Below are 230,686 nucleotides of genomic sequence, written 5' to 3' on the forward strand. Positions count from 1 at the left end.
TGGCTGGGTAACTCAAAAATAGTGAAAGGCTGGCTGATGCACCTACCGGCACAGTATCACCAGCGTGCGTGGCAGTTGTTCAACCGCCACGGTCTGATGGCGCTGCTGGTTGGCCGTTTTCTGGCGTTTGTCCGCACGCTGCTGCCTACGCTTGCGGGTATTTCTGGCCTCAAGAATGGCCGTTTTCAGCTGTTTAACTGGCTGAGTGGCGCACTCTGGGTAGGCATTCTGGTCGCGCTCGGTTATGGCATCAGCCAGGTACCGTTTATCAAACGCCATGAAGATCAGGTGATGGCCATCCTGATGGTGCTGCCGATGTGCATGCTGTTCTTCGGTCTGACCGGCAGTATTGTGGTTATCTGGCGTAAACGTCGCCAAAAAACCGCCTGATTTCAGTGCGTCAGTTCGCTGGTTCTGCCAGCGTCTGGCGCACCCGCCCGGCTTCCTCCCCCGGCGTCACGCCGAAGTAACGTTTAAACTCACGCGAGAATTGCGAAGGACTTTCGTAACCGACACGTACCGCCGCCACGCTGGCGCGAACCCCTTCCAGTAACAGCAAACGGGCCTGATGTAGCCGATAGCGTTTCAGGTATTGCAGCGGCGACGTTTGCGTTACCGCCTTGAAGTTATGATGGAATGCCGACACGCTCATGTTCACTTCGGCTGCCAGTTGATCCACGCTGAGGTTTTCCGCAAAGTGCGCTTCAATACGCCGCAACGCGCGCGCAATCTGGCTAAACTGCGTCTGGCGGCTCACCAGTGAAAGCAGCGCGCCGCCGCACGGCCCGGTGAGTACATGGTAGATAATTTCCCGCACGATCTGTGGCCCCAGCACGCGGGCATTGCGTTGGTGAGTCATCACATCCAACAGACGTTCGGCGGCACAGAGCATTTCTGCGCTCAGGGAAGCGGAGTGAATGCCCGACGTTTGCGGCTGGGGCTGGAAGCTCTCATCATGGCCGATCTCCATCAGCAGATCCTGCACACCGGCAATATCCACGCTGACGCACATCCCTGCCAACGGTGATTCAGGACTGGCCCAGGTTTCACACTCCACCGGTAACGGCACGGTAAGCATCAGATATTTGGTGGCATCGTAATGAAAAACCGTGCTGCCGAGATAGCCGGTTTTTCGCCCCTGAAACAGAATCACAATGCCGGGCTGGTACATCAGCGGCGTGCGCGGGCAGTGCTGGTTGGCATAAATCAGGCTGACATTGTTGACGGTACACAGCTGTTCCCGTTGCTGTGTCATCAGGCTTATCACCTGCTGTGCCAGTTGCTGACAGAGTTCTTCGTTGCCCATAGCGCTGCTCCTCGCGAAAAATTCAGTTTGCCAGCAGACAGTACAAATCACCATCGTTCTGGAGGATCAGGCAAGAGAGCAGTAGAAACAGGCAGCATGTCCTTACACTTCTTGCGGCACAATTCCCCCAGCAGCGCCGTTTGTTGACTAGAATTACTCGTTGTTAGCCCACTGCAAAAGAAAGGAGTTGTTATGGCAGATCAGCCGATTATCAAACTGCATGATGGAAATAAGATGCCCCAGTTGGGTCTGGGTGTCTGGCAGGCCAGCCAAAAGGATACGGAACAAGCAGTGCTAAAAGCACTTGAGGTCGGCTATCGTTCCATCGATACCGCCGCAATTTACAAAAATGAAGAGGGTGTGGGTCTGGCATTGAAAAACGCCAGCGTACCGCGCGAGGAGATTTTTGTTACCACCAAGCTGTGGAATGACCAGCAGCAGAATGCGGAACAGGCCCTGAATGAAAGCCTGAAAAAACTGCAGCTGGACTACGTGGACTTGTATCTACTCCATTGGCCAGTGCCGCAGCAGGATCACTATGTGCAGGCCTGGGAAGCGCTGATTAAGTTGCAGCAGCAAGGGAAAATAAAAAGCATCGGCGTGTGTAATTTCAACCAGCCACACCTGACGCGCCTCGCGAATGAAACCGGGGTTAAACCGGTGATTAACCAGATTGAGCTGCATCCGCTGTTGCAGCAGCGAGAATTGCACGCCTGGAATGCCCTGCACCAGATTCAGACCGAATCCTGGAGCCCGCTGGCTCAGGGAGGCGAAGGGGTATTTGATCAGGAGATCATTAAGCACCTGGCGCAGAAATATGGCAAAACCCCGGCACAGATTGTGATTCGCTGGCATCTGGACAGTGGCCTCGTCGTCATTCCTAAATCGGTCACGCCATCACGGATCGAAGAGAATTTTGCCGTGTTTGATTTCCGTCTGGAAAAACCAGAAATCAGTGAAATCACTAAACTGGATCAGGGCAAACGCCTCGGCCCGGACCCGGACAGTTTTAGCGGTTAAAATCGCCCCCGCTCATCCATAAAAAAAGCCCGGCAAACCATGCCGGGCTTTTTTTACTTGCGGGTATCAGACTTAAAACGATCCCGCCGTGGGCAAGACCATCATCTGTCCAGCGGTGCCGCGATCGGCCAGTTCCAGCGTTTGGCTGTAGTAGACAAACGGGAAGTGTTCCGACGAAGTTTGCGGGAACGTCACTAACAGCTCAACGTCACCATCGACCCAGACGGTATCTTTCCAGCCACGATCTTCACCCATCGGTTGTGCACCGTTCACCCGCTTAATCAGGAACATCGCGCCCTGAATATGGAACGACTGCGGGTGGTCTGCGTGCAGGATCCAGCGCTCAAAGCTGCCCTGCTGCACCGTGGTATCAATACGGTTCAGATCCCATACCGCGCCGTTAATGCCAGGAGAAGCGTCTCCGATACGGAATTCGCGGGTACGGGCTGACATGCCATCGAGGATCTGATCCGCCAGCAGTCGCATCGGTAAATTATCCGTCACCAGGGGCAGTAAGCCCGTTGGGCGTAGTGTTAGCACCTGAGTGGAGGTCAAAATACTGGACGGCTGGAACAACCCGCGCAGGCGATCCATCAAGCCTGCGGCAGTACCGGCCGTCACGGTAACGGCATCCCCTTGTGACATATCAATCAGCACTTCACGTCGCTCACCCGGTGCCAGAGAGAGCTGGTGTACCGCGACCGGCGCAGGCAAAAAGCCCTGATCGCTGGCAATCACGGTAAACGGACGGTTATCGCTGAGTGACAGTTCGAAACGACGGGCATTCGACGCATTCAACAGACGCAAACGCACCCAACCGCGCGAGACGTTGATAAAGGGATTTTGCACCCCGTTCACTAACAGCGTATCACCGATGAAACCGCCCTCTTGCGGCGGGTCATACACGGGGGTGCCAAAGTTATCGAGGCGTTTATCCTGAATAATCAGCGGGAAGTCATCAACACCATAATGTTTCGGCAGTGGCAGCGCTTTGCTGACATCATCTTCAATCAGCCACATGCCCGCCAGGCCATTGTAAACGTGCGGCGCCATGCGATTGGGGGTGTTAGCGTGATACCAACAAGTGGCAGCACCCTGACGGATAGGGAGTACCGGCGCCCAGTCCACACCAGCACTGATCTGGCGCGCCGCGCCGCCCATTAGCGCACCCGGCAACTGCAAGCCACTTACGGTCATCGCTACCGATTCACTCAGCCGATTACTGTAAACCAGTTTGACATCATCGCCGCTGTAGACGCGCACCGTCGGGCCAAGATACATGCCATTAATGCCCCAGACCGGGGCTTTGTTGCTATCGCCACTGAACGACCAGTTGCTGCGTTGCAGCGTCAAAAACAGTGGCTGACCACGGCGCGACTCCAGCAGCGGCGGGATCGGTAATGGCGTATCGCCACCCACAGCAGCCATCGCCGGGGTAGAGAGTGTGCTGCCTAACGCGGCGGCAGCGGAAAGCTGAATAAACTCACGTCTGCTAAAAGACATAAAACATCCGACCTTTTACGCGGGGCGCATCTGCGCCATCCCTTGCTTATTGCTATTGTTATTGCTGTACAACTGGGCAGGAAACCGGAGGCAACAGGGGTCACCTCCGGGTAGACACTGGGTTAAATCTTACCGCTTTTTTCGCGCTCGGCGACTTCCGCATTCAGCTCTTCCAGCTTGGCTGCCATTAACTCACGGCAATGGGTCGCTAGCTTACGTACCGAAGCCGTTTCAAACTGCTTCACATCTACCGGCGGTAACATCTCGACAATCACCAGGCCGTTCTTCCAGCGATTCAGCTTCACTTTACCGTGGGTATCTGAAACCACCACTGGAATAATGGGCACACCAGCCGCTACAGCGGCATGAAATGCTCCAGTCTTAAACGGTAGCAGGCCACGACCACGGCTGCGCGTTCCTTCCGGGAACATCCAGAAGGAAATGCGCTTTTTGTTAAACTGATCGACTAATTCACCGATGGTGCCGTGTGCTTTGGCACGGTTATCACGATCAATCAGCAGGTTACCCGTCAGCCAGTAAAGCAGGCCAAAAAACGGGATCCAGAACAGGCTCTTCTTCCCTACGGTCACAGTATACGGCTGCACAATTTTGGCTGCGGTAATCATGTCGTAGTTATTTTGGTGGTTTGCGATGTAAATCGCATTGCCATATTGCTCTGCATCCGCCGGTTTACGCAGCTCGACCTTCACGCCAAAGACCGTGGAAAGTCGGCCAAACATATGGCCGAAACGCGCAACATGCCGTGGATCGCGCGGCGTAAACAGACACCAGACACAGCCAAAAATACAGACTAAGATTGAGTACAGCACAACAATCAATGTGCGCAAAACGAGTAACATAGTTTCCTCTTTATCCCTTTCCTGAGAAGCGTTGCCTGTGGCTTACTGGTCGCCGCCAGCATCACCCGCACGCTGCGGTGCATCCAGCTCAACCCGGTCAATTTTTTGCAAACCACGCGGGAGCAACGTCCCTTTGCGGCCACGATCGGCACGGAATTTTTGTAACTCTTCGCTGCGCATAATCAGCTTACGCTTACCAACATGCAGGGTCACACTGCTCCCCACAGGCAAGATCACCAGCCAGGCCAGTTTATCCACACCCGATGCCGCTTCTGCCGCCGGGATGGAGATAATCTTGTTGCCTTTGCCTTTGGACATCTGCGGCAGCTCACCCACCGGGAACATCAGCATTCTTCCGGCGGCAGTAATCGCTAACAGCATGTCATCTTCGTGGTGTACCGCCAATGGCGTCATCACGCTGGCATTCTCTGGCAGGGTTAACAGCGTTTTACCCGCACGGTTGCGTGACACTAAATCACTGAAGGTACAGATAAAGCCATAACCCGCATCCGATGCCATCAACAGCTTCTGCTCATCCGCTTCCATCAGCACTTGCTGCATCAGCGCGCCCGGTGGTGGCGTCAGTTTGCCGGTGAGTGGCTCGCCCTGGCCTCGTGCCGAAGGCAGCGAGGTCGGATCAAGGGTATAGCTGCGGCCCGTTGAATCCAGCAAGGCAACTGGTTGATTGCTCTTACCGCGCGCCGCCGCGAGGAAGCTATCCCCCGCTTTGTAGCTCAGTCCCGTTGGGTCGATATCGTGACCTTTTGCGCTACGAATCCAGCCCATTTGTGACAGCACAATGGTGACAGGCTCGGAAGGCGTCAGCTCAGTTTCACTCAGGGCTTTCGCCTCTTCGCGTTCGCGCAGCGGTGAACGACGCTCGTCACCGTAAGCCGCGCTATCCGCCTGCAGCTCTTTCTTCAGCAGGTTGCTCATCTTACGCTCTGAAGCCAGAATCGCCTGCAGCTGATCGCGCTCTTTTTCCAGGTCACTCTGCTCACCGCGAATTTTCATCTCTTCCAGTTTGGCGAGATGGCGCAGTTTCAGTTCAAGAATTGCTTCGGCCTGGGTTTCGCTCAGTTCAAAGCGCGACATCAGTACCGGCTTCGGCTCATCTTCACTACGGATGATGTGGATCACTTCATCAATATTGAGGAAAGCCGTCAGCAAACCTTCAAGGATGTGCAAACGGCGCAGCACGCGCTCAAGACGATAGTTGAGGCGGCGGCGCACGGTATCACGGCGGAACACCAGCCACTCACTGATAATCTCCAGCAGGTTTTTCACCGCTGGTCGGTTATCCAGCCCAATCATGTTGAGGTTAACGCGGTAGCTCTTTTCCAGATCGGTGGTGGCAAACAGGTGATTCATCACCTGCTCCAGATCCACACGGTTAGAGCGCGGCACAATCACCAGGCGTGTCGGATTCTCGTGGTCAGACTCATCACGTAAATCTTCCACCATCGGCAGCTTTTTGTTGCGCATCTGGGTCGCGATTTGCTCCAGCACGCGAGCACCAGAAACCTGATGCGGCAATGCGGTGATCACCACATCGCCCTCTTCTTTCTTCCAGACCGCGCGCTGACGAATCGATCCACGGCCATTCTGGTAGATCTTACGGATCTCTTCACGCGGGGTGATGATCTCAGCTTCTGTTGGATAATCCGGCCCCTGAACGATATCCAGCAGCTGATCCAGCGTAGTCTCAGGCTTATCAATCAGGGCAATCGCGGCCTGCGCAACTTCGCGCAGATTGTGTGGCGGGATGTCCGTCGCCATACCCACGGCGATGCCGGTGGTGCCGTTGAGCAGAATATTTGGCAAGCGTGCAGGCAGCATTTTCGGCTCCTGCAGGGTGCCGTCAAAGTTCGGGGTAAAATCTACCGTTCCCTGACCCAACTCACCGAGCAGCACTTCAGCATATTTCGACAAGCGTGATTCGGTATAACGCATCGCGGCGAACGATTTCGGATCGTCCGGTGCCCCCCAGTTCCCTTGACCATCCACCAGCGGATAGCGGTAAGAGAATGGCTGAGCCATCAGCACCATGGCTTCATAGCAGGCGCTGTCACCGTGTGGGTGGTATTTACCCAACACGTCACCCACGGTACGGGCTGACTTCTTAAATTTGGCACTGGCGCTAAGGCCCAGTTCTGACATGGCATAGACGATACGGCGTTGTACCGGCTTCAGGCCATCCCCGATGTAGGGCAAAGCACGGTCCATGATCACGTACATGGAGTAATTCAGGTACGCGTTCTCAGTAAATTTGTGCAGGGCAAGGCGCTCTGCACCATCCTGCGTCAATTCGCTCATTAATCTCTCGTCCTCACTTCGTGTCTCGCGGTGCGAGCCACCCTGCGGTGGTTTGGCGAGGATAGTAACCTATTCAACGAGCTTAGTCACAGGGCTGGCCTGCATCCTGCGATCAAAGCAACTTTCGATAGCACCGCATTCGGTACAACCACAGGATGACCTGCCAGCGTTGCTTTACACCACGGCAGTTTTTCCATATCTCTTTATGCAACCCGTGCTGGAAAAACGCTGAGGCAATTTGCTGGCGCGCCTCGATAACCGGTTCGCGCCTGGCACAGTGGCAAATCGACAAGGCTTCACGCGTGAGCTGCCAGTTAAGTGCAGGGCGGCTGCGAGTCTGAGCATAATATTGCTGGTTAAGCTGAACCAGCATGGCGACAATTTTCATGTAGTGACGCTGATATTCAACGTTTTCGATTCCCTGGCGCGACCGATGGCTAATGGATTGTGCATGCATGGTCTGCTGATAGAGAATTTCATGCCGATACTGCACGCGCGGAGCAAGTAACATAAACTCCGTCGTCCAGGGAATATCCTGATGATGCAAGCCCGGCTCAAACATCAACTGCCAGTCTCTTAAATTATCCAGTCGATAGATTCCCAGCCAAACAACGTGCAAATAACGGCGAGAAGACAAGGCCATTTGCAACCATGATGCACCCGACATCACCTCTGTATTGCGAAAACAGTGGTCTGGAAATATCTGCTTGTTGTGCTCTGGGCTATACACTCTAACGCCGTTGCACTGCACGGCATTTAGCTGATTCTCTTCCGCCTGCGCCACCAACGTAGCATACATCTCAGGTAACAGCTGGTCGTCAGCATCGGGGAATGCGATATATTTACCGCGAGCCATTTTGATCCCGGCATTACGCGCGCAAGATACGCCCTGCCGACGTTGATTAATCACCAGAACATCAACATGCTGTTGTGCAAACGCGTTGAGCAATTCTGCTGATCCATCCGTACAGCCGTCATCGACCAAAATGATCTCCCGCGAAAGCAGGGTTTGTTGCCGAAGTGATTCGAGGAAGGGCTTTAATAAAGCACCGGGATTATAGACAGGCACTACTATCGTCAGTAGAAAGTTCATTATGCCCTCCCCTCAGATTCAGGCCAAAAGCTACCGAAATGCATATCAAAGGATGGTGGGTTAAACGGCATTCGTCCAGCATAGGGGGTAAAAGTAAACTCGCTGAAATAGATTTGGTTATCCACAATAAACCAGTCAATCCGGCAATAGTCGAAATCAGCGGTTAGTTGAGCAGAGAGCATAAGTAATTCACTCAAGCATGCAGGTGCCTTAATATTTTCATTCAAATTGTTAGGAGAGCCTAATGTCACTGGCTGCAATGTCCAGTGGGTATCATAAAGATTAATTTTTTCCTGGCCGTCCCGATCGGTGAAATCCACTTCAATAAACTGCGCTTTGCCAGAGAAACAGTGAACACGATATAATTCCGGTGTTGTTTCTTGATCGCAATTTTTAAATACATCCAGTTTTTCTTCACACAGGATGAGGCGACGAATAGCGTAATAATGGCGCTCACGCGTGCGATAGTACATGTCTCTTTTCAGACACAGCTTGAGCTTACTTTCCGCTGATGACCAGCAATAATTATTTTTATCATTGCAAATCAGTGTGCTACCGCTGTCATGGTTGCATTTAATCACAAAGCTATTGGGTAACGCTGAAAAATCAACATCCTCCAGGCTTTCGAATACATCGATAAGTGGAATGACATATTTATCGCCAATTTCTGCCGCAACATACAACCGTGCCAGATACTTATCCGCTAACAGGCCGAATTTAGTTTGATAACCATCAATCATTCTACTGTTTATCTTTTCGTTGAAGGTTCTCGGTTGATCAAGGTTCAAGGTATAATTTAACTTACGGTAGAACTTATTTTGTAAGTAGGATTTATCACTCACAAAACGCGAAAGGATAAGTTTTATTTTATAATCAAGCAGCTTGTTATAATACGTGAATTTATTCATAACTTATAAATTATCCATAAACATCATGACTCAGGCCGTAAACCCTAGTAACGAAAAGAGAGCTGTATTCCGCTATATTTATCAGACCATTGCGGTATCACGATAAATTGACTGAGGTTTATCTCTTCTCGCGTCACCAGATATTGTACGCCTGCGGCTAATGCGGCACCTGCCGCCACATCACTCCAGTAATGGTGCTTTCCCTCAACGCGTGAATACCCTACAACCCCAGTAAGTAACCAGGCCGGCATGCCGTAACCGACACCATAACGATACTGGAGGAATGCCGCCCCTTGTGCAGCAGCAGAAGTATGTCCGGAAGGAAAAGAGCCATTTTTTCCATTCGGCCGCTCGCGCTGGACACTGCATTTTAGTGCATGCGTGAGTGCTGAAGTATATATGGCACCCTCAATGGCCTGACCGAACCCATAAGCATCGTTCTTATAAAGGGCGAACCCTATCGCTTTCAACGGGACGGCTATTTGAGTGATATCGCCAAACCGTCCGAGGCTCATGGCGGAAAGCTGGCAAGGAACAAGTAACACTGTTATTAGAACAGCTTTATTTATTACCATTCTGTATTTCATAATCATCATTAATGAGTTAGACGCACCATGACGACAAATAACATGATGCGTACCATTGGATTGAAAATAGAATTTATCGTGTTAATTTTATTTACCATCTACACGTGCAACGCCACGGTTGCGCCTGTGGTATAAAAACTATTTTCGTTGCATCCTTCCAACAATAAAAATACAGGCAATTACATGTGCAGGATAACCATCCTTGTCTTGTAATCAGACAAAGACAAACAAGGAGTAAACATGAGTTAATACATTCAGGCGTGAGAAATGGCAGGAAGCGGAGGAAATAAAAAAAGTAGCGTCACCGTAAAGTTACACTACATCGGCTGAGCTTTAAGAGCGCGGCCTGAAGCTGGAAGACAGAATGCTTGTCCTCTATTTCATTACGCCCATCCACTGCCGCGCGATGTGTGCGAATTCACTGGTGGAATCTCCCAGATGGTTCCATGGAGCCAACGCCTGCCGCCAGCTACTTTGCGCATGCGTCACCATGCAGGCTTTTTCTCTGCATTTCAGCAGAGAATGTTCACTCTGCCCGAAGCGATCCTGACCCTGCGCCAGAGTAGAAACCAACAGCAGAAGTCCTAACAGAGGGTAGCTTTTCATCATCATCCCGGAAGGTCCTTTCAGTTACTTCAGGTTAAAAAAAGTCAGGCATTGTTGCTTGCCAGGCAAAAGTATTCTGCTTTACTCGACCTTTTTCTCTCTGTGCCAGCCAGGTAAAGTGCGGCGCATATTATGCAATTGAATGAGAGAAAACATGAGCAACATTTTAATCATCGACGGCGGAAAGACGTTTGCCCACTCCAAAGGCGAACTCAACCATACTCTGACAGAAGTGGCTGCTGCCCAGCTACGTGATTTGGGTCATCAGGTAAGCGTAACCATCGCAGATGATGATTATGTGATTGCCGATGAGGTACAGAAGTTCCTTAACAGTGATGTGATTATCTGGCAAATGCCTGGCTGGTGGATGGGCGAGCCCTGGACTGTGAAAAAATATATCGATGATATCTTCACCGCAGGCCACGGTGCGTTATATGCCAGCGACGGGCGCTCACGCAGTGATGCCAGCAAAAAGTATGGCTCTGGCGGCCTGCTACAGGGCAAAAAATATATGCTCTCCCTGACCTGGAACGCACCTCTGGAAGCCTTTACCGATCCGGATCAGTTCTTTGAAGGCTACGGTGTCGACGGGCTGTATCTGCACTTCCACAAAGCCAATCAGTTCCTGGGAATGGAAGCGCTGCCAACCTTCATCTGTAATGATGTGATTAAACAGCCCGATATCCCACACGATATCGCACGTTTGCAGACTCATCTGAACGAAATTTTTGCTTAACTGAAAGCAGGAACCCTATGAGGATGCTGTTATGTTGACTGTTGTTGCCGAGATTTGCATTAAGCCAGGCCGCCGTCAGGCGGTGCTGGATGCGATTAACACTGTAATCCCGTTGGTATTAGCCGAAGAGGGCTGTCATCAGTATGACGCGCTGGTGGATCACCAGGCTCAGGTGCCGTGGAAACATAACTCACCGGACTCTATTTTCATGCTGGAACAGTGGACCTCTTTACGCCATCTTGAGCAACATCAGCAGGCTGCGCACATGGAAACCCATCGCGCCCGCATTAAAGATGATGTGCAGGACGTAAAAATCCTGATTTTAGAAGCCGCTAAGTAATTTCTGTACCAGTGAGTCCCCGCAGGCAGAGCAATTATCGCCTCGGGGCATCCTGCCTTGTTATAACAGCCCCTGCTCGACAATCTTTTCCTGCAAAAAATCCAGAAAACAGAGGGTACGCGCCGCCAGCGCATTGTTGCGGTAAAACACCGCATGTACCGGCAAACGCTGTTCACTGGTGTTATTGATCATCACCTGCACCATTTTGCCCTCCTGCCTGTCTTTACGCGTCAGAAAATCAGACAGCCGACCAATGCCCTGCCCGGCAATCACCAACTGGCGGATGGTTTCCCCGCTGGAAGCCGCCAGATCGGGTTTAATCGCCAACACATCTTGCTGTTGATGGCGTACCGGCCAACGGTTGTGCACTTCTGATGCACTAAAGCCAATTAACGTATGTTGTGCCAGCTCTGCGGCGGTCTGCGGATCGCCAAAGCGGGCCACATAGCCGGGACTGGCCATCAGCCGGCTCACCGTGCTGCCCAACAGGCGGGCATGAAGCGTGGAGTCGCGCAGCTGCCCAATACGGATAGCAATATCGGTTTGCTGCTCCAGCAGGTCAATCACCACATCATCGGTATTTAACTCCAGCTGAATCAGCGGGTAACGGCGGCGAAACTCATCCACCAGCGGCACAATGACATGCAACATAAACGGACTGGCAGCGTTAATCCGCAATTTACCCGAGGGCATCTCACGCCGTTGGGCAATGTGCGTTTCCGCCTGCTCGACTGAGGCCAGGATCTGCCGCGCATGTTCGAGGAAGATTTGCCCCTCTTCCGTCAAAGCCAGTCGCCGGGTGGTGCGGTTCAGCAAATTGGTTTGTAGCTTCCCTTCCAGCCGGGTTAATGCGCGACTGACGCCAGAACTGGTCTGATCCAGCAACTCCGCTGCGGCGGTGATCGAACCGGTATCTACCACCGCCACCCAGGCACGCAACTCTTCCAGCGTTATTTTCACTCTGACAACTCCTCAGTGGATCCTATAGTTAAAGGCGCGGGTTATGTTATGCCCGTCTCTGGGACGTTTTCTTTTTATTGCGACAGGATCACGGAAAATGAAACTCAAATCTCTGCTCTTCGCAGCGCTGCTACCGTTGCCCGTTCTGGCTGCACCGATTTTCACCCTGCAATCCCAAGACTTTAAAGATAATACCGTACTGCAACAACGCTTTGCGGGTAACAACAAAAACAACCCTTCCTGCACCGGCGAAAACGTCTCGCCGCAGTTACAGTGGCAACATGCGCCAGCCGAGACGAAAAGTTTCGCATTGGTGATCACCGATCCGGTCGGTGCGAAAGGATTGGGCGTTACCCATCTGGTTGCCTACAATATCGCGGCCGATCGCAGCAGTTTCGCGCAGGGCGATCTGGCCCAGGGCAACGGTTACACTGGCGGTAAAAACACCCCAGGGACTGATAAATATTATGGCCCTTGTCCGCCCGCAGGCAGTGGCTTGCATCACTATAACTTTGTGCTGATTGCGACTGACCTGCCAGCCAATAGCCTGCCCGCAGGACTAACTCAGCCCGAGCTGTTCGGCAAATTAAAAGGCCATGCCCTGGCCGCGACCACCCTGGTGGGCAGCTTCGCTAATCCATAACACAGCATGCCGCATCGAGCTCCGATGCGGCATCTCTCCCTCGCATAAACCCGCACACCATAAACTTAACAACAGGTTAGGGAATTCAACCGCAACTTTTTTGCAGTGTGCACAGGGTCACATCACCCGCGACAAATGCGATAAAAATTTGAACTGCGACACGAAATTGAAATTTCACTTTTAATCATTATGGTGTTTTTTTTTCGTTTGAGTATAACGTTGGGAAGGCCATGCACCTGGGTGCATAGCAATCCGCCTTTCCATGCACCTGGGTGCATGGCGACATAGAACACCAGGCAAAAACCCGATTCATGCCATCGGGATTAGTTATAAACGTTTGAATATAAAGTTATTTCAGGCAGTACAGAACATCTTAATCCAATAATACGTCACAAGAATGGATGGTTACATGTACAACAAAACGAACCTGCAAAACCCTAACAGGATCAAACTGATTACCCTTGTATCAACCTTCGGGGGGCTCTGTTTCGGTTATGACACCGGCGTAATTTCCGGTGCGCTGATTTTCATGAAGTACGATCTCAATCTGACGCCCGTCCAGGAAGGATTTATCACCTCCTTCCTGCTGTTTGGCGCGGCCTTAGGCTCACTGCTTGGCGGCTATCTCTCGGATCGCCAGGGCCGACGCAAAAACATTTTGTGGGTCGCGGTGATCTTTATTTTCGGCGCGTTGGGGACTGCGCTGGCATGGGACGTTCAGTCGATGATTGTAGCCCGTTTTGTACTCGGGCTGGCGGTAGGCTGCGCCTCGGTTACGGTGCCGGTTTACATCACCGAATTGGCACGTCCGCAGCAGCGTGAAAGCCTGGTGACCGTCAACGAACTGATGATAGTGACCGGTCAGTTCCTCGCTTACTCCGTCAATGCGGCCATCGTCAACTTCTACCCAGATATGTCGCATAACTGGCGCATCATGTTGGCGATCCCCGCGATCCCAGGTGCGCTGCTGTGGTTTGGCATGCTGGCCATGCCGGAATCGCCACGCTTCTTTATGCGCCGTGGAGAGACGGACAAAGCGATCAAAGTCCTGAAAACGGTGCGCCTGCCTGAAGAAGTTGATCGCGAGATCAAAGAGATCCAACAGGTTATTGATATCGATAAGGACAAACTGAAGCTGTCACAGGAGCTGAAGAAGCCCTGGGTGATCCAGCTGGTTCTGATTGGCCTGATGATCGTCCTCGCGACCCGCGTCACCGGCGTAAACACCATCATGTATTACGCGCCAACGGTACTGAAAGCGACCGGACTGGGTGATGCGGCGGCGGTCACCGGGGCCGTGGCCAATGGCGTGGTCTCGATTCTTGCCACCCTGCTCGGCATGTCACTGATCGGCAAATGCTCGCGTCGCAGCATGTTCTTTATTGGGCAGTCAGGCGTGACCTTAAGCCTGGTGTTGATTGGTCTTGCCTTCAAGTTCTTCTTCCATAACGAAATGATCAACGGCGCTGAAACACTGGTCGCGAACTTTGACGGTGCCAGCTACGTGATCCTTGGCCTAATGCTGGTATTCCTGGTCTTTATGCAGGGATGGATAGCACCGGTCTTCTGGCTGATGCTGGCTGAAATTTATCCGCTGCGGATGCGCGGGCTGGGCATGGGCTTTGCGGTCTTCGGCCTGTGGATCTTCGACTTCATTATCCAGTCCATCTTCCCGCTGCTGCTGAGCAACTACGGCGGAGGTATGACCTTCGGCTTCTTTGCTGCGACCAACATCGTGATGTTGATTTTGCTGGTGAAATACCTGCCGGAAACCCGTGGCCTGTCACTTGAACAGATTGAAAAGAAATTCCGTTTTTGAACCAGAGAATCCCTGAGGAAACAGACATGACAGTAAAAATTGGTCTTATCGGTTTAGGTATGATTGGCCGCGATCACCTGCAACGTTTTAGCAGCGTCATTAAAAATGCCAAAGTCACAGCGGTCTGTGACATCAATAAAAACACCGCCGACGCCGTTGCCGCAGAGTACAACGCAACCGCGTTCTATGACGCCGAAGAGATGATCAACTCTGAGCTGGTGGATGCCGTGTTCATCTGCTCGATTGGCCCGGTACACAAAGCGCAGATCCTCACCGCATTTAATGCCGGTAAGCCGGTGTTTTGTGAAAAACCCCTGACGCCAACCGCCATTGAAGCCAAAGAGATTATTGAAGCCGAGGTCCGCACGGGCAAACGCCTGCTGCAACTGGGCTTTATGCGCCGTTTCGACCCAGGCTACAACGCCCTGAAAGCCACGATTGACAGCGGCAAACTGGGTGAAATCTTGCTGATGCACTGCGCACACCGCAACGCTTCCGTCCCCGAAAGCTACACGCTGGAAATGGCGGTTAACGACTCCGCTACCCATGAAATCGACATCATTCGCTACCTGCTGGATGAAAACATTGTGTCGGTGCGCGTTGATAAACCCGCGAAGAAGACACGTCGTGCCCTGCCGCATCTGCAAGATCCACTGATCGTGATTTTCGAAACCGAATCTGGCGTGCGTATTGATGACGAGCTGTTTGTGAACTGTAACTACGGTTACGACATCGGCTGTGAAGTGATCGGTGAAGATGGCATCACTGCGCTGACAGAGCAAGCGTTGACCACTACCCGTACCCAGCACGGCAACAGTCGCCATATCACCACCACCTGCATGGAACGCTTTGCCACCGCGTACGATCGTGAAGTGCAGAACTTTGTCGATCAGGTGAGTGCAGGCGCTGAAATGACCGGCCCTTCATCATGGGATGGCTACGTCGTGGCTCTGGTGTGTGACGCCGGTCTTGCTTCACTGAAAGATGGTGAAAAGCACGCGGTCAATATCCCGGAATGCCCGGCCTTATATCGTCAGTAATCTGACGTTACCTCAGGGCGGCGTGAGGACATGATTATGTTAACGGTAGCAGAACAAGACATTTTTTTAGGCTGTAGCGCCAACTCCAAGCGCAAAGCGCTGGAGATTGCAGCGGCTTCACTGGTGGCAAACGGTTATGTCACTGAGGATTACTTCACCTCAATGATGGATCGTGAAAAGGCCCTTTCCACCTACCTGGGATCTGGCGTTGCGATGCCACACGGCACCAAACAAGGCCAGTCAATGGTCCTCAAGACCGGCTTTCAGATCCTGCAATTCCCTGCGGGTGTCAGCTGGGGTGAAGGCAAAGTGGCATGCCTGGTGGTCGCTGTCGCGGCGCATAACAACGATCACATTGATGTGATCGCGGACCTGGCAGATCTGTTCAGTGATGAAGTGAAAACCGAACGCTTACGCCAGATCAAAGAGATCAAACAATTTCTCGACATTCTGCACGAGCGCTAAACACAAGCGCCAGGCAACGCTCATAAGGATAAAAAATGAAACTCGCACTCTGTACTGATGTATTAGCCAACCTCTCCTTCCCGGAGATGTTAGATCGCGTAAAAAGTTACGGCATTTCTGGCGTTGAAATGACGGCCGGTGGCTGGTCTCCTTGCCCACACGTCAACACCAATGAGCTGCTGGCTTCGCCAGAAAAACTGGCACAGTTCCGCGCTGAGCTGGAAAAGCGTGATATTGAAATTGTGGCGCTGAACTGCTCCGGTAACCCGCTGGCACCCGGCGAACTGGGCGCGAAGCACAGCGAGAGCAGCTACAAAGCGGTTGAGCTGGCTGGCAAACTCGGCGTGAAAAAAATCGTCATGATGAGCGGCCTGCCGGGCGGCTGCAAAGAGGATAAGATCCCGAACTGGATCACCTCTACTGTTTCCTGGCCGGACTACATGCCAGGGGTGATCGACTATCAGTGGAACGAAGTCGCTATTCCCTGGTGGAAAGCATTTACGCAACACGCGCGTAAACATGGCGTGGAGAAGATCGCCATCGAAGAGTTCCCGAGCCAGTTGGTGTACAACCCTTCCACACTGCTGCGCCTGCGTGAAGTGGATGAGATGATCGGCATGAACCTCGATCCTTCTCACCTGATCGCCATGGGTGCCGATCCTATTGCGGCGGCACGTAAACTGGAAGGCGCAGTATTCCATGTGCATGGTAAAGATGCGCGTATTGAGCGCGGTCTGGCGGACGTGGACGGCCTGCTGGAATACAAGCCCGTTACCGATACCAAAAACCGTACCTGGAACTACGTGGCGGTGGGCTGCGGTAAAGACCTGCTGTGGTGGAAAGAGTTCTTCTCCGTGCTACGAATGACCGGCTATGACGGCTATGTCTCTCTGGAGATGGAAGATCTGACCATGAGCGTAGAAGCCGGGTTGCAGACCTCGATTGATGCGCTGAATGCCACCCTGAGCCGTTAATCCACGCCTGAATAACAGCGCCCTTCTGCCTCAGCAGAGGGGCGCTTTTTCACCGTACAGGGCTTTAGGCTTTGCGATGAGATCCGCGTACGATCAGCTCGCCATAGCGCCAGGCACCCTGATCGGTCCGCTTTTTGTTAATCAATCGGTTGATCGCTTCGTGAATCAGCCGATCTTTACGCTGATCGTAGCTGGTGAGTTGCCAATGGGGATCTGCCGCTTCATCAATGTTATCAAAGCCAACGATCGCGATGTTACAGCCTGGACGATCGTGGATCGCCTGCAATGCGCCGATGGCTAAAATATCATTCTCGCAGAACATCGCTTCCACCCACTGCTCGGGCGGCACTGAATCGAGATAGCTCACCATCGTCTGGTAGCCACGAATTTTGTCATAGCTGCCGACAATCAGATGCACATCCAGCACTTTTCCTCGCTCCACCAGGCGATCGCGGTAGCCGTCAAAACGCATCAGGTGCGAACTGGCAGTGTCTGGCCCTTTCATGTAGCCGAAGCGCTGATGCCCCTGCGCCAGCAGCAGGTCGGCAATTTCGCTGCCCGCGCGATGACCATCGATGCTGACGATATCAATTCCTGGATTTTCAGTGCTGCGTCCGATCTGCACCAGCGGTACGTGATGCATGGTTCGCGCAACGTCCGCCAGCTCAGCGGTGAGCCAGGTCGCCATAAACAGAATGCCATCGACCTGTAGCTGGTAAGCCAGAGACATCACATCATTATATTTCTGCTTATCAGAGATATTGAGCAGTAGCGCCATATAGCCGCGCTCCTGCAGCTGCCGGGTCACTTCATCCAGCAGCAGCGTCATGTTCGGGTTTTTAGTTTCATCCACCGTTACGCCAATAATATGAGTGCGCTTCTGTGACAGGCTACGCGCCAGCAAATTGGGGCGATACCCCAGTGAATCTGCGGCGGCGAGAATGCGTTCACGGGTTTCGCTCAGGATCGGCGCACCGGGAATAAACGCGCGCGACACGGTCCATTTAGAGACGCCTGCCAGCTTCGCCACGTCGCTGGCGGTGGCTTTGATCCGCGCGTTTTCAGAATCACTCTTCTTCATACTGATTTTTCCTGCCCTGGCTGAAAACAATAACCGGCTTACCCCACTCTCTGCCTTGCTGCGAGCTCTGGCGAGAATACCATGCACCCGAGAGCATAACCTGTACTATTAGGGTTATGGGTATGCAAAAGTGTGAACTGCATCAACCCCTGAGCCTGGCTTAAGCGTTGTGAAAGCAAGATGGATCATTCAGGGTGATCACCTCGAAATAAATCACTTTAAATTCAATACGATAATAAATAAAAAAAAGCAAACCACATGACTACCCTACCAGAAACCAATGTAAAAATAGCCGTCACAGAGAAGGGAAAACGATGTTAATACGTGGCCACAGTGAAAAAAATGGCGCTTCAACGCCGGAGTTACTGTTTCTCTGCCAGGCACAGGGTGCCCGTGCAGCGATACCACGCGTGATGCATCGTCATACTGAGCGGTTAGAGATGATGTTTTTTGCCGGGGGATCTGGCCACTACACCATCGACGGGCATCGCTATGCGGTGCAACAGGGAGACCTGCTGATCTTCAACGCCGGGAGCTGGCATGACGAAAGCCCGACAGCCAGTGATGAACTCCATACGTTTAGCTGTGGCATCAATGGATTGTCGCTCACGGGACGGCCTGAAAATCATCTGATTCGGGGTGATACCCGTGCCGTAAGAAACTGTGGCGTACGCCAGGCGGAGGTGTTCCATCTGTTTAATGCACTGTGGCAGCACTTACAGCATAAAGATGCCGGGGTCAGCAGCCTGACGGCACCCTTGTTACAGGCGATTGTGTGTATTGCGGAAGATCTGTTTAACGCGGAACCCGCCACGCTCTCGACTTCGGAGTTTGTGTTGGGGCATCGCATTCAGCACTACCTCGAAAACCACTACCGTGAAGAAATTGAACTGAATGCCATTACGCGCGCCTTGAACATGAACCTGTTTTATCTGGTGCACGTATTTAAGAAATTTTCGGGTTATTCACCGAAACAGTATCAGGCGCGCCTGCGCATTGGCGAAGCACAGTCGCTGCTGCTCGGTACAGATGCTGGCGTGACCTATATTGCCAACAGCGTGGGCTACAGCAACGTCAACAATTTCCACCGAATGTTCAGCAAACTGGTCGGGATACCGCCCGTCAAATACCGCAAGTTTTGGCTCGTTGAAAACATAAAGCATTGCCAGTAATACCGATTTAATTTTGGGGATATTTCACCGCATTCCGACCCTTAAGCATCACTACAAACTCAGGAGAACAACAGATGTCTGTACAGAGTCGAATTAATGCGGGATACGTTTACGGGCTGTGTTGCCTGTCAACGCTCGGTGGCGTGATGTTTGGCTACTCAACCGGGGTCATTTCTGGGACGGTTGACTCGATTCAAGGTTATTTCCATTTACATTCTGCCGCCACCGGTTGGCTGGTTTCCAGTATTTTTGTCGGCTGTATTGTTGGTTCCCTGTTTGCCGGGCGTATCGCCGATAAACTGGGGCGTAAACCGGCACTTATGCTGGCTTCGCTGGCCTTTGCCCTCTCCTCGCTAGGCAGCACCTTTGCTGACTCTTTTCTGCTGTTCTCACTGTCACGCATTGTTGCCGGATTAGGCATTGGCCTGGCCGGCACCGTTATCCCGATTTACATGAGCGAGATTTCACCGGCAGCAATCAGGGGTAAAGCTTCTGGCATCTTCAACTTGTCTCTTGTGGGTTCACAAACACTGGTGTTCTTTGTCAACTTCCTGATAGCTAAAGGCATGAGTGACGCCTGGCTGGTTGAACAAGGCTGGCGCTGGATGATGGGCGCACAGCTGGTGCCAGTGGCGTTGATGATTATCAGCACTTTTATTCTGCCCGAGTCGCCACAGTGGTGTATCAACCACGGCCGTAAAACAGAAGCGTTGCGCATCTACGGAAAAATTTATCCGGGAATCAACGCCGAAGAGGCGAGCCAGGTCTTTAGCCTTAAGAAAACGCACACAGCGGGCAGCAATGCGATCAACCTGCGCTTTATCTGGCAAAACCGTACGCTGCGTTTCGCACTGGTGATTGGCTGTATGGTCGCGGTGCTGCAACAGCTGACCGGGGCCATTATCGTGATGTATTACGCACCGCTGATTTTACAAACCGGTGATGTCAGCAAAGAAGTGATTCTGTTCCAGACCATCTTTATCGGCTTACTGAACGCGATCGGTGCTTTTATTGCCATGAATCTGTTTGATAAGTTTGGTCGTCTGCCGGTCATGAAAATCGGCACTGTTGGTGCCATTCTCAGCTTGCTGGCACTCTCCTGGAGCATGTACACCCACTCTACTGGCTACGTCGCGGTCACGGCGGTGCTGGTCTTTATGTTTATGTTTGCCATCAGTTGGGGGTCTGGCTGTTGGGTATTGATTGGCGAAATTTTCCCGCCGCGCATCAAAGGCTATGCGATGGGAATGGCGGTCAGTTTTATGTGGTTGTTCAACGTGTTAGTCACTCAGTTCTTCCCAATGATCAACGAAATCCCGCTGCTGCAACAGCATTTCAACGGCGCGTTCACGATGTGGATTTTTGTGGTGCTCAATATCTGCTGCTTCTTTTTCCTGTCGCGCTATATCCCTGAGACGCGTGGCGTCGCTCTGGAGGAGATCGAAGCACTGCTGGCGCAGCGGTTAGCAAAATTATCCGGTGCGACACAGCCCCACACCGACGTGCTTATTCATCCTAAAACCCCAGGAAGTTCCTCATGATCAAAGCCTTGCATGGTATCTCCACTCATCACTGTAATGTGGTTACGCAAAGTCGTATTGCGGCCGAAACGGGCTACGATGGCCTGGAGTTTTTGCACTATCAACTGCTGCGTTATCTCGATAACGGCGGCAGCACCCCCGCACTGAAAAAAATCGTTTCTGGCTATGGCTTAGAGACCTCCTGCCTCAATGCGCTGATCGATATTGAGCGTTATCAGGGCGAACAGAAACAGCAGCTTTTGGCAGAAGCGCTGCGCTTAACACAGGTTGCCTCTGAGCTGGAGTGCCCAACCATTCAGATTCTGGCGCAACACGGCATCGATCATCTGCCGCAGGCGCAGATCATGGATATTATGACCGAAAACATCGGCGAAATTGCCCAAATCGGTGAAAAGTATGGCGTGCGTTATCAGATTGAAGTGATTGCCCACACCCAGTTCAATACGCTTAACCAGGCACTGGAAGTGATTAAGCGCGTGGGGAAAAGCAACGTCGGCCTGGTCATCGACTTCTGGCACCTGTTCGCCACCGGTGCCAGTACGCCAGCAGACATCGCCGCACTGGATAAAGAACTGATCTTTGGCGTGCACTTCTGTGACGGCCGCAAGCCAGAACCCGGCGAAGTTTGGGCGGAAACGGTGCTACGTGCCTATATGCCAGGGGAAGGCCAGATTGATATTCAGGCCTGGACTGACGCAGTGAAAGCGACCGGCTTCGACGGCGTCTGGTCAGCCGAACTCTTCAGCCCGGCCTGCTGGGAGATGGATCACCTGGAACTGGCTCGTCGCGTCCACCAGAATATGAGCCACTATACCGGTTGAACCTGTTACGGCCCGGCTCTGCCGGGCTTAGCGGCTTGGCCAGAAATAGTCATCTGGCAGCGACCGCGCGCCGAAAATAGCCTGCCCCACCCGCACCACGGTTGCCCCCTCTTCGATTGCAATCTCAAAGTCACCGGACATGCCCATTGAGAGCTGCAAAGCGCCATGCTGTTGCGCAAGTTGCTGGCTTAATTGTCTGAGCCGTACAAAGCACGCACGCACGCGCACCGCATCACTGCTGAACTCCGCCAGCGTCATCAATCCCTGCACGCGCAGGCAGCTAAACGGCCGCAGTTTCAGCATAAAAGCCGCCACTTCATCAGCAGCAAGACCGTATTTGCTCGGTTCGTTCGAGGTATTCACCTGCACAAACACGTCCAGCGTTCGCCCCTCGGCCTGTAAGCGACGATCCAGTATCTCCGCCGTATGCAGGCTATCCAGCGCCTGAAACTCGCTGGCAAACTTCGCCACCAGCTTCGCCTTATTCGATTGCAGGTGACCAATCACCGACCAGCGGAGGTCCGTTAAATCCGCCATTGCCTGCGCTTTCCCCCAGGCTTCCTGCACTTTGTTTTCCCCCAGCAGGAAACAGCCCGCCTGATGCGCCAGCCGAATGTGCGCCTCATCCATGGTTTTACTCACCGGCAGCAGACGAACCTGCGCCGGATCGCGGTTGACGCGTAAACAGGCAGCATCGATCCGCGCCTGTACCGCCGCCAGATTGGCCTGAAAATCGCTGACGCTCTCTGCGCGCGGCCAGCGATTGTGCATTTCATGACGAGGCTGGGTTGGCGCATCAGGCACTGTGTCTGATGCAACTGGTTGAGTGGATTTGATCATCACTGGACAAGGTCTCCCCGCTGGCTTAATATTGTCCTAGGCTAAACTTTAATTTGTCACAGATCAATGAAGATAATCGGTAAAACCGCAGGTGAAATTTTCGACCAGATCCGCGCACTGATCCATTCCGGCGAGCTGGCGGCGGGCGATCTTCTCCCCTCGGTCAGAGAACTGGCGGGTGAGTTGGACGTGAACCGCAACACGGTGGCCCTCGCGTATAAGCGCCTGACCGATGCGGGTTTTGCCCAGTCGCGCGGGCGAAATGGCACAGTGATCCGCGCCAGCAACGGACCCGTGGAAGTTGAAGGCAGCGCTCCGCATGCTGTGCTGCATGATGTTGCCAGCGGTAATCCGGCGGCATCTGCGCTGCCCGCACTGAGTGAACTGGCTCGACATATTCGCAGTACGCCCGCGCTGTATGGGGAACCGCCGATCCGACCAGATCTGGCCGCTGCTGCACATCAGTGGCTAGCGCCTGATTTAACCGTTCCCTTCGAGCTTAATCTCGCCCACGGTGCCGTGGATGCCGTCGAGCGGTTACTCAGCAGCTATTTGATCGCAGGCGATCGCGTTGCGGTCGAAGATCCCTGCTTTTTGAGTAGCATCAGTACGCTGCATCACAGCCGCCTTGTCGCCGCCCCCGTGGTGATGGATGAACAGGGCATGCTGGTAGACGCTCTGGCGGCCCAGTTGGCTAGCGGCGTTCAGGCCGTGATCGTCACTCCACGCGCGCACAACCCAACGGGTTTTGGCTTTAGCGCTAGCCGCGCACAGCAGATCCGCACCCTACTCAGCCACTATCCCGAAGTGCTGGTACTGGTGGACGATCACTTCTCGCTGCTCTCCACCCAGGATTACCACCACATTGTGCCGGAGAGCAGCCGCAACTGGGCGCTGATCCGCTCCACCTCTAAATTCCTTGGGCCAGATTTACGCCTGGCGGTTATCGCCAGTGACAGCGAAACCGCACTCCGCTTGCGCCAGCGGCTTAACGCGGGCACCAACTGGGTCAGCCATATTCTGCAAGATATGGCTGCCGGATTTTTAATTGCCGAACAGGCTCAAACTCAGCTACAAGCCACACGCCAACGCTACTGCGAACAGCGCGAGGCGATGACACAAGCCCTGATACAACAGGGAGTTAGCGTCTCTGAACATCATGACGGCCTGAATATCTGGGTGCCACTGGCAAACGGCAGCAGTGACGTTGTGTTGAAAATGGCGCAGCGCGGTTGGCTGGTGCGCGGCGGCGATGCTTTCACCCTTGGCAGCTCCTCTTCTGGCCTCCGCATCACAGTTGCTGAACTCGATCACCAAGACATCTCACACTTCGCCCACGCCCTTGCCAGCGTGCTGGCAACACACCGGGGTTAATTTAATTTTATGGAGTCATCCGCAATGCAGGTCCATTTCATCGTTCATGAAGATTTTGAAGCTCCCGGTGCCTATGAAGCCTGGGCCAACCAGCGAGGCCATCACATTAGCTGGTCGCGCGTCTATGCAGGAGAAGCACTGCCGCAGCAGGTCAACGATATCGATCTGTTGATCGTGATGGGCGGCCCACAGTCTCCTGCGACAACGCTGGAAGAGTGCGCGCACTTTGACAGCAAAGCCGAACAGGCGGTGATTGCCGCAGCAGTAAAAGCCGGTAAAGCGGTGATGGGCATTTGCCTCGGCTCACAGCTGATTGGGGAAGCGCTGAGCGCGCCGTTTGCCCATAGCCCAGAGAAAGAGATTGGCAAATTCCCGATAACCCTGACCGAAGACGCACAGCACGACGCACTGTTCTCCCAATTCCCTGCCGTTCTGGAGGTGGGCCACTGGCACAACGACATGCCCGGCCTGACGCCCGATGCGAAAATCATCGCCACCAGTGCAGGCTGCCCGCGTCAAATCGTCGCCTACTCCGACCGGGTCTATGGCTTCCAGTGTCATATGGAGTTGACGCCAGAGGTGGTTGAACTGCTGATTGCACATTCGCAAAGTGATTTGAGCCGCGCTGCTGAGTTTCGCTTCGTCGATACCCCAGAACAACTGCGCGCCCATGATTACAGTGAAATGAATCAGCTGCTGTTCACCTTCCTCGATAAACTGGTCGCTCGTTACCAGACAGCCTGATGTTAAATGGCCCCGTTACGTGAATAATTCATCGTGGCGGGGCCATTGGCTATTATTTTCGTGTCTTCCCACAATAAATAATTATTTTTTAGGTGAACTTTTAATTTATTCTAGCGGGAAGTTAGCTTATTAATTAGTAATTGCAGTAAAAACAAAACCCAGACACTTCCCGCTATTCTTACTTTTACTCACCACCATCACCAAACCCTTGTCACGCAAGGCCTCTGCGCAATTACCCGTTTCGCTATGAGTTTCTGACAGAAAAATAACGCTGGCGGCAATATTATTATTTTGCCAAACTCCGCACCTTATCGACATGACCTTTTTCACGTTCATAATAATCTCGCTGGATTAACTATGCCCGTTGATATTCCTTTTTGCTGCCTGACGCTCAGGCAGCACGTTTTTTTTGTGCGCCCGATTTATATCCCTGCCTCGGGGAAAATACCCTGCGGAGTTCGCTATGAGCAGTAACGCCCCCCTCGCTGCGCGCGCTGGTGATGTGCTGGAGCACCCTTCGGTGTTGGCTGATTTCGTCAGTGGCATCACCGAAGGCGCACTCTACGCCGCCGCCTTTATTGGCGGTACCGCCCTGGCCGCCAGCGGTGTCGGCACCGCGATTGGCGTGGCGCTGGTGGTCAGCGCAGCGGTGGACGGGTTTCCTGAACGCTGGGGCAATGCCGCCGGGGAGGCGGTGGCCGACCTGCTTGGACTGACGCCCACGCCCGATGGCCTGATCATCAGTGGCTCACCCGACGTGATGATTGGCGGCAAACCGGCCGCCCGTGCGGCGGGCACTGTCGACCCCGCCTGGATCAACCAGCCCGCCGTTGCAGACAGTGGCAGCGCGCTACAGCAGGCGCTGGCCATCGCGGCCACGATAAGCGCAGTGGTGATGAACCCGCAGCCCCTGCTGGCGGCGATGGGCAAAGGCCTGAGCGACATTGACAGCGCCGCGTTGCTGGAGTCCCTGCTCAGCGAAATGGTCCAGCCGCTGGTGGCCAGCGCCGCGCCCCACACCACCCCCGCCGGGCAGGACCAGATCCTGTGCAGCAAACTGCACCTGGCTCCCGGCCCACTGTGGCTGGCGGAAGGCTCCAGCAAGGTGTTTATCAACGGCCAGCCTGCAGCACGCCACGGCGACCGCAGCACCTGTGAAGCCATGATTAAAGTGCTGGAGGATCATCGGGTGCGTATCGGCGGCGATCCGGTGGTGGTGCGCGACATCCGCAGCGGCAAAAACACGCTGGCGTGGTTTATCGGCTCCCTGTCGGGCGGCAAAGCGCTGCAACGGGCCACCGCGCTGGCGCAGCATCTCTACCGCCGGGTGCGCACCGCGCGCATGCTGAAAAATATCCCCTGTCCACTCTTCGCCAGCGGCCATGCGGCGGGCACTGCGGCCAGGTTAGGGCAACTTCCGGCCCGCGCCATGCAGACAGCACACCCGGTGAACCTCGCCACCGGAGCCAAATTGCTGGCCGCCGAAGAAGAACTCGATTTCATCCTCGACGACCGTATCCCACTGCGCTGGCAGCGTGTCTACCACAGCCTGAACCCGGCCGAAGGCATGCTCGGGCGCGGCTGGATGCTGCCCTGTGAAACCCGTCTGCTAGGCGAAAGAAACGCAGACGGCACGCTGCACCTGCACTGGCGCGACCAGAGTGGACGCGAGTGCGGCCTGGGTGCGGTAGAGCCGGGTGATGTGGTGCAGTTCCCCGCCGACGGGCTGACGCTGTTCTGCAGCATCAACGGCGTGCTGCTGTTGCAGAACGAGCTGGGCGAAAGCCAGCGCTATGCGGCGGACCCGCTGCGGGTCGGCGAATGGCGCATAGTGGAGATCCACGACCGGCACGGCAACGTGCAGTACCTCGACTGGAACAGCGCCGGGCAGCTTGAATCCATCTCCGGCGATAACGAGGCAATGAAAGTCCGGCTGCGCTATCACCCCGGGAGTGGGCGACTGGCTACGGTGCATCAGGTGGTGGTTGAAGACGGTTCGGAGCACCTGCTGGTGGCGTACCACTACGACGAGGCCGGTCAGCTGCTGCGCGTCACCGATGCGGATCTGGTGGTGACCCGCGCCTTTGGCTGGCATCATAACGGCCTGCTGGCCTCGCACCGCTATGCGGGCGGTCTGCGCGTCAGCTATGACTGGCAGCCCGGCACGAACTGGCGGGTGTGCGGCTATCGCGTGTATGACGATACGCCGCAAGACGAGGTGATTGCCTGGAATGCTGAAGCCGCCGCCTGCCCGTTGCCCCCTTCCATTACTGATTCGGCGAATGATGCCACCCTGACCGGCCCCGGCGAACTGCCCGGCAGTGGCGGGCTGCTGGAAACCTGGCACATCGTCGTGGATGAACAGGCCCGCTGGGCCACCGTGACGCAGGCGGGCGGTGCCACGACCCGTCACGAGTGGGATAAACACCTGCGCATCACCCGCTACGTTGATCCGTGGCAGCACGACTGGCACTACACCTGGGCCGCGCACGACGAACTGCTGCTGAGCACCCGCATGCCCGATGGCGCGTGCTGGCAGTATGGCTACGACATGCTAGGCAGGCTGGAAGATATCACCAGCCCGCTGGGCCGCACCCGCAGCACCCGCTGGCATCCGCTGTGGGCGCTGCCAGTCAGTGAAGTAGATGAAGCCGGTGGCACCTGGCGCTGTGAGCGCAACGCCAAAGGCGACATGATCAGCATGACCGATGCGCGGGATGCCACCACCACTTTTACCGTCAACCACTACGGCGATGTAACAGCCGAGACCGATGCGGTAGGCAATCCGCGTGAATATCGCTACGACAGCTGTGGCCGCCTGATCCGGCGTACCAACTGTTCAGGTGGCAGCGCCTGGTGGCGCTATGACGCACGCGGCAGGCTGATCGCCGCCTGCGACGAAGCCGGGAATATTCATTCCTGGCAGTGGAGCGCGGCTGGCCGGTTGCAGGTAGCTGAAACGCCCTCGCATATCGAGACGCATTACCGCTACGATGGCTGCGGTCGCTACTGCGGCGAAGAGACCTATCTGCTGGTCACCGCCCTGACTCACAACGCGCGCGGCCAGGTGACGTCTCACACCAGCCCGGCCGGGCGCATTACCCGCTGGCGCTACGACAGCAACGGCGAACTCAGTGCCGTGGTAAACCCTAACGGGGAAAGCTGGTCTCTGGAGCGTGACGCGGCCGGGCGCCTCAGCGGGCAGACCGATTACGCCGGTATCGGCCAGCGTCTGCACTACGATGCCTGCGGACGCGTCACTGAAGTTACAGATTTACCCTCCAGCGCCGCCATTGACGCCGGGGCCGAGCCACCGCCCGATCCCTGGGCCTGGACGCTGGAACCGCTGGCCCCGCGCCCTGTCTGTCCTGAGCCACCACCACCGCAGTACGCGGGTTGGCAAGACGCGCTGCCGCCTGCCATGACGCCGCTCACGCTGCGGTTTGGCTATGACGCCGACGGGCGGCTGCTCACGCGAGACAGCGCCGATCACCATACCCGTTACGGTTACAGCGGCAACGCGGTCAGCATTCAGCGCGTGCGGCAGTCCGGGCTAACGCAGCACGGCGAACCTGAATGGGAAGAGACCCTGTACTTTGACTATGACGCGGCCGGGCAGTGGCTGGAAGAGTCCGGCCCGCACGGTGCATGGCGCGCCGACCGTGACGTGCTGGGCAATATGACGCAGTTGCAGCACCCCAGCGGCGACCGCGAGCATTTTCAGCGCTACGGCAGCGGCCACATGCTGACGCGCCTGCTGGAGCATGACGGTGGAAAGCTGGAGACCGCGGCTTTTGAACGCGATCAGCTGCATCGTGAGGTATCGCGCAGCATGGGCCAGCTGACCCAGCGCACCCGCTATCACATGGACGGGCATACCGTGCGGCGCGACAGCCCGGCCATCATGCGCAGCAGCGACTGGCATCCCGGCGATATCCTCAGCGCGGAAATGGTGGAGATCGACGGTATTACCCAGCGCCGCAGCTACCGCTACAGCGCCGATGGTGACCTGCTGCACTACCGCGCGCAGGAAGACGAGCGTTTCGCCTACGATGCGGCGGGCAACCAGTGTGAACGCGCCGACCAGCGCGTGTGGCGCAACCTGCTGACCCGGCTGGGCAATGTGGCACAGCGTTTCGATGGCTTTGGCCGGGTGTGGCAGCGCACCCTGCCCGGCGGTATCCGCCAGAGGCTGTTCTACAACGCAGAACACCAGCTTAGCCAGGTGCAGTTCAGCGGCGACCGCACCTTCAGCCACGCCGACTACTTTTATGATGCGCTGGGCCGCCGCAGCCACAAAATACTGCATCGCCACACGCCGCCGGGGCGGGAAGCAATCCCGCCGGAAACCGTGACTTTTGTCTGGCAGGGCATGCGACTGGCTGAGGAGCGCAGCAGCTTGTGGCCGGACACGGCGGTGAAATACCTGTATCACGAAGACAGCCACGAGCCGCTGGCCCGCATTGTGTGTGAGGGCAGCCGACAGGACGTGGAATGGTATCACTGCGCCCTGAACGGTCGCCCGGAAATGCTGACTGATGCGAATGGTCGCGTGACCTGGTGGGGGATCCCGCGCGGCTGGGGCGGCATGGCGCTGGAACAGGATATGGGCAGCCGCCACCGCCGCCCCTGGCTACAGCAAAATCTGGCGCTGCAGGGCCAGTATGTGGATCATGAAACCGGACTGCACTACAATCTTCACCGGTACTTCTGCCCACTGACGGGCCGCTTTACCCAGCCAGATCCGATCGGGCTACTGGGCGGGATCAATCCGTATCAGGATGCGCCGAATGCGTTAAGCTGGATCGATCCGCTGGGGTTGGCATGTCATACAACCAAGAAAGGTTGGATTAAAGATGCTCAATTACCAACAAAAGGCCGAATTCGTTACGTCCCGCCCAAAGACTGGAAACCAACAGCACCTTTGCCTAAAAAGAATGGAGGATACATAGATCGCTTTGGTAATGTCTGGACTAAAGGTCCCTCCCGAACAGCCGGAGAACCTTTTGAGTGGGATGTACAACTATCATCAACTGGTAAACAAAAAATAGGTTGGACTACTCGAGATGGAAGTCATGCAAATATTTCTTTGGGCGGTAAGGTGACTCACAAATGACAATTGAATTATTCATCGAATTCTTCATTGAGGCAAAAAGTACCCAAGGGAAAGAAAAGATTTTTAAAAAAATACACAAAAATCTTATAGGTAGGCATGGACCTGCCACTGTTATTCCTTTAAGTGAATCAAAGTTTATTGTCTCAATTGAGGTAGATGAGTGGGAGACTTGTATATTTAAGGTTATTAGCTATTCACAAGAAATAGGACGTCAATGGATATTGACAGGAAATATAGAACACGAATGTAACTTATGGACTAATCACTCCAAAATAGTTGGTGTAAACTCAATAAGTATCAGTGCTGATTGTATGGGTAAAGAAGGATGAACGGTTCTAATGCTAAGCAGTACAATAACGGTACAGATTTAAATATATTTAATTACATTCCTAATAAATTATGAAAAATGAATGTTAATGGTGATAAAGGGCAACTTTTTCTGAGAGATAAAATCATTAATCGAGGGCAATGGGATGAATTTGAAAGAATTTTCAAGTGATCATAAGTTACTTTTATCTCTTTGTTCTGAAGCGACCTTAAACCATTGGTCTTTTGAGGAACAAGTTCTTAGTATCAATCTCACAACTTATGATGATGATGAATTGATTATTCTTATCGAGACTGATACTGTTCATTCATCACCTCCATTCCCTAATAAACATTTAAATATTTGTAGAATTGTAATTCAAGATATGCATACTTTATTGGATTCTCAAAATGGGTACTATATTCCCCCAGAAAACTTTAGCGACTTAATGAAATTTTCCAAGAGCAATTACTCATTTTATTATGGAAAGAAAGTTTTTTTTAGATATAACTTAACTTTCATTGGGAATGAAAACTTTCTAAGTTGCCCACTCCCCTCATTAGATACCTCTGTTAAATGGAAATTAGTCAGAAACTACTGTAGATGAGTTCGATTGGGGAAATTACTAATGGTCACTATAAAATTTAAAACAGGTGAAAAAAAAGAATTCTACCTTGATGATTTTGACATGGTTAACTTTGATAACACCCAATTGCATACAGTAATACTGAGTGGATTCTCCTTATATAAATCCAGCTTTATTAAATCCAATCTACGAAGTGCTGAGTTATCCAGGTGCTATTTAGAACAAGCAGTTTTTGTGGGGGCTTTATTGATGAATGCTAACTTAGCATATTCGGTATTGATGAGTTCTGACTTTTCTCATTCTAAATTGTCAGCTGCATGTTTTTTTAAAGCTGACATGAGGATGGCTAATTTTTCTCATGCAGACTTATTTAATGCTGAATTCAATGGTGCTGATTTAAGAGGTGCTAATTTTTCTGGCGCACAGCGTTTTGACAGCGCTTTTTTTGACAAGGCACTTTATGATGAAAGCACGATTTTTCCTGAAAATTTCTCAGCAGACATTAAGGGTTTAATACTCGTTTAGAAGTGACTATATTATTGAATTAACTTAAAATGCATTATCATAAGATTATTTCCATAGTCGATGATTTTATAAATTTACCACTAGTAAAGTGGTATGCCTAAACAAGTGGCCTGCTGAGCAAGCTCGTCAGGGCCTTGAGGTGTTACGCAGCATGGGCCAAATCCAGTAAAAACAAAGTCATTACATTTTACCCGGCAGTTCCAGGAGATTAATTATGTTGAACTTATCATACTTGTCAGACAATGATGGAACTAAGCCATCTTTAATTATTAATGACCGAGTAATTAATGAAATAGAAGTTTTATTTTTTCATTTAAAAAATAAAACTGGCGTATATGTTGATCCATATGGAAAAACAAGAATTTACCCAGAGCATCAAAAAATACTGATAGATGCTCTAGCACCTTTTAAAGATAAAGAGATATTTTCCTTGATTGAGTATTTAAATAAGGCTATAGAAAATGATGAGGTTATAATCGCCGATGGTGATTGAACAATGTCCTGATTGGGGCTAGACCTTTCCGCCCTTCGACACTGAAAGCTAAATCCCATAGAAAAAAGACTGTATGAATAGTTTTTATACTGACATTATTAACTCACGCCATACCAAAGAATAAAAAATGCCCGAGAAATCTCAGGCATTTTTCTTAAGGACACGCTTTCAGGTTAGCCGGATAATCAGGCTTCCAGATCCGCTGTATCCCCTTTCTCCTGTAGCCAGTTGCGACGATCTTCTGAACGCTTTTTGGCTAACAGCATATCCATCACTTTCAGCGTCTGATCGATATCTTCATCATTAATCGTCAGCTGCACCAAACGGCGGGTGTTTGGATCGAGGGTGGTTTCACGCAGCTGCAGTGGGTTCATCTCGCCCAGCCCTTTAAAGCGCTGTACGTTAGGTTTACCCTTCTTGCGCTTCAACTGCTCCAGCACGCCCTCTTTCTCATCTTCGTCCAGCGCGTAATAGACCTCTTTGCCGAGATCGATACGGTATAGCGGTGGCATTGCGACATAAACGTGGCCGCCTTGCACCAGCGAACGGAAGTGACGAACGAACAGCGCACACAGCAGCGTGGCGATGTGCAGGCCATCGGAGTCCGCATCCGCGAGGATACAGATTTTGCCGTAGCGTAGCTGGCTCAGGTCTTCACTGTCTGGATCGATACCAATTGCCACCGAAATATCATGCACTTCCTGCGAAGCCAATACCTCATCTGAGGACACTTCCCAGGTGTTCAGGATCTTACCTTTTAACGGCATGATGGCCTGATATTCACGATCGCGTGCCTGCTTAGCAGACCCCCCTGCGGAGTCCCCTTCTACCAGGAACAGCTCAGTTTTATTCAGGTCCTGCGCAGTACAGTCCGCCAACTTGCCCGGCAGCGCAGGGCCGCTGGTCAGTTTCTTACGCACCACTTTTTTCGCGGCACGCAGACGACGCTGTGCACTGGCAATCGCCAGCTCGGCCAACTGTTCAGCCGCTTGCACGTTCTGATTGAGCCACAGCGAGAAAGCATCCTTCACCACACCGGAAACAAACGCAGCACACTGACGTGAAGAGAGGCGCTCTTTTGTCTGACCGGCAAACTGCGGGTCCTGCATTTTGACGGACAGCACGTATGCACAGCGATCCCAGATATCTTCCGCCGACAGCTTCACGCCGCGTGGCAGAATATTGCGGTATTCGCAGAACTCACGCATCGCGTCTAACAGACCCTGACGTAAACCGTTAACGTGCGTACCGCCCTGCATGGTTGGGATCAGGTTCACGTAACTTTCAGTCAGCAGTTCGCCGCCTTCAGGCAGCCACAGCAGTGCCCAGTCTACTGCCTCCACATCACCGGCAAAGCTGCCGATAAACGGCTTCTCTGGCAGGGTTGGCAGGCCGTTAACCGCTTCACACAGGTAATCTTTCAGGCCATCTTCGTAGCACCAGCGCTGTTCAGTGCTGTTGACCAAATCTTTAAAGATGATTTCGACGCCAGGGCACAGCACCGCTTTTGCTTTCAGCAAATGGCTAAGGCGTGAAACGGAGAAGCGTGGACTATCGAAGAAACGTTCGTCCGGCCAGAAATGCACGCTGGTGCCGGTGTTACGTTTTCCGGTGGTGCCAGTAACGGTTAAATCCTGCACTTTATCGCCATTTTCGAAGGCGATCGTGTAGATTTCACCGTTACGACGCACGTTAACTTCCACACGCGTCGACAAAGCATTCACTACCGAGATCCCTACGCCGTGCAGGCCGCCCGAGAACTGATAGTTTTTATTGGAGAATTTGCCCCCGGCATGGAGGCGACAGAGGATCAGCTCAACCGCCGGTACGCCCTCTTCCGGGTGGATATCCACCGGCATACCACGGCCATCGTCAATGACTTCCAGCGACTGATCGGCATGCAGGATCACTTCGACCCGTTTGGCATGGCCAGCCAACGCCTCATCGACGCTGTTATCGATCACTTCCTGGCCCAGATGGTTCGGGCGCGTAGTATCGGTATACATGCCAGGGCGGCGGCGGACGGGCTCAAGGCCAGTCAGAACCTCAATGGCATCGGCGTTATAGCTAGATTGACTCATGGTAACTGTCTGATTTGAAGTGTGAAAATGATGACACGCCTCACTGGACTACGCCCGGTTCAGAGCAAGAAAATCCATCATTTGTGAGAAGTGACGTTCGAATCCGATAAAAGCGTGATTGCCGCCCTCTTCCACCGTTTGACGGCACGCACTGTAGTAGTCGAGCGCCTGGCGGTAGTCGAGCACTTCATCGCCGGTTTGTTGTAGCAGCCAGAGTAAATCGGGTGCTTCCAGCGGGTCAATCTGCATCACTTTCAGATCATAAATGTGGCGTGACTCTAACACATATTGCTCGCCGGTGTAGGGATTCCGGTTTTCCCCCAGATAATTGCTCAGCAGCTCAAACGGCCTTACTGCTGGGTTCACCACCACCGCGGGCAACACAAAGCACTGCGATAACCAGGTGGCATAATAGCCCCCAAGCGAAGAGCCCACGATCCCTAATGGCGACCCTGACTGCGCCATCACTAAATTTTCTAACATCTCTGCGGCATCGCCTGGAAACGTCGGAAGCTGCGGGACCAGCAATTCAATATCAGGATGATGCTCACGCAGCCAGTGACCGAACAGCGTCGCTTTAGCAGACTTTGGCGAACTGTTGAAACCATGTAGATAAAGCAGAGCCGCCATGTTTAGTAGCCCTCAGATTCGAGATCCGGGCGGAAAGCGGTGCTTTGCAGACGGTTCACTTCGGTTTCAATTCTGCCATCGGGATGGAGCGTTAACCAGCGCCAGCCGGGGGCCAGGGAATCAATGGTGAAACTGGTGCAGTGTGGCTTGAACTGCACGCAGGTAGACGGTGCTGCCAGCACGCGGCGGCCACGCCACTCTACATCCATATCCTGATGGATGTGGCCGCAAATCAGCGTCTGCGCCAGCGGGAAGTGCTGTAGCACGGCATCAAGCTGATGGGGATTACGCAGGCTGTGTTGATCAAGCCAGGTACAACCTGAGGCTAACGGATGATGGTGCAGCAAAATCAGCGTGTGGCGATGAAGATCCTGGCTCAGTACTTTCTCTAGCCACTCCAACTGATATTCGCTCAGCATGCCGTGTGGCACGCCAAACACCTGGCTATCCAGCAACACTAATTGCCAGTTATCCCCCAGCAACACATGCTTCGCCGGGTTGATTTTTGCTTCCGCCAGGGTATCCACCATTGCGGGCTGAAAATCATGGTTGCCAGGCAGCCAGACGCAAGGCGCAGGCAGACGTTGAATCCCCTCAACAAAATGTTGGTAGGCTTCAACTGAGTGGTCCTGGGCTAAATCACCGGTCGCGAGAATCAGCGCATAATCACGCTGCTGTGCCGTAATGGCCTCCAGCACGGCACTGTAGCTAGCCCAGGTATTTACCCCAAGCAGCGATTCATGCTTTCCGCCGAACAGGTGTGTATCCGTAATTTGCAGGAGGTTGATGCTCTCTCCTTGCGCCACCGGAAGGGTTAGCTGGCTTTCCAAAGCGATTCCTTACTCTCCACGCCATTTGTGAGTTGATAGACCATTAGCAAACTGCCACAGCGACGGCACCATGTGCCAGACAATAACGCAGCCAGTCAGCTAAAAACTGGTTGATCTGGTGTTTTTCATCACGCTGGTGCAGTTTTTTATTAGGATAATCATAGCGCGCTTTGAAGCGATAGATCTGCTGCGTGGAACACACTTCAGCCACCATCGCATCATGATACAACCGCACGGACATCGAAGGCAGGCTCCAGTAGCTTACAGCAGGGGCCACCTGGCGGATCTCCACCAACGTGGTATAGCGGGTCGACTCTTCAATAGTGATCTGGTAACGCGCACCGTTCACCTGATAAACAACAGCAGCACCTGCTTCATCCTGACGCGGTAGCAAACGGCGCAACTGGGCAAAGTTGGTTTCGCACAGTCGCATCATTTCAGGGAAATCAGGGGTGTAGCGCTGTCTCATTTTACCTTCCACTCTTCACGAATTTTCTTATGGTGCAACGCCAGCCATTGCAGTGCGATGACAGACGCAGCGTTATCAATAATCCCCTCTTCCACCCACTGGCAGGCCTGTTCACGGCTCACCACGCGGACAAGAATATCCTCATTCTCTTCCTCCAGACCATGGCATCCTCCTGCCTGGCTGGCATCCACTTCCCCTACCATGATCGACAGGCGCTCGCTGGTGCCGCCTGGACTGGAGAGGTAATTCAGTACCGGTTTCACGCGGCCCACATTCAGCCCCGCTTCTTCCATCGCTTCCCTTCGTCCCACCTCTTCGGTGCTCTCGCCTGGCTCGATAATACCGGCCACCAGCTCCAGCAACCACGGACTTGGACTGCTGTCGTAAGCGGGAATGCGAATTTGCTCAATCAGCACCACTTCATCACGCAGAGGATCATAGGGTAGCAGTACGGCGGCGTGCCCGCGCTCAAAAACTTCACGCACCACTTCACCACTCATTCCACCATTAAACAGACGATGACGAAAACGGTAGCGTACAACCGAAAAAAAACCGTTATAACATGTGTCACGTGCAATAATTTCTACATCGTTTTTTGTGAAAGTCACAGGGGATTTTTTTTCACCCGCCATCGTCTGAGTCCTTATGTAGATTGGGATGGAACGCGGAAAGCCAAACCCGCTGTTCTCTGTGAGTGGTTCTTTTTGAATTATTTCCGTAAATTAGGTACAGAAGGCACATTCAGCCACATTATGACTCGGCCTCGCTCTGCTAGAATCGGCGATTACTTTTCAGCTTACCGGCAGCGCTACCAACGCTTCATGCTGTTACAAAAGGAATGCAAATGAAAAAACTGCTCCCGTTACTCATTGGGCTCAGCCTGAGTGCGATTAGCCTGAATAGCCAGGCCGAAGATCTGCTGCAGGTATGGCAACAAGCCCGTGTGAGCAACCCGGATCTGCGCAGCAGCGCCGCTGACCGCGACGCAGCATTTGAGAAGATCAATGAAGCTCGTAGCCCATTATTGCCTCAACTGGGGCTGGGTGCAGATTATACCTACAACGGCGGCTATCGCGACAGTAGTGGCCTTCATTCCAACACGACCAGTACGTCGCTGCAATTAACGCAGACCATTTTTGATATGTCAAAATGGCGCGCGCTGACGATCCAGGAAAAGACCGCTGGCATCCAGGACGTGACTTATCAGGTTGCGATGCAGAACCTGCTGCTGAACACCGCCACCGCCTATTTCAACGTATTGAAAGCGATCGATACCCTTTCCTACACCGAAGCGCAGAAACAGTCGATCTACCGTGAGTTGGATCAAACCACTCAGCGTTTCAATGTTGGCCTGGTCGCGATTACCGATGTACAGAACGCCCGTGCGCAGTATGACAGCGTGCTGGCAAATGAAGTGACGGCGCGCAACACGCTGGATAACAGCGTTGAATCACTGCGTCAGATCACCGGGAACGATTACCTCGCCCTGGCTTCACTGAATATTGACCGCTTTAAAACCAACAAACCCGATGCTGTTGCCGCTCTGCTGAAAGAGGCGGAAAACCGCAACCTGAGCTTGCTCTCTGCGCGTCTGAATCAGGACCTGGCCCGCGAGCAGATTCGTTCAGCAGAAACTGGCCATATGCCAACGCTCTCTCTGACAGCCTCAACCGGCCTGTCAAACAGCAAATACGGCGGCAGCCGTGCTAATCAGAGCTCAAGCACCAGTGACTCGATTAGCGGTTCCAACCAGGTTGGCCTGAGCTTCTCTCTGCCGCTGTACAGCGGTGGTTCTGTGACCTCACAGGTGAAACAAGCACAGTACAGCTTCGTCAGCGCCAGCGAACAGTTGGAAAGCGCACACCGCAGTGCGGTACAGACCGTGCGTTCGTCGTTTAACAACGTCAATGCCTCCATTAGCAGCATCAACGCGTATAAGCAGGCCGTGGTTTCTGCGCAAAGCTCCCTTGATGCAATGGAAGCGGGCTATCAGGTGGGGACGCGTACCATCGTTGATGTGTTGGATGCCACCACTACGCTGTATAACGCCAAGCAGGAACTCTCTGATGCGCGCTACAGCTACCTGATCAACCAGCTGAACATCAAGTATGCGCTGGGTACGTTGAACGAACAGGATCTGCAACTGCTTAACAGCCAGCTAGGCAAACCGGTGCCAACCTCACCAGATGCGGTAGCACCTGAAAATCCGCAGCAGGAAGCCAGTGTAGACAATGGCCCAACCGGCAGCGGCACCGCGACTGCTCGCCCGGCGGCAGCACGCTCTTCTTCGCGTCTGCTCGGTCACTGATATCCCCAGACGGGCTGCTTTGCGGCCCGTCTCTGTTTTCAACGTATAGCAACGTAAAGATCCCCGCGTTATCCCGCCATTTGCTTCAATTTTCACCATCCTTCCCCTATCCTGTGCCTCACCTTTGGGCTAAGGATGAAAGATAAATGAAACGGACAAAACATATCCGTCATGCCGCTTTTCGTAAAAGCTGGCAGGCACGCCATTTGACCCCTGTGGCACTGGCGCTTTCTGCTGCATTTATGCTGGCAGGCTGTGAAAAAACCGATGAAACCGTCACGCTGTACCAAAACGCAGATGACTGTAGCAAAGCCAATCCAGGCCAGAGTGCCCAGTGCACCACGGCTTATAACAACGCCTTAAAAGAGGCGGAACGTACGGCACCTAAGTACGCTTCACGCGCTGACTGCGTCGCTGAATTTGGTGAAAACCAGTGCCAGCAAGCGCCAGCACAAGCCGGCACCAGCGCTGAGCCGCAGCAGAGCGGTAGCTTCTGGATGCCGCTGATGGCCGGTTATATGATGGGCCGTATGATGGGCGGCGGCGCAGGCTTTGCTCAACAGCCGCTCTTCAGTCCGCGCACGCCTAACAGTCCGGCTAACGGCAAATTTGTTGATGCGTCTGGCCGTAACTACGGCAATGCTACGCCGGGCCGCACCATGGATGTTCCAAAAAGCGCTATGGCACCAAAACCGGCCACCACCAACACCATCACACGCGGTGGCTTTGGTGAGACAGTCGCCAAACAGAACAGCATGCAACGCAGTAGCGCCAGCTCACACAGCAGCGGCCGCTCACTCGGAGGTTAAGCCATAGCATGCAACGAGTTGCGATAAACGAACGCCCGGACTGGCGCGAAAAAGCCACTGAATACGGTTTTGCATTTCACACCATGTATGGCGAGCCTTACTGGTGTGAGGATGCCTACTATCAGTTTTCCCTGGCACAAATTGAAAAGCTGGAAGATGTCACCGCTGAACTGCACCAGATGTGTTTGCAGGTGGTGGAAAAAGTGGTTAACAGCGAAGCGCTGCTCACCAAATTCCGCATCCCAAAACACACCTGGGATTTTGTGCGCGATTCCTGGCGATCGCAGCAGCCTTCGCTTTATTCCCGTCTTGATCTGGCGTGGGATGGCAAGGGTGACATCAAGCTGTTAGAGAACAATGCCGATACTCCCACTTCGCTGTATGAAGCGGCATTCTTCCAGTGGATCTGGCTGGAAGATCAGCTTAACGCGGGCAACCTTCCGGCGGGCAGTGACCAGTTCAATAGCCTGCAAGAGAAGCTGATTGAGCGCTTTGCTACGCTGCATCAGCAGCATGGCTTCAATCTGCTGCACTTTGCCTGCTGCCGCGATACCGAAGAGGATCGTGGCACCGTGCAATATTTACAGGATTGCGCCACGGAAGCGGGCGTGCCGAATGAATTTCTGTTCATTGAAGAGATCGGTCTGGGTGAGAAAGGCCAGTTTACCGATCCGCAGGATCAGGTGATCAGCAACCTGTTTAAGCTCTATCCCTGGGAATTCATGCTGCGCGAAGTGTTCTCCACCAAACTGGCTGACGCTGGCGTACGCTGGCTGGAACCCGCGTGGAAAAGCATTATCTCAAACAAAGCGCTGCTGCCGCTGCTGTGGGAGATGTTCCCGAATCACCCAAATCTGCTTCCCGCTTACTTCGCTGAAGATCAGTTCCCCACTATGGAAAAGTACGTGGTGAAGCCACTGTTTTCCCGTGAAGGGGCGAACATTCACATCGTCGAAAACGGCCAGGAGATCGCTCGCGTTGACGGCCCCTATGGCGAAGAAGGCATGATCGTGCAGCAGTTCCATCCGCTGCCAAAATTTGGTGACAGCTACACGCTGATCGGCAGTTGGTTGATCAACGATCAACCCGCAGGCATTGGGTTGCGTGAGGATCGCGCTCTGATCACTCAGGATCTGTCACGCTTCTATCCTCACAGCTTTATTGGCTAATCCCTTAGCCAACCTGCACCGAAAGCATACTGATTGCACCCATCTCAATACCATCCACCGGTATTGAGATGTTTTCCCCTGGCTGACGCGTGCCGAGAATGTAGAGCAGCGGCAGGTAGTGCTCTGGCGTCGGGTTCGACAGTTTTGCTCCCGGATGATCGAGATAGTTCACCAGCGGGTGCTGCTCTACCGGGCCGCTCCAGTTAAGGTTATCCCGCACGTAGTGGTCGAATTCATTGGCCCACGGGAACACATCCCCTTTGCCATCCCAACGCAGCATACGCAGGTTATGTACCACGTTACCGCTGGCAACAATCATCACGCCCTGATCGCGCAGCGCTGCGAGTTTTTGCCCCAACTCAAAGTGCCACTGTGGCGGCTGGGTGGCATCTACACTGAGCTGTACTACCGGAATATCGGCCTGCGGATACATTTTTACCAGAACGCCCCATGAGCCGTGATCGAGTCCCCACTCATGATCGGCGCGCACCGCTATCGGTGCCAGTAGCTCAGCAATTTGCTGGGCCAGCTCAGGAGAACCAGGTGCCGGATAACGCACATCGTGCAGCGCCTGCGGGAAACCACCAAAATCATGGATCGTGCGCGGCATACTCATCGCCGTCACTGCGGTACCGCGTGTATACCAGTGTGCTGAAACCGCAATGATGGCACGCGGACGTGGCAGCTCGCGCCCCAGTTTTTCCCAGGCAGCGGTGTAATGGTTCTCTTCGAGCGCGTTCATTGGGCTACCGTGGCCTAAGAACAGAGCGGGCATAGTTGGATACAACATCGGACATCCCCAGTGATGAAAGTGGTTACTCATTCCAGGATACGCGCTTTTGCCCAATGAAAAACGCAGATAAGCGTGATGATGATTATCAGAGAATTTGAATAAGAGATTTGTCGTGCGACCGAAGCGGGAAACAACAATATTCCTGTTGCAACGGAGCAATCAAGCAGTGTGAAAAAGATTACAGATTAATCAGGACGCATCAGGTACTTTCCCCGCGCGACTCTCCCTAAACTCCCTGCTCTTCGAAAAAGACAAAGGGTGAGTTGTATGCTGGCGCAGTCCGCAATGCTCTGTCTGGCATTGAATATCTATCATGAGGCACGCGGTGAGCCGGTCATCGGCCAGGTTGCAGTGGCGAATGTCACTATGAATCGTGCTGAGCAGAATAGCAGTGCCGTTTGCAGCGTTGTTTATGCACCAAAACAGTTCTCATGGACCCTGACGAAAAGCCCCCACTTTCGCCCACCAGCCAGCGATCCGAGCTGGCAGCGCGCGCAGCTCATTGCGAAATATGCGATTCAAGGTGGCGTTCGGGATGTGACGCGCGGCTCCACGCACTATCACGCACAGCATGTCAGCCCACCGTGGCGTTTATCTATGCGTCGCACGGTTGTGATTGGCAACCACATCTTTTACCGTGGCCCCTATGTACAAACGGGCCGGAAAACCGGCCCGTAGTCTCACGATTAGCTCGCCTGACGCGTCTCATGCTGGCGGCGGTAAGCCACCAGATCGTCAACGGTCATCACCGGCATATCATGCAGCTTCGCAAATGCGATGCACTCCGGCGCACGCGCCATACTGCCATCATCGTTGGTCAGTTCACACAGCACGCCTGCGGGTTTCAGCCCGGCCAACACGGCCAGATCGATAGAGGCTTCAGTGTGGCCACCACGCTCCAGCACGCCACCCGCACGCCCGCGCAGTGGGAATACGTGACCAGGACGATTCAGATCGGTGGGTTTGGCATTATCGGCAATCGCCGTCTGGATGGTGGTCAGGCGATCTTGCGCAGAAACCCCGGTAGTCACCCCTTCAGCTGCCTCAATGGTCACGGTAAAACCGGTACCGTAAGAGCTGGTGTTGGTCTCAACCATCATTGGCAGATCCAACTGCTGGCGACGCTCTTCAGTGATGCACAGGCACACAATACCGCTGCCGTGACGAATGGTTAGCGCCATCTGCTCAACAGTCATGTTCTCCGCTGCGTAGATGATATCGCCTTCGTTTTCCCGGTCTTCGTCGTCCAGGACCATAACACCGCGCCCGGCGCGTAGCGCAGCAACAGCACGCTCAACGCGTTCTTCCGGCGTGCCAAATTCAGATAATAGAGACTGATTCATGGTAAAAAACCTTATATTGACTATGAGTTACCAGAATCAGGGCGTGTTTAAGGAGTGATGTCTAAAAGACATAGCAATAACGTGACGCGGGCAAAGCCCGGGCTGATATCATTACCCTCTCCCATCCGGACTATACCGTCGGCCCCGGAATTACACCGGATCTGCTGACCTTCACGCTGTACTGTGAAGCGCTCGCGGGCTTTCAGCGAAAGCTGATTTACCGCCGGTGGGGAATTACACCCCGCCCTGAGAATAAGCAAAATCACTATAACGCCAATCCCCAGGAGCGGCAATCATCAAGACTTAAAAAGCTTTTGCATTTTTTGCGATACGCATTTGAGGTTTAACCTTTTCGTTTCTGGGATTACACTTAGGGTTGTATCCGCCTGTGCTTAGCGTCACCGGCAACACGTAACCAGGAAAACATCATGATCGACACGAAAAAAATTGAACAAGTTGCACGTCAAATCCACGACGCGATGCCAAAAGGTATTCGTGAATTTGGCGACGATGTCGAAAAGAAAATTCGTCAGGTTCTTCAGGCGCAGCTGACGCGTATGGACCTGGTCAACCGTGAAGAGTTCGATGTGCAGACCCAGGTGCTGTTGCGTACTCGTGAAAAGCTGGCGGCTCTGGAACAACGTCTGGCGCAGTTAGAAAGCGCTCAGGCAGCAGAATTGCGCCCAGCGGCGGCGGCATCTGCCCCGGCGGAAAGCGACAACGCACAGTAAGCGGCGTTGCGGAAGAAAAGCGAGGCGCTTACGCCTCGCTGGTTGTTTTAGTCGCGGCTACGAATGGTCTTAATAATATTGGTGGTTGAGATGCCATCTTCAAAATTCAGCACCTGCACATCACCGCCGTTCGCCCAGACTTCTTTACTGCCCGCGATATCTTCTGGTTTGTAATCACCACCTTTAACCAGCAGATCGGGTAATACTTCGGCAATCAGACGCTGCGGTGTGTCCTCTTCGAACATCACTACCCAGTCCACTGACTCCAGTGCGCCCAGCACAATCATGCGATTTTCCTGCGGGTTAACCGGACGGCTTTCCCCTTTCAGGCGCTTAGTTGAAGCATCACTGTTTACGGCCACAATCAGACGGTCGCCAAGGTTACGCGCATTAGCCAAATAAGAGACGTGACCCGCGTGCAAAATGTCGAACACACCGTTGGTCATCACCACTTTTTCGCCGCGCTGACGCGCCTGAGCGACTGCCGCTTTCAATGCGCTTTCATCCATCACACCAAAACCACGATCGGGACGGGCATGAATGGCATTTTCCAGTTCGACTGGACTGACCGTTGACGTGCCCAGTTTGCCCACGACCACACCCGCAGCAGCGTTCGCCAGGAAACACGCTTCTTCCAGCGAATTCCCTGCGGCCAACGCAGCGGCCAGCACACCAATGACCGTATCTCCGGCACCGGTGACATCGTAAACTTCCTGCGCCTGGGTCGGCAGATGCAGCGGGGCTTTGCCCGGTTGAAGTAGAGTCATGCCGTGTTCAGAACGGGTGACCAGCAGTGCTGACAGGTCGTAATCTGCCACGACTTGCATACCACGGCTGACAATTTCATCTTCGCTTTTGCACTTGCCAACTACCGCTTCGAATTCAGACAAGTTAGGTGTCAGTAACGTCGCGCCACGATAGCGTGCAAAGTCAGTCCCTTTCGGATCGATAAGCACGGGCACTTTAGCTTCACGCGCCAGCTTAATCATGCTCTCAACGCTGCTCAGAGCGCCCTTCGCATAGTCTGACAGCACCAACGCTCCGGCTGAGGCCAGGGAGTTACGCATCCGCTGGTGGATCGGCTCAGGATCAACCTGATCAAATCCCTCTTCGAAATCGAGGCGGATCAGCTGCTGGTTGCGGGACAACACGCGCAGCTTAGTAATCGTCGGGTGGCTTGCCACCGTCACAAAATCACACTCCACGTTGACGTCTTTCAGCGTTTCACCCAATACACGGGCCGCATCATCTGCACCAGTCAGACCAATCAGGCGTGAAGCCGCGCCCAGTGCTGCAATGTTCATCGCCACGTTGGCCGCGCCGCCAGGGCGCTCTTCCACTGTATCCACCTTCACCACTGGCACTGGGGCTTCAGGTGAGATTCGGCTAGTCGGGCCATACCAGTAGCGATCTAACATTACGTCGCCAACAACCAGCACTTCGGCCTTGCCAAAGGCGGGTAGAGTTACTTTCATTCAGACACTCCAGACTACAGTCAAAATAATGCGCGGATGATACCACAAGCTTAGAAAACATCAGCCGCCGCGCGCTGTGAGTTTATGGTGCTACCAGCCAGCGCTGCCAGCTTTGCACGACCGTTTGCCGTTCAGCGCTGTACGTCTCTGGCTCCACGTGGCCAGGTAAAGACTGCAACGCCCGATGATGCAACGCATCTCGTAGCGTGACATACGCTTTGGTCAGTGCCTGCGCTTCGGCTTCTGGCATCAGATCATACTGCGCCATCAGTTCAAAAATACGCACGTTATCAGACCAGCGTGTGAGCGCAGGCTGTTCGGCGGCGTAGCCTAAGACAAGATATTGCGCGATGAATTCAATATCTGTGATACCGCCTTCATCCGCTTTGATATCCCAACGTCCTTTGTGTTTGTTGCTGAGGTGCTGGCGCATTTTCTCACGCATCTCGCGCACCTCTGTTTGCAGCCCAACTAAGTCGCGCTGCTGGCACAGAATACCGCGTCGAATAGCGGAGAATCGCTCACAGAGCGTGGCATCACCAAACACAACGCGCGCGCGCACCAATGCCTGATGTTCCCAGGTCCAGGCTTCTTTGCGCTGATAGTCATCAAAGGCATCAAAGGTGCTGACCAACATGCCCGCCGCACCAGAAGGCCGCAGGCGTGCATCCACTTCATACAGCACACCCGACGAAGTGCGGGTACTGAACAGATGCATGACGCGTTGCGCCAGGCGCAGATAGAACTGACGGCCATCAATGCTGCGCTCGCCGGTGGTCACTGCATCGTCCGGGCAATCATGTAAGAACACTAAATCAAGGTCAGAGCCATAGCCGAGCTCCCAACCGCCCAGCTTACCGTAACCCAGTACGGCAAATCCGCGAGTGTGCTCATCTTGCAGATGAGAAGGACGACCATAGCGCTGGACCATTAAATGCCACGCTTGCTGCACCACCGATTCAAGCATCGCCTCAGCCAGCCAGGTGAGATGATCGCTGACCTTCATCACCGGCAGTGTGCCTTCAAGATCGGCGGCGGCAATGCGCAGCATCTGCGCCTGTTTAAACTGGCGCAGCGCTTCCAGCTGCTGCTCTTCATCGTCAACCGGAATACGCAGCAGGTACTGACGCAGTTCATCACGGTAAGCATCCGTTGCGGTCGGTTGATACAGCGTCGCAGGATCGAGCAGCTCATCCAGCAGCAGTGGATAGCGCGCCAGCTGTTCAGCCAGCATGGGGGAGGCAGCACACAGGCGAATCAGTTGACGCAGAGCACCGTGATACTCCGTCAGCAGTTCGAGATAGGTGGTGCGCGTCATAATCCCCAGCAGCAGCGGCGTTAAACGCTCTAACACGGTAGGAGCATCTTCTCGTGGGCAAACTTCCGTTAATAAACGCGGCATGAGTTGGTCGAGCGCCTGACGTCCACGCGGGCCGATGGTGCGTCGGCTGATATCCTGCCGAAACGCGTTCAGTGCCTGATACAGCGCGCTGCACTGCGCTTCCGTCAGCTGTGGTACCAGCGGTGCCAACTCAGCCTCTTCCAGCGTATCCTGCCACAAGCCACTGAAATCATTAATGCCGCGTTGATCGTCGATTTCCGGGGTATCTTCGCCGATCAGCTCATCAAAAATCGCGCGTACCGCCGCCATGTGCTGTTCAAGTTGCTGGCAGAGAGCGGCCCAGTCGGCAGCGTCCATTGCCCAGGCAAGACGCGTACGATCCAGCTCATTTTCGGGCAGGGTTTGTGTCTGTTCTTCATTGATGCTTTGCAGCAGATTTTCCAGCCGACGCAGGAACAGATACGCAGCGCGCAAATCTGAGAGCTGCTGTGCGGTCAGTAATTCCAGATTGCCGATAGCATCCAGCGTGGGTAGCAAGGCGCGCAACTGTAGCGAGCGATCACGTCCGCCACGAATGAGCTGGAACACCTGCACGATGAATTCACTTTCGCGGATGCCGCCAGCGCCGAGCTTAATATTGTTGGTTAACCCGCGACGACGCACTTCGCGGGCGATCATGCTTTTCATGTTACGCAGTGACTGAATAACGCTGAAATCGATGTAGCGGCGATAGACAAATGGGCGCAACATCTGCTGCAACTCCTGGCTCCAGCTATCCTGCTCTGGCCCCATTAATCGCGCTTTAACCATCGCATAGCGCTCCCAGTCACGTCCCTGTTCCTGGTAGTAATCTTCCAGTGCTGCGAAGCTCAGTACCAGCGGGCCGCTGTCACCAAATGGGCGCAGGCGCATATCAACGCGATACACGAAGCCATCTACCGTGGGCTGATCGAGAACCTTGATCAGCCGTTGTCCCATTCGGGTAAAGAATTGGGCGTTGTCCAACTCACGTCGGCCGCCACGCGTGGTGCCATTTTCTGGCCAGGCAAAGATCAGGTCGATATCCGAGGAGAAATTCAGTTCTCCGCCGCCCAGTTTGCCCATGCCAAGAATCAGCATTGGCTGCGCTTCACCCGCCGCATTGCAGGGGGTGCCAAAGTCACGGCAGCACTCCTGATATACCCAGTCCCGCGCGGTGCTGATCAGTAATTCCGCCAGCACACTCAGCTGTTGCAGGCTCTGTTCGGTGCTGGCCTGCGCCAGACACTGCATCCATGCAATACGCACCAGCATGTGGCGGCGGAACAGACGCAACACCCGCATCAGGCTTGCTTCATCACTGACCTGCGTCATCTCTTCGGCCAGCCAGTCAGCATATTGCTGCCACTCATCAGGCTCAGCGGGCTGTTGTTGCAGCCGCTGCCACCATTCCGGGTGGGTCTTCAGGTTTTCTACCATAAAGTCACTGAACGCCAGTGCAGCCACCTGCTGCTCGTTCAGTTCAGTGACAGATAACGCCAGTTGCTCTGCGGCACGCTCAGCCTGAGCACGCAACAGGGCCGGGAGAGATACGGTCATAGTCCTTGTCCTGCCTGATGAATAGCGATGCAATATCCGTTATTTCTGGCTACTCAACCAGAATACCGGCTGTTTAACTGCCAGCTTTGCCAGCGCACGCAGCTCATGCTCACGTTTTGATGCAATGGCGGTTTGCAATGCCTGCCACGGGGACAGCCAGTCATGCACTTTGTCTGCCGGGTAGGCACCCGAAAGCAGATGTGCCGCTAATAGCTGGCGCGTCAGTCGGGTGGATTTGTCATAGAACTCATTCGCCAACTGCACGTCGACGAACGTCTCTTTGAGATCGGCATTAAGGCGGCTCAGCATGATATCGCTGAAGCGTTTAAACGAACTTTGCAGCTTAGCGCGGCTCTTATCATCCAGCCATTTTTGCCATTGAGCCGCCACGATCCAGTTGGTAAGTGCTAACTGGGTGGTCACTGAAAGCGTTGAGAACACACTCTCACTTGCAACACGTGGCTCTTCGTTTAAATACTCTTCCAGCGTGGTGAGCTGCTGGCGCAGTTCACTGCTCGCTTTACGCGGCACCAGGGCACCGAACAGGGCAAATGCCTGACGCAGTGCCTCCAGCGCTTCCGTCACACTGGCTTGTGCCTGCGCATCTCCACGCAGCCACACTTCTTCGTGATATTGCCAATGCGTCAGGGCGGCAGACATCGCAGCCACCATCCCCTCTTCCACCTGCGCCTTAGCCCCGGCTTTAAGCAGTGGGAAAGGCTGACATGGACGTGGAGGATTCCCCTGCGCCAGCTGATAACCGCGTGCTGCTTTGCTCAGGCTTCCCAGACGCAGTCCACCAATAGCGCCTAGTTCGGCGGCAAATTGCATTAAATCATCGCGGCTGCCCTGCTTCAGCTCCAGTTCAACCTCATACAGCGGCTCACTTAATTCACCCGCCGTGACTTCGCCACGGTCAAATGCCACTTCGATTTCGCTGCCCGCATAAGTGACCAGCCACTGCTCACGCTGGAAATGCGTGGTGAACAAGGGCTGCAAGCGCGCCTGGAGTGCGGTAACATCGGTACCTTCTGGCCAGATCTCCTGTGGGAGCTGTGCCAGTTGTAGCTCAGGCTGTTCCAGATCCACGTTATATTCTGGTCGCTGATGCAGGCCGCCGATGGTTTTACCCGCGGCTTTCAGCGTCATTTCAAAGCGTTGATCAACGCCCCGGATACGCAGACCCATGTCCCAACGGCGCAGTTGGTTATCCTCTGTCTCGAAATAGATGTTGGTCAGCTCACGGGCAGCCTGATGCTGATGTGGCCAACGAGTCAGGGCTTCACCCAGTTTTTCTGCCGCTTCAGGAGTGGCAATGAACTTTAGTTCGATTTCAATGGTCATAATTTCTTAATTCAATCGCTGCTGGCACTTGAGAGGTTATTCAGTCGAAGAGTAATGCACGAAGCCGCTTACTGTCTTCGCTTTCTTACGGTTTCCCGGCTCTTTTCACATCGAAATGAGACCAGGATAGTTCTTATTCAGAATTTTGCGAAGCCTCTCCAGACTGTGCCGGTAAATTTTTAGACATCACGTAAATCGAGATCGAATGAAAAAAATCACTCTCGCTGGACTTACTTTGCTGGCGCTCTCCAGCCTTGCGCCTGCCCATGCCGATGAAACACGCTATATTTCCGATGAGCTTTCTACTTGGGTACGTAGCGGTCCGGGTGACCAGTATCGCCTGGTTGGCAAACTGAATGCAGGTGAACAAGTCACCCTGCTTCAGGTCAATAATGACTCCCACTACGGCGAAATTCGCGACTCTGAAGGCAAAACCAACTGGATTCCGCTGTCACAACTGAGTGCCGATCCTAGCCTGCGAACCCGTGTGCCGCAGCTTGAGCAGCAGGTTAAAGACCTCACCGACAAGCTGGCCAATATTGATAACAGCTGGAACCAGCGCACTTCAGACATGCAGAACAAAGTCTCCAGTAGCGACAGCGTAATCAATGGCCTGAAAGATGAAAACCAGAAGCTGAAGAACGAGCTGATCGTGGCGCAGAAAAAGGTGAATGCTGCCAACGTACAGCTTGATGATAAGCAGCGCGCCATCATTATGCAGTGGTTTATGTACGGCGGCGGCGTGCTCGGAATGGGCCTGGTGTTAGGTCTGGTGCTGCCGCACATGGTGCCGCGTCGTAAGAAGAAAGATCGCTGGATGAACTAAGCCGCTACATCCCGGCGTTACACCATTTTTTTATGAGGGGATCGACAGATGCCCCTTTTGTTCTGCCCGCAATTCACCGATTTGTGTAACACTATGTCAACAAGCGCACATCAGGGTGCGCCCTTTTTTGCGGGTTTTAAGCTGGAGTTGTTGAGTGAAACGTTTTCTGGTTGGCGGCGCAGTGCGGGACGATCTGCTGAATTTGCCGGTAAAGGATAAAGACTGGGTCGTGACAGGCGCAACGCCTGAAGAGATGCTGGCGCTGGGTTATCAACAGGTGGGACGGGATTTTCCGGTTTTCCTCCATCCACAGACGCGGGAAGAACATGCGCTGGCACGCACCGAGCGCAAAAGTGGCAATGGCTATACCGGCTTTGTCACCTGGTTCGCACCGGACGTCACGCTAGAGCAAGATTTACAGCGGCGTGATTTGACCATCAACGCCATTGCGCGTGATGAAGAGAGCGGCACACTGTTCGATCCCTACCACGGCGAAGCTGATTTACAACAGCGCCTGCTGCGCCATGTCTCCCCTGCTTTTAACGAAGACCCTCTGCGCGTGTTACGCGTGGCGCGTTTTGCTGCCCGTTTTGCTCATCTCGGTTTTCGCGTGGCCGATGAAACCATGGCGCTGATGACGCAAATGGCCAGCAGTGGCGAACTGGCACATCTCACCGCAGAACGCGTGTGGAAAGAGACCGAAAATGCCCTGATGTCACCCAGCCCGCAGGTCTTCTTCCAGGTTCTGCGCGACTGTGGCGCACTGGCCGTGCTGTTCCCGGAGATCGACAACCTGTTTGGCATTCCTGCTCCTGCCCGCTGGCACCCGGAGATCGACACCGGCATTCACACGCTGATGACGCTAGAGATGGCCGCTACGCTCTCTGACGAAGTGGATATCCGCTTTGCTGCGCTCTTCCACGATGTGGGTAAGGCGCTCACGCCGCCAGAGAAATGGCCCAGCCATCATGGACATGGCGTGGCGGGGGTTCCGCTCGTAGAAGCGTTATGCCAGCGGCTACGCGTGCCGAATCATATTCGCGACCTGGCGCTGATCGTCACGGAATTCCACGACATGGTGCACACCATTGAACGTCTGAGCGCTGAAGCGCTGGTCGCATTGTTCGACCGGATAGATGCGTGGCGCAAGCCTCATCGCGTTGAGCAGATAGCACTGACCAGCGAAGCGGATGCGCGTGGACGAGCCGGATTGGAGCATCAGCCTTATCCGCAAGGGGATTACCTGCGTCGTGCATTCACGCTAGCGGGATCGGTACCGACCAAGGCAGTGGTTGAGGCAGGGTTCAAAGGGGCGGCGGTGCGGGAAGAACTGACACGGCGACGTATTGCCGCCGTGGCAGAGGGACTGAATCTGTCTTAGTGTACGAAGACGAAGTACACGGCAATCGCTACCGCAAAGCGATAGAAGGCGAAAGAGACAAAGGAGATGCGTTTGATCAGCTCAAGGAAGACTTTAATCGCGATCAGCGCAACAATAAACGCCACCACAAAACCGACGGCAAACATCGGCAGATCGCTCATGGTGAGGAACTCGCGGCTTTTCCACAAGTCGAGCACCGTAGCGCCCATCATCATTGGAACGGCGAGAATGAAGGAGAACTCAGAGGCGGCAAAACGGCTGACGCCCATCAGCATCCCGCCGCAGATCGTCGATCCTGAACGAGAAAAGCCCGGCCACAGCGCCAGACACTGGAAGCACCCGATCATAAACGCCTGGCGATAGGTAATGTCATCCAGACCCACGGCTTTTGGCGTTTTCGGCTTGAGCTTTTCAGCCACCAGCAACAGCACGCCCCCGACCACCAGCGCGTACATGACGTTAACCGGATTGAACAGCGACTTGATGGCATCGTGCAACAGCAGCCCCAGCACCACCGCAGGCACCATGCCTAACAGGATGTGGATCAGCGTCAGATGCCCTTTCCCGGTGCCTTCATGCTTAACTTCACCGAAATGGATGCCAATCAGGCCAAACAGACGACGCCAGAACATGACAACGACGGCAAGAATCGAACCTAACTGAATGACTACTTCAAACGTATCTGCGGTTTGACCTTCAAACCCAAGCAAGTGTCCAACAATAATCATATGGCCAGTGGAAGAGACCGGTAAGAATTCGGTTAACCCCTCCACAACCCCAAGGATCGCAGCGATCCAAAGCTGGTGAATATCTGCCATCAAACGTCATCCTCTGTCCGTTTTAAACCGTTAAAAAGGCGGTCGCCTGGTGCTTCCGCCTGAAAGAGTTTGCCTTAAAAAGCCTGAATATAACCTTAAGATTCGGCATGGCCGTAGCAAGAAAATTCGCAACGACCACGAGATAAGACACACAATAATTTGGTTTGGTTTCATCGTGATGGCAATCACAGAAAAATTATTTCGGAATCATCCCCCGCTCAATTTTTACGCCGACTTGTGCCGCCTGCGCTACCGCGCCCGGTTTGCTGACTTTGATGCGTACGCCTGGCGTTTTGAAACGGGACATCAACAGGTCAGCAATTTCTTCAGCGACGCGTTCGACCAGCGCAAAGCGTTGCCCGGTCAGATGATTCAGAATCGCTTCGGAAACATCGGCATAGCTCAGACAGTCGTTCACATCATCGCTAGCCGCCGCCTGGCGGTTATCCCATGCCATTTCGACATCGAGCACCAGCTTCTGCTGAATACTCTGTTCCCAGTCGTAAACGCCAATGGTGGTGAACACCGTGAGTTGATCAATAAATACAATATCCATGATGTTGGTCTCTGTTTTTGCCTGTGCCGGATACCACTTCCGGCGCTTTATGCGTATTATCCACGGTTAACGAGAACAAAACGACCCCACAGGAACGGTACGGTATATGAGTGCTATCGCGCTTGGTATGATTATTTTCGCGTATCTTTGCGGCTCGATATCGAGTGCAATTCTGGTGTGCAAGCTGGCGGGCCTGCCCGATCCACGCACACAGGGTTCCGGCAATCCGGGCGCGACGAACGTCTTGCGTGTTGGCGGAAAACTCGCCGCACTGGCAGTGCTGGTGTTTGATGTGGTTAAAGGGATGCTGCCGGTGTGGCTGGCTTACTGGATGAACTTACCGCCACTGGCCTTAGGGTTAACCGCCATCGGTGCCTGCCTCGGCCATATCTACCCGCTGTTTTTTCGTTTTCGCGGTGGCAAAGGGGTGGCAACTGCCTTCGGCGCGATTGCACCCATCGGCTGGGATCTTACCGGCCTGATGACGGGCACCTGGCTACTGACCGTTTTATTAAGTGGCTACTCTTCTCTCGGCGCGATTGTCAGCGCCTTGATCGCCCCGTTTTACGTCTGGTGGTTTAAGCCACAGTTTACCTTTCCCGTTTCTATGCTTTCCTGCCTGATTTTACTGCGTCATCACGACAATATTCAGCGTTTGTGGCGCGGGCAAGAGAGTAAAATCTGGCGCAGGAAGAAGAAGCAAAAGCAGCAGGATTAAGGCAAACCGCACCGCGCGGCTTGCCTGGAACAACCATCAAATCGCAGGCAGTTCCGCTAACGGCCAACGAGGGCGAACCGTTACACCCAGCTCTCCACGCGTGCCACCTTTCAGTCGCACCATCCCCGCATAGGCAATCATTGCGCCGTTATCGGTGCAAAATTCAGGACGGGCATAAAACACTTCGCCACCGCGTGACTGCATCATCACCGCCATTCTTTCACGCAACGTACGGTTAGCACTCACGCCACCTGCAATCACCAGACGGCGGAAACCGGTCTGCTCCAGCGCGCGCTTGCACTTGATCGATAGCGTATCCACCACTGCGTCCTCAAAGGCGCGCGCAATGTCAGCATGCGTTTGTGGATCGGCTTCGTTATTACGGATGGTGTTTGCCGCAAAGGTCTTCAGGCCGGAGAAGCTAAAATCCAGCCCTGGGCGGTCGGTCATTGGGCGCGGGAAAGTAAAACGCCCTGGCGTACCTTGCAGCGCCATTTTCGCCAGCATCGGTCCGCCCGGATAATCCAGCCCCAGCAGCTTCGCGGTTTTATCAAACGCTTCACCCGCCGCATCATCAATAGACTCGCCAAGCAGCACGTACTCGCCAATGCCCGTTACGCTGATCAACTGCGTGTGCCCACCGGAAACCAGCAGCGCGACAAACGGAAACTCTGGCGGATTGTCTTCCAGCATCGGCGCTAACAGGTGCCCTTCCATATGATGCACCGGCACAGCAGGCACACCCCAGGCAAAGGCCAGCGCGCGCCCGACGGTTGCGCCAACCAACAGCGCGCCAACCAATCCAGGACCAGCAGTGTACGCCACTGCATCAATCTGTTCCGGTGCCAACTTGGCCTGCTTTAGCGCAGCCTGAATCAGCGGCACGGTTTTACGCACGTGATCGCGCGATGCCAGTTCTGGCACTACACCGCCGTAGTCGGCGTGGACTTTGACCTGGCTGTAAAGCTGATTGGCTAACAGCCCGGCTTCATCATCATAAATTGCGATGCCGGTTTCATCGCAGGACGTTTCAATACCCAGAATTCGCATGATGCTTACCTCTTTTTGCGGCGCGCAGTGTATCACAGCAAACTGGCGCGACGGAGAGCCGCAACTGTGCAAAAAGTGATTTTCTGCGGCATAAATCTTGCGCTATACTCTGCGCCCAGTGAAAAACCGGCAGTCGCAACGGCGCACGCCGCCGCTGGTTTCTATTTGCGCATGGTGCTTTACATTCCAACGCCCGTTGGGGTAAAATGCTGCACCATTTTGAAATGTGCTGGCGCCGCAGTCAGCAGCAAAACCGAATTTTATCGAGGTAAGAGTTACATGCCGGTAATCAAAGTACGTGAAAACGAGCCTTTCGACGTAGCACTGCGTCGCTTCAAACGTTCTTGCGAAAAAGCAGGCGTTCTGGCAGAAGTTCGTCGTCGCGAGTTCTATGAAAAACCTACTACAGAGCGTAAACGCGCTAAAGCGTCTGCAGTTAAGCGTCACGCCAAGAAACTGGCTCGCGAAAACGCACGCCGCACTCGTCTGTACTAAGTCATTGCTCTGGCTGGAGCCTGGTCTTCAGCAACGAGTAAAGTAAGAGGCCGTGCTTTCCGAAAGGAAGCGCGGCTTATTGCCGTTTATGAGCTGAACACCCGGGGCTTATGGCTGGACGAATTCCACGCGTATTTATTAGTGATTTACTTGCCCGCACGGACATCGTGGATCTTATCGATGCCCGCGTTAAGCTGAAAAAGCAGGGTAAGAACTACCACGCGTGCTGCCCATTCCATAACGAGAAAACCCCTTCGTTCACCGTGAACGGCGATAAACAGTTCTATCACTGTTTTGGCTGTGGTGCACACGGTAACGCTATCGATTTCCTGATGAACTTCGATCGACTGGAGTTTGTTGAGAGCGTCGAAGAGCTGGCAACCATGAACGGTCTGGAAGTGCCCTATGAAGCGGGTAACGGTCCAAACCAGATGGAACGCCATCAGCGTCAAAGCTTGTATCAGTTGATGGACAAGCTCAATGGTTTTTATCAGCAGAGCCTGCAACAGAATCAGGCACAGCCTGCGCGTGATTACCTCGTCCATCGAGGGTTGAGCGAAGAAGTCATTAGTCACTTCGCGATTGGTTACGCACCGCCTGGTTGGGACAACGTCCTGAAACGCTTTGGTCAGCAGCGCGAAGATCGCGAATCGCTGATGGAAGCCGGGATGCTGGTTTCGAATGATAAAGGCCGTACCTACGACCGGTTCCGTGAGCGGGTAATGTTCCCGATTCGCGATAAACGTGGTCGGGTGATTGGTTTTGGTGGACGCGTTCTGACGAACGACACGCCAAAATACCTGAACTCACCAGAAACCCCTATTTTCCATAAAGGTCGCCAGCTTTACGGCCTGTATGAAGCGCATCAACGCCATCCGCAGCCGGCACGTTTGCTGGTGGTGGAAGGTTATATGGATGTGGTGGCCCTGGCACAGTTTGGCGTCGATTATGCCGTTGCCTCACTGGGAACCTCGACCACGGCTGAACACATCCAACTGCTGTTCCGCACGACCGAGCAGGTCATTTGCTGTTATGACGGCGACCGCGCCGGAAGAGAAGCAGCATGGCGTGCGCTGGAAACCGCATTGCCTTACATGAATGACGGTCGTCAGCTACGCTTTATGTTTTTACCGGATGGCGAAGATCCCGATACGCTGGTGCGTAAAGAGGGTAAAGCAGCGTTTGAAGCGCGGATGGAGCAGGCAATGCCGCTCTCCGAGTTTTTGTTTGAAACGCTGCTGCCGCAGGTTGATCTGAGTTCGCGTGATGGTAAGGCGCGTTTAAGTGCCCTTGCTCTGCCGCTGATTACGCAAGTGCCCGGCGAAACGCTGCGCATTTATCTGCGTCAGACGTTAGGCAATAAGCTGGGTATTCTGGATGATGCGCAGTTAGATAAGCTGATGCCAAAGCAGGCCGCCAGCAATCAACCATCGGCCGCACCAGCGTTAAAGCGTACTACAATGCGCGTTGTGGTAGCGTTGCTGATCCAGAATCCGCAGATGGCGGAACTGGTGCCTTCTCTGGATGGGCTGACGCAGTCAAAAATGGCGGGTTTACCGCTGTTTGTAGAGTTAGTTGCGAGATGTAACGAGAACCCTGGCTTGACCACCGGTCAGCTACTAGAGTTATATCGCGGAACAAATTTTATTCAGACGCTTGAAACACTGGCAACCTGGGACCACATGATAGTGGATGAGGAAGCAGAATCTGTATTTCAGGATTCGCTGGCCAGTATTTATGACTCCGCCCTTGAGCAACGCCTTGAAACGCTGCTGGCGCAGGAGCGAACGCAGGGCCTGAGTGCCGAAGAGCGCCGCGAATACTGGGCGCTGAGCCAGGCTCTGGCAAAGAAATAGATCTGTGTCTGTTCGGCATCTAACCCGTGGAAGCGGCATTATGTCAGACCGGACAAACTGAACAAGGCAGATGCGGCTTGTTAGTTGTTTAACTTACTTGCGAGCGCTGCCGCAAAACAGCGATGACGGAATAATCCGCCGCTGTATTAAATTTAAGCGGCTTGAGTGCCGATATATAGTGGGAAGACCCCACAGCCGCGTTTGAAGGCCGCGGCAAGAATCAACGCCTTCCACTGCTATTGTTGGCTTGCTGCCGACCGACACCAATCTTATTAACAGAAGTGTGGATACCGTCTTATGGAGCAAAACCCGCAGTCACAGCTCAAACTTCTTGTCACTCGTGGTAAGGAGCAAGGCTATCTGACCTATGCTGAGGTCAATGACCATCTGCCGGAAGATATCGTCGACTCCGATCAGATCGAAGACATCATCCAGATGATTAACGACATGGGTATTCAGGTGGTTGAAGAAGCCCCTGATGCCGACGATCTGATGCTGAATGAAAACAGCACCGATACGGATGAAGATGCAGCGGAAGCCGCCGCTCAGGTGTTATCCAGCGTTGAATCTGAAATTGGTCGCACCACTGACCCTGTGCGCATGTATATGCGTGAGATGGGTACCGTTGAACTGCTGACGCGCGAAGGCGAAATCGACATCGCGAAGCGCATCGAAGACGGTATTAACCAGGTCCAGTGCTCTGTTGCTGAATACCCGGAAGCGATCACATACCTGCTGGATCAGTATGACAAAGTGGAAGCAGGCGAATCACGCCTTTCCGACCTGATCACCGGTTTTGTCGATCCTAACGCTGAAGAAGATCTGGCCCCGACTGCAACCCACGTGGGTTCAGAACTGGCTGAAGAAGATCGTGACGACGACGAAGACGAAGATGAAGATGGCGACGACGACAGCTCGGACGATGACAACAGCATCGACCCAGAGCTGGCACGCGAAAAATTCGTCGAGCTGCGTACGCAGTACGAACAGACTCGTAACGTCATCAAGAGCAAAGGTCGCAGCCACGCTGATGCCGTAGCTGAAATTCAGAATCTTTCTGATGTCTTCAAGCAGTTCCGCCTGGTACCGAAGCAGTTCGATTACCTGGTAAACAATATGCGTGAAATGATGGAGCGCGTCCGTACTCAGGAACGCATCATCATGAAGCTGTGTATTGAAATCTGCAAAATGCCGAAGAAAAACTTCATTACCCTGTTCACCGGTAATGAAACCAGCGAGAGCTGGTTCAAAGCAGCACTGGCCATGAATAAACCCTGGTCAGAGAAGCTGAAAGAAGTTGAAGAAGACGTTCAGCGTTGCCTGCAGAAACTGGTTCAGATCGAAACTGAAACCGGTTTGACTATCGAGCAGGTAAAAGACATTAACCGTCGCATGTCGATTGGTGAAGCGAAAGCGCGTCGCGCGAAGAAAGAGATGGTGGAAGCAAACTTACGTCTGGTTATTTCTATCGCGAAGAAATACACCAACCGTGGTCTGCAGTTCCTCGACCTGATTCAGGAAGGTAACATCGGCCTGATGAAAGCCGTTGATAAGTTTGAATATCGCCGTGGTTATAAGTTCTCAACTTATGCAACCTGGTGGATCCGTCAGGCTATCACCCGCTCTATCGCTGACCAGGCGCGTACCATCCGTATTCCGGTGCATATGATTGAGACCATCAACAAGCTCAACCGTATTTCGCGCCAGATGCTGCAAGAGATGGGCCGTGAGCCATCGCCAGAAGAGCTGGCTGAGCGTATGCTGATGCCAGAAGATAAGATCCGTAAGGTGCTGAAAATCGCTAAAGAGCCGATCTCCATGGAGACGCCGATTGGTGATGATGAAGATTCGCATCTGGGCGATTTTATCGAAGACACCACGCTGGAGCTGCCGCTGGACTCTGCTACCTCTGAGAGCCTGCGTTCTGCCACCCACGACGTTCTGGCTGGCCTGACTGCACGTGAAGCAAAAGTGCTGCGTATGCGTTTCGGTATCGATATGAACACCGACCACACGCTGGAAGAAGTAGGCAAACAGTTTGACGTAACGCGTGAGCGTATCCGTCAGATCGAAGCCAAAGCACTGCGTAAACTGCGTCACCCAAGCCGTTCAGAAGTGCTGCGTAGCTTCCTCGACGACTAATCGCTGCTTTGATGAGTGTAAATGGCCTCCTTGTGAGGCCATTTTTGTTTGCGCCGCTTAGCGCTGTTCCGAATGCAACGCCAGCCACAGATTTTGGTAGTCCCATACCATCTCTTCTAACGAAGCCCGGTTCAGCCCGCTGGGATTGGGTAGCACCCAAATTTCTGTCTCGCCTAGCATCACCGCCTGTTTGCCCCACTCTGCTTTACGCTGCCCGAAGGCGCGTCTGAACGCATCTTTGCCCAGCACCGCTAACGCACGCGGCTGCCACTGCAAGACTTTCTGCTGTAAGCGAACCCCGCCATCACGCAGCTCATCGCCCTCCAGCTCATTTGCCTGTACCGTGGGCCGCTCCACTAGCATGGTGATGCCACAGCCGGTTTCCAGCAGACGCTGTTCCTGCTCTGGTTTGAGCTGTTCCTGAGTAAATCCCGCCTGATGAATGACCTTCCAGAAGCGATTGCCGGGATGCGCAAAATGAAAACCGGTGTGAGCCGAAGATTTACCGGGATTGATACCGCAGAACAGCACCTGTAAATCCGGCGCGATGATGTCCTGAATACCGTGTTCGATCATACGCCCTCCAGGCCCGCACGCTGTTTTACCGCGCGGCGGCTGGCTGCCAACAGGGTGCGTGCTTCGTCCTCATCCGGGCAGGCTCGTGCCAATGCCACTGCCCCAACCATCTCCGCCAATATGCTGATCGCGACCTCATCCGCTTGAGGATGATGTAGTTCATGTAGTGCCTGTGCCAGCCGCTGCTGCACTGCATTACGGCGCTGAGAAAACAGCGTGCGTGCTTCCAGCGGTAGATGAGCCATCTCACTCACCAAAGCCGGCATGGGGCAGCCCTCTCCCGGCGCGTTGCGATGATGCAACGAGAGATAGTTATCGATGAGCTGGCTCAGCCGCTCAGCGGGATCTTTCAGGCTGGTAATGGCCGCGAAACGCGCAGCAGAATCGGCAAACATTTCTGCAATCACCGCTTCTACCAGCGCTTCACGCGAAGCAAAGTGCGCGTAGAAACCACCGTGCGTTAAACCCGCCCGCTTCATCAGCGCCGCTACGCCAATACCTTCGGTGCCGTGTTCCCGCATCACCACCGCGGCTTCATCCAGTATGCGCTGCCGCGTACGCGCTTTGTGGCTCAGCTGTTCCATCGTTTCTCATCCTGCTCATCGCTAATGGCAATCAGTGTAATTATTACGATCATCATATACCAGCTTGACGAAAAATATGATGATCGTCATATTAAGGACATCAGATATGACAACCATCATTTACAGGAACCGACGATGACACAACAACTGGCGTTGATCACCGGAGCCTCCAGCGGTATTGGGGCTACTTACGCAAAACAACTGGCCGCGCGCGGCAGCAATCTGATTCTGGTGGCGCGTGATGCAGCACGCCTCAACCAGTTGGCAAACTCTCTGCGGGAGTCACACGGCGTAGACGTCAGCGTGTTGGCCGCAGATCTCACTCAAGCGGATGACATGGCAAAAGTGGCCCGTGAGCTGCGTGATAACCACGCCATCACCCTGCTGGTAAACAATGCCGGCATGGTGGTAGAAGGTGAGTTTACTGACGCCGACATTCAGCCGCTGCAAACCATGCTCTCGCTGAACATCATTGCACTAACCGAACTGGCTCACAGCGCCGCGCAGGCCTTCCGCGCACGTGGACAGGGCACCATCGTTAACATCGCCTCTGTAGTCGCACTGATACACGAGGCAATGAATGGTGCCTATAACGCCAGTAAAGCCTATGTGCTGTCTCTGACGCGTAATATGGATCGTGAGCTGTCAGGCAGCGGCGTCGTTCTACAGGCCGTGCTACCCGGCTTTACCCGCACCGAGATCTTTGATCGTGCCGGAAAATCGATAAGTGACATTCCCGCCGAGAAGATGATGGAAGTGGATGATTTGGTGGCTGCGGCACTGCGCGGACTGGACAATGGCGAGCTGATTACCCTCCCCTCCGTGGAAGATATGGGGCTGTGGCAGAAGCTGGATGAAGCCTGCAGCGCGTTGCTGCCGTTTATCTCCCTGAATAAGCCCGCTTCACGCTATCTGTAAAGCCTGAATGCTACTGAGGCAAGGCAGCAAACCAGCCTTGTCTCAAAAACCAGCAATGACTGCGTAGTGATTGGGCAATCATCAATAACAGAAAGGGATTTTTGTTTTGAGATCAATAACTCACGAATTGTTCTTATTTTCACCAATCAACTGGCGAAGGCTGGATCACCCGGTAGAGATACCTTATAATCCCCGCACCGCTGGCCCCTTAGCTCAGTGGTTAGAGCAGGCGACTCATAATCGCTTGGTCGCTGGTTCAAGCCCAGCAGGGGCCACCAAAATTTAGCTTTGAAATCAGTAGATTAAAGCCACCGCATGGGTGGCTTTTTTGTTGGTGACAATTCGAGTGGCGATAAAATGGCGGTAGAATTACTAGCACCATTTTCCAGAGTGCATAAAAAACTACTCACGGTGTATTAGTATTAGTGGAAATTTTTCAGAGCCATAATGTTCTCTGACCACCGAATGTCAGGTGAGGTGGAGCCTGAGTTACCATTCCGGGCGTAACAATAAAACGCCCTACCAACTCCATCATCACAAACGTACAACTGCAATTTATGTGTGTGCATTGATGATAGCGTTCTTTAGTATTTTCGCTGAGATGTCCATTGATGTGCGCATGCGTCACGTGCTGGCCTTATGGACAGTGGAACATTACCACGCTCCACAATTCTCAATTCTCAATTCTCAATTCTCAATAGGTGAATAAATGTTATCCTTTTTTTCACAATTTGAGATTGAGTTTATTTACTCACCTCTTCGGTAACATACTCAACATCTGACACCTTAATCTCAAGCTCTAATCTAGTCGTATAGCCGTTTCACCTCTTGGCTGATTATCTAGGATTGCGCGTCTATCAAGCACTTAAAGCATTTAACCATCACCAGCGTTTCAGGAAATGACACATAAAACGCATCAGGAGAGACCGACGGTGCGGGATTGTAGTCAGAAAAAATGCCAGGCACTACAAAGGTGGTGTCGATCTCGTCGTCGATAGCCAGTAAAATTCCTGCTCACCGACCGACGGAGCCTTCCACACCCGAGAGAGACCAGCACGACAGGTGCGCCAGTTAAGCCAAGTGGTTTGCATGTCGCCGGTCTGGACACGACAAAGCCTCTCGTCGAGGTTGAGGTTGAGGTTGAGGTTGAGGTTGAGGTTGAGGTTGAGGTTGAGGTTGAGGCTGAGGTTGAGGTTGAGGCTGAGGTTGAGGTCGGTCACGATGCTGATGCGGATGGGATTTCGGATCACGCGTGCGATGTTCTGCAGAGAATTTAAATTATTCATGGGGAAAGGATGCCGCCGAGCAAGGCCAGCAGCAATCAAGCAGAGTTCTGTGAAGTATGAACCAACATCTGGTTAGTTTGGCTACAATCTATGATTTCCGTTATAATTAATTAGAATAGCCAAATTGAGAATGCAAAAATATTTGCTTACTATTGAAACTTCGAAGGTGTTTAGATAATGAATGAAAGAAAAAATTGCTTAAACGATGATGAGGTAGTACCTTATTTCAAGAGTGATAGCGCCCAAATAAAATTTGAATTTATTTATTTAATAACACTTTTTATAACGGGGTGTTTTTTTGCATTCCTATTCCAATTCAAACTTGAAATTTCATACAACAACAAAATATCTTTATTTTCAATTCTTGGGGGTTTTTTTGGAGGGTGGGCATATAATGCCAAATGGTTTTATCGAGTAACTGCGAGAGGAAAAAGCAATCAGTATAGTTTCCCTTGGGAATCCCATAAGTTCTACTGGAGGATTTTCATTCCATTTCTTTCCGCCTTGGTAGCATTTTGCTCATATACAATATTATCTCCAGAGACACTTATATCTTCGATCAAAGGACATGGAAAATCAAAAGTAGCCTTCTCAATTTGTTTTGTTTTGGGGTATTTTTCAGACTTAGTTCTAAGTCGCCTTGCATCTTGGGCTGAGAAATTACTTCCCAAAAAAACCGGAGACAATAAACATGGATGATTTCTGCAACTCATCTTGTGGAATTTGTGATGAAATAAACGGAGTGAGCTATATCGAGGGCTATGGTAAAATCGTGGGAGATAAGAAGAACATCATCGCTGAAACAAATGATTTTCTCATAGTCCCCAGCGTTGGCCCACTTAATAATTCACATGTCATGCTGATTACTAAACATCATGTTAACTCTTTTGCCTCGATTGATAGAGGCATTCGAGATGAGGCGAGAAAAACCCTACGAAAATTAAATGAATTCATGTTCAAAAAAACAGGTCGACCTCTTATTTTTTTTGAGAGTGGCGCTGGAAAAAATATAGATCATTCAGGCGGATGTATTTTTCATGCGCATATACATTGCGTTTACCATTCACCAGAATTTGAAAATTCTTTAAAAAAAGAAATTAATTTCACAAAGATAGAAGATCCAAGGTTAAATTTTGACACCAGAAACGGATATGTCTGGTATATGAACAACAACTATAATGAGTTTATATGTAACAACCCTCTATTGCCATCCCAGTTTTTGAGATACTTATACTCTAACTCCAATTCAATTCAGGGAAATTGGAATTGGCGCAGAGATAACAACATCAGTGGAATCATGAAGGTCATTGAGAATTACGAAAACCTCACACTTTAAATACACAAAGGCTGATTTAAAACCAGCCTTTATTAATAATGAAACCCTGAAAATATATAAACCTCAAGAAACACTACAGTTACATACTCACCATTAGCACAACAAAATAATAGCAAATCATTCGGGATATCTAATGATCAACTCATCAATGTGCGTTATGTGAGCCTAGCTTAATCCGAGTAGCTGGCGTTTTACGTGTTGCACGTCCTAAGTATGCGCGCAACTAATTGCACCTTGCCAGTAAATTCCACAATAGCACCATTTTCAAGGCCACTGGCTTTCATGTAGTAGTTCGTGCGCAACTTCTGAACATCGTTCTTTTGATTCGCCCGTTCTTTGCCCTGAGCGACTGGCGCTTGCATGCCTGATAGGTGAAACCATCCAGGGATTTTTGCTGTTGGCCCCCTAAATTGCTTCGCATTCTCACTGGCAATCCGTCGACGCTCGGTGGGTGACAGACCGGCGGGCTGGTCGTCAAAGGGTTTGAGCTCACTCATCCCACTTGCTCATCACTTCAAAATCACAGCCAGTTTCTTACAGAACCTCTATACTAGAGGCAACATGTCGTACGATTTTGCTGCGCATTGCGCTCTTGAACCTGGCGTAAGCCTTAAATGGCTGATGGCTGGTGAGGGGGAGAAAGCCTGTCTGCTAATGAACCTCAACACTCAACGGAACTTTCTTTGTTTGAATTAAGTGAAGGTGAGCTAACCAATATTGGTACTCTTAGCTTTTCACTAAACTGCCGAAAAAAGGTGCCTCTGTGAAAAGCGATAACAGCACCTATGTAATCGAACAGGAATCCTCTTTGTCTGATGGCCTTTGGTTAGTTGATATTGAAGGCGCATTGAGTCTTAAGAAAATAACCGTATTGCCCGGCAAAAAATCACATGTATCTGGTGGTAAAGTGCCGTTTGAGTGCGGAATTGATGACATCAAAATAATTGGTCGTGTGGTGGGCGTATACAGCGAGGTTAATTGATGACTGTCCGTTAAAATCCTACTGGCGGCTGGATTGGTGAGCTCTATCCAAACGGTGCAAAAGGCAAACGTATCAGAAAGAAATTCGCAACCAAAGGCGAGGCTCTGGCGTTTAAACAGTACACCGTTCAAAACCCATGACAGGAAGAAAAGGAAGACAGGTGCACGTTAAAAGAACTGGTTGACTCATGGTATAGCGCTCATGGCATTACCCTGAAAGACTGCTTAAAACGCCAGTTAGCTATGCACCATGCTTTTGAGTGTATGGGCGAACCTCTTGCACGCGATTTCGATGCGCAGGTGTTTTCCCACTACCGTGAAAAGAGGCTAAAGGGTGAATATGCCCGTTCGAACAGGGTTAAAGAAGTATCACCTCGCACGCCTAATCTTGAGCTGGCCTACTTTCGCACAGTGTTCAATGAGCTAAATCGCCTCGTGGAATGGAAGGGTGAAAATCCGCTAAAAAATATGCGCCCTTTCCGCACAGAAGAAATGGAAATGGCCTGGCTAACTCACGACCAGATTGTGCAACTGCTCGGAGAGTGCAAACGGCATGACTACGCTGACTTAGAAACTGTGGTAAGAATTTTCCTCGCCACTGGCGCACGATGGTCTGAGGTCGAGAGCCTGAGAAAAAGCCAGCTCGCAAAATACAAAATCACATACACCAACATGAAAGGCAGAAAAAACCGCACCGTTCCAATCAGCAAAGAGCTTTATGAATCTCTGCTTGATGATAAAAAAGGTCGGTTGTTTAGTGATTGTTATGGTGCGTTCCGGTCTGCTCTGGAAAGAACAGGTATCGAACTACCGGCAGGACAACTTACCCATGTTTTGCGCCATACCTTCGCCAGCCACTTTATGATGAATGGCGGTAATATTATTGTGTTGCAGCGCGTGCTTGGCCATACCGATATTAAAGTGACCATGCGCTATGCGCACTTCGCGCCGGACCATTTAGAGGATGCGGTCAGATTTAATCCGCTATCAAAAACAGAAACGTAAGCATCATAACGATGCCTTAATAATTAATAATTCATTTATTTTTCCTTGAAGTTGATTTTCTAGGCTTAATAATAGGTTCCGCATTCATTAGAGAGCCTAAATTATGTTCCACTCCAGACCTGAGCATTCCCGTATGTGTCTGGGTAGCTCCCAGCTCTTTATCAGGATCTATTTCTGGATGCCTGGCTGTAGGTTTTTTCTTGTCGTAAATCACATAGTTTTCATATGTAGCTAGGCAAACAAATATAACCTTATCAAAGGGAAACTTTAAGTTACTTAAAAGATAATTTGTCCATGGAGCGATGTACGTAAGAAAGTGAGGATAAGCCCCATCTAGAAAATCACTTGTAACTAATAAAATGACTTCATTATATTTTTTTGATTTTTTATAACCTTTATATTTAGATGATTTATCATGAATTGATTTGTAAATATAATTCCTTGGGAAAGCAATGCTATCTTTTTTTAATGGCCTTGTCGATGAGATACCATTGAGGCAGTCGTCGATTCGCTGAGACTCTATTTCCTTAGAGAATTTACGGTCATTGAAATACAGTTTATTCTCAAAACTATCACAGGATGTTATCTCTATTCCTATTGATTTCTGAGGCTGAAAATTTTTCAAAACTATAGCAGCATCTGGTCTGTCAGTTTGACTTAAGTCTCTGGAAAATGATCCGTATATATCTTCCAAAGTTTTTACTGCACACTCAAAAACAAAATTTTCATGTTCCAACTTTTTCATTATGACATCCTAATCAGTTCAAATATGGTCATTTTTATATATTTTTCCTCCGTTAAGATAATACATTACCCACAACAAAGACAGATAACTATAGATCTCATCTCCGGACATAGTGGCGATAGAGTGGCGGCAGAAATGGCGAATAATGGGTAATCACTGGCAAACAGTGGCAACCTATCTCTATGATTAGTAAGACAAGCTATTGATTTTCGGTTGTGTTGACAGGAACTCATAATCGCTTGGTCGCTGGTTCAAGCCCAGCAGGGGCCACCAAAATTTAGCTGTGAAATCAGTAGATTAAAGCCACCTTTTAGGGTGGCTTTTTTGTTGGTGAAGCACGGAGTGTCGCAAAAGTGTCGCGCGGAATTTTCAGCCCCCCCACTAAACCCAGCCATCACCAGCTTCAGAACAGCCCCGCAGGGGCTGCCCCAAAGCCAAAAATCAATGCTGTGCAGCGATCACATCCACGATCACCAGGGGTACTTTACCGGTGTTGGTCAGGCCGTGGGATTCACCTTTGCGCACGACAGTGATGTCACCGGCTTTTACTGGGTAATCTTTGCCGTCGGTGTCTTTAAAGGTGCCTTCGCCAGAAACGATGATGTAAGCATCTTCGTTATCTTTGTGCTGGTGGTAACCGATGGAGTCGCCAGGCTTCACAGTCAGCCAGCTCAGCTCTTTGATCGCCTCATCTGGCTTTGCTTTATCACGCGTGAAGGCGAAAGCGGCATCAACGGTGCCTTTACCGCCGCCGAGGGCTTTCTTTTCTACCTGCTGCTGCTGTTCTTTGGTAATCACCTGCGCGTAAGAGGTAGACAGTGGTAGTAAAATCGAGGCACACAGCAATGAAGAGAGAAGTAAACGCATAATTACACCTACATGTGGTTAAATATTAACTGATTTAATAAAGTCATAATGCAGAATACCTCTGCCCTTTCTTTATGACACAAACACGTAGGATTTACATTATTAAAAAAAGCGTAAAATTCACTTCTGCATAAAAAACTCACTGCCACCAATAAAACCCGCGACTTTACAGGGTTTAATATCTGACTAAAGCTAAATCAGAGAAAAATAAATCCTTTCAGCTGTCATTATCAGAAAGCTGGTAATAACGGAAAAAAACTGCCCACACGGGGCAGTTTGCTAAGCTATGTTGGCCAGTAACCTTGCTGTGCGGCCTGCACAAACATATCGATAGTCAGAGCAGAACGGAGGTTAACCGTAGGCTTTCGGGCGAAAAAACCTCTCACTACCCAAGGGGTATAGTGCTCAATCGAAAAACCTTGCGCATCAATGTTAAACGCCTCGAACACCTTTTGACTCAGTAGAATAAGGTCGATAACTTCATAATAGTCTTGTAACGGTGAGTCTTCGCCCACCGTGATATTCCTTAGAGTAAATGTGATAACCGGAGGCAGCACCTGCCGAATAAACGCCTGAACTTCAATTTCAGAATAATTACACACGCAGCATTCTCTGACAGGCAAGAAAAGAAATTATTTTTATTACCGCAGGAAAAATCATCACTCATTCACACTCAAATAAACCCGAGTCGGAAAGTGACCTCACCATCTTGTAATACCGTTTCGGCATCGATTGAAAACATCTTCACGCGCTCATTCTTCTCTGAGGAAATAGTAGGAAAACCTTCCTGTAAAGTAATGCTGATGGCGCAGGATGAGTATTCTCCCGCCTGGTTTTTATGTCCAAATACACTTAAACCCCCATTAGTCACGATTTTGACTTTCCACAGATCCGTATCGGCATCATGGAGGATATCGGCCCGCACGCCAGGCAGAATGCCAGTATGTTCCATGCATTCACGGCTAAAACGGATATTCAGCGTCAGTGTTCCACTGTCCTGTCGGCGGCTCTGCGTAGCGGTAATGTGATGGCTTTGTAGAATGCGACCACGGCGACGAATGCGCGCAGTAAGAGATACGAAAGTCATTGCCTGCTCCATTATTGACTCTATTAAACAGCCAGAGGTGAAATCCGCAATTGCGGTGTCCTCTTCTTCTCAGGCCTGTAAGAAAAGAAGAAATCTCAGCATCAGGCTTCTATTGTTCTGAACGGCCCCATGCACTGGTGCGATATGTTCATTCGCATACCGATAAGTTCATTTTCCCCCTGCATTTACTGTCTTTTAGGCTGAAATTTGGTCAATACTGCGCGTTACTTTTCTGTCTCTCTGGCTAAATATGTCTCCATCACTCCTTGCTCAGGTTATCTGCCGTTATGCATGCCAGCAGACATGTTCAGCGCTCTCCATTTACCCCTCCTTTGCCCCGCACAATCCCCCTCTTCCCGGTTTTCTCACGGTACAACACTCTGAATTTCACCCGGCTGCTTAAGTCGCCTCACAGGCGTGATATCTTAAATTTTTGCGTCAGAATACGGATAACGAGCAATGAGTAAACTGCGTGTGGGGATTGTGTTTGGTGGGAAGTCTGCTGAGCATGAAGTCTCATTACAATCTGCCAAAAACATCCTGGAAGCCATTGATAAATCACGCTTCGATGTGGAACTTCTCGGTATTGATAAACAAGGCCAGTGGCACCGTAATAATGCCTCAACCTATCTGCTTAATCCGCAGGACCCGCAGCGTATTGCCCTCAATCAGAGCGGTGAACACATTGCCCTCGTTCCGGGTAAAACCGGGCAGCAGTTGATCACCAGCCACGATGCTCATCCGTTAAGTCAGGTCGATGTTGTCTTTCCCATCGTACATGGAACATTAGGCGAAGATGGCTCATTGCAGGGATTGCTGCGTGTAGCCAATCTGCCGTTTGTTGGCTCTGATGTTCTGGGCTCCGCCGTCAGCATGGATAAAGACTTCACCAAACGTCTGCTGCGTGATGCGGGCATTGCTGTCGCGCCTTGGGTCGCTGTGACTCAGGCTCAACGTCATTCGCTGGATAAAGATGCGCTGGTAGCCGAGTTTGGTTTCCCGCTGTTTGTTAAGCCAGCTAACCAGGGCTCATCCGTGGGCGTGAGCAAAGTCTCCAGCCTGCAAGAATTGGATCAGGCGCTGGACCTGGCCTTTACTTTCGATCGCAAAGTCCTGATTGAAAAAGGCATTAAGGGACGAGAAATTGAGTGCGCTGTACTGGGTAACGAGCAGCCAGAAGCCAGCCCTTGTGGCGAGATCGTGGTGCATGATGCCTTCTATGCCTACGACACCAAGTACATTAACGCCAGCGGTGCGGAAGTGGTTGCGCCTGCTCAGCTACCGGCTGACACCAGCGAAGCGATCCGCTCACTGGCAGTGAAAGCCTTCAGCGTGCTGGAGTGCTTCGGTATGGCGCGTGTTGATGTGTTCCTCACGGAACAAGGTGAGATTATCGTCAATGAAGTCAATACGTTGCCGGGATTCACCAATATCAGCATGTATCCCAAGCTGTGGCAGGCGGCAGGCGTGAGTTATCAGGATCTGATCAGCCGCCTGATTGACCTGGCGCTGGAGCGCCATCAGCAGCAGTCACAGTTAAAAAGCAGCGTCTGATAGGAGAAGCCTGTATTAACTTCAGGCTTCATCCTCAGGCTACCTCGCTAGTCACGGGCAACTGTGCTGGCGAGGTCTGATTACGGCCGTTACGTTTAGAGAGATAGAGGTTTTTGTCTGCTGCGGTAATTAACCGATGAATATGGCTTTGCCAGTCACGATCCTGACAAGCTCCATCCTGTGCCAGACCAATACTCACCGTTACCGTCGCCGTATTGCCCTGTACCCAGAACTTCTCTGCCACCACGGACTGACGAATACGTTCTGCCAGTAGGTAGAGTTCGTTGGCTTGTGGCTCATCCACCACCACCACAAACTCCTCACCACCAAAACGACAAACCCAGTCTCCCGCGGCTGACTGATGCTCGATTCTCCGGGCTATTTGCTCCAGCACTTCATCACCCGCATGATGACCAAAACTGTCATTGATCGACTTGAAATAGTCGACGTCCAACAGGATGACGCCTGTTTTTCGTTGCGGAGTAAACGGCTTATCTTTCAGCACTTCGTATAAACCAGAGCGGGAAAGCAGGCGCGTCAGAAAATCATAATTCGCGCGCAGCGCCAGCCGCTGATTAAGCTGACGAATAGTTTCCATCGTAACCGCAACAATTAATGGGCTGATGGCGACCGTAGCCACCCCCAATCGGGCGGATGTCAGGCGGCTGAGGGGTAATACGCCATCTTCTCCCTGAATATTCATCACGCCATGCGCCACCAGGATGATCTCCGTGATGCCGGTTAACAGGATGATTAAATTGGTCAAAGGGACTGGCAGCACAATCGCACACCAAATCAGTGCTGGCAGAGGGAACGTCAGGCTCCCGGCTCCGCCAATTAAGGCACCCACGGTGAGTGAAATGACCACACTCAGCAGCGGTAACAAACGCGAGGGGTAGAACAGCGAGCGCGATAAAAATGTATTCCAGCTCCGCGTCAGGAGAAACGGCAGCAGCATCAGCCCGGTTGAGAACTGCTCGCTGAACCAATCCCCCCAGGCGGTGGCAAAGGTGATGTAACTCAGTTGCCCTTGTGCTAAAGCGCCCCAGCCCGCACAAACCAGAGCAGCCACCAGACAAGCAGGGAAAATACGCAGTGCCTTGTTAACCAACAGGCTGCCCTGCCGTGACTGGAAATGGCGCACCAGCATTGAAACCATCGTCACAATAAACAGCATGTTAGCAATGTTTAATGTCACCGCTTGCAGCGCCCAGCCCGAGAACACGGTGTCGTTAAACACCATGGCAGCAAAAATAACGCAGTAATAACGCAGGCTATGCAGGAAAGGATTGCGGATCAACAGGCCACTAATGATGGCGTTGACCGGCCAGAACAGTGACAGCTCTTGTGGAATACGCAGATGACTGCCAACAAAACAGAACAGCAGTGTAGTGAAGTACAGCAGAAGGACATTTTTCTTCGTTGTGTGCTCTTCAAACAACTTAACGCGCATAGGTTCAACCCTGTAACCAGAAGGATTCACTGCCTGGATCCGACTCCCACCCGCTCCAGTGGGAAATAAAAAACGCGTTAAGTATGCCCGCTTAAATAAAATCGGATATCCGCGATATCCGATTTTATGCGAAAAAACTGGGATTTTACACTCTGCATTGCTGAGCTGCTGGGCTGAGACGAATATGTCACTCCCGCGCTCAAACCAAATGCACCTATTTGCCGCTCCAGCTACGCAGGTTTTCTTCACGAACTTGCAGCTTCTGCTGCGGTGTTAATTTGTTATAGCCCGCAGCCAGGCCACTTTCCCAGTCGCCATACAACGGATTCGGCAGAATGATAAACTGGGTGCCGAAACGCGCATGGTTACTGGCCACAAACGCGCGTCGTTGACGGTTATCCTGATGCCAGGTGGCCCCGCCGAAGTCATTCAGGTTATCACCGACATACAACACAACGTTGTAACCCGCTTTTTTGATCGCATCAAACCGCTCCTGTTTGTTGCTGTTGCCGGTGCTGAGCCGCACTGTTTCTGCATTCGCACGCGGGAAGCCAAGCTGCTGCATATTCGCCACGGTTGCCGCAAAGTCCTGCTGTGCGCGATTGGAGACATAAAACACTGTGCCACTATGGGAATCCACATGTTGTGCAAAGTCCACCGCGCCCGGCACCGCCAGCGCTTGTTTTGCCTGAGTCCAGGCTGACCAGGTTTTATCCGTGAACGGCTGGCCGTGCTGTGCCTGCCATGCACTGTAGGCGCTGTTATCCAGCATGGTTTCATCCAGATCAACAATCACCGCTTTCGGTTTGCCATCTAACGAGGACGCCTGGTCGAAGGCAACCTGCGCCAGATTAAACGCCTGCCAGGTTAACGCCTGATACTCACCCGACTGTTGGAACCAGTTAGCAGCCATCACAGATTGTTTTGCCAGTTGCTGATTAGCCTGCTGCTGCGAAGATTGCGCGCAACCCGCCAGCAGCAGCACTGCCACTCCACAGGCCATAAAGCTTGACGTTTTATGCATCAACGATTCCTTTAATTACAATGGGATAAAATTATCTCTGCCCATCAGATATAGCAGAAAAAATTCCCACCATACAAACATCAAGACCGGCCTTGCTGCTTAGTCGTTACCGGCTGAATAAGATGCGGGATGTCAGTGCCACATCAAAAAGTAGCGCCTAAAAGATGTGTGGAGTGAAAAAACAGAAGAGCTAAGTCATTAGCCGACCCTTCCGTCATTGCGGGGTGGGTGAGTTTCTTCCCGTGCATGGGAGCAGATATTGCAGTATCTGCTCTCATAACTCACCTACCCTGCTTTTTTTTGATGTCTCTCACACCCCAGCATTGCCATGATGTTCATCGGGTTTTAAACCGCTACAGTAAACTCATCCGACCACTTGTGAGTGTGCTGCTATGCCTGCCAATCTGTCGCATTTATTTACCCCACTCGATTTAGGCTTTACCCAGTTGAAAAATCGTTTTCTGATGGGATCGATGCACACTGGCCTGGAAGAGCACCCTGATGGCGCTGAGCGCCTGGCAGCGTTCTATGCGGAGCGCGCACGTGAAGGGGTCGCATTGATTATTACCGGCGGTATAGCACCAAACCAGGCAGGCGTTGTGGCGGAAGGAGGCGCGGTACTGGAGCATGCAGAGCAATGCGCCTGGCACCGCACACTGACCGAAGCCGTGCACCAGCAGGGTGGAAAAATTGCCATGCAGATCCTCCATGCCGGACGCTACAGCTACTCCGCTGGGCTGGTCGCGCCCTCTGCTTTGCAAGCCCCGATTAATCCACGCCAGCCACACGCCCTTACAACCGCTGAGATCCAGCAAACTATCGCCGATTTTGCCCGCTGCGCCACCCTGGCACAGCAAGCAGGATATGATGGCGTGGAGATCATGGGTTCAGAAGGCTACCTGATTAATCAATTTCTGGTCGCACACACCAACCAGCGTGACGATGAATGGGGGGGCGATTTCCTGCACCGCATGCGCTTTGCTCTGGCGGTGACAGAGGCCGTACGTCAGGCCACGGGGCCTGAATTTATCGTGATTTTTCGCCTGTCGATGTTGGACTTAATCCCCAACGGCAGCACGTTGGCGGAAACATTGCTGCTTGCCAGTGAGCTGGAAAAACGTGGCGTTAGCCTGTTCAACACCGGCATTGGCTGGCATGAGGCACGCGTGCCTACTATTGCCACTAGCGTGCCTCGCGCCGCTTTTGCCAGCGTAGCACGCCAACTTCGGCAACATGTAAAGGTGCCAGTGATTGCCACCAACCGTATTAATCACCCCACCGTAGCTGAAACGCTGTTAGCTGACGGCAGTGCGGATATGATCTCTATGGCGCGCCCCTTCCTGGCTGATGCCGCCTTTGTCAGCAAAACCCAACGCGGCGAGGTCGATAGCATTAATACCTGCATCGCCTGCAATCAGGCCTGTCTTGATCGCATTTTCGTCGGTAAAACCACCTCCTGTCTGGTGAACCCGCGCGCTTGCCACGAGACGCTGATGCCGGTCTTCCCTGCGTTAACGCAAAAAAATCTCGCCGTGATTGGGGCCGGGCCAGCGGGTATGGCCTTTGCGCTACAAGCGGCACAGCGTGGCCACAAAGTGACGCTTTATGAAGCCAACGCTGAGATTGGCGGGCAGTTTACGATTGCCAGCCAAATACCAGGGAAAGAGGAGTTCCGGGAGACGTTGCGCTATTTCCGCCATCAATTAGCGCAGGCGGGTGTTGCCGTGATAACCGGCTGCCGCGTAGAGGCCACCAGGGTTCAGATGGCCGATGAAGTGATTCTTGCCAGCGGTATTGCCCCGCGTATGCCTGCTATTCCCGGTATCGATCACCCCAGCGTACTGAGCTATCTCGATGTGCTGCGCGATAAGCAGTCGGTTGGCCAACGTGTGGCGATTATTGGCGCTGGAGGCATTGGCTTTGACACCGCAGAGTTTCTCTCTCAACCTCCGCAGGAGAACCCGCAGCAGTGGTATGCGGAATGGGGGATTGATGTTCAGCTCCAGCATCGCGGGGGATTATGCCCTCCACAGCCACACCCCTCGCCGCGTCAAATTTGGCTGCTACAACGTAAACCCGGCAAACCCGGAGCCTCGCTGGCAAAAACCACCGGGTGGATCCACCGTGCCAGCCTGCAATCACGCGGAGTGCTGATGTGGGGCGGTATTGAGTATCTGGCCATCAACGATCGCGGTCTGACCATCCGGCGTGAAGGCAATATTGAAACGCTGGCGGTAGATAACGTGGTGATTTGTGCCGGGCAAGAACCACAGCGAGAGCTTGAAACAGCATTACGCGCCTTGGGGAAACCCCTGCATTTGATTGGAGGAGCCGATGTGGCGCTGGAGTTGGATGCACGCCGGGCGATTGCTCAGGCGACCCAGCTGGCGTTGCAGATTTAGGCATTCGGCACGTCCAGGCCGAATGCCACAGTCGCCGTTAACGTAGTTTTACGGAACGCAGGACGACAAACTTCTGGTTGGATGCGATCAGGGTGCAGTTACCAAACATCTTTTTCAGCTTGTGGTGGTAATCCAGGTGGCGGTTACCAACGATGCGCAATTCACCACCGTGTTGCAGGCAGCGTTTAGCATCACGGAACATCTGCCATGCTAAGTGATCGGTCACGGCATGCTGCTGATGGAACGGCGGATTACACAGTACCGCATGCAGACGGTCAGAAGGATAGCCACTGAGCATGTTATTCACGTGGAAATGGCTGCGCGCCAGATCATCCGGCATGTTGAGTTCTACGTTACGCTGGCTGGAAGCCACCGCCATATAGGACTCATCAAGGAAATGCACTTCAGCTTCTGGGTTCTGCGCCAGCGCCTGCATACCGATCACACCATTGCCACAGCCGAGATCGACAATCTCCCCCTCAATCTGGTCCGGCAGATGCTGTAAGAAGAAGCGCGCGCCCACATCCAGCGAACCACGTGAAAACACGTTCGCGTGGTTATGGATCTGCCACGGGGTGCCGTCCAGCGTCCAGACGCTGCTGTCTGCCAGTTCACGTACCGCAGGGTTAGAGAAAGTGCTGTAAATCAGACGCGCTTTTTTCCATGCCAGTGAAGTTTTGGTTTCACCAATGTACTTCTCGAAAAGCTGTAGCGTGGAGTTATGGATCTCTTTCGCACGAGCGCCCGCAAGGATCACCGTCTCAGGCGTTACCACCTGGCGCAGCGCATACAGCTGTTGTTCCAACAGCGCGAGGGTTTTTGGCACTTTAATCAGCACCACCGCTGGCGATGCGGGCAACGAATCCAGGCTACTGAGGAAGGTGACGCGGGAGTCATCCAACTGATTCATCTGTAAGTTCTGGCGCGTGGCCTGCTGACTTAACCAGGAATCACTGATTTGCCATACGTCGCGATCGGCCAATGCGGTGGTTAACGCACCGAAGCTGTCGTTGAAGATCAGCACCGGGCCAGCAGGCAGTTCCTGCTGCAGCAGATATTCATCGGCGGCATCCCACGCCTGGAGTGGGCTCTCTTCGCGCATTAACGGAAAACGATGCAGAACGAGCGAGCGATCGTTCAGGTCAAGTTGGCTCATGAGATCTCCGACATGGCACAGGTGGTTGAATAGTAACCCCGCTAAAAGGGGCGCGCAGTATACTGCCTTTCCCGCAGGATCTCTAATCGTGCATTAATGACAGCGATGATCTTTCTGTCATCAAAATGAATTCTCCACGCATGAAAAACACTCAATCTGACGGCGGCGCGCAACTCGCTGCTGGCTGACGCTCAGCGACCTACACAGCAATTCTTAATAAAATGAGTGAACTGCATGATCAAATTAACCACACCAGCCCCCGCTGCCAATACCCACACACTGCCCAGAGAAGACAACCACAGCGACCGCGAGAAGATCATTGCCTGGCGTAGCGAACAGATGTCCACGGGCTCTTTGCAGGCTTTTCACGCCGCTGAGCTTTTTTTACAACAGCAAACCACACCTTCACAGACGCTGAATCTTGCCCACCGTAATTTGCCCTCCTTGCCAGACATCACGCTGAGTGCACAGGTCGCTACAGTAGATTTCAGCGGGAACCCACAGCTCACACACCTCCCCTCTGGCCTGTTTGATCAGATGCAGGCCGGTACACTGTTTTGCGATCGCGCTCTGGCTGGAGAACTAAGGCGCGTTCTGGCATCGCACCCCCAGAAGGCCAGTTTTCGCGTGGTTATCTCTGAGGAAAAAACCGCAGCAGAACCCACCAGCAGCCTTGCTGCCTCGCGCCCCAAACGCACCATTACCTTGCCGAAACGCTATCAGCAAGAGGTTGAGCAGCCAGCGGCCAAAAAACCAAAAGCCTCTCCACCGCCAGAACGCCTGCTCCGCAGTAACAGCGACCCGTTAAACGTCGCCAAAGCCTATCAGAACAGCCTTGATCGCCACTGGAGTGAAGGACGATTCGCCCCTAAAGCCAGCATCGTCAATTTACTGAAAGCTCACGCGGCTGAAGTGCGGGATAACACGCTCACGGGATTAAGCATCCGTATTGCCACCGTGCTGGATAAGCTGCCTAAGGAAGACTTTGCCGCACTCACACGGGAAAATATCCATAGCCACTTCGTTGCGGCACAGCTCTACTTCTCACAAAAAAGCTGTTGTGAAGGGTTAGACATCGCCAGCCGCAACAAAACACTGAACAGCTTTGTTACCGATATCGGGCTGTTTCTGGAGGATGAACATCCAGACAGCGACATTGAGCAGCATGACACCCGGTTGATGGTTGATGATGAGCTACTGGAACAGGCCATTCGCGATTTAGATATGAAGCGCAGTACCCGCTAAATCACAGAGACCGGCAAAGTTTGCCGGTCTCATGTTATGCTAACCCCCCTCTTCATAACGGCTACTGGAACCTCATGTCTTCGCTTATTTACCTGCAAGGCTACCCTGCTCATCTTCTTACTCAGGTGCAAACGCTGATCGATCAGCAGCGCCTCAGCGAAGTGCTGCAAAAACGCTATCCAGGACGTCATGAGATCAGCAGTGATAAAGCGCTGTACGACTACACGCTGGATTTTAAAAACCGTTTTATGCGCAAGGCGGCACCGCTCAGCAAAGTACAGTGGGATAATAAAATCAAGGTGATGCAACACGCGCTCGGTTTACATACCGCCATTTCGCGTCAGCAAGGAAGCCAGTTGAAAGCCAAAGCTGAAATCCGCATCTCGACCTTCTTCCGCCAGGCTCCAGAACCTTTTCTGCGTATGATCGTGGTGCATGAGCTGGCACACCTCAAAGAGAAGAATCACGATAAGGCGTTTTATCAACTCTGCTGCCATATGGAACCGGATTATCATCAGTTAGAGTTCGATGCCCGCCTGTGGATGACGGATCAGGCACTCAAGGGGAACGCGGCCTGAAGCGTCTGTAATAATGCGTAACAATGCCGTGACTGGAAATCCTTATTTACAGCCCTGCCCATTTACCCTCTTTTACCGCTAAAACAGCACGCAGGGCTAAAACATAAAACCAATAAGCAGTGTTAATCACACGCTATCAATCTCCCTGTATTTATTACGATTATTCATCTCCCGATGGCCAGAAGCTGCTGTTTATTCTCATCTTTACTTACGACAACAGGTTAAAACCACACTTAACAAGTGTGCAATATTAACCATAAAGTAACATTTCCCCGGCGTTTTATAGCGGTCAATTTATCAACAACTCATTGATAGCTATAAAAAAAAGGCATTTTTTAAAGAATGTATTGAGCCTAAAGCAAAGAAGCCTTATATTGGCCGCGCTTTTTACCTAATCGGTTACTTTTAATTCAATTATTCAATTGGGGCGTATCACGAAGCCTTGGTTGTAGGAGAGATATGATGACGGATAAAGTCCGTATTGACACTTTAGAAGCTAATTCTGCAAACCGTAACAACGAGACTTATTTGGCCCGTCAGGCTGAATTTGAATCAAATGTACGAAGTTATCCACGTAAATTGCCTTTAGCCATCGCGCAAGCGCAAGGAGTATGGATCACGGATGTTGAGAATAAACAATATCTTGACTGCCTGGCCGGTGCTGGCACGTTGGCTTTAGGCCACAACCACCCGGACGTACTGCAGAGTATCCAAAATGTCATTACCAGCGGCTTGCCGTTACATACTCTCGATCTGACAACGCCGTTAAAAGATGCGTTCTCTGAATACCTGCTGGCACAGCTGCCAGGCGAAGGTAAAGAATACTGCCTGCAGTTTACCGGCCCATCTGGCGCAGATGCTGTTGAAGCAGCACTGAAGCTGGCGAAAAAGGTCACTGGCCGCGCTGGCGTTATCAGCTTCTCAGGCGGTTACCACGGTATGACTCACGGTGCGCTGTCAGTCACCGGTAACCTGTCCCCGAAAGAAGCGGTAGACGGCATGATGCCAGAAGTGCAGTTCATGCCTTACCCACACCTGTACCGCTGCCCGTTTGGCATCGGTGGTGAAGCTGGCGTGAAAGCGGCAACTTACTACTTCGAAAACCTGATCAACGACGTTGAGAGTGGCGTACGCAAACCTGCGGCAGTGATTCTGGAAGCCGTTCAGGGTGAAGGTGGTGTGAACCCAGCCCCAGTTGAGTGGCTGCAACGCATCCGTAAAGTGACGCAAGAGCACGGCATTCTGCTGATCATCGATGAAGTTCAGGCTGGCTTTGCACGTACTGGTAAGTTCTTCGCCTTCGAACACGCTGGCATTCAGCCAGACATCATCGTGATGTCTAAAGCTGTGGGTGGCGGTCTGCCACTGGCTGTACTGGGTATCAAAAAGCAGTTCGATGCCTGGTCACCTGGCCACCACACCGGTACTTTCCGTGGCAACCAGTTAGCAATGGCGACCGGCCTGACCACGCTGAAGCTGCTGAAAGAGCAGAACATTGCGGGCAAAGTGGCAGAACAAGGTGAGTGGCTGAAAGGCAAACTGGCCGACCTGCAGAAACGCTTCCCGGTAATGGGTCACATCCGTGGTCTGGGCCTGATGATTGGTATCGAGTTCGTTAAACCTAACGAAGCTCAGGACCACATGGGTTGCTACCCGGCTGATGGCGATCTCTCTGCGCTGGTGCAGAAGAAGTGCTTCGAAGCAGGTCTGATCCTGGAGCGTGGTGGCCGTGGTGGTTGTGTGCTGCGTCTGCTGCCTTCGCTGCTGATCACTAATGAAGAGCTCAACATCTTCCTGGATAAATTTGAACAGGCACTGATCGCCGCAGGCGTTAAACCTGTTTAAGTGGAGTAATTGACCGAGATGTCTGAGTTAAATCCTATTCTGGCCGCCTCTAATGAGAGCATTGAGGCGTACCAGCAAGCAATCGCGCAAACCAGCGAAGCTGTTGTTAACTGGTTGCAGCAGCCCTATATGTATCAGGGCAAAACCGTTGCAGAACTGCGTGAGCGCATTGCGCTGGATTTCAATCCTCAGGGCCTGGGCAACCAGGCCGCGATTGAACGTGCGATTGAACTTTTCCTGAAAGACAGCCTGCTGGTACACCACCCGCAGTGTGTGGCGCACCTGCACTGCCCAAGCCTGGTTGTAAGCCAGGCGGCGGAAGTGCTGATCAACGCCACCAACCAGAGCATGGACTCATGGGATCAGAGCCCATCTGCAACCATTATTGAAGTGAAGCTGATCGAATGGCTGCGCGCACAGGTGGGTTACACCGCTGGCGATGCTGGCGTATTCACCAGCGGCGGCACCCAGAGTAACCTGATGGGTCTGATGCTGGCGCGTGATGCTTTCTTCAAACGTCAGGGTCACTCTGTTCAGCAGGATGGTCTGCCTGGCGATCTGAAAAAGATCAAAGTGTTCTGCTCTGAAAACGCCCACTTCTCTGTACAGAAGAACATGGCGCTGATGGGCCTCGGCTACCGCTCTGTAACGCTGGTGAAGACCGATGAATTCGCCCGTATGGACGTCAACGATCTGAAAGCCAAACTGGCTGAAGCGCAGGCGAACGGCGAGCAGGTTCTGGCTATCGTGGCAACCGCCGGTACTACCGATGCGGGCGCTATCGATCCACTGCGCGAAATCGCAGGTATTGCTGCTGAGCACAACACCTGGGTACACGTTGATGCTGCATGGGGTGGCGCACTGCTGCTGTCTGAGAAGTATCGCGATTACCTGGATGGCCTGGAACTGGTGGACTCCGTTACTCTGGACTTCCACAAGCAGTACTTCCAGACCATCAGCTGTGGCGCATTCTTGCTGAAAGATGCACGTCACTACGAGCTGATGCGCTATCAGGCGGCTTACCTGAACTCTGAGTTTGATGAAGCGGCTGGCGTACCAAATCTGGTTTCCAAGTCACTGCAGACCACCCGTCGTTTCGATGCACTGAAACTGTGGATGGGCTTAGAAGCACTGGGTCAGAAACAGTATGCTGCGATCATCGATCACGGTGTAACGCTCGCACAACAAGTTGCCCAGTACGTGACGGAAGAAGCGGACCTGGAACTGGTTATGCAGCCACAGCTGGCAAGCGTGCTGTACCGCTACCGTCCAGCGCAGATGGCAAACAGCAGCGATGCTGACATTGCCCTGTTCAACCAGAAAATCGGTGATGCGCTGCTGGAATCAGGCCGTGCTAACGTCGGTGTGACTGAGTCGAACGGCGTAACCTGCCTGAAGCTGACGCTGTTGAACCCAACTGTGACGCTGGAAGATATCAAAATCCTGCTGGCACTGGTGGCAAAAACAGGTCAGGAGCTGCTGGCTAAGTAAGTATTAGCCATCAGTCAATTAACGGGGTCTGGCATTGCGCCGACCCCGTTTTTTTATGCCGCTATAAAAACTCCTGCGCTTTCTGAATCAGGCTGGTCTTCGTCAGCGCCCCCATAAAGCGACGTTCCTGCGGGTTATTCAGCACCGGTAAACGCTCCAGTGTTACGCGCGCAAACGCCTCCCAACCTTCACGCATGCTTTGGTTCTGGAACACACAGGGGAAATCATCATCCATCACCACGCTTACTGGTGATTCCAGGGTGATCTCTTGTGACAGCACGCGACGGGAAATCTCATGGATCGATACCACCCCAAGGAATTGCCCTTCTGCATTGATCACGTAAACATAGCGCTCTCGTTTTAGCGTACTCACCGCCAGCGCTTTGCCCACTGACTCCTGGAGCTGCAAGGCTGCGCCGGGAATAATCAGCTCACTGACGCGCATATTGTCGAAATCGTATTTTGCCTCGGATCGATTGAAATGCGCCGAGATAACCGGATAGGTGCTGGCGGATTGCAGCCGGTAAACCACCATTGAAGCCAGCACGGAAGCCAGCATCACCGGGAACAGCAGGCTGCTATTGAGCGTCATCTCCAGCACCATCAGCATCGCCATCAGCGGAGCCTGGCTGACCGCTGCCAGCACGGCAGCCATGCCAACGGCGGCATACAGCAAGGTATTGCCCACCGGCAGGTGCAATATGGCTCCGGTTGTTGCGACGGCAACACCCAGCAATGCGCCCATTAAAAGTGAAGGCGTGAACAAACCCCCTACTGCGTTAGACCCCACGGATAAGGTAGTCGCCGCGGTTTTTAATACCAGCAGCAGCAACAACATCGGTAGCAGGTAATCACCATCGATAATTTTCACGATCACTTCGTAACCGTTACCTAAAATATCGGTGGAGATCAGTGCTAACAGGCCCACGGCAAAGCCACCGATCCCTAAGCGCAGGGGTAGCGATCGCACCCGCGCGAACTGTGCTTTGCTGCGGGAAATCAGATTAATTAACAACCAGCCAAGCAGCCCGGCCAGTACGCCAATCAACAGGCTAAACAGGACGCTGGTGGTGTCCATCTGGAACTGCGCCTCCACCAGCGGATAGAGCGGGCTTCGCAGGCCAAGGGACCACATGGTCATCACCGCCACCGCAGAGGAGACAATCAGTGGGATCAAACGCTGTAGCGCTGAGATGCCAAACGCGATCTCCGCGACAAAAATCGCCGAGGCCAGCGGGGCGTGATACACCGATGACAGCCCCGCAGCGGCAGCCATGGCCACCACATCGCTGTTTTTAAGGTTGAAGGAGGCCGGAACAAAACGGCCCATCAGGCTGCCGCTCAGAGCGGACAGCTGCACCATCGGCCCCTCTTTACCGATTGAAGCGCCGCTGCCAATGCTGGCGATAGAAGAGAGCGCGCGGAACAGTGATGTCCGCGTGGGCACGGCATCCAGCCGGGCATTAATCACTTCCAGATAGTCAGTTTTTACCGTTTTTCTTTGTTCAATCATCACCGCGTAGCGCAGGAAAAACCCTGCCAGCACCCCGCCTGCGCCCACTAACAGCGGCCAGAAGAACCACGGCCAAACGTGCATCGCCACCGTAATTTCATTATTGCTGTGAAATAAAATGCGGTTAATCAAGGTAATAACTTCACGGAAACCCAGCGTTACCCAGGAAGCCACGAACCCAACCGGGATCGCGACCAGCAAAGTGGTCCAGTTCAGTGCGTGTTTACTTCCTTTCACCCAAGGCTCCCGTTCTGCCTGAAAGATTGCGGCTTGTATCATAGGTTAAGGACGATCGCTGAATCAAACCTGCAAATCGACTTCAGTGCCCTCTTTTGCGACCACGTGGTTGATTCATTCAGCCGTGAACGGCATAAAGCACTGAACAAAATATGCACATTAATCTGCTACAAGTTAAGCATTTCACCCTGTTTTATCGCGTCTAAAAACCACAAGACGGGCCTGATGGATAAGAAATATCTTTCTGGCAGCACAAAAAAAGTACGATCCGCGCCGTAAAAACAGAATTATCTCTTTCCTCACGTGATCTTTTCCTTATACTCCGGCGGGCAAACTGTCCGGCAGGCAACGTTTCCACCTGCCAGGCATACTATCTCGCTATAAGGCAAAATAACGTTATGCAAACATCGCTTCCACGACGCCTGGCCTCGCTCTTTGCGGGCAACCTGGTGACTCAAATCGCGCTCGGCCTGGTTGCCGGTATCGCTCTGGCGGGGATCTCAAAAGATCTGGCGCTGGATATGGGCCTGTTAGGTGAACTTTTTGTCGGCGCACTGAAAGCCGTCGCGCCTGTGCTGGTCTTCGTGCTGGTGATCGCCTCTATTTCAGGTCACCGCCAGGGACAAAAAACCAATATTCGCCCAATTGTCGTGCTGTACGTGTTCAGTACCGTACTGGCTTCGATGGTTGCGGTGTTCTTCAGCTCGCTCTTCCCACAGCAGTTAGCACTGACTGCGGCGAACGCTTCAATTACCCCGCCTTCTGGTATTGCAGAAGTTCTGCATGGCCTGCTGATGCGCATCGTGTCTAACCCGATTCAGGCCATTATGGAAGCCAACTATATTGGCATCCTGGCATGGGCAATCGGCCTGGGCTTTGCCTTCCGTCACAGCAGTGATGGCACGCGTAAACTGTTGCAGGACAGTGCCGAAGCGGTGACCTGGTTAGTTCGCTGTGTGATTCGCTGCGCGCCAATCGGCATCTTTGGCCTCGTCTCTTCCATCATCGCCTCCACCGGTTTCGGTACGCTGTGGCAATATGCCCACCTGCTTGGCCTGCTGCTGGGTTGTATGCTGCTGATGGCGCTGGTGTTCAACCCGATCATCGTGTTCTGGAAAATCCGCCGTAACCCTTACCCACTGGTATTCACCTGCCTGCGTGAAAGTGGGGTTACCGCCTTCTTTACCCGCAGTTCTGCTGCGAATATTCCGGTGAATATGGCGCTGGCAAAACGCCTCAACCTGGATGAAGACACCTACTCCGTGTCTATTCCTCTTGGAGCCACCATGAGCATGGCTGGCGCAGCCATTACCATTACGGTACTGACGCTGGCAGCGGTGCATACGCTGGATATCCACATTGATACCCCAACTGCCATTCTGCTCAGCTTACTGAGCGCACTGTGCGCCTGTGGTGCTTCCGGCGTGGCTGGCGGTTCGTTGCTGCTGATCCCGGTTGCCGCGAATATGTTTGGTATTCCAAATGATATCGCTATGCAGGTGGTTGCCGTGGGCTTCATCATCAGCGTTTTGCAGGACTCTGCCGAAACTGCGTTGAACTCTTCAACCGATATTCTGTTTACCGCTGCGGTATGCCAGTCGGTTCAGGCACAAGAGGAACGTGAAGCGCGTAACGCGTAACGCGTAATCATGTTCATCGATTCAGGGCTGGCTTGCCGCTGGCCCTGAATGCCACTCCCTTAGACTGATCGCTTCCCTCCTCCCCCTGCACCACTTACACCTCGCCTCAACCAATCAGGTTTTACTGCTGCCGAGCTTGTTTTTGCCTGAATCACGCGCAAACTGTTTAGTTAGTACGCAATAATGTCAGCTCGTGTAAAGCTCCTTTTTACCCTGCTCAGCACAAGGTAAAACACCTGCTGCCAGTGAGAATAGACTGTCTCGCCAGAGGGATATTTGTTACAGTTATTCATACTTTTTCTGGCCTTTACGACAGAGCTCAAATAAGTTCCGGACGGACCTGGCAACACACCCAGACGCTTCAGCAATGAAATAACAAACCTGGCAAGTGAGTCTGAAGAGTGGCGGTTTAACGAAGATGTTCAGGAAGGATTGATGGATATTTTGCAAGCACTGTTGCACGCACTGTGGCAACAGGATTATGAAACACTTTCAGACCCTGCACTGGTCTGGGCAATTTATGGCATCTTGTTCATGATCCTGTTTCTGGAAAATGGCCTACTGCCTGCGGCATTCTTGCCCGGTGACAGCCTGCTGATTTTGGTCGGCGTGCTGATTGCGAAAGGAACGCTGGGTTTCCCGCTCACGCTGCTGATTTTAACCACGGGCGCCAGCCTCGGTTGCTGGGTTAGCTATATTCAGGGACGGTGGCTCGGCAACACGCCCACCGTGCAGAAATGGCTGGCACATCTCCCGGCGCAATATCATCAACGTGCCCACAGTCTGTTTCATCGTCACGGTTTGTCAGCCTTGCTGGTGGGCCGTTTTATCGCGTTTGTGCGCACTCTGCTTCCGACCATTGCCGGTCTTTCAGGCCTGAGCAGCGCCCGTTTTCAGTTCTTTAACTGGATAAGCGGCTTGTTGTGGGTCTTGATTCTTACCGTGCTCGGCTTTGCGCTGGGTAAAACACCGATATTCCGGCGCTACGAAGATGAGCTGATGTTATGCCTGATGCTGCTACCGTTGGTGCTGCTGGTGATCGGCCTGACCGGCTCACTCATCGTGATATGGCGTAAACGTAAGAGTGGTAAAGCGCAGTGATGAGCCTCTCTTTTTCTTTTTCGCGTCGGGTGCGCATTGCCCTGGCCGCAGGCGTGCTGGCTCTGCTCATGGCGTGTATCCTGCCTGGCATGTTGCAGCATGACAGCGTGCTGCAAATCCGTGTGGCGCAGGCTGGAGCGCCACTGCCAGATGGCTTTTTTGTCTATCAACAGCTCACTGCGCAAGGGATTCATATTAAGAGCATCACCCCTGCGGATGACGCGCTCGTCATCCACTTCGATTCCGATGCGCAGAACCAGGCCGCACAGCGCCTGCTGCGTCACTTGCTGCCTCAGGGGTTTGTCTTCGTCTGATCCTCCCATCTCTGGCCGCTGTAAACGACGCAGCGGCCAGCATAACTCTGCTATCTCCTCGTGTTTTTTGAACTTTTTCCCTGAGATGTCTATGCTTGATCGGTAATACCAACACGCCGCATTCATTTTCAGGACGATAGCCTTGTATCGTTCGCCCTGTGCCCTGTTAAGGAAAACCGCCCAATGATTCGTCAACTGCTGCCAGGCCTCGTGTGTCTTCTCTTTTCTGGCTCGCTACTGGCCGCTGAGCCACTGTGTAAACAGAAAGAGAATGATATCCAGCATGAGATTGACGTCGCGCGTAAGCATGATAATCAGCGCCGGGTAAATGGCCTTGAGCGGGCTTTGACCGAAGTCCAGGCTTCCTGTACCGATCAGAAACTTAAAGCTGCGCAGTTGGAACGCATCAACACGCAGAAAGAGAAAGTCGGCGAGCGCGAGCATGAGCTAAAACAGGAACGTGACAAAGGGCATGACCAGGAAAAGATTGAAAAAAGGCAACAAAAACTGGATGAGGCCCGCCGCGAGCTGAAAAAAACGCAGGCTGAGCCTTACTGATATGGCATTCACATAGCTGCATGAAGGAGTCATTTATGTCTAAAGAATCATCTTCTGAACACCTGCGCGCCGAACTGAAAAATCTCGCCGATACGCTGGAAGAAGTGCTGAGCAGCTCCAGTGAGAAGTCTAAAACCGAGCTGGATAAACTGCGCCACAAAGCGCAAGCCGCACTGAGTAGCTCACGCGAGCGTCTTGGCGATTCCGGTGAGCGTCTGGCGCAAACCACGCGAGAAGCGGCCGCAAAAGCCGATGACTACGTGCGCGAAAATCCATGGCATGGCGTGGGTATTGGTGCAGCGATTGGCGTTGCGCTGGGTATTCTGCTCTCCCGTCGTTAATTATGGATAAACAGCAAAGCCACGGCCCCGGCAAAGGGGTCATCCACATCGGACAGCGCATTGTGACGACGCTGGTCAGCATGGCTGAAACCCGCGTGCGGCTGGCAGTGGCAGAACTGGAAGAGGAAAAGGCCAATCTGATTCAGATGTTACTGATGATTGGCCTGACCATGCTGTTCACGGCGTTTGGCTTAATGAGCCTGATGGTACTGATCATCTGGGCTGTTGATGCGCAATATCGCCTGATGGCAATGGGTATCACCACTGCCGTGCTGTTTGGCCTGGCACTGATTTTTGGCTTGTGGACGCTGTACAAATCTCGCCAGTCCACGCTGCTGCGCCATACGCGCAAAGAACTGGAAACCGATCGCCGCCTGCTGGAAGAGGATAAGTCATGAGTCGCCGGGAGCGTGAACAGCGCATCCACGACCTACTGGGCGACATCCAGCAGCAACGGCTCGATCTCAGCGCAGCCCGACGTGACTGGCTACAACACACGGCGCATTACGATCGTGGCTGGCACACATTCATCAATCTGCGCCGCTATCTGGCGATTGGCAGCGGCGTGCTGGCTATCTGGTCGGTGCGTAGCCCCAGTCTGATGCTGCGCTGGGCCAAGCGCGGATTTGGCGTCTGGAGCACCTGGCGCATGATCAAATCCACCCTCAATCAGCGTTAATCCCCCTGGCCGGTCGTTGTATCCGGCCTCTTTAATTCAGTTTTACTGAATAACATCAACATTTTTTCTCGCTTACAACCTTTGCACTCCGCGACTATCATCTTCAGCTATCAACCCAATGAACAGCAATAGCGCAGTTCGGCGGGTAATACTAGCCGCAGGCGCATTTGCCCTGTCGTAAAAAACCGTTGGAGTAAATGATGAAAAAATTCGAAGACACTGGCCTGCTGCTGGCACGTATCCTGATGCCAATCCTGTTCATCGTTGCAGGTTGGGGCAAAATCACCGGTTATGCAGGCACTGCGCAGTACATGCAGTCTGCAGGCGTTCCTGGCTTCCTGCTGCCACTGGTTATTCTGCTGGAGTTTGGCGGCGGTCTGGCGATTCTGTTTGGTTTCCTGACGCGTTTCACCGCGCTGTTTACCGCAGCTTTCACCCTGCTGACCGCGTTTATCTTCCACGTTGATTTCGCGAACGAAATTAACCAGCTGATGTTCATGAAAAACATGTCTATCGCCGGTGGCTTCCTGGTATTGGGTCTGGTTGGACCGGGTGCATACAGCATTGATGCACTGATTCGCAAGAAACTGCAGCCTTCTGCATCTTTCTAAGCGACAACAACGCATATACTTGTCAGGGCGGAGATCTTCTCCGCCCTTTTCGTTTTGGAGGGCATATGGGACAACTGATTGACGGTGTCTGGCATGACACCTGGTACGATACCAAATCCACCGGTGGACGCTTCAAGCGTAGCGACGCCGTGTGGCGCAACTGGGTGACTGCTGATGGCAGCGCAGGCCCAACCGGTAACGCCGGTTTTGCCGCTGAACGAGGCCGCTATCATCTGTATGTCTCCCTCGCCTGCCCCTGGGCACACCGCACTTTGCTATTGCGCAGCCTGAAAGGCTTAGAAGATTTTATCTCGGTTTCCGTGGTGCATCCGTTGATGCTGGAGAACGGCTGGACGTTCAATGATGATTTCCCCGGTGCGACAGGCGACCATCTCTATCAAAAACAGTATCTCTACCAACTCTATCTGCATGCCGATCCCCACTATACCGGGCGCGTTACGGTGCCAGTGTTATGGGATAAACAGCAGCAAACCATCGTAAGCAATGAATCCGCAGATATTATCCGCATGCTGAACAGCGCCTTTGACGCACAAGGGGCCAAAGCAGGCGATTACTATCCGCTGGCACTGCGCGAAAAGATTGATGAGCTAAATGGCTGGATTTACGACAGCGTGAATAACGGCGTGTACAAAGCCGGATTTGCCACCTCACAGCCCGCTTATGACGAAGCAGTGACCGCGTTGTTCCATTCGCTGGCGCGACTGGAGCAGATCCTCGGCCAGCATCGTTATCTGACCGGTGATAGCCTGACCGAAGCCGATCTGCGTTTATGGACCACGCTGGTGCGCTTTGATCCGGTTTATGTCACCCATTTTAAGTGCGATCGTCACCGGATCAGTGATTTTATCAACCTGAATGGCTTCCTACGCGATATCTACCAGATGCCGGGCATTGCCGAAACGGTCAATCTGCCGCACATTCGCCATCACTACTATTGCAGCCACAAGACCATCAATCCTAACGGGGTGATCTCGGTCGGACCGGCCTTTAACTGGGATGAACCCCACGGGCGCGGATGATCTGCTTTCCCCCACGGGCTGAGCCGGTGGGGGAAAACGTCACTCAGAACCGGTAGCTGACACCCGCTTCCACTGTACGGTCGCGGCCAATCCAGCAATAGGTTGAGCTGTAACAGGTATAGGTGAACTTGTTGGTCAGGTTCTGCGCGCTGGCTTTCACCAGCAAACCACGCAGTTGCGGACTGAGCACACCAAGATCGTAGCTGATCGCCGCATCAAACTGCGTGTTGCCACCGATCGCCGGCAGTGAGTTGTCCTGCGTGATCTCTGACTTGCCGCTGTAGCGTAGTCCGGCTCCCAGCATCAATCCCTGCAAGGCTGTCTCATTGAAGGTGTAATCCGCCCACAGGTTGACCTGGTTTAGCGGCACCTGAGTCGTACGCTTGCCCTGATACAAATCATCTTTCTTGTTTACCGCATCGGTATAGGCGTAGTTCGCCACCAAATTCAGGTTCTCCAGCGGACGGCTCACCACACTCAACTCCGCACCCTTCGACTCCACTTCTCCTGTCTGGCGATAGTTAGTGAGAGAGTTAGCCCCCAGGCTGTAATCGGTAGTCACCACATTTTTCTGTTTGATCTGGAATACCGAAGCGGTAACGGTGGTGGCGTAATCAGACAGCAGGTATTTCACCCCGCCCTCCAGCTGCTTGCTGGTGGTCGGTTTCGCCTTATCAGCCGTTAACGTGCCCTGCGGTGAAACTGGCATAAAGCCTTCCGAGTAGCTGACGTAAGGGGCGATACCATTACTAAACTGGTACAACGCGCCGAGCCGCTTAGTTACCCGATCCTGCGCAGTCCAGGTTTTGCTGTCCCCGGAAAGGTAATCCTCGGTGATAGCGTGATAATCGTCATAGCGCAGGCTGGCAAGGATATTCAGGCCGCCAAAGGCCATCTGATCCTGAAGATAGTACCCCTTCTGGCTAAAACTCAGGCGCTGGTTTAGCGCAGTGTACAGGCCAAGGCTGCTATCCGTGACCTGGCTGTAGTCCGGTGCCAGCAGGTTAATATCCGGGGTCGCATTCCCGCTATAGCGGTAGGTCAGGTGTGAATTCAGGTGCTGGTAATCAAAGCCTGCCAGCAGATGGTGCGTCCACGCTCCCCACAGCACATCCTTCTTCAGTTGGTTATCTATATTGACGCTATCCAGCCCTTCATCGGTGGTATAACCGTAGCGTGAGAGCTGCGTGCTGCTGCCATCGGTGCCAAGGGAGTAGACGCTACGTTGATGGGTATCTACCGTGAAATAGCGCGCTTTCTGCACCACGCCCCAGCCGTTATCGAACTGATGTTCAAAGCTGTAGCCCACCATGCCCTGCTGCTGCGAGAAACCATTCCAGTGGTCGCCAGCATAGGCGCGGCGTGAAGCATAACCGCTGCGCAGATAAGCCAACGGCAGCGGATTCGAGGGAGTCAGGCTTGGCTGATTCTGCCACAGCGCTTCCAGCGTCAGACGAGTTTGGTCAGAGGGCTGCCAGCTTAATGAAGGCGCGACCAGGTAACTTTCGTGCTTGCTGGTGTAGGGCTGATCCTGCCCTTCGCTGGCTTTACTGATAAAACGGTAGCTCCAGTCACTGTCGGCGATCTGCCCGGTGGAGTCGATATACCCCTCTTTCAGGCTACGGTTGCCGGTATTGAACCCCACTTCCGTGCTTTGTGCTTTCTGTGGCTTTTTGCCCTGAATATTCACCAGGCCTCCCGGCGAGGCGTTGCCATACAGCACCGATGAGGGGCCTTTGAGGATATCAACCTGATCAATCAGGATCGGATCGATACTGGCTTTGGTGTTGCCAGTGACGTTATAGGGCAGCTGGAGTCCATCGTAATACTCATTATCCGCAGAGAAACCCCGGATCTTGTACTCACTCATATAAGTGGTGCTGCCGCGCATCTCGGTTGAGACGCCCGCATCGTAGCGCAGGATCTCATTCAGTGAGTTAGCGTGGCGCTTCTCGATCTCTTGCTGACTGATACTGTTGATGGTTTGCGGCGTGCGGCTCTCCGGCACGGCCAATTTTGTTCCACTATTGGTGTAGGGCGCGACGCTGTTTTCAGCGCTACCCGCTGCGTCACCGGCCGTGACCACCAGCGTGGATGGATTCCCCTGGGAAGGCGCGGCATTGGCCGCCGGGCAGAGTGCGCAGGCAATGGCCATCGCCAGCGGACTCAATGCGTTTAAACGTTTCCATGCCAACATAAAAATAAGTCTCACTCTTGTTATTTTTGCTGGCGCTATTATCCCGACCCGCTAAACAAACCCGCTATGCGTGCTGCTGTAATGCGTATGCGCACTGACAAATTTATGCCAGCTCGCTGGGTGCCACACCATACTGGCGGCGGAAAGCCGTGGCGAAGTTGGTCGCATGCTGATAGCCAGACATCCATGCCGCCTGCTGCACGCTATATCCCTGCTGCAAATACGCCCGCGCCAGCGCGAGGCGACACTGCCGCAGGTAGTTAAAGATGGACTCGCCATAGCACTGGCGGAATTTGCTGCGTAAGCTGCTGGCGCTCATGGCCGCGAGCTGTGCCAGCGCATCCAGAGTATAGGGCCGTTCCGGGGCGCTCTCGATCAGCTGCTTAACCTGTTCCAGCCGCTGCAACTCGCGCGGACAAAGGGGGGAAGCGGAGGAAACTGACGGCGCGGGGATCATCCAGTAACCCAGCAACTGCAACAAGATACCTTCAAGGATCAGCTGATGCGCCAGGCTATCGCCTGTGGGCAGTTGTTGCAGTGATTGCAGCACCACGCCAGGAATCGCGCGTAACGCAGTCTGCGGCTGAGTTTGCTGCCATTGAGCCAGATACGCCGCCACGGCTGAAGACGGGCAAAAACGTTGGGGATCGATAGCGAGAGAGAGCGTGACCAGGCGCTCTGCTGCCTGATGGCGAGCGCTGAGCGTCTGCTGTGCATCCAACCGGGTGGTCAGCGCCATGCCACTTTGCAAATGCTGATAGCAACCGTTGACGGCGATCTCCACCTGCCCGGACAGTACCAGCAGTACATACAGCGGCGAATTGCCGGTTGAAGTGGATTCATAGGGTTCGATCACCTGCAAATCCGAACGAGTAATGCAAACGCCAGCTGGCAGCACCCACTCCTCAACATAACCCTGCACAACGGCGCGCTGCGCCACATCCTGCCGTCCCTGCTCCAGCGCAGGGAAGTGATAATCAATGCCGTAGCGCGCGCCAATATCGAGAAAGTGCGCCACGGTAAACGCGCTGGCACAGCGCGGCGAAATCGCAGAGTTCATCACAGTCAGCCTTGCTCACCATCACAGGGCTCACAGAGTAACATTCTCAACAAGCAGAAGCCTACAAATGATAACCATTCGTATTATTGTCGACTCATTTACGTGTCGACGTCGATTCAGCAAGGTGACATCAGGCGAGAAAAGACCAATAAAAAAGCCGCTCTCGCGGCTTTTTTATTGAGGTGAGTTAGCGGCGTTTGAGGAGTAAATACATACTCACCGCAAAGAACGCACCGCTTGGCAGTATCGCGCCGAGAATCGGCGGTAAGCCATAAACCAGCGACAGCGGGCCGAAAATCTGGTCCAGCACGTAGAAGATAAATCCAAAGCTAATGCCGGTCACCACGCGTACCCCCATCGACACGCTACGCAGCGGTCCGAAGATAAACGACAGGGCCATCAACATCATCACCGCTACCGACAGTGGCTGGAAAATCTTGCTCCACATGTTTAGCTGATAGCGGCCGGAAACCTGGCCAGACTGCTTGAGGTATTTGGTGTAGTTATACAGACCACGGATCGATAATGCGTCCGGGTCCAGCGCTACAACTCCCAGCTTGTCTGGCGTCAGGTTGGTTTTCCAGTCACCGGTCAGACTTTGTGAACCGGTAATCTGTTTCGGGTCATTCAGATCCGACTCTTCCACCTGCGAAAGCTGCCACTCTTTACGATCTTTATCCCAGCTCGCGCTGGCGGCATAGCGCACTTTTAACAACCGACGCTGATCGTTGAAGTTGTAAATACTGACACCATCCAGCGAGTTATCACCGTGGATGCGCTCAATATAAATAAAGCTATTACCGTCTTTAGCCCACAAGCCGTTCTGGGTAGAAACCAGCGCGCCGCCGTAAATCTGTTGGGCGCGATAGTTACGTGCCATCTGCTCGCCCTGCGGCGCAATAAACTCGCCCACCAACATGGTCAACAGCACCAGCGGGATTGCAGTCTTCATCACAGACAGCGCGACCTGCAGACGGGTAAAGCCTGAAGCCTGCATCACCACGAGTTCGCTGCGCTGTGCCAGTGCCCCCAACCCGAGCAGTGCGCCTAACAACGCCGCCATCGGAAAGAAGATTTCAATATCTTTCGGCACACTGAGCAAGGTGTAATAACCCGCATCCAGCGCGGTATAGGCACCCTGTCCGGTTTTGCGCAGCTGGTCGACAAACTTGATGATGCCAGAGAGCGACACCAGCATGAACAGCGTCAGCATAATGGTGTTAAAGATGGTCTTACCGATATACCGGTCTAAAACGCGAAACATCAGGCTGCCCCTCCGCGCACAAAGCGACCGCGAATACGCCGCATTGGCACCGTATCCCACAAGTTAAGCGCTATCGCCAACACCAGATACGACACATTCACGACCCACATCCAGATAGCCGGATCAAGGCGACCTTTGGAGCCACTTGAACGCAGAGAACTCTGTAACAGGAAGAAAATGAGGTACAGCAGCATCGCGGGCAGCATGGATAACACGCGGCCCTGACGTGGGTTAACCACGCTGAGCGGCACCACCATCAACGCCATAATCAGCACTGAAACCACCAGTGTCAGACGCCAGTGCAGCTCAGCACGGAACGGCGGCGTTTTGTTCTCCATCAGGCTGGACATGCTGGCCTGATCGGAATCATTTGGATCCAGCACCGCCTCTTTGTAGCCAATCACAGCCTGGTAATTACTGAAGTCCGTGATGCGGAAATCACGCAGCATTGCCGTGCCTTCAAAGCGTGTGCCTTTATCCAGCGTGACGACCTGTGAACCGTCTTTGCGCTGCTCCATATGACCGCTGTCACCCAATACCACAGAAGGGCGTGCATTGCCTTTTGGACGCAGTTGAGCAAGGAAGACGTGACCGAAGTGGTTGCCTTTGACGTTTTCAATAAACATCACGGCATTACCGTCACTGGAGGTCTGGAACTGGCCTGCCGCCAGTGCAGCAGCACCGGGGTTAGCTTTCGCATTCTTAGTGACTTCATCCTGATAGCGCGATGACCACGGGCCAAGCCAGGCCACGTTGATCGCCGCTACCGCAGCCGTCATCAGCATCAAAATCATGGCTGCTTTGACCAGCACACTTTTGCCGAGACCGCAGGCGTGCATCACGGTGATTTCACTCTCCGTGTACAACCGCCCAAGCGTCATGAGAATCGCCAGGAACAGGCTAAGGGGTAAAATAAGTTGCGCCATTTCAGGCACACCAAGGCCTAACAGTGTCAGGACAAGGTTTGTCGGGATGTCGCCATCTACAGCGGCACCTAAAATCCTGACTAACTTCTGACAAAAGAAGATTAATAGCAGGATAAACAGGATAGCCAGCTGACTTTTGAGCGTTTCCCGAACCAGATATCTAATGATGATCACGCTTAGTACGCCTGTGAAAACTTGTCTTTTTGCAGGAAAATCGCTAGTTTCAACGCTTATTCGCCATTTATCTTCATCAATGGCCGTCATCGTAGCTAAAATTGACAGACAAATGCTTCAGGATGGCGCAAAAACAACCTATTGCCATCTTGATTCATTATGACCGCAGGCGGCCAAATGTCATGCTGCGCCGCAAAATAAAGGGTGACGAGCGGACTACATTCTAGCGACAGCCGAGGCCGTTGTCTTTAAGATTCAGGAGAGTGCATGGAGTTCAGTGTAAAAAGCGGAAGCCCGGAAAAACAACGCAGTGCCTGCATTGTTGTCGGCGTTTTTGAACCGCGTCGTTTATCGCCGATTGCCGAACAGCTGGATAAAATCAGCGATGGCTACATCAGCGCCCTGCTTCGCCGGGGCGAGCTGGAAGGTAAAGTTGGCCAGACGCTGCTGCTGCACCACGTACCCAATATCCTCTCTGAGCGCATCCTGCTGATTGGTTGCGGTAAAGAGCGTGAACTGGATGAACGCCAGTACAAACAGGTGATCCAGAAAACCATCAACACCCTTAACGATACCGGTTCAATGGAAGCGGTCTGCTTCCTGACTGAGCTGCACGTCAAAGGACGCAATACTTACTGGAAAGTACGTCAGGCGGTAGAAACCTCAAAAGAGGCGCTCTACAACTTTGACCAGCTGAAAAGTAACCGTGTTGAACCACGCCGTCCGCTGCGCAAGCTGGTATTCAACGTACCGACCCGCCGTGAACTCACCAGCGGTGAGCGCGCCATCCAACACGGTCTGGCTGTGGCTGCCGGTGTTCGCGCGGCGAAAGATCTCGGCAATATGCCGCCAAACATCTGTAATGCGGCCTACCTTGCTTCACAGGCACGCCAACTGGCAGATGGCTTTAAAAACGTAACAACGCGTGTCATTGGCGAACAGCAGATGAAAGAGCTGGGCATGAATGCTTATCTCGCCGTGGGCGCTGGCTCGCAGAATGAATCGCTGATGTCGGTTATTGAGTACAAAGGCAACCCCGATGCAGAAGCGCGTCCGATTGTGCTGGTGGGCAAAGGCCTGACCTTTGACGCAGGCGGCATCTCGATCAAGCCTGCCGACTCAATGGACGAAATGAAATACGACATGTGCGGCGCGGCCTCGGTGTACGGCGTGATGCGCATGGTGGCAGAGCTTGGCCTGCCGTTGAATGTGGTCGGTGTCCTGGCCGGGTGCGAAAACATGGTTGATGGCCGGGCAATGCGTCCTGGTGACGTCCTGACGACCATGTCCGGTCAAACGGTAGAAGTGCTGAATACCGATGCCGAAGGTCGCCTGGTGCTGTGTGACGTGCTGACTTACGTTGAGCGTTTTGATCCTGAAACGGTAATTGACGTAGCAACCCTGACCGGTGCCTGTGTGATTGCATTAGGCCATCACATCAGCGGTTTACTGTCGAACCACAATCCACTGGCCCATGAGCTGATTGGCGCGTCCGAACAGTCTGGCGATCGCGCATGGCGTCTGCCGATGTCCGATGAATATCAGGAGCAGTTAGAGTCCAATTTTGCCGATATGGCAAACATTGGTGGGCGTCCAGGTGGTGCAATTACTGCCGCCTGCTTCCTGGCGCGTTTTGCGCGTAAATATAACTGGGCTCATTTGGACATTGCTGGCACCGCATGGCGCTCAGGCAAGGCCAAAGGGGCTACCGGTCGTCCGGTGCCGCTGCTGTCGCAGTTCTTGCTTAACCGCGCCGGACTGAACGGCGACGATTAAGCCTGAATCATGAAAAACGCAACCTTCTATGTGCTGGCCGATGATGTGCCAGCCGATGAGCTCAGCGCCGTTGAGGCGCTGGCTTGCGATCTGGCCGCGCAGCACTGGCGCGGAGGCCAACGTATACTTATCGCCTGCGTCGATGAGCAACAGGCTATCCGTCTGGATGAGGCGTTATGGCAGCGCCCAGCCGAGGCTTTTGTGCCCCATAACCTCGCTGGAGAAGGGCCGCGTTACGGCGCTCCCGTCGAACTGGCCTGGCCTCAGCGTCGCGGGAGTTCACCGCGCGATCTGCTGATCAGCCTGCTGCCACAGTTCGCAGATTTTGCTACTGCTTTCCATGAAGTGGTAGACTTTGTTCCTTACGAAGAATCGCAGAAACAGCTGGCGCGCGAACGCTATAAAGCGTACCGCAGCGTTGGATTCCAATTGAATACGGCTACCCCGCCGCAGCCGCCAACGACATAGCAGAAATGGAAAAGACATATAACCCGCAAGATATCGAGCAGCCGCTTTACGAGCAATGGGAAAAGCAAGGCTATTTCAAACCGAATGGTGATACGAGCCAGGAAAGCTTCTGCATCATGATCCCGCCGCCGAACGTCACCGGTAGCTTGCATATGGGTCACGCATTCCAGCAAACCATCATGGATACCATGATCCGTTACCAGCGTATGCAGGGCAAAAATACCCTGTGGCAGGCCGGTACTGACCACGCAGGTATCGCAACCCAGATGGTGGTTGAGCGCAAAATCGCGGCTGAAGAGGGGAAAACCCGTCAGGATTATGGCCGTGACGCCTTTATCGACAAAATCTGGCAGTGGAAAGCAGAATCGGGTGGCAACATCTCCCGTCAAATGCGCCGTCTGGGCAACTCCGTTGACTGGGAGCGCGAGCGTTTCACCATGGACGAAGGCCTGTCCAACGCCGTGCGCGAAGTGTTTGTCCGCCTGTACAAAGAGAATCTGATTTACCGTGGTAAGCGCCTGGTAAACTGGGATCCAAAACTGCGTACCGCCATCTCTGACCTGGAAGTGGAAAACCGTGAAACCAAAGGTTCCATGTGGCACATCCGCTATCCGCTGGCCGATGGCGTTACCACCGCTGAAGGCAAAGACTACCTGGTTGTCGCGACCACGCGTCCGGAAACCCTGTTGGGTGATACCGGTGTGGCCGTTAACCCGAAAGATCCGCGTTACAAAGATCTGATCGGCAAAGAAGTCCTGCTGCCGCTGGTGAATCGCCGTATCCCCATCGTGGGCGATGAGCACGCAGACATGGAAAAAGGCACCGGTTGTGTGAAGATCACCCCGGCGCACGATTTCAACGACTACGAAGTCGGTCGTCGTCATCAGCTGCCAATGATCAACATTCTGACCTTTGATGGCGACATCCGCGAACGCGCGGAAGTGTTCGACACCAACGGCGAAGTCAGCGATGAATGTGCGGATGAAATCCCGGTTCAGTTCCAGAAGCTGGAGCGTTTTGCTGCGCGTAAAGCACTGGTTGCCGCTGTCGATGAACTGGGTTTACTGGAAGAGATCAAACCGCACGATCTGACCGTACCTTACGGCGATCGTGGTGGCGTAGTGATCGAACCTATGCTGACCGATCAGTGGTATGTGCGCACTGCTCCACTGGCAAAAGTTGCGGTTGAAGCGGTTGAAAACGGTGATATCCAGTTCGTACCGAAGCAGTACGAAAACATGTACTTCTCATGGATGCGTGATATCCAGGACTGGTGTATTTCGCGTCAGCTGTGGTGGGGACACCGCATCCCAGCCTGGTACGACAACGAAGGCAATGTCTACGTCGGCCGTACCGAAGAGGAAGTGCGTCAGGAAAACAACCTGCCTGCGGATGTTGCACTGCGCCAGGATGACGACGTACTGGATACCTGGTTCTCTTCAGGCCTGTGGACCTTCTCTACGCTGGGCTGGCCAGAAAATACCGAAGCGCTGCGTACCTTCCACCCAACCAGCGTGCTGGTGAGTGGCTTCGACATCATCTTCTTCTGGATTGCCCGCATGATCATGCTGACCATGCACTTCATGAAAGATGAAGACGGTAAACCGCAGGTGCCGTTCAAAACTGTCTACATCACCGGTCTGATCCGTGATGATGAAGGGCAGAAAATGTCCAAGTCGAAAGGTAACGTTATCGATCCACTGGATATGGTTGACGGTATTTCGCTGGAAGACCTGCTGGAAAAACGTACCGGCAACATGATGCAGCCACAGCTGGCAGAGAAAATCCGCAAGCGTACCGAGAAACAGTTCCCGGAAGGTATTACCCCTTCAGGGACCGATGCCCTGCGCTTTACGCTGGCAGCGCTGGCCTCTACCGGCCGTGATATCAACTGGGACATGAAGCGCCTGGAAGGTTATCGCAACTTCTGTAATAAGCTGTGGAATGCCAGCCGTTTCGTGCTGATGAACACCGAAGATCAGGATTGCGGCCAGAATGGCGGCGAACTGCAACTGTCGATTGCCGATCGCTGGATCCTGGCAGAGTTCAACAACACCGTTAAAGCCTACCGTGAAGCGCTGGACAGCTACCGCTTTGATATCGCGGCGAACATCCTGTACGACTTCACCTGGAACCAGTTCTGTGACTGGTATCTGGAGCTGACGAAGCCGGTGATGAACAGCGGTAGCGAAGCAGAACTGCGCGGCACGCGTAATACGCTGGTCACCGTGCTGGAAGCGTTGCTGCGCCTGGCGCACCCGATTATTCCATTCATCACTGAAACCATCTGGCAGCGCGTTAAAGTGCTGAAAAACATCACGGCTGACACCATCATGCTGCAACCTTTCCCGGAGTATGACGCCGAGAAAGTCGATGCAGTGGCGCAGGCAGACGTGGAGTGGATGAAGCAGGCGATTGTCGCGGTGCGTAACATCCGTGCAGAAATGAACATCTCTCCAGGTAAACCGCTGGACGTACTGCTGCGTAATGCGCCGCAGGAAGCCGTGCGTCGCGTTGAAGAGAACCGGACATTCCTGTCACGTCTGGCGCGTCTCGAAAGCCTGACGATTCTGCCAGCGGGTGAAAAAGGCCCACTGTCAGTCACCAAAATCGTTGAAGGCACCGAACTGCTGATCCCAATGGCCGACCTGGTTAACAAGGAAGCGGAGCTGGAGCGTCTGGCAAAAGAGCTGACCAAACTGGATGTTGAGATTGAGAAAATTCAGTCAAAACTCTCCAACGAAGGCTTTGTCTCACGCGCACCAGAAGCGGTGGTGGCGAAAGAGCGCGAGCGCATCAGCGAGTTTGAAGCAGCTAAAGCAAAACTGATTGAACAGCAGGGCTTGATTGCGGCATTGTAAGCGCTGAAGGTTTACTGCTTATTCTAAGCCGGGCCGATGCCCGGCTTTTTATTGAGGTGAAAATGACAACCGCCACACAACTGGAATTTCAGGTGCGGCCCATCACGCCTGCGGATAATCCCCATTTAGCGCGGGTGATTCGCGAAGTCTCTGCCGAATTCGGGCTGACCGCCGATAAGGGATTTACCGTCTCCGATCCCAATCTGGACCGCCTGTTTGAACTATACAGCGCCGATCGTAGCGCCTACTGGGTGATTGAACACCAGGGTCAGGTGGTGGGCGGCGGCGGCGTTGCCCCACTCTCTTGCGCAGCGGACGATATTTGCGAACTGCAAAAAATGTATTTCCTGCCTCAGGCGCGTGGCGCCGGATTAGGGCGTGAGATGGCGCTGCGAGCGCTGGAACATGCGCGGTCGCTGGGTTTTCGGCGCTGCTATCTGGAAACAACTGGCACACTGCTGAGTGCGGTAAAACTCTACCACGCGTTGGGCTTTACCCTGCTGGATGGCCCGATGGGCTGTACCGGACACAATGACTGTGAAGTGTGGATGATCCGGGACTTGTAACGTCCCGTTGAGTACACCGGCACGGTGCTGCGGACAAAAAAATGCGCAGCGTTGACAACACGCTGCGCACATCTCTGTTACTTTTTACTTTTCAAACCCGCCGTATCTTGCGCGGATTATCCTTGCAGCTTATCCAGCAGTTTCTGATGAATGCCGCCAAAGCCACCGTTGCTCATCACCAAAATGGTATCGCCCGGTTGAGCGGCTTTCGCCACCATCGCTACCAACGCGTCGATATCTGCGCTCCAGTGCGCCGGCTGAATACAGGCTTCAGCCACTTCTGCCACCTGCCACGGAATGTGATGTGGCTGGAACAGGAAGACTTCATCAGCGCGCGCCAGAGAAGGGGCTAAATCGTTTTTGCTGACGCCCATTTTCATGGTGTTCGAGCGTGGCTCCAGTACCGCCAGAATACGCGCGGTGCCGCCCACTTTGCTGCGTAACGCAGAAAGCGTCGCGAGGATCGCCGTAGGGTGATGCGCAAAGTCGTCATAGACTTTGACGCCGTTGACTTCACCACGCAACTCCAGACGACGGCGGGCATTGATGAAGTTGCCCAGCGCCGCGGCGGCATCCTGGGGACGCACGCCAACGTGACGCGCAGCAGCAATCGCCATCAGGCCATTATGCATGTTGTGCTCGCCCACCAGCGACCAGTTGACCTCACCCACCTGCTCACCGGCCAACTGAACGCTCCAGCGTGATGCATCAGGGGTCAGTTTTTTCGCCTGCCAGTCACCGTTTTCGCCCAGCGTCTCCTGCTCGCTCCAGCAACCCTGCGCCAGCACCTGCTTCAGATTTTGATCGTTTTCAGGTGACAGGATCTTGCCCTGCCCCGGCACGATACGCACCAGATGGTTAAACTGCTTCTGGATCGCTTTCAGATCGTCGAAGATGTCCGCATGATCGAACTCAAGGTTATTGAGGATCAGCGTGCGTGGGCAGTAATGCACGAATTTCGAGCGTTTGTCGAAGAAGGCACAGTCATACTCATCGGCTTCGATCACAAAGAACGGGCTTTTTCCTAATTTCGCGGAAACATCGAAGTTGCCCGGCACGCCGCCAATGATAAAGCCAGGCTCCAGGCCACACTCTTGCAGAATCCACGCCAGCATACCTGAAGTGGTTGTTTTTCCATGGGTTCCTGCCACTGCCAGTACCCAGCGCTCGCGCAGCACATAGTCATGCAGCCACTGCGGGCCGGAAAGGTAAGGAATGTTACGTTCCAGTACCGCTTCCACGCAGGGATTGCCACGGCTCATGGCGTTGCCGATGATCACTAAATCAGGTGCAGGATCAAGCTGATCAACATCATAACCTTCATGAATATCAATACCTTGCTCTAACAGCTGCGTGCTCATGGGTGGATAGACATTACTGTCCGCACCGGAGACTTCATGTCCGAGCGAGCGTGCCAGCAGAGCCAGCCCGCCCATAAAAGTGCCGCAAATTCCTAGGATGTGAATACGCATAACCTGATCCATTACTCAAAAGTCCGGCGCACAGTTTACCGCTCTGCGCGACGGGAAGAAACGGATTAGGACTATGGTTTTTGCTGTTCAATCGGCTAAACTGCGTACGCATACGCTGGCAGTTTTTTCCATGCTGCCGCTCCATCGAAGATTCAGGGAATGTGTTATGAAAACATTGGGCGAATTCATCGTCGAGAAACAGCACGACTTTCCGCATGCCACAGGTGAACTGACGGCACTTATCTCAGCCATTAAGCTGGGTGCCAAAATTATTCACCGTGACATCAATAAAGCGGGCTTAGTGGATATTCTCGGCGCGAGTGGCGTGGAGAACGTGCAGGGCGAGCAGCAGATGAAGCTGGATCTGTTTGCGAACGAGAAGCTGAAAGCGGCACTGAAAGCTCGTGGGATCGTTGCCGGCATCGCTTCAGAGGAAGAAGATGAATTTGTGATCTTCGAAGGTGTAGAAGACGGTAAATATGTCGTGCTGATGGACCCGCTGGACGGTTCCTCCAACATCGATGTTAACGTCTCTGTGGGCACCATTTTCTCCATCTATCACCGTGTTTCTGAGCCAGGTACGCCGGTAACAGAAGCTGACTTTATGCAGCCGGGCCACAAGCAGGTTGCCGCAGGTTATGTGGTTTATGGCTCTTCCACCATGATGGTTTACACCACCGGTGTTGGCGTGCATGCGTTTACTTACGATCCGTCTCTGGGCGTATTCTGCCTGAGCCACGAACGTATGACCTTCCCGGAGAAAGGCTACACCTACTCCATCAACGAAGGTAACTACATTCGCTTCCCACAGGGCGTGAAGAAATACCTGAAGTTCTGCCAGGAAGAAGATCTCCCGACCCATCGCCCATATACCTCACGTTATATCGGCTCACTGGTGGCAGATTTCCACCGTAACCTGCTGAAAGGCGGTATCTACCTCTATCCAAGCACCGCCAGCCACCCGAAAGGCAAACTGCGCCTGCTGTATGAGTGCAACCCAATGGCATTCCTGGCTGAACAGGCCGGCGGTAAAGCCAGTGATGGTGCCACCCGTATTCTGGATATCCAGCCAGAAACCCTGCACCAGCGTTGCCCGTTCTTCTGTGGTAACGATGCCATGGTTGATGACGTAGAACGTTTCCTGCGTGAATTCCCGGACCAGCATTAATCCGGCCTGATTCAGAGCATTAAACGCCCTGCCGGGAGACTGGCAGGGCGTTTTTCTTTTCCCGCTTCCAATCACCAATCTCCGGTTGCGTCTGCGCCTTGAATCGTCGATAAAGAAAGCGCTTACACTTTATCCTCTGGAGAAATCATGGCTGCTTATGCCTCTACAATCATTCTAATTTGCCTTGCGGTACTGAGTTACTTTGTTCACAACAACGCGGTGACCATCTCGATTCTGATTTTGCTCGCCATTAAGTTGACGCCACTGGCCACGTTTTTCCCGGTGGTGGAAAAACAGGGCATTCAGGTGGGCATTATTATCCTGACTGTGGCGGTTATGGCCCCTCTGGCAAGCGGTTCCCTTCCCGCCTCCTCACTGATTAAATCCTTTATGGACTGGAAATCCGGCGCGGCAATTATTGTCGGTGTGTTGGTGGCGTGGCTAGGCGCGCGTGGCGTGAGTTTTATGAGTGCTCAACCTTCAATTATTGGTGGTCTTCTGGTTGGCACAGTGATTGGCGTAGCGTTCTTTCGTGGCGTACCGGTCGGACCACTGATTGCGGCCGGAATTGTCTCGCTGATGTTCGCCGGAAAATAGTCTCTGGAGCAATCTGAAAGGTCAAAAAGAGGGGCATACTTTCAGAGTCAGTTGGCTATAATAGCGGTCACTTAACACATGACTAGTGAAGGAATTGACAATGAGTCTGAACCAGGTGCCTGCGGGTAAAGAACTGCCAGAAGATATCTACGTAATCATCGAGATCCCAGCCAATGCTGATCCGATCAAATATGAAGTAGACAAAGAGTCTGGTGCCCTGTTCGTAGACCGTTTTATGTCTACCGCGATGTTCTACCCGGCTAACTACGGCTACATCAACAACACCCTGTCTCTGGATGGGGACCCGGTTGACGTGCTGGTTCCTACCCAGTACCCACTGGTTCCAGGTTCTGTGATCCGCTGCCGTCCAGTTGGCGTGCTGAAGATGACCGACGAATCAGGTGAAGATGCGAAAGTTATTGCCGTACCGCACACCAAACTGAGCAAAGAGTACGACCACATCAAAGATGTGCAGGACCTGCCAGAGCTGCTGAAAGCACAGATCACTCACTTCTTCGAGCACTACAAAGATCTGGAAAAAGGCAAGTGGGTTAAGGTTGACGGCTGGGATAACGCAGAAGCGGCCAAAGCTGAAATCATCGCCTCTTACGAGCGCGCACAGAAGAAGTAATGTCTGTGCTGTAAAAGAAAACGCCGTCCAGTTGGACGGCGTTTTTTTTATCTCTTAAACGTCTTCATCACGCTTTAGCCAGTCACCGCTCGCTATCTGTTGCAGTCCGGCTACCGAACGCTGATAGATATAAAGCCAGGCACTGCCATAAGGTGTTTGCACCAGATGACGTTTATATTCGCCACCTTTGGTACGCAACGCGTCCAGTTCTCCCATGGTCGAGGCGTCGACCCGATAGACTTCGCAGTATACCGTCCCCGCCCCTGGCACAACGCCTGGATAAAGCCCCAGATTGTAGAGCTCGAAGCCCTCAATCTGGTGATCACCCAGCCATTGCGCATTTGTCATCCAGTGACTATTTCCCTGTTTGCGTCGTAAACTGCCATAGACAATTATTCGCATTGCTAAAACTCAAACTGATAGAGCAAATCGAGAGCCTGATCCACGCCGGATACGGCCTCAAGATAGAGTTTAGGCATCAGGCGATAACGTAAGGTTAAGGTCGCCAGTGAATCAAAGATGCCAACACCATATTTTACTTGTAGACCCGGCAGCACGTAACCGCTGACCTGCACCTGTTGGCTGTCACCAACACCCGCAGTATCCAGAGCAAGATTACTTACGCCGAAGGTCTCGCCGATTTTACCCACAACCTGCCCACTTTGTGCAACCCCCAAGCCCACCAAAGCAGAAGTTAATGCGTTACTGTCTCCTTCACTGCTCAAACCCTGACCGCGCAAGAGATAGGAAAGGGCTTCCTGCTGCGACATAGTGGGATCGGAGAAGACCTCGACCTTCGGCTCATCCGCCAGGCCTGTGACGCGGATCCCGGCGGTAACGTCATCCTCCGTTGATTCCGGATTACGAATCGCCTCCAGGTTGAGATAGGGTTGCGCAGGCGGTCCAGAGAACTGCAACTCACCTTTACGCACAATCAGATCCTGCCCATACGCGTGGAAACGACCAGAAGGGATATTGATCTGCCCATTGATACCCAGTCCGGTTTTGTCCTGCACCAGCTTCAGATCGCCATTAAGCTTCGCTTTCAGGCCAAAGGCTGACAGGCGCACATCATCGCCCACGTGAATCACCAGATTGCTGTTGATGGGGATCGCGGTGCTTTTCGGCTGTATCGGTTTTAGATTTTCATCCAGCATCACTTCATCTGAAGAGACGCCAACCGCGCTCTGCGGCACGTCCTGCACCGTGATACGCGCCCATGGGATGTCCACCTTCCCGTCCAGCGTAAACGCAGCAGGCGTGGCTTCAAACACGATATCTGGCGACACATCCATACGCACCATCGGTGGCACCGTGACACGAACCCGGTTGCCCTGCGCCGCAATCTTCGCACGCCAGTTATCGATTTTGCTCCAGTCCGCATCGCCGTTCAGGTTGATATTGCCCTGTTTGGTTTGCACCAGGCCATTAAGCGTTGAGCTACTGCCGTTGAACACCATATTCAGGTTGGCAGCCGTCAGATCGACCGGCATGAAGCTGGCATCAACATCCAGATCTTTCAGCCCTAACTGACCATAAATCTGCGGTTGCAACACGCTACCACCCAGACGCAGGTTACTGTTGAGCATCCCTTTGAGTTTCTCACCGTCAACCAGCGCCGGGTTGAGCATCGCCAGGGAAAGGTTGCTGATGTTGACGTTGCCGGCCAACAGACGGCGTTTTTCCGGGTCGGTGATCTGCACGTTGCCGCTGAGCTGCCCGTTATTCACCAGTTTGATGAGCCAGTCGAGCTGGGCTTTGCCATCGCGCAGGGCCGCCGTCAGGTTCAGAGTATCGAAAGCGATGGGTAACGTGTTGCCCTGTACATCCTGAGCCACTTTCACACCATTGCCTTTCAGCGTGATATTGCCTGTCGGCAAACCGCCTTTGCTGTCCCAGCTCATGCGGGCATCACCGCTAAAGCTGCCATTCAGCTGCGTCTCTTTCGGCAAGAAAGGTTTGATCATCGCCAGATCAAAACGATTCAGCACCAGATGCGCATGGCCACTTGGGCCCGCTTCCACCGGTTCAGGCACACACAACCGGGCATTCGGGTTCTGCCAGCAGTGCGGGCCAATCGTGGCGGTTTGCTTGCTGTTGAGGTAATCAATGCTCATGGACGGCAACAGTCGCCATTCGCCAACCGGTGTCTCAAAACGCGTGTTATTCAGCGTGCCTTTCCAGTGCTGTGTTGCGCGGTCAAAGCTTCCGTTGATCGCCAACTGACCAGAAACAGGTTCGCCCTGCACCGCCAGCGTCAACTGGTGCTGCTTTTCATTGCCGTTGGCTTTCAGCAGCAGTGACTGAATCTTAAGCGCGTCCTGCTGTAGCCTATCGACACGCAACTGTAGCTTACCGCCAATCTGTTCGCTGGAGCTGACATCCCCCTCCAGCGCGACGCGCTGAATGCTCAACTGCTGCCAGCGTAATCCGGTGGCGTTGAGATCCGCTAACAGTTGGGGTGCCTGCAAGGTACCACGCGCTTTAATCGTGCCTTTCACTACCCCCGCCAGGCCAGGCAGTGCATTGTTGAGGCTTGGCGCATCGACGATGGTATCGAGGTTCAGCGTTTTGCCCAACTCCCCTTTCACCTGCAGCGTATTGCGTCCCAGTGCCACATTGATGCCCGGCACCGTCCACTGGTTATAGCTGTTACCGCGTAGTTGACCCTGCACGTTAACGGCATTTTGCTTCACGTTACCTTTCAGTTCGATTTTCGGCACGTTGAGCTGCCAACTGCCACCATACAGGCTGCCGCGAGTACTGATGGCGCCATCCAGTTTGGCTGGCCAGTCCGGGTACTGCTTCGCCGTGTTGATCCCGCTTAACGTCAGATCGCTGTGCCAGCTGATGGCTTTGCTCCAGTCCACCAGCGCCTGTAAATCGACGTTGCCTTGCAGTACCGCCAGTCGCAGTTTATCCAGCGAGAACTGCTGGGTGTTGCCTTTGCCATCCAGTGAAATCGTCGCGGGTGGCATCCCTTCGCCTTTTACCGCCGTGCGCAGCGCCATGCTGTAATCGGTAGCCTTACCGCTAAAGCGATAATCAAGATTATCTGCCTGATACTGCACCGGACCGCTCAGAGGCCAACGCAACTGCGGGCTGGTTAATGTCAGAGAGAGTGGCAAACCCGCCACCGCCAACTGGGTTGAGGCATCCAACTGTGCCGGGACAGGGCCAGAGAGATTGAGTGAAAGTTTCAGGGTATCGCGCATCGCACCGCTCAGGTCGAGAGCCACTTTCTCGCCTTTTAACGGATCGATATCAGCGCTGCCGTTAAGCTTAAACGCCACTGGCCAGTTATCGGCTAATGTCGCTTCACCACTGCCCTGTAGCTGACCGAAGTTAGAATCTACATCCAGCGTTTGCAGTTTAAGTTGGCGATCTTGCGTGGTGGCTTTCAGCTCAAGTCGCTTCACGGTGATATCGGTATCACCCGTCAGACGCAGCTGTTCACCCACAATCTGCTGAATTTCAATATCCAGTGGCAGCGTGAAATCCGGCAGGTCAGGTAACAACGGTTTTTCAAACAGCGCGGCTACCGTTTCACCCAACGGTTTCTCTTCTGGCTGTGGCTGTTGCACTTTGGGTTGCACCACCTGCTCATCCACCACTTTGGCGGCTTTTGGCAGGGCTACCAGCAGGCTTTCGATGCGAGTTGGGCTCAGTGTCAGCGCACGCTTTTGCCAGTGCATACCGGTGGTAAATTCCTGCAATGAGATGGCGGTATCATCAATTTTCAGGTTGATGTTATGCAGGCCGAGATGGCTTAGCGTCAGCGGATAAGGGGTACTTAGCTCGCCGAGGCTGCTCTCTTCCTGCGGCGTATCGGCTTTCGCGGGTGCCATTTTACTGCTGTCCACCACTACGCTGACATCACTCAGATCGATGTCATCCACACACAGCGAGGAGTGGAGCAGGCAGTTGAGATTCACCGCGAGATGGAAGCGTCCGGCGCTAACGCTAACACCGGGCATGTCATAGCGCAGGTCGCTGACGGTAAGATTACGCCAGCCCCCCTCCACTTGCTTGATGGAGAGGCCCGGCACCCAGCGGTTTGCGCCCTTGAACAACAGATGCAATCCTGGCGTTGTCCCCACCAGAAAAGCTACGCCGCCAAACAGCAGCACGAAAAAAATCAAAACACCAATCAGGACCTTTTTCCATCGCTTCATAGTTCTGGCCCCAGCCCTACGTAAAATTGCACACCATGTTCCTCGCTATCGCCAATCGGGCGGGCGATATCAAATTTAATCGGCCCGACCGGCGAGGCCCAGCGCACACCAACACCGGCACCGGTTTTGATATCACTGCGGCGGATGTCATTGACGGCTTCGCCGGAATCAATAAACACCGCTCCCCACCACTTGCCGCTGACGTTGTATTGATATTCCAGCGATCCGGTTGCCAGTTTCGAGGCACCGGTCAGCTTGTTATCGGCATCACGCGGCGAGATATCTTTGTATTTGTAACCACGAATGCTGCGGTCACCCCCGGCAAAGAAGCGCAAGTCCGGTGGGACTTTGTCGAAATCACTGGTTTCAATCCAGCCGAGATTACCGCGTACCACAAAGCGGTTTTTCTCACCCAGCATACGAATCCAGACGTTTTGTGCCTGCAAGATCAGGAAGTCCACGTCAGACCCCCAGGTGGTGTTTGATACATCCACAGAGTAACGCTGCGAATCCCCCCACGTTGGCATTAAACCACCGCGAGATCGCGTGCGATTCACGCTAACACCCGGATAAAGCAGCATGGTGGTGTTGGTTACGCTGCCTTGGGTATAGTGATCGAGGCTCCACTTCAGGTTAATCGCCCTTTGCCAGCCACTGCTGCTTTCCCAGTAGCGTGAAACGCCCAGGGTTGAGGTATCGGCTTTGGTATCGTTGAGATCGGTGCGTTTTAATCCGGCAGAAAAGGTGTAGTACTGCTCAATCGGGCTTTTCAGCAGCGGAATTTTGTAGGTCATGTCGAGCTGCTGTTCTGGCGCAGACACATAAGTGCTGGCAGTCAGGCTGTGGCCGCGATCGTTGACCCATGGCCGGTTCCAGGTGGCTTTAACGCGCGGTCCAACATCGGTAGAGTAGCCAACCCCGGTTTCCAGGGTATTCTGCGTGCGCGGTGCCACTGCCGCATTCAAAGGCAGTACCTTACTCTCACGCCCTTTATCAAACTCCGGTGCCACGACCACGGTGCTAAACCAGCCCGTCGCCGACAGGCGGCGGTTCAGTTCAGCCAAATCGCGGGAGTTGTAGGGATCGCCTTTTTTAAACGGCACCAGATTTCTCAAATACTCTTCGCGGATTTGCGATCCGGTAAAACTCACATCACCAAAGTGATAACGTTTGCCGCTGTCGTACTCTATGTCCCAGAACGCTTCATGCCGGGCAGCAGAAACCCCGAGCTGGCTCTTCTTAAAGTCGCCATCAAAGTAGCCGTTACGTACTGCAAGGTCGGAAAAACCGCTTTTAAATTTGTCGTAATCACCGTGATTCAGCTGCGTGCCAATTTTTGGCCGGCCGTTTTTGATCCACGCGAGGTAATCCGGGTCGTTTCTCGCTTCACCGTCCACCACAATGGTGCTGCCCGCAATTTTCACCGGCTCTCCCGGCGTCACGCGTGCAATCAATACCGGCCTGCCACCTTGCGCAGGAGCCGGACGTGATTCGAATGCCACTTCAGTGTCGTAGTAACCCAACGCCCGCAGCCCTTCTTTAATGGCTTGCGAGACGCGCGCCTGGAAGCGGCCATCGTTGGTCACTTCATCGCTGCTGATCGTCGAAAGGCGAACTCTGGCGTTCTTTTGTAATTCCCCCTGCAACCCTTCCAGCTCCAGGCGGACTTTTGCCGCATCTGCGGTCGAAGCAACAAGCAACAGGCAACTGATGCAATAGAGATGTATTCGCGGCACGCATACTCCTGTTTTTAGTGCTGGCCCCTTTTCCGCAGGGGCATTAATCATTGCGCCGTGGCGACCCTGGCGGGCGCTATCCACAGCATAGCCGCGCTTTACCCTGGCGGCGAAAAAATCACACTTCATGTAAAAAAACGGTGGCTGCCGGCAAACTCGCGCAATGCTGGCCAAAAGACCTGTTTAATCTTAAGCCACAACAGCCGTTAACTAATTCCTATTGTCGATAATTGCGGGCGGTGTGACAACCGCAGTGTCCTGTAAAGGCAAATTCAGTTTCTGTCTCGGAATTATCTTAAAGAACTCGCAATCCATCGCTTCGCACTGCTGGCGGCGCGATTAGCCCTACTGCTATAATCGGCTGCCGCAGGCAAACCGCCTGCATTCAACACCTCTGCCCCGGCAGTTTTACACTTGCCGTATCGGTGCAGACATTTTTGGCACGGATAGCCCGCCGACAAATGCGTACACGACGTACTCGCTTCTCCGCATGTTGCCCAGGCCAAAAATGACGAGTGGATAAACTTTTGGATCTTTTATGATTAATAGCTTACTTGTCATTATCTTGCTGATTGTTATCAGTTCCTTTTTCTCCCTTTCTGAGATATCGCTGGCCGCTGCCCGTAAAATCAAACTCAAACTGCTGGCCGACGAAGGCAACATCAACGCACAGCGCGTACTGAAGATGCAGGAACAACCCGGCATGTTCTTTACCGTGGTGCAAATTGGCCTGAACGCGGTCGCCATTCTCGGCGGTATCGTCGGCGATGCTGCCTTTTCTCCGGTGTTCTACAGCCTGTTTAGCAAAATCGCTAACCCAGAACTGGCGGAACAGCTGAGCTTTATCTGTTCATTCACCATCGTCACCAGCCTGTTTATCTTGTTCGCCGATCTGACACCAAAACGCGTCGGCATGATTGCACCAGAGGCGGTAGCACTGCGCATCATCAACCCAATGCGCTTCTGCTTGCTGATCATGCGTCCGCTGGTATGGCTGTTTAACGGCCTGGCAAACGTCTTCTTCCGCATCTTTAAACTGCCGATGGTGCGTAAAGACGACATCACTTCCGATGATATCTATGCGGTGGTAGAGGCGGGTGCGCTGGCTGGCGTACTGCGTAAGCAGGAACACGAGCTGATTGAAAACGTATTTGAGCTGGAATCCCGTACCGTTCCCTCTTCTATGACCTCACGTGAGAACATTGTGTGGTTCGATCTGCGTGAAGACGAAAGCAGCCTGAAAGCCAAAATTGCCGAACGTCCACACTCCAAGTTCCTCGTGTGTGATGGCGATATTGACCACATTGTGGGCTATGTCGATTCCAAAGAGCTGCTGCTGCGCGTGTTGGGCAATCAGAGCATGACCTTACACAGTGGGGTTCAACTGCGTTCCGCGCTGATTGTGCCGGACACGCTGACCTTGTCTGAAGCTCTGGAGAGTTTTAAAACCGCCGGGGAAGACTTCGCGGTCATCATGAATGAATACGCCCTGGTCGTGGGTATCATCACACTGAACGACGTGATGACGACGCTGATGGGCGACCTGGTTGGCCAGGGTATGGAAGAACAAATTGTCGCGCGTGATGCCAACTCGTGGTTGGTAGAGGGCGGTACACCCATTGATGACGTGATGCGCGTGCTGGATATTGATGATTTCCCGCAGTCAGGCAACTACGAAACCATTGGCGGTTTTATGATGTACATGCTGCGTAAAATCCCGAAACGCACCGATTTCGTGAAGTTTGCCGGGTATAAATTCGAAGTGGTAGATATTGATAGCTATCGCATTGACCAGCTACTGGTTACGCGGATTGATGAGCATCCGCCAGTGCTGCATGTGGAAAAAACAGCAGAAGAGTCATAATCTATGGGCGGCCTGAGAGCCGCCCTTTTTGTACTTACTGATACTCAGCTTGTAGCCGCAGTACCTGGCGATTCACTTCAGACATCACACTCAGATGCTGTTTGTCACGGACACGTGGAATCAGCACTTTGCCTTTGTCGAATTCGAATGCGCCAACATCCTTGATGTATAACCTTCCTTTGAACAGCGTTTTCACATATTTCGCAATTTGCAGCGGATTGTAGCGCTGGAAGATCTTCATACTTAACTCCTGTAAATTTTCAATAACGCTTCGTCGTTGCCAAATTCGGTACGAGCTCATGAAGCGCAAATGTCAGAACACTATAGAACATCAGGCGTTACCTATGTTCCTAAAAGCGACTTTTTTTACTGAACTGACATATTATTACAGAAGACTCTGTTATCACCTTCTGCTTATTCAGTATAAACATTCGCTCTGTGTGGATTTGTGTCCTGCCTTGCAAAGCTACAATTACTGTACGACAGGCGCATCATCCTCGTCGGATATTGCAGTAAAATGAAACAACTGGTCGAACCACATAAGGAATTTATCTGATGCGAATTTTCCCTCTGATAGCCACAATCGCCCTGCTGTTTCCCGCTCTGGCACTGGCTCATAACCTGAAAATAGGTGAACGTGTACCCGCTGTCGGGGTTAAAGACGAAGGTGAGTTAGTCTTAAAGCAAGATAAGTTCAGCTACCACCCGTGGAACAGCGCTCAACTGGCTGGCAAGGTGCGTGTGGTACTGCCGATTGCCGGACGCTCGTCTGCGAAAGAGATGAATGCCGCCATGATTGAAGCGATTAAGAGTGCTAACTTCCCGCGCGACCGCTATCAAACCACCACTATCGTCAACACTGACGATGCCATTCCGGGTACCGGTATGTTTGTCACCAGCAGTATCAAAAGTAATAAACAGCAGTATCCGTGGTCGCAGTTTGTCATTGATGATAACGGTAACGTGCAAAAGGCCTGGCTGCTCAAACCCGCAAGTTCAGCCGTAGTGGTATTGGATAAACAAGGCGTAGTGCGTTGGGTAAAAGATGGTGCGCTGACCGATAAAGAGGTGCAGCAGGCGATTACGCTGCTGCACGAACTACTCAAGTAGCTTAGAGGATTGAGACGCGGAAACCGGGGTTGAGGAAGGATTCGCGCGGCGTGTAGTCCAGCGTATGGCCTTTCCAGTCATTAACGTGCGCGCCAGCAGCGATGGCTACCGCATGGCCTGCTCCGGTATCCCAGATATTGGTAGGCCCGAAACGGGGGTAGAGCTGCGCTTTACCTTCGGCAACCAGGCAGAATTTAAGTGATGAACCAATAGCCGTGGTCTGATGCTCGCCTAAATGCGTGAGGTAATCTTTCAGCTCTTCGTCTTTCGCCGCATGTGAACGGCTCACCACTACCAGCGGCGGATGGGCTTCTTTGATGTGAATTGGCTGGCGCGGCTGGCCCTGCTCTTCTTTCCACGCCTTACCGTCGGCCGCTGCATACATCACATCTAATACGGGGGCGTATACCACACCCAGCACCGGTTTACCGGCTTCAATCAGCGCGATATTCACGGTGAATTCACCGTTGCGTTTAATAAACTCTTTGGTGCCATCCAGCGGGTCAACCAGCCAGTAGCGCTGCCAGTGCTGGCGCACTTCCCAGGCGGGAGGATCTTCTTCAGACAGCACGGGCGTGGCGGCGTCCAACTGCGCCAGGCCAGCAATAATAATTTGGTGTGCGGCGATATCTGCTGCGGTTACCGGTGAGTCATCGGATTTGCGATCGATATCCAGCGGCGTTTCAGCGTTATATACCTGCATGATGGCATCGCCCGCTTCACGAGCCAGCTGGCAGATTTTTTCTAACATAAGTCACCTCATTGTCTGCAATTTCCGGGCGCGATGCCCTGCGCGTCTCATTTACATTTTAGCAGCCAGGCCAGCCGTAACGATCTCGCGAGCAAAATCCGGAATATTATTTAGACATATCAGTACCATAGTTCTGCATTTGTCACCAGAAACAAAAAAGCCTGAGCCGGGTTCAACCCGACTCAGGCTCTGTTGGCGTGCCGGGAAATTACAGAATTTCCAGCAGCTCCACTTCAAACACCAGGGTGCTGAATGGTGGGATTGAAGCACCCGCACCACGCTCGCCGTAAGCCAGGTTCTGTGGGATAACCAGTTCCCATTTAGAACCCACTGGCATCAGCGTCAGGGCTTCGATCCAACCTGGGATCACGCCACTTACCGGGAATTCAGCCGGTTCGCCACGCGCTACTGAGCTATCAAACACAGTACCGTCGATCAGTTTGCCGGTGTAGTGAACACGTACGCGATCCTGGCGTGCTGGAATTGCACCTTCACCCTGGGTGATCACGCTGAACTGCAGACCAGATTCAGTGCTGTTAACACCTTCACGCTGGGCGTTTTCCGCCAGGAACTTCTGGCCTTCTGCTGCCATGGCTTCGGTGCGCTCACGACGCACGCCTTCCGCACGCTCATGAACTTCACGCAGCGCGCGGTGTACTACATCTACCGGTACTGCCGGTGAGTTCCCTTCCAGCGCATCGCGCAGACCAGCGAGCAGTGCTTCTGGCTGCAGACCCTGCAAACCAGACTCCAGCAACTGCTGGCCAACCTGTAAACCAATACCGTAACTTGCCTGTGCTTCGACGCTGTCAAAAGAAGGGGTAGTCATCTTCGTTCCTTTATCACAAAAATTTGAACCGGCAGCATAGCAGGTGCAGGCCGCTGGCGTAAAATCCCGCGCTGCCTGGATGACTTTTTCCGCTGAAAGATAAACAATACACAAGTCAAATTTCTCAATGCTGACGGGGAGTTCCCGCCAACATTGCCCATACTAATAAAAGGACAAGGTTAACCTTGCCGCAACTGTAACAAGAGAGAACTCATGGGCCAAATCGCCCCACGCCGCCGCAGGACGCGCACTGCGCGCACTTTACCCCGGCTCCCTCGTCTGTGGCCCGTCAGCCGCAGCAGACCAGAGACCGGTGAAGAGGAGGTACACATGGCAACTCGTTCACCATCTCGCTTTGCGGAGTGGCTTTATCGCTTCTGGCATTTTACCGACGGCATCCGTTGGATGGACCCCCTACCGTACTTCCATCGCCGCGGCATTATTATCGCCCTGGTGGTCATTCTGCTCGCCTTTCTTTGGCCGAGTGGTTCTCCTCAGCAGTTTCCCGTGACAACACCAGTTACGTCAGATAATGGCAAAGAAGTGCCGATGCAGGCAGATATTTACAACAACAGCAGTAATAGCAAACCGCAGGCGGACTCACAGGGAAACTGGCGCAGCTATACCATTGCCGCAGGACAGACGCTGGCGCAACTGTTCCGGGATAATAATTTACCGGTAGGTGATGTGTTTGCGATGGCGAATGTGGAAGGCAGCGATCATCCACTGAGCGCCTTACAGACTGGACAGCAAGTGAAGATTCGCCTGAATAATCAGGGCCAGGTGACAGGATTAACTGTGGATGGCAGCAATGGCCCGGTACTGTTTACTCGTCAGGCTGACGGCAGCTTTATCCGTGCGCAGTAAATAGCAGAAACAAAAACGCCGGCACAAGGCCGGCGTTTTCGCATCACTGAGTAAAATTACTCAGCAACTACGCTCACAACCAGTTTAGCGAAGACTTCGCTATGAACCTGGATGTTCACTTCGTGCTCACCAGTGGTGCGCAGAACGCCGTTCGGTAAACGAACTTCGCTCTTAGCCACGTCAGCGCCTGCTGCAGTAATTGCATCAGCGATGTCGCGAGTACCGATGGAACCGAACAACTTACCAGCGTCGCCTGATTTAGACGCGATAGTAACGGTGCCCAGTGCACTGATTTTCTCAGCGCGAGCGTCGGCAGCTGCCAGAACGTCAGCCAGTTTAGCTTCCAGTTCAGCGCGGCGAGTTTCGAAGAACTCAACGTTTTTCTTGGTAGCAGGAACAGCTTTGCCCTGTGGTACCAGGAAGTTACGAGCGTAGCCCGCTTTAACGTTAACCTGGTCACCCAGGCTGCCCAGGTTTGCTACTTTATCAAGCAGAATAACTTGCATTACCTTATCCTCTTAAAGTCGTTAATGGACAGTTGCCGATTACTGATGACGATCAGTGTATGGCAGCAGGGACAGGTAGCGAGCGCGCTTGATGCAGCGAGCCAGCTGACGCTGGTATTTTGCACGAGTACCGGTGATACGGCTCGGGACAATTTTACCGCTTTCGGTAATGTAGTTTTTCAGTGTAGCGATATCTTTGTAATCAATCTCTACAACGCCTTCCGCGGTGAAACGGCAGAACTTGCGACGACGGAAATAACGTGCCATTTGGCTAGTCTCCAGAATCTATCAATTCAATCTGCTCGGCATGTAACACCATACGCGTTTGTCCATTGCGTGCCTGATGGCAGCTAATGAAACCTTCGAGTATAAGTTGCGTACCGACCGTTATATGTTGAGTAATCACCTGATGATGATTGCCGCTGATAATCACCGGCATCTGACACCAGGCTTGCCGGTGGAAACCGGCCTCTTCCTGCACTGAACGGTGCTCAAGCACAAACTGACAGTGCGGGATGCCTGACGGGCTGACTTTGCGTACGGGCAGTGTCGTAACAGTGCCGGACAAGCGCAGTCGATTCGCCGTCACGCGCGATTACTCTTCAGAATCCCCAGCATCTGAATCATCAGCCGATTCGTTTGCGAAGTCTTCGCGACGATCACGACGCTCATCTTTCGCTTTAACCATCGGAGATGCTTCAGTTACCGCGTGCTTAACGCGCATAACCATGCTGCGGATAACGGCGTCGTTGAAGCGGAAGTTAGTTTCCAGCTCATCAATCACTTCCTGCGGCGCTTCTACGTTCAGCAGAACGTAGTGTGCTTTGTGCAGTTTGTTGATTGGGTAAGCCAGCTGACGGCGGCCCCAGTCTTCCAGGCGGTGGATCGTGCCCTGTGCACCAGTGATAGCACCGGTGTAACGCTCGATCATGCCAGGAACCTGCTCGCTCTGGTCAGGGTGGACCATAAATACGATTTCGTAATGACGCATCGAAATTGCTCCTTACGGATTATTCAGCCTCCTGTCGGGGTCAGCCGCGGCCCATGGAAGCAAGGAACGTTATAGGCTGTGTAATCTACACAACCTGAGAATGCGGCTGAAAATTGACGCGTAATCATACTGATGTGCCAGGGGAAACTCAAGCGAACAATTCATCAAATCTGCCTGCAATCGCCTGTTACCAGGCGTTTTCGTGCTATTGCGCCTCTTAAAGGTGGTGCTTAAAAAAGCTCACTAGTGCAGTCAGGGCTGCCGGGGTGATTTTATGGCCAATATGCGGCTCTGAAAGCGAAGTGAGCTGGGCATCCCACTGCCGCTCACGCAGTGCCTGATCTAAGCGTTGCGTTTCAACAAACGGCACCACTTCGTCGGCCTCGCCGTGCCATAAAAACAGCGGCCGCTGGCTCAGTTTTTCCAGCTGCTGGCAGGGGTCGTACTCCGCCAGCGGTGCCATCGTTGCCGCAAAAACCTGCTGCTGCTCCGGTGTCTTTACCTCCAGAGGGGGAAACAGGCGGTGGCTGAGCTGCATAAAGTAGCCCGATCCCATCAGGCAGGCGATGCTGTGAAGATGCGGATAACGCGCCATGGCACCGAGAGCCGTCATCCCACCTTGCGAAGCCCCAGCAACGGCAAAGCGTTGGTTATCAACCCAGTTGTGCGCGCGTAGTGCAGCCTCGAGCGCCGGGACTTCATCAATATTGCTTTTCAGGATCTGCCAAAAATGGGCCATGCGCGTTACGCTGTCCCCGTCGTAGCGGGCACCATGCATGGCGGAGTCCGGTATCACGGCACGAAATCCCGCCTGAGCCAGCGCCACTGCAAAATAGGCGTAGACCTCTTTTGAGGAGGTGAAACCATGCCAGAACAGCACCGTCGGCAAAGGTTGCTGCTGAGAGCCCGCAGGCGCGGCGTGCAGGCACTCAATGCCTGCCAGCGTTTCCGTTGTAAGTTCTATCATGTTTCCTCCTGCATCATGGTCAGCGCCCAGTGTAAGTCGCTGGCAGGAAATGACGAAATCGTTCACACTTCGGACAGATGAAATTTCTTCAGGAACCGGTATGCGCCTGTGTCTGTTACTCACAACCGTGCTTTTAATCAGTGGCTGTTCGTTGATCAACCCGAAGCCAGAAGCACCACCAGCGCCTACCGCACAGGCGCAGGAGATCAATCGGGCACAGAGCTATGGCTTAACCCGGCTGGGAGAGGTAAGCGTGAGTGTGATCGGTTCACCGGATGATGCCCAACGGGCTGTGGCAGCGCGCGCCAATCAGGCTGGCGCGACCTACTACCAGATTCTGCTGGTTGATGAGACCATCAGACCTGGCCGCTGGTACGCCAGCGCAATCCTGTTTGCGCCGGCGTCCCCTGCCCAGCGGGCATCCTTTCCCGCAACCCACTAAGCCATGAACTGGCGCACCAGTGGGCCATAATATTCCAGGTTAAGCTGCTGCATGACCTGAACCCCAGCTTCCCGCATCGCATCGGCATCATTTTCCAGTTGGTCTTTGCGAAGCAGGACATTGATTCTTTGCGTATAGGCTTCTGGGTCAGCCACAATGTCTTCAATCGCTTCCTGCGCTTGCTTGTACTCAGCCGGATAACGTCGTTTGAGTACATTTTGCATCGCCGGATTACCCGACAGCCAGCCAACAAACCCCTGTTTCTCTTCATCCATAACCTGCTGACGCGCCGCTTTGATATCCGCCTGCGTGACGTGAGAAACCTCAAAGAAACGCATATCTTCGGTATCAATTGGAAGTTTAAGCTGGCCGCGCAATTTGACCTGGTAAGCGAGATAGACCTCGATGGGATCAACCGCACGCAGGCGAGCGACGTGTTTGCGTGCAATACCATCCAGCAGTTCCAGACGGTACAGTCCCCGCAATGCCTGCCTTAATCCTTTGGCATCGTGATCGTAGCGGCCACGATTAACCTCAGCAGTGGTCCGTAATTTCTTCATCTCGTTATAGGCCAGCGACACGCGATCTTCACAGCTGTCTGTCGCACAGTGGCTGGCCGTAAAACTCTGCTGCCGCAAATCGCTATCGCCTTCCAACTCATCAAGCCATGCCCTGACACGCACACGAAACGCCTCGCTTTCGTAATTGACTGTCAGGCGTAAACGATCGAGAAACTGGGAAAACTCGCGCGCTGATTCCTCATTGGCGAAGGTAGACCAGTGCTGCAATTTGGTGCCAGAGAGACCATCCGCAAACCAGTCTGAAACGGCGAGTTGTAGCTGCCTTGCTGGCTGAGAACCTGATTCAGCCATAGAGAAAAACACCACGGGCCCGCTATACCCTGGAGCATTGGCAGCCTGTCTCGCTTCATCAATGACCCGCGGCGAAAGGGGGTTGTGATCCAGATAGACCTGCGTCTGCGGGCGCAGTTGCCAGATTGAATCGTCCAGGCTACGCATGCGGTTATGGGTCAGGCGCAGCTGATCCAGATTAGGTAAGTCACTGTTTAACCCCGCCAACTGGCGAAGTTGATTCGCCATCACCGAAACTACCGTTAAGCGTGGCATCGGCTGCCTGTTCAAGCCTGCGAGGCTAGTTAATGCATTGCCATCCAGGTAAAGGCAAAGCAGGCCCGGCATGGGGTGATGAAGATTCACCTGCTGCAGTTGGCTACAGCGGTTCAAGATCAACGTGTTAAGCTGCGGCATTGTCGCATCAATATCAGCCTGTTGTAACAACGGTGCCCGGTTAATCTCGATCCGGTATAACTCATTGAAATCGCCCTCAAAACGCATTTGTCGCAGATTTTCAACATCACGCATAAAGAGCGATGTCAGTTTTGGCTGATGACGTAGCGTCAGTTCAGGCGACGCGAGGCGAATCCCCGATAATTTGAGATCCTTTAACAACGGCATACTTTCCGGCAAAACAGCGGTGTAATCCCGTCCGGCTTGTGCTATCGAGACCTGGATATGTAACCGTTCCAGCTCTGGCATGTTAGACGGAAGCTGGAACGTCGAGCTGGCTGGCGCACCTGAGATATCAATATGTACGATGCGCATGGAGGCGGGAATACGGTCGCCAAAGAAGGTCCAGAGCGCTGCGGGTGGCATGTATTTTGCTGACCATTCCGGCAGTTGGCGGTGAATATCCAGGAGAGTGTCCGCCATCATCTGTTCCAGCTGATTACCCGGAATACGCTTTAGTCCACTAATAAAATCAATCGACCCGACTGTGTTTTTGACAATCCCCTGCTGAATCAAAATATCTTTGAGCGCCACACGTGCGGTACGCTCCATTAACCCGGCTTCCAGCGCCTGTGTGGTCTGTTTCCAGCAAGAGAGGTAGCGCTTTGCCCAATTCGGCGGTGTTCCCGACGTAGCCAGCTCTGACAAGAGTGCCGCTTGCAGCAACGTAGAATCCCTGGTCGGGAAGGTAAACCGGTGTAGATAGGCATCAACTTGCTCTCGACGCATTAGCCCATTACGGCCGGTGAGATCCATGATTGCCAGCTCGCGGCTTGCGCGGACATATTGATTGATACTGGCACCGTTTAGCCGCAACTGTATCAGGTTTGCTTCCGGGTGCCTGACAGCACTGCTCTGAATGACCTCTGCGACCGCCTCACCTTCAGCCTGACTATGTACCACTTGCTTTGCTGTCAGAATACTGGCGGGTTTTCCTGGGTAGAGATCGCAGATGTGTTCACTCAGGGCATATTGCATGGCCCACTCAGGCGGCGGCAGCGGTGTGACACCAGATGCATCTGTACGCGCCTTTAGCAGCCATGCACGTAACGCCTCCCCCTGCTTTGTTGCAGGAAAATCAAAACCGTATAACGCCCGCTGGGTAAAAACTGCTGATAATGCGGGAGAGGGTGCAGGCGGAGAGATGCCCGCCGCACCCAATGCGCGCCACTCCTGGCCCGGAATCACATACTGATGGTAGCGAGTGGGAAATTGGCCGGACCGCAACGCTCTGATCAAATTGCGCTGGAGTGAATAAGCCTGTCCACCATGGCCAAAGTCAAAGGCGCGGAGAAAACTTTGTAAAACATGCTGATCTTCGGCGATGCCAGTCAGCACGCTGTTCTGCCGCGACTGGCCCGCCCCGCCACCTTTAAGCCCGCCAGTATCAAGCTGCCATCGGTTATCACGAAAGACAATTTTGGGGCCTGCGGCATGGGGTTTTGCTGGATCGCGCAACCGTACCGAGCGCCAGCCATTATCGGAATAGACCTCGAAAACCTTGCCCTGATCCCGGATATAGACCTTATCTGCCAATTGCCAGAATTCACCGGGCAGATCCTGACGTGGCTGATAGCGAGAGCCAGCATCAAGCACAGTTTCAGAAACAGCGACCTCAGAACGTAGCCGGCCCTCTGCATCAATCGCCTTACGCCATCCCACCACCTCTTCAACAGCATCACCCACTTGCTGCGGTGTAGTGAGCTTGCGCCCCACCAACCCTGAGAGTTTTTTTACTGAACGGCCTGCGGTTTTTAATAACGTGCTGAGTGCTGGCAGGCCATCAGCCGCATCCGGTAGCAGCAGCCACGTATTGAGTAAGGCGCTGTCTGTTTCCCCCTGCTCCAACTGCCGGACAATATCCCTTCCACCTTGTGCTATGAAAGGCAGCATTAACGAGCCACAAGCCAGTTTAAAAGTACCACCAGTACCTATACACGCTACCGCTGCGCCATACCCCGCCATTTTCATCAGCAGTTCATTGATAAAGTGCTTACGCGTATAGCGGTTGGCTTCCGCCCTGGCAATCAGCTGTTCAAAATAGCGAGTGGCTCCCTCTTCCAGGCCCGAAAGCGCCACCGCATCCAATGTAAAGTGACTACCGGAAGCCATATTGAGCACGTTATCAAGCTGAGTAAGATCGCCCGGCGCTGTCAGATTACGCAGTAAAGGCCGGACATTAGCGCCATCTTCAACCACATAGGCAAGAAAGGTCGACGAGGGCAGTAGGCGCTGGCCGTAAATGCCGGGCGGGAAATAGACAAAAGCCCGTTCGTCAGGCTCTGACGACGCCAGTTGGACGGTGTAGACCTCAGGGAGCGTAATTTCTAATGGATAAACCATACCGCCTGGCGCATAGCGTAACCGGCAGTCACTTAACCTGTCATTTGGGTAACGAGTACCTTTCCCACCCCCCGCCATACGCTCCATCAACGCAATAATACGTTCTTCATCGGCAACGGAAATCATCCCCCCTTCACGTGCCGACTCTGCCGCACGCTCTACATTCACTTTCTGTGATGTAATCCATGCGTTACGCAAGGCTGAGCTTTTCTGTATATGCTCACTGCGTAAATGGCTGCCGTAACGCTCAATGACGTAGCCACCTCTGAGCTGCGATACAATCCGCCGCTGTAGGCCGACATCGCGATTCATATTATCCAGCGCACTAGTGGTCGTCTGATTGAGGATCAACCCCTGCGGGATCTGGGTAATTCGCACTTCGCCAGGCAAGCGCTCATTATTCGTGGCGGAGAAAAACTGATACAACGAACGGGCACCTTCGGCCCCCAGATGAATAATCCGCCCAGGCAAATGACGGGGAGAGACAAAAGTATTGTCACTGTGCAAAGGGTTATCGTCAGGGCGGAGGCGATAGAGGTTATCCGCCCACTCACTCAAGCTCCCACGCAGGCCATTTATCGCGATTTCGATCCCATCTGGATCGAGTAAAGTCGCATTAAAACGGATATGACTTTGATTGAGCGCACGGGAAAAATCCGCTGACACTTGCTGCCGCAAATACGTATCAAACTCCGTGACATCACTTTTTATCAACGCTGAAAACTGCTGCTGTGCTAGTTTCTGGCGCTCACCGAGCAATGTGGCTGATGGACTGTTAGCGATGACTGACCGTACAGCGGTATGAATAAACTGATTCAGTTTCTCCTGAAAATCGCTTCCCGGAAGAGGTTCAGCGCGCAGCTGGCAATGTTTAAGGCTGGGATTCAGGCTGATACGATGGAAATAGCGTTCCAGTGCGAGGCGTTGCAGAGGCGTTGCGGCCATTAATATCTGCTCACGCAGCATGCTCTCTTCAGCGTTGGATGTGCCATTGATATTGCTGGTGAGTACTGCTTGCCCCAGCCTGCGCATATCAGGAAACTGCTGAAAACTGGCCTGCTCAGGGAAGTAATTCCATGCATGTAGGCTGTTATAGAGCACCACCCCCCTGGTACTGTTACGGTCGCTCTGCTGCTCCATAATCAGCGAATGCGGCAAGGTGATTTTCTGCGGTAGCGTTTTATCCGTTCCGGTGTAATACCAGCACAGCGTGCCCGTGGTGACGTCAGAAGCATTACGCTGCGCGGACTGAACAATCTCCAGCCCTTTCAGCCAGGCGTTATCTCCTGCCCCCAGTTTGCCGGTGTACTCCGCCTCCTTTAGTGCGAGGCGAAAATGCACACGTAGCAGATCCTGTTGTTGCGCTGTCGCATTTTTGTCTTCGCTATGGCGCGCAAGCTGATCGACTGCCATCTGGTAACGCGTATAAGACTTCATCCACAACACTGCTTGTTGTTCTGTTAATGCCGGCGCTAATCCGAGTTTGTTCAGCACTCGCCAGACGCCAACCTGAAACAGATTCTCTGTAACGGCGTGAGTGCGCCTGGCAGCGTGCTGATTGCGATTATTGCCGGTGACGAAGGGAAGTAAAGTGATTGGGGAAGGACTGGTGTTTAAAGTGGCAAGCATATCAATCTCCTGATGCGGGCCTGATTGGCCTCTGGAAACTGGGTGCTCAGCCACTGGCGAGTGTTCAGTCAGTACTTCCCACTTTATGCTTAATCCGTCAGATTGCCCTACCCGCCGATAGCGCGGAGCAATAAACGCTGGCTTAAAAACTCATCTAGCCCTGTATTTTGGCGTGAACCCAACCATTGCTGACACCAGGCATCGGCCAAAGGAGGCTCAGCACATTGCAACAGTTGCGCACCGATGCCGAGGAGTAATAGGGTTTGCGCCACTTCGCGGCCTTGTGCTTCCTGTAGATGGCTATGGAGCGATCGTAATTTGCGCCAGCAGGCATCAAACAGGCGGTTGCTGCCTTTTACTGCATCAAACTCTTGCTGCAACATGGCTTCCATGCCCGGTTGACGTTGTAGCGCTCGCAGCACATCAAGGCACATAATATTGCCCGATCCCTCCCAGATGCTGTTCACCGGCATTTCACGGTAAAGGCGCGGGAGTTCGCTCTCTTCGCAGTAACCAATGCCCCCCAGGACTTCCATCGCCTCCGCAACAAACGGGATGCCCGCTTTGCAAATGCCATATTTTGCCACTGGCGTAAATAACCGGGCATAGAGTCGTTCATGCTCGTTGGCTGGCTGGGACCAGGCTCTGGCAAGGCGGAGCAGGAAAGCGGTTTGCCCCTCAAGCTGTAGCGCCTGACTCGCCAGCACCTGGCGCATCAACGGCTGTTCCACTAAGCACTTACCCATCGAATGCCGCTGATGAGCATGATACAGCGCAACAGAAAAGGCGCGTCTCATCAGGCCATGGCTGCCTAACGCGCAGTCAAAGCGCGTCATCCCGCCCATTTTCAGGATCAACCGAACACCTTCGCCCTCTTCCCCCAGCAACCAGCCGCTGGCATCAAGAAACTCCACTTCGGCGCTGGCATTGGCACGGTTGCCTAGCTTGTCTTTCAGGCGCTCAATGCGTATCGCATTACGACTGCCATCCGGCAGCAGACGTGGCATGAAAAAGCAGCTTAATCCCCCGGCGGCCTGCGCCAGCACCAGATGCGCATCGCTCTGTGGCACGGAGAAAAACCACTTATGCCCCGTGAGGCGATAGACTTCCCCCGGCCCGCGACGCTCCAGCGGCTCAGCACGGGTGGTATTGGTCATGACGTCACTGCCCCCCTGTTTTTCCGTCATGCCCATGCCGATCAATAAACCACGTTTTTCCGCGCCGGGCTGAGCATGCGTGTCATAACGGTCGCTGAGCAGGCCGGGTCGCCAATCGGCAAACGCAGAGGGTAAAGCCTGTTGTAACAAGGGAATGGCCGCATGGGTCATGGTAACCGGGCATAAAGTGCCAGCCTCAACCTGAGCATGCAAAATGAAGCGCGCAGCGCGTGCTACCGTTGCGCTGGCTGGGGCATCGGGCTGCCAACTGAGATTGTGTAAGCGGCTGGCGCAAACCCCTTGCATCAGCAAATGCCATGCAGGATGAAACCGGACTTCGTCGATGCGCTCACCCCGTCCGTCATAACGGAGCAGTTCGGGTGGGCTGGCATTGGCGATACGTCCCAGTTCGAGGGATTCAGCGCTACCTAATTGCAGGCCGACAGAGGCGAGCCAGTCGGTATCCCATTGGGCACCTTCACGTAACAGGGCTTCGCGCAGCGGCAGGTCAGAGAGGAAAAGATTGCTGTTACTCAGCGGATGCGGCTGATTAAAAACAGGATGTGTTGTCCAGGTCATAACCACTCCTTACGGCACATTTCTTTAAGTATGAAACGCGCTGGTGGTTATGCCTGGTAAAAATACGCAGATTTATGCGGAGGCTCACAGCCCGCGCTGGCGTACCGCTTCGAACAGGCAGACGCCAGTGGCAACCGAAACGTTCAGTGAAGAGACGCTGCCGGCCATTGGAATGCTGATCAGTTCATCACAGTGTTCGCGCGTCAGGCGGCGCATACCTTCGCCTTCAGCACCCATCACCAGCGCCATCGGACCGGTCATTTTACTCTGATACAGCGTGTGATCGGCTTCACCTGCTGTACCTACAACCCAGATGTTGTACTCCTGCAACAGGCGCAGTGTGCGAGCCAGGTTGGTTACGCGGATCAACGGAATGTTTTCCGCTGCACCGCTGGCGACTTTTTTTGCGGTCGCATTCAGTGAAGCAGAACGGTCTTTTGGCACAATAACCGCATGCACGCCTGCGGCATCTGCACTACGCAGGCAAGCGCCAAGGTTGTGCGGATCGGTAACGCCATCCAGCACCAGTAAAAACGGCTTTTCCAGGCTCTGCAGCAGGTCAGGCAGATCGCCTTCCTGGTACTGACGGCCCGGTTTTACCCGTGCCACGATGCCCTGATGCACACCGCCTTCAACTTGCTCATCCAGCCACTGGCGGTGCGCCACCTGAATGATAATCCCCTGAGCTTCCAGTGCCGCTACCAGCGGTTGCAGACGACGATCGTCACGCCCTTTCAGGATATAAACTTCCTGGAAACGCTGTGGTGCGCTGTCCAGCAGGGCCTGGACGGCATGGATACCAAAAATTATTTCGCTCATTACTCTACTCGACGGTCTGGCAAGGTTTCAGGTGACTTCAGGTGCTTCCGGTGGAAGCACCTGAACGGGCATCAGGCGCTGTCGGTTTTTTTCTTCGCCGCGCGCTTTGCCTTAGTGGCGGCGGCGATTTTACGGGTTTTTGCCGACGGGGTTTTACTTTTTTTCTCTTTCTTCGCTTTGGTGGCGTTTGGCTTGGCGTCGCGGAAGGCGCTATCAGGCTCAAAATTACCTTTACGTCCCGCATCACGGCGGCGTTTGGCCGGGGCAGATTCGCTGCGTTTTGCCTTCTCACGGGCGGTTTTACCCGCACCGCGCGGCTGGCGTTTGCTGGAGATGAGCGCAAAATCAATTTTGCGTTCATCCATATGCACCGCTTCAACCCGCACTTCTACCGTATCACCCAGACGATAAGTCTGGCCGCCAGATTCGCCGATCAAACGCTGGCCCACCTGATCAAAGCGATAGTAGTCGTTATCCAGCGACGAGACGTGCACCAGACCATCAATGAACAGATCGTTGAGACGCACGAAGAAACCAAAGCCGGCAACGCTGGCGATAACCCCCGTAAAGACGTTACCCACCTGATCCTGCATAAAGTCGCATTTCAGCCAGTCGGCGACATCACGCGTGGCTTCATCTGCGCGACGCTCGGTCATGGAACAGTGTTGTCCCAGCTCCAGCATCTGCTGCATCTCGTAGTGATAGCCGCCGGTTTCCGTGGTGATACCTTGCAGATCGCCCTGATCTTTCGCGATCAGGTACTTGATCGCACGGTGCAACAGCAGATCCGGATAACGACGGATCGGTGAAGTGAAGTGCGCATAAGAGGCCAGAGCCAGGCCGAAGTGGCCACGGTTTTCCGGGTCATACACCGCCTGCTTCATGGAGCGCAGCAGCATGGTTTGCAGCATTTCTGCATCTGGACGATCGGCAATTTGTTTCAGCAGTTCAGCGTAATCGATCGGCTGCGGCTTATTGCCACCCGGCAAGCTCAGACCCAGCTCATTCAGCACGGTACGGAAGCTGGTGATGCTGTCATCGCCTGGACGGTCGTGATCGCGGAACAGCGCTGGCTCATTATTCTTCTCGACAAAGCGCGCCGAAGCGATGTTGGCGAGGATCATGCACTCTTCAATCAGTTTATGTGCATCATTGCGCGAAGTACGTTCTACACGCTCAATGCGACGCTGTGCGTTGAAGATAAATTTCGCTTCTTCGGTTTCAAACGAGATGCCACCACGCTCAACGCGGGCAGCTTCCAGCGCCTGATACATGTTATGCAGTTCTTGCAGATGCTTGACCAGTGGCGCGTATTGCTCACGCAGCTCTTCATTGCCCTGCAAGATATTCCATACTTTGTTGTAAGTCAGGCGAGCATGGGAATTCATCACCGCTTCGTAGTGCTTGTAGCCCGTGAGTTTGCCGCTGGCAGACACCGTCATTTCGCACACCATACACAGGCGATCGACCTGCGGGTTAAGCGAACACAGGCCGTTTGACAGCACTTCTGGCAGCATCGGTACCACCTGAGACGGGAAGTAAACCGACGTCCCGCGCAGTTGGGCTTCGTGATCCAGAGGCTGGCCTGGGCGGACGTAGTAGCTGACATCGGCAATCGCTACCCATAAGCGCCAGCCACCACCGCGTTTTTTCTCGCAGTAGACGGCATCATCGAAATCTCGTGCATCTTCACCATCGATGGTGACCAACGGCAGCTCACGCAGATCGACACGGCCTTTTTTCGCAGATTCCGGTACGATTTCGCTGAACTTCGCCACCTGTTTCTCCACTTCAGGAGACCAGCTATGGGGAATTTCATGGGTGCGCAATGCCATATCCACCGCTAAACCGGTGTCCATGTTTTCACCCAGCACTTCAAGAATTTTACCGATCGCTTTAGTACGACGTGTTGGACGCTGTACCAGTTCCACCACGACTACTGCGCCCATCCGCGCGCCCTGCGTATCTTCCGCTGGGATCAACACGTCAAAGCTCAAACGGCTATCATCAGGCACGACAAACGCTGTGCCTGCATCGGTAAAGAAGCGGCCTACAATTTGGCTGTTACGCGGTTCAAGCACGCGCACTACGCGAGCTTCACGGCGACCGCGGCGATCTGCACCCTGCGGCTGTGCCAGGATCACATCACCGTGCATACAAAACTTCATCTGCTCAGCGGAGAGGTAGTAATCATCTTTTTGCCCCTCGGCGCGCAGGAAACCATAGCCATCACGATGGCCAATAACATTACCGCGCAGCAGATCAAGACGTTCTGGCAGGGCATAACACTGACGGCGAGTGAAGACCAACTGGCCGTCACGTTCCATCGCGCGCAGACGACGACGCAGCGCTTCCAGCTGATCTTCGTCCTGTAAATTTAGCGCCTGCGCGATATCATCGCGGTTGGCGGGTTTTTCACGCTTTTCCAACAGAGCCAGAATGAATTCGCGGCTGGGAATTGGATTGTCGTACTTTTCAGCTTCTCTATCCTGGAAAGGATCTTTTGACATATCGGTTCCTCCGATGTCATTTGTGATTAATTGCCACCGGCGGGTCTGACAACAAAATCTGATGTAATTGATAATTATCGTTAACGATGTCTGCCAGCGTGTAGTCATCTAACGCTAGCAAGAATTGTCGCGTGGCATTGTTTAAAGCAGATTTCAACCTACAAGCAGGAGAGATGGCGCAACTGCCGCAATCCACCAGTTCCAGCGGCTCCATTTTGCGCACCACCTCACCCACGACGATATCTTTAGCTGCCATGCCGAGGCGAATTCCGCCATTTTTACCCCGGACGGAGGAGACAAAGCCTGCACGACTCAGTTGATTGATGATTTTCACCATATGGTTACGCGAGACGCCATAGATATCGGTCACTTCGGTTATGCTGGTCAGTTTGCCTTCCGGCAGTGTGGCCATGTAGATCAGGGCACGCAGGCCATAATCTGTAAAACTTGTTAGCTGCACATTAACCTCAGCGGCTCATGAACCAGTACAGAGCACTTCTTTTGCGGGTGAATTTTTATCAGGGATCTGTTTTTAATTATGGATGATAAACCAGAGTGGCGGGATAAGTGCGATTTTTTCAGCACCGACAGGCTGAGAAGGAAAGAGAAAGGCCGGACAAAGCCGGCCTCTGATGATTATGCGTCGAACGGATCGCGCAGAATCATGGTCTCGCTGCGGTCTGGACCGGTAGAGATGATGTCAACCGGAACGCCGGTCACTTCTTCTACACGTTTGATGTAATCCAGCGCGGCTTGTGGCAGGCCATCGACAGATTTCACACCAAAGGTCTTCTCGCTCCAGCCTGGCATGGTTTCGTAGATCGGTTCGATCCCTTCCCAGTTCTCAGCAGCCAGCGGGGTTGTAGTCACTTCGCGGCCATCTGGCATACGGTAAGCAACACAGATTTTCACTTCTTTCAGGCCATCCAGCACGTCCAGTTTGGTCATGCAGAAACCAGACAGTGAGTTGATCTGTACCGCACGACGCACGGCAACTGCATCCAGCCAGCCAGTACGACGACGACGACCGGTGGTCGCACCAAACTCGTGACCCTGTGCACACAGGAATTCACCGGTTTCATCGAACAATTCAGTCGGGAATGGACCTGCACCCACACGGGTAGAGTAGGCTTTAACGATACCCAGCACGTAATCTACGTGACGTGGGCCGATGCCAGAACCAGTAGCTACGCCGCCAGCGGTGGTGTTTGAAGAGGTCACATACGGATAAGTACCGTGGTCGATATCCAGCAGCGTACCCTGTGCGCCTTCGAACATGATCAGATCGCCACGCTTACGCGCGCCATCCAGCAGTTCAGAAACATCAACAACCATGCCGGTCAGGATGTCTGCAACGGCCAGCGTATCTGCCAGGACTTTCTCGTAATCAACCGCGTCGGTTTTGTAGTAGTTCACCAGCTGGAAGTTGTAGTACTCAACAATTTCTTTCAGCTTAACGGCGAAGGTTTCTTTGTTGAACAGATCGCTTACGCGCAGGGCACGACGTGCCACTTTATCTTCGTAAGCAGGCCCGATACCACGGCCGGTAGTACCGATGGCTTTCGCGCCGCGTGCTTTTTCGCGCGCAACATCCATTGCAACGTGGTATTGCAGAATCAATGGGCAAGCTTCTGACAGCAGCAGACGTTCACGTACTGGCACACCGCGCTCTTCCAGGCCTTTCATCTCTTTCATCAGCGCTTCAGGAGACAATACAACGCCATTACCGATGATGCTGGTAACGTTATCACGCAGGATGCCTGAAGGGATTAAGTGGAGGACGGTTTTTTCACCGTTGATGACAAGTGTGTGGCCTGCATTGTGGCCACCCTGGTAACGCACTACATAGTTAGCACGTTCGGTCAAAAGGTCTACGATTTTACCTTTGCCTTCGTCACCCCATTGGGTGCCTAGTACAACGACGTTCTTACCCATTTTTTCAAAATCACCGATTGCTTAAAAAAGGATTCTAACACCGGTTTTTTTTGCTTTCAGCACTTTTAGCATACGATTGCGCAGTTTTTTGCCTGGGTTTTGATCATCACAACATCCTGGGGGTTGAAGACGTCTGGAAGCACAACCAAACGGCCTACTGCGGCGAATTTAGCCGCGATGCAGGCTGACCATCACGAAAATAACCACGCCAGCCACCACTAATCCACCGCCAAAACGGTGCAACAGGCGATCCGGGGTTTGCGCCATTGTCATAATCATGCGCCGCCAGATGCGAGGTAACAGCATCGGTCCCAATCCTTCTAACACCAGAACCAAAGCCAGCGCTGTCCATACGGTTGTTGTCATGCCCTTGCCTCAAAAAAAAGGCCGACAATCTTGTCGGCCAGAAGGTTATATCAGTAATTATCGCGTCGTGTTAGAGGGCGCTTTCATATATCGGAAGAAGTCGCTATCCGGGCTGAGCACCATAACGTCCTGATTATTCTGGAAGCTCTGCTCGTACGCGCGCAGGCTGCGAACAAAGGCATAGAAATCAGGATCCTGGCTGAACGCATCTGCATACAATTTTGCTGCTTCTGCATCGCCATCACCGCGGGTAATCAGTGCCTCACGCTGCGCTTCTGCCAGGGTTTTAGTGACCTGGTAGTCAGCCTGAGCACGCAGTTTTTCTGCCTCTTCCTGGCCTTGTGAACGCTGACTACGCGCTACCGCTTCACGCTCTGCACGCATACGGTTGAAGATGGCGTCAGACACTTCCGTAGGCAGGTTGATCTGCTTAATGCGTACGTCAACAACCTGAATACCCAGCGCGGCCATACTGTTCGGATTTGGCGCAGGCTCTTTGCTGTTGGTTTCACGTTCTACGCGTGCAGCAGCATCGGCAATTGCATCATCCGCCGCTGGCGTCTGCACTTCATCTTCACCTGAAGTACCGGTGTTAAGCGCATCACGCACGTCTGTTGTCAGGCGGCCGCGTGAGTCAGTCACGATATCTTTAACATCAAGACGACCCATTTCAGAACGCAGACGGTCACTGAACTTACGTTTCAGCAGCACTTCTGCCTGAGAAACATCACCACCGCCGGTGGCGAGGTAGTAGCGGCTGAAGTCACTGATGCGCCATTTGATGTACGAATCAACGATCAGGTCTTTCTTCTCTTTGGTGACGAAACGATCGGCCTGGTTATCCATGGTCTGCACGCGGGCATCCAGGGTTTTTACGCTCTCAAGGAATGGCACTTTGAAATGCAGACCCGGCGCATAAACCAGTGGCTTATTTTCATCATCACGCACCACTTTGCCAAAGCGTAATACAATCCCACGCTGGCCTTCTTGTACCACAAACAGTGACGCGTACAGCACCACCAGCGCGACAATCACAACTCCGATTATTGGCTTACGCATCGCTTATTCTCTCCCTTCGCGCTGAGTGTCGTTACGCAGAGCGTTGGCACGACGTTGGTCCAGGATACTCTCCGGGCTGTAAGATGAAGTGCTCCGGCTGGCATTGTTTTCTGACAGCGGCGGCAGTTTCATCAGGTTGGTGGACGTTTGTCCTTTTTGCCCGGTTGCCTGGCCACCCTGCAGCAGTTGATCCAATGGCAGTACCATCAGGCTGTTGCTGCGATCGTTGATCAGCACTTTACGCGTGTGGCTCAGCACACGTTCCATGGTTTCGATATACAAACGTTCTTTGGTGATCTGCGGGGCAGCTTTGTATTCAGGGAGAATTTTGGCAAAACGCGCCACTTCACCCTGCGCTTCCAGGACGGTACGTTCTTTATAAGCACGCCCTTCTTCCAGGATACGCTGCGCCTGACCGTTGGCTCGCGGCTGCACTTCGTTGGCGTAAGCTTCTGCTTCACGCACATACTGCTCACGGTTTTCACGTGCAGCAATTGCATCATCAAATGCGGCTTTCACCTCTTCCGGTGGGCGAGCCGCCTGGAAGTTAACGTCCAGCACCGAAATACCCATATTGTATGGGCGAATGGTCTCTTCGATTTCACGCTGGGTTTCGCTACGCACGACGGTACGACCTTCCGTCAGGATGCGGTCCATCGTGGAGCGGCCAATCACGCCACGCAGGGCGCTGTCCGTTGCCTGACGCAGGCTGTCATCCGGACTGTTAACCGCAAACAGGTAGCGGGCTGGATCGGTCACGCGATACTGTACGTTCATTTCTACGCGTACCACGTTCTCATCAGAAGTCAGCATGGTACCGGATGCAGCCAGCTCTCGTACCGCTTCAACGTTCACCGCCTGTACCTGATCGATAAAGGTCGGCTTCCAGTTCAGACCTGGCTCAACCAGATGACTGAACTTACCGAAGCGTGTTACGACACCACGTTCTGCTTCTTTGATGGTATAGAAACCACTGGCAGCCCAGATCACAACGACCGCAGCCGCAGCGATGCCGACAAGCTTGCCGCCATTTCCTGCGCCACGCGTGCCGTTATCACCTGACTTGCCTCCGCCAAATCCACCGAGTTTTTTACTCAGCTTGCGGAAGATATCGTCTAAATCAGGAGGCCCTTGATCGCGACCTCCCTTATTTCCCCCAGAGTTGCCGCCTTGATTATTGCTGCTTCCCCACGGGTCGCGGTCTTGTCCGTTGTTGCCGGGCTGATTCCACGCCATGTTTCCACTCCATTATTTATGTTCATTGTATTGGCTAGCAGCAGTTGCCACCCGATTTTGCTGTCAGGTGGCTCTTTTACGCATTGTTGCTGCGAGACAAATGACGTTACGCCTTGTTACAGCTTATCTTCTTTTGAGTAAGCGCGTTTAGGCAACTTGTCAAACAATGTAAGTTGTCAGGGATGGTTCTTGCTTACACAGACGCCGCCAGTCCACTATTGGCATTCGTACGTGCAGCCCAATCGAACCATCTTCGTCATTCCACTCTTTTTCTATGGCATGCAGTTGGTAAAACCGGCTACGCAGTCGCCCGGCTTCTGGCGGCAAACGCAGATCGTACTGGGCTATCTCTCCAGCCAGCCGCTCTGACAGTGCTTGCCTGAGCTGCGGAAGGCCAACACCGGTCTGAGCAGAAAGCCAGACCCGTACCGGTTTGTTCTCTTCATCACGATCGATCCGCGGGACGAAGTCATCCAGCATATCGATTTTGTTCATGACGTGTAGCGTGGGGATCTCATCCGCTTCAATCTCTTCCAGCACCGTTTCTACCGCTTCAATATTCTCAGTCAGCCTGAGATCTGCGGCATCAATAACGTGCAGTAGCAGCGTGGCTTCACGCGTTTCCTGCAAAGTGGCTTTGAATGCAGCGACTAAATCGTGGGGAAGATGGCGAATAAAGCCTACTGTGTCCGCTAATACCACCTCGCCAACATCCGCCACATTCAGGCGACGCAGGGTGGGATCCAGGGTTGCGAATAGCTGATCTGCGGCATACACATTGGCCGAGGTCACCGCATTAAACAGCGTAGATTTACCGGCGTTGGTGTAGCCAACCAGCGAGACAGTGGGAATATCCGCTTTTGCACGCGCCTGACGCCCCTGTTCACGCTGTTTTTCAACGCGCTCAAGACGGCTGATAATCAGGCTAATACGGTTGCGGAGTAAGCGACGGTCAGTCTCTAACTGAGTTTCACCTGGACCACGCAAACCGATCCCGCCTTTCTGACGTTCAAGGTGTGTCCAACCACGTACAAGACGTGTAGCAAGATGGCGTAACTGTGCCAGCTCGACCTGCAATTTACCCTCATGGGTGCGGGCGCGCTGGGCAAAAATATCCAGAATCAAGCCCGTACGGTCGACGACTCGACATTCGCACAGACGCTCAAGATTTCGTTCCTGGGCAGGAGATAAGGCATGATCGAATAAAACGACCGATGCTCCACTCGATTTTACCGCATCGGCAATTTCAACGGCTTTTCCTTCACCGACAAAATATTTGGGGTGTGGCGCTTTACGGCTTCCGGTAATAACCTGTAGCGCTTCTACGCCAGCGGAAGAGACCAGAGTTTCAAACTCCTGCAAATCTTCCAGCTCTTTGTCCTGGGAAAACCAGATGTGTACCAATACGGCCTGCTCACCGGCTTCATAACGGTCAAACAAGCTTTAACCTCGCTTAAAATAAAAGACCAGAACGGAGAGCACTGGCTCCCCATCCTGGTGACACGACTAAGCGCGAAATTACTCGGCGCTATCGCCGTCTTGCTGTGGCTGAGACTGAGCGGATGGGTTGCTACCGCTATGGTGGTAATTACTGCCGCTGCCGCCGGTATTGTTGCTATGGTGAGAAACCGGGCGAGACGGAACAACAGTAGAGATAGCGTGTTTATACACCATCTGGCTGACTGTGTTTTTCAGCAGGATCACGAATTGATCGAAAGATTCGATCTGGCCTTGCAGTTTGATACCGTTGACCAGATAAATCGAAACCGGAACACGTTCGCGACGCAGAGCGTTTAAAAACGGGTCTTGTAGTGATTGCCCCTTAGCCATTCTATCTTTTCCTTATATGATTGTTTATTACTATTAGAACCGTTGGTTCTGAAAAAAAGCGACGTAAAATTTGCGCACGAAAACCCGTCAATTGTACACATCACCCCTGTTTCGCACCAAGAACCTGTAACACGGTTTCTTGCGCTGAATCAGGCCTGTCGCTATCTAGCCAATGTACATCTGGCCAGCCGCGTAACCAGGTGATTTGACGCTTAGCAAGCTGCCGGGTTGCGCAAATTCCCCGATAAACCATCTCGTTGTAATCAATTTCGCCAGAAAGATAAGACCACATCTGACGGTAGCCGACACAACGAATGGAAGGCATGTCCGTATGCAAATCACCTCGTGCGAACAGAGCCCGAGCCTCCGCTTCAAATCCCGACTGCAACATCTGTTCAAAACGTAACGCGATGCGTTGGTGTATCAGTTCCCGGCTCGAAGGTGCAATCGCAAACTGGTACACGTCGTAGGGTAACGCTTCTCCAGAGGTTTTTGTCAGTTCTGTTAAAGTTTTACCCGAAATAAAAAAAACTTCCAGTGCTCGCGAAAGTCTCTGTGGATCATTCGGATGAATACGATTTCCGGCTACCGGGTCGATTTCACATAACTGGCGGTGCAGAGCTTCCCACCCTTGTTCACCTGCCATCTGTTCAATCCGTTGTCGCACGGCGGGATCGGCCGCTGGCAACGGGGATAATCCTTCCAATAATGCCTTGAAGTAAAGCATTGTCCCACCCACCAACAACGGAATTTTTCCATTACGGGTGATTTCAGCCATTTCTGCCAAAGCATCGCGACGAAATTCAGCGGCAGAGTAACTTTCCGCCGGATCGCGAATATCCAGCAAGCGATGGGGAGCTTGTGCTAACTCATCTTCGGAAGGCTTCGCCGTACCAATGTCCATCCCACGATAGATTAAGGCAGAGTCCACGCTAATAAGTTCAACCGGTAATCGTTTTCTTAACGATATTGCCAGTGCTGTTTTACCGGAGGCAGTTGGCCCCATCAAAAAAATGGCCTTGGGACGGCCAGCCAGGTTCATCTCACTCATACTTCAACGCGTTAAGTGCGCTCTCAATCTCAATGGGCTGTAATAATCCGGGAGGCGGTGCTTTTAAAAGCTGCGGACAGAGTCGTTCCAGTTCAGCTAACAGCGCAATCGCCTGTGAATGATTCCAGTGAACCGGTTCAGCTTCTTCACGTTGTGCCAACCAGAGGGCCAACTGTGTTGCTGCACTGGCCGGGTGGCGGGCGAGATAGCCTAGCAGTTCTGGAATCAAGATTTGTAAATTCTGTGCTCGTAAGGGTAAAGGTACTGCACGCAGCGTCACATGATCGCCTTCAGTGACAATATCCACGCCCATTTGGGTCAATAAGGCGGCATTATCCTGCACTGCGCGCTTTTCTTCAGCCGCAATTTTTAAGCGCACTGGAATGAGCAGCGGCTGCGGCTTTAGCCCCTCATCACCTGGCGACAACTGTGCCTGTTTAAGCCAGCGGTTCGCCATGGGCAACGCCAACAATAGAAGTGCTCCCTGCTGCTCCAGTAAAGCATAGTGTTGCTGAACCACCGTTAATACCCGACCAAAGCTTTGAATGTGAGCTGCCAGCGGCGCTTCGGCCTGTACCGCAGCACGCGGCTTTTCGACAGTTTCTACCGGAGGGTTTAACGATTCAGTGCGCGCAGGGGTACGAAGCAGCTGTTGATATACCGCCCCTTCACGCTTCTTATAGCCCTCTTCACGCTGCTGCCACTGGTTAAAACTGCCAGCACCGCTGTTTTCACTGCGCTGTGGCTCCCGCGCCGGGCTTTGGTAATCAGCCACTGGTTCACGGGCGGTTGGCGTCTGCTCACGTACCTGAGGTTCACGGGCAAAATGATTACTGCCCGCCGCCTGACGGTTCTCCGGTAACGTCGGTTCACTTCCTGCTGGTTGGCAGGCCTGTAATGCCGTAACCACGCCTTGATAGATAAAATCATGTACCAGCCGCGATTGGTGAAAACGCACTTCATGCTTGGCCGGATGCACGTTGACATCGACCTGATGGGGATCGATCTCCAGATACAGCACGTAAGCGGGCTGCTGCTCATCTTGTAGTTGCGTTTGGTAGGCCTGGCGGATCGCATGATTAATGAGTTTGTCACGCATCATGCGGCCATTAACGTAGCAGTACTGTAAGTCCGTCACCTGCCGTGACCCTGCGGGATCGGCCACCCAGCCGCGCAGTGCCAGGCCATCATGCTGCCAGTCAATCCGCAGAGCATGCTGGATAAAAGGCGTGCCGCAGATGGCCCCTAATCGTCTTTCGCGCTGTGCATCATCCGCCACACCACGATACTGGCGCACCAGTTTGCCATTGTGGCTCAGTGAGATCGACACATCGAAGCGCGCCAGCGCAATACGGCGAATCACTTCATCAATATGGGTAAATTCGGTTTTTTCTGTGCGCATAAATTTGCGCCGCGCCGGTGTGTTGTAAAACAGGTCGAGCACTTCAAGCGTGGTGCCAACGGGATGCGCGGCAGGTTTCACCGTCACCGCCATGTCCCGCCCTTCTGCATACGCCTGCCAGGCCTCGTTTTGGCTTGCTGGCCGTGAGGTCAGCGTAAGGCGTGAGACCGAGCTAATACTCGCCAACGCCTCCCCGCGAAAACCGAGGCTGACAATCGCTTCAAGATCGTCAAGAGACGCTATTTTGCTGGTGGCGTGACGAGCCAGCGACAGCGCCAGCTCCTCTTTGCTGATACCACAACCGTTATCGCGGATGCGAATCAGCTTCGCACCGCCTTTTTCGATATCCACATCTATGCGGGTAGCCCCGGCATCCAGACTGTTCTCCACCAGTTCTTTCACTACCGATGCAGGACGTTCAACCACTTCGCCTGCGGCAATCTGGTTGGCTAACTGCGGCGGTAATATCTGAATTGGCATACTGAGTATCCTTAGCGCTTACGGGTTCAGGAAGCTGGGATTTTCAGGTTCTGACCCAGCATTACATTGGTGGATTTCATATTATTCGCCTGCATAATCGCTTTGGCGCTTACCCCATAGTGCGCAGCGATGGCGGTAAGGGAATCTCCACGTACCACCTTATGCCGTTGCGGTACAACGCGAGCTGCACTTTTCACTGGCGCTGCTGCCGCGCTAGCAGGCACTTTCAGCCGCTGTCCCACCCACACCACATCACGCTTAAGGCGGTTAAGATCGCGTAACGTAGCCATACTAACGCCATAGCGCGCGGCAATCCCCGATAAGGTTTCACCGCGTGTGACCACATGACGCTGCACTGCCCCGGTGTACTGCGTGGTGCCGGAGGCAGGATTACTGGCCACGCTCACCGGTTCCGGCGAGCTCATTGGCCGATTTTCCTGCTTTGGGACGTTCTGAAACGGATGCGCCAGGAAATAATTACGCAGGCCGTGATAAATCGCCTGTGCAATTTTCTCCTGATAAGCGCTACTGCCGAGCAGTCGCTCCTCCGAGGCATTACTGATGAAGCCAGTTTCCACTAACAGCGAGGGAATATCCGGCGAACGCAACACACCAAGGCTGGCATGTTCAGGTAAGCGCTTATGCAGCGGTGTAAAACTGCGTAGCTGTTGTAAGACTTTTACTGCCACATCGTAGCCAACGCGCTGTGAGTGGCCGAATTGCAGGTCCAGCACCGCCTGGCTCAGGTAGGGATCAGCCTGGGAATTTGCCAGCAGGTCACCCGCGCCGCCTAGCAATTCTGATTGCTTCTCTTTTTGCTCCAGCCAGTTCGCCATTTCGTTATTGGCACGACGATTGGACAGCACCCAAACAGAAGCGCCGGTAGCCGCGTGGCTTGGTGCGGCATCCGCATGAATCGAAACCAGCAGGCTGGCGTTCTCTTTACGCGCGACTTCTGAGCGTCCCATTACGGAGATAAAGTAGTCACCATCACGGGTCAGGACCGGTTTAAACATCGGGTCACGACTCATTATCGCCTTCAGCTTACGTGCAATGGCGATAGTGACATTTTTCTCGTGCAGGCCATGCTGACCCGTCGCACCAGGATCTTGTCCACCGTGACCGGCATCAATCGCCACCACGACCACGGCATTGCGCGTCACAGCTCCGCCAGGATGAACAGTCGTATTGGTGTTGGTCACGACCGGAGCCGCAGGTTGCGTAAAGGGATTCCCCTGTTTGGCGACCGTCACCGGCGCAGTATTGCGAGATGCCGTAACTGGTGTGTTCCCTTTGATAGTGAACACCACGCGGTATGTCCCACCTTCACGCTGAGTCACCGCGCGGGTCTTCGCCGTTTGGGTTAATTCCAGTACCAGGCGAATACTCTGTTTATCTTGTGGCGTACTGGTACGGATACGTTTCAGCAGGTTGTCCCCACTGAAATTAAGTGGCAGACCTTTAATCACACCACTCTGACGGATATCCAATACGACCCGGTTCGGGTTGTGCAGCGGGAAGAAGCCATACACCGGCTGGCCACTAAAGGTCAGTGTGACCGTGGCCTGGTCCCGATTATTATCCACTTTGATGTCGGAGAGATTAGCAGCCCAACCGACGCTGGAGACCATTAGCAACAGCGCCATCAGCGCTAGCTTCATCCTTGTCATCATGCAGGCTTCCCACCTTGCGCGCAGGCGCTGAGCAGGGTTTCTCCGTAGGCGCTGTGCGCTTCCAGTTCGGCTTCACGCGCGTCACCGACATAGCGCAGGTTCAGCACCAGATCCGGGGCGGGCAAGAAACCTTCGCCCTGCTGCGGCCACTCAACCAGACAGATAGCATCACCGCTGAAGTAATCACGAATGCCCATAAACTCCAGCTCTTCAGGATCGGCCAGGCGATACAGGTCAAAGTGGTACAGGGTACGATTGCCCAGGGTGTAGGGTTCGACGAGCGTATAGGTTGGGCTTTTAACATTGCCCTGATGGCCCAGCGCTTGTAAAAAGCCACGGCTAAAAGTGGTCTTTCCTGCGCCAAGATCGCCATATAAATAAATCACGACCGCATCCTGGCTCACGCGGGCCAGTTGCGCACCTAATTGCAGGGTAGCAGCCTCATCGGGCAACGGGATAATACAGCTTTTCATACTTTCTTATGGGACCATCTCTGGATTAACAAACTGCCACAGCGTCTCGAACAAATCCGTCGCCAGCATACCACGCGTTCCTCGCTGCGCTGCAACCGCATCTGCCGCTGCGCCATGTGCAACGCATCCGGCACAGGCAGCGTCATACAATGAGAGATGCTGACCAATGAAAGCGGCAATAATGCCACTCAACACATCCCCCATACCGCCAGAAGCCATGCCAGCATTGCCTACATCGGCAATCGCCTGCTCACCGCTCTCATTGGCTATTAGGGTGCCAGCACCTTTCAGTACCACGATGCCGCCATAACGTTGCACCAACTTTTGCAGCGCCTGGAAACGATCGCTTTCCACTTCCTGAATAGAGATGCCAAGTAAACGCGCAGCCTCACCGGGGTGAGGCGTGATAACACGATTTTGACGCTTCTCAGGACTGATTGCCAGCAGGTTAAGTGCATCTGCATCCCACAGCATTGGCTTATTACATTTTTTTACCTGTTCCAGTGCTTGCTGGCCCCATTCGCGCTGCCCTAAACCGGGTCCAATCACTATCACCTCGGCCCATTCCAGGGCGGATTCCAGCGTGCTTTGGCTGAGTACATCCACCATCAACTCGGGTCGGGCCGTGAGGATCGGCTGAACATTGTCAGCATGGGTGAGAATGCGTACCAACCCAGCCCCGGCGCGCAAAGCCGCTTCGCCGGTCATTCGGATAGACCCTGCCGTGCCATTGTCGCCCCCCACCACCAGCAATCGCCCATGACTGCCTTTGTGGGAAGAGGGCTTACGCGGCGGCAACCAATGGCTGAGCGCACTGGCATCGTAACGACGAATGGGCGCACTCTGCCCCGCAAGAAAGGTCGATAAGCCGAGATCGTGACAAAAAAGCTGTCCGGTATAATCTCGCGCCTTCGCCGTGAGCTGCCCCGCTTTCAGCACAATAAAACTCAACGTCTGCGCCGCGCAGATCGCCTCACCATATGCCGTACCATAAGCCGCCGACAAACCGGAGGGCATATCCAGGGAAAAGATCGCCGCAGGATGGGCATTTGCCAGAGTGATAAGATGGGCATAAGGTTCGGCGACAGGACGATTAATCCCCGTCCCCAACAACGCATCGACAATCAGATCGACCTGTTCTGGCCAGGCTTTCTGGGTTGAATGCAGCACGCCCCCCGCTTCCAGCCAGGCCTCTTGTGCGCGCTGCGCTTCATCAGGGAGTGGCTTACTGCTCTCACAGGCGATGACAGTGACGTGAATACCGGCAGCCTGAGCCAGACGAGCCACCACATATCCATCGCCACCATTGTTACCGTGGCCACAGAGTATGAGCCAGTGCCGAGCCTCCGGCCAGGCGGCCCGTGCATGTTCATAGGCGGCCTGCCCGGCGCGCAGCATTAATTCATCAAGGGTGATGCCCAATGCATCTGCGCCCTGCTGCTCCAGTAGGCGAAGCGCCTGCGCAGGCCAGACAGAATATGGTAAACTATCAGGGTTTGTTTTCGACTGCCGGTTCCTCATGTCATACCCTCTTGATCTTCATCAACTCGCTGACCTCATTAAGCAGTGGGGGCTGGAACTTGGCTTCCAGCAGGTCGGCATTGCCGATACCGATCTCAGCGCCGAAGAGCCGAAACTGCAGGCCTGGCTGGACAAGCAGTATCATGGCGAAATGGCGTGGATGGAACGTCATGGCATGATGCGCGCACGTCCACACGAATTATTGCCCGGCACTTTACGGGTGATCAGCGTGCGGATGAATTATCTCCCTGCCAAAGCTGCTTTTGCCAGCACGCTGAAAAACCCCGAGCTGGGCTATGTTAGCCGTTACGCGCTGGGCCGCGACTATCACAAAGTATTACGCAATCGCCTGAAAAAGCTTGGTGAAATGATTCAGGAACACTGCGGTAAACTGAACTTTCGTCCGTTTGTCGATTCTGCGCCGTTGATGGAGCGCCCTCTGGCGGTGAAAGCGGGCCTTGGATGGACCGGCAAGCACTCTTTGATCCTGAATCGAGAGTCGGGATCCTGGTTTTTCCTTGGCGAGTTGCTGATTGATCTCCCCCTGCCCATCGACAACGCACAGCCTGAGCAGTGTGGCCGCTGCGTTGCCTGTCTGACGATTTGCCCCACTAACGCCATTGTCGAGCCTTACGTCGTCGATGCGCGGCGCTGCATCTCCTATCTGACCATTGAACTGGAAGGAGCGATTCCCGAAGAGTTTAGGCCGTTAATGGGCAACCGTATTTATGGTTGTGATGACTGCCAACTTATCTGCCCATGGAACCGCTATGGTCAGTTGACCGACGAAGAAGATTTTTCACCACGCGCCGCGTTACATACGCCGCAGTTGATTGATCTGTTCAGCTGGAACGAAGCGAAATTTCTACGCGTCACGGAAGGATCGCCAATTCGCCGTATCGGTCACCTGCGCTGGTTGCGGAATATTTCGGTCGCATTAGGCAATGCGCCCTGGTCTGCTGAAGCCGTGGCGGTGTTACAGCAGCGTCAAGGGGAAGACCCGATGCTGGATGAGCATATCGAGTGGGCACTGGCGCAGCAGTCGCAAAAGCGTCAGGAAATGACCATTGAGGTTCAGCCCGCACAGCAGAAAAGGTTGGTCAGAGCCATTGAGAAGGGATTGCCACGCGATGCGTGATTTGGAAAAGGGTTTTCCACATGCTGTGAATAAAAATAAAAATCTCTTGTCATTCAATTATTACCTGCGCTGCAAGCGCACTGAATAACAAAATGAAAGAATATCATTTCTTTTAATAACAATAAGTTATGTCACAACGATCATCTTTTAAGATTTTTCTTTACATCTTGCTTACAAGTATGCGCTGTGGATAAGTCTGTTTAAAACAGTTTTGCAACGTCTGAAAAACAGCCGAAAAACGAGGCATATTGTTGTGGATAAGTAGTAGGGAGAAAAAATTTGGAGCGGGAAACGAGACTCGAACTCGCGACCCCGACCTTGGCAAGGTCGTGCTCTACCAACTGAGCTATTCCCGCATCATCGAATGTTTTAGTTCACGCTAAGGTGAAAACTAATCCATTGATTTTGAATGGTCTGGTATAAATTTTATTTGGAGCGGGAAACGAGACTCGAACTCGCGACCCCGACCTTGGCAAGGTCGTGCTCTACCAACTGAGCTATTCCCGCATCATCTCAACCATTCAATTTGCAACGGCGTCACCGCTGGGTGGCAAACTGAAGGTCTGGATTTTTTGAATCTTTTTTTACGCGCTACACGGAAAATCATGATTCTTGGTTTTTGTACTGCACGAGTAATTGGAGCGGGAAACGAGACTCGAACTCGCGACCCCGACCTTGGCAAGGTCGTGCTCTACCAACTGAGCTATTCCCGCAACATCTTCACTTTCAACTCATCACTGCGTGATGCATTAAGAGTGCTGATTTTCACTCGTCGCACCGAAATAAATTCTTCATCGGTACGGGGTGCGCATTATACGAGAATTCTTTTGCTCTGCAAGAGTCTGAAAGCAAAATTTTGCGCTTTTTGTTTGTTTGCTGCTTAAATCAGCAAAGCGCTGATTTAAGCAGCACTTTTGGTACTTACAGCTGTAAAAAATGTTCGCGATAGTAAGACAGCTCTGCCACCGACTCGCGAATATCATCCATTGCCTGATGCGTTCCGGCTTTTTTAAAGCCTGGCAGGATCTCAGGTTTCCAACGGCGCGCCAGTTCTTTCAGCGTGCTGACGTCGAGATAACGATAATGGAAGTAGGCTTCCAGTTCTGGCATGTATTTGAACAAGAAGCGGCGATCCTGGCCGATACTGTTACCACAAATCGGTGAACTGTTGGCTGGCACCCACTGCTTGAGGAATTCGAGCGTCGCTAACTCGGCTGCCCGGTCGTCAAACTGACTGGCTTTGACGCGTTCAACCAGGCCGCTGCCGGTATGGGTACGGACATTCCACTCATCCATCAGGGCTAACTGGGCATCAGACTGATGCACTGCCAGCGTTGGGCCTTCAGCCAGGATATTGAGATTGGCATCCGTCACCAGCGTAGCGATCTCAATAATGCGGTCGCGCTCGGGATCGAGACCGGTCATTTCCAGATCGATCCAAATCAGATTGTTTTCATTGCCCTGAGTCATGGGGTTTCCTGCAGTTGACGTAAAAATTGGCCTGTTACGGTGCTCAACCTGAGTTGAAAGCCGCGTAATAAGTTAAAAGCCCTGAATTAGGTGTATCATAGACGTTTTGCCCAGCGGGGCGAAGCCTGGCGAAAAACCTGTGAGGATGCGTGAGCAAGAATAAACTGTCTAAAGGTCAACAGCGGCGCGTAAGCGCTAACCATCAGCGTCGATTACAGACCCGGGAAAAACCGGAGCCTGACGATAACCTGTTTGGTGAAGCTACCGATGGCATGGTAATCAGCCGTTTCGGAATGCACGCTGATGTAGAAGACAGCGCAGGTGTGGTACACCGCTGTAATATCCGCCGTACTATCCGCTCGCTGGTCACTGGCGATCGCGTGGTATGGCGCGCTGGCCTTGAGAGCGGCGGTAAGGGGATTGTCGAAGCCGTCCACGATCGGCAAAACGTCCTGACTCGGCCAGACTATTATGACGGCGTCAAACCTATCGCCGCCAATATCGATCAGATTGTGATTGTTTCTGCCATTCTGCCGGAATTATCACTCAACATCATCGATCGCTACCTGGTCGCCAGTGAAACCCTGGGGATTGAGCCGCTGCTGGTATTGAACAAAGTCGATTTACTGGATGATGCAGCGCTGGCCTTTGTTGAAGAACAGATGGATATCTATCGTCACATTGGCTATCGCGTGCTGCTGGTCTCCAGCCACCGTAAAAATGGCCTGGCCGATTTAGAAGCCGCGCTGACGGGCCGCATCAGTATTTTTGCAGGCCAGTCAGGCGTAGGGAAATCCAGCTTGCTGAACGCACTCCTTGGCTTTAACAGCCAGGATCAGAGTGAAATTCTGACCAATGACGTTTCAGACGTCTCAGGTTTGGGTCAGCACACAACGACCGCAGCACGGTTGTATCACTTCCCGCATGGCGGTGACGTGATTGACTCACCGGGCGTGCGTGAGTTTGGTTTATGGCACCTGGAAGCGGAACAAATCACCCAGGGCTTTGTCGAATTTCGCGAGTTCCTTGGCACTTGTAAATTCCGTGACTGTAAGCATGGCAACGATCCCGGTTGTGCATTGCGTGAAGCGGTGGAAAACGGCGTGATCAATGAGTCTCGCTTCGATAATTACCACCGCATTCTGGAAAGCATGGAACAAGTGCAGGTAAAAACGCGTAAAAACTTTTCCGCTAGCGATGATTAAGCGCTAGAAAGGCAGATTCGCCAATAAATCAGGGCGCTGCTACAATCCGCCCCTTTTGCTGCCCCATCTACTGGGGTACTGCGAAATATTCACGAGATAGCCAGGAGGCTAAAGTGCTTGATCGTTTAAAACTCGGCTTGAATCATCTTCTCCCGAAAAAAGGGCTTACCGAACTCGCGGGTTGGGGTGCCAGCAAACGGGGTGGCTGGTTGACCAAAGCCGTCATTGATGTGTTTGTCTGGTTTTATAAAGTCGACATGGCAGAAGCGCAAAAGCCTGACACTGCCAGCTATCGCACCTTCAATGATTTCTTTGTGCGTCCGCTGAAGGATGGCGCACGTCCGATTGATGCCGATGCCAATCTGGTGGTATTGCCTGCCGATGGTGCCGTGAGCCAGTTGGGGCGTATCGAAGGCGATCAAATTTTCCAGGCTAAAGGTCACTACTACAGTATTGATGCACTGTTAGCCGGTAACGAAGCGATGGCAGAGAAGTTCTGCGAAGGTGAATTCATCACCACCTATCTGGCCCCACGCGATTATCACCGGGTACACATGCCTTGCAACGGCATTTTACGTGAAATGATCTACGTACCAGGCGATCTCTACTCAGTTAACCCTCTGACTGCGCGCAACATCCCTAACCTGTTTGCCCGCAACGAGCGCGTCATTTGCTACTTTGATACGGATATCGGCCCGATGGTGCAAATCCTGGTGGGTGCGACCATTGTTGGTAGCATTGAAACTGTCTGGGCGGGCACCATTACGCCTCCGCGTGAAGGCGTGATCAAACGCTGGCACTACCCGGCTGCTGACCATGAAGGTGCCGTAGTGTTGCTGAAAGGTCAGGAGATGGGACGCTTTAAGCTCGGTTCTACCGTGATTAACCTGTTTGCACCGGGCCGCGTCAAACTGGCTGAAAGCCTTGAGCCAGAAAGCAAAACCCGTCTCGGTCAACCGCTGGCGCTGGTTCTGCCGCAGGCAGACAACATCGCCGATTCCGCTGAATAACCTGAGCCTTTCCCCGTGCGTACCCTCTTGATTCTCCTGCTGAGCCTCTGGCTCAGCAGTACTGCCTTCGCCGCTGGCGTACCGGATGCGAGCCAGTTAAAACAGTCACTGGAAGAGGCCAAAGCGGCCAAAACCAGTCCAACTCAGACCGAACAGGTTCAGGTGCTGGAAGCCGCGCTGAGCTCCCTCAATCAACGTGATACGTCACTGGAACATACCAAACAGTATCAGCAGGTGATTGATGATTTCCCGCGCCTGGCGCGTGAACTACGTCAGCAGACCGCCGCGCTAGAAAGCAGCAGCAGAAGCGTGCGCAGCAATATGAGCAGTGCCGAGCTGGATCAAGAAATCTTGCAGGTCAGCAGCCAGTTACTGGAAGAGAGCCGTCTGACCCAACAAGAGCAGGATCGCGCCCGCGAAATCAGTGATTCCCTCTCGCAGCTTCCGCAGCAGCAAACCGACGCGCGCCGAACGATGGCCGAAGCAGGCCAACGCCTGCTCACGGTGGCTAATAACGGCACGCCGTTGGCACTGGCGCAAGTTGCGGCCAGGCAGGCAGAAAGCGCTGCCAGCAAAGCGTTGGTGGATGAGCTGGAGTTGGCACAACTGTCCGCCAATAATCGCCAGGAACTGGCGCGGATGCGGGCAGATTTGCACCAGCAAAAAGCCTCGCAGTTGGATGCCTACCTACAGGCCCTGCGTAATCAATTAAACAATCAGCGCCAGCGTGAAGCCGAGCTGGCTTTGGCGCGTACCGAAGAGTTAGCAGAAAACAGCGGCGATATGCCACCGGCAATTAGCGAGCAGTTTCGGGTTAACCGCGATCTCTCTTCATCGTTGAACCAGCAGGCACAACGCATGGATCTTGTCGCCTCGCAGCAGCGCCTGGCGACTAATCAGATCATTCAGGTACGTCAGGCACTCAGCACCCTCCGTGAACAGTCACAGTGGCTGGGGACTTCGAACCTGCTGGGTGAGGCGTTGCGTGCGCAGGTCGCCCGGCTCCCCGATATGCCCAAGAATCAGCCGATTGATGCTGAAATGGGCCAGCTGCGCGTCCAGCGTCTCTATTTTGATAATCTGTTGCAAAAGCAGGATTCGCTACGTAATGCCAGCCAACCTGATGGCACCCCATTCACCAACGAGCAAAAGCGCATTCTCGACGCGCAGTTGAAAACCCAGCGTGAACTGCTGAATTCTCTGATTTCCGGCAGCGATACGCTGATTCTGGAAATCACCAAACTGCAAGTTGCGAATACACAGTTGCAGGATGCGCTCGCGGAGGTTCAGGAAGCGACTCACCGCTATCTGTTCTGGACCGCCGACATTAGCCCCATCAGCCTGAGCTACCCGGTAGATGTCGCGCGCGACCTCACGCGGTTACTGTCTCTGGATACCCTCGGCCAGTTGGGTAAAGCTATCGCGATGATGTTCACCAGCCAGGAAACGCTGTTGCCGGTAATCGGCGCGCTGTTACTGGTCGGCTTCAGCATCCGCACGCGTCGACATTTCCACACCTTTATGGAACGTGCCGCCAGCAAAGTCGGTAAAGTGACCCAGGACCGCTTTGGCCTGACACTGCGCACGGTGCTGTGGTCCATTCTGGTGGCGATTCCGCTGCCGGTATTGTGGGCCACCCTCGGCTATGGCCTGCAACACGCCTGGCCTTATCCGATCGCAGTTGCGGTCGGAGACGGCATTACCGCTACGCTGCCGCTACTGTGGGCCTTTATGATCAGCGCGACGTTTGCCCGTAGCGATGGCCTGTTTATTGTCCATTTCCGTTGGCCACAAGTCCGCGTTGCACGTGCAATGCGCTACTACTCGCTGACCATCGGCCTGATCGTGCCGCTGATCATGCTGTTAATCGCCTTTGCTAACCTGGAAGATCGCCAGTTCTCAGCCACGCTGGGGCGACTGTGCTTTATCTTGATCTGCGGCGCATTGAGCATTGTTACCGTCAGCCTAAAACGTGCAGGCATCCCGCTTTATCTCGATAAAGAGGGCAATGGCGATAACATCATTAACCGCATCCTGTGGAACATCATGATTGCGATTCCACTGGTCGCCGCACTGGCCTCAACGCTGGGCTATCTGGCGACCGCTCAGGCGTTGCTGGCACGTCTGGAGACATCGGTTGGGATCTGGTTCCTGCTCCTGGTGATTTATCACATTATTCGGCGCTGGATGTTGATCCAACGGCGGCGGCTCGCTTTCGATCGTGCTCGCCAGCGTCGTGCCGAAATGCTGGCTACACGTGCACGCGGTGAAGAGGAGAAAGAGCCCCTTTCCGCCGGTGAAGGCAGCATAGAGAATGAAGAACCGGTGGTCGATCTGGATGCCATCAGTGCGCAGTCATTGCGCCTGGTACGGTCGATTCTGACACTGCTGGCGTTGATTTCGGTTATTGCCCTGTGGTCAGAACTGCACTCCGCGTTCGGCTTCCTCGAGAACATCCGTTTGTGGGATGTCAGCACCACGGTTCAGGGCGTCGAAAGTATCCAGCCTATTACGCTGGGCTCGGTATTAATCGCCATTATCGTGCTGTTTATTACCACACAGCTGGTGCGAAACATGCCCGCACTGCTCGAGCTGGCACTGCTACAGCACATCGACTTACGCCCTGGCACAGGCTACGCCATCACCACCATCACGAAGTACTTACTGACGCTGATTGGTGGCCTGTTGGGCTTCTCTCTGCTGGGCATTGAGTGGTCAAAACTGCAATGGCTGGTCGCCGGTCTGACCGTTGGTCTGGGCTTCGGTTTACAGGAGATCTTTGCCAACTTTATTTCTGGTCTGATCATTCTGTTTGAGAAACCGATCCGCATTGGCGATACCGTGACGATCCGTGACTTAACGGGCAGCATCACCCGGATTAACACCCGAGCGACCACAATCACCGACTGGGACCGCAAAGAGATTATCGTGCCGAACAAGGCATTTATCACTGAGCAGTTTGTTAACTGGACGCTGTCTGACTCGGTTTCACGTGTGGTATTAACCATTCCAGCACCCGCACATGCTAATAGCGATGAGGTGACCAACCTGCTTCTCCAGGCGGCTAACCGCTGTAGCTATGTGCTGGACAACCCGACGCCGGATGTCTTCCTGGTGGATTTACAGCAGGGTATCCAACTGTTTGAACTTCGCATTTATGCGGCTGAGATGGGGCATCGTATGCCACTGCGTCACGAGCTACATCAGTTGATTCTGCAAGGGTTTGAAGCGCATGGGATTGAAATGCCCTTCCCGCCTTTCCAGATGCGTATGGAAAACGGCAGTAAAAAAATCCCGGCCAGCAATGGCACGCCTGCGGGGCGCAGTTACCGTTCGGGCGGTCTGTAACCGCAAAATAAAACCGCCCGGCTTACCGTCGGGCGGTTTTTTCGTTTTTGATGGTTGTCACTCAAGGCCTGGCTATTTCACAAACTCTTCACCCAGCTTGATGTCTTTTTTTAGTGTCTCTAGCATCCCATCCAATGCCGCCTGTTCGAACTGACTGAGAGCGCCAATCGGCTTACGTTCCACGACACCGCCCTTACCGAGTAACAGTGGCTGAGCAAAGAAGCGAGCGTACTCACCGCTGCCTTCAACATAAGCATACTCAATCACCTGTTCTTCCCCCTGTAGGGCTCGCACCAGAGCCAACCCCAGTCGAGCCGCCGCTTGTCCCATTGACAGGGTTGCCGATCCGCCACCGGCTTTCGCCTCTACCACTTCCGTACCCGCATTCTGGATACGCCTGGTCATCTCTGCCACTTCCTGGTCGCTAAACGTTACCCCAGCTACCTGAGACAACAGGGGTAAAATCGTCACGCCAGAGTGGCCACCCACAACAGGCACTTCAATCGCTTCCAGCGGTTTGTGCTTAAGCTCCGCCACAAAGGTTTTTGCCCGAATCACATCAAGCGTGGTTACACCAAACAGGCGATTTTTATCGTAGACACCGGCTTTTTTCAGTACCTCGGCCGCAATCGCCACCGTGGTATTGACCGGATTAGTGATGACGGCAATCAGTGCTTTCGGGGCCGTTTCTGCCACTTGTTCGATCAGATTACGCACGATGCCGGCATTCACGTTAAACAGATCGGCACGATCCATGCCCGGTTTGCGTGCAACACCCGCTGAGATCAATACCACATCAGCGCCTTTAAGAGCAGGGGAGGCATCTTCCCCACTGAACCCCTGCACTTTGACTGCCGTTGGAATATGGCTGAGATCAACCGCCACGCCCGGTGTCACCGGGGCGATATCGTACAGCGTAAGCTCTGATCCAGCGGGAAGTTGGGTTTTCAACAGCAGCGCCAGTGCTTGACCTATGCCGCCTGCGGCACCAAGAACAGCAACTTTCATCCTGAACTCCTTATTAAGGTGGAGCAGTGAAGAGCCGGAAAACCCTCTGATGTGACCTAATCAACTTCACAACAGCCTGTGCGGTAGCTTATCGGGTTATTAGCCACCTGCACCGCCGTTGAATGACCGTTGCCAGCAAACGTCGCAGACAGGGTTCGGCAGTGATATCGTCAAACTACAAATCAAGCATATAACAAGAATCGTCGCCCTGCTGTGCGCCAGCCGATCCTCTTTTGCTCAGGTCTGGCTTAATTTGCTATTATCCCCGGCCGCCTGTTTAGCAATAGCAAAAGTGCCACACATCAATTGCATAAAAATTCACTTAACTGCATAATAATGTCAACGCCGCACAGGCTCTCGCCTTATTAATACTCCTTAACCTGGTAACTTATGCGTAATCCAAGCAAACAAGATGATCTTATCAAAGCCTTTAAGGCACTGCTGAAACAGGAAAAATTCAGCTCACAGGGTGAAATTGTCGCTGCTCTGCAGGAAGAGGGCTTTGAAAACATTAATCAGTCCAAAGTCTCACGCATGTTGACCAAATTTGGTGCGGTGCGCACGCGCAACGCCAAAATGGAGATGGTTTACTGCCTGCCCGCCGAACTGGGCGTCCCGACCACCACCAGCCCACTGAAAAACCTCGTGCTGGATATCGACTATAACGACGCTTTAGTCGTTATTCACACCAGCCCAGGGGCCGCACAGCTGATCGCCCGCCTGCTCGACTCGCTCGGTAAAGCGGAAGGTATTCTCGGCACCATTGCCGGGGATGACACCATCTTCATTACCCCAGCACGCGCCTTCACGGTTAAGCAGTTGCACGACGCCGTTATCGACCTGTTTGAGCAGGAGCTTTAACTACCGCTCGCCTTTGCCAGCGGTTAACCTGCTGGCAACATTCTTATCTTTCCCCTCACGTTGGCTAAAACATTTAAAGCTTAAAAATCATAGTGTTAAAAAACACGCTTCGCTTGTCGCCAGACCTATCCTGACGCTAGACCCTTTCGCATTTTTATCATTATGTGTCGTTTTTCACTATTAGGCACAAATAAACCAGTTTAAATAACTGCTTCAATATCATTTGGTAGTTTAATAAACCAAACATTTTCGCACAAAACGATAAATTACCCTATGTGCTTGTTTTTAAATATAAATACCCTCTCAACCATCACCAATAAGCATCTTTTATAACTTTCCGTTATTAAAATGACGCATAAGGACAACGGATAACAACCAATCATTATTAGCAGAGTATTAATTTCAAAGGTTATTAGTTCTATACTTGTTTCCGTGATGAGAATCACACGAATATGAAGAAAAAAAGATACGACGAGGAAATGAATATGAAAATTAAAACTGCTATTGCCGCTGTGGGCATGTTATCTGCACTGTCATTCGGCGCTTTCGCCGCACAAAACATCGATACCACCCAGGCGCAGGGCCTGCACTCTTTAGGCACCATCAGCGTAAGCGGTATCGACGGCGCACCGTCTGACATCAACCAGCAGCTGAATCATCAAGCCGATAAACAAGGTGCTAAGGCATACCGTGTGATTGAGGCTTATAACAACGGCAACTATCACGCGACCGCTGAACTGTATAACTAAGTTTCAGCCAACTCACTGTCATACCACGGTGGCCCGTCGTAGCCATAGCTCCAGGCCACTAAGACCTTTTTCGGAGATAACACCATGAAAACCAAATTAACCATCGCAATCATCGGTCTGGCATCACTGCTTTCTGTTGGTGCCCACGCTGCATCACTGGTTAGCAACGATCAGGCCGCTGGCCTGCAATCAATGAATCAGACTGTTAGCATCAGCGGTATTGATGGCGACCAGACCAACATTCGTCAGGCGCTGTCACAAAAAGCCGATGCTCAAGGTGCTAGCCACTACCGCATCATTGAAGCTAACCGTGACAATACTTATCACTACACCGCTGAACTGTATAAATAAGAATAATGGCCAATGGCACCGAATAACGGTGCCAGCCATGCTTTCGACGACCCGCCCTGAAGCTATGCACACCGCAGGTTGTTGATTTAACTCTGGAGAAAAAGAATGAAAATCAAAGCCAGCATCGCCACTCTCGGTCTGTTCTCAGTGATAACTTTTGGCGCTTCCGCAGCGCAACTGGTTACTCAACAACAGGTTGATGAGCAGAATCTGCAATCTGTCGGTAGCACTGTCACTATCAGCGGCACTGCCGGATCGCCTATGGACTACCGTGCCCAGCTTTCTGAAAAAGCGAATGCGCAGGAAGCCAGTGCGTACAGGGTTATCGAAGCACGCACCGGTGACAGCTATCATGTCACCGCTGAGCTGTATAAGTAATTCCTCGTCAATCCGTTGACGACCTTTGGCCCCGCCTGCCGGGGCCCTTTTTTGCAGCACCGGGGTTACCAAACAAACGACGCTTATCCGGGCGTCGTTTTTTTTGCCTGAACGACAGAGTAAAAAAAACCGCCGGCATTGCTGCGGCGGTTAGACGTTAGATACGAATCAGGGTGTTCTGGTACTTATCTAGCATTGCAGCCAGGCGGTGTACCGGTTCGATAACACCGGTGGGAGCGTCATACTGCACTAACTTTTCCTGATAGACCTTGAGCTCTTGCAGCAAACGCTGGAAGTAATAGGCTCGCTTCTCATCATTGCTTGCTGCAACAACCCGATCGGCGGTGCTACGTAATTGCCGATGGTAAGCCGAGAGATCGGCATTGATCGGGATCTCAGCCCGTCGCAAGCGTTGATGACTAATCACCAGCGTCAGGGCAATACGGTATTTTTCAATATCGCCGGGGAACAGATTGAGCAACATAAACAACTGCTGATACAGCGCGGGTAAATGGTTTTCCCGGCGTCTGGCCTGATTAGTGGTCATGGCGGAGACTGCTGCATACATAAAGCGGTTGAGAATTTTACGTCCGGTGCGTGCTTTTGAGTTATCACGGATGATCAAGATCACCAGCAGTGACAGGAAGCAGCCAATGATCTGCCCCAGCGCGTTATCGAGGAACACCTTAAACTGAAACTGCATCGGGTTTTCCAGCACCAAAATATTAATGGTGCCAATCAACGCGCCGAGCGTCCCAACCTGACGTCGCTGAATCAAAATGCCGCTGATAAAGGCCATCACACCAAGAGAGATGCACAGCAACAACATGCTTTGCTGTGTGGCAGGCATGATCACCATAAAATAGAGCGCTCCCAGCGGCAGTGCGACCATCATGCCGTAGACAAAGTCCATGACCATGCCCAATGGGTTAGGTACACGCATGGCCAGGGCGGTGATCACCCCCATCATCACGACGCAGCCGCTGCCTGAAGTCCAGCCGGTGTAAAGCCAGAAGAAGCAGCCCAGCGCCAGTGAGACAAAAGTACGGATACCGTTGATCATCGCATGGTGCGTTTCGGCTGAACGCCCAGGCACGATAATATCACGCTGCAAAATCCCGCTTTCAATGCTGCTGATGCGGCTGTTGGTTTTCACGCCTTTCATGAGCAGCAAGTACTCAGTCGCTGCGCCTACCCAACTGCCCAGCGTCACCGGCAGTGTTTTATTACCGCTGGCACTGAACACGCGACGCAAGACTTTTAAGCGCTTATGCACATCCGCAACGCTCTCCACCTCTTTTTCAATCAGTAGGGAAAACTGGGGCGGTAGATAGTCAGGACGAACATTTTTAATCAGGAAGGTTTCTGTCGCCTGGGTGATCATGGTTAAAGAGAGCGAATGCAGGGCTTCAAGGCGAGTAGCGACAGTTTTCCAGCGTGAAGACTCCATTAAAAGCTGGCTGCGCATCCCTTTCAGCGCGGTAGTGCGACGCACCAGCGTGCTCCAGGCCTTATCCACTTCCTCTTTGTTATCACCATGGGCCACACAGAGTTGCAGCAGTTTGAACTGTGCTACCAGCAGAGAATCCACTTCGCTATCGATCACTTTTTTAATCGAACGCGGTGAAAAGAGGATATCAGCCAGAATGGCACACAGAATACCGAGCACAATCTCACTACAGCGTTCCACGGCAAACTGAGGCGCTAACGTCAGTGCGCCACTGGCATCAGCCGTGATCACAATAATTAATGCGGTATAACCTGCCAGCCCCAACGCATAGGAGTTTTCGACTTTAATTAACGAAGAGACCCAGACACAGACACCGGCCCAAATACAACACAGTAGCAGCATAATCGCGGGTGCACGCACCGTCGCGATCATGATAGTTACCGCGGCAATTGAGCCAATAAAAGTACCGATAATACGCAGAATGCCACGATAACGCAGCGCACCGGAGTAGGGATCGCCACCCGCAGCAAAAGCCGTGCCGCCAGCGACGATCCCCGCCGTCATTACGGCCCAGCGGGGGGTTTCCAGATTAAAATGAAATCCAATGAACAGTGCCGAGACTAAGGCAAAGGTCAACTTAACCGGGAAGCGGAGAAACTCAATCATCTCACCTCCGGTTAACCGAATTCACGTAACCGATTGAACAATTTACCAATTGGAGAAACATGTTCAGCTTTACGATCTTCTTTACCGGTGATGACCACAGTTGCCGTGGTGCCCGCCGGGAAGCGATTACCAGGCTGCTCATCAAGGTGGATTCGCACTGGAACGCGCTGCGCTAAACGCACCCACTCCAGGTTTGAATCGACGGTTGCCATGCCTTTGCTATCCACGCTGCTGCTGCTGTTGGTAACACCAGCCGCGACGCTTTCTACCGTGCCACGCAGCACAATGTTACTGCCCAATGGCGTGATTTCAGCGCGATAACCCGGTTGCAGGCCGTGCAGCTTCGTCTCTTCAAGGTAAGCCAGCACATGGTAAGTGCCCTTCTGCACCAAGGCCACGGCTACAGAGCCACGGTTGATGAACTCACCCTGATAGGCATTCAGGTTGGTTACCCAGCCATCCGCAGGCGCACGAATATTGGTTCGATCAAGATCGATTTGCGCTAAATCACGCGTTGCCACGGATTTTGCCAGCTGATGCTCGCTGGTTTGTAAATCGTTGTTCGACTGTTCGATAGCTTCACGCGACATTGCCGCAGTGCCGAGTTGATTACGACGAGTTGCTTCACGGCGTTTCTCGTTCACCAGCGCCTGGTAGTATTCGACATCAGCCTGAGCTTCATCCAGCGCTTTCTGGTAACGCGGACGGTCGACCACAAACAGCGTGTCGCCCTTTTTCACCAGTTGGTTATCACGCACTGGCACGTCAGTGATCAGACCGGTGACATCCGGTGCGATCGCCACGACATCAGCGGCAAAGCGAGCATCGCGCGTCCACGGGGATTCTGTATAAAAAAACCAGGCACGAAAAATGATAACGATTGCAATGATCACCAGCAGCAGAGTAATCACGTAGCGCGCGATTTTTCTTATTAGTGTTTTCACTTAAACCTCAGACAAATAGACGGGATACCAGGTAAAACACACAGCAGTAAAGCGCTGTGTTAAACAGTGCTGGATGCCAGACAAGGTCATAGATACCGCTGGGTGTCAGCACTCGCTTCACTAACCAGAACAACAACAGTGAAACGATCAACTCTACAAATATGGGCGGGAAAGAGAGCCCAAACACGACAAAAACCGGAAGCACGCTCATCAGGGATCCTTAGTTTGACTGCGCCGGACGCTCCAGAGTTGCCCACCGCAATACTGCACGGTAGGTTTATGATGTTGAGATGGCACAACACCTCACTACGGCTGGGTTAATAATAGCGTATCATCAGGGATATTAGCGACATTGCCCTGAAGGGCAATCACCACGCGTCAGAATATACGGAGCAGCGAAGAGGGGCCCGGCACGCATATAGTAACGCGCCTTACTATAATTTTTCTACTTAATGTGAGCTAAATCACTTTTTAGCCAGAGTAAACAATGGAACGACTTAAAGGCATGTCGGTATTCGCCAAAGTGGTTGAATTAGGTTCGTTTACCGCCGCCGCCAGACAGCTTCATCTTAGCGTCTCATCCATCAGCCAGATCGTCGCCAAACTGGAAGATGACCTACAAGTTAAATTGCTGAATCGAAGCACCCGCAGCCTCGGTCTCACCGAAGCGGGGAAAATCTATTATCAGGGCTGTCGCCGGATGTTGGGTGAAGCCGCGCAGGTGCATGAGCAGCTGTATGCTTTCAACAATACGCCGATAGGTGTGTTGCGTATCGGCAGTTCATCCACCATGGCACAAAACGTGCTAGCTGATATGACAACCAATATGCTGCGTGATTATCCCGGTCTGAGCGTCAACCTGGTGACCGGTAGCCCGGCACCAGACCTGATCGCCAACGGGCTGGATTTAGTGATCCGCGTTGGCCATCTGGAAAATTCCAGCCTGTTTTCACGCCGCCTCGGTGCGATGCCAATGGTCGTGTGCGCCGCACGCAGCTATCTGGCTAAACAAGGCACACCAGAGAAACCGAGTGATATCGATAACCTTTCCTGGCTGGAATACAGCGTACGCCCAGATAATAATTTTGAGCTGATAACGCCGGAAGGTGTGGTAACGCGCCTGTCACCGCAGGGGCGGTTTGTCACCAATGACTCATTAACCCTGATTCGTTGGCTGAAAGCGGGCTGCGGCATTGCCTATGTGCCACTGATGTGGGTGATTGATGAGATAACCCAGGGGGATATCGACATTCTGTTCCCCAAATATCAGTCAGAACCGCGTCCGGTCTACGCGCTGTATACTGAGAAAGACAAGATGCCGTTGAAAGTGCAGGTATGCATTGATTATCTGACCGAGTATTTCCGCACTGTATCGCAGCAGTATCAGCAACATCGTGTCAGTTTAAAATGAGGCGGCAGAGCGCCGCCTCTGGGGGAAAATCAGGCCGTGCCGCCGACGGTAATGTTATCGAGCTTCAGCGTTGGCTGGCCAACACCAACCGGTACGCTCTGTCCCTCTTTACCGCAAACGCCAACGCCTTTGTCCAGCGCCAGATCGTTACCCACCATGGAGATTTGCTGCATGGCTTCAATACCGGAGCCAATCAGCGTTGCACCTTTGATCGGGGTCGTAATTTTGCCTTTCTCGATCAGATACGCTTCTGACGTTGAGAAGACAAATTTACCCGAGGTGATGTCAACCTGACCGCCACCGAAGTTTGGTGCATACAGACCATACTCCACGCTTTCGATAATCTCTTGTGGCGTCGACTTACCGGCCAGCATATAGGTGTTGGTCATACGTGGCATTGGCAGATGTGCATAAGATTCACGACGACCATTACCGGTCGGCGCGACACCCATCAGGCGCGCATTGAGCTTATCCTGCATGTAACCTTTCAGAATGCCGTTTTCAATCAGTACGTTGTACTGACCTGGTACACCTTCGTCATCCACGGCCAGTGAGCCACGCAATCCTTCAATGGTGCCATCATCAACCACAGTACAGAGTTCTGAAGCGACCAACTGGCCCATTTTACCGCTGAAGACCGAGGTTTCACGGCGGTTGAAATCGCCTTCCAGCCCGTGTCCTACCGCTTCATGCAACAACACGCCAGGCCAGCCCGCACCCAACACCACCGGCAACGCGCCAGCCGGGGCTGCAACGGCCGAAAGGCTAACCAGTGCCAGACGCACCGCTTCTTTCGCCCATGCATCAGCACGCACTTCACCGTCTTCATCAGCCAGGAAGAACTCATAACCTACGCGCGCGCCGCCGCCACTTGAGCCACGCTCACGCTTACCATCTTGCTCAACCAACACGCTGACTGAGAGGCGAACCAGCGGACGGATATCGGCCGCCAGGGTGCCATCCGTAGCGGCAACCAATACTTGCTCATAAACACCGGTCAGGCTGGCATTCACTTCCTGTACACGCGGGTCAGCAGCACGAGCCACTTTATCGATGCGGTGCAGCAGCGCGATTTTATCTTCACGGGTCAGGCTATCGAGCGGATTAAGTGGGCGATACAGCTCGCGCTGGATCACCGCAGAAAGGGTATGAGACTTGCCGTTGCCCTGCTCGCGCACGATACTGCGTGCCGCTTCAGAAGACTGGCGCAGCGCGTTTAAGGTAATTTGGTCAGCATAGGCAAAACCGGTTTTTTCACCGCTGACGGCGCGAATACCGACGCCCTGGTCGATATGGTATGAGCCATCTTTAATGATTTTATCTTCCAGCACCCATGATTCATGCAGGCTGGACTGAAAATAGAGGTCAGCATAATCCAGACGACGTTCTGAAAGCTGCCCTAACAGAGAGTAAAGGTCCTGCTGATTAATACCGTTAGCAGATAGTAACTGCTCACTTACCAGGTTCAGAGTCATCGTTTCTCGCTCAATTATGTGCTCGGTTAATCATAGCCTGCGGCAATTCCCCGAAGACGTCAAATTCACTTCTTGTCATTTTCACGCGGCTGGCGCAGCACTTCGTGGATTTCTGGTTTATCCAGCGGGCCGCTGATGTGGTAGCGCAGCAGCGAGATTTTGTTCCAAATGGGGCCAAGGACTTTGCTGGCAGCAAAGACTGCGGCGCCAATCACTGGATTCACCACAAAGGCCGTCGCCACGCCCACTGAAGCCGAAATTTCGGGGGCAACCACCGCTTCCATCTCAATCTGGCGCTGCACCAAATCCACCTTGCCTTGCATGGCAATATCCGCTTCTAAACCATCAACCAGTAGGTTGTCGGTATGCATGATGCCGTTATCAATCCATGCCGTGCCGTTAATGGAATCAAAGTAGAAGCCTTTACTACTGAAGGTGTCTCTAAAATCGAGTCGTAGCTTACGCAGCAGTGCATCAAAGCTCACCAGTCGCAACAACTGCCCGGCTGCGCCGGTGTTCACATCGGCAATTTCACCTTTGCCAAAGTGACTTTTGAGCGTGCCACTCAATGTACGTTCTGACGGTTTCCACGGCGCCGAACGCCAGTGCAGGTCATAGTCGATATTGAACGGAGCATTACGTAGCGGTGTATTAACGCCAAACCAGTTGGTCGCATCGTTAATATTATTCCCACTCAATGTGCCCTTCAGCGCCGTACGCTGATCGCTGCCCTGGTTGACCCATGTACCGCTGATTTTCAGTTTAGCGTTGCCGGTATCTATTTGACCGTTAGTAAGTGCTAACGTACTGCCCTGCGGGTTGAGATCAGCCTGCATCCGTCCGAATTTTTGCCCCCGTAACCAGCATTCATCACAGGTTATCTGTAATGCTGGCCAGTGGCTGAAATCAATATTCTGCGTAAGGGACGTATCAGCGCTACTGCCCTGTGCCTGATCCCACTGCGGATTGTAATACAGGTAGTTGAGCCCCAGCCGCCACGGAGCGGTAGTGGACGTTTGCAGAGAACCACGCATTTCACGCGCCTGTACCGTAACGTTACGATTTCCTGCCGTTCCCTGGGTCAGGGTCGCCTTGACGTCATGCCACTCCTGCCCGCCCAGGGTCACAGAAGGTGACTGCAAGATGAAATCGCCCGGCAGCTTCGCCCCGCCAACCTGCGGTTCTCCGCTGCTACCGCTACTAGCCGCTGCCAGTAACTCTGCCCAGGCTTGCCCGTCCAGCGCGGGCAAATTCAGTACCATGCCTGAGGTTTTAGGGAGAGCTGGCAACGTTTTCGTGTCATTTTCCCAGATCCCACGCTCAACACGCAGATGCGGGGTCAGCAGCCAGTTACTGTTAAAACGATGCTTGCCTGCCACAGTACCGCTCAATGAGAAACGTTGCTGCGAACCGGTCGCGTTTACCGTGAAGGGCAGGCTCTCACCTGCCGTTTTGTCTAATGGCGCGGGTAAGCGACTGCTCACCTGTTTGGCATCACCATTCAGGCTAATCGCATAAGTCGCCTCGCCATGATTTGGCAACGTGATATCGACGTTGCTCTGCCACGGCAGTGGCCCAGCAAGCTGGCTACGAATATTTTCTGGCAGGGTTTTCAGATGCGCCAGCTGCCACTCTCCGCCTAACTTAACGTTAATCGCAAAGTGATCGGCCAGTTCCTGGGTGCTGAAGCTGACATTCGTCGGCTGACCAAACCACTGCGCCTGGAGCGTATCACTCTGCAAATTGCCGTTGTCATAACGGAAAGTCCCACTCAGGTTTTGCAGGGTGGTGCCAAGAGGAACAATATGCAGACTGTTATTTTTCATTGTCACAGTACCGCGCGCATGCACCAACTCCCCATCCAGTGGGATATCCAGGCTTAAATGGCCCTGCGTATTGCCGCCAATCTGCAACTGTTGCAGCGCCGCACCCAGACTGCTCTTCAAAGGCGTTTGCTGGAAGTAGTCGCCAATCTGCTTGCCCTGCCCGCTGAGATCGCCCTCAATCAGTAGCTTCTCTTTGAGATAATCGGGGATAGCGGCCACCAGGTTACGTGCATCCACTTCGCCTAAGCGAGCGTGTTCTGCTTTCATCCACAACCCGTCATTGACGAAATCGAGGTTGATATCCAGGTTCTGCAAAGCTGGCCAGCCCGGCTGGAAAGCAAAGGTAGACTGACGCAGCGGTACCCAAACCTCAAACATGCCATCATTGTGTTTGAACGGGAACAGCTGCGGGTTACCCGCGAACAGCAGCGTCGCATCACCCACCTGCCCGCCCTGAATGGCAGTACTGAGATAATGGGTCAGATCTTTACCCATTAGCGGTTCAGGGAAATAACGCCAGGCATCTCCGGCATCTGTCACGCGGATCCCAGCCAGAATATCCAGCCGTGGAGCATCTCCGCTGTTTTGCTGATATTTAAAGTCACCGCGCGCATGTAACGAACGAGCCTGAACATCAAGATCGTGCCCGGCCAGCGTCAAACCCTGATCATCGTGCTGCCAGTTCAGGGTGCCGGTGACCTGGTGGATCTCCAGCGGAGCCTTGAACATTTTGCTGTAAGGGACGAGAGTGTCACCCAGCTGTATTTGCACCTGACCATCATTCACGCTGCCACTCGCCTGGCCATTTAGCCCGGACATCCCCGGTAATAATTCCCACGGCTGCCAGCCTAAATCACGCCACTTTGCCTGAAGGCGGGTTTTTTCCGGCTGATTGAGCGGAATATCCAGCGCCAGCGCATCGATTTTCCCCTGTGGCTGTAGCGCCTGCCAATCTGTCACCAGCGTGGGGGCCAATGGCGTAAACAGGGGCAGCAGTGGCGACAAACGCTGAAGATCTAACTGCGTTGCACGTACCCGCACTTCAGCGGGCTGGCCACTGCCCAACCCTTGCTGATCTTCCGGACGCCACAACAGCGAGAAGTTACCGTTCGGCCATGCTACGCCATCGGTGCTGAGGCGCGTTTGTGGCACAGATACCGCCCAACCATTTTGGAAGCGGGACAGATGTGCCGTAAGGCCATCAACCTGTAACTGATGGGTTTTGTCATCCCCCTGCCAGCTTGCGCCGCCATTACGCAGCAACAGGTCACCCGCGTAGAGATCGCCATCGCGCAGCGTTGCCCAGGCTGTCAGGCTAAATTTGGCACTCTCCAGTCGGGTGTTATCCTGCATCCAGCGGCCCAGCCACGGGCGGGCATCTACGTCATCCGCCTGCAGCCAGATACGACCGTCATTGAGCAACCCGTGATTATCGTTGAGATCTAGCCGTACCTGAACCACACCGTGTTGACCGGTGAAGCTGGATAAACTGACTTCGCCTTCTGCGCGATGCCGATTTTTTTCATTCAGCCAGGTCAGTTTAGGGATCGCTAATTCGGCGTGCTGGCCGGATGGCGTCAGAAAGCGAATGGTGCTGTCGCGCAGGTCAAAGTGGTCAAACTGATTGAGGAACAGATCGTTGATCTGTCCGGGTTTAAAGCTGTTTTTTTGCTGATCGTTGCTCAGCAACTGGCGAGAAGTTTCAAGATGAAGCTGCCAGAAGGTCAGATCGCGGAACTGCCAGCGCCCGTGCAGCAACGACTGCCACACATTCAGGGCCAGATTAATACGGCCAACGCTGAGGCGATCGGTTTGGTTGATTTGCACCTGCATCTGGCGGATTTGCAGCGTTGGGCCAAAGTTTTCCCAACTCCCCTCCAGAGAATCTGCGCTGACCGTTACACCCGCTACCTGCGAGATGCGTTTGAGCAACTCGCCACGGTAGCTATCGACGTGCGGAAGTAACAGGCGTAAGCCGCTGACCAGCAGCGCCACGATGACAATGATGGTGGCGACCAGCAGTAACAAAATCTTCGGCAACTGCCTCACTCACAGCACTCCTTGTCTTTCGCGAAAATCTGCACAAATGCGCGATAGTTCCAGCTATCTGCGCCGCACAAGGGGGGTTTTACATCATCACCACGTCAAACTGCTCCTGACTATAAAGCGGTTCTACGTGGACTTTAACCTGTTTGCCAACAAAGATTTCCACCTCTGCTAACGCGTGTGATTCTTCGCCTTTCAGGGTATCACCCACGGCTGGTGAGACATACACCAGGAAACGATCGGAGTCATAGGCATGATGCACGCGCACAATTTCACGCATGATTTCATAGCAGACGGTTTCTACCGTTTTTAACGTACCGCGCCCTTTACACACCGGGCAGTCAGCACACAGGACGTGTTCAATACTCTCACGCGTGCGTTTGCGCGTCATCTCCACCAATCCCAAAGCGGAGAAACCGTTAATGCCGGTTTTCACCCGATCTTTGCTTAAGGCGCTTTCCAGCGAGTGGAGCACCCGGCGGCGGTGATCGTCATTGCTCATATCGATGAAGTCGATGATGATGATGCCGCCTAAATTGCGCAGCCGCAGTTGGCGAGCAATCGCCTGCGTTGCCTCAATATTGGTGTTGAAGATGGTTTCATCGAGATTGCGGTGGCCTACAAAGGCACCGGTATTGATGTCGATGGTGGTCATCGCTTCGGTTTGATCGATGATCAGATAACCGCCGGACTTCAGCTCAACTTTTCTGTCTAACGATCGTTGGATTTCGTTTTCTACATCAAACAGATCAAAGATGGGCTGCTTGCCGCTGTATAGCTCCAGCTTCCCGGCCATTTCAGGAATATATTCACCGGTAAACTCCACCAGCAGATCGCAAGTCAGGCGTGAATCCACCCGGATTCGATCCAGCGCGGCACCGGCAAAATCACGCAGGACGCGTTGCGCCAGCGCCAGCTCACCATACAGCAGACAGCGCGTCTGATTGCGTTTTTTACGCTCGATCACTTTGGTCCACAGGCGCTTCAGAAATGCCGCATCCTGCGCAAGTTCTTCGTTACCGATGCTCTCAGCAGCGGTTCGGATAATAAATCCGCCCTGCTCATCACAGTAGTCACTGACCACGTTTTTTAAACGGTCGCGCTCTTTTTCGCTCTCAATGCGCTGTGAAACGCCCACGTGTGATGCACCGGGCATGAACACCAGATAGCGCGAGGGCAGCGTGATATCCGTCGTCAGACGAGCACCTTTGGTCCCAAGTGGATCTTTGACCACTTGTACCACCAGATCTTGTCCCTGACGCACCAGCTCAGAAATATCTCGGACGTGGAAGTTTTTACGTTCGTCACCCGCGACACATTCGGTGTGCGGCATGATGTCAGAAGCGTGGAGGAAAGCGGCTTTATCCAGACCGATGTCAACAAAGGCTGCCTGCATCCCAGGCAAAACACGACTTACACGACCCTTGTAGATGTTACCGACAATGCCACGTCGCGCTTCACGCTCAATATGGATTTCCTGCAGAATACCGCCATCGATATAGGCAACGCGGGTTTCAGAGGGTGTTACATTTATCAGTAGTTCAGCCGTCATCTTGTCCCCTCACGGCACGCAGCGACTGAAAATGGCTGTATAACTCCGCAGTTTCAACCAGCGGTAGTCCAACCACTGCGTGGTAGCTTCCATTAATTTTGCGTACAAAGTTACCACCAAACCCCTGAATACCATACGCTCCGGCTTTATCCATTGGTTCGCCGGTCGCAATATAGTCACGGATATCCTGCTCGCTCAACGTACGGAATGTCACTTCCGTCATCACCAGGCAGTCCAGCTGACGCTGGCGATCGGCCAGCGCTACCGCCGTCATGACCTGATGCGTATGGCCAGAGAGCTTATGTAGCATCTCGGCCGCATGTTCGGCATCAACGGGTTTTTCCAGCACTTCACCTTGCAGAACCACAATAGTATCAGCGCCCAGCACTGGTAAATTTTCAGCGGCTAACGCGACTCCCGCCTGGGCTTTATCGTTAGCAAGCCGCAGCACATAGTGCTCGGCAGCTTCGCCCGGCAGGCGCTGCTCCTCAACGTCCGTTACCAGACGTTCGAATTGTAAACCAAGCTGCGTTAACAACTCACGGCGACGTGGCGAACCAGAAGCAAGATAGAGGGATACCATTCTATGTCCTTTACTGCACAGCAAACTGACGACGGATTTTTCTCATCAGTAAGAATAGCCAAGGCCAGAGCAGGCCGTCGACCAGGCTGCCCCAGAAAATCTCTGGGCGGAATGAGACGTTAATCACCAGGAATTCGGCCCAGAAGACAATCACATCCACGGCCAGTGACAACACCATCACCATGAGTGCCTGTTGCCACAGGGCCAGATTGCGAAATAGCTGGAATTTAAAGGCGACCAGATAAGCAATAATGCTCAGTGCCAGCGCACGCACGCCAAGGGTTGATCCAGCAATTAAATCAACCACTGCACCCAGCACAAAGCCTGTGCCGACATTTACACGATGTGGTAATGCTAACACCCAATAAACCAGGATCAGCAGAACCCAGGAAGGCCGGAACATGAAAAGCTGTTCCGGCCACGGCATAATTTGCAGGACGAGGGCAACCAAAAATGACAGCCAGATAACCCAACGACCCTGGCTGCGATATCGACTCAAGGCTGCCCTCCAGGCATACGGGAACGACTTCCTGCTGGCGCAGGTGGCCCCATTTGTTCACCGGACTGCGTACTGGCAGGCGCTGGTGGACCCATCTCACCCGCTGGCGGAAGCACCTGAGGCATCATCTGCATCAGTCGCTCATTCGCCACACGATGAACCTCTTCAGGTGACATCGGCTTATCACCATTCTGATCGCTACCCCACAACAACAGCAGGTAACGCAGACGCTGGAGATCGGCAGTTGGGCGCGCCTGAATGACCGTGTAGGCACGCTGAGTATCCACTTTAACGGAAGACACAACACCCACTGGATAGCCTTCCGGGAAGCGACCACCCAGACCCGAAGTGACCAGTACATCGCCAACGCGAATATCGGTGTTTCCAGGCAGATGCTCAAGTTGCAGATCTTCTGAGCAGCCGTTACCCGCCGCAATCACGCGGATATCGTTACGTAATACCTGTATCGGTAATGCGTGGGACGCATCGCAAATCAACAGCACACGACTTGTGACTTGCCCGACAGAAACCACCTGCCCGACAACGCCTTTATCGCTGATTACTGGTTGGCCTTCGAACACACCGTTAATGCTGCCTTTATCAATCACCACCTGATCGCTGTAAGGATCGGTACTGGTGGAGATCACCTGGGTCACCATCTTATGCTCGTCCTGACGTAACGGTGAGCCGAGCAGCTCCCTCAGGCGCGCATTTTCCTGCTTATATTGCCCCAGCAGTAGCAGGTCGCTGTTTTTGAGAAACAGCTCGCGCCGTAAGGCTTTATTTTCCAGTTCAAGCTGCTGACGTGATGCCAGCGTGTCGGAGATGCCGTCCAGCAACTGGCGCGGCCCGTTGGCAAGGAAATAGAACGGGCTTACCGACGTGTCCAGATAATTGCGAATCTGAGTAAATGAACTCACGCGACTGTCGACGACAATAATGGCAATAGCCACGATAACTGCCAGGCACAGACGCAATTGCAGGGATGGCCCCCTGCTAAAAATCGGCTTCATAAAATCTGCGTAATCCTCGACAACAGGTAAGGAAGCACGGATTTACCCCCGTACTTCCCAGGGCCGGACGCATCACGCCGTCGCACAAAGCGGCAGCAAGAAGCGATTCCCTGCGCAATGTGATCGCGGTCTCAGCCGATTGAGGCAATTATTCTTCGCTGAACAAATCGCCGCCATGCATGTCGATCATTTCCAACGCTTTACCACCACCACGCGCTACGCAGGTCAGCGGATCTTCAGCAACCACAACCGGGATGCCGGTCTCTTCCATCAGCAGGCGATCCAGGTTACGCAGCAATGCGCCACCACCGGTCAATACCATGCCGCGCTCAGAGATATCTGACGCCAGCTCAGGTGGGCACTGCTCCAGGGCAACCATCACCGCACTTACGATGCCAGTCAGAGGTTCCTGCAGCGCCTCAAGAATTTCGTTGGAGTTCAGCGTGAAGCCACGTGGCACACCTTCTGCCAGGTTACGACCACGCACTTCGATCTCGTGGACTTCGTCGCCCGGATACGCTGAACCAATCCCATGCTTAATACGTTCTGCCGTTGCTTCACCAATCAGTGAACCGTAGTTACGGCGAACATAATTAATAATAGCTTCATCGAAGCGATCACCACCAATGCGCACAGACGAGGAGTAAACCACGCCGTTCAGGGAGATCACGGCAACTTCAGTGGTACCACCACCAATATCGACAACCATTGAACCGGTTGCTTCAGAAACTGGCAGACCTGCACCGATCGCAGCAGCCATTGGCTCTTCGATCAGGAAAACTTCACGTGCGCCTGCACCCTGTGCAGATTCACGAATGGCACGGCGCTCAACCTGAGTAGCACCTACCGGAACGCACACCAGCACACGTGGGCTAGGGCGCATAAAGCTGTTGCTGTGCACTTGCTTAATGAAGTGCTGCAGCATTTTTTCGGTCACGAAGAAATCGGCGATAACACCGTCTTTCATCGGACGAATAGCGGCGATATTCCCCGGAGTACGGCCCAGCATCTGTTTGGCATCATGGCCTACAGCGGCAACGCTTTTCGGAGAACCGGCACGATCCTGACGGATGGCCACAACGGACGGCTCGTTCAGCACGATGCCCTGTCCTTTTACATAAATCAGGGTATTGGCGGTACCCAAGTCAATGGACAAGTCATTGGAAAACATGCCACGAAATTTTTTAAACATACTAAAGGATAATCCTGCAAGCTGGGGGCGGAAAATAAAATCCGCCTACTTTACCAACCACGCGAAGCCGCTACAAGGCGCAAAATCACTCCGTCTCGGGGAGAGAAATCCCTCCGATGAGCTCTTATCGGTAGTGCTAACGCAGCGAATATGGCGGCAAGGGGCGTAATAGCCCGGTTATTTACAGTAAACGGAAGCAAAGCTCCCCTGCGCGGACATAAAATCTAACATTTAAGCTGAAAAATTTGCCTGAGTATCGCGGGAAAAGCGGGGGATTGCCAGCAGAAAACCGCGATTCCATGACGCCAAACTAAACCCGATAACGTTGGGTGTATTTCTTCACATTACTGTTAACCGGTAATGACGGGGCAAAAAGATCCCCCTGCCCACCAGTAATGCCTAGTGTCATCAATGCTTGCCACTCATCACGGGTACGCACACCTGACGCAAATAGCTGCGTTCCGGTGGATTTGCACACCTCCAGCAAGCTCTGGACAAACAACTGATTTTCCATGCGGCGATCGATATTTCTTACCAGCCCAGCATCCAGTTTGATCAACTCAATCGGAAGCTGACGAATATAGGCGCTGCTGACCACAGTCAGGCCAGCTTGATTAACCGCAATACGACACCCGAAAGCACGCAATGCACGGAACACCGGCGTTAACCGGTTGATGTGTTGACACACATCCGACTCAGCAAGTTCAAATAAAAATCGCCGCCGCTGGCCTTTGGTGCATTGCAATAACAAAGACTGCAACCACAGCACAAATGGCCGTTGGAGTAGGGATTCTATCGTTACTGGCAGGGAAATATTCTCCTCCGGCCACATCTCCGAAAGGGCTGCAATTCGCTGTACCAGTTGACGATCCCAGGGCTCAGCCATACCTAGCTGAAGCACCAGCGGCATATATTCTGCGGCCAGCACTTCTTTATCGCCATCGAAAATACGTGACAAGATCGTACGGTGATGGACTGTGCCATCCTGCATTACCGCTGGCTTTTGATACAGACGCGGCCCACCACGGCTCAGGGTATTTTCCAGCAACGTGCGCCAGCGTACGCTGCCTCGTCCCGGATCGCGCGGATTGCCATCACCATTCGCCCAGTTGTTACCGCCCAGCAGCGCCGCACGACGGGTAGCGACTTCAACCCCTTCCATCACCTGCGCCACAGACTGCCCACTGCGCCAGGCGCTGATGCCGATGTGAATCAGGTCATCACGATCGATCATTCTCATTGGGGGGAGTGAATCCACGGCGTTGATCACCTGGTCCGCGATGCCGCTGGCCTCTTTCATACTGCGATGGGGTAGCAATACGCTAAAGTCATTGCGGATATAACGTGCAAGTAACGCGCCCGGGTAGCGCAAAATGAAGGTGGATAACATGTTGACCAGATCAAACATATATTCATCCACCAGCGCACTGCCCAATACCTCATTTAACGTTTCGAGATCCGGCAGACGGATCATCATCACAACGCCATGGGTGCCGACATCTTCCTGATCTTCCAGCAACGTGGCGAGCTGATTGTCAAAGAACAGACGGTTATTCAGCCCTGTGCGGCTATCCTGGGCTGCAAATGTGCGGATCAAGGTGTCAAAACGTAGACGCTGCTCGCTGGCCTCCTGTAGATCAGCCAGCAGGAGATCCAATGCCTGGCTGGCCTGAGGTGGCCACTCTTCAATGCCTGGCTGACGCGCAATCACCCTCTTCCCTTCGATAACATCGCGCGATCGGGTTTCCAGCGCTTCCATGCCACTCCACTGACGCCTTAACCAGTGATGAGTAATGAACAGCATTAGCAACATGAAGAGCACGATCACAGTAAAGGCGCTCAAGGTGTAAACACCAGAGAGCGAACGAAGCCAGGTACGTGCGGGATCCAGCACCATCACATGCAATTTCATGCCCGGTTGATGCACCAGAGTGACATCAAACTGAATGAACTCGTTGGATTCATCGTTCAGTGCGGGATTTTGCTGTGGAGTGAGCTGGTAAAGGGTGTTGGCGTGGCTGGTGAGCGTTAATCGCTCGGCGGTAATGACGCGCATAACATGTTCAAGCCAGGGGCTAAGCTGCTCTGGTGATTGTGTGATCAGTGCGGTATCGATTTCAGCCGCGAGGATATTTACGCGATCCTGTACCCGCTCGTGGCTGATCCATAAAAAACTGAACAGGCTGCCCGCCAGCATTAAGACCATTGCCAGCAGGATCAATCCGGTGATAAACGCCGAAAGTTTTGTAGTTAATCGCATCCCTGTGCCTGCTACGCTTATAGTGACTTCGTGTGTCATTCGCTCGCGCCATTATAACGCCGTCCGGCGATAACAGAACGATTACCTTGTATTTTCGGCCCATTCCCAATCGCCCACCAGGACAAGGAAATAGCCGCTTTTATCCTTAAAATTCGCCTAAAGCCTCTCGTTTCACCCTGTTTAGTCGTTGAGCTTGTCGGAGAAAAGATCATGAAAGACAATAAAAAACTGACCGAAAATGATGTTACACCCGAAACTATCTTCAATATGCAACGCCGCGAAGTCCTGAAAAAGTTGGGACTGAGTGCCGCTGCGCTTAGCATCCCCGGACTGGCTCAGGCTGACATCTTAAGCTGGTTCAAGGGCAACGATCGACCTGCTGCGCCTGCAGGCCGGGCACTACAATTTAGCGAACCGGCACAATATCAGGCCAAACTCACTTTAACGCCAGCAGATAAAGTCTCCGGCTATAACAATTTTTACGAATTTGGTCTTGATAAGGCCGATCCTGCGGCCAATGCCGGTAGCCTGAAAACCTCGCCGTGGCAGGTAGAAATTGGCGGTGAGGTGGCAAAACCGATCACCCTGGATATGGATGATATTTTTAAACGCTTTGCGATGGAACAGCGGATTTATCGTATGCGCTGTGTGGAAGCCTGGTCAATGGTGATTCCCTGGGTTGGCTTCGAGCTGAGTAAATTGCTTAACCTGGCCGAACCGACCAGTCATGCACGCTTCGTCGCTTTTCAGACCGTCTATGCGCCAGATCAGATGCCGGGGCAGAAAGACAGATTTATTGGTGGTGGTCTGAATTATCCCTACGTAGAAGGTCTGCGTCTGGATGAAGCTATGCATCCTTTAACGCTCATCAGTACCGGCGTTTACGGTAAAGCACTGCCCCCACAGAATGGCGCCCCATTACGCCTCACGGTGCCATGGAAATATGGCTTTAAAGGCATTAAATCCATCGTGAAAATCACGTTAACGCGCGATCAGCCCCCGACAACCTGGAATCAGGGTGCGCCTGATGAATATGGCTTCTATGCCAACGTTAATCCACACGTTGACCATCCGCGCTGGTCGCAGGCTACTGAACGTTTCATTGGTTCTGGTGGCCTACTCAATGTGCAGCGCCAGCCAACTCTGCTTTTTAACGGTTACGCAGAACAGGTCGCCTCTCTGTATCACGGGTTAGATCTGCGGGAGAATTTCTAGTGCGTCTGACACTCAAGCAGGTTAACTGGCTAAAAGTCATTTTCCATTTAGCGGCATTTTTGCCGCTGATTTGGCTCATCTATGCCATCAATAGCGGTGGACTGAGTGCCGACCCAGCCAAAGACATTCAGCATTTTACCGGCAGGATGGCACTGAAATTACTGCTGGCCACGTTATTAGTGACGCCATTAACGCGTTACCTGAAGCAGCCACTGTTAATTCGCACTCGCCGCATGCTGGGTTTATGGTGCTTTTTCTGGGCCAGCGTCCATCTGCTGAGCTACTACTTGCTGGAGTTAGGTTATGATCACCTAAACTTGTTGGGAAAAGAGCTGATCTCGCGACCTTATCTGACCTTAGGGATTATTAGCTGGACGGTTTTGCTGCTGTTAGCCCTGACCTCACTGCAATACGCCCAGCGTAAGCTCGGCAGACGTTGGCAAATTCTGCATAACTTCATCTATCTGGTGGCGATCCTCGCCCCGATTCACTATCTGTGGTCGGTCAAGATTTTGTCGCCTCAACCCATGATATATGCGGCTTTGGCCCTGATTTTACTCGGACTTCGTTACAAGAAGTTGCGTAAATGGTGGCCATAAATATGCCTTCAGGGTTGTCTTCACCCTCAATTTTCTGTTAAAAGGTGAACCCACAGAGTCATCCCGAATTAACTTCGCAGATAAATCCAGTATTTTGCAGCGAATTGTCACGATACGGATATAATGCCGAACTTTAGTGCAGACCGGGCTTGGTTTTTGGCCCATTCGGGATGACAAACAGGAGTTTGCGCGGTATTTTACGCGATGCCTTGATGATTGCGGGAGATGGCAGCAAGATGGCACATAATTTTCACATTCTGCTTTTGAACGGCCCCAACCTAAACCTGTTGGGAACACGTGAGCCCGAGAAGTATGGGCACACCACTTTGCCGCAGATCGTCGCCGATTTGACGCAGCAGGCTGACCAACTTGGTGTGAAATTAAGCCATCTGCAATCAAATGCGGAACATCTATTGATTGACCGTATTCATGAAGCCAAAGGCAATGTGGATTACATTGTGATCAATCCCGCAGCCTTCACGCATACCAGCGTTGCACTGCGCGATGCCCTGTTAGGCGTGAGCATCCCCTTTATCGAAGTGCATCTGACTAACGTGCACGCCCGCGAGCCTTTCCGTCATCACTCCTATCTTTCTGATGTCTCCGCTGGCGTCATCTGTGGACTGGGTGTCGATGGTTACTCCTGGGCTTTACAAACAGCGGTAAAACGCTTGTCTCAATTCAATTAACAAGAGTACGGAACCACACTCATGGATATTCGTAAAATCAAGAAGCTGATCGAACTGGTAGAAGAATCTGGCATCGCTGAGCTGGAAATCTCCGAAGGCGAAGAGTCTGTTCGTATCAGCCGTGCACCGGTTAATGTCGGTTATCCTGTGATGCAGCAGGCGTTTGCTGCTCCAGCACCACAACCTGTTGCTGCGCCAGTAGCAGCACCTGCTGCTGTTGAAGCTGCACCTGCACCTGCAGCAGCTGAAGTGAGCGGCCATCTGGTTCGTTCACCAATGGTTGGTACCTTCTACCGCACCCCAAGCCCGGATGCAAAAGCGTTCGTGGAAGTGGGCCAGCGCGTCAATGTAGGCGATACCCTGTGCATCGTTGAAGCGATGAAAATGATGAACCAGATCGAAGCGGATAAAGCGGGCGTCGTGAAAGCGATCCTGGTTGAAAGTGGACAACCGGTTGAATTTGACGAGCCACTGGTCGTCATCGAATAACGAGGCGAACCATGCTGGATAAAATTGTCATTGCTAACCGTGGTGAGATCGCTCTGCGTATCCTCCGCGCGTGTAAAGAGTTAGGCATCAAGACCGTTGCGGTTCACTCAACTGCTGACCGTGACCTGAAGCATGTGCTGTTAGCAGACGAAACCGTCTGCATCGGTCCGGCGCAGTCGGTTAAAAGCTACCTCAACATTCCAGCCCTGATCTCCGCAGCCGAGATCACCGGTGCTGTTGCTATCCACCCAGGGTATGGCTTCCTGTCTGAAAATGCGGACTTCGCAGAGCAGGTTGAAAACTCTGGCTTTATCTTCATCGGCCCACGCGCTGAAACCATTCGCCTGATGGGCGATAAAGTTTCGGCGATCACCGCGATGAAAAAAGCCGGCGTTCCTACCGTTCCGGGTTCAGACGGCTCACTGACTGAAGACATGGAAAAAAACCGTGCGTTTGCAAAACGCATTGGCTATCCGGTCATCATCAAAGCGTCTGGCGGCGGCGGTGGTCGTGGTATGCGTGTTGTGCGCAGCGACAAAGACCTGGAACAATCCATCAACATGACGAAAGCGGAAGCCAAAGCGGCTTTCAACAACGACATGGTGTACATGGAGAAATACCTTGAGAACCCACGTCACATCGAAATTCAGGTGATGGCGGATGGTCAGGGTAACGCTATCTATCTGGCAGAACGTGACTGCTCTATGCAGCGTCGTCACCAGAAAGTCGTTGAAGAAGCGCCAGCACCGGGCATCACGCCAGAGCTGCGTCGCTACATCGGCGAGCGTTGTGCCAAAGCCTGTATCGATATCAACTATCGCGGCGCGGGTACTTTCGAGTTCCTGTATGAAAACGGTGAGTTCTACTTCATTGAAATGAACACCCGTATTCAGGTTGAGCATCCGGTGACCGAGATGATCACGGGCGTAGACCTGATCAAAGAGCAGCTGCGTATTGCTGCCGGTCTGCCACTGTCGATCAAACAGGAAGATGTGATCATTCGCGGCCATGCGGTTGAGTGCCGTATCAATGCGGAAGATCCGAATACCTTCCTGCCAAGCCCAGGCAAAATCACGCGCTTCCATGCGCCAGGTGGTTTTGGTGTGCGTTGGGAGTCCCATATCTACGCCGGCTACAGCGTGCCGCCGTACTATGACTCCATGATCGGTAAATTGATCGCTTACGGTGAAAACCGTGATGTGGCGATTGCTCGCATGAAAAATGCGCTGGCAGAACTGATCATTGATGGGATCAAAACCAACGTTGAGCTGCAAATGAAAATCATGGCGGACGAAAACTTCCAGCTGGGCGGCACCAATATCCATTATCTGGAGAAAAAACTCGGATTAGCCACCTGAATTCAGAGAAGAAAAAAGCCAGCATATTTGCTGGCTTTTTTTGTGCCGTCAGAATTGATAAACAATACCGAGTGCCACCTGGTCATCACCGGCCAGGCCTAATTTATTATTACTGTTAATTTGGTTAATTTTCCAGGCGACAAACGTTTTGATATTTTTATTGAAGTTGTAGGTTAATCCCGGCTCGATAAATTTCAGCACATAGGCATCCCCCACACCTTCCACATGCTTCGCCTTGGTCTGAACGTAAGCAATTGTCGGGCGTAAACTGTTGAGGAATTGATATTGCAACGTTGCTTCAAAGCTTTCGGTTTGATTAGCAAAGCCACTCTCCCCCGTCAGGCTATTGCTGATGGCATACGCATTACGGGTTTGCCCGTAGAATGTGCCAAAATACCATTGATTAGCATCATATTTGGCCCCAACAGCCCAACTTTCACCCCGTTTCCCGCGACCATAAACGCCATCGGCATTCTGCGCCTGTGTGCGGTTCAGGTTGGCATACGCGCCGACAATGCTAATACCGGAACTCGTGCTGTACCCAAGCGAGGTGGCCCAACCGTCACCATTAGCACGGCTGATGGCATTCCTGTCATTTTTCCCCTGGTACTGTAAACCAACATTCAAACCCTCCACGAGACCAAAGAAATTGCGGTTACGGTAGGTAGCAACACCCGTGGAGCGGCCGCGCAGGAAGCCATCTGAGCTGCCGGTTGCGCCACCGAATTCGGGCAGAACGTCGGTGTAAGCAATCGCATCGTAGACCAGTCCATAGTTACGGCCATAATCAAAACTGCCATAGTTGCCGACTTTTATCCCGGCAAAACCCAGGCGCGTTTTGTTGTTTGTTTGTGCATCCGACCCTTCACTGTTATTCAACTGTGCCTGGTATTCCCACTGTCCGTAGCCGGTGATGAGATCATTAACGGTGGTCTGGCCGCGAAAACCAAAGCGCATATAGGACTGGTCGCCCCCCAGACTGTCATTATCTGACAGGTAATGCTCACCCTGAACCTTGCCGTACAGATCCAGTTTATTGCCGTCTTTATTGAAGATTTCCGCCGAATGGCTGACCCCTGAGATAAATAAAGTCCCTACAATGCACGTCCGTACAAAATCCCTCATCATTTAACCCTCGTTATATAATAGTATTTGAGTAATAACCAAAGCCCCTGAGTCGCACTCTGGTATATTATTGGGTGATTGTATTTTTAACTGAAAGATGCGTGCCTTTATTCGCGACATAAATAAAAAATCTTTTATCACCGAACCGCCAATTGAGCACTCTGTTACAATATGTTGAACATTGTGACACGGGATAAGATAATTTTGCTCTGCCCGGATAATCTTTTCTTATAACACCGAGACATATAAAAAACCTATTACCGCCGGTGTTAGCCCTTAATATTAGAAATTAAAAGCGACAAATACGCTGCTGACTTTTATCGTTATTTACGGAATAAACAGGGTGTTTAGTCACTCACCCGGTTTTTTTCCTTCCTCAGACAAGATCTGGCGCATCGCCTGTATCAAGGGCTCACGCGCCCGGCCGCGACGGTAGGCAAATGAGAAAGGAACGAGAAAGTTGAAATGATCGGGCAGCAGCCGCTGCAAAACACCACGCTGTTCCCAGCTGTGCGCATAGTGTTCTGGCAAATAGCCAATATATTTCCCGGACAGGATCAGCGTGAGTTGGGCCTCAATGCTTTCTACGGAGGCATTGCTGTGGCGGAACCCGCGTTTATTGACCTCCTGCTGGTTCCAGTAGTGGCGCGTCACCATGCCATTTTTTTGCACCCTCGCCACATCGACATGGCCTTGCGCCAGCGGATGCTGCGGGCTGCAATACAACCAGTGCTGCTCTTCATAGAGGGGGACCGTCACCAGGTTACTGGCGCGTAGCGGGAAATGGCCGATGGCTAACTCCAGCCGGTCTTCCAGCAGGTGTTGCTGTAACTCATTGGGTTCCCGCACGATCAGGTTTAAGAACACCGCAGGGAAGCGCTGATTAAAACGGGCAATGGCAGCGGGCAAATCCATCGACGTATCCGTGATGGTTGCATCGACAACCCCGAGGGAAAAGGTGCCTCCCTGCTCGCCTTTCAGCGTCTGCACCTGATTCTGCCAGACGTTCAGGGTCGCCAGCATCTCCTGGCTATAGCGATAAAATTGCTCGCCCTTCGCCGTCAGTGCAAAGCCTCCCCTGCCTCGCTTGCACAATACAAAACCGAGTTGTGCTTCCAGCTCGCTCATGTAGGCGCTGATCGCAGGCGTAGTCATATTCAATGCCTGTTGTGCACGCGAATAACCGTGGTTTTCCACCACGCTGGCGAAGACCTGAAGCAGTTTCAGATTGGGCAGCATATGCATAGGTTATCTTCAGTTGATGCAGTCTAAAGTTAAGTAATCTGTTAAGTGATTATCGGTGGTTTGCTATTTCAGCTGCGTCCGGTTCAGGCCATTATAGGATGTAAATTAACTAATGAAAATCAGTAGCCTGCCCGGTTCCCGGTGCAGAAAGGCTGCCCCAACTCTGAGAAAAGTATGACACAGCAAAATCTGGTTTTCCCGGCACGCGTGCTGCGTGGCGCGGGTGTAATCAATCAATTAGGATCAATTTGCGCCACGTTGGGTCAGCGTGCTTTGTTGATCGGTGGACATCAGGCATTGCAGGCAGTGGAAGGCATCGTGCGCGCGCAACTCGCGGCTGCCGATGTGAAAGTGCTGGCATCAACCTGGTTTGGTGGTGAAACCTCCATCAATCAGATCAACCGCTTAGCGGAGATGGCGCAGTCCCTTCAGGCGGACGTGATTATCGGTGCGGGTGGCGGTAAATCTCTCGATACCGTAAAAGCCGTCGGTGCGCAGTTAGGCTTGCCAGTGATTACCCTGCCTACCATCGCCGCAACCTGCTCCGCCGTCACCCCGCTAAGTATTCGCTACGATGATAACGGCAACTTTTTCGATATTTTCCCTCTGCCTGTCGCCCCCGCCGCGGTGATTATTGACAGTGAACTGTTAGCCAAAGCACCACCGCGCTGGTTAGCGGCCGGGCTGGGTGACACGCTGGCAAAGTGGTATGAGTTCCGTGCGGTGAGCCTGCTGCATCCGGCTGAAACCGGCAATGCACGCTCCTCTCTGGCGCACAGCCAGATTTGCTATCAGGTCATTGCCGAGCAGGGTCCAGCCGCGTTCAAAGCCGCCCAAAGCGGTTTAAGCAGCGCGGCCTTAGACCAGGTGTTAGATGCCATCTTTACCTGGGCAGGATTAACGTCGCTGATGAGCAATGGCGCACATGCGGCGGCTTCTCACGCCATCTACGAAGGCTTTACCTTCTGCGATAAAACCCGTGAGTTTGGTCATGGCCTGCTGGTCGGTTTTGGCAACCTTTGCCTGCTGGCACTGGAAGATCGTCCGGATGATGAAATTCTGACAGAAATGCGCCTGGCCCGTGACTGCGGTGTCCCGCTGACCCTGAAAGAGATTGCCGAACTGGACAGCGCGGAACTGGCAACGGTCGTGCGTGAATCTGTCCATGCGCCAGATATGCAGAACATGGCGCGCACGGTGACAGAGGGGCGTCTGTTGGCGGCTATCGGTCGCATTGAGGCTCTGGCGTCACGGGTTTAAGGCGTAAACCTGCCCTCACTCAGCGAGCGTGAGGGCATTTATTCATCTGCCTGTCAGCCGATAACAAAAAAATACGCCATTTTTACGCTTTTTTTGCCTTTTCACGAAATCCCTGTTTCCCGCGTCTGGCTTCCGGCTGTGCAACATATTTCACCATTTCAGCCCAACGAACAGCACCTATCCCCTGAAAACGTTTATTTTCTGATTCCCTTGCGGAGGGTTAACGCCGCCGGTTAATCCAACTGAATTAAATGTGAAATTTAACTGAAATAATCCCACCGTAAATTTCGGCCTCTCTGACTCATCGGGAAGAATTAAACATGCTGAAGAAAAAATTATTACCCACTTGCGTGGGGACCGGGTTCATTTTGTTATCACACAGCGCAATGGCGCTGGAGATTAATTATGAGCACAAGTACGAAGATATCTCGAAAGAACATACGGATGAACTTGAGATATCCCATGACTTTGCCTCAGGCCTGGGCATTGGCACGAAATTTAAATTTAAGCCACGTGAAAAAGAGAACGGCGATGCCGGGCGTTTCTTTGGCCATCGGGAAATCACCGAGAAAGAGTTTAAAATTAACTACACGGCCGACATAACCAAAAGTTTCAGTGTCGAGCCTGGTTTTACCTTCGCGCTTAAAAAGGGTGAAGAGAAATACAAACCCTCACTGAAATTTAAATATCGGCCGTTCCACTCGACCAAACTCTCATTACGCTATCGGAAAGAGATCAGCGATCGGGATGAGAAAGCAACAAAACGAATGGACCGTGTCGATGCCGAAATATCACAAAGCATTGGCGACTTTAAATTAAGCTATACCTTTACTGGATATCATGCCAACGAGGATTTATATAATAACAAGCGTACGGATTTCGAACATAAAGTCGAACTGGGTTATCATTTAACTAAACATCTCACGCCCTTTATTGGGGTGAAGAACGTCTCAGTATCGAAAAAAACGTCTCAACGACAATCTGAGTTTATCACGGGCATCAGTTACGAATTTTGATCGGTGGAAATAATGAAAATGAAAAAAGCATTGGCATTACCGCTGTTGTTAGCCACGTTTTCTGCGGGTCTGCTTCCGGTCGCGGCTGCCGCTGAAAACCCGGCCTCCCGCTACCAGCTGGAGAAGGTCGTTATGTTGATCCGCCATGGTGTGCGGCCACAAACCGACACCGCCAGCCTGGAGAAAGCCACCGGTAAAACATGGCCAGAATGGGGCGTGCCAGACGGCAATCTCACCGGACATGGCTACGCTGGCATGCTGGCGCAGGGCGCGTATCAACTGGCAACCTGGCGTGAGCACGGGTTAAAGCTCAACTCAACCGGCACCTGTCCTGACCCGGAACAGGTCTTTCTCTGGGCCGCCCCCGATCAGCGCACCAAAGCCACCGGCGTTGCCCTGTTAGACGGGATGTTCCCAGGCTGTGGTGTCGCCATACATGCCACGTCGAATAAACACGACCCCCTGTTTGATACCGTCGAAATGGGTATTGCTAAACCCGATCAACAGGTTATTTCCCAGCAGGTGCTGGAGAAAATGGGATCGGCTGAAAATGCGCAACATAAATATCAGCAGTCGGTCAACGAATTACGCCATGCAGTCTGTGCGAATGAAGCGAAGAGCTGTGCATTCCTCGATAAACCCTGGGGCGTAGAAATAAACGAAAAGGGTAAGGCGAAATTAACCGGCCCGGTATCAAAAGGGGCATCAATAGGCGAAACCATTCGTTTGCAATACAGCGAAAACTTACCGCTTTCCCAGGTCGCCTTTGGCCATGCCAGTAATGCACAGCAGGTGAGTCAGTTAATGGCGCTGCACGCGGCAAAATATGATCTGGTGAGCAACACGCTTGAATATGCCAGCCACGGTGGTTCGGTATTAATGCGGCAGTTGCTACGTGCCATTACGCCAAATAAAAAGGGTGAATTAAATAGCCCGTTAGTCATTCTGGTCGGCCATGACAGTAATATCTCGCAAATTCAAACCATGTTGGGATTCAACTGGCAACTGCCCGTTTACCCCCGCAATGATATTCCACCGGGAGGCAGTCTGGTCATGGAACGTTATCGCGATACCCAAACCGGAGAGCAACTGGTCCATGTGACCTTCAGCGCCAGAACGTTAGATCAGTGGCGTGAACTCACCCCGCTGAATAACCAAAACCCCTTACCTGTGGCGGAGTTTATTCATTCTGGCTGCCATTCAAGTCCAGTGGGAGAACTTTGCCCGATGGAGACCTTCGTTAAAATTGGACAACAACATCTGGTGGCCGATGGTGCGGATGTCAGTGTGTTCAATTAACCGCTGATTAGCATTCCCGGTTATTTCTTGCTGCTCATTCAGCACCAGTAAAACACCTTGCTGACTGTGTATACCCTGTTTCCCCCCATCGTTACGATGGGGGTGAACCGCACCTGAAAATAATTGCACATATGTGCAAACCGTTCGCAAAACTGTCATATAGCGCCGCTATATTCCCGTCTGTCTTTCACCGCCAGGGGTAATCTGTGTCTTACCAATCCGACGTTCACCACCGCTACGCCGCGTGGCCTAAACTGCGCCATACGCTGGCCATTATTCGCCAGGAACCTGCTAATTTGCTGGCCGTGCTGCTGTTGCTGCTGTTCAGTGGGATCATTCTGGCCCCGGTCATTTCCGTGTTGTTGAACGCCGTACTGGTACAAAGCGGCGACGAGGGGCGTACCGCCGCGACTGAAGGTACCTTCACCAGCTGGTATTTGGTGCGCACGCTCAGCTCACGTATGTCTGATCTGCTGCTCTGGACACCGCTGCTGAATACGCTGGCCGTGGCGTTTAGCACCGTAGCAGGTGCATTGGTCGTGGGTGTGGCGCTGGCGTGGCTGATCAACCGTACGGACATGGCGGGCAAAAGGGGGTTCTCTACCCTGCTTATCGTGCCGTTTATGCTGCCTTCCTGGACCTTTGCCCTGGCGTGGAACACCCTGTTCAAAAATCACGCCATTGGCGGCCAGCCCGGCTGGCTGGAAGCGATGGGGTTTCAGACGCCCGACTGGGTCGCCTACGGCTATTTTCCCATCGTCGTGATTATGATGCTGCACTATGCGCCGCTGGTGATCCTGATTGTCGGCAATGCGCTGAAACGCATGGATAGCCAGATGGAAGAGAGTGCCCGGGTGCTGGGCGCATCCCGTGCTGCGATTGCTTTTAAAATCATCGTCCCGCTGATGCGACCCGCGTTGCTCTCGGCGGCGCTGCTGATCTTTGCTGACTGTATCGGCGAGTTCGCCCTGCCCTATATTCTTGGCTTACCGGTGCATTTCGATACCCTTTCTACCGGCCTGTATCGTGCCATCGGCACGCGCCAGTCCGGGGTTGCGGCAGTGATTGCTACGGTGATCATGTTAATGGGGATGCTGACCCTGGCGTTGGATATGAAAATGCTGCGTGAGGCAAAGCGTTTTGTCACCGTCGGGGGCAAAGGGGTGATGGATCGCCGTAGCCGCCTCGGACGCTGGCGGGTGGTTGCCAGCGCACTGCCGCTACTGTTTGTGCTGCTGGGCGTGGTGATCCCCCTGCTGACGCTGTTCCTGTCTACCATCATGACGCTGCCTGGCCGCTTCACCCGCGATAACTTCACGCTGGCTTACTGGATCGGGCATCACCTCGACACCGTCGCTATGCACAACGGGATCCTGCTGACCGCCGAATTCTGGCAGGCGATTGGCAATACCTTGCTGATCGTCGGTTCAGCTTCCGTGGTCTGCGGTGTGCTGGGCCTGCTGGTGGGCTATGCCGTGATGCGCAGCCACTCTCGCTGGCTCTCCTCCGCGCTGCGCCAGCTCACTTTCCTGCCCTACCTGGTGCCTGGCATTGCGTTTGCTACGGCATTTCTTTCGCTGTTTGCCGTCGCCCGAGGCCCGGTGCCCGCGCTCTACGGCACGCCGTTTATTCTGGTGCTGGCATTAATAGCAGAAAAAATGCCCTACGCCAGCCGTTCAGGCATTGCCGCGATGACCCAGTTAGGGAAAGAGGCGGAGGAAGCCGCACGCATTGCCGGTGCCGGATGGTTCGCCCGCCTGCGCCAGATTGTGATCCCGATTCAGGCAGCCCCGCTAGCCACCGGCATTTTGCTGCCGTTTATCTCGGGGATCAAAGGCGTCAGCTTATTCGTCATTCTCGCCACCCCGGCGACGGATGTCATGACCACCTATTCCCTACGTTTGATTGACTACAACTATCAGCAGGCGGCCAACGCTGTGGTGCTGATGATCGCCCTGATTTCATGGGCTGGCACGGTGTTGATCCAGAAGGTCACCGGCACCGGCCTGGCAGAAAGCCTGGAGAAATAACATGCCCACTATTCAGTTAAGCAACCTGACGAAAACCTATCCAGGCAGCACCACGCCTGCGGTCAATAACATCAACCTGACGGTGAACGATGGCGAGTTTCTCTGCCTGCTGGGGCCTTCCGGCTGCGGGAAGACGACAATTCTGCGGATGATTGCCGGCATTGAGCACGCCAGCGGTGGAGTGATCAGCATCGGCGATAAGATCGTCGATTCCGTGGCACACGGTACCTACATCCCACCGGAGAAGCGCGGTGTCGGCCTGGTGTTTCAGAGCTACGCGCTCTGGCCGCACATGACCGTAGAACAAAACGTCGATTTTGGTCTGCGTCTGCAAAAAGTCGCGACCAAAGAGCGTATCGCACGCTGCCAGGACGTGATGGAAAAATTACGCATTGCCGATTATGCCAAACGCTACCCGGCGCAGCTTTCCGGGGGACAACAGCAGCGCGTTGCCCTCGCACGTATGCTGGCAGTGAACCCCGGCGTGCTGCTACTGGATGAACCGCTTTCCAATCTGGATGCGACCCTGCGCCTGGAAATGCGTAATGAACTGCGCCGCCTGCATGAAACTTTCGGCACCACCATTGTTTTCGTGAGCCACGATCAGTGGGAAGCGATGACGCTGGCAACCACCATTGCAGTAATGAGTGCCGGGCATGTGCAGCAAACGGGCACGCCAGATGAAATTTACGCCACGCCAGCCAACCGTTTTGTCGCGGAGTTTATTGGCACACCACGCCTGAATCTGATACCGCTGCATCAGCAACACAGCCAACTGTCGCACCACCTGCACCAGCGTTTTGCCCTGCACGACCACACCCAGCTGTGTGGCATTCGACCTGAAGAAGTGGTGATCAGTGAAGGGACCAGCCGTGACAGCGTGCCGGTGACCATCAACAACATTATGCCCACCGGAGGCAGCTGGGTGATTGAACTGGCCGTGGGGGAAGATCGCTTACTGCACTCGACTCAACTGCGGCCACGCTGGCAGATGCATCAGCAGGTTTACTGCCAGCTACCGGCTTCCTCCCTGCACTTTTTTAACCACAACGGATTGCGCCATCAGGTTGCAGCTCACTAACCCTTTTTCTCACACGCCAGGAACCCTTATGTCGCGTCATTTAACCGCTTTGATTATCGCCCTGCTGGGGAGCGCATCCGCCCAGGCTGAGACGTTCAACCTGCAACAGCTGATTGCCGCCGCAAAGCAGGAGCAGCCGATTACCGTTTACGCCTCCACCGGGAAAATCGTGGAGCAGGCAAAAGCATTCAGCAAATTGTATGGCTTGCAGGCCAACGGTGTGAAAGCGGATGCACCACAAATCATTGAGATCATGAGCCGCGAAGCCCAGGCGCATAACGTGCGCACCGATGTGGCGATTGTGGAAGATACGCCAGCGGGTATCACTCAGCTCCTGAAAAAAGGCTACGTCCAGAGCTGGGTACCGGACGATCTTAAAGGCACCATCGCGGCCAATTATCAGCAGCCGCTGACGGTGGTGCTGGCCCCCAATGTCTTTGCCTATAACAAGGCGCACCATACGACCTGTCCGGTGACCAACATCTGGCAGTTAACCGAAGCCAAATGGCACGGCCGGGTGGCAATGCAGGACCCGACCAGCAAGCCGGCTTACACCGACTGGTTCAGCCAGATGGAAACCCATTATGACCAGCAGGTGCGTGATGCCTATCAGCAAGAGTTTGGCAAGCCGCTGCACACCGATGAAAAGTCTGCCACGGCGGCCTTTGTGAAGGCGCTGGCGGAGAACGGTGTGTTGCTGACCCACTCAGACAATGATGCGGCCTCCGCCATTGGCGCACCGGATGGTAAAACCGATTTTGTGGGTCTGGTCTCCACCGCCAAGTTCCGCGATAACAAGCAGGGTATGCAGCTCGCATTATGTAGCGGCATGAAACCGTTTATCGGCTGGAATTACCCGAGCCTTGGCGTGGTGGCGACCGGTACAAAAAGCCCGAACACCGCCAAACTGTTCATTCACTACCTCCTGACCGCTGAAGGCATCGCGCCGCAAGGCGTCGACGGCAAAATGTCCACCAACGACACGGTGAGCCTCCCGGCGGATGAAGCCTCAGGCATTGAAAAATATCGCGGTGAATTAATGCAGTACCTGACAGCGAGCGCGCAGGAAGACTGGAACAGCCGTCAGGACTGGCAGGACATCTGGAGCCTGAACTACCAAAAATAGCCTTCCGACACGCTGGGTGTCGGCATTCCATTTTTCATGACAGGTAAAGCATTGTGACCACTCTCGATACCGATCAGCGCGAAGCCGCGCTTAAACGCATTATTGTTGCTGCAGGACAGACCGCGCTGAATTTCTTTAATTCCCGCAAGGCGGGCGAGTATCAACTCAAAGGCCATCAGGATTTTTTGACCGAAGCGGATACGCTGGTGGAAAAGATGATCCTGAATGCAATCAGTGAGGCTTTTCCTGGGGATGAGATCCTCGGTGAAGAGTCTGCCTGCCAGCCTGACAGTGCCCGGAGCCTGTGGGTGGTCGATCCCATCGACGGCACCGCTAACTTTGCCCGTGGCATTGCCCATTTCTGTGTCTGTATGGCGTGGGTACGTGACGGTGTCACTGAATTAGGGGCCATTTATAACCCGGTGAGTGAAGAACTGTACCTCGCGCGGCGCGGTCACTACGCACGTAAGAACGATCAACCGTTGCAGGCCAGCACGTTGACCGATACACAGCGTGCATCCATTGAACTGGGCTGGTCTTCGCGTCACAGTCAACGCCGCTATCTCGATGTGATGGGGGCGTTGCTGAGCCAGGGATGCAGCGTGCGGCGTGGCGGTTCGGGTGCGCTGGCACTGGCGTGGGTGGCAGAAGGCAGAACCGACGGTTATGTCGAGATGCATATGAATGCCTGGGACTGTCTGGCCGGGCTGTTGCTGGTGAACGAAGCGGGCGGGCAGACCGGTATCACGCCGGTTACCGCTGAGGGAATCTTCAACGGATTACCGGTGCTGGCGGTAGCAACAGGTATTGCGGGTGATGTGTCCCGTGCTGCGGGCATCCCGCTCGCCGCTGAAACGACGCCACCCGCTAGCGCAGCGGTTATGCACGCGCCTCGTCCCCCGATCAGCCTGATCGCTGAAGATGTTGCGGGCTGGGGGATGGATATTTACATCGGTGGATCCAGTGGCGTCAGTGATGCCGCCCTGCTGGCCGAGCATAATATCGGCGTGGTGATTAACTGTGCGGTGAATCTGGATATTGACTGGGTGAACAACCCGGAAGCCAGCGCCGCACCGCACCTGCTCACCCACGGTGCCGGTCCGGTGCGCTATTACAAACTGGGACTGATCGACGGAGAAGGCAACGCGCCGGAGATGCTGCACGCCGGATACCAGCTGATGCGCTCTGCCCTGTTGCAGCAGATCCCGGATAAAGCCTCCTATCGCAATCGCCAGCGGGGCAATATTTTGGTGAATTGTCGCGGTGGGCGCAGCCGTTCAGTGGCGTTAGTGGCGCTGTTCCTGCACCTGGAATGGCCTGAGCGCTTCCCCACCCTGGATGCTGCGATTGCGCTGATCCGCGACAAACGCCAGCTCCATAAGGACGAATGGTTCGAGACGCCAAAGCCGTCGCTGATTCGCCTGGCGGAATATGCCATTCTGCGGGAACGGGCTTTAGCTGCAATGGAAGAAGGTGATGAGCAAAAATAGTGACGGCAAGGGTGCCGGTTTTGCCAGCGCGACCGAGGTGGCGCTGCTGGCAGGGGTGTCGCGTTCAGCGGTATCACGCACGTTTACGCCGGGCCGTAGCGTGTCTGATGAGACGCGGCGTAAAGTGCTGGCTGCAGCCGAAGCGCTGAATTATCACGTGAATCATCTGGCGCGCGGCCTCTCGAAAGAGGCCAGCCGTCCGGTGTGTATTCTGGGCGGCAATCTCTCTTCTCCCTACCAGTCGAGCTTGCTGGAACACCTGACCCGCCGTCTGAATAAAGCCGGGCGCGCGGTGATGGTGATCAACACCGATGACGGTGAAGCCAGTGCCAGAGAGGCGCTACAGCAGACCCTGAAATACCGTTCCACGGCCACCATTGTGTTGTCGGGTAAGCCGCCTGCCTCACTGATCCATCTCTGTATGCAGAGCGGACAACAGGTGATTTTGATTAACCGCCTCGGGCAATTTCCCAGCGCGGATAATATTGACATTGATTACAGCTCGACCATGGGCGAAGCCTTTAACCAACTGGTGGGCGCGCAATGTCAGCGCATCGCGATGGTCTCTTCTTCCGCCCGCTCACCGAGCATGGTGATCCGTGAAACGCGCTTCCTTGAGGCCGCGGCCCAGGCGGGCGCGGAGGTTAACGTTATCCGGCCAGGCAGCACCAGCTACCAGACCGGCGTGCTGGCGGCGCATCAGTTGCTGAAGCAGGCGCAACGCCCGGACGGCGTATTCTGCGTCACTGATCTGATCGCCTGCGGTTTTATTGACGCTGCCCGCCACGAGTTTGGCCTGCGTATTCCCGAAGATATCGCGGTGATTGGTTTCGATGATATCGAACAGGCCAGTTGGCTCGGCTATCAGCTCACCACGTTCTCGCAGCCGCTGGCCGAAATGGCCGAAGCCGCCTGCCAACGCCTGCTATCCCCCTCAAGTGGGCCCACAGGAAACCAGCTCTTTGAGGCGCAGCTGGTGCGGCGGAAAACCTTGCGTTGAGTCACGGCATGATTTCCCCATGGCGAGGGCTTTTCGCTATGGGGAGACGTGTTGGCTTAAATCAGGGGCTTCGCGGAGCACGGTCCAGGTTGCATTTTTTGCACTGCCGGTGAGTGGTTTTCCAACCGTTTGAGCACCTGAAGGTGAATAGTATCCCGTTACTGTCGGTGGGTTGAGTAATACACCAAGACCATTGCATCCCGACAAGGCAATTGCAAAACTTATTATTAAAAAAACGTGCTTATTGTTCATCGTTATACCTCGCTTACTTTGCCGTCCATGTTGTAAACCGTTCTGCGCCACTGCTCATCGGGGCGGTCTACAAACCCAATCACTGGTAATGGTGACGCCCCTCCTAGAGGAGAACCACCACCATCAACCGCAATCGCGTTCCAGTTTGCGGAACAATGGATGTAATGCTGTGCAATGGTATCGAGTTCATGTTGCCTGAACTCTCCGGAAGCCCCCTGTGCGCACCTCTTTGCCCATGGCGAGAACTTTTCGCTACGGAGATACGCGTTGGCTTAAGTCAGGGGCTTCGCGTATCACGGTCCGGGTTTCATTTTTTGCGCTGCCAGTAGGAATTTTTCCTGTCATTTGAGCACCTGCCCGTGAAGATTTTCCCGTTACTGTCGGTGGATTGAGTAATACCGCAAGACCATTGCAACCCGACAAGAAAATTACACAACTGATTAAAAAAACGTGTTTTTTATTCATCGTTATACCTGAATTTTTTTCCGTCCATGTTGTAAACCGTTCTGCGCCATTGCTCATCAGGGCGGTTTACAAACCCAAAGATTTTCGAAGGTGATGCCCCTCCCCGAAGAAAATTGCCACTATCAAAGACAATCGCGTTCCAGTTTGCGGAACAATGAATGTAACTCTGCGCAATAATATCGAGTTCATCTTGGCTAAACTCTCCGGGAGCCCCCCCAGCACGCACAGCTTTCCCCATAGCAATGGCTTTTTCGCACAGGGGGAGCAGTTCATCTGAAATATCGATGTGGGTGTGATGGCTGAATGCGACGCCTGCTTCTTGTGCGGCATCGAGCATCACCCGCAGGGTTACCTTGGACCAGTCATTTTTCACCACGCGATCGCGTAGCGCCAGTGCAGCAAAACTCCGTTTTTGAGGCTGACCATAGTGATTTGAGGGCATCCTGTCATCGTGCCATGCCTCAACAGTTATCTCGTTGGTGCGAAGAATCGGAGCGATGCTTGTGAATGAGTCCAGTACAGACAGTTGTTGCTTAGCCTTATGGTAGACACGTGTTTGCTCATCGGGAAAACTTAAGGGGACCGTATTGGTTTCTGGCCGGGTTAGAAAATAATTCTCCGTCTCAACCGGTAAATATCCGCCGCCGATGTCGGAGTGCGCGCCGGGCAGCGCCAGTTCTGGCCATGCGGGTTTCACGCTGTTTAAGGCGAAATTAAACCGACACTCATTAGCGGCGACAATATGAAATACTTTTTCCGCAACGCCCGGTCTGAGGATTATTTTTGCACTCCCGGTATCCGCATTATGTGGGCTTAACCCGTTTGCTGGCGTTCCAATAGCCGCCACGGTGTCAAAGATGCCAATAAAGCGGGTCTTACCTGCCGGAGCACCGGCAAAGGTGGTGCCTGACACCCCTTCGCGGATGGCGCGTATAATGGCAGCGTCTTCTGCCTGAATGCGATTGGCGAAGTGTCTTGCCGCCGCCGCGCCACGGCTGAAGCCGAAAATATCAAACTGGAGTTTTTTGATCACAACCTCATACGCGGATAATTCAGCGTTAATCGACGTTAAGGCATTGCGTAACTTCTGAGTAATCAGCGAGATGGCTTTGTCTGTTTTTGCTACCACGCCAGTGCCGGAAATTCCAAACCCCTGACCGATGAAGTTGTCTGGCTGCCCTGCATCTGTCCCTATACCGTCAATATAAATACCGTACTGAGCTTCATTGCGCTCAAGGATGAGCTGATTGACATACAACGTGTTCAGCCAATACACATTGGTGTAATACCCCTTGTAGCTGTTTGCGCCGAGGCCGGAGACACCGAAATTATCTGTGGCGCATTTAGCAAGAATGCTCTCCGTCTCCAAATTAGTAAGGTTGTAGTCTTCTGCCAGGCACCCCTTCAGCATATTAACGGTATTGACCGCATTATTTCCGGTACCGTCAAAAAACACGCCAAGCGTTAAGGTGATTTCGCGTTTTTCTCTCTTTTTAACGGATTGGGCGCGCTGGGCGGGCTGTTGTCTTGGTACAGCGTAATACTCAGAATGCAGGCTGGCGTGAGATCCCGAGTCTCTCTGTTGCCGTGACAGGAGATCCCTGAGATGAACCTGCAAGCCCAGAGGCAGATCAGTGCAAAGGTCGCCGGATGGCGTCAGCACGCTCGAGAAGCCCATGCAGATCGTGCTTTTTTTGAGCAGAATGACATAGCCAGATTCGACGTCGTGCCACGTATCACGGAATGACTGCAGGTTATACTCTCCGTACCTTGCATGATGCCGGCTGACAAACTCGCCATAATCTTGCGGTAAATCCCAATCATTGATGATGCGGCTTCCGTCCGCTGTATAAGCGAGTTCTTGTGCTGCTGCGCTAGGGTGGGTAATAAGAGGAATGTCCTGAAGGCGGATGTCTTTTACTGCCACCGCCCGGTAATGACGAAACATAGCGATCCCTGAATGTTGCTAAATATGTCCAATCATTACACAAACCTTACAACTTGCAAGGGAATAGTCGCTATTCTGGAAGCGAGATCAACGCAGAGGAAACCCAGCCACCCGCTGAGCAACTGTAGCGTTTTGTATCTGGCGGGGTGCCAGACATACAACCGGACAAAAACGGCGATTTTGCAAACATGCCGAACACATAGCGTGGATTAAATGAACGCACTGACGTTCTTCCACCGCTATGAGGTTCCATATGAAACGATTTACCCCCTTCTTAACCGCTGGACTGCTAGCCATTTCTGCTGCCTCTTTCGCCCAGGCGACACCGGTTCACTCGGTGGTGCTGGTTCACGGTGCTTTTGCTGATGGCAGCAGTTGGGATCGGGTGATCCCCCAGCTTGAAGCGAAACACTATCAGGTGATTAGCGTACAACTGCCGCTTACCTCGTTGCAGGATGATGTGGCCGCCACGCAACGGGCGATCGATCGGGCGCAGGGGGATGTGGTGCTGGTGGGACACTCCTGGGGCGGCACGGTGATCACTCAGGCCGGTGACAACAGTAAGGTGAAATCACTGGTGTATATCGCGGCCTTTGCGCCAGAGGCTGGGCAGTCTACTGCGGCGCTGGCAGACAGTTATCCGGCTCCGGCGGGTAGCGCAGCATTGGCGAAAACGGCGGAAGGATTCCTCTATTTGCCACCGCCCGCGCTGGCGAAAAACTTTGCCCCGGATCTGCCCGCCGCACAGCAAAAATTACTGGCGGCGACACAAGGCCCCATTCGGGCAGCGGCGTTTGGCGACAAAGTGACGCAGGCCGCCTGGCAGCACAAACCTAGCTGGTATCTGGTCAGTACTCAGGATCGGATGATCAACCCGGCGCTGGAACAGGCGATGGCGAAAAAAATCCATGCGCACACCGAAACGATCCCGTCCAGTCACGTCTCAATGCTGAGCCACCCGGATAGCGTTGCCCACATCATTACTGCTGCCGTTCAGGCGCAATAAGGAGGCCATGATGTCACTGCTGATTGCTTTTCTGGCGGGCATGCTGACCCTGCTCAGCCCCTGCACGCTTCCGGTACTGCCGTTTGTCTTTGCCAGCGTACGCGGCAAAAAAATGCACTTGCTGGCACTGCTGAGCGGCATGATATTGATGTTTACGCTGGTGGCACTGCTGGTGACCGCGACCAGCCAGTGGGTGACACAAGTCACCGCCATAGGACGCTGGATTGCGCTGGGGTTTCTCAGCATTACCGCGCTGACGCTGCTTTCGACTCGCATAGCGCAGTTTATCACCCGGCCACTGGTCACACTGGGCAACCAGCTTAATGATGCCAGCCAGCAACGCAGCGATTTGCTGGCCGCGCTGCTGGCCGGGATGGCCACAGGTATGCTGTGGTCGCCCTGCGCGGGGCCAGTGCTGGGGGCGATCCTGAGCCTGGCGGTGACCTCTCAGGATGCAACGTCGGTCACTTTCCTGCTGGCCGCCTATGGCGCAGGCGCTGCGGTGATGCTGGCACTGGTCTGGTTAACCGGGCGCAGTGTGGCGGTCCGTCTGCAACCCGGCATGGCATGGATGGTGCGCCTGCGTCAGGGTGCAGGGGGATTGATGCTGGCTTCCGTGGCACTGATTGCGACGGGATCGCAAAGCCTGCTGCAAAGTACGCCCGCTGTGGCACAAAATCTGGAGCAGCATCTGAGTCAGTGGATGCGTTCCCCTACCCCCGCGGTTCGGCTACAGCCGGTATCCCTGCCCCAAGCCAGCAGCGCACTGCCTTCGCTGGCTGGCGGCACGGGATGGCTGAACGGTACAGAAGTGACACCTGAAGCGCTTAAAGGCAAGGTGGTGCTGATCGACTTCTGGACCTTTGACTGTATTAATTGCCAGCACACGCTGCCGTATGTGCGGAGTTGGGCGCAGAAGTATCAGTCTGAGGGGTTGGTGGTGATTGGGGTGCATACGCCTGAATATCCGTGGGAACGGGATGCAACGGCGGTCAACCGCGCCATTAAGCAGTGGCAATTGCCCTATCGCGTGGTGACGGACAATAACTACACCATTTGGAACCGCTTTGGTAATCAGTACTGGCCCGCACACTACCTGTTTGATGCACACGGCCAGCTTCGTTACACCGCGTTTGGCGAAGGGAACTATGCCCAACAGGAAAATGTGATCCAACAGCTACTGAAAGAAGCCCGTGCCTGATCGGGTATCAGAGGGTGCGCATCCAGGCGCACCCTCACCGTTTTTAAGGCAGGGTGATAGCGCGAGGCTCCAGGAAAGCGCTGATCCCCCATTGCCCCATCTCGCGGCCAATCCCCGAGCGACGAAAACCGCCAAACGGCGCGCGCGGTTCATGGGCCAGGGTATTAATCATCACGCGCCCGGCCAGAATTTTCTCGCCGACCTGGCACGCATGATGTTCATCCTCGCCAATGACCAGAGCGGAGAGCCCGTAATCGGTATCGTTGGCGATGGCCACCGCCTCAGCTTCATCGCGATACGTGATGATACTCAGTACCGGACCGAAGATCTCTTCACGGGCAATACGCATCGTCTGGGCCACATCGGTGAACAGCGTAGGTTTAATGTACCATCCGGCCTGTAGCCCCTCGGGTCGGCCCGTGCCGCCGGTTAACAGTCGTGCGCCTTCGGCTTCACCCAGGGCGATATAGTTTTGCACGCGCTGCCACTGCTGCTCATTCATCATCGGCCCGATGGTGGTTGTCCCCTCAGCAGGATCGCCAGAGCGCTGCTGTTCAACCGCTGCCACCAGCGCCTGTTCAAATTCGGTTTTACGCTGCGCCGGGATCAAAATACGGCTTCCGGCAATGCAGGCCTGCCCGCTGTTGAGGAAACCCGCCTGTATTGCCATCTCAGCCGCGCGCGTGGCATCGGCATCCGGCAGGATCAGGGTGGGTGATTTTCCGCCCAGTTCCAGCGTCACGCGTTTAAATGTCTCGGCGGCGGCACGCAAAATGGCCCTGCCGCTGGCGGTTGATCCAGTAAAGGAGATTTTCGCCACCTGCGGACTGGCGCTGATCGCCTGGCCGGTCGTTGCCCCCCGTCCGGTAACGATATTAAACACCCCGTCGGGTAATCCGGCACGATGCAACGCCCGGGTGATCACTTCCGTCTGTAGCACACTGAACTCGCTGGGTTTAATCACGGTCGTGCAGCCCGCAGCCAGCGCGGTAGCCAGTTTATGGCAGATAAAACCGGCGTTGCTGTTCCAGGGGGTAATTAAGCCCGCCACCCCAAGTGGCACCATCTGCACCGTTGCCCGCCCCGCCTGCTGGACAAAGGGGTAGGTTTTCAGTTCGTTGATCACCTGTAGGATCACCTCTGCCGGGTAGCTGGCCATCCAACGGGAGCGAGAAGCCGGGGCTCCGTATTCCAGCAACACCGCTTGATGCAGTTCGGCTTCTGCCTGTTTTACTGCCTGGTGCATTTTCTCCAACAGCGCAATACGTTCGCCGAGGTCGGTGCGCGAAAATGCCGGGAATGCGGCGTGCGCGGCCGCAATCGCCAGCTCAGCATCACGTTCATCCGCCAGTCGTGCTTTACCGATTACGCTCCCGTCGGCAGGTTTGATAATATCCAGCCATTCAGTGCCCTGCGGGGTGACAAAACGGCCATTAATATAGATGTGTTCGATGAGGTGCATGGGTTAACTCCTGTGATCTGTTGCAGGAAAATTAACATGCCCCCTAAACGGCGATAATCCACCGCGCCCTGCAAAGGGTATTACGCAAAACGGAATAATCAATGAACCGAAGTGGATTGAACGAACTGGATATTGTGCTGGCCGTCGCACGGCGCGGCACCTTTACCGCCGCTGCCAGCGAACTGGAGATCTCCCCTTCCGCCGTGACTAACGCCATCGCCGGGCTGGAAAAACGTCTCGGTATACGGCTGTTTAACCGGACCACCCGCAGTGTCGCGCTTACTGACGCAGGACGGCGCTATGTCGAGAAAATCGGTCCGGCCCTAGCGATGATCCGCGTTGCAGAGGAGGAGCTGGAAAGTGAGAGTCACGCGCCAGCAGGGACATTAAAGCTGAATGTCCCGCCAGAGAGCGGCTCGCTGTGGTATCCAACACTGTTGCTGCCTTTTTTGCAGCGCTATCCGCGTATTCGTGTGGATCTCTACAGCCAGCGCGAGCAGGTCGATATTGTCGCCGCTGGTTATGACGCCGGTATCCGGCTGATGGAGGATATCCCTGCGGATATGATCGCCGTACGGCTCACCGCTGAACTGCGCATGATCGTCGTCGCGTCCCCCGCGTATCTGGCTGAAGCTGGCGTGCCTGCACAGCCGGAAGCGCTAAGCGATCATCAACTCCTGTGCATGCGTATGTCTGATGGCAGCATTTACCGCTGGGACCTGATGAATCAGCAGCGTCACTACAAGCTACAGGGCGAAGCGCGCTTTGCCGCCAGCGATCTCGCCTCCGTCCACCAGGCCGCCTTGGCAGGATTGGGCATTGCCTGCTTATCAGAGCAACACGTTGCCGGAGATGTACAGGTTGGAAAGCTGGTTCATTTGTTGCCGGATTGGCAGGTCCATCTCGGCACACTGTGCTTATACTACCCCGGCCATCGCCTGGTGCCACCAGCCCTGAAGGCTCTAATCGCATTCGTGCGTGAGACTGAAAACCGTCCGCATTTGTAACGTATTGTCACTGCTCGCCGTCAGTGACACTGGCATACAAAACAGCCGGTTACGCACACAATCCACATACATCCGCGTGATTAACTCCCTCCAGTGACGTATTTATCCACTGGAGAGGTTGAGTTATGACAATGCAGCAGCAGGAAGATCGTGGCATATCCCGCCGGAAATTGATCGTAGGTTCAGCATTGGGCACGCTGGCACTGGGTATAATGGGGCGCACCGCCTCAGCCGCAGAGCGTCTGACCCAGGTGCTCAATGACGATGACGTCCATCCCTTTACCATTAACATGCCGGATTCCGCGCTGATCGACCTCAAATCGCGCTTAGTGAACACGCGCTGGCCGGATAAAGAAACGGTGGCAGACAGCTCGCAGGGGTTGCAGCTAGAAAAACTGAAATCCCTGGTCAGCTACTGGGCCAGTGACTACAACTGGCGCACCATTGAGCGCCGCCTGAATGCGCTACCGCAATATGTCACGCGGATAGAGGGCCTGACGATTCATTTCATTCACGTGCGTTCGCGCCATCCCAACGCCTTGCCGTTGATCCTCACCCACGGCTGGCCGGGTTCGATCCTGGAATTTATCAAAGTGATCGCCCCGTTGGCCGATCCTGTGGCGCACGGTGGCAGTGCCGCAGAGGCTTTCGACCTGATTATCCCGTCCATCCCCGGATATGGTTTTTCACAACGCCCCACAGACACCGGCTGGAAGCCAGACCGGGTCGCCGCAATGTGGGACACGCTCGTTAAAAGGCTGGGCTATCGTGAATATGTTTCTCAGGGCGGCGATCACGGCTCGGTGATCTCTACCGCGCTGGGCCGTCTGGCACCCAGAGGTTTGCTGGGGATTCATCTGACCATGCCCGCAACGGTGCCTGGCGATCTGATCCCGGCGATTAATGAAGGGTTGCCTGTGCCACGTCCACTCTCTGCGCCAGAGCAGCGCGCGTTTGATAAGCTCTCACACTTTTTCACTCGTAATGCGGCCTATGGCGCGATGATGGTGACTCGCCCACAAACCATTGGGTATGCGCTGAATGATTCCCCGGCCGGTATGGCAGCCTGGTCTTATGACAAAATCGCCCAGTGGACTGACAGCAACGGTGAGCCGGAACACGTATTAAGCCGGGATGAGATTCTGGATGATTTGTCGCTCTACTGGCTGACGGACACATCAACGTCCGCTGCGCGCTTCTACTGGGAAAACAACAATAATAATTTCAGTTCGGCAACACAAAAGACCCACGATGTGAAGGTACCGGTGGCGATCAGCGTGTTCCCCGGCGAAATCTACCAGGCACCAGAAAGCTGGTCACAGGCGGCATTCCCGACCCTGAACTACTACCGTACCGTCACAAAAGGTGGCCACTTTGCTGCGTGGGAACAACCGGCGCTGTTCAGTGAAGAGATGCGCAACGCATTCCGTAAGCTGCGGTCAAGAACGTGAGTTGACGCGATATCGGGCGAGAGCATGGCGCTTTCGCCCGAAACAACAGGCTCTGTGGTCAGATTACAACGATTTCCAGGTCGGTAATTTTTTACGCTTTTTCGTCCGCCATTGCATTCCCGCCATCGCCAACCCGAAGAGTAGCCCTGTGAGCAGTGAAATCAGCACCGCTGCCAGCGGTAAAATGCCACGATGCTGCCAGTCCATCCACCACATCGTCATGCCCCACCCCAGCGCAAAAAAGAGGCCAAACAGCAGCACCTCTAAGGCAAACGGGGCAAAAAGCGGCGGTGGAATATGAACCCCTAATCGCCACAGCAGGCGGTAGAGAAAAGGTTCACTGTTTCGCACGCCTGCGGCATTCAGCAATGCAATCGCCTGGTTTTTCTTGCGGATAAATTCTGTATCCCTACTCATCCCGTGATGCTCCTTTCTGGGGGTAAAAGCGCGTTGGTTGATATTTCCCGCCTGTCCTGAGCGATGGATCTTAACGCGTGAAACGGCGGTTTTAACGGGCTAATCTTGACATAAAACATGAAGTTTATTTATCTTTTTCTGGTCAAAACAGACTCATCACCGACAGGGAAAGGGATTTAACCCTCATCACGTCTGGAGATTATTTTTGATGTTTTCCCTTTTCTTAATAAACAATTACTGAGCAAGAGTAATGCCACGCTCTCTGTTCAGGCAACAAGGAAGTACCATGTCATCGAGAACAAACGTCATTACAGGAATAAAAAATATTAATCATCTTGTCAGGTTTCTTGCTAACAGTCAGGGACTGTCTCTTCGGGGACTGACATGAAGCCGGTTTTGACAAAACGCGGGGTCGCTGAGTTGCTGCTGTTTTGCGTCGCGGCGGGCTGGGGCATTGGTTTCCCGGTAATGAAAATAGTGGTGAATGATTATCCCGTCATGATGGTACTGGGGCTGCGCTTTCTGCTTTCCGCACTCTTGATGCTGCCGTTTAGCCTGAAAAAGCTGAGTAAAATACCACCGCAAACGCTGTTGGCAGGCGTGTTGTTGGGTTTGCTGCTCGGGGGTTCGTTTATCTTCCTGATTTATGGACTGCAACGGACAACCGCGTCAAATACCGGCTTCCTCGCGGGACTAAGTGTTATTTGGGTTCTGCTACTTACCGGCCCATTAGGCGGTAAACGGCCCTCATGTGAAGCGATGCTGGCGACACTGTTTGGCGTCGCGGGTTTGTATTTGATGGCGGATATCCATGGCTTGCAACTCCATTTGGGCGATGGCTTAGTGGTGATCGGGTCACTGTTTACTGCGGTGCATATTTTAGCGCTCGATCGCTTTTGTGCCCGTCATGACACGATGACGCTGACCTTTTTGCAAATCGCGACCATGGCAGTGATGTTTATCGGACTGCAAGCCATCAGCGGTGGGGAGGTCATGCCACATGCCTGGAGTGGGAAACTCATCATCGCCCTGGGGGTAACGGCACTCTTTTCCACTGTCATTGCTTTCTGGGTTCAGACCCACTATCAACGACATACCACGCCGACACGCGCCATCCTGATTTATAATTTGGAGCCGGTTTTTTCCGCCTTGTTTGCCCTCTGGCTACTGCGTGAAACGCTCTCTGCCAACGTCATCCTCGGTGGTGGGCTGATTTTGCTGGGCATGTGCATACCGGGTGTTTTAAAGACCTTTACTCAGCGCTACCGTAAATCCAGTAACGCCGAAACGGAGTGGGAAGGATAGCGATGGATTGTCATGCCCGAATGTTTTATTCGGGCGATGGCAATCAGGCAGCGTGCGGTATCCACCTTATTAAAGGTGACGACAATTTAGATTGTTATTTAAATGTTATTTAAACAGGTGCGGCACCTGGATTTTGCAGAAGTTCGCCAACCGCTTTTTTAAGTGATGGACTATTCTCTGAATCATTGAGCAGCACACGATTAAAATAGTCGCACCACTCTGGTTTACCATGAAAACGTCTTCTGATTTGGCCGGGGGTGAATTTCACCGTTTTTTTGAAAATACGGGTGAAAACCTGCTGATTGTTGAAACCATTACTGAGCGCAATATCCATGATTTTCATGTCGGTCAGTATGATTTGTTGAATAGACTTCTGTACTCTCACATGCCTGATGTACTGTGCCAGCGTTATGCCGACCACTTCCTGAAATTTCTTCTGAAAATACCAATGGCTGTAACCACTGCGTTGCGTTACTGATACAACATTGATGTCATCCGTATAGTTATGATTTATCCATCCGGTCATCTCTTTAATTACATGGTTTATCAAACTGCAGGCGTTAACATCGGGGTGTTCGTCAAACATTACATTTGTCCGGGAAATAACATAGCGGGGATACTACCAGAACAAAAATGGTTTTAAAGTTTTTTATCAATGAAAAGACGATATATATAAATTAGAATATTAGAAATCTAATCATATTAAATCTTAATATTTATATTGTCAGATAACAGCGGGCTTATGCCCGCTGCAATATGACTCACTCGGCGGTATCCAGAGACGCGTGCGTCAACGTATTAAATACGCTTTGTAGCTTGTTGCAGGTCTCAACACGGATCACATCTTCCAGTTTGCTGAGCTGCCGGATGATTTGCTCCAGATCGCCACTCTCTCTGACCTGCAAAAGGATGGTACTGGTGCGGTTGTCTTCCGCTGGCACACACACGATGCCTTCAAGGTTGAAGGCACGGCGTGAAAACAGGCCACAGATATGCGACATCGTACCGGGATGGTTATGAACCTGCAGACGCAGCGTTTCGAAATTTCCTGGTTGCATTCCTTAACCTCCAATCATGTCTGTGTTGGCAGCGCCTGGCGCGACCATAGGATAAACTTTCTCGTTCACATCAATACGGGCATGGATAAATGCCGGCCCAGGCGTTTGAATGGCATCTTCCAGGGCTTTCACCGGGTCCGCCTGGGTGTTGAGATCCACCGTGTGGAAACCAAACCCTTCAGCAATTTTCAGGAAATCCACTTCATGGCGGTAACCGGAAGCGAACAGGTTTTTGCCATAGAACAGCTCCTGCTGCTGGTGCACCAGACCAAGCGCATTGTTGTTCATCAGAATGACTTTGAGGTTGGTTTTTTCTTCCACCGCCGTGGCCAGTTCCTGAATGTTCATCATGATGCTGCCGTCACCGGTGAAGCACAGAATGGTCGCGTCGGGTTTCTGAAGCGCTGCGCCAATCGCCGCTGGCAAACCAAAGCCCATCGTGCCCAGACCACCGGAAGTGAGCAGCTGACGCGGCGTATCCAGCGGATAAGACTGGGCGACCCACATCTGATGCTGGCCTACATCCGTCACCACGTGGACCTCGCCGCTGGCCACTTGTGCGCAGGCACGAATCAAACCGTAATGGCTGAGGGGATCGTCGATATCCGGTGTCTGCAGCGGGAATTCCTGCTTCATATGATTAACGTAGGTGTTCCACTCCTGGCGGGATGCCTGCGCGATCTGGGCGTTAAGGCTGGTCAGGAAGGTTTTCACATCGCCCTGAATTTCCAGCTCAGGTCGGCGGATTTTGCCCAGTTCCGCATTATCAATATCGATATGCACGACTTTGGCGTTCGGGCAGAACTCGGAAGCCTTACCGATCGCGCGGTCATCGAAACGCGCCCCCATCACGAACAGCAGATCCGCTTTTTCCATGACGTAGTTGGTGGCACGGGTGCCGTGCATCCCCAGCATCCCGAGATACAGCGGGTGATCGGTAGGAATAGTGCCCAGGCCCATCAGGGTCGTGACCACTGGCGCATCGGCTTTTTCAGCAAAACGCACCGCCAGTTCAGAGGCCTCTCCGGTAATGATGCCACCGCCAAAATAGAGGATGGGTGCCGTTGACTGCGCCAGCATCTCCAGCGCGGCCGCTACCGTCGTCTGTGGAATTTCAGGCTCCGGGGAGATCGCAACCGGCTGGTAGGGCGCATCCAGCTCAATCTTCGCCAACTGCACATCTTTGGGGATATCCACCCACACTGGACCCGGTCTGCCGCTGGTGGCGATTCGGAACGCTTCTGACATCACATGTGGCAGGTCGGCGATATTGCGCACGAGGAAGTTATGTTTGGTCACCGGAATGGAGATGCCGTAGGTATCCACTTCCTGGAAAGCATCGGTGCCGATCATGGCGGTGGAGACTTGGGCGGTAATACAAATGAGGGGGATGGAATCGAGCTTGGCGTCGGCAATTGCCGTGATGAGGTTGGTGGCACCGGGACCGCTGGAAGCCAGACAAACGCCGGGTTTTCCGCTGGCCCTCGCCATGCCCTGGGCGATAAATCCTGCGCCCTGCTCATGCCTTGCCAGCACGTGGCGGATAGTTTTACTGCGGGCGAAGGCGTCATATAACGGCAATGCTGCACCGCCGGGAATACCGGCAACAATGCTTATGCCATGTTGTTCGAGGATGTGAACGGTAAGTTCAGCGCCAGTAAATTGCATAGGTGACCTTTAACAAGGCCGATGCTGGGCGGGTTACCCGCCAGAGTTGCACCGGCGGGTTTAATAATTCTTTCCCTACGGCGCAGGCATAATCACCACGACTAGCACGGTGACGACGTTGATCTGCACAGCAGTAAGGAAACGGTTCATTTTTAGAGGTAAGACCCTTTGTTAATGTGCTTTTAACTTAACACCACTTTTCCAGCTTGGAAAGCCTCTTTATCGCGCAAAAATGACATGGCGTTATAGTAATACCGTTAAATCTTATATAAGCATCCATAAACTTAATCAGTAAAACGCGCAGCCACTGGTTGGGTATGATCTCACCAGTATTTTTTACCGGTGTAATGTGACAGCTTGCAGCATGAACAACAAACATCACAACACATTGATAAAAATGAAAATTAATGGATTATCTTGTCTTTTACCATCGCATTTCGTTGTAAAAGCCATCAATCAGAAACAATGTGTAAATTTTAACCCGCATTTATTTCACTCCCAACCAGCAAAATACTGTTAACAAAAATTAATGAAACACCATGAGCGACGATGTTTCCCGTTAATACCCTTGGTTTAAACAGGCCTTTATCAACCTCGCGTCAATAACCCGCAAATTATGCGACCTGCCGTGCCAGATCTCACCGGATGAGAAAGACACAGATGTTACAAAGTCGCAACATCGTGCGCATTGAGAACGGCTATACCTTGTTATGTCCGAGGACACTTACCCTGTAACTACTTATAAAATAAGGAATAGCCCGATGAACAAACTGACTCGCAGAAGCTTTATGGCCTTTGCCGCAGGCGGTACGGTGGCGCTCGCCGCTGGTCAGGTACACGCGCATGATAATTCTGTGACCACCTTCCCCGCGGGTTCAGTCTCTGGCGGCAGAGACCCCGGTCCGCACGATCCCACCAGAGAGGCGGAAAACCCGGATATTGTGAACCCACCCGCCACAGACAGCGGTACACTGCCGAATCTCAGATACTCTTTCAGCGATGCCCATGTACGCAAAGGCAGCGGTGGCTGGACGCGACAGGTGACAGAGCGTGAATTGGCGATCTCCACCACCATTGCCGGTGTTGATATGCGCCTGGATGCAGGGGGCATTCGCGAGCTGCACTGGCATAAAGAGGGGGAATGGGCCTATATGACTTACGGCAATGCGCGCGTCACCGCATTTGATACCGAAGGCAGATGGTTTGTGGATGACATCGGCGTGGGTGATTTATGGTATTTTCCGCCCGGCATTCCCCACTCAATTCAGGGACTGGGGCCGGATGGCTGTGAGTTTCTGCTGGCCTTTGATGATGGTAACTTCGACGAAGACAGTACCTTCTTGCTCTCTGACTGGTTTAAGCACATTCCGCCAGAAGTGCTGGCAAAAAACTTTTCGCTGCCCGTGTCCACATTTTCCAACCTTCCCTCCCCTTCTGATGAATACATTTTTGCCGGGCAAGTACCGGGCAGCTTAGCTTCTGACAGTATTTCCGGCGCGAAGAAATCGACGCTGCAATTCACGCACCGCATGCTGGCACAAGACCCGATCAAGGCAACCGGTGGCACCGTGCGCATCACCGACTCCTCAACGTTCCAGATTTCTAAAACCATCGCGGCGGCGCTGGTAGAGATTGAACCGGGAGGATTGCGTGAGCTGCACTGGCACCCGAACAATGACGAGTGGCAGTACTATTTAGAAGGCGAAGGTCGCATGGGGGTATTTGCGTCCTCGGGACAGGCTCGCACCTTTGATTATCGCGCGGGAGATGTGGGCTATGTGCCGTTTGCCATGGGCCACTATATCGAGAACACCGGCAAAGGGCCGTTGCGCTTCCTTGAGCTGTTTAAAAGTGATTACTATGCCGATATCTCACTGAATCAGTGGCTGGCCAATACCCCGCCCGCGTTAGTGAAGCAGCATCTCAAGCTGGATGATGCCTTTATGCAGGCGCTGTCGCTGGAGAAAAATCCGGTGGTGAAATAGGTGATTTCAGCCCCGCCAGTGCGCGGGGCTGTGGGTCAGCGGTATTAGGCTTCCAGTCCTGCGTTATGCATGCCACGGCGCAGGGTGAAGTTAACCCCCATGGTCAGGAATGGATCGGGTGGATTCCATTCAGGCTTCGGCAACGACAGCAGATACTCGATGGTGTCGTTGTTTTTCCCGGCCAGCCAGTCAGCCAGCATGGTGCCCATTGCGGTACAACGCACGGTGCCAAGGCCATTACAACCCAGCGCACCATAGACATTTTTACGCAGCTCACCCCACAGGCTTGAACCGTTGCGTGTCATCCCCAAACCACCGCCCCAGGTGTGTTCGAACGGCACGTCTTTCAGTGTCGGATAACGGCGCTCGAATGACTGGCGATGCGTATGACGATACTTCTCGGTATAACCTGGTTTGTGACGACCGTCTGCATTAAAGCTGAAGCTGTTACGGATCAAAATACGGTTATCGTGCGTGCGGCGCGATGTCGTGCCAAATGGATCGGCCGGGATAATCCCCCAGAAGTCCTGTCCACCAATGCTGTCCTGTTCAGACTTGGTCAGTGGGCGTGTCAGGCTGCCGTAAGTGAAGATCGGGAAGATGGTACGTGGGCCAAAGCCAAAATGCGTACCAAAGGCGTTGTTTGCCAGAATCAGTTTGTCCGCATGGATTCGGCCCGTTGCGTGGTGCAGCACGATCTCTGGCTCATACTCAATGGCGGTGATGACCGTATCTTCATACAGCGTCACGTTTTCTGGCAACGTATCTGCCAGGCCTTTCACCAGACCGGAAGGCTGAACCAGAATGGTGCCCGGCGTATACAACGCTTTGCGATAGAAGGAGGTGCCGAAGATATCTTTCAGCTCGCTACCTTCAATCAGCTTGCATTTCTCACCCAGCGCTTCCAGACCACCACGATAGGCATTAAGTACCGCAATCCCGCTATCTTCCACGGCCGCCTGATATTTACCGGAATGACGCATATGCGCATCGGTAATATTGTGCTCTTCCACCAGATCTTTCAGGATGCGCTGACCGGTTTGGTTGAGGTTGAGGATACTGCGGGCCGTAGTTTTATCACCGATGTAATCTGGCGCACTGATATCGTGCGGCACATCAATCAGGAAGCCAGCATTACGGCCTGAAGTGCCAAAACCGACCTGTTGTGCTTCAACCAGAATCACCTGGTCATCCGGGAAATTCAGTGCCAGGCGGCGTGCAGCCGCCAGTCCGGCAAAGCCACCACCAATCACCACCCAAGGGGCTTTCGCATCACCCACCAGGGCAGGTTTTGGAATGCGCTTTTGGCTGGTATGGAACCAGCCTGGCATTGGATCGTCCGAGGGCAATGCATCGATACGCAGCAGTGTTGAAGGATCTTTTGGCAGATTATCCGTTAAGAGAGAGGCACTTCCTCCCACCGCCACCACACCTGCACCAATACCGGTGCCAACCAACAGTTTTCTTCGGGAAATACCCATGAATGCTTTCCTCCCTGGTTAGGGACCGAGGTAAAGATAAACAGCTAGACATAAAAATTGCGCCTTTGCTGGCACACTTTTATACCCACAATATTCATCATGTATACTGTGCGTATACATGTTGCGGGCAAGTATGTCAGTTTGTGAAATCATGTCAAGATTGTTACATCATTTAATATCCTGACACTTAATGTGCATATACCTGAATGTCCACTGTGATCTCAGTCCGCCTCTCGCGGTGTACGACCATCGTTTCATTTTTGCAATGATAGATTGCAAATCATTCTATTTTGAAAATTCACGCCTGGCGCTATGCTTCTTTCAACGCAATAACACAGCCACTTAATAACGCTGTTAACTTCACTTGAAATAAGGAATAACATCATGAACCAGACTCTCATTAATAAAGTTGCTTTAGTGACCGGTGGCAGTTCAGGTATTGGTTTGGCATCTGCCCAGGAATTAGCAGAACAGGGTGCAAAAGTCTATATTACCGGGCGTCGCCAGGAAGAACTGGATGCCGCAGTCGCAGCGATTGGTCATTCGGCGGTGGGTATCCAGGCTGATGCAGCAATATTGGCAGACCTGGATAAAGTCTTTGCGAAAATTGCCAGCGAATCGGGAAAACTGGATATTCTGTTCGCCAATGCCGGAGGCGGCGATATGATGTCGCTGGCCGAGATTACTGAAGAACATTTTGACCGCATTTTTGGTACTAACGTACGCGGTTTATTGTTCACCGTGCAAAAATCCCTGCCGTTGCTGAGCGAAGGTGCCTCGGTAATTCTCACCGGTTCAACAGCAGCGGTGAAAGGCACGGCCAGCTTCAGTGTTTACAGCGCCAGCAAAGCCGCAGTGCGTAACTTTGCCCGCTCCTGGGCACTGGATTTGAAAGACCGTGGGGTTCGCGTTAACGTGGTGAGCCCAGGTCCGATTCGTACGCCGGGTCTTGGCGGCCTGGTGCCCGAAGAGTACCGTCAGGGACTGTTTGATACCCTGGCAGTAGGCGTGCCGTTAGGTCGATTAGGTGAGCCTGAAGAGGTGGGTAAAATGGTTGCCTTCCTCGCTTCTGATGCCGCAGCCTTTATTAACGCCTCTGAGTTTTATGTTGATGGTGGTTTGGCACAGATTTAGTCACGGTTATTAATCCTGAAACAATTCCCCTGCGGCAAATAACCCTTTCCCGCAGGGTTAATTTATTAAAAACCTGAAATTAAAACGATAAAATAAACCAAAAAATCCTCGAAAAAATAACATCATCGCTATTTTTTCACAACGATGAAGGTATTTAATCACTGTCTTCTTCCATTAAGTCGACCATCGCACCTTTATGTGCTTCCACCACGCGAATATAGCGCATTACGGTTTCGGTTTTGGTCCAGGTGCCTTCCTGCATAATTTGCGCAACGGAGTAACCCTTGCGCGCCATGTCTTGTGCGGCACCGACACGCGCACTGTGACCACTCCAACCGGCATAGCGGCCTTTATTGGTTTTTTTACGATCGGGTACCCCTGCAGCGCCTCGCGCACGAATAAAAATCTCTTCCAGGCAGGGTGCACTCATGGGATCGGTGGTAAACCGGGCCTGATTTGAACGATGTACCGGGCAGAAAATAATCGCATCTGGCTCTCCCGCCAACCCGGCCGCGTTGATCCAGTCGGTCAGGCGTTGACTGGACTGCGCGCTTAACGCTTTCACGATCCCACAGGACTGCACAATCGTTTTTGTCCAGGCGACATCGAGGATAATTCGTCCATCCGCAGCGCGGCCAATATCCCCGACCCGCAGGCGTGACAGCTCACTCATACGCAACAACGTACTGTACGCCACATGCATAAATGCCAAATCACGCAGGTGTTGCAAACGCGGAGACGCCCGCCAGGCCTGATCCAGCTTCTTCAGATCGCCCCGGCAAAACGGCACGGCCTGTCCGGTACGTTCACCGGCGACCACGGCGGTACGGTTGATCTTCTTCATGGTACGAGAAATGTCCGGTGAGACATTGGGGGGCACCAGTCCGGCGTTACGGTGTAACATTGAGATCAGCGCCGCATGGGAGTTAATCGTTGATGATGCCCTGCCCGTGGCCTGCAAATGAGTGAGATAGTCTCGTAGGTCGTCCGCGCTCATGGGCAAAAACTGGCGACCGTTGGCTTCCGCCCATCGCCAGCAGATCCGCATTACGCTGAGTAGCTGCCGCCAGGTGTTAGGTGAAAATGCATCTTTATCCCGCACAAAGGCGGCCAGTTTTTCTGAAATATCCCGCGACGGGACGGAGAGGGATAACAGGCTGCCACCCGCGCTAATTTTGGTCATTTTGCTGAATAAATATCCATTTCAAGTTTTGATCGCGCTACGTGAATTCTGCAAACGGATCAGGGTGACTACCCGTCAGATTTCACGTAGCGACGCCTAATTTTAGCCCGCTGGGATCGCCGCTTTAAAGCCGGTATACGGGCTCGCAGAACATGAGCCACGAAAAATCGCCAAAACCAGCCGATCCACCGTAGATCGCGGTGATAACGGCATCATACCAGGCTTTACTAAACTAATATAAGTATAATTATATCAGTTTAGTTGCCAAAAGCGGTGATCAATCTGCCGATCGCGCAGTAATTGGCTATTTTCTGGAAACATTATTGATAAAGAGTGGTATAAACGTTGAATGCCAATCAAGCTCAGAGACTGCGCTTTTGGCCTGGGCATCCAGCGCTCTCCAGTAGCGTCTTTCGTTTATTTCGTTTGTTGAGGGTTTCGTTTATTTCGTATAAAATTCGGGTATGCCAATTTAACGCCGTTCGTGCGCTTTCACTACGCGCAACTGACCGGTGTGTTTACTTAACGTCTCCGAGAAACCTGATGAAAAATACCCTCCCCGATAGTCTGAGCCTCCCGGCCCCCAAGGAAATCGAAGCGGCAGTCCGTGGGCAAAGAGAACTGGCAACTTATCTCTCAACCCGCCTTGAAACACAGACGATATCTATTCAGGATGCTGAAAATGTCAGTCATCAGATCGAGCTACCTACGTCAGCGCTTATGATGCTGATGACCATTCTGGGTGAAGTGGCTGAAGGCAACGCAGTACAAGTTGTCCCTATTCACGCAGAATTGACGACACAAGAAGCCGCTAATATTCTCAATGTTTCGCGCCCACATCTGGTAAAACTTCTCGAAGAGGGGGAGCTGAAATTCCATAAAACCGGTCGCCACCGCCGGGTATTTTTTGCTGACCTGATGAAATACAAAGAGCAGCGGGATCAACAGAGTCAGAAAGCGATGCAAGATCTCTCCGACCTTAGCCAGGACATGGGATTTTATTAATGAATCATTCGCCCTATCCTGTCGTGCTTGATGCATGTGTACTTTACCCGTCATTACTGCGAGACCTGTTGATAAGGTTAGGATTAAAAGGCCTTTATCAACCCAAATGGAGTGCGCATATTCGCGATGAATGGCAAAGGAATTTGCTTGAGGATCGTCATGATCTGACACTCGATCAGGTCCAGCGGACAGATCAGTTAATGAATATCGCCCTGCCCGATGCGATGGTCACCGGATATGAAAGGCTGATTGAGAGCATCATCCTACCCGACCCAGATGACCGCCATGTGGTTGCTGCGGCTGTCAGATGTAATGCAGAGTTGGTAGTGACATTTAATTTAAAAGATTTTCCCGCTGAAACAATGGCTGAGCTGGGGCCTGAAGCCCTTCATCCTGATGAGTTTATTTTTGACCTGTTCGATCTCAATCATGGGCTGGCACTTCAGGCAGTGTCCGATCAGCGTTCAAGTATGAGAAAACCACCTAAAAGTGTGGACGAATATCTGGATGCCCTACTACGACAAGGGTTGCCGATGACGGTAAAAGCGCTAGAGAAGTATAAATATATGCTTTAAAAAAACAGGCCAGCGCAAACTTCACGCTGACCCTTGCGGCTAGAGATTAAGGTAAAGCATAAGCAATAACGTCATCGCCGCGATTATCATTGGTGCCGGTGCGGGTTGCACCCCCTGCCACCACAACAACGTACTGCTTACCATCTTCACCAATATAGGTCATCGGAGCACCCTGCCCACCCACAGGTAAGCGGCCGCGCCACAACTCTTTACCGGTGTTGTTATCCAGTGCGCGCAGGTAGTAATCCAGCGTGCCGTGGAAGAAGGTCAGTCCGCCTTTGGTCACCAGTGGGCCACCCATGGTTGGCATACCCAGTGGAATATCCAGTCCCGGCGCTACACCGTGGATCGGTGCATCTTTAATGGTGCCCATCGGTACCTGCCAGCGGGTTTTCCCGGTTGCCAGATCGATGGCAGTCATTGAACCGAATGGCGGTTTGAAGCATGGCACACCCAAAGGTGACATAAACATTGAGCGCTCTACGCCCCATGGTGTCCCCAGCTGCTCAGAATATTCGCCTTCGGTACTCGGTTTCATGCCAATCCGTGCAGCGTCTTCACGTTTAATGAATTTGCCCCACTGCGCCATACGAATGTCATTCACGATCAGCGTACCGGTAGCGACATCGATCGCACCGCCACCCCAGTTAAAGCCACCGTAGTAGCCCGGATAAATCAGCGTGCGCTTTTTATCGGACAATGGCGTGAACTCGCCTTCCCAACGCATATCTTTAAACTGAATGCGGCAGTACAGCTGATCGAAGATCGACGCACCCCACATATCAGACTCTTTCAACGCCGTGGCACCCACGGAGATGGCAGAGTAAGGCTGCGTAGGTGAGACCTTCATACCTGGCATCGCGTCGGTGGAGACTGGACGATACTCCACCGGGATCACCGGCTTACCGGTACGGCGATCGAGCACGAAAATCTGGCCGCGTTTGGTGAGCTGGATCAGAACCGGTGTGACGCTGCCATCTTTGGCTGGCATATCATACAAAATCGGCTGTGATGAAACGTCGTAGTCAAACTGATCCTGATTGGCGGTTCGGAAATGCCACAGTTCTTTGCCGGTTTTCAACTCAACCGCGACAATCGCATCATTGTATTCATCAGAATACGGATGACGGTTTCCAGTCCAGAAGTCCGGTGTCTGGTTGCCGGTTGGGAAATAAGCCACACCGGTTTTTGCGTCATACGCCGCCGTCCCCCAGAAGTTTGGCGTCTCAATCGGATAGATTTCGCCCTCTGGCAGCGGCGTGCTGTCTTTGGCACCACGGGAAGCATCCCAGGCCCACAGCAGTTTCCCGGTGCTGGCATCAAAACCACGCACCACTCCGGAAGCTTCGCCGGTGGTCAGGTTATCGTTCAGCTTACCGCCCACCATCACCACACCATCCGCCGCCAGTGGCGCAGACGTCAGGTAATAAGAGCCGTGCGCGGTTGCGCCTAAACCTGCCAGAAGATTGATAAATCCACGATCGCCGAAGTTCTCGTCCAGCTTGCCGGTCTCAGCATCCAGTGAGAACAGACGACCATCAACGGTGGTACTGATGATGCGCGGGTTTTTGTTCTGTTCCGCAGGGCTCAACTCGGTATAGGCCACGCCACGACAGCGTTTCCAGTTTTTGTTGCCTGACGTCTCTTCAATTTTTGGATCAAAACGCCATTTCTCTTTACCGCTGACGGGATCAAGCGCAATCACTTTATTCAACGGCGTACACAGGTACATGGTGTTGCCGACTTTCAACGGCGTCACCTGATATTCGGCACCGTTAATCGCCAAATCGCCGGTATGGTAAGTCCAGGCGACTTTCAGATCTTTCACATTTTGCGTGTTGATCTGGGTAAATTGTGCAAAACGCTGGCCGCTGCTATTCCGTCCAAAGGCGGCCCAGTCGTTGCCCGAACTTTCCGCTGCGCTATCATTCAGCACCGGCAACTTTTCTCCGCTGGCTTCCACTTCGGGATGCACGCTAAACATGCTGGTGAAAATCGCCACCAGGCTAGCCACCAGAGCCAGAGACAACAATCCCGACTTTTTACAGCTCAATACCGGCTTGTTCTCTGCATTTAACAGCGTAGGCGCACACAGCGTCACCAGTAAGGTGACCACGATAAACGTGATGGTACGTGGCACCAGCTGCCAGAAATCCGTTCCAACTTCGCTGAACGCCCAAATCAGGCTGATCGCCAGCAGTGCCCAGGCACCAAAGAGTGCCCAGCGTTTACGCTGGAATACGCCAAAACCACAGGCTCCCATGATCAATCCAGCAAACAGATAGAACCAGGAACCCCCTAATACCACCAGATATACGCCACCCGCTGCAAGGACCAGGCCCAGCAGCAACAGGACGATACCAATAACAGTAACCGCAAGATGTCTGACGTTATTCATGTTGAGATATTTTCCAATGAGATAAAATTCCTTTTCAGGAAAGTCAAATGAACTGACGCTGCTCTACATAATATTGAGATGTTTATCGTTATAATTTAAATACCCGTTGAGGCACGATCTCCGTTTATTTCCACCTCCTGCTTTTTTTAAAAACCACGCATCATCCTGCCGCCTGAGCAGCCTTTCGCCTCTTCACATACGTTAAGAAAAATCGTCACATACTGCTGATTTGTTCTATTTTTGTGAATCGACGCAGATGTTACCAGATGCTGCCAACGTTGGCAAAAAATGTCTGTATGTAAAAATAGTCATGATTTTAATGGGGATTTTCAGGGACTGTTGGTGCAGAACAAAAGCAATGTTGAAATCTGGCCTGGCTACATCCTGCACGGCTAACACATCTACGGTTGTTGATTGCATGCACTACCTCCGCGCGTCTGAAGGCCTAAGCCTGTCACCGGGAAAATCCGATGTAGTAATTACCCTCTGATTTATAAAGATAAAACCGCATAAAGAGAAAAAAGCAAAAATAACAATATACAAATTGTCTAAAACAGATCTATAACATTCACCAACAATAGACAAGTTGTAGACACGTAATTTTGAGGTCTGCAATGCAACATCCGTAATGAATAAGGGTGGGCGAAAACGGCGTGAATTCTGCTACAGTGGCATTGTCTACAAATTGAAGACTTAACCCTGGAGGCCGTTATGCCGACATTGAAACACCCTTATGACCCGCAGGAACTGCCTGCCGGTCGCGACCGTAAACAGACATTGGGTGAGGCGTTACGTTACCGCATCACCACCATGGAGTTAAAACCCGGCGCGGTGCTGGATGAAGTGATTTTGGCGGAAGAATTTGGGCTGTCACGCCCCCCGGTGCGGGAAATGATGCGCCAACTGGCTGCAGAGGGGTACATCGAACTGGAAGCCAATCGTTCGGCCCGTGTCTCTGGGATGAGTTATCAGTCATTGCGCAATTTTTACCTGGCTGCGCCTGCACTGTATGTCACCACCACCCGGTTGGCCGCTGAGAATGCCAGCGCCGGGGAGATCGAAGAACTAAAACGTATTCAACTGCGTTTTCGCGCGGCAATCGCCAGCCGGGATGTGATTGACAGTGTGTTCGCCAACGATCAGTTCCATCACACCATTGGACTGATGGCACACAACCCGTATCTGCTGCCCAGTCTGCGCCGTTTACAACTGGATCACGCCAGACTGGGCAAAACGTTTTACCAACCGGTTAACGCCCGGATGGAGCAGGAACTGGAACAGGCGGCTCAGCAACACGATGACATCATCGCTGCGATTGAGCGCCGTGACAGCGATGCCGCAGGCATCCTTGTGCGTGAGCACCTGGATCTGGGGCGGAAAAATATGGCGATGTACGTGACGCCTGAAGGCATGGAAGTGCCTGAAAGCATGTAGACATCGCATCGATACCCTTGCGAGGAAGCGATCATGAGTAGATTTTTGTTCTCCGGCGTCAATCTTGCCATCACCACCCCGTTTGATCATCAGGGCAAACCAGACTTAGACCGGCTGGAAACCCTGCTGGAGCAATACCTGGCCGCAGGCGTAAGCAGCTTTGTCCTGAGTTCTGGCACCGGTATGCATGTCTATCTGACCGAGAAAGAATCTCAGTCTGTGATTGCGCGCGGGGCGAAGGTTATCAATGGTCGGGCAAAAATCATCGTGCAGGCCTCTGCGCTGTTAACCGAAGACGTGTTAAACCGCGTGCGCTTCGCCCGTGATTGTGGCGCTGATGGCGTGATGGTCTTACCGCCCTTCTTTGAAGGACCAACCGATGATGAAGGGATCATCGACTTCTATCAGGAGATTGCGAGTGGCGGATTGCCGATCATTGGCTACAACGTACCCCAGGCCGTAGGTGTCGCCATTACGCCGGACTTATTGCGTAAGCTGTGTGAAATGCCTGAATTTATCGCGGTTAAAGACAGCTCTGGCGACCTCGCACAGCAAGAGGCGCTGATCCGTACAGGATTGCCGGTGATGAATGGCGCGGATGCGCTGGTGCCTTATGCTCTGTTTGCCGGTGCCAGTGGTCTGATTTGGGGAGGGGCGAATTTCGCTCCTCGCGCCGCAGTAGAAATCGCTCGCCAGGCGCAAGCAGGCAACTGGTCTGCCGTGCAGGAAATCTGGCAGTTCATTGCCCCCGCCATGTCACTGATCTGGCAAGGAGACTATGTACAGAGCGTGTATGCGGCGGCAGAAATCCTGGGCTATGGTGCCGGTCAGCCGCGCAAACCCCTCGCACGTCTCCCGCAGCATAAGCTGGCGATCCTGCAAGCCGCGCTTGAGCCGTTGCAGGCTTACGAAAAACGGTGAGTCAACAGATGAACCCACCTGGCAGCGATTGCCAGGCGGTAAGAAAGCAGATTACTTCAGGAAGTCCGTCAGTTTCTTGACGTTCTCTTGAGTTTCAAATTCAGGGCCGCCGTGCCCTGCGCCTGGAAACTCATGGTAGAACACCGGAACCCCGGCTTTGGTGAGGGCATTAACCAACAGCTTTGATTGCTCTGAGCCTACGTTGCAATCATTGCTGCCGTTCTCAATAAAGAAGGCTGGCGCTCCCGCTTTCACGTAGGTAACCGGGTTAGCAGCGTGAATTTTGTCCACGTTATCGGCCAGTTTTCCTCCCAGATACTGCTCTTCAAAGTTCAGGCCCGGGAAGTGCATCCCGCCAGAACACCCTTGAGCTTGGGTGAATTCGACGATTCTGGCGAAATCCACCGGCGGGTAGAGTGAAATCACACCTGCTGGCTTAATAAAAGTTGCCGGATGCAGCTTCTCCTGATTGAACACGGGGTTATCCGCCGCCAGCCCCGCCAGCGCAACGATATTGGCTCCAGCAGACTCGCCGTAATAGTAGATTTTCCCACTATTCAGATGGTATTCACTGGCATGAGACTGCACAAATTCCGTCGCGGTAAAGAAATCCTGCACGGCCGCAGGATAGTGACTTTCACCTGATAGCCGATAGTCAACGCTGACAAAGGCATAACCCTTATCGAGGATGGCATGCACGATACTGTAAGGTGCCATCGTCTTATCCCCGAATTTAAATCCACCGGGATGCGCGTAAATCACTACGGGATACGGTGCGGTATGTCCGGTTGGCAGATAGACGTCCAGCTTTTGCGTTTTTGACTTATCGCTATAGGCAACATCCGCGAATGCTGGCTTTAGCTGCTTCTCTTTGATCGTGGGGCCGCCGTGTGGCATCGCGTCAGGCATCATCGCACAGGCCGCCGTCGCAACCGACAGGCTCAGGACCACACCTAAAGCAAAAATACGGTTTTTCATCTTTTTCCTTAAAATTTCAGCTTAGCTAACATCATATCCTTTGGTGTTACTGCTCTCTGGTGGCAAACGGTAAGGCTTACGTTAATATTTCAGCATAAAATGAATGGCCTGATGATTATTTGACAAAGATGAACTCGAAAATCTTCTTATAAAAAGAGCTCATCTCTTCTTTATATACGAAGTCACGTTGTATGCCCTGACGATAGAGCGAGCCTTCCGTCAGGGTTGCCACAAACTCAGAGATCACATTGATCTGTGCTTCATCAAATTCTGGATGGTTATCGCGGATGATTTTGCTGCCTTCGACTTTCAGACGTTCATCGGCGCGTTTTAAAATCTCCAGTAGCCGGGGATTGCGCGTTGATTCTGCCGTCACCTCCATCAGCAGATAATCATCACGTTTATCACCGTCCGGTCTGCTCTGCGCACCGGCCAACAGTCTGGCCTTGAGGTTAAGATCCTGGTTGAGATCGTTATTATAGGCGATCATGGTTTCAACCCGCGCGCTGATGATTTCTGCCACAATCACCTCAATGATCTCTTCCTTACTCTCGAAGATGCGATAGAGCTGCCCCACGCTCAGGCCTGCACGCTCCGCCACAAAGGCCATGGTGGTGCCATGCAGACCTTTCTCTTCAAAACAGGCCCTCGCCGCCAGAATAATTTCACTGCGGCGCGCCAGTCTTTTTTGCTCAACTTTTCCAGGTTTCACGATTGCTCCTAATGCTGACACGCCCCAGTATGGATGTTACTTCCAGCCTCCGCCGAGCACCTTATATAAGGTCACTTTTTGCGCCAGAGAGTCTGAGAGCGTGCTGATATACTCCTGCTGTGCCGAATAGCGTGACCGCTGTGCGGTCAGTAAATTCAAATAGTCATCGGCACCGCTATCGTAGCGTACTTTCGCCAGCTGGTAGTATTTATCACTGGTGTCTTGCTCTTCCTGCCGGGCCTGGACCTCCTGCTGGTAAGTATTGACCCCGGTTAGCGCATCCGACACCTCCTTGAACGCCTGCTGGATCGCTTTTTCATAGTCAGCGACTTCAATGCGCTGCGACACTTTTGCCGCATTTAAGCTGGCCCGGTTTTTCCCACCGTCAAAAATGGGCAAGCTGATGCTGGGAGCAAAACTCCAGGCCGCCGTTCCGGCATCAAACAGGTTGTTCAGCCCCGCTGACGCGCTCCCTCCAGACGCCGTCAAACTGATGCTGGGGAAGAACGCCGCCCGTGCCGCGCCGATATTGGCATTGGCGGCTTTGAGTTTATGCTCCGCCGCCATAATATCGGGACGGCGGGTCAGAACCTGTGAAGGCAGATCGGCTTTTAGCGTCGGGAAGACCCACGTCTTGTGCAGCGAAGCCTGTTCAGCCACCCCGGCTGGCACTGGCGCTCCGAGCAGAAGCTGCAACGCATTCACTGCCTGCTGGCGTTCACGGGCATATTTAGCCACATCCGCCTCCGCACTTTTCACCGTGGTTTTTGCCTGCAGGACATCCTGTTCGGTCACAGTGCCGGCGGCCAGTTTCGCTTGCGTCAGCAACAGAGACTGGTTCTGACTGGCAGCCGTGGCCACCGCCAGTTTTTGCAGGTCGCTGTCTGCGCACAGCGTGATATACGCCTGCGCCACTTCAGCCACCAGCGACAGTTGCGTCGCCTGTTGGGTCGACTGATCCGCCAGATAGCTTTCCAGCGCCTGGTCACGCAGGCTACGTAACCGGCCAAAAAAGTCCATCTCCCAGGAACTCACCGCCAGGTTGCCCTCATATTGCTGGTAAGTCACCGGGCCTGAGGTGGCTGTCGAGTAGAGGTTACCCGGCAGATGCGTAGCGGTTTTACTCAGGCTGGCATTCACCGACGGCATCAAGGCGGCTTTGGTGATCCCCAGCTGCGCCTGGGCTGCTTCAACATTTAATGCCGCGACTTTGAGATCGCGGTTATTTTTCAGGGCGCTGGCAATCAGCTGTTTCAACGTCGGGTCGGTAAAGAAATCACCCCACGGCGTGTCTGCCGCCGTTAACTGGCCGGCCGCTGCCGTATCGTTCCATTGATTCGCCACCGGCAAAGCGGGCCGGGTGTAATGCGGCTGCAAGTTACAGCCGCTGAGCGTCATGGCGATCAACGCCGGTAACAAGCCATGTTTGAGTGGTTGTAGATTAACCATGGGATTTCACCTCTTTAACCGCCTTCTTATTGCTTAAACGCTGGGCGATTTTCATCACCAGAACATAAAACAGAGGAACAAAGAAAATGGCGAGGAAGGTGGCTGAGATCATGCCGCCAATAACCGCCGTACCAATAGAGTGCTGGCTACCTGCACCCGCGCCGCTGGAGATGGTCAGCGGGAAGACCCCAAGAATGAACGCCATCGACGTCATAATGATCGGGCGGATACGCAGTTTTGCCGCTTCAATCGCCGCATCCACCACATTTTTGCCGTCACGCTCATGGATCTCCTTCGCAAACTCGACAATCAAGATGGCGTTTTTCGCTGCCAGTCCCACCGTGGTCAGCAAACCGACCTGGAAGAACACATCATTCTGCAACCCGCGCAACATCACTGCGCTTACCGTTCCCAGCACACCCAGCGGCACCACCAGCATCACGGCAAACGGCACCGACCAGCTCTCATACAAGGCCGCCAGGCACAGGAACACCACGAGGACAGAGAGGCCATACAGCATGGTGGTCTGTGAACCCGAGGTCTGCTCTTCATACGACAGCCCGTGCCACGCGATTTTGTAGCCTGCTGGCAACTGTTTCGCGATCTCTTCTACGGCTTTTACCGCATCACCGCTGCTGTAACCGTTGCCCGGTGAACCCTGAATATTTACCGCTGCCACGCCGTTAAAACGTTCATAGCGCGGTGAGCCATAAGACCATTCGCCACTGCCAAAGGAGGAGAATGGCACCATCTCGTTCAGGTTGTTTTTGACATACCACTGGCTCAGATCCTGCGGCGTATTGCGGGCAGTGGCTTTGCCTTGCAGGTAAACATCTTTGACTCGCCCGTTGTAGAGGAACTGGTTGATGTAGCTCGATCCCCACGCGTCTGACAAAGTGGTATTGATATCCGCACTGCTCACACCCAGCGCATTCGCTTTCTCTTCATCAATATTGAGATGATATTCCGCCTCATCGGCCATACCGTTGTGACGGACCATCGACAGCCGTTTGTCTTGCGCCGCCAGGGCAAGGAACTTATCCATCGCCTGCATCAAGGCCACATGTCCCTGGTTATTTTCATCTTCCAGGTACATATCAAAGCCGCTGCTGTTACCCAACTCCATGACCGCAGGTGGCACCATGGCAATGACGCTGGCATCTTTAAGCTGTGAGAAGTGCGCCATGGTCCGGTTAGCCAGCGCCTGTACTTTCTGGTCCGCATTGGGACGCTGCGCCCAGTCTTTTAAACGCACAAAGGCGATGGCGCTGTTTTGTCCGCGTCCGGCAAAGCTAAAGCCATTGGCGGCAAAAACGGAATCCACCACGGTTTTTTCATCTTGCAGAAAGTAGTTGGTGATTGACTGAATCACCTGCTGTGTTCTTTCCGCAGACGCATTTTGTGGCAGCGTGGCCTGCACCATCATCACCGCCTGATCTTCATCGGGCAGGAAGGTACTGGGCAGTTTGACAAACAGATAACCGGTTGCCGCAACAATGCCGAGATACAGCACCACGAACAGCGTGCGTTTGCGGATAATATGGCCGACGCTGGCGGTATAACGGGTGGCACCGCGATCGAAATTGCGGTTGAACCAGCCAGAGAAACCGCGCTGTTTCTTCTCGTGATCCACGTGTTTTAAGAAGGTGGCACAGAGTGCCGGGGTAAATATCAGCGCCACCAGCACCGACAACGCCATCGCCGAAACAATGGTGATGGAGAACTGGCGGTAAATAATGCCGGTAGAACCACTGAAGAAGGCCATCGGCAAGAGCACCGCAGACAGCACCATCGCGATACCAAACAGCGCGCTTTGTACCTGCCGCATCGACTTAATGGTGGCCTCTTTCGGTGACAGGCCCTCCTCTTCCATCACCCTTTCCACGTTCTCCACCACCACGATGGCATCATCCACCAGCAAGCCGATGGCGAGTACCATACCGAACATCGTCAGGGTGTTGATGGTGTAACCGCAGGCATACAGCACGCCAAAGGTGCCCAGCAGCACGACCGGAACCACCATGGTGGTGATCAGCGTAGCGCGCAGGTTTTGCAGGAACAGCAACATCACCAGGAATACCAGGGCAATCGCTTCAATCAGCGTTTTCACCACCTCATGAATAGACGCACTGACCACCGGCGAGGTGTCGTAAGGGAGGATCACTTCTACATCGGCAGGCAGTGAACCTTTCAGGCGATCGACCGTGGCGCGAACGGCCTGCACCGTCTCAAGAATGTTGGCACCGGTTGCCAGGCGCAGCGCAATCCCGGTTGAGGCTTTATTGTTGAAGGTGGAGGAGATGCTGTAATCCTCCGGACCAAGGGCCACGGTGGCCACATCTTTCAGGCGCACCTGTGAACCGTCCTGATTCACCTTCAATAAGACGTTGCGGAACTGTTCGGCGTTGGTAAAGCGGGTTTTGCCCACCACCGAAGCACTGATTTGGGTGCCGGGGGCTGCGGGTAAGCCGCCCACTTTACCGGACGAGACCTGGGTATTTTGGTTGGTGATTGCGGTGCTGATATCACTCGGCATCAGACCGTACTTAAACAGTTTGGCCGGGTCCATCCAGATACGCATCGCGTACTCAGATCCCATCACCATGAAGTCACCCACCCCTTTGGTGCGGGCTACCGGATCTTCCAGTTTTGAGACCAGAATATCGCCAAGGTCAGCATCAGACAGCTTGCCATCTTTCGACACCAGGCCTAATACCATCATAAAGTTGGACTGGTATTTCGCGACCGTGATCCCTTGCTGGGTGACTTCGTCTGGCAGCGAGGTCTCGGCTACCGAGACTTTGTTCTGCACCTGAACCTGGGCGATATCGGGATCGGTGCCCTGTTCAAAGGTGGCAATAATGGTGGCACTGCCGTCACTGTTGCTGTTCGACTCCAGATACCGCAGGTTATCAATCCCCGTCAGCTGCTGTTCCACCACCTGAACGGCGGTTTCCTGTACAGTTTCTGCACTGGCACCCGGATAGGTGATGGTGACGGAGATCGCCGGTGGCGCAATGTTGGGATACTGGTTAATGGATAATCCAGAGATGGCCATGATACCGGCCACCATAATCAGGATCGCGATCACCCAGGCAAACACAGGGCGCTTAATAAAAAACTCAGACATAGCGGCTCCTGTTATTGCGCTGACGCGTCAGTCATCGAGAGTTTGGCGCGGGTGGTCGCAGGCGGGCTGTTGTGCTGTTCCACCGGATCAACCTGCTGGTCGTTATGCACAAACTGCAATCCGGACACCACCACGCGCTGGTTCTCGCTCAGCCCGGCATTCACCTGCCACAATCCGTGCTGCATCTGGCCGGTCTGAATATCGGCCTCCTGGATTTTGTTATCCGCCCCCACCACATACACGTAAGGATTGCCCTGGCTGTTATGCATGACGGCCGCCTGTGGCACCATCAGGCCATTCTCCTGCACACCCTGCTCAATGCTGCTGTGAACAAACATGCCCGGCAACAGTACGCCCTGATCATTGGGGAACTGGGCACGCAGCGTCACGCTGCCCGTGCCTTCATCCACTTGCACTTCAGCAAACTCAAGGCGGCCTTCCTGTGCATAGGTCGTGCCATCTTCAAGCGTCAGTTTCACCGCCGCCTGATGTGAGTTCACCGCCTTAACCTGCCCGCTCTCTACCGCCCGGCGCAGTTTGAGTAAGTCGCTGGAGGACTGGCTGACATCGACATAAATCGGGTTCATTTGCGTGATAGTCGCCAGCGACGTGCTTTGCCCGTCTGTCACCAACGCCCCTTCGGTCACCGATGAGCGTCCAATACGCCCGCTGATGGGTGCCTTGACTTTGGTGTAGTCGAGATTGACCTGGGCGGTTTTTTCGTCAGCTTTGGCTTGTGCAAAATCGGAGACTGCCGCGTCATAGGTTTGTTTGCTGACAGCGTTCGATTGCAGCAAGGTCTTATAGCGATTGAGCACAAATTCCGCGTTAACCCGCTGTGCATGCGCCTTCTCCCAACTGGCTTCATAGGTTGAAGCGTCAATCTGGTAGAGCTGCTGGCCCGCATGGACTTCCGATCCTTCGGTGAACAGCCGTTTCTCAATGATCCCACTCACCTGCGGGCGGACTTCTGCGGTACGGATAGCCGTGGTGCGTCCCGGCAAATTCATTGACAGGGTAATCGGCTGAGATTTTAACGTGACAACGTCAACCCTGGTGGGCGGTTGTTGAGTGTTCGCCTGATCCGGTTTGCCATCACAGGCAGCAAGCAATAAGCATGCGCATAACAGAGATATCTGGGTTTTCATGGAACGCCTTTTTGAGATCGTTTATTCTCATTTTTTGAGAATGTGTAATCTCGTTTATTGCGGCGAAAAGATCAACGCTTTAATGAAAAATTTACGTTTCGGGGCAACAGGCGCGGGAGCGCGTGGCCGAAGTGGACAGTTTGGGAGCAGTGAAGGAATAAGAGCGTAGGGTTAGGCGGTCAGTGCTGGCATCGGGGAAATACGTATTTTTGATAGAACACGTATGCCGAACAACAACCTTGAAGTCCCATAATGGGACTGGTGTAATGACTCCAGTTTAGAAATGCAAGAGGGATAGCATGAGGCTGATAGTTACAGTCGCGTACCGATTCCAGGCGGTGTACGTAAAGTTTGTCGGAACGCATGCTGAATACGACAAGATAGACGCAAGTACGGTGGAATTATGATGAAATATGAAATCAAACCGATCAGAAATGAAGACGATTACAAAGCCGCACTGGCTGCGGTTTCCCCTCTCTTTGACAACGAACCAGAGATTGGATCTGAAGCGGGTAACTTCCTGGAAGTCATGATTCTGCTGATAGAAAAATATGAGCAAGAGCATTATCCAATCGAAGCCCCAGATCCCGTTGAAGCGATAAAATTCCGTATGGATCAGCAAGGACTCAAACCTGCTGATTTGGTGCCAGCCATTGGAAGAACCAATCGTGTATATGAAGTGCTTAATTATAAACGCCAATTAACATTGCCAATGATCCGCAAACTTCATTCTATGTTCCACATCCCTTTAGCTTCACTGGTTGCTGAGCCGAAACCGCGTCTTGAAGAAGAACACGCGGTAGCATGCTATTGCAAGACATAGCCTCAGCAACACTCTTCTGCGATAACTGGAGTTCACGCATCATCGGTAGCCCCGTTTCCAGGATCATTTCGTCGGCCATTTCACGGATACGGCCCTGGCTTTCCGGAGACCGTGCCGCAATGGCTTCATCAAGATTTCTCATTGTTTTCCTCCAGGTTATTCAGAGGCACCGAGAATTCATCATCGGCGATGTGAATCCTATTGCTCTTAAATATTGTCACAAGATAAGCAGAGTCTTTCCCGCAGAGGAGCTATCAAGCCCCTCTGCCTTGGCCGTTTACTTCAGCGCCTGGCAAGCCGTTGCAATTCTGCGTCCGGCTTCCTGGACACTTTCAATATCCGTCGCAATCGACAAGCGGAAATAGGGCGAGAGCCCATAGGCACTGCCTGCTACGCCAGAAACGCCGCTCTCCAGCAGGTAGTTCAGCACATCCTGTTCGCTCTCGATTCGCTGCCAGTCGGGCCGGGTTTTACCCAGTAAACCGGCGCAGCGGCAGAAGATAAAGAATGCCCCTTCAGGATTCAGCACCTCAATCCCCTCAAGGCGGCGCAAAGGTTCCATGATCGCATCGCGTCGTGCCTGATAAGCGCTACGCTGCGCTGCCAGAAAATCCAGCCCGCCGTTAAACGCCGCCACTGCCGCGGCCTGGCTCACCGCGCTGGCACCCGAGCTATTTTGCGATTGCACCACCACCATCGCCTCAATCAGCGCTTGCGGACCGGCCCCGAAGCCGATGCGCCAGCCGGTCATGGCATAGGTTTTCGACACGCCGCCGACCAGCAACACACGCTCAGCCAAATCGGGGGCTATCTGGAGCAGGCTTACATGCTGGCGGTCGTCAAACAGAATGTGCTCATACAGTTCATCCAGCATGATCAACACATCGGGGTATTCACGCAGAACGGCCGCCAGCGCAGTCAGTTCCTCAGCGCTGTAGACCGCGCCGGAGGGATTACCCGGATTGTTCAGTACCAGCCAGCGGGTCGCGGGGGTGATGGCCTGTTGGAGCTGCTGAGGCTGTAACTTATAGCCTTGCTCAAGGGGACAGGTCAGCAACACCGCTTCGCCGCCGTTGAAGCGCACACTGTCCGGGAACGTCGGCCAATAGGGTACGGGCACAATTACCTCATCCCCTTCATTTAGCGTCGCGGCAAACGCGTTAAAAATAATTTGCTTAGCGCCATTGGCGATGCAAATTTGCTCCAGCCCATAGTTCAGTTGGTTTTCTCGCGCCAGCTTGGCCTGCACCGCTTTTCGCAGCGGTGTTGTTCCCTGAGTGGGCGTATAACGGGTTTCACCCGCTTCCATCGCCGCGACCGCCGCAGCCCGAATGTGCGGCGGGGTATCAAAATCTGGCTCGCCGGTGGTGAGATCCAGAATATCCACACCCTGCTCTTTTAACTGCCGGGTCAACTGACGCGCGGCGGCATTGGCTGAAAGGGACACGGACTGCACACGTTGCGAAAAAGTGATCATACTGCGCTCCATCGGACTGCGGTTAAAAGTGTGTGGTTTCTGTCGCCAGCAGCGCCTGTTCGAGAGATTCAGGCGAGACAGAGAACGGCAAGCGCTGAGCGCTGGTCGCCGGGAATTTAATTTGCTCAGCAATACTGCGGATCACGTCAGCACGCTCGCCGACAAGCGCTGTCAGCTTCAGCGGCATATCGTACTGATGCAGCAGTGCCAGCAGCTCGGCATCCGGCACGCCATCATGCTCAATCAGCGACTGAACCAGTAAGCTGAAACCGACTTTTTCACCATGTAACCAATGGTGCAGCTCCGGTTGATAGGTCAGCCGGTTGTGAATCGCATGCGCGAATCCTGGCGTGGGAAGTTCATCCCGGACACTGTTAGCCAGGCCTGCCAGCACGATATTGGCATCAATAATATTGACCAGTGCCGGAGTGACCTGTTGATGCTCATTGGCGGCCACGGCGGCTGCCCCCTGAGTGCGATAAACCTCTAGCGCACGCTGCGCCGACATCACTTTCAGACTCAGAGCGAGGTCATCAGGACTGTGTCGCAGGTAGGGGATAAATTCATAATATTTCGCCAGTGCATCGACAATACCGGCTTTCAGATAACGCACATCGCTGCGTGCAATCACTTCACTGTCAACCAGCACCAGATCGGGCAATTTCGCCAGCGGCTGGCTCCGTTGATGCCCGCCCTGCGGGGTATAAATAATGGCGACCGGAGACCAGGCCGCGCAAGTAGCCGCTACAGTCGCAAAGTTAACCAGTTTTACTTCCGGCAATTGCGCGGCAACGGCCTTCGCGGTATCCAACACCCGCCCACCCCCGACGGCGAGAATCAACCCGGCCTTTTGCTGTTCGACGGCCGCTTTGAGTGTGGCAATTGCACTGTCAGTACACTCTCCCTGGAGATAATCCACCGTCCAGCGGATGCCGCTGGCCTCCAGGCTGGCGCTTAACTCAGGGTTGACCGCTTGCCATGCTCGCGGTGAGGTGATGATGTGAATGTGCGTGGCATAAGGGTGAATAAATTCACCGACACGGGCGCGTAACCCAGTTTCATGTGCGTAAGCACGGGGGGATTTAATCGCTAACACGTTTCGATCCTGAAAGTGGCAGCAGCGAACCCACCAGGCTCGCTGCAAAAAGAGAGGAAGAGGTACAGGCGAAACTCGCCGTCCATCGGGTTTACTGGAAGATTTCCTGGTTCCGTTTTGCGGTTTTTACTGCGCCGAACCCAATGCCCCAATGGTCGAGGATCTTCTGGTAGCTGCCATCCTTGATCAGCGAGTTCAACGCGGCCTGCACGGCCGGTTCCAGCGCAGAGTCTTTCGGGAAAGCCACCGACACTGGCGCATCATTCACGGAAATCTCACCGCTCAGAGCCAGCGGTTTAATGACTTTCACCTGCCACAGCAGGCCTTCATACGGACCAAAGAACATCGGCACACGACCACTCACCACAGCCTGGACGCCTGCTGGACGATCCGGGAAGACCGAGACTTTGATCGGCGGCTTACCTGCGCTGACGCAGGCTTTGCTGGCCTCTTCCAGTCGGGTAACCTGAGTCGTGCCCGAGCCTGCGCCCACCTCTTTACCACAAACGGCATCAAAGCGGGTGAACGGCGTCACGTTGGCAGATTTCAGTGAGATGATCCCGAGACGGCTGGCGTCATAATAGCTGACGAAGTCGATGATTTTCGCGCGGGCCGGTGTCGCATTCACGTTAGAGAGCGCCACATCGTAGCGTCCTGATTTCAGGCCGGGGATGATGTTGTCGAACCCACCGGTATCGCGCCACTGCACCTGAATACCGAGGCGTTCACCCACCGCATTCATGATGTCGATTTCACGGCCAGCCAGGGTTTTGTTGTCTTCTTTATAGAAGGTGGTTGGCGGCGTATTTGGGTTGGTTCCTGCCACAATAAAACCCCGTTTGGCAATATCGGCGGGCAGCAGTTTGGTCAATGCGGCGTCGGCTTGCACGTGCAGTGAGCTATCCGTTGGCACAGCCTGTTCCGCCGCTAACGCACCGTGGGTGCTAAGCGCGAGCGCGAGTAGCATAAGGCTTCTGATTCGTTTCACTGCCGATGTCTCCTGGTGATAAATAGGTTTCCCCTGGCGGGTGTGCTGTTTTCTTGATGCCCAAATGTGGGCTGGAACAGCATCACTTCTTCGCCATTGGCAGCCACATTCTCTGCCAGCAGACATAAACCACAAATGCGAAAATCCTCTGAGCATTGCCAGATTTAAGCTATCAACATTATCCCCCCTGTTTCGCGCCCGCCATTATCATTTCCGCATAAAAAGGCCATTTTATTAATGAATTCGCAGGCTCATTACCGTTTTCGCACTAAATGGGCAATAAATTATCGTTTTCAACGGTTCGTTAAAGGATTCGCGGTATGTTTCAACGTGTGCAAGAGCGGAAAAAAGGTGCTGGAGATGCCCAACACCGATGCAGAGCGTATCATCGAAGCCATAAAATCGGCATTTGAAGAAGAATAAAGGGGCTTCCAGGTTTGGCTGCCCCGGCCGTTGGGGTAGCGACAACCGCCGGGTCGTCGCTGCTCGTCATGTCAAAAACTCAGCTCACGGATCAGCACCGACTGCACCTGTTTCCAGGCGCGTAGCAGCAGGCTTTGCGCGTCACCGCGCAATACCACGGTGCCGGGCACTACCTGATCGCCACTGGCTTGATCGGGCGGGAGTTGCAGCACCACGCGATACAGCGCCTGCTCCGGCGGTAACTGCCGTTTCTGGCTGTCATTCAGGGTGGCAACCGGCCCGCCGTAGAGGGACGCTAGCTCTGCCAACGGCTGCATATCCGTGATGGCGCTGCGCCCCACTTCCAGCACTTTCACCGGCACGCCACGGCGTAATCCATCCTCGGGCCAGAACATCCCGCTGTCACCCTTGTGCAAACGCTGCCAGTCACGCTCCGCCACCAGGGCTTCCACCGTGCCGCCCTGTTGGCTCACCACCGTACCGATCCAGCTTCCCTGCCCCAGCCAGTCGCCGGGGTGGACGTCAGCATCCTGATCGGCCACTTTGCCGCTAAACGCTGCCCGAATCTCTAACGTCTGTTGCTGTTGACGCAACACCGCCAGACGCTGGCTGGCCGCCTGCTTTTCCTGACGAATGCGTTGGTGATCGGCAGCACTGCGGGCATTGAAGACCTGCCATGACTGCTGCCAGTTCAGGGTTTGCAACTGACGGCTGACCTGATCGCGCTGGTGCGCTTCGTCCAGATCGCTCAGGCGGTACAGTAACTGGCCGCGTGTAACCACCTCGCCGGGTTGCACCGCCAGGGTCGCTAGCTGCCCATCCACCGGCATATAGATCAGCTGCTGTTGCGCCGCCCGCAGTAGCGCGGGGGCATAAACGCTGCGCTGCCACGGCAGCAGCAGAGCGAGCAGCAGCAGGCTGCCCACGGCTAAGGTGCAGCCGCTGCGTATATTCATTCGATAATCCTTACGGCGTGAGAGCCAGACGCGCAATTCAGTCACCACCGGCAGCAGGACAAACCAGCCAATTTCCACCGCAAACAGCAAAATACCCAGCAGCTTGAACGCCTTGTGATACACCAGTAACGCAATACCGGTGAACAGAAACAGCCGGTAAACCCAGGTCGCAAAGGCGTAACTCAGCAGCAGGCGTTGCAGATGGCGCGGCCAGCTTTCAGGGGGTTCATCACCCAGGCCAAACAGCGTTTCACGCAGTTTCCAGCGCGCCAGTGCAAAGGCGCGAGGTTGCAGGTTGGGCACGCCGAGGGTGTCGGAGAGCAGGAAATAACCGTCGAAGCGCATCAGCGGGCTGAGGTTAACCAGCAACGTCATGATCCAGGTGGTGGTGGCCAGCATAAACGCCGCGCTGCGCCACATGCCGTCCGGCAAAAAACTCCAGGCCAGCGTCGCCCAGGCCGCCAGCGCCAACTCGACCAGCATCCCGGCCATCCCAATCGCCAGCCGTTGTCGCCGCTGCGGCAGCTTCCAGCTGGCAGACGTGTCGGTGTACAGCACCGGCATCAGTACCAGAAAGGCCACCCCCAACGTCGAGACGCGCGCGCCAAAGCGGGTACAGGTAAAGGCATGGCCTAACTCATGCAGACATTTGGTCAGCACCAGCGTCGCCCCCGCCAGCAACGCGCCTTGCAGGGTAAAAAAGTGCAGAAAGGTGTGCAGAAACGTTTGCCACTGCTGTCCGGCAAACAGCAGGCCGGTCAGCCCGGCGACCAGGGTTGCCAGCCAGAAGGGACGCCGGTAAAACGTCTCCACCCACGGCAACATCTGCTGCAAGCGGCGATGGGGATGAAACAGCGGGATACGAAAGAACAGATAGTTGTGCAACAACCAGCGCCACCATACCGCTTTTCCCTGCTGTGTCTGGCGTGCAAACTGGCGCACGCTCTCCTCACCGCTGCTGCGTAACAGCGCGTGCTGCTGGAGAAAACCACAAAAGTTTTCAACGTCCTGTTCATCTATCTGCTGCGGCTGGCGTTGATTCACCTCAGCAATCAACCGCTGGCGATCGCCCAGTGACCAGCGAGAGAGCAGCGCCATTTCCAGCCAGCCGAGGCGGAAAAAGCGCCCGCGCAGCGGATCTTCCAGCGTCCAGGCGGGCGATCCATCCCAGTTAGCCGGGCCTTGATGCAGCACCAGCTCTTCTCGCAGTGGCGGCAGGTTTGCGGGCATTACCACACCCCCAACCAGACGCGCAGGGCGGCCCACGGCTTACGTAACAGCCAGGCCCCTAACAACGTGCGCTCACCGTAAATTTTCGCACTGCCTTTCAGGCCGATCTGTTGCAGCGCATCGGGCTTATCGAAACGCGCGCGCAGGTGATACGCCATGATGTTGTCAGGCGTTAACGCCGCACGCCAGCCGATCTGCTCCAGCGTAGCGGCATGGCTGCTGTCCGGTGCCACATTGAGGAACAGGCGCACCTGCGCGCCCGGTTGCAGGGCAATCGCATCGGCGGCAGGCAGTTCAATATCCAGTTCCGTTTCGTGGGGATCGGCCAGCTGCATAATGCGCTCACCGGGGGACACCGTCTTCCCGACCAGGTCGCTGACATCATCAAACAGCGCAATGCCGTCGCGTGGGGCGGTAAGCTCGCTACGCGCCAGCTGCGCCTGTAAATAACTCACATCCGCCCGGCTCGATTCACGGCGGCTGGAGAGCACCGCTAACTGCGCTTTGGCATCGTCATCACTCAGCGCCTGTTGCTGTGCCTGACGGAATTCCGCATCGCTGCTGGCAAACTGCTGCCTGGCACGTTCCAGCTGATTTTGCAGCTCACGCGCGTCGAGACGAACCAATACCTCGCCTTTTTTGACCGCCTGATTGGGTTGTACCACCACCTGATCAATCACGCCGCTTAGCGGAGCGCGAAGTAACGCCGGATGACGAGCCGCCACAAACGCCGGGGCGATCACCGACTGACGTACCGGTATAAACAGCACAGCAATCAGCAGCGCCGCCAGCATCAGGCTCCGTTTCCGCGTCAAACGCGGCGGGCGCAGGCGGTGTTGCGGTTGCAGGCTTTGCCAACAGTGGCCATAGGCCCCCGCCAGCTCCTGCAACAGGCGTAACTCCTCATCACGCCACGGCGTTTCACGCCACAGCAGCAAGGTGACGTTCGCGTTGAGCGGCAGCCACAAACCGTGCTCAGGCAGATACTCCTGCCAGAAAGCGCGGTCAGTGGCCTCGAGATCGCGGCTCTCCAGCCGCTGCGGCTGCCCGTGGTTTTGCTGCCAGCGCTGGCACAGCCGCACCATTTCCTGGCAAAACGGCGCATGGTGATCCGGTGCCTGAATGCCCGAAGCCGCCCGTAGCCGGGTACTGCCGGTTTCCCACAACAACGCCTGACGATAGGGCAGCAGGCGATGGGTCTCGTTCACCATAAAAAACGCCAGCTCGTTCAGACTGCCGAGCGCTCTGGCACGGCTTTGCAGCTGTACCAGTTCACTCAACATCACCAGGCGCGGATCGATCGGCTCAGCCTGCATGATCGTCTTTCCCGTTCGCGGCCGGGAGAGCAAACTGCGCCACCCCGCTCATCCCCGGCAGCAGCGGGCCGTCAACGCCTTTGATCTGACCAAAGACTTTCACCGACTGGCTGACCGCATCGACCGTCGCAGCCAGGCGCGAAATCTGCGCGGTATAGTGCTGCCCGGTTTCATCCAGCAGCACATCAAACGGCGTACCGACGCGCAGCCAGCGCAACCAGTGGGAAGGCACAATCATTTCCAGCTCCAGCGCACTGTCGTCATACAGCGCAATCAGCGGTTTGCCTTCCGGCACGCTCTCCCAGCTGTGGACTTTGGTTTCCGCCACCCGCCCGGAGAACGGCGCTTTTACCGTGCAACGTTCCAGCATGGCGCGGTTCACCGCGCTTTCTGCCTGAGCCATTCCCACGGCGGCCCGCGCCTGATCCACCTCCGCCACGCTGATGGCATTCAGCTTGTCGAGGCGGCTGGCCACGGTGAGTTTTTTCCGCGCCGCCTGTTCGCTGGCGTTGGCATAGTTCAGCTTTTGCTGGAGCACGCTACAGTCAAAACTCAGCAGCACTTGCCCCTTCGTGACGCGATCGCCCTCTTTCACCATCAGTTGATTGATGCGGGCAGCGATGCCGCTGGCGAGCGTCGTTTGCTGCACCGCGCTGAGCTGCACGCGGATCGGATCGACGGCAGGTTCCGCCGCCAGCGCCCGATCGGCGAACGTCAGCATTAATAAGCACCAGAGGAAGCGCTGCCCGGTCACTGTGCGCCTCCGGAAAGGGAGTTGAGATTACTCCACAGATTGTCGGAAGAGACGGCGTATACCTGCTGCTGCGGGGGTGTCACCGGGCGCGGAGGTGGCACAACAGCAACCGGCTGTATGACAGGTTTTACGGGCTGCGGCGTAGGCGCACTCTGCGGACGAAGGTTCAGCGTGGGCACGGCGATGGTGCCGTTTTCAATACGCTGATTCTGCTGCGCTACGCTGTTGCTGAGCGCGGCAAGGCTGGTGCCGCTGACGCGATCGGGCAGGCTATCTAACCCGGCGGACTGGTAAACGCTGCCGAGGGCATTCTGCATCGCCGCATAGCTGCGATCCCGGGCGCGCAGGGTCAAAATGGTTTCCGTGCTGACGCGCACCTGCTCCATCTGGGTCGCGGCCTGGCTGCGGTAGCTGTCATCGGTCTGCTGCTGAATGCCCTGCTGCAAACGCGCCAGCTCCTGATAGCGGCCAAACATCTGCGCGCTGCTCTGGTACTCCTGCCAGGAGACGTTCACCTGGGCGAGCACCGCCATCCGCATCGCCTGGCGCTGCAATTCAGCCAGCTTTTCGGCTGATTCACCGGCACGTTTCACCGGCGACCAGGCCAGTACGTTCAGCAAGTTGCCGCTGACCTGTACCCCGGCACTCGCCCAGCCGTGATTAACCAGATAGCTGTTGCTGTCGCCGTTGAGACCGGCAAACAGATTTGCCCCCGGTAACAGACGCAGCAGAGAACGGCGTGTCTCCAGCACCGCATTACGGGCCTGATAGCTCTGCTCACGAATTTCCGGACGCTGCACCATGGAGAGGTTTTCCAGATCGCCAAGGGAGTAGCGCAGTTTCGGCACACTCATGCTGCTTTCGCTCGGCACCACCAGGGTAAAATCGCTGGCAGGTGGCAGGTTCATCAGCGCGGCAAGGCGGGTTTTCGCCAGGGCCAGGTCGCTGTCGACCACCTCTAACTGGCGCACCATCTCCAGCATGTTTTTCTGGAAGCGCAGGGATTCCAGTGGCGGCAACAGACGTTCCTGCTCGGTGCGGTGCGCATAGGCCAGCGTCTGGCGCGCCTGTCCCAGCGCCTGAATCACCTGCGGGCGCAGTCGCTGAGCGGTTGCGGCTTCCCAGTAGGCGGTGCGCACCTGGCGGGTGATATCGGCCACCACTTTTCGGCGGCGCTCTTCGGCTTCCAGCGTCTTGTTAGCCTGCATGCGCGCATTGACGTAGCTGATACCCAGATCCAGCAGGTTCCAGCTCAGCGTCAGGTCACCGGTGCGCGAGGTCTGGTCCTGACTGGTGGAGGATTCCAGCGACTGCTGACCGGTGGTGACGGACTGGCTGCTGGAGGCCGCGACGTTATCACGGGTCTGCACCCCGGCACGGGCGGCGAGGCGTGGCAGCATATCCAGCCCGGCCACATCACGCATATCGTCTTGCATCGCCTGTTCCTGCAACGCCACGCGCTGCGCGAGGTTGTACTTCAGCGCCCGGGCGATCGCTTCATCCAGCGTGACCGCACCGTGAACCGGCTCCTGATTGGCAAACATCTGGTTGCGATCCTCCATCGCCTGCGCCACCTGCTCTTGCGTGGTCATCGCCTGAGGGTGTACGCCGCATCCGGCCAGCAAGGTACAGGCGATGATCACCGCCAGTGGTAAACGGCGCGGCATACGCAGTGGAGATCCCGAGGTCACAGTAAGCATTTGAGAGTCGTGCACAGAAAAAAGTCCCATTTTTGTCATTATCTTCATGATGAAAGAGGCTGCGCCGCTGCCAGAGCATTGAGCGCCTGTAAAAGATCATTTCCATCGCCACGCTGGGCTTGCAGCGCCTGCGACACGCCCTCGTGCTGCACGGCCGCTTCAGTGTGTTGCGTCTGGACTGGCTCAACCGGCGGCATGATGCGCGCGGTGTCAGGCTGGCCGGGCGTTACGGATGCCA

Annotated in this window: 201 protein-coding genes, 4 tRNA genes, 3 pseudogenes and 1 riboswitch (2 of these 209 only partly in view); of the genes and pseudogenes, 97 read left to right on the top strand and 111 right to left on the bottom strand. The window is 53.4% G+C overall.

The features are described from left to right. Positions 1-390, top strand: the 3' portion of a protein-coding gene (locus tag F3J40_RS06775) for a DedA family protein (protein WP_017347530.1). The gene continues 273 nt to the left of window position 1, outside the view; the window shows 390 of its 663 coding nt (coding positions 274-663); its start codon lies off the left edge, out of view; it ends in the stop codon at positions 388-390. Positions 391-400: 10 nt separating this feature from the next. On the opposite strand, the gene F3J40_RS06780 is transcribed toward F3J40_RS06775, so the two are convergent. Continuing rightward, a complete protein-coding gene (locus F3J40_RS06780) occupies positions 401-1,306 on the bottom strand; it encodes an AraC family transcriptional regulator (RefSeq protein WP_167013171.1) in 906 nt (301 codons plus the stop codon). 192 nt (positions 1,307-1,498) lie between these two features. On the opposite strand from F3J40_RS06780, the gene dkgA reads away from it, so the two are divergent. After that, entirely contained in the window at positions 1,499-2,326 is an 828-nt protein-coding gene (dkgA, locus tag F3J40_RS06785) for a 2,5-didehydrogluconate reductase DkgA (RefSeq protein ID WP_167013173.1), read from the top strand. 72 nt (positions 2,327-2,398) lie between these two features. On the opposite strand, the gene ftsP is transcribed toward dkgA, so the two are convergent. The 7 genes from ftsP to F3J40_RS06820 all read right to left on the bottom strand — a co-directional run bounded on the left by ftsP (position 2,399) and on the right by F3J40_RS06820 (position 10,205). Beyond that, positions 2,399-3,829: a cell division protein FtsP gene (gene ftsP, locus F3J40_RS06790; protein ID WP_167013175.1), complete on the bottom strand. Its 1,431-nt coding sequence runs from the start codon at positions 3,827-3,829 to the stop codon at positions 2,399-2,401. Positions 3,830-3,951: 122 nt separating this feature from the next. Continuing rightward, complete coding sequence (locus tag F3J40_RS06795) at positions 3,952-4,689, bottom strand: 1-acylglycerol-3-phosphate O-acyltransferase (RefSeq protein ID WP_167013177.1); 738 nt, start codon at positions 4,687-4,689, stop codon at positions 3,952-3,954. 42 nt (positions 4,690-4,731) lie between these two features. Next, positions 4,732-7,005, bottom strand: coding sequence for a DNA topoisomerase IV subunit A (gene parC, locus F3J40_RS06800; protein ID WP_167013179.1), 2,274 nt, complete (start codon positions 7,003-7,005; stop codon positions 4,732-4,734). A 112-nt stretch (positions 7,006-7,117) separates the two neighbouring features. Continuing rightward, on the bottom strand, positions 7,118-8,098 hold the full coding sequence (locus tag F3J40_RS06805; protein WP_167013181.1) for a glycosyltransferase: 981 nt from the start codon (positions 8,096-8,098) through the stop codon (positions 7,118-7,120). After that, the gene (locus F3J40_RS06810; protein ID WP_167013183.1) at positions 8,098-9,006 is read right to left on the bottom strand and encodes an ATP-grasp fold amidoligase family protein; all 909 of its coding nucleotides are present in this window, start codon (positions 9,004-9,006) and stop codon (positions 8,098-8,100) included. The genes F3J40_RS06805 and F3J40_RS06810 overlap by 1 nt, the downstream gene beginning before the upstream one ends. Before the next feature lie 44 nt (positions 9,007-9,050). Then, on the bottom strand, positions 9,051-9,602 hold the full coding sequence (locus F3J40_RS06815; RefSeq protein ID WP_205297241.1) for a phosphatase PAP2 family protein: 552 nt from the start codon (positions 9,600-9,602) through the stop codon (positions 9,051-9,053). Positions 9,603-9,968: 366 nt separating this feature from the next. Beyond that, entirely contained in the window at positions 9,969-10,205 is a 237-nt protein-coding gene (locus F3J40_RS06820) for a hypothetical protein (protein ID WP_167013185.1), read from the bottom strand. A 148-nt stretch (positions 10,206-10,353) separates the two neighbouring features. Between F3J40_RS06820 and F3J40_RS06825 the strand changes: the two genes are divergently transcribed. Continuing rightward, on the top strand, positions 10,354-10,935 hold the full coding sequence (locus F3J40_RS06825) for an NAD(P)H-dependent oxidoreductase (RefSeq protein WP_167013187.1): 582 nt from the start codon (positions 10,354-10,356) through the stop codon (positions 10,933-10,935). 31 nt (positions 10,936-10,966) lie between these two features. Continuing rightward, on the top strand, positions 10,967-11,275 hold the full coding sequence (locus F3J40_RS06830) for a putative quinol monooxygenase (RefSeq protein WP_017347522.1): 309 nt from the start codon (positions 10,967-10,969) through the stop codon (positions 11,273-11,275). Between the two features lie 60 nt (positions 11,276-11,335). On the opposite strand, the gene F3J40_RS06835 is transcribed toward F3J40_RS06830, so the two are convergent. Further along, positions 11,336-12,235, bottom strand: a complete 900-nt coding sequence (locus tag F3J40_RS06835) for a LysR substrate-binding domain-containing protein (RefSeq protein WP_167013189.1) — start codon at positions 12,233-12,235, stop codon at positions 11,336-11,338. A gap of 97 nt (positions 12,236-12,332) precedes the next feature. Between F3J40_RS06835 and F3J40_RS06840 the strand changes: the two genes are divergently transcribed. The 5 genes from F3J40_RS06840 (at position 12,333) to F3J40_RS06860 (ending at position 17,176) form a co-directional block, all read left to right on the top strand. After that, a complete protein-coding gene (locus F3J40_RS06840) occupies positions 12,333-12,878 on the top strand; it encodes a YbhB/YbcL family Raf kinase inhibitor-like protein (protein WP_167013191.1) in 546 nt (181 codons plus the stop codon). 409 nt (positions 12,879-13,287) lie between these two features. Continuing rightward, a complete protein-coding gene (locus F3J40_RS06845) occupies positions 13,288-14,697 on the top strand; it encodes a sugar porter family MFS transporter (RefSeq protein ID WP_167013193.1) in 1,410 nt (469 codons plus the stop codon). A 26-nt stretch (positions 14,698-14,723) separates the two neighbouring features. Next, positions 14,724-15,737, top strand: a complete 1,014-nt coding sequence (locus tag F3J40_RS06850; RefSeq protein ID WP_167013195.1) for a Gfo/Idh/MocA family protein — start codon at positions 14,724-14,726, stop codon at positions 15,735-15,737. Between the two features lie 36 nt (positions 15,738-15,773). After that, on the top strand, positions 15,774-16,202 hold the full coding sequence (locus F3J40_RS06855) for a PTS mannitol transporter subunit IIA (protein WP_017347517.1): 429 nt from the start codon (positions 15,774-15,776) through the stop codon (positions 16,200-16,202). Between the two features lie 35 nt (positions 16,203-16,237). After that, positions 16,238-17,176: a sugar phosphate isomerase/epimerase family protein gene (locus F3J40_RS06860; RefSeq protein WP_017347516.1), complete on the top strand. Its 939-nt coding sequence runs from the start codon at positions 16,238-16,240 to the stop codon at positions 17,174-17,176. A gap of 64 nt (positions 17,177-17,240) precedes the next feature. On the opposite strand, the gene F3J40_RS06865 is transcribed toward F3J40_RS06860, so the two are convergent. After that, positions 17,241-18,257, bottom strand: a complete 1,017-nt coding sequence (locus tag F3J40_RS06865; RefSeq protein WP_167013197.1) for a LacI family DNA-binding transcriptional regulator — start codon at positions 18,255-18,257, stop codon at positions 17,241-17,243. Between the two features lie 314 nt (positions 18,258-18,571). Between F3J40_RS06865 and F3J40_RS06870 the strand changes: the two genes are divergently transcribed. From F3J40_RS06870 to F3J40_RS06880, 3 genes are all read left to right on the top strand, one after another. Then, on the top strand, positions 18,572-19,429 hold the full coding sequence (locus F3J40_RS06870; protein ID WP_167013199.1) for a helix-turn-helix transcriptional regulator: 858 nt from the start codon (positions 18,572-18,574) through the stop codon (positions 19,427-19,429). Between the two features lie 74 nt (positions 19,430-19,503). Beyond that, positions 19,504-20,970: a sugar porter family MFS transporter gene (locus F3J40_RS06875; RefSeq protein ID WP_167013201.1), complete on the top strand. Its 1,467-nt coding sequence runs from the start codon at positions 19,504-19,506 to the stop codon at positions 20,968-20,970. Then, complete coding sequence (locus F3J40_RS06880; RefSeq protein ID WP_167013203.1) at positions 20,967-21,791, top strand: sugar phosphate isomerase/epimerase family protein; 825 nt, start codon at positions 20,967-20,969, stop codon at positions 21,789-21,791. The genes F3J40_RS06875 and F3J40_RS06880 overlap by 4 nt, the downstream gene beginning before the upstream one ends. Positions 21,792-21,818: 27 nt before the next feature. On the opposite strand, the gene F3J40_RS06885 is transcribed toward F3J40_RS06880, so the two are convergent. Beyond that, entirely contained in the window at positions 21,819-22,631 is an 813-nt protein-coding gene (locus tag F3J40_RS06885; RefSeq protein WP_167013205.1) for a YggS family pyridoxal phosphate-dependent enzyme, read from the bottom strand. A gap of 66 nt (positions 22,632-22,697) precedes the next feature. Between F3J40_RS06885 and ptsJ the strand changes: the two genes are divergently transcribed. Continuing rightward, positions 22,698-24,005: a MocR-like B6 salvage transcription factor PtsJ gene (gene ptsJ, locus F3J40_RS06890; RefSeq protein WP_167013206.1), complete on the top strand. Its 1,308-nt coding sequence runs from the start codon at positions 22,698-22,700 to the stop codon at positions 24,003-24,005. Positions 24,006-24,029: 24 nt separating this feature from the next. Continuing rightward, entirely contained in the window at positions 24,030-24,749 is a 720-nt protein-coding gene (locus tag F3J40_RS06895) for a type 1 glutamine amidotransferase (protein ID WP_167013209.1), read from the top strand. 129 nt (positions 24,750-24,878) lie between these two features. Here the strand turns inward: F3J40_RS06895 and F3J40_RS06900 are convergent, their stop codons facing one another. Next, positions 24,879-25,085: a hypothetical protein gene (locus F3J40_RS06900; RefSeq protein WP_167013210.1), complete on the bottom strand. Its 207-nt coding sequence runs from the start codon at positions 25,083-25,085 to the stop codon at positions 24,879-24,881. Positions 25,086-25,212: 127 nt separating this feature from the next. On the opposite strand from F3J40_RS06900, the gene F3J40_RS06905 reads away from it, so the two are divergent. The 4 genes from F3J40_RS06905 to F3J40_RS06920 all read left to right on the top strand — a co-directional run bounded on the left by F3J40_RS06905 (position 25,213) and on the right by F3J40_RS06920 (position 31,776). Further along, positions 25,213-29,865: a polymorphic toxin type 17 domain-containing protein gene (locus F3J40_RS06905; RefSeq protein WP_167013213.1), complete on the top strand. Its 4,653-nt coding sequence runs from the start codon at positions 25,213-25,215 to the stop codon at positions 29,863-29,865. After that, a complete protein-coding gene (locus tag F3J40_RS06910; RefSeq protein WP_167013215.1) occupies positions 29,862-30,194 on the top strand; it encodes a hypothetical protein in 333 nt (110 codons plus the stop codon). Before F3J40_RS06905 ends, F3J40_RS06910 begins: the two co-directional genes overlap by 4 nt. A gap of 606 nt (positions 30,195-30,800) precedes the next feature. After that, positions 30,801-31,283 (top strand): pentapeptide repeat-containing protein, encoded by a 483-nt coding sequence (locus F3J40_RS06915; RefSeq protein ID WP_167013217.1) that lies wholly within the window; start codon positions 30,801-30,803, stop codon positions 31,281-31,283. 214 nt (positions 31,284-31,497) lie between these two features. Then, positions 31,498-31,776, top strand: a complete 279-nt coding sequence (locus F3J40_RS06920; protein ID WP_167013219.1) for a hypothetical protein — start codon at positions 31,498-31,500, stop codon at positions 31,774-31,776. Between the two features lie 185 nt (positions 31,777-31,961). On the opposite strand, the gene parE is transcribed toward F3J40_RS06920, so the two are convergent. Genes parE through nudF form a run of 5 tightly spaced genes read right to left on the bottom strand, consistent with a single transcriptional unit; the run spans position 31,962 to position 36,418 of the window. Beyond that, entirely contained in the window at positions 31,962-33,857 is a 1,896-nt protein-coding gene (parE, locus tag F3J40_RS06925) for a DNA topoisomerase IV subunit B (RefSeq protein WP_167013221.1), read from the bottom strand. 48 nt (positions 33,858-33,905) lie between these two features. Continuing rightward, complete coding sequence (gene yqiA, locus F3J40_RS06930) at positions 33,906-34,487, bottom strand: esterase YqiA (protein ID WP_017347503.1); 582 nt, start codon at positions 34,485-34,487, stop codon at positions 33,906-33,908. A gap of 2 nt (positions 34,488-34,489) precedes the next feature. Further along, on the bottom strand, positions 34,490-35,317 hold the full coding sequence (gene cpdA / locus F3J40_RS06935) for a 3',5'-cyclic-AMP phosphodiesterase (protein WP_167013223.1): 828 nt from the start codon (positions 35,315-35,317) through the stop codon (positions 34,490-34,492). 43 nt (positions 35,318-35,360) lie between these two features. Next, a complete protein-coding gene (locus F3J40_RS06940) occupies positions 35,361-35,786 on the bottom strand; it encodes a DUF1249 family protein (RefSeq protein WP_017347501.1) in 426 nt (141 codons plus the stop codon). Continuing rightward, entirely contained in the window at positions 35,783-36,418 is a 636-nt protein-coding gene (gene nudF, locus F3J40_RS06945; RefSeq protein ID WP_167013225.1) for an ADP-ribose diphosphatase, read from the bottom strand. Before nudF ends, F3J40_RS06940 begins: the two co-directional genes overlap by 4 nt. 212 nt (positions 36,419-36,630) lie before the next feature. On the opposite strand from nudF, the gene tolC reads away from it, so the two are divergent. The 3 genes from tolC to F3J40_RS06960 all read left to right on the top strand — a co-directional run bounded on the left by tolC (position 36,631) and on the right by F3J40_RS06960 (position 40,072). Continuing rightward, complete coding sequence (gene tolC / locus F3J40_RS06950) at positions 36,631-38,094, top strand: outer membrane channel protein TolC (RefSeq protein WP_167013227.1); 1,464 nt, start codon at positions 36,631-36,633, stop codon at positions 38,092-38,094. Between the two features lie 146 nt (positions 38,095-38,240). Then, positions 38,241-38,903 carry a DUF1190 family protein gene (locus tag F3J40_RS06955; RefSeq protein ID WP_167013229.1) on the top strand — a complete coding sequence of 221 codons (663 nt, stop codon included), beginning with the start codon at positions 38,241-38,243 and terminating at the stop codon, positions 38,901-38,903. A gap of 8 nt (positions 38,904-38,911) precedes the next feature. After that, entirely contained in the window at positions 38,912-40,072 is a 1,161-nt protein-coding gene (locus F3J40_RS06960; protein ID WP_167013231.1) for a glutathionylspermidine synthase family protein, read from the top strand. A 4-nt stretch (positions 40,073-40,076) separates the two neighbouring features. On the opposite strand, the gene ygiD is transcribed toward F3J40_RS06960, so the two are convergent. Beyond that, on the bottom strand, positions 40,077-40,862 hold the full coding sequence (gene ygiD / locus F3J40_RS06965) for a 4,5-DOPA-extradiol-dioxygenase (RefSeq protein WP_167013233.1): 786 nt from the start codon (positions 40,860-40,862) through the stop codon (positions 40,077-40,079). Positions 40,863-41,132: 270 nt separating this feature from the next. On the opposite strand from ygiD, the gene F3J40_RS06970 reads away from it, so the two are divergent. Then, the gene (locus F3J40_RS06970) at positions 41,133-41,543 is read left to right on the top strand and encodes a cell wall hydrolase (protein ID WP_167013235.1); all 411 of its coding nucleotides are present in this window, start codon (positions 41,133-41,135) and stop codon (positions 41,541-41,543) included. Between the two features lie 8 nt (positions 41,544-41,551). Here the strand turns inward: F3J40_RS06970 and ribB are convergent, their stop codons facing one another. Next, a complete protein-coding gene (ribB, locus tag F3J40_RS06975; protein ID WP_017347494.1) occupies positions 41,552-42,208 on the bottom strand; it encodes a 3,4-dihydroxy-2-butanone-4-phosphate synthase in 657 nt (218 codons plus the stop codon). Positions 42,209-42,317: 109 nt separating this feature from the next. Continuing rightward, positions 42,318-42,466: riboswitch (FMN riboswitch) on the bottom strand. Between the two features lie 170 nt (positions 42,467-42,636). Between ribB and ubiK the strand changes: the two genes are divergently transcribed. Continuing rightward, a complete protein-coding gene (gene ubiK / locus F3J40_RS06980; protein WP_167013237.1) occupies positions 42,637-42,939 on the top strand; it encodes a ubiquinone biosynthesis accessory factor UbiK in 303 nt (100 codons plus the stop codon). Positions 42,940-42,986: 47 nt separating this feature from the next. On the opposite strand, the gene hldE is transcribed toward ubiK, so the two are convergent. From hldE to F3J40_RS06995, 3 genes are all read right to left on the bottom strand, one after another. Continuing rightward, on the bottom strand, positions 42,987-44,414 hold the full coding sequence (gene hldE / locus F3J40_RS06985) for a bifunctional D-glycero-beta-D-manno-heptose-7-phosphate kinase/D-glycero-beta-D-manno-heptose 1-phosphate adenylyltransferase HldE (protein ID WP_167013238.1): 1,428 nt from the start codon (positions 44,412-44,414) through the stop codon (positions 42,987-42,989). An 82-nt stretch (positions 44,415-44,496) separates the two neighbouring features. Then, the gene (gene glnE / locus F3J40_RS06990) at positions 44,497-47,334 is read right to left on the bottom strand and encodes a bifunctional [glutamate--ammonia ligase]-adenylyl-L-tyrosine phosphorylase/[glutamate--ammonia-ligase] adenylyltransferase (protein ID WP_167013241.1); all 2,838 of its coding nucleotides are present in this window, start codon (positions 47,332-47,334) and stop codon (positions 44,497-44,499) included. A gap of 39 nt (positions 47,335-47,373) precedes the next feature. Continuing rightward, the gene (locus F3J40_RS06995; RefSeq protein ID WP_167013243.1) at positions 47,374-48,678 is read right to left on the bottom strand and encodes a CYTH domain-containing protein; all 1,305 of its coding nucleotides are present in this window, start codon (positions 48,676-48,678) and stop codon (positions 47,374-47,376) included. A gap of 205 nt (positions 48,679-48,883) precedes the next feature. Here F3J40_RS06995 and F3J40_RS07000 point away from each other — a divergent pair, with 205 nt between their 5' ends. Together F3J40_RS07000 and F3J40_RS07005 are read left to right on the top strand one after the other, a co-directional pair. Beyond that, positions 48,884-49,504, top strand: a complete 621-nt coding sequence (locus F3J40_RS07000) for a TIGR04211 family SH3 domain-containing protein (RefSeq protein ID WP_017347489.1) — start codon at positions 48,884-48,886, stop codon at positions 49,502-49,504. Positions 49,505-49,658: 154 nt separating this feature from the next. After that, positions 49,659-50,885 (top strand): multifunctional CCA addition/repair protein, encoded by a 1,227-nt coding sequence (locus F3J40_RS07005; protein WP_167013245.1) that lies wholly within the window; start codon positions 49,659-49,661, stop codon positions 50,883-50,885. Here F3J40_RS07005 and bacA read toward each other — a convergent pair. Both bacA and folB read right to left on the bottom strand, forming a co-directional pair. Then, positions 50,882-51,703, bottom strand: a complete 822-nt coding sequence (gene bacA, locus F3J40_RS07010) for an undecaprenyl-diphosphate phosphatase (RefSeq protein WP_167013247.1) — start codon at positions 51,701-51,703, stop codon at positions 50,882-50,884. The genes F3J40_RS07005 and bacA overlap by 4 nt on opposite strands. Positions 51,704-51,899: 196 nt before the next feature. After that, positions 51,900-52,259, bottom strand: coding sequence for a bifunctional dihydroneopterin aldolase/7,8-dihydroneopterin epimerase (gene folB, locus F3J40_RS07015; protein ID WP_167013249.1), 360 nt, complete (start codon positions 52,257-52,259; stop codon positions 51,900-51,902). 106 nt (positions 52,260-52,365) lie between these two features. Here folB and plsY point away from each other — a divergent pair, with 106 nt between their 5' ends. After that, on the top strand, positions 52,366-52,977 hold the full coding sequence (gene plsY, locus F3J40_RS07020) for a glycerol-3-phosphate 1-O-acyltransferase PlsY (protein WP_017347485.1): 612 nt from the start codon (positions 52,366-52,368) through the stop codon (positions 52,975-52,977). Positions 52,978-53,013: 36 nt separating this feature from the next. Here plsY and tsaD read toward each other — a convergent pair whose 3' ends face one another. Next, positions 53,014-54,027: a tRNA (adenosine(37)-N6)-threonylcarbamoyltransferase complex transferase subunit TsaD gene (gene tsaD, locus F3J40_RS07025; protein WP_167013251.1), complete on the bottom strand. Its 1,014-nt coding sequence runs from the start codon at positions 54,025-54,027 to the stop codon at positions 53,014-53,016. 279 nt (positions 54,028-54,306) lie between these two features. Here tsaD and rpsU point away from each other — a divergent pair, with 279 nt between their 5' ends. The 3 genes from rpsU to rpoD all read left to right on the top strand — a co-directional run bounded on the left by rpsU (position 54,307) and on the right by rpoD (position 58,520). Continuing rightward, on the top strand, positions 54,307-54,522 hold the full coding sequence (gene rpsU, locus F3J40_RS07030; protein WP_001144069.1) for a 30S ribosomal protein S21: 216 nt from the start codon (positions 54,307-54,309) through the stop codon (positions 54,520-54,522). A gap of 110 nt (positions 54,523-54,632) precedes the next feature. Beyond that, positions 54,633-56,378: a DNA primase gene (gene dnaG, locus F3J40_RS07035; protein WP_167013253.1), complete on the top strand. Its 1,746-nt coding sequence runs from the start codon at positions 54,633-54,635 to the stop codon at positions 56,376-56,378. Between the two features lie 297 nt (positions 56,379-56,675). Further along, entirely contained in the window at positions 56,676-58,520 is a 1,845-nt protein-coding gene (gene rpoD / locus F3J40_RS07040) for an RNA polymerase sigma factor RpoD (protein ID WP_017347481.1), read from the top strand. Positions 58,521-58,577: 57 nt separating this feature from the next. On the opposite strand, the gene mug is transcribed toward rpoD, so the two are convergent. Together mug and F3J40_RS07050 are read right to left on the bottom strand one after the other, a co-directional pair. Then, complete coding sequence (mug, locus tag F3J40_RS07045) at positions 58,578-59,096, bottom strand: G/U mismatch-specific DNA glycosylase (protein ID WP_167013255.1); 519 nt, start codon at positions 59,094-59,096, stop codon at positions 58,578-58,580. Then, positions 59,093-59,680, bottom strand: coding sequence for a TetR/AcrR family transcriptional regulator (locus F3J40_RS07050; RefSeq protein ID WP_167013257.1), 588 nt, complete (start codon positions 59,678-59,680; stop codon positions 59,093-59,095). The genes mug and F3J40_RS07050 overlap by 4 nt, the downstream gene beginning before the upstream one ends. A gap of 135 nt (positions 59,681-59,815) precedes the next feature. Between F3J40_RS07050 and F3J40_RS07055 the strand changes: the two genes are divergently transcribed. Beyond that, the gene (locus F3J40_RS07055; RefSeq protein WP_167013259.1) at positions 59,816-60,598 is read left to right on the top strand and encodes an SDR family NAD(P)-dependent oxidoreductase; all 783 of its coding nucleotides are present in this window, start codon (positions 59,816-59,818) and stop codon (positions 60,596-60,598) included. Positions 60,599-60,800: 202 nt separating this feature from the next. Then, a tRNA-Ile gene (locus F3J40_RS07060) sits at positions 60,801-60,876 on the top strand. 158 nt (positions 60,877-61,034) lie between these two features. On the opposite strand, the gene F3J40_RS07065 is transcribed toward F3J40_RS07060, so the two are convergent. Further along, entirely contained in the window at positions 61,035-61,226 is a 192-nt protein-coding gene (locus tag F3J40_RS07065; RefSeq protein WP_369410923.1) for an ogr/Delta-like zinc finger family protein, read from the bottom strand. Positions 61,227-61,477: 251 nt separating this feature from the next. Continuing rightward, positions 61,478-61,884, bottom strand: a pseudogene (locus F3J40_RS07070) (phage baseplate assembly protein V); the annotation flags it as partial. 177 nt (positions 61,885-62,061) lie between these two features. Here F3J40_RS07070 and F3J40_RS07075 point away from each other — a divergent pair. Both F3J40_RS07075 and F3J40_RS07080 read left to right on the top strand, forming a co-directional pair. Continuing rightward, positions 62,062-62,583: a hypothetical protein gene (locus tag F3J40_RS07075; RefSeq protein WP_167013261.1), complete on the top strand. Its 522-nt coding sequence runs from the start codon at positions 62,062-62,064 to the stop codon at positions 62,581-62,583. Then, on the top strand, positions 62,576-63,220 hold the full coding sequence (locus F3J40_RS07080) for an HIT domain-containing protein (protein WP_167013263.1): 645 nt from the start codon (positions 62,576-62,578) through the stop codon (positions 63,218-63,220). Before F3J40_RS07075 ends, F3J40_RS07080 begins: the two co-directional genes overlap by 8 nt. A gap of 191 nt (positions 63,221-63,411) precedes the next feature. Here F3J40_RS07080 and F3J40_RS07085 read toward each other — a convergent pair whose 3' ends face one another. After that, the gene (locus F3J40_RS07085; protein WP_369410933.1) at positions 63,412-63,717 is read right to left on the bottom strand and encodes a hypothetical protein; all 306 of its coding nucleotides are present in this window, start codon (positions 63,715-63,717) and stop codon (positions 63,412-63,414) included. Here F3J40_RS07085 and F3J40_RS07090 point away from each other — a divergent pair. The 3 genes and pseudogenes from F3J40_RS07090 (at position 63,668) to F3J40_RS07100 (ending at position 65,206) form a co-directional block, all read left to right on the top strand. Next, positions 63,668-63,916, top strand: coding sequence for a helix-turn-helix domain-containing protein (locus F3J40_RS07090; RefSeq protein ID WP_369410924.1), 249 nt, complete (start codon positions 63,668-63,670; stop codon positions 63,914-63,916). The genes F3J40_RS07085 and F3J40_RS07090 overlap by 50 nt on opposite strands. Before the next feature lie 67 nt (positions 63,917-63,983). Continuing rightward, positions 63,984-64,202, top strand: coding sequence for a S24/S26 family peptidase (locus F3J40_RS07095; protein ID WP_369410925.1), 219 nt, complete (start codon positions 63,984-63,986; stop codon positions 64,200-64,202). 32 nt (positions 64,203-64,234) lie between these two features. Next, a pseudogene (locus tag F3J40_RS07100) lies at positions 64,235-65,206 on the top strand (phage integrase). Positions 65,207-65,237: 31 nt separating this feature from the next. Here F3J40_RS07100 and F3J40_RS07105 read toward each other — a convergent pair. From F3J40_RS07105 to F3J40_RS07120, 4 genes are all read right to left on the bottom strand, one after another. Then, complete coding sequence (locus F3J40_RS07105) at positions 65,238-65,951, bottom strand: hypothetical protein (protein ID WP_167013265.1); 714 nt, start codon at positions 65,949-65,951, stop codon at positions 65,238-65,240. A gap of 441 nt (positions 65,952-66,392) precedes the next feature. Beyond that, a complete protein-coding gene (locus F3J40_RS07110; protein ID WP_017347470.1) occupies positions 66,393-66,818 on the bottom strand; it encodes a cupin domain-containing protein in 426 nt (141 codons plus the stop codon). Between the two features lie 284 nt (positions 66,819-67,102). Continuing rightward, positions 67,103-67,420: a DUF1493 family protein gene (locus F3J40_RS07115; RefSeq protein ID WP_167013267.1), complete on the bottom strand. Its 318-nt coding sequence runs from the start codon at positions 67,418-67,420 to the stop codon at positions 67,103-67,105. 71 nt (positions 67,421-67,491) lie between these two features. After that, positions 67,492-67,905: a hypothetical protein gene (locus tag F3J40_RS07120; protein WP_167013269.1), complete on the bottom strand. Its 414-nt coding sequence runs from the start codon at positions 67,903-67,905 to the stop codon at positions 67,492-67,494. Positions 67,906-68,364: 459 nt separating this feature from the next. Between F3J40_RS07120 and ddlA the strand changes: the two genes are divergently transcribed. Next, entirely contained in the window at positions 68,365-69,459 is a 1,095-nt protein-coding gene (ddlA, locus tag F3J40_RS07125; protein WP_167013271.1) for a D-alanine--D-alanine ligase, read from the top strand. A 34-nt stretch (positions 69,460-69,493) separates the two neighbouring features. On the opposite strand, the gene F3J40_RS07130 is transcribed toward ddlA, so the two are convergent. Both F3J40_RS07130 and F3J40_RS07135 read right to left on the bottom strand, forming a co-directional pair. After that, entirely contained in the window at positions 69,494-70,912 is a 1,419-nt protein-coding gene (locus F3J40_RS07130) for a GGDEF domain-containing protein (protein WP_017347466.1), read from the bottom strand. 214 nt (positions 70,913-71,126) lie between these two features. Continuing rightward, on the bottom strand, positions 71,127-71,936 hold the full coding sequence (locus tag F3J40_RS07135) for a 5'-nucleotidase, lipoprotein e(P4) family (RefSeq protein ID WP_167013273.1): 810 nt from the start codon (positions 71,934-71,936) through the stop codon (positions 71,127-71,129). Between the two features lie 392 nt (positions 71,937-72,328). Between F3J40_RS07135 and F3J40_RS07140 the strand changes: the two genes are divergently transcribed. Then, positions 72,329-74,338: an NADPH-dependent 2,4-dienoyl-CoA reductase gene (locus F3J40_RS07140; RefSeq protein ID WP_167013275.1), complete on the top strand. Its 2,010-nt coding sequence runs from the start codon at positions 72,329-72,331 to the stop codon at positions 74,336-74,338. 37 nt (positions 74,339-74,375) lie between these two features. On the opposite strand, the gene rlmG is transcribed toward F3J40_RS07140, so the two are convergent. Further along, on the bottom strand, positions 74,376-75,494 hold the full coding sequence (rlmG, locus tag F3J40_RS07145; RefSeq protein WP_167013277.1) for a 23S rRNA (guanine(1835)-N(2))-methyltransferase RlmG: 1,119 nt from the start codon (positions 75,492-75,494) through the stop codon (positions 74,376-74,378). Between the two features lie 234 nt (positions 75,495-75,728). Here rlmG and F3J40_RS07150 point away from each other — a divergent pair, with 234 nt between their 5' ends. The 4 genes from F3J40_RS07150 (at position 75,729) to F3J40_RS07165 (ending at position 80,653) form a co-directional block, all read left to right on the top strand. Continuing rightward, on the top strand, positions 75,729-76,739 hold the full coding sequence (locus tag F3J40_RS07150) for a hypothetical protein (protein WP_167013279.1): 1,011 nt from the start codon (positions 75,729-75,731) through the stop codon (positions 76,737-76,739). 74 nt (positions 76,740-76,813) lie between these two features. Then, the gene (locus tag F3J40_RS07155; protein WP_167013281.1) at positions 76,814-77,317 is read left to right on the top strand and encodes a M48 metallopeptidase family protein; all 504 of its coding nucleotides are present in this window, start codon (positions 76,814-76,816) and stop codon (positions 77,315-77,317) included. Between the two features lie 459 nt (positions 77,318-77,776). Beyond that, entirely contained in the window at positions 77,777-79,162 is a 1,386-nt protein-coding gene (locus F3J40_RS07160) for a diaminobutyrate--2-oxoglutarate transaminase (RefSeq protein WP_026042573.1), read from the top strand. A gap of 18 nt (positions 79,163-79,180) precedes the next feature. Beyond that, on the top strand, positions 79,181-80,653 hold the full coding sequence (locus F3J40_RS07165) for a pyridoxal phosphate-dependent decarboxylase family protein (protein ID WP_167013283.1): 1,473 nt from the start codon (positions 79,181-79,183) through the stop codon (positions 80,651-80,653). A 61-nt stretch (positions 80,654-80,714) separates the two neighbouring features. On the opposite strand, the gene F3J40_RS07170 is transcribed toward F3J40_RS07165, so the two are convergent. After that, a complete protein-coding gene (locus F3J40_RS07170) occupies positions 80,715-82,403 on the bottom strand; it encodes a chloride channel protein (RefSeq protein ID WP_167013285.1) in 1,689 nt (562 codons plus the stop codon). A gap of 398 nt (positions 82,404-82,801) precedes the next feature. Between F3J40_RS07170 and sstT the strand changes: the two genes are divergently transcribed. The 9 genes from sstT (at position 82,802) to F3J40_RS07215 (ending at position 88,687) form a co-directional block, all read left to right on the top strand. Continuing rightward, the gene (gene sstT, locus F3J40_RS07175) at positions 82,802-84,043 is read left to right on the top strand and encodes a serine/threonine transporter SstT (protein ID WP_017347457.1); all 1,242 of its coding nucleotides are present in this window, start codon (positions 82,802-82,804) and stop codon (positions 84,041-84,043) included. A gap of 435 nt (positions 84,044-84,478) precedes the next feature. Further along, on the top strand, positions 84,479-85,144 hold the full coding sequence (locus F3J40_RS07180; protein ID WP_017347456.1) for a DedA family protein: 666 nt from the start codon (positions 84,479-84,481) through the stop codon (positions 85,142-85,144). Continuing rightward, complete coding sequence (mzrA, locus tag F3J40_RS07185) at positions 85,144-85,458, top strand: EnvZ/OmpR regulon moderator MzrA (protein ID WP_167013287.1); 315 nt, start codon at positions 85,144-85,146, stop codon at positions 85,456-85,458. The genes F3J40_RS07180 and mzrA overlap by 1 nt, the downstream gene beginning before the upstream one ends. A 183-nt stretch (positions 85,459-85,641) precedes the next feature. Continuing rightward, positions 85,642-86,016 (top strand): DUF1090 domain-containing protein, encoded by a 375-nt coding sequence (locus F3J40_RS07190; RefSeq protein ID WP_167013289.1) that lies wholly within the window; start codon positions 85,642-85,644, stop codon positions 86,014-86,016. A 35-nt stretch (positions 86,017-86,051) separates the two neighbouring features. Then, positions 86,052-86,357 carry an ElaB/YgaM/YqjD family protein gene (locus F3J40_RS07195; protein WP_167013291.1) on the top strand — a complete coding sequence of 102 codons (306 nt, stop codon included), beginning with the start codon at positions 86,052-86,054 and terminating at the stop codon, positions 86,355-86,357. Positions 86,358-86,359: 2 nt separating this feature from the next. Further along, complete coding sequence (locus tag F3J40_RS07200; protein WP_017347452.1) at positions 86,360-86,755, top strand: phage holin family protein; 396 nt, start codon at positions 86,360-86,362, stop codon at positions 86,753-86,755. After that, on the top strand, positions 86,752-87,036 hold the full coding sequence (locus tag F3J40_RS07205) for a YqjK-like family protein (RefSeq protein ID WP_017347451.1): 285 nt from the start codon (positions 86,752-86,754) through the stop codon (positions 87,034-87,036). The genes F3J40_RS07200 and F3J40_RS07205 overlap by 4 nt, the downstream gene beginning before the upstream one ends. Before the next feature lie 200 nt (positions 87,037-87,236). Then, positions 87,237-87,647 (top strand): DoxX family protein, encoded by a 411-nt coding sequence (locus F3J40_RS07210; RefSeq protein WP_026042570.1) that lies wholly within the window; start codon positions 87,237-87,239, stop codon positions 87,645-87,647. Between the two features lie 65 nt (positions 87,648-87,712). After that, the gene (locus tag F3J40_RS07215) at positions 87,713-88,687 is read left to right on the top strand and encodes a glutathione S-transferase family protein (protein ID WP_017347449.1); all 975 of its coding nucleotides are present in this window, start codon (positions 87,713-87,715) and stop codon (positions 88,685-88,687) included. A 43-nt stretch (positions 88,688-88,730) separates the two neighbouring features. Here F3J40_RS07215 and F3J40_RS07220 read toward each other — a convergent pair whose 3' ends face one another. The 4 genes from F3J40_RS07220 to lptF all read right to left on the bottom strand — a co-directional run bounded on the left by F3J40_RS07220 (position 88,731) and on the right by lptF (position 94,308). Continuing rightward, entirely contained in the window at positions 88,731-90,884 is a 2,154-nt protein-coding gene (locus F3J40_RS07220; protein ID WP_205297243.1) for a TonB-dependent siderophore receptor, read from the bottom strand. 103 nt (positions 90,885-90,987) lie between these two features. Next, positions 90,988-91,944, bottom strand: a complete 957-nt coding sequence (locus F3J40_RS07225; RefSeq protein ID WP_167013293.1) for a helix-turn-helix domain-containing protein — start codon at positions 91,942-91,944, stop codon at positions 90,988-90,990. Positions 91,945-92,131: 187 nt separating this feature from the next. Then, entirely contained in the window at positions 92,132-93,208 is a 1,077-nt protein-coding gene (gene lptG, locus F3J40_RS07230; protein WP_167013295.1) for an LPS export ABC transporter permease LptG, read from the bottom strand. Beyond that, positions 93,208-94,308, bottom strand: a complete 1,101-nt coding sequence (lptF, locus tag F3J40_RS07235) for an LPS export ABC transporter permease LptF (protein WP_167013296.1) — start codon at positions 94,306-94,308, stop codon at positions 93,208-93,210. The genes lptG and lptF overlap by 1 nt, the downstream gene beginning before the upstream one ends. A gap of 267 nt (positions 94,309-94,575) precedes the next feature. Between lptF and pepA the strand changes: the two genes are divergently transcribed. From pepA to F3J40_RS07255, 4 genes are all read left to right on the top strand, one after another. Beyond that, entirely contained in the window at positions 94,576-96,084 is a 1,509-nt protein-coding gene (pepA, locus tag F3J40_RS07240; RefSeq protein ID WP_167013298.1) for a leucyl aminopeptidase, read from the top strand. A gap of 9 nt (positions 96,085-96,093) precedes the next feature. Next, positions 96,094-96,552 carry a DNA polymerase III subunit chi gene (locus tag F3J40_RS07245; RefSeq protein ID WP_167013300.1) on the top strand — a complete coding sequence of 153 codons (459 nt, stop codon included), beginning with the start codon at positions 96,094-96,096 and terminating at the stop codon, positions 96,550-96,552. 5 nt (positions 96,553-96,557) lie between these two features. Then, positions 96,558-99,413 carry a valine--tRNA ligase gene (locus tag F3J40_RS07250; protein ID WP_017347440.1) on the top strand — a complete coding sequence of 952 codons (2,856 nt, stop codon included), beginning with the start codon at positions 96,558-96,560 and terminating at the stop codon, positions 99,411-99,413. 62 nt (positions 99,414-99,475) lie between these two features. Then, positions 99,476-99,979 (top strand): GNAT family N-acetyltransferase, encoded by a 504-nt coding sequence (locus tag F3J40_RS07255; protein ID WP_167013302.1) that lies wholly within the window; start codon positions 99,476-99,478, stop codon positions 99,977-99,979. A gap of 116 nt (positions 99,980-100,095) precedes the next feature. Here the strand turns inward: F3J40_RS07255 and mpl are convergent, their stop codons facing one another. Then, positions 100,096-101,451 carry a UDP-N-acetylmuramate:L-alanyl-gamma-D-glutamyl-meso-diaminopimelate ligase gene (mpl, locus tag F3J40_RS07260; protein ID WP_167013304.1) on the bottom strand — a complete coding sequence of 452 codons (1,356 nt, stop codon included), beginning with the start codon at positions 101,449-101,451 and terminating at the stop codon, positions 100,096-100,098. Between the two features lie 166 nt (positions 101,452-101,617). Here mpl and fbp point away from each other — a divergent pair, with 166 nt between their 5' ends. The 3 genes from fbp (at position 101,618) to ppa (ending at position 103,847) form a co-directional block, all read left to right on the top strand. Beyond that, positions 101,618-102,619: a class 1 fructose-bisphosphatase gene (gene fbp / locus F3J40_RS07265; protein ID WP_167013315.1), complete on the top strand. Its 1,002-nt coding sequence runs from the start codon at positions 101,618-101,620 to the stop codon at positions 102,617-102,619. A gap of 147 nt (positions 102,620-102,766) precedes the next feature. Further along, positions 102,767-103,216, top strand: coding sequence for a DUF441 domain-containing protein (locus F3J40_RS07270; RefSeq protein WP_017347436.1), 450 nt, complete (start codon positions 102,767-102,769; stop codon positions 103,214-103,216). Between the two features lie 100 nt (positions 103,217-103,316). Further along, positions 103,317-103,847 carry an inorganic diphosphatase gene (gene ppa, locus F3J40_RS07275; protein WP_017347435.1) on the top strand — a complete coding sequence of 177 codons (531 nt, stop codon included), beginning with the start codon at positions 103,317-103,319 and terminating at the stop codon, positions 103,845-103,847. 54 nt (positions 103,848-103,901) lie between these two features. On the opposite strand, the gene F3J40_RS07280 is transcribed toward ppa, so the two are convergent. Genes F3J40_RS07280 through tamA form a run of 3 tightly spaced genes read right to left on the bottom strand, consistent with a single transcriptional unit; the run spans position 103,902 to position 109,758 of the window. Then, positions 103,902-104,249 (bottom strand): gamma-glutamylcyclotransferase family protein, encoded by a 348-nt coding sequence (locus F3J40_RS07280; protein WP_026042565.1) that lies wholly within the window; start codon positions 104,247-104,249, stop codon positions 103,902-103,904. A gap of 2 nt (positions 104,250-104,251) precedes the next feature. Then, complete coding sequence (tamB, locus tag F3J40_RS07285) at positions 104,252-108,022, bottom strand: autotransporter assembly complex protein TamB (RefSeq protein ID WP_167013317.1); 3,771 nt, start codon at positions 108,020-108,022, stop codon at positions 104,252-104,254. Continuing rightward, positions 108,019-109,758, bottom strand: a complete 1,740-nt coding sequence (gene tamA / locus F3J40_RS07290; protein WP_167013319.1) for an autotransporter assembly complex protein TamA — start codon at positions 109,756-109,758, stop codon at positions 108,019-108,021. Before tamA ends, tamB begins: the two co-directional genes overlap by 4 nt. Before the next feature lie 538 nt (positions 109,759-110,296). On the opposite strand from tamA, the gene paeA reads away from it, so the two are divergent. Beyond that, complete coding sequence (gene paeA / locus F3J40_RS07295; RefSeq protein WP_017347431.1) at positions 110,297-111,622, top strand: polyamine export protein PaeA; 1,326 nt, start codon at positions 110,297-110,299, stop codon at positions 111,620-111,622. A 34-nt stretch (positions 111,623-111,656) separates the two neighbouring features. On the opposite strand, the gene F3J40_RS07300 is transcribed toward paeA, so the two are convergent. After that, entirely contained in the window at positions 111,657-111,863 is a 207-nt protein-coding gene (locus F3J40_RS07300) for a DUF1107 domain-containing protein (RefSeq protein WP_017347430.1), read from the bottom strand. Positions 111,864-112,177: 314 nt separating this feature from the next. Here F3J40_RS07300 and F3J40_RS07305 point away from each other — a divergent pair, with 314 nt between their 5' ends. Beyond that, complete coding sequence (locus tag F3J40_RS07305) at positions 112,178-112,732, top strand: YtfJ family protein (RefSeq protein ID WP_167013321.1); 555 nt, start codon at positions 112,178-112,180, stop codon at positions 112,730-112,732. Position 112,733: 1 nt separating this feature from the next. Here F3J40_RS07305 and cysQ read toward each other — a convergent pair whose 3' ends face one another. Continuing rightward, positions 112,734-113,483: a 3'(2'),5'-bisphosphate nucleotidase CysQ gene (cysQ, locus tag F3J40_RS07310; protein WP_167013322.1), complete on the bottom strand. Its 750-nt coding sequence runs from the start codon at positions 113,481-113,483 to the stop codon at positions 112,734-112,736. Positions 113,484-113,691: 208 nt separating this feature from the next. Continuing rightward, positions 113,692-114,312 carry a BamJ family beta-barrel-assembly machinery protein gene (gene bamJ, locus F3J40_RS07315; protein ID WP_017347427.1) on the bottom strand — a complete coding sequence of 207 codons (621 nt, stop codon included), beginning with the start codon at positions 114,310-114,312 and terminating at the stop codon, positions 113,692-113,694. A 213-nt stretch (positions 114,313-114,525) separates the two neighbouring features. Here bamJ and F3J40_RS07320 point away from each other — a divergent pair, with 213 nt between their 5' ends. Further along, positions 114,526-115,179: an OapA family protein gene (locus F3J40_RS07320; RefSeq protein WP_167013324.1), complete on the top strand. Its 654-nt coding sequence runs from the start codon at positions 114,526-114,528 to the stop codon at positions 115,177-115,179. Positions 115,180-115,235: 56 nt separating this feature from the next. On the opposite strand, the gene rplI is transcribed toward F3J40_RS07320, so the two are convergent. The 5 genes from rplI to yjfP form a co-directional block, all read right to left on the bottom strand. Further along, the gene (gene rplI, locus F3J40_RS07325; RefSeq protein ID WP_017347425.1) at positions 115,236-115,685 is read right to left on the bottom strand and encodes a 50S ribosomal protein L9; all 450 of its coding nucleotides are present in this window, start codon (positions 115,683-115,685) and stop codon (positions 115,236-115,238) included. Positions 115,686-115,724: 39 nt separating this feature from the next. After that, positions 115,725-115,952: a 30S ribosomal protein S18 gene (gene rpsR / locus F3J40_RS07330; RefSeq protein WP_002210155.1), complete on the bottom strand. Its 228-nt coding sequence runs from the start codon at positions 115,950-115,952 to the stop codon at positions 115,725-115,727. Between the two features lie 4 nt (positions 115,953-115,956). Beyond that, positions 115,957-116,274 (bottom strand): primosomal replication protein N, encoded by a 318-nt coding sequence (priB, locus tag F3J40_RS07335; protein ID WP_017347424.1) that lies wholly within the window; start codon positions 116,272-116,274, stop codon positions 115,957-115,959. Between the two features lie 6 nt (positions 116,275-116,280). Next, positions 116,281-116,676, bottom strand: a complete 396-nt coding sequence (gene rpsF / locus F3J40_RS07340) for a 30S ribosomal protein S6 (RefSeq protein WP_007892026.1) — start codon at positions 116,674-116,676, stop codon at positions 116,281-116,283. Between the two features lie 217 nt (positions 116,677-116,893). Then, positions 116,894-117,643 carry an esterase gene (gene yjfP, locus F3J40_RS07345; RefSeq protein WP_167013326.1) on the bottom strand — a complete coding sequence of 250 codons (750 nt, stop codon included), beginning with the start codon at positions 117,641-117,643 and terminating at the stop codon, positions 116,894-116,896. Between the two features lie 100 nt (positions 117,644-117,743). On the opposite strand from yjfP, the gene bsmA reads away from it, so the two are divergent. Further along, the gene (gene bsmA / locus F3J40_RS07350; RefSeq protein WP_167013819.1) at positions 117,744-118,085 is read left to right on the top strand and encodes a biofilm peroxide resistance protein BsmA; all 342 of its coding nucleotides are present in this window, start codon (positions 117,744-117,746) and stop codon (positions 118,083-118,085) included. On the opposite strand, the gene F3J40_RS07355 is transcribed toward bsmA, so the two are convergent. The 16 genes from F3J40_RS07355 to nnr all read right to left on the bottom strand — a co-directional run bounded on the left by F3J40_RS07355 (position 118,082) and on the right by nnr (position 141,455). Then, the gene (locus F3J40_RS07355; protein ID WP_167013328.1) at positions 118,082-123,364 is read right to left on the bottom strand and encodes an NEL-type E3 ubiquitin ligase domain-containing protein; all 5,283 of its coding nucleotides are present in this window, start codon (positions 123,362-123,364) and stop codon (positions 118,082-118,084) included. The two genes, bsmA and F3J40_RS07355, sit on opposite strands and share 4 nt — an antisense overlap. 107 nt (positions 123,365-123,471) lie before the next feature. After that, the gene (locus tag F3J40_RS07360) at positions 123,472-125,100 is read right to left on the bottom strand and encodes an isovaleryl-CoA dehydrogenase (protein WP_167013330.1); all 1,629 of its coding nucleotides are present in this window, start codon (positions 125,098-125,100) and stop codon (positions 123,472-123,474) included. Between the two features lie 84 nt (positions 125,101-125,184). Continuing rightward, entirely contained in the window at positions 125,185-125,919 is a 735-nt protein-coding gene (rlmB, locus tag F3J40_RS07365) for a 23S rRNA (guanosine(2251)-2'-O)-methyltransferase RlmB (RefSeq protein WP_017347419.1), read from the bottom strand. A 71-nt stretch (positions 125,920-125,990) separates the two neighbouring features. Continuing rightward, on the bottom strand, positions 125,991-128,429 hold the full coding sequence (gene rnr / locus F3J40_RS07370; protein WP_167013332.1) for a ribonuclease R: 2,439 nt from the start codon (positions 128,427-128,429) through the stop codon (positions 125,991-125,993). 16 nt (positions 128,430-128,445) lie between these two features. Further along, positions 128,446-128,889, bottom strand: coding sequence for a nitric oxide-sensing transcriptional repressor NsrR (nsrR, locus tag F3J40_RS07375; RefSeq protein ID WP_017347417.1), 444 nt, complete (start codon positions 128,887-128,889; stop codon positions 128,446-128,448). 176 nt (positions 128,890-129,065) lie between these two features. Beyond that, positions 129,066-130,364 carry an adenylosuccinate synthase gene (locus F3J40_RS07380; protein ID WP_017347416.1) on the bottom strand — a complete coding sequence of 433 codons (1,299 nt, stop codon included), beginning with the start codon at positions 130,362-130,364 and terminating at the stop codon, positions 129,066-129,068. Positions 130,365-130,532: 168 nt separating this feature from the next. Then, positions 130,533-130,730 (bottom strand): DUF2065 domain-containing protein, encoded by a 198-nt coding sequence (locus tag F3J40_RS07385; RefSeq protein ID WP_017347415.1) that lies wholly within the window; start codon positions 130,728-130,730, stop codon positions 130,533-130,535. 57 nt (positions 130,731-130,787) lie between these two features. Further along, a complete protein-coding gene (hflC, locus tag F3J40_RS07390) occupies positions 130,788-131,789 on the bottom strand; it encodes a protease modulator HflC (protein ID WP_017347414.1) in 1,002 nt (333 codons plus the stop codon). Between the two features lie 3 nt (positions 131,790-131,792). Beyond that, positions 131,793-133,025 carry an FtsH protease activity modulator HflK gene (gene hflK / locus F3J40_RS07395; RefSeq protein WP_167013334.1) on the bottom strand — a complete coding sequence of 411 codons (1,233 nt, stop codon included), beginning with the start codon at positions 133,023-133,025 and terminating at the stop codon, positions 131,793-131,795. Between the two features lie 159 nt (positions 133,026-133,184). Then, entirely contained in the window at positions 133,185-134,465 is a 1,281-nt protein-coding gene (hflX, locus tag F3J40_RS07400) for a ribosome rescue GTPase HflX (protein ID WP_167013342.1), read from the bottom strand. Between the two features lie 78 nt (positions 134,466-134,543). Continuing rightward, positions 134,544-134,855, bottom strand: coding sequence for an RNA chaperone Hfq (hfq, locus tag F3J40_RS07405; protein WP_017347411.1), 312 nt, complete (start codon positions 134,853-134,855; stop codon positions 134,544-134,546). Positions 134,856-134,955: 100 nt separating this feature from the next. Then, positions 134,956-135,906, bottom strand: coding sequence for a tRNA (adenosine(37)-N6)-dimethylallyltransferase MiaA (gene miaA, locus F3J40_RS07410; protein WP_167013344.1), 951 nt, complete (start codon positions 135,904-135,906; stop codon positions 134,956-134,958). Beyond that, positions 135,899-137,788, bottom strand: coding sequence for a DNA mismatch repair endonuclease MutL (gene mutL, locus F3J40_RS07415; protein WP_167013346.1), 1,890 nt, complete (start codon positions 137,786-137,788; stop codon positions 135,899-135,901). Before mutL ends, miaA begins: the two co-directional genes overlap by 8 nt. 26 nt (positions 137,789-137,814) lie before the next feature. Further along, complete coding sequence (gene amiB, locus F3J40_RS07420) at positions 137,815-139,461, bottom strand: N-acetylmuramoyl-L-alanine amidase AmiB (protein ID WP_167013347.1); 1,647 nt, start codon at positions 139,459-139,461, stop codon at positions 137,815-137,817. Beyond that, the gene (tsaE, locus tag F3J40_RS07425; RefSeq protein WP_017347407.1) at positions 139,458-139,934 is read right to left on the bottom strand and encodes a tRNA (adenosine(37)-N6)-threonylcarbamoyltransferase complex ATPase subunit type 1 TsaE; all 477 of its coding nucleotides are present in this window, start codon (positions 139,932-139,934) and stop codon (positions 139,458-139,460) included. The genes amiB and tsaE overlap by 4 nt, the downstream gene beginning before the upstream one ends. 6 nt (positions 139,935-139,940) lie before the next feature. Further along, the gene (gene nnr, locus F3J40_RS07430) at positions 139,941-141,455 is read right to left on the bottom strand and encodes a bifunctional ADP-dependent NAD(P)H-hydrate dehydratase/NAD(P)H-hydrate epimerase (protein WP_167013349.1); all 1,515 of its coding nucleotides are present in this window, start codon (positions 141,453-141,455) and stop codon (positions 139,941-139,943) included. Here nnr and queG point away from each other — a divergent pair. After that, on the top strand, positions 141,454-142,593 hold the full coding sequence (queG, locus tag F3J40_RS07435) for a tRNA epoxyqueuosine(34) reductase QueG (protein WP_167013351.1): 1,140 nt from the start codon (positions 141,454-141,456) through the stop codon (positions 142,591-142,593). The genes nnr and queG overlap by 2 nt on opposite strands. A gap of 280 nt (positions 142,594-142,873) precedes the next feature. On the opposite strand, the gene F3J40_RS07440 is transcribed toward queG, so the two are convergent. From F3J40_RS07440 to orn, 4 genes are all read right to left on the bottom strand, one after another. Further along, a tRNA-Gly gene (locus F3J40_RS07440) sits at positions 142,874-142,949 on the bottom strand. A 75-nt stretch (positions 142,950-143,024) separates the two neighbouring features. Continuing rightward, positions 143,025-143,100: transfer RNA gene (locus F3J40_RS07445), tRNA-Gly, on the bottom strand. 130 nt (positions 143,101-143,230) lie between these two features. Then, positions 143,231-143,306 (bottom strand) — tRNA-Gly (locus F3J40_RS07450). Positions 143,307-143,514: 208 nt separating this feature from the next. Next, on the bottom strand, positions 143,515-144,063 hold the full coding sequence (gene orn, locus F3J40_RS07455; protein ID WP_017345579.1) for an oligoribonuclease: 549 nt from the start codon (positions 144,061-144,063) through the stop codon (positions 143,515-143,517). 149 nt (positions 144,064-144,212) lie between these two features. On the opposite strand from orn, the gene rsgA reads away from it, so the two are divergent. The 3 genes from rsgA to mscM all read left to right on the top strand — a co-directional run bounded on the left by rsgA (position 144,213) and on the right by mscM (position 149,626). Continuing rightward, positions 144,213-145,268 carry a small ribosomal subunit biogenesis GTPase RsgA gene (gene rsgA / locus F3J40_RS07460; protein ID WP_017345578.1) on the top strand — a complete coding sequence of 352 codons (1,056 nt, stop codon included), beginning with the start codon at positions 144,213-144,215 and terminating at the stop codon, positions 145,266-145,268. Positions 145,269-145,381: 113 nt separating this feature from the next. Further along, on the top strand, positions 145,382-146,278 hold the full coding sequence (gene asd, locus F3J40_RS07465; RefSeq protein ID WP_167013353.1) for an archaetidylserine decarboxylase: 897 nt from the start codon (positions 145,382-145,384) through the stop codon (positions 146,276-146,278). A gap of 15 nt (positions 146,279-146,293) precedes the next feature. Continuing rightward, positions 146,294-149,626 (top strand): miniconductance mechanosensitive channel MscM, encoded by a 3,333-nt coding sequence (gene mscM, locus F3J40_RS07470; RefSeq protein WP_167013355.1) that lies wholly within the window; start codon positions 146,294-146,296, stop codon positions 149,624-149,626. A gap of 72 nt (positions 149,627-149,698) precedes the next feature. Here the strand turns inward: mscM and mdh are convergent, their stop codons facing one another. Beyond that, positions 149,699-150,634 (bottom strand): malate dehydrogenase, encoded by a 936-nt coding sequence (gene mdh, locus F3J40_RS07475; protein WP_167013357.1) that lies wholly within the window; start codon positions 150,632-150,634, stop codon positions 149,699-149,701. A 390-nt stretch (positions 150,635-151,024) separates the two neighbouring features. Between mdh and argR the strand changes: the two genes are divergently transcribed. From argR to yhcN (F3J40_RS07495), 4 genes are all read left to right on the top strand, one after another. Continuing rightward, a complete protein-coding gene (gene argR, locus F3J40_RS07480; protein WP_017345574.1) occupies positions 151,025-151,495 on the top strand; it encodes a transcriptional regulator ArgR in 471 nt (156 codons plus the stop codon). A gap of 485 nt (positions 151,496-151,980) precedes the next feature. Further along, positions 151,981-152,244, top strand: coding sequence for a peroxide/acid stress response protein YhcN (gene yhcN, locus F3J40_RS07485; RefSeq protein ID WP_167013359.1), 264 nt, complete (start codon positions 151,981-151,983; stop codon positions 152,242-152,244). Positions 152,245-152,328: 84 nt separating this feature from the next. Beyond that, positions 152,329-152,595 carry a YdgH/BhsA/McbA-like domain containing protein gene (locus tag F3J40_RS07490; RefSeq protein WP_167013361.1) on the top strand — a complete coding sequence of 89 codons (267 nt, stop codon included), beginning with the start codon at positions 152,329-152,331 and terminating at the stop codon, positions 152,593-152,595. A gap of 105 nt (positions 152,596-152,700) precedes the next feature. Then, positions 152,701-152,973 carry a peroxide/acid stress response protein YhcN gene (yhcN, locus tag F3J40_RS07495; protein WP_167013363.1) on the top strand — a complete coding sequence of 91 codons (273 nt, stop codon included), beginning with the start codon at positions 152,701-152,703 and terminating at the stop codon, positions 152,971-152,973. A 157-nt stretch (positions 152,974-153,130) separates the two neighbouring features. Here the strand turns inward: yhcN (F3J40_RS07495) and aaeB are convergent, their stop codons facing one another. From aaeB to aaeX, 3 genes are read right to left on the bottom strand one after another with little or no spacing between them, the layout of a single operon-like run. Beyond that, positions 153,131-155,089 (bottom strand): p-hydroxybenzoic acid efflux pump subunit AaeB, encoded by a 1,959-nt coding sequence (gene aaeB, locus F3J40_RS07500; protein WP_167013365.1) that lies wholly within the window; start codon positions 155,087-155,089, stop codon positions 153,131-153,133. Between the two features lie 11 nt (positions 155,090-155,100). Then, entirely contained in the window at positions 155,101-156,033 is a 933-nt protein-coding gene (aaeA, locus tag F3J40_RS07505) for a p-hydroxybenzoic acid efflux pump subunit AaeA (RefSeq protein WP_026042355.1), read from the bottom strand. Between the two features lie 7 nt (positions 156,034-156,040). Next, the gene (gene aaeX / locus F3J40_RS07510) at positions 156,041-156,244 is read right to left on the bottom strand and encodes a p-hydroxybenzoic acid efflux pump operon protein AaeX (RefSeq protein ID WP_017345568.1); all 204 of its coding nucleotides are present in this window, start codon (positions 156,242-156,244) and stop codon (positions 156,041-156,043) included. A gap of 276 nt (positions 156,245-156,520) precedes the next feature. Between aaeX and aaeR the strand changes: the two genes are divergently transcribed. After that, entirely contained in the window at positions 156,521-157,444 is a 924-nt protein-coding gene (aaeR, locus tag F3J40_RS07515) for an HTH-type transcriptional activator AaeR (protein ID WP_026042354.1), read from the top strand. Between the two features lie 29 nt (positions 157,445-157,473). On the opposite strand, the gene tldD is transcribed toward aaeR, so the two are convergent. From tldD to csrD, 8 genes are all read right to left on the bottom strand, one after another. Next, complete coding sequence (gene tldD, locus F3J40_RS07520; protein ID WP_017345566.1) at positions 157,474-158,919, bottom strand: metalloprotease TldD; 1,446 nt, start codon at positions 158,917-158,919, stop codon at positions 157,474-157,476. A 65-nt stretch (positions 158,920-158,984) separates the two neighbouring features. Next, complete coding sequence (gene yhdP, locus F3J40_RS07525; protein WP_167013367.1) at positions 158,985-162,794, bottom strand: AsmA2 domain-containing protein YhdP; 3,810 nt, start codon at positions 162,792-162,794, stop codon at positions 158,985-158,987. A 79-nt stretch (positions 162,795-162,873) separates the two neighbouring features. Then, positions 162,874-164,343 carry a ribonuclease G gene (rng, locus tag F3J40_RS07530; protein WP_167013369.1) on the bottom strand — a complete coding sequence of 490 codons (1,470 nt, stop codon included), beginning with the start codon at positions 164,341-164,343 and terminating at the stop codon, positions 162,874-162,876. After that, positions 164,333-164,926 (bottom strand): Maf family protein, encoded by a 594-nt coding sequence (locus F3J40_RS07535; protein WP_167013371.1) that lies wholly within the window; start codon positions 164,924-164,926, stop codon positions 164,333-164,335. The genes rng and F3J40_RS07535 overlap by 11 nt, the downstream gene beginning before the upstream one ends. A gap of 10 nt (positions 164,927-164,936) precedes the next feature. Next, complete coding sequence (gene mreD, locus F3J40_RS07540) at positions 164,937-165,425, bottom strand: rod shape-determining protein MreD (protein WP_017345562.1); 489 nt, start codon at positions 165,423-165,425, stop codon at positions 164,937-164,939. Further along, entirely contained in the window at positions 165,422-166,438 is a 1,017-nt protein-coding gene (gene mreC, locus F3J40_RS07545; protein ID WP_167013373.1) for a rod shape-determining protein MreC, read from the bottom strand. Before mreC ends, mreD begins: the two co-directional genes overlap by 4 nt. Before the next feature lie 148 nt (positions 166,439-166,586). After that, positions 166,587-167,630 (bottom strand): rod shape-determining protein MreB, encoded by a 1,044-nt coding sequence (mreB, locus tag F3J40_RS07550; RefSeq protein WP_007891976.1) that lies wholly within the window; start codon positions 167,628-167,630, stop codon positions 166,587-166,589. Positions 167,631-167,940: 310 nt separating this feature from the next. Next, the gene (gene csrD / locus F3J40_RS07555; protein WP_167013375.1) at positions 167,941-169,890 is read right to left on the bottom strand and encodes an RNase E specificity factor CsrD; all 1,950 of its coding nucleotides are present in this window, start codon (positions 169,888-169,890) and stop codon (positions 167,941-167,943) included. Positions 169,891-170,100: 210 nt separating this feature from the next. On the opposite strand from csrD, the gene msrP reads away from it, so the two are divergent. From msrP to accC, 5 genes are all read left to right on the top strand, one after another. Continuing rightward, positions 170,101-171,105, top strand: a complete 1,005-nt coding sequence (msrP, locus tag F3J40_RS07560; protein ID WP_167013378.1) for a protein-methionine-sulfoxide reductase catalytic subunit MsrP — start codon at positions 170,101-170,103, stop codon at positions 171,103-171,105. Next, the gene (gene msrQ, locus F3J40_RS07565) at positions 171,105-171,704 is read left to right on the top strand and encodes a protein-methionine-sulfoxide reductase heme-binding subunit MsrQ (protein ID WP_167013380.1); all 600 of its coding nucleotides are present in this window, start codon (positions 171,105-171,107) and stop codon (positions 171,702-171,704) included. Before msrP ends, msrQ begins: the two co-directional genes overlap by 1 nt. Before the next feature lie 236 nt (positions 171,705-171,940). Then, the gene (aroQ, locus tag F3J40_RS07570) at positions 171,941-172,393 is read left to right on the top strand and encodes a type II 3-dehydroquinate dehydratase (RefSeq protein WP_026042353.1); all 453 of its coding nucleotides are present in this window, start codon (positions 171,941-171,943) and stop codon (positions 172,391-172,393) included. Positions 172,394-172,414: 21 nt separating this feature from the next. Further along, positions 172,415-172,882, top strand: a complete 468-nt coding sequence (gene accB, locus F3J40_RS07575; protein ID WP_167013382.1) for an acetyl-CoA carboxylase biotin carboxyl carrier protein — start codon at positions 172,415-172,417, stop codon at positions 172,880-172,882. Positions 172,883-172,893: 11 nt separating this feature from the next. Continuing rightward, positions 172,894-174,240 (top strand): acetyl-CoA carboxylase biotin carboxylase subunit, encoded by a 1,347-nt coding sequence (accC, locus tag F3J40_RS07580; protein ID WP_167013384.1) that lies wholly within the window; start codon positions 172,894-172,896, stop codon positions 174,238-174,240. Between the two features lie 48 nt (positions 174,241-174,288). Here accC and F3J40_RS07585 read toward each other — a convergent pair whose 3' ends face one another. Together F3J40_RS07585 and F3J40_RS07590 are read right to left on the bottom strand one after the other, a co-directional pair. Then, on the bottom strand, positions 174,289-175,368 hold the full coding sequence (locus F3J40_RS07585) for a porin (RefSeq protein WP_304623112.1): 1,080 nt from the start codon (positions 175,366-175,368) through the stop codon (positions 174,289-174,291). Positions 175,369-175,716: 348 nt separating this feature from the next. Then, positions 175,717-176,610, bottom strand: a complete 894-nt coding sequence (locus tag F3J40_RS07590) for a LysR family transcriptional regulator (RefSeq protein WP_167013386.1) — start codon at positions 176,608-176,610, stop codon at positions 175,717-175,719. Positions 176,611-176,784: 174 nt separating this feature from the next. Between F3J40_RS07590 and F3J40_RS07595 the strand changes: the two genes are divergently transcribed. From F3J40_RS07595 to F3J40_RS07630, 8 genes are all read left to right on the top strand, one after another. After that, the gene (locus F3J40_RS07595; RefSeq protein ID WP_167013388.1) at positions 176,785-177,870 is read left to right on the top strand and encodes an iron-containing alcohol dehydrogenase family protein; all 1,086 of its coding nucleotides are present in this window, start codon (positions 176,785-176,787) and stop codon (positions 177,868-177,870) included. Between the two features lie 320 nt (positions 177,871-178,190). Beyond that, positions 178,191-178,886, top strand: coding sequence for an oligogalacturonate-specific porin KdgM family protein (locus tag F3J40_RS07600; protein ID WP_167013390.1), 696 nt, complete (start codon positions 178,191-178,193; stop codon positions 178,884-178,886). An 18-nt stretch (positions 178,887-178,904) separates the two neighbouring features. After that, positions 178,905-180,185, top strand: coding sequence for a histidine-type phosphatase (locus F3J40_RS07605; protein WP_240155333.1), 1,281 nt, complete (start codon positions 178,905-178,907; stop codon positions 180,183-180,185). Between the two features lie 206 nt (positions 180,186-180,391). Next, complete coding sequence (locus F3J40_RS07610; RefSeq protein WP_167013394.1) at positions 180,392-182,215, top strand: ABC transporter permease; 1,824 nt, start codon at positions 180,392-180,394, stop codon at positions 182,213-182,215. A 1-nt stretch (position 182,216) separates the two neighbouring features. Then, positions 182,217-183,296 carry an ABC transporter ATP-binding protein gene (locus F3J40_RS07615; protein WP_167013396.1) on the top strand — a complete coding sequence of 360 codons (1,080 nt, stop codon included), beginning with the start codon at positions 182,217-182,219 and terminating at the stop codon, positions 183,294-183,296. A 28-nt stretch (positions 183,297-183,324) separates the two neighbouring features. Further along, complete coding sequence (locus F3J40_RS07620; protein ID WP_167013398.1) at positions 183,325-184,422, top strand: ABC transporter substrate-binding protein; 1,098 nt, start codon at positions 183,325-183,327, stop codon at positions 184,420-184,422. A 53-nt stretch (positions 184,423-184,475) separates the two neighbouring features. Then, on the top strand, positions 184,476-185,912 hold the full coding sequence (locus F3J40_RS07625; protein WP_167013400.1) for an inositol monophosphatase family protein: 1,437 nt from the start codon (positions 184,476-184,478) through the stop codon (positions 185,910-185,912). Continuing rightward, positions 185,899-186,912 (top strand): LacI family DNA-binding transcriptional regulator, encoded by a 1,014-nt coding sequence (locus tag F3J40_RS07630; RefSeq protein ID WP_167013402.1) that lies wholly within the window; start codon positions 185,899-185,901, stop codon positions 186,910-186,912. The genes F3J40_RS07625 and F3J40_RS07630 overlap by 14 nt, the downstream gene beginning before the upstream one ends. A 709-nt stretch (positions 186,913-187,621) precedes the next feature. Here the strand turns inward: F3J40_RS07630 and F3J40_RS07635 are convergent. After that, on the bottom strand, positions 187,622-189,577 hold the full coding sequence (locus tag F3J40_RS07635) for a phospholipase effector Tle1 domain-containing protein (RefSeq protein WP_167013404.1): 1,956 nt from the start codon (positions 189,575-189,577) through the stop codon (positions 187,622-187,624). 253 nt (positions 189,578-189,830) lie between these two features. On the opposite strand from F3J40_RS07635, the gene F3J40_RS07640 reads away from it, so the two are divergent. Beyond that, positions 189,831-190,583: an alpha/beta fold hydrolase gene (locus F3J40_RS07640; RefSeq protein WP_167013406.1), complete on the top strand. Its 753-nt coding sequence runs from the start codon at positions 189,831-189,833 to the stop codon at positions 190,581-190,583. 10 nt (positions 190,584-190,593) lie between these two features. Then, entirely contained in the window at positions 190,594-191,784 is a 1,191-nt protein-coding gene (locus F3J40_RS07645; protein WP_167013823.1) for a cytochrome c biogenesis protein/redoxin, read from the top strand. A 43-nt stretch (positions 191,785-191,827) separates the two neighbouring features. On the opposite strand, the gene F3J40_RS07650 is transcribed toward F3J40_RS07645, so the two are convergent. Further along, a complete protein-coding gene (locus F3J40_RS07650; RefSeq protein WP_167013408.1) occupies positions 191,828-193,246 on the bottom strand; it encodes an aldehyde dehydrogenase family protein in 1,419 nt (472 codons plus the stop codon). 101 nt (positions 193,247-193,347) lie between these two features. Here F3J40_RS07650 and F3J40_RS07655 point away from each other — a divergent pair, with 101 nt between their 5' ends. Both F3J40_RS07655 and F3J40_RS07660 read left to right on the top strand, forming a co-directional pair. After that, complete coding sequence (locus F3J40_RS07655) at positions 193,348-194,253, top strand: LysR family transcriptional regulator (RefSeq protein ID WP_167013410.1); 906 nt, start codon at positions 193,348-193,350, stop codon at positions 194,251-194,253. Between the two features lie 125 nt (positions 194,254-194,378). Then, the gene (locus F3J40_RS07660; RefSeq protein WP_167013412.1) at positions 194,379-195,704 is read left to right on the top strand and encodes an epoxide hydrolase family protein; all 1,326 of its coding nucleotides are present in this window, start codon (positions 194,379-194,381) and stop codon (positions 195,702-195,704) included. A gap of 63 nt (positions 195,705-195,767) precedes the next feature. Here the strand turns inward: F3J40_RS07660 and F3J40_RS07665 are convergent, their stop codons facing one another. Then, the gene (locus F3J40_RS07665) at positions 195,768-196,121 is read right to left on the bottom strand and encodes a DUF6404 family protein (RefSeq protein WP_167013414.1); all 354 of its coding nucleotides are present in this window, start codon (positions 196,119-196,121) and stop codon (positions 195,768-195,770) included. Between the two features lie 384 nt (positions 196,122-196,505). Between F3J40_RS07665 and F3J40_RS07670 the strand changes: the two genes are divergently transcribed. Further along, complete coding sequence (locus F3J40_RS07670) at positions 196,506-197,426, top strand: DMT family transporter (protein ID WP_167013416.1); 921 nt, start codon at positions 196,506-196,508, stop codon at positions 197,424-197,426. 109 nt (positions 197,427-197,535) lie between these two features. Here F3J40_RS07670 and F3J40_RS07675 read toward each other — a convergent pair whose 3' ends face one another. The 3 genes from F3J40_RS07675 to ilvB all read right to left on the bottom strand — a co-directional run bounded on the left by F3J40_RS07675 (position 197,536) and on the right by ilvB (position 200,152). Then, positions 197,536-198,012: a helix-turn-helix transcriptional regulator gene (locus F3J40_RS07675; RefSeq protein ID WP_167013418.1), complete on the bottom strand. Its 477-nt coding sequence runs from the start codon at positions 198,010-198,012 to the stop codon at positions 197,536-197,538. 175 nt (positions 198,013-198,187) lie between these two features. Then, a complete protein-coding gene (locus F3J40_RS07680) occupies positions 198,188-198,484 on the bottom strand; it encodes an ACT domain-containing protein (RefSeq protein ID WP_167013420.1) in 297 nt (98 codons plus the stop codon). A 3-nt stretch (positions 198,485-198,487) separates the two neighbouring features. Next, entirely contained in the window at positions 198,488-200,152 is a 1,665-nt protein-coding gene (gene ilvB / locus F3J40_RS07685; protein ID WP_167013422.1) for an acetolactate synthase large subunit, read from the bottom strand. A 761-nt stretch (positions 200,153-200,913) separates the two neighbouring features. Here ilvB and F3J40_RS07690 point away from each other — a divergent pair. Continuing rightward, entirely contained in the window at positions 200,914-202,137 is a 1,224-nt protein-coding gene (locus F3J40_RS07690) for an oxalate decarboxylase family bicupin (protein ID WP_167013424.1), read from the top strand. 44 nt (positions 202,138-202,181) lie between these two features. On the opposite strand, the gene F3J40_RS07695 is transcribed toward F3J40_RS07690, so the two are convergent. Continuing rightward, on the bottom strand, positions 202,182-203,618 hold the full coding sequence (locus F3J40_RS07695; RefSeq protein ID WP_205297245.1) for an NAD(P)/FAD-dependent oxidoreductase: 1,437 nt from the start codon (positions 203,616-203,618) through the stop codon (positions 202,182-202,184). Between the two features lie 384 nt (positions 203,619-204,002). On the opposite strand from F3J40_RS07695, the gene F3J40_RS07700 reads away from it, so the two are divergent. Next, the gene (locus F3J40_RS07700; protein WP_167013426.1) at positions 204,003-204,752 is read left to right on the top strand and encodes an SDR family NAD(P)-dependent oxidoreductase; all 750 of its coding nucleotides are present in this window, start codon (positions 204,003-204,005) and stop codon (positions 204,750-204,752) included. 154 nt (positions 204,753-204,906) lie between these two features. Here F3J40_RS07700 and F3J40_RS07705 read toward each other — a convergent pair whose 3' ends face one another. Then, the gene (locus tag F3J40_RS07705; RefSeq protein ID WP_167013428.1) at positions 204,907-205,935 is read right to left on the bottom strand and encodes a tyrosine-type recombinase/integrase; all 1,029 of its coding nucleotides are present in this window, start codon (positions 205,933-205,935) and stop codon (positions 204,907-204,909) included. A gap of 543 nt (positions 205,936-206,478) precedes the next feature. Between F3J40_RS07705 and F3J40_RS07710 the strand changes: the two genes are divergently transcribed. Together F3J40_RS07710 and F3J40_RS07715 are read left to right on the top strand one after the other, a co-directional pair. Beyond that, positions 206,479-206,940: a helix-turn-helix domain-containing protein gene (locus tag F3J40_RS07710; protein ID WP_167013430.1), complete on the top strand. Its 462-nt coding sequence runs from the start codon at positions 206,479-206,481 to the stop codon at positions 206,938-206,940. After that, positions 206,940-207,515: a PIN domain-containing protein gene (locus F3J40_RS07715; protein WP_167013432.1), complete on the top strand. Its 576-nt coding sequence runs from the start codon at positions 206,940-206,942 to the stop codon at positions 207,513-207,515. The genes F3J40_RS07710 and F3J40_RS07715 overlap by 1 nt, the downstream gene beginning before the upstream one ends. A 46-nt stretch (positions 207,516-207,561) precedes the next feature. Here the strand turns inward: F3J40_RS07715 and F3J40_RS07720 are convergent, their stop codons facing one another. Further along, complete coding sequence (locus F3J40_RS07720; RefSeq protein ID WP_167013434.1) at positions 207,562-209,913, bottom strand: membrane-bound PQQ-dependent dehydrogenase, glucose/quinate/shikimate family; 2,352 nt, start codon at positions 209,911-209,913, stop codon at positions 207,562-207,564. A 711-nt stretch (positions 209,914-210,624) separates the two neighbouring features. On the opposite strand from F3J40_RS07720, the gene F3J40_RS07725 reads away from it, so the two are divergent. After that, positions 210,625-211,347, top strand: a complete 723-nt coding sequence (locus tag F3J40_RS07725; RefSeq protein ID WP_167013436.1) for a GntR family transcriptional regulator — start codon at positions 210,625-210,627, stop codon at positions 211,345-211,347. A 33-nt stretch (positions 211,348-211,380) separates the two neighbouring features. Next, on the top strand, positions 211,381-212,268 hold the full coding sequence (locus F3J40_RS07730) for a dihydrodipicolinate synthase family protein (RefSeq protein WP_167013438.1): 888 nt from the start codon (positions 211,381-211,383) through the stop codon (positions 212,266-212,268). 51 nt (positions 212,269-212,319) lie between these two features. Here F3J40_RS07730 and F3J40_RS07735 read toward each other — a convergent pair whose 3' ends face one another. The 5 genes from F3J40_RS07735 to F3J40_RS07755 form a co-directional block, all read right to left on the bottom strand. Beyond that, positions 212,320-213,246 (bottom strand): alpha/beta hydrolase, encoded by a 927-nt coding sequence (locus tag F3J40_RS07735; protein ID WP_167013440.1) that lies wholly within the window; start codon positions 213,244-213,246, stop codon positions 212,320-212,322. A 115-nt stretch (positions 213,247-213,361) separates the two neighbouring features. Next, the gene (locus F3J40_RS07740; RefSeq protein ID WP_167013442.1) at positions 213,362-213,958 is read right to left on the bottom strand and encodes a TetR/AcrR family transcriptional regulator; all 597 of its coding nucleotides are present in this window, start codon (positions 213,956-213,958) and stop codon (positions 213,362-213,364) included. Positions 213,959-213,994: 36 nt separating this feature from the next. After that, on the bottom strand, positions 213,995-215,407 hold the full coding sequence (locus F3J40_RS07745; RefSeq protein ID WP_167013444.1) for an efflux transporter outer membrane subunit: 1,413 nt from the start codon (positions 215,405-215,407) through the stop codon (positions 213,995-213,997). Further along, positions 215,400-218,537, bottom strand: a complete 3,138-nt coding sequence (locus F3J40_RS07750) for an efflux RND transporter permease subunit (RefSeq protein WP_167013446.1) — start codon at positions 218,535-218,537, stop codon at positions 215,400-215,402. Before F3J40_RS07750 ends, F3J40_RS07745 begins: the two co-directional genes overlap by 8 nt. An 11-nt stretch (positions 218,538-218,548) precedes the next feature. Then, positions 218,549-219,685: an efflux RND transporter periplasmic adaptor subunit gene (locus F3J40_RS07755; RefSeq protein WP_167013448.1), complete on the bottom strand. Its 1,137-nt coding sequence runs from the start codon at positions 219,683-219,685 to the stop codon at positions 218,549-218,551. A 299-nt stretch (positions 219,686-219,984) separates the two neighbouring features. On the opposite strand from F3J40_RS07755, the gene F3J40_RS07760 reads away from it, so the two are divergent. Further along, a complete protein-coding gene (locus F3J40_RS07760; protein ID WP_167013450.1) occupies positions 219,985-220,092 on the top strand; it encodes a type II toxin-antitoxin system HigB family toxin in 108 nt (35 codons plus the stop codon). Continuing rightward, positions 220,092-220,508, top strand: a complete 417-nt coding sequence (locus tag F3J40_RS07765) for a helix-turn-helix domain-containing protein (RefSeq protein ID WP_167013825.1) — start codon at positions 220,092-220,094, stop codon at positions 220,506-220,508. Before F3J40_RS07760 ends, F3J40_RS07765 begins: the two co-directional genes overlap by 1 nt. Here the strand turns inward: F3J40_RS07765 and F3J40_RS07770 are convergent. The 9 genes and pseudogenes from F3J40_RS07770 to F3J40_RS07810 form a co-directional block, all read right to left on the bottom strand. Further along, positions 220,504-220,650: pseudogene (locus F3J40_RS07770) on the bottom strand (transcriptional regulator); the annotation flags it as partial. The gene F3J40_RS07765 and the pseudogene F3J40_RS07770 sit on opposite strands and share 5 nt — an antisense overlap. Positions 220,651-220,785: 135 nt before the next feature. Continuing rightward, positions 220,786-221,985 (bottom strand): aminotransferase class I/II-fold pyridoxal phosphate-dependent enzyme, encoded by a 1,200-nt coding sequence (locus F3J40_RS07775; RefSeq protein WP_167013452.1) that lies wholly within the window; start codon positions 221,983-221,985, stop codon positions 220,786-220,788. 22 nt (positions 221,986-222,007) lie between these two features. Beyond that, positions 222,008-223,081: an iron-containing alcohol dehydrogenase family protein gene (locus F3J40_RS07780; protein WP_017345916.1), complete on the bottom strand. Its 1,074-nt coding sequence runs from the start codon at positions 223,079-223,081 to the stop codon at positions 222,008-222,010. A 91-nt stretch (positions 223,082-223,172) separates the two neighbouring features. Then, a complete protein-coding gene (locus F3J40_RS07785; RefSeq protein WP_205297282.1) occupies positions 223,173-224,048 on the bottom strand; it encodes an ABC transporter substrate-binding protein in 876 nt (291 codons plus the stop codon). Between the two features lie 515 nt (positions 224,049-224,563). After that, positions 224,564-226,678, bottom strand: a complete 2,115-nt coding sequence (locus F3J40_RS07790; protein ID WP_167013455.1) for an HlyD family efflux transporter periplasmic adaptor subunit — start codon at positions 226,676-226,678, stop codon at positions 224,564-224,566. Beyond that, entirely contained in the window at positions 226,678-227,994 is a 1,317-nt protein-coding gene (locus F3J40_RS07795; protein WP_167013457.1) for an efflux RND transporter periplasmic adaptor subunit, read from the bottom strand. Before F3J40_RS07795 ends, F3J40_RS07790 begins: the two co-directional genes overlap by 1 nt. Beyond that, positions 227,984-228,715 (bottom strand): efflux RND transporter periplasmic adaptor subunit, encoded by a 732-nt coding sequence (locus tag F3J40_RS07800; protein WP_036645277.1) that lies wholly within the window; start codon positions 228,713-228,715, stop codon positions 227,984-227,986. Before F3J40_RS07800 ends, F3J40_RS07795 begins: the two co-directional genes overlap by 11 nt. A gap of 29 nt (positions 228,716-228,744) precedes the next feature. Then, on the bottom strand, positions 228,745-230,448 hold the full coding sequence (locus F3J40_RS07805; RefSeq protein ID WP_240155335.1) for a TolC family protein: 1,704 nt from the start codon (positions 230,446-230,448) through the stop codon (positions 228,745-228,747). A 44-nt stretch (positions 230,449-230,492) separates the two neighbouring features. Further along, positions 230,493-230,686, bottom strand: the 3' portion of a protein-coding gene (locus tag F3J40_RS07810) for a putative Ig domain-containing protein (RefSeq protein ID WP_167013459.1). It continues 7,057 nt past the right edge of the window; the window shows 194 of its 7,251 coding nt (coding positions 7,058-7,251); its start codon lies beyond the right edge, outside the window; its stop codon occupies positions 230,493-230,495.

The organism is Candidatus Pantoea multigeneris, assembly GCF_011752615.1.
GTDB lineage: Bacteria > Pseudomonadota > Gammaproteobacteria > Enterobacterales > Enterobacteriaceae > Pantoea > Pantoea multigeneris.

What these genes read in the sequence shown, in the direction of transcription:
- F3J40_RS07380 (WP_017347416.1), bottom strand. Translation starts at nt 130,364, where the DNA reads ATGGGTAAGAACGTCGTTGTACTAGGCACCCAATGGGGTGACGAAGGC.
- F3J40_RS07695 (WP_205297245.1), bottom strand. Translation starts at nt 203,618, where the DNA reads ATGGGTATTTCCCGAAGAAAACTGTTGGTTGGCACCGGTATTGGTGCA.
- F3J40_RS07180 (WP_017347456.1), top strand. Translation starts at nt 84,479, where the DNA reads ATGGATATTTTGCAAGCACTGTTGCACGCACTGTGGCAACAGGATTAT.
- F3J40_RS07725 (WP_167013436.1), top strand. Translation starts at nt 210,625, where the DNA reads ATGCCGACATTGAAACACCCTTATGACCCGCAGGAACTGCCTGCCGGT.
- F3J40_RS07305 (WP_167013321.1), top strand. Translation starts at nt 112,178, where the DNA reads ATGCGAATTTTCCCTCTGATAGCCACAATCGCCCTGCTGTTTCCCGCT.
- paeA (WP_017347431.1), top strand. Translation starts at nt 110,297, where the DNA reads ATGATTAATAGCTTACTTGTCATTATCTTGCTGATTGTTATCAGTTCC.
- rng (WP_167013369.1), bottom strand. Translation starts at nt 164,343, where the DNA reads ATGACGGCTGAACTACTGATAAATGTAACACCCTCTGAAACCCGCGTT.
- nudF (WP_167013225.1), bottom strand. Translation starts at nt 36,418, where the DNA reads ATGGCGGGTGAAAAAAAATCCCCTGTGACTTTCACAAAAAACGATGTA.
- F3J40_RS07050 (WP_167013257.1), bottom strand. Translation starts at nt 59,680, where the DNA reads ATGGAACAGCTGAGCCACAAAGCGCGTACGCGGCAGCGCATACTGGAT.
- F3J40_RS07795 (WP_167013457.1), bottom strand. Translation starts at nt 227,994, where the DNA reads ATGCAGGCTGAGCCGATCGATCCGCGCCTGGTGATGTTGAGTGAACTG.
- aroQ (WP_026042353.1), top strand. Translation starts at nt 171,941, where the DNA reads ATGGCACATAATTTTCACATTCTGCTTTTGAACGGCCCCAACCTAAAC.
- F3J40_RS07715 (WP_167013432.1), top strand. Translation starts at nt 206,940, where the DNA reads ATGAATCATTCGCCCTATCCTGTCGTGCTTGATGCATGTGTACTTTAC.
- F3J40_RS07670 (WP_167013416.1), top strand. Translation starts at nt 196,506, where the DNA reads ATGAAGCCGGTTTTGACAAAACGCGGGGTCGCTGAGTTGCTGCTGTTT.
- F3J40_RS07220 (WP_205297243.1), bottom strand. Translation starts at nt 90,884, where the DNA reads ATGTTGGCATGGAAACGTTTAAACGCATTGAGTCCGCTGGCGATGGCC.
- rnr (WP_167013332.1), bottom strand. Translation starts at nt 128,429, where the DNA reads ATGTCAAAAGATCCTTTCCAGGATAGAGAAGCTGAAAAGTACGACAAT.
- F3J40_RS06860 (WP_017347516.1), top strand. Translation starts at nt 16,238, where the DNA reads ATGAAACTCGCACTCTGTACTGATGTATTAGCCAACCTCTCCTTCCCG.
- mug (WP_167013255.1), bottom strand. Translation starts at nt 59,096, where the DNA reads ATGATCGAACACGGTATTCAGGACATCATCGCGCCGGATTTACAGGTG.
- F3J40_RS07135 (WP_167013273.1), bottom strand. Translation starts at nt 71,936, where the DNA reads ATGCATAAAACGTCAAGCTTTATGGCCTGTGGAGTGGCAGTGCTGCTG.
- ppa (WP_017347435.1), top strand. Translation starts at nt 103,317, where the DNA reads ATGAGTCTGAACCAGGTGCCTGCGGGTAAAGAACTGCCAGAAGATATC.
- queG (WP_167013351.1), top strand. Translation starts at nt 141,454, where the DNA reads ATGTCATACCCTCTTGATCTTCATCAACTCGCTGACCTCATTAAGCAG.
- F3J40_RS06845 (WP_167013193.1), top strand. Translation starts at nt 13,288, where the DNA reads ATGTACAACAAAACGAACCTGCAAAACCCTAACAGGATCAAACTGATT.
- F3J40_RS07320 (WP_167013324.1), top strand. Translation starts at nt 114,526, where the DNA reads ATGGGCCAAATCGCCCCACGCCGCCGCAGGACGCGCACTGCGCGCACT.
- F3J40_RS06870 (WP_167013199.1), top strand. Translation starts at nt 18,572, where the DNA reads ATGTTAATACGTGGCCACAGTGAAAAAAATGGCGCTTCAACGCCGGAG.
- argR (WP_017345574.1), top strand. Translation starts at nt 151,025, where the DNA reads ATGCGTAATCCAAGCAAACAAGATGATCTTATCAAAGCCTTTAAGGCA.
- F3J40_RS06915 (WP_167013217.1), top strand. Translation starts at nt 30,801, where the DNA reads ATGGTCACTATAAAATTTAAAACAGGTGAAAAAAAAGAATTCTACCTT.
- F3J40_RS07800 (WP_036645277.1), bottom strand. Translation starts at nt 228,715, where the DNA reads ATGCTGACGTTCGCCGATCGGGCGCTGGCGGCGGAACCTGCCGTCGAT.
- F3J40_RS07720 (WP_167013434.1), bottom strand. Translation starts at nt 209,913, where the DNA reads ATGAATAACGTCAGACATCTTGCGGTTACTGTTATTGGTATCGTCCTG.
- ubiK (WP_167013237.1), top strand. Translation starts at nt 42,637, where the DNA reads ATGATCGACACGAAAAAAATTGAACAAGTTGCACGTCAAATCCACGAC.
- parE (WP_167013221.1), bottom strand. Translation starts at nt 33,857, where the DNA reads ATGAGTCAATCTAGCTATAACGCCGATGCCATTGAGGTTCTGACTGGC.
- F3J40_RS06865 (WP_167013197.1), bottom strand. Translation starts at nt 18,257, where the DNA reads ATGAAGAAGAGTGATTCTGAAAACGCGCGGATCAAAGCCACCGCCAGC.
- F3J40_RS07790 (WP_167013455.1), bottom strand. Translation starts at nt 226,678, where the DNA reads ATGCCCGCAAACCTGCCGCCACTGCGAGAAGAGCTGGTGCTGCATCAA.
- F3J40_RS07765 (WP_167013825.1), top strand. Translation starts at nt 220,092, where the DNA reads ATGAAATATGAAATCAAACCGATCAGAAATGAAGACGATTACAAAGCC.
- F3J40_RS07120 (WP_167013269.1), bottom strand. Translation starts at nt 67,905, where the DNA reads ATGACTTTCGTATCTCTTACTGCGCGCATTCGTCGCCGTGGTCGCATT.
- F3J40_RS07750 (WP_167013446.1), bottom strand. Translation starts at nt 218,537, where the DNA reads ATGTCTGAGTTTTTTATTAAGCGCCCTGTGTTTGCCTGGGTGATCGCG.
- rlmB (WP_017347419.1), bottom strand. Translation starts at nt 125,919, where the DNA reads ATGAGCGAAATAATTTTTGGTATCCATGCCGTCCAGGCCCTGCTGGAC.
- F3J40_RS07105 (WP_167013265.1), bottom strand. Translation starts at nt 65,951, where the DNA reads ATGAAAAAGTTGGAACATGAAAATTTTGTTTTTGAGTGTGCAGTAAAA.
- pepA (WP_167013298.1), top strand. Translation starts at nt 94,576, where the DNA reads ATGGAGTTCAGTGTAAAAAGCGGAAGCCCGGAAAAACAACGCAGTGCC.
- accB (WP_167013382.1), top strand. Translation starts at nt 172,415, where the DNA reads ATGGATATTCGTAAAATCAAGAAGCTGATCGAACTGGTAGAAGAATCT.
- ribB (WP_017347494.1), bottom strand. Translation starts at nt 42,208, where the DNA reads ATGAATCAGTCTCTATTATCTGAATTTGGCACGCCGGAAGAACGCGTT.
- F3J40_RS07165 (WP_167013283.1), top strand. Translation starts at nt 79,181, where the DNA reads ATGTCTGAGTTAAATCCTATTCTGGCCGCCTCTAATGAGAGCATTGAG.
- F3J40_RS06895 (WP_167013209.1), top strand. Translation starts at nt 24,030, where the DNA reads ATGCAGGTCCATTTCATCGTTCATGAAGATTTTGAAGCTCCCGGTGCC.
- parC (WP_167013179.1), bottom strand. Translation starts at nt 7,005, where the DNA reads ATGAGCGAATTGACGCAGGATGGTGCAGAGCGCCTTGCCCTGCACAAA.
- F3J40_RS06840 (WP_167013191.1), top strand. Translation starts at nt 12,333, where the DNA reads ATGAAACTCAAATCTCTGCTCTTCGCAGCGCTGCTACCGTTGCCCGTT.
- F3J40_RS07255 (WP_167013302.1), top strand. Translation starts at nt 99,476, where the DNA reads ATGACAACCGCCACACAACTGGAATTTCAGGTGCGGCCCATCACGCCT.
- amiB (WP_167013347.1), bottom strand. Translation starts at nt 139,461, where the DNA reads ATGATGACAAGGATGAAGCTAGCGCTGATGGCGCTGTTGCTAATGGTC.
- mreC (WP_167013373.1), bottom strand. Translation starts at nt 166,438, where the DNA reads ATGAAGCCGATTTTTAGCAGGGGGCCATCCCTGCAATTGCGTCTGTGC.
- aaeR (WP_026042354.1), top strand. Translation starts at nt 156,521, where the DNA reads ATGGAACGACTTAAAGGCATGTCGGTATTCGCCAAAGTGGTTGAATTA.
- F3J40_RS07705 (WP_167013428.1), bottom strand. Translation starts at nt 205,935, where the DNA reads ATGACCAAAATTAGCGCGGGTGGCAGCCTGTTATCCCTCTCCGTCCCG.
- ptsJ (WP_167013206.1), top strand. Translation starts at nt 22,698, where the DNA reads ATGAAGATAATCGGTAAAACCGCAGGTGAAATTTTCGACCAGATCCGC.
- F3J40_RS06940 (WP_017347501.1), bottom strand. Translation starts at nt 35,786, where the DNA reads ATGAGACAGCGCTACACCCCTGATTTCCCTGAAATGATGCGACTGTGC.
- dkgA (WP_167013173.1), top strand. Translation starts at nt 1,499, where the DNA reads ATGGCAGATCAGCCGATTATCAAACTGCATGATGGAAATAAGATGCCC.
- F3J40_RS06995 (WP_167013243.1), bottom strand. Translation starts at nt 48,678, where the DNA reads ATGACCATTGAAATCGAACTAAAGTTCATTGCCACTCCTGAAGCGGCA.
- F3J40_RS07535 (WP_167013371.1), bottom strand. Translation starts at nt 164,926, where the DNA reads ATGGTATCCCTCTATCTTGCTTCTGGTTCGCCACGTCGCCGTGAGTTG.
- F3J40_RS07200 (WP_017347452.1), top strand. Translation starts at nt 86,360, where the DNA reads ATGGATAAACAGCAAAGCCACGGCCCCGGCAAAGGGGTCATCCACATC.
- yhcN (WP_167013359.1), top strand. Translation starts at nt 151,981, where the DNA reads ATGAAAATTAAAACTGCTATTGCCGCTGTGGGCATGTTATCTGCACTG.
- hldE (WP_167013238.1), bottom strand. Translation starts at nt 44,414, where the DNA reads ATGAAAGTAACTCTACCCGCCTTTGGCAAGGCCGAAGTGCTGGTTGTT.
- F3J40_RS06885 (WP_167013205.1), bottom strand. Translation starts at nt 22,631, where the DNA reads ATGATCAAATCCACTCAACCAGTTGCATCAGACACAGTGCCTGATGCG.
- F3J40_RS07660 (WP_167013412.1), top strand. Translation starts at nt 194,379, where the DNA reads ATGACAATGCAGCAGCAGGAAGATCGTGGCATATCCCGCCGGAAATTG.
- F3J40_RS07675 (WP_167013418.1), bottom strand. Translation starts at nt 198,012, where the DNA reads ATGTTTGACGAACACCCCGATGTTAACGCCTGCAGTTTGATAAACCAT.
- F3J40_RS07595 (WP_167013388.1), top strand. Translation starts at nt 176,785, where the DNA reads ATGACACAGCAAAATCTGGTTTTCCCGGCACGCGTGCTGCGTGGCGCG.
- lptG (WP_167013295.1), bottom strand. Translation starts at nt 93,208, where the DNA reads ATGTTTCGCGTTTTAGACCGGTATATCGGTAAGACCATCTTTAACACC.
- fbp (WP_167013315.1), top strand. Translation starts at nt 101,618, where the DNA reads ATGAAAACATTGGGCGAATTCATCGTCGAGAAACAGCACGACTTTCCG.
- rpsR (WP_002210155.1), bottom strand. Translation starts at nt 115,952, where the DNA reads ATGGCACGTTATTTCCGTCGTCGCAAGTTCTGCCGTTTCACCGCGGAA.
- rlmG (WP_167013277.1), bottom strand. Translation starts at nt 75,494, where the DNA reads ATGAGCCAACTTGACCTGAACGATCGCTCGCTCGTTCTGCATCGTTTT.
- F3J40_RS07000 (WP_017347489.1), top strand. Translation starts at nt 48,884, where the DNA reads ATGAAAAAAATCACTCTCGCTGGACTTACTTTGCTGGCGCTCTCCAGC.
- F3J40_RS06880 (WP_167013203.1), top strand. Translation starts at nt 20,967, where the DNA reads ATGATCAAAGCCTTGCATGGTATCTCCACTCATCACTGTAATGTGGTT.
- F3J40_RS07700 (WP_167013426.1), top strand. Translation starts at nt 204,003, where the DNA reads ATGAACCAGACTCTCATTAATAAAGTTGCTTTAGTGACCGGTGGCAGT.
- ilvB (WP_167013422.1), bottom strand. Translation starts at nt 200,152, where the DNA reads ATGCAATTTACTGGCGCTGAACTTACCGTTCACATCCTCGAACAACAT.
- yqiA (WP_017347503.1), bottom strand. Translation starts at nt 34,487, where the DNA reads ATGGCGGCTCTGCTTTATCTACATGGTTTCAACAGTTCGCCAAAGTCT.
- F3J40_RS07585 (WP_304623112.1), bottom strand. Translation starts at nt 175,368, where the DNA reads ATGATGAGGGATTTTGTACGGACGTGCATTGTAGGGACTTTATTTATC.
- F3J40_RS06795 (WP_167013177.1), bottom strand. Translation starts at nt 4,689, where the DNA reads ATGTTACTCGTTTTGCGCACATTGATTGTTGTGCTGTACTCAATCTTA.
- F3J40_RS07215 (WP_017347449.1), top strand. Translation starts at nt 87,713, where the DNA reads ATGGGACAACTGATTGACGGTGTCTGGCATGACACCTGGTACGATACC.
- ygiD (WP_167013233.1), bottom strand. Translation starts at nt 40,862, where the DNA reads ATGTTGTATCCAACTATGCCCGCTCTGTTCTTAGGCCACGGTAGCCCA.
- F3J40_RS07300 (WP_017347430.1), bottom strand. Translation starts at nt 111,863, where the DNA reads ATGAAGATCTTCCAGCGCTACAATCCGCTGCAAATTGCGAAATATGTG.
- plsY (WP_017347485.1), top strand. Translation starts at nt 52,366, where the DNA reads ATGAGTGCTATCGCGCTTGGTATGATTATTTTCGCGTATCTTTGCGGC.
- bacA (WP_167013247.1), bottom strand. Translation starts at nt 51,703, where the DNA reads ATGGCAGATATTCACCAGCTTTGGATCGCTGCGATCCTTGGGGTTGTG.
- F3J40_RS07655 (WP_167013410.1), top strand. Translation starts at nt 193,348, where the DNA reads ATGAACCGAAGTGGATTGAACGAACTGGATATTGTGCTGGCCGTCGCA.
- F3J40_RS07615 (WP_167013396.1), top strand. Translation starts at nt 182,217, where the DNA reads ATGCCCACTATTCAGTTAAGCAACCTGACGAAAACCTATCCAGGCAGC.
- F3J40_RS07245 (WP_167013300.1), top strand. Translation starts at nt 96,094, where the DNA reads ATGAAAAACGCAACCTTCTATGTGCTGGCCGATGATGTGCCAGCCGAT.
- F3J40_RS07650 (WP_167013408.1), bottom strand. Translation starts at nt 193,246, where the DNA reads ATGCACCTCATCGAACACATCTATATTAATGGCCGTTTTGTCACCCCG.
- F3J40_RS07600 (WP_167013390.1), top strand. Translation starts at nt 178,191, where the DNA reads ATGCTGAAGAAAAAATTATTACCCACTTGCGTGGGGACCGGGTTCATT.
- F3J40_RS06970 (WP_167013235.1), top strand. Translation starts at nt 41,133, where the DNA reads ATGCTGGCGCAGTCCGCAATGCTCTGTCTGGCATTGAATATCTATCAT.
- hfq (WP_017347411.1), bottom strand. Translation starts at nt 134,855, where the DNA reads ATGGCTAAGGGGCAATCACTACAAGACCCGTTTTTAAACGCTCTGCGT.
- F3J40_RS07760 (WP_167013450.1), top strand. Translation starts at nt 219,985, where the DNA reads ATGAGGCTGATAGTTACAGTCGCGTACCGATTCCAGGCGGTGTACGTA.
- F3J40_RS06875 (WP_167013201.1), top strand. Translation starts at nt 19,504, where the DNA reads ATGTCTGTACAGAGTCGAATTAATGCGGGATACGTTTACGGGCTGTGT.
- bamJ (WP_017347427.1), bottom strand. Translation starts at nt 114,312, where the DNA reads ATGACTACCCCTTCTTTTGACAGCGTCGAAGCACAGGCAAGTTACGGT.
- F3J40_RS07730 (WP_167013438.1), top strand. Translation starts at nt 211,381, where the DNA reads ATGAGTAGATTTTTGTTCTCCGGCGTCAATCTTGCCATCACCACCCCG.
- dnaG (WP_167013253.1), top strand. Translation starts at nt 54,633, where the DNA reads ATGGCTGGACGAATTCCACGCGTATTTATTAGTGATTTACTTGCCCGC.
- yjfP (WP_167013326.1), bottom strand. Translation starts at nt 117,643, where the DNA reads ATGATAGAACTTACAACGGAAACGCTGGCAGGCATTGAGTGCCTGCAC.
- mdh (WP_167013357.1), bottom strand. Translation starts at nt 150,634, where the DNA reads ATGAAAGTTGCTGTTCTTGGTGCCGCAGGCGGCATAGGTCAAGCACTG.
- bsmA (WP_167013819.1), top strand. Translation starts at nt 117,744, where the DNA reads ATGCGCCTGTGTCTGTTACTCACAACCGTGCTTTTAATCAGTGGCTGT.
- F3J40_RS07160 (WP_026042573.1), top strand. Translation starts at nt 77,777, where the DNA reads ATGATGACGGATAAAGTCCGTATTGACACTTTAGAAGCTAATTCTGCA.
- F3J40_RS07590 (WP_167013386.1), bottom strand. Translation starts at nt 176,610, where the DNA reads ATGCATATGCTGCCCAATCTGAAACTGCTTCAGGTCTTCGCCAGCGTG.
- yhcN (WP_167013363.1), top strand. Translation starts at nt 152,701, where the DNA reads ATGAAAATCAAAGCCAGCATCGCCACTCTCGGTCTGTTCTCAGTGATA.
- F3J40_RS07130 (WP_017347466.1), bottom strand. Translation starts at nt 70,912, where the DNA reads ATGCGCGTTAAGTTGTTTGAAGAGCACACAACGAAGAAAAATGTCCTT.
- F3J40_RS07360 (WP_167013330.1), bottom strand. Translation starts at nt 125,100, where the DNA reads ATGACCTGGACAACACATCCTGTTTTTAATCAGCCGCATCCGCTGAGT.
- tamB (WP_167013317.1), bottom strand. Translation starts at nt 108,022, where the DNA reads ATGAAGCGATGGAAAAAGGTCCTGATTGGTGTTTTGATTTTTTTCGTG.
- F3J40_RS07645 (WP_167013823.1), top strand. Translation starts at nt 190,594, where the DNA reads ATGTCACTGCTGATTGCTTTTCTGGCGGGCATGCTGACCCTGCTCAGC.
- tolC (WP_167013227.1), top strand. Translation starts at nt 36,631, where the DNA reads ATGAAAAAACTGCTCCCGTTACTCATTGGGCTCAGCCTGAGTGCGATT.
- F3J40_RS07690 (WP_167013424.1), top strand. Translation starts at nt 200,914, where the DNA reads ATGAACAAACTGACTCGCAGAAGCTTTATGGCCTTTGCCGCAGGCGGT.
- F3J40_RS07355 (WP_167013328.1), bottom strand. Translation starts at nt 123,364, where the DNA reads ATGCTTGCCACTTTAAACACCAGTCCTTCCCCAATCACTTTACTTCCC.
- F3J40_RS06905 (WP_167013213.1), top strand. Translation starts at nt 25,213, where the DNA reads ATGAGCAGTAACGCCCCCCTCGCTGCGCGCGCTGGTGATGTGCTGGAG.
- glnE (WP_167013241.1), bottom strand. Translation starts at nt 47,334, where the DNA reads ATGACCGTATCTCTCCCGGCCCTGTTGCGTGCTCAGGCTGAGCGTGCC.
- F3J40_RS06805 (WP_167013181.1), bottom strand. Translation starts at nt 8,098, where the DNA reads ATGAACTTTCTACTGACGATAGTAGTGCCTGTCTATAATCCCGGTGCT.
- tsaD (WP_167013251.1), bottom strand. Translation starts at nt 54,027, where the DNA reads ATGCGAATTCTGGGTATTGAAACGTCCTGCGATGAAACCGGCATCGCA.
- mutL (WP_167013346.1), bottom strand. Translation starts at nt 137,788, where the DNA reads ATGCCAATTCAGATATTACCGCCGCAGTTAGCCAACCAGATTGCCGCA.
- F3J40_RS07640 (WP_167013406.1), top strand. Translation starts at nt 189,831, where the DNA reads ATGAAACGATTTACCCCCTTCTTAACCGCTGGACTGCTAGCCATTTCT.
- F3J40_RS07205 (WP_017347451.1), top strand. Translation starts at nt 86,752, where the DNA reads ATGAGTCGCCGGGAGCGTGAACAGCGCATCCACGACCTACTGGGCGAC.
- F3J40_RS06780 (WP_167013171.1), bottom strand. Translation starts at nt 1,306, where the DNA reads ATGGGCAACGAAGAACTCTGTCAGCAACTGGCACAGCAGGTGATAAGC.
- rplI (WP_017347425.1), bottom strand. Translation starts at nt 115,685, where the DNA reads ATGCAAGTTATTCTGCTTGATAAAGTAGCAAACCTGGGCAGCCTGGGT.
- F3J40_RS06825 (WP_167013187.1), top strand. Translation starts at nt 10,354, where the DNA reads ATGAGCAACATTTTAATCATCGACGGCGGAAAGACGTTTGCCCACTCC.
- F3J40_RS07735 (WP_167013440.1), bottom strand. Translation starts at nt 213,246, where the DNA reads ATGAAAAACCGTATTTTTGCTTTAGGTGTGGTCCTGAGCCTGTCGGTT.
- F3J40_RS06855 (WP_017347517.1), top strand. Translation starts at nt 15,774, where the DNA reads ATGTTAACGGTAGCAGAACAAGACATTTTTTTAGGCTGTAGCGCCAAC.
- F3J40_RS07210 (WP_026042570.1), top strand. Translation starts at nt 87,237, where the DNA reads ATGAAAAAATTCGAAGACACTGGCCTGCTGCTGGCACGTATCCTGATG.
- F3J40_RS07635 (WP_167013404.1), bottom strand. Translation starts at nt 189,577, where the DNA reads ATGTTTCGTCATTACCGGGCGGTGGCAGTAAAAGACATCCGCCTTCAG.
- F3J40_RS07110 (WP_017347470.1), bottom strand. Translation starts at nt 66,818, where the DNA reads ATGCGTTTACTTCTCTCTTCATTGCTGTGTGCCTCGATTTTACTACCA.
- msrP (WP_167013378.1), top strand. Translation starts at nt 170,101, where the DNA reads ATGAAAGACAATAAAAAACTGACCGAAAATGATGTTACACCCGAAACT.
- cysQ (WP_167013322.1), bottom strand. Translation starts at nt 113,483, where the DNA reads ATGTTAGAAAAAATCTGCCAGCTGGCTCGTGAAGCGGGCGATGCCATC.
- F3J40_RS06955 (WP_167013229.1), top strand. Translation starts at nt 38,241, where the DNA reads ATGAAACGGACAAAACATATCCGTCATGCCGCTTTTCGTAAAAGCTGG.
- sstT (WP_017347457.1), top strand. Translation starts at nt 82,802, where the DNA reads ATGCAAACATCGCTTCCACGACGCCTGGCCTCGCTCTTTGCGGGCAAC.
- F3J40_RS07225 (WP_167013293.1), bottom strand. Translation starts at nt 91,944, where the DNA reads ATGAACTCTGCGATTTCGCCGCGCTGTGCCAGCGCGTTTACCGTGGCG.
- mzrA (WP_167013287.1), top strand. Translation starts at nt 85,144, where the DNA reads ATGAGCCTCTCTTTTTCTTTTTCGCGTCGGGTGCGCATTGCCCTGGCC.
- F3J40_RS07755 (WP_167013448.1), bottom strand. Translation starts at nt 219,685, where the DNA reads ATGAAAACCCAGATATCTCTGTTATGCGCATGCTTATTGCTTGCTGCC.
- mreB (WP_007891976.1), bottom strand. Translation starts at nt 167,630, where the DNA reads ATGTTTAAAAAATTTCGTGGCATGTTTTCCAATGACTTGTCCATTGAC.
- F3J40_RS07775 (WP_167013452.1), bottom strand. Translation starts at nt 221,985, where the DNA reads ATGATCACTTTTTCGCAACGTGTGCAGTCCGTGTCCCTTTCAGCCAAT.
- F3J40_RS07745 (WP_167013444.1), bottom strand. Translation starts at nt 215,407, where the DNA reads ATGGTTAATCTACAACCACTCAAACATGGCTTGTTACCGGCGTTGATC.
- mpl (WP_167013304.1), bottom strand. Translation starts at nt 101,451, where the DNA reads ATGCGTATTCACATCCTAGGAATTTGCGGCACTTTTATGGGCGGGCTG.
- F3J40_RS07270 (WP_017347436.1), top strand. Translation starts at nt 102,767, where the DNA reads ATGGCTGCTTATGCCTCTACAATCATTCTAATTTGCCTTGCGGTACTG.
- aaeB (WP_167013365.1), bottom strand. Translation starts at nt 155,089, where the DNA reads ATGATTGAGTTTCTCCGCTTCCCGGTTAAGTTGACCTTTGCCTTAGTC.
- F3J40_RS06830 (WP_017347522.1), top strand. Translation starts at nt 10,967, where the DNA reads ATGTTGACTGTTGTTGCCGAGATTTGCATTAAGCCAGGCCGCCGTCAG.
- F3J40_RS07490 (WP_167013361.1), top strand. Translation starts at nt 152,329, where the DNA reads ATGAAAACCAAATTAACCATCGCAATCATCGGTCTGGCATCACTGCTT.
- tldD (WP_017345566.1), bottom strand. Translation starts at nt 158,919, where the DNA reads ATGACTCTGAACCTGGTAAGTGAGCAGTTACTATCTGCTAACGGTATT.
- F3J40_RS07680 (WP_167013420.1), bottom strand. Translation starts at nt 198,484, where the DNA reads ATGCAACCAGGAAATTTCGAAACGCTGCGTCTGCAGGTTCATAACCAT.
- orn (WP_017345579.1), bottom strand. Translation starts at nt 144,063, where the DNA reads ATGACTCAGGGCAATGAAAACAATCTGATTTGGATCGATCTGGAAATG.
- F3J40_RS07140 (WP_167013275.1), top strand. Translation starts at nt 72,329, where the DNA reads ATGCCTGCCAATCTGTCGCATTTATTTACCCCACTCGATTTAGGCTTT.
- rpoD (WP_017347481.1), top strand. Translation starts at nt 56,676, where the DNA reads ATGGAGCAAAACCCGCAGTCACAGCTCAAACTTCTTGTCACTCGTGGT.
- F3J40_RS06850 (WP_167013195.1), top strand. Translation starts at nt 14,724, where the DNA reads ATGACAGTAAAAATTGGTCTTATCGGTTTAGGTATGATTGGCCGCGAT.
- F3J40_RS07805 (WP_240155335.1), bottom strand. Translation starts at nt 230,448, where the DNA reads ATGCTTACTGTGACCTCGGGATCTCCACTGCGTATGCCGCGCCGTTTA.
- hflK (WP_167013334.1), bottom strand. Translation starts at nt 133,025, where the DNA reads ATGGCGTGGAATCAGCCCGGCAACAACGGACAAGACCGCGACCCGTGG.
- F3J40_RS06920 (WP_167013219.1), top strand. Translation starts at nt 31,498, where the DNA reads ATGTTGAACTTATCATACTTGTCAGACAATGATGGAACTAAGCCATCT.
- F3J40_RS06820 (WP_167013185.1), bottom strand. Translation starts at nt 10,205, where the DNA reads ATGATGATGAAAAGCTACCCTCTGTTAGGACTTCTGCTGTTGGTTTCT.
- hflC (WP_017347414.1), bottom strand. Translation starts at nt 131,789, where the DNA reads ATGCGTAAGCCAATAATCGGAGTTGTGATTGTCGCGCTGGTGGTGCTG.
- tsaE (WP_017347407.1), bottom strand. Translation starts at nt 139,934, where the DNA reads ATGAAAAGCTGTATTATCCCGTTGCCCGATGAGGCTGCTACCCTGCAA.
- F3J40_RS07250 (WP_017347440.1), top strand. Translation starts at nt 96,558, where the DNA reads ATGGAAAAGACATATAACCCGCAAGATATCGAGCAGCCGCTTTACGAG.
- F3J40_RS07150 (WP_167013279.1), top strand. Translation starts at nt 75,729, where the DNA reads ATGATCAAATTAACCACACCAGCCCCCGCTGCCAATACCCACACACTG.
- aaeX (WP_017345568.1), bottom strand. Translation starts at nt 156,244, where the DNA reads ATGAGCGTGCTTCCGGTTTTTGTCGTGTTTGGGCTCTCTTTCCCGCCC.
- ddlA (WP_167013271.1), top strand. Translation starts at nt 68,365, where the DNA reads ATGAGTAAACTGCGTGTGGGGATTGTGTTTGGTGGGAAGTCTGCTGAG.
- miaA (WP_167013344.1), bottom strand. Translation starts at nt 135,906, where the DNA reads ATGAGTGAGATGAACCTGGCTGGCCGTCCCAAGGCCATTTTTTTGATG.
- F3J40_RS06900 (WP_167013210.1), bottom strand. Translation starts at nt 25,085, where the DNA reads ATGAACGTGAAAAAGGTCATGTCGATAAGGTGCGGAGTTTGGCAAAAT.
- csrD (WP_167013375.1), bottom strand. Translation starts at nt 169,890, where the DNA reads ATGCGATTAACTACAAAACTTTCGGCGTTTATCACCGGATTGATCCTG.
- F3J40_RS07055 (WP_167013259.1), top strand. Translation starts at nt 59,816, where the DNA reads ATGACACAACAACTGGCGTTGATCACCGGAGCCTCCAGCGGTATTGGG.
- F3J40_RS07190 (WP_167013289.1), top strand. Translation starts at nt 85,642, where the DNA reads ATGATTCGTCAACTGCTGCCAGGCCTCGTGTGTCTTCTCTTTTCTGGC.
- nnr (WP_167013349.1), bottom strand. Translation starts at nt 141,455, where the DNA reads ATGAGGAACCGGCAGTCGAAAACAAACCCTGATAGTTTACCATATTCT.
- rpsU (WP_001144069.1), top strand. Translation starts at nt 54,307, where the DNA reads ATGCCGGTAATCAAAGTACGTGAAAACGAGCCTTTCGACGTAGCACTG.
- F3J40_RS07785 (WP_205297282.1), bottom strand. Translation starts at nt 224,048, where the DNA reads ATGCTACTCGCGCTCGCGCTTAGCACCCACGGTGCGTTAGCGGCGGAA.
- F3J40_RS07630 (WP_167013402.1), top strand. Translation starts at nt 185,899, where the DNA reads ATGAGCAAAAATAGTGACGGCAAGGGTGCCGGTTTTGCCAGCGCGACC.
- F3J40_RS07665 (WP_167013414.1), bottom strand. Translation starts at nt 196,121, where the DNA reads ATGAGTAGGGATACAGAATTTATCCGCAAGAAAAACCAGGCGATTGCA.
- F3J40_RS07080 (WP_167013263.1), top strand. Translation starts at nt 62,576, where the DNA reads ATGGATGATTTCTGCAACTCATCTTGTGGAATTTGTGATGAAATAAAC.
- rpsF (WP_007892026.1), bottom strand. Translation starts at nt 116,676, where the DNA reads ATGCGTCATTACGAAATCGTATTTATGGTCCACCCTGACCAGAGCGAG.
- F3J40_RS07620 (WP_167013398.1), top strand. Translation starts at nt 183,325, where the DNA reads ATGTCGCGTCATTTAACCGCTTTGATTATCGCCCTGCTGGGGAGCGCA.
- ftsP (WP_167013175.1), bottom strand. Translation starts at nt 3,829, where the DNA reads ATGTCTTTTAGCAGACGTGAGTTTATTCAGCTTTCCGCTGCCGCCGCG.
- F3J40_RS07155 (WP_167013281.1), top strand. Translation starts at nt 76,814, where the DNA reads ATGTCTTCGCTTATTTACCTGCAAGGCTACCCTGCTCATCTTCTTACT.
- F3J40_RS06960 (WP_167013231.1), top strand. Translation starts at nt 38,912, where the DNA reads ATGCAACGAGTTGCGATAAACGAACGCCCGGACTGGCGCGAAAAAGCC.
- F3J40_RS07280 (WP_026042565.1), bottom strand. Translation starts at nt 104,249, where the DNA reads ATGCGAATAATTGTCTATGGCAGTTTACGACGCAAACAGGGAAATAGT.
- F3J40_RS07385 (WP_017347415.1), bottom strand. Translation starts at nt 130,730, where the DNA reads ATGACAACAACCGTATGGACAGCGCTGGCTTTGGTTCTGGTGTTAGAA.
- accC (WP_167013384.1), top strand. Translation starts at nt 172,894, where the DNA reads ATGCTGGATAAAATTGTCATTGCTAACCGTGGTGAGATCGCTCTGCGT.
- F3J40_RS07195 (WP_167013291.1), top strand. Translation starts at nt 86,052, where the DNA reads ATGTCTAAAGAATCATCTTCTGAACACCTGCGCGCCGAACTGAAAAAT.
- F3J40_RS07085 (WP_369410933.1), bottom strand. Translation starts at nt 63,717, where the DNA reads ATGAGTGAGCTCAAACCCTTTGACGACCAGCCCGCCGGTCTGTCACCC.
- F3J40_RS07605 (WP_240155333.1), top strand. Translation starts at nt 178,905, where the DNA reads ATGAAAAAAGCATTGGCATTACCGCTGTTGTTAGCCACGTTTTCTGCG.
- F3J40_RS07710 (WP_167013430.1), top strand. Translation starts at nt 206,479, where the DNA reads ATGAAAAATACCCTCCCCGATAGTCTGAGCCTCCCGGCCCCCAAGGAA.
- F3J40_RS06910 (WP_167013215.1), top strand. Translation starts at nt 29,862, where the DNA reads ATGACAATTGAATTATTCATCGAATTCTTCATTGAGGCAAAAAGTACC.
- F3J40_RS06815 (WP_205297241.1), bottom strand. Translation starts at nt 9,602, where the DNA reads ATGATGATTATGAAATACAGAATGGTAATAAATAAAGCTGTTCTAATA.
- folB (WP_167013249.1), bottom strand. Translation starts at nt 52,259, where the DNA reads ATGGATATTGTATTTATTGATCAACTCACGGTGTTCACCACCATTGGC.
- F3J40_RS07075 (WP_167013261.1), top strand. Translation starts at nt 62,062, where the DNA reads ATGAATGAAAGAAAAAATTGCTTAAACGATGATGAGGTAGTACCTTAT.
- F3J40_RS06810 (WP_167013183.1), bottom strand. Translation starts at nt 9,006, where the DNA reads ATGAATAAATTCACGTATTATAACAAGCTGCTTGATTATAAAATAAAA.